213 protein-coding genes, 1 tRNA gene and 1 pseudogene (2 of these 215 only partly in view) are annotated in these 230,686 nt (G+C 30.4%); 98 read left to right on the plus strand and 117 right to left on the minus strand.

Features of this window, described 5'->3' with window-relative positions:
- The 3 genes in view from WHD54_RS00500 to WHD54_RS00510 are tightly spaced (at most 2 nt apart) and all read right to left on the minus strand, a layout consistent with a single transcriptional unit that may run on beyond the window.
- Nucleotides 1-432, minus strand: the 5' portion of a protein-coding gene (locus WHD54_RS00500; RefSeq protein WP_088322718.1) for an ABC transporter permease. Its footprint begins 813 nt before the window's first position; only the first 432 of its 1,245 coding nucleotides appear in the window; its start codon is at nucleotides 430-432; the stop codon falls past the left edge of the window.
- A gap of 2 nt (nucleotides 433-434) precedes the next feature.
- Entirely contained in the window at nucleotides 435-1,667 is a 1,233-nt protein-coding gene (locus WHD54_RS00505; protein ID WP_088322719.1) for an ABC transporter permease, read from the minus strand.
- 2 nt (nucleotides 1,668-1,669) lie between these two features.
- Nucleotides 1,670-2,362, minus strand: a complete 693-nt coding sequence (locus tag WHD54_RS00510) for an ABC transporter ATP-binding protein (RefSeq protein ID WP_088322720.1) — start codon at nucleotides 2,360-2,362, stop codon at nucleotides 1,670-1,672.
- 178 nt (nucleotides 2,363-2,540) lie between these two features.
- Here WHD54_RS00510 and WHD54_RS00515 point away from each other — a divergent pair, with 178 nt between their 5' ends.
- The gene (locus WHD54_RS00515; RefSeq protein ID WP_088322721.1) at nucleotides 2,541-2,957 is read left to right on the plus strand and encodes a thiol-disulfide oxidoreductase DCC family protein; all 417 of its coding nucleotides are present in this window, start codon (nucleotides 2,541-2,543) and stop codon (nucleotides 2,955-2,957) included.
- Between the two features lie 56 nt (nucleotides 2,958-3,013).
- Nucleotides 3,014-3,670, plus strand: a complete 657-nt coding sequence (locus tag WHD54_RS00520) for an HAD family hydrolase (RefSeq protein WP_088322722.1) — start codon at nucleotides 3,014-3,016, stop codon at nucleotides 3,668-3,670.
- 72 nt (nucleotides 3,671-3,742) lie between these two features.
- Here WHD54_RS00520 and guaB read toward each other — a convergent pair whose 3' ends face one another.
- From guaB to WHD54_RS00565, 9 genes are all read right to left on the minus strand, one after another.
- On the minus strand, nucleotides 3,743-5,218 hold the full coding sequence (gene guaB, locus WHD54_RS00525; RefSeq protein ID WP_088322723.1) for an IMP dehydrogenase: 1,476 nt from the start codon (nucleotides 5,216-5,218) through the stop codon (nucleotides 3,743-3,745).
- A gap of 66 nt (nucleotides 5,219-5,284) precedes the next feature.
- The gene (locus WHD54_RS00530) at nucleotides 5,285-6,007 is read right to left on the minus strand and encodes a hypothetical protein (protein ID WP_088322724.1); all 723 of its coding nucleotides are present in this window, start codon (nucleotides 6,005-6,007) and stop codon (nucleotides 5,285-5,287) included.
- 126 nt (nucleotides 6,008-6,133) lie between these two features.
- A complete protein-coding gene (locus tag WHD54_RS00535) occupies nucleotides 6,134-8,485 on the minus strand; it encodes a TonB-dependent receptor (protein ID WP_233130949.1) in 2,352 nt (783 codons plus the stop codon).
- 51 nt (nucleotides 8,486-8,536) lie between these two features.
- Nucleotides 8,537-9,907, minus strand: a complete 1,371-nt coding sequence (locus WHD54_RS00540; RefSeq protein ID WP_394364870.1) for an HTTM domain-containing protein — start codon at nucleotides 9,905-9,907, stop codon at nucleotides 8,537-8,539.
- A gap of 30 nt (nucleotides 9,908-9,937) precedes the next feature.
- Entirely contained in the window at nucleotides 9,938-11,038 is a 1,101-nt protein-coding gene (locus tag WHD54_RS00545) for an imelysin family protein (protein WP_088322726.1), read from the minus strand.
- 58 nt (nucleotides 11,039-11,096) lie between these two features.
- A complete protein-coding gene (locus WHD54_RS00550; RefSeq protein ID WP_088323334.1) occupies nucleotides 11,097-12,284 on the minus strand; it encodes a DUF4856 domain-containing protein in 1,188 nt (395 codons plus the stop codon).
- 507 nt (nucleotides 12,285-12,791) lie between these two features.
- Nucleotides 12,792-13,655 (minus strand): hydroxymethylglutaryl-CoA lyase, encoded by an 864-nt coding sequence (locus WHD54_RS00555; RefSeq protein ID WP_088322727.1) that lies wholly within the window; start codon nucleotides 13,653-13,655, stop codon nucleotides 12,792-12,794.
- Between the two features lie 213 nt (nucleotides 13,656-13,868).
- Nucleotides 13,869-14,483 (minus strand): LysE family translocator, encoded by a 615-nt coding sequence (locus WHD54_RS00560; RefSeq protein ID WP_088322728.1) that lies wholly within the window; start codon nucleotides 14,481-14,483, stop codon nucleotides 13,869-13,871.
- 10 nt (nucleotides 14,484-14,493) lie between these two features.
- Complete coding sequence (locus WHD54_RS00565; protein WP_088322729.1) at nucleotides 14,494-14,715, minus strand: VF530 family DNA-binding protein; 222 nt, start codon at nucleotides 14,713-14,715, stop codon at nucleotides 14,494-14,496.
- Nucleotides 14,716-14,919: 204 nt separating this feature from the next.
- On the opposite strand from WHD54_RS00565, the gene gcvT reads away from it, so the two are divergent.
- From gcvT to WHD54_RS00580, 3 genes are all read left to right on the plus strand, one after another.
- Nucleotides 14,920-16,005 carry a glycine cleavage system aminomethyltransferase GcvT gene (gene gcvT, locus WHD54_RS00570; RefSeq protein ID WP_088323335.1) on the plus strand — a complete coding sequence of 362 codons (1,086 nt, stop codon included), beginning with the start codon at nucleotides 14,920-14,922 and terminating at the stop codon, nucleotides 16,003-16,005.
- 84 nt (nucleotides 16,006-16,089) lie between these two features.
- Complete coding sequence (locus WHD54_RS00575) at nucleotides 16,090-17,208, plus strand: SDR family oxidoreductase (protein WP_088322730.1); 1,119 nt, start codon at nucleotides 16,090-16,092, stop codon at nucleotides 17,206-17,208.
- Nucleotides 17,209-17,231: 23 nt separating this feature from the next.
- Nucleotides 17,232-18,230, plus strand: coding sequence for a metal-dependent hydrolase (locus tag WHD54_RS00580; RefSeq protein WP_088322731.1), 999 nt, complete (start codon nucleotides 17,232-17,234; stop codon nucleotides 18,228-18,230).
- A 76-nt stretch (nucleotides 18,231-18,306) separates the two neighbouring features.
- Here WHD54_RS00580 and WHD54_RS00585 read toward each other — a convergent pair whose 3' ends face one another.
- The 3 genes from WHD54_RS00585 to WHD54_RS00595 all read right to left on the minus strand — a co-directional run bounded on the left by WHD54_RS00585 (nucleotide 18,307) and on the right by WHD54_RS00595 (nucleotide 22,848).
- A complete protein-coding gene (locus WHD54_RS00585; protein ID WP_088323336.1) occupies nucleotides 18,307-19,551 on the minus strand; it encodes an aminotransferase class I/II-fold pyridoxal phosphate-dependent enzyme in 1,245 nt (414 codons plus the stop codon).
- Nucleotides 19,552-19,634: 83 nt separating this feature from the next.
- The gene (locus tag WHD54_RS00590; protein ID WP_088322732.1) at nucleotides 19,635-20,633 is read right to left on the minus strand and encodes a PLP-dependent cysteine synthase family protein; all 999 of its coding nucleotides are present in this window, start codon (nucleotides 20,631-20,633) and stop codon (nucleotides 19,635-19,637) included.
- A gap of 115 nt (nucleotides 20,634-20,748) precedes the next feature.
- Nucleotides 20,749-22,848 carry a S9 family peptidase gene (locus tag WHD54_RS00595; RefSeq protein ID WP_088322733.1) on the minus strand — a complete coding sequence of 700 codons (2,100 nt, stop codon included), beginning with the start codon at nucleotides 22,846-22,848 and terminating at the stop codon, nucleotides 20,749-20,751.
- Between the two features lie 132 nt (nucleotides 22,849-22,980).
- Between WHD54_RS00595 and WHD54_RS00600 the strand changes: the two genes are divergently transcribed.
- Both WHD54_RS00600 and WHD54_RS00605 read left to right on the plus strand, forming a co-directional pair.
- Entirely contained in the window at nucleotides 22,981-23,304 is a 324-nt protein-coding gene (locus WHD54_RS00600; protein WP_088322734.1) for a YbaB/EbfC family nucleoid-associated protein, read from the plus strand.
- A 99-nt stretch (nucleotides 23,305-23,403) separates the two neighbouring features.
- Nucleotides 23,404-25,983 (plus strand): AsmA-like C-terminal region-containing protein, encoded by a 2,580-nt coding sequence (locus WHD54_RS00605; protein ID WP_088322735.1) that lies wholly within the window; start codon nucleotides 23,404-23,406, stop codon nucleotides 25,981-25,983.
- A 51-nt stretch (nucleotides 25,984-26,034) separates the two neighbouring features.
- Here WHD54_RS00605 and WHD54_RS00610 read toward each other — a convergent pair whose 3' ends face one another.
- Nucleotides 26,035-26,481: a hypothetical protein gene (locus WHD54_RS00610; protein ID WP_088322736.1), complete on the minus strand. Its 447-nt coding sequence runs from the start codon at nucleotides 26,479-26,481 to the stop codon at nucleotides 26,035-26,037.
- Nucleotides 26,482-26,600: 119 nt separating this feature from the next.
- Entirely contained in the window at nucleotides 26,601-27,881 is a 1,281-nt protein-coding gene (gene rocD / locus WHD54_RS00615; protein WP_088322737.1) for an ornithine--oxo-acid transaminase, read from the minus strand.
- A 179-nt stretch (nucleotides 27,882-28,060) separates the two neighbouring features.
- Between rocD and WHD54_RS00620 the strand changes: the two genes are divergently transcribed.
- The 10 genes from WHD54_RS00620 to WHD54_RS00665 all read left to right on the plus strand — a co-directional run bounded on the left by WHD54_RS00620 (nucleotide 28,061) and on the right by WHD54_RS00665 (nucleotide 35,677).
- The gene (locus WHD54_RS00620; protein ID WP_088322738.1) at nucleotides 28,061-29,218 is read left to right on the plus strand and encodes a mechanosensitive ion channel; all 1,158 of its coding nucleotides are present in this window, start codon (nucleotides 28,061-28,063) and stop codon (nucleotides 29,216-29,218) included.
- Between the two features lie 212 nt (nucleotides 29,219-29,430).
- The gene (gene rlmD / locus WHD54_RS00625; RefSeq protein ID WP_088322739.1) at nucleotides 29,431-30,885 is read left to right on the plus strand and encodes a 23S rRNA (uracil(1939)-C(5))-methyltransferase RlmD; all 1,455 of its coding nucleotides are present in this window, start codon (nucleotides 29,431-29,433) and stop codon (nucleotides 30,883-30,885) included.
- Between the two features lie 12 nt (nucleotides 30,886-30,897).
- Entirely contained in the window at nucleotides 30,898-31,191 is a 294-nt protein-coding gene (locus WHD54_RS00630; RefSeq protein WP_088322740.1) for a 4a-hydroxytetrahydrobiopterin dehydratase, read from the plus strand.
- Between the two features lie 50 nt (nucleotides 31,192-31,241).
- A complete protein-coding gene (locus WHD54_RS00635) occupies nucleotides 31,242-31,703 on the plus strand; it encodes a DUF6452 family protein (protein ID WP_340767531.1) in 462 nt (153 codons plus the stop codon).
- Complete coding sequence (locus WHD54_RS00640; protein WP_088322742.1) at nucleotides 31,684-32,400, plus strand: DUF6048 family protein; 717 nt, start codon at nucleotides 31,684-31,686, stop codon at nucleotides 32,398-32,400. The genes WHD54_RS00635 and WHD54_RS00640 overlap by 20 nt, the downstream gene beginning before the upstream one ends.
- 57 nt (nucleotides 32,401-32,457) lie before the next feature.
- A complete protein-coding gene (locus WHD54_RS00645) occupies nucleotides 32,458-33,405 on the plus strand; it encodes an isopenicillin N synthase family dioxygenase (RefSeq protein WP_088322743.1) in 948 nt (315 codons plus the stop codon).
- Between the two features lie 8 nt (nucleotides 33,406-33,413).
- Nucleotides 33,414-33,737 (plus strand): translation initiation factor, encoded by a 324-nt coding sequence (locus WHD54_RS00650; protein WP_088322744.1) that lies wholly within the window; start codon nucleotides 33,414-33,416, stop codon nucleotides 33,735-33,737.
- A 49-nt stretch (nucleotides 33,738-33,786) separates the two neighbouring features.
- Nucleotides 33,787-34,656, plus strand: a complete 870-nt coding sequence (locus tag WHD54_RS00655; protein ID WP_088322745.1) for a nucleoside phosphorylase — start codon at nucleotides 33,787-33,789, stop codon at nucleotides 34,654-34,656.
- Nucleotides 34,657-35,517, plus strand: a complete 861-nt coding sequence (locus WHD54_RS00660) for a substrate-binding domain-containing protein (RefSeq protein ID WP_088322746.1) — start codon at nucleotides 34,657-34,659, stop codon at nucleotides 35,515-35,517.
- A 19-nt stretch (nucleotides 35,518-35,536) separates the two neighbouring features.
- Nucleotides 35,537-35,677, plus strand: coding sequence for a hypothetical protein (locus tag WHD54_RS00665; protein WP_158211793.1), 141 nt, complete (start codon nucleotides 35,537-35,539; stop codon nucleotides 35,675-35,677).
- 24 nt (nucleotides 35,678-35,701) lie between these two features.
- Here the strand turns inward: WHD54_RS00665 and WHD54_RS00670 are convergent, their stop codons facing one another.
- The 5 genes from WHD54_RS00670 to WHD54_RS00690 form a co-directional block, all read right to left on the minus strand.
- Entirely contained in the window at nucleotides 35,702-38,140 is a 2,439-nt protein-coding gene (locus WHD54_RS00670; RefSeq protein WP_088322747.1) for a M1 family metallopeptidase, read from the minus strand.
- Between the two features lie 189 nt (nucleotides 38,141-38,329).
- A complete protein-coding gene (locus WHD54_RS00675) occupies nucleotides 38,330-38,884 on the minus strand; it encodes a DUF4252 domain-containing protein (RefSeq protein WP_088322748.1) in 555 nt (184 codons plus the stop codon).
- 29 nt (nucleotides 38,885-38,913) lie between these two features.
- Complete coding sequence (locus tag WHD54_RS00680; RefSeq protein WP_088322749.1) at nucleotides 38,914-39,423, minus strand: DUF4252 domain-containing protein; 510 nt, start codon at nucleotides 39,421-39,423, stop codon at nucleotides 38,914-38,916.
- Between the two features lie 38 nt (nucleotides 39,424-39,461).
- Nucleotides 39,462-39,899, minus strand: coding sequence for a hypothetical protein (locus tag WHD54_RS00685; protein WP_088322750.1), 438 nt, complete (start codon nucleotides 39,897-39,899; stop codon nucleotides 39,462-39,464).
- Nucleotides 39,886-40,395 carry an RNA polymerase sigma factor gene (locus tag WHD54_RS00690; protein ID WP_088322751.1) on the minus strand — a complete coding sequence of 170 codons (510 nt, stop codon included), beginning with the start codon at nucleotides 40,393-40,395 and terminating at the stop codon, nucleotides 39,886-39,888. The genes WHD54_RS00685 and WHD54_RS00690 overlap by 14 nt, the downstream gene beginning before the upstream one ends.
- A gap of 152 nt (nucleotides 40,396-40,547) precedes the next feature.
- Between WHD54_RS00690 and WHD54_RS00695 the strand changes: the two genes are divergently transcribed.
- Both WHD54_RS00695 and WHD54_RS00700 read left to right on the plus strand, forming a co-directional pair.
- Nucleotides 40,548-41,999 (plus strand): S41 family peptidase, encoded by a 1,452-nt coding sequence (locus WHD54_RS00695; protein ID WP_088322752.1) that lies wholly within the window; start codon nucleotides 40,548-40,550, stop codon nucleotides 41,997-41,999.
- 1 nt (nucleotide 42,000) lies between these two features.
- On the plus strand, nucleotides 42,001-43,467 hold the full coding sequence (locus WHD54_RS00700) for a S41 family peptidase (RefSeq protein WP_088322753.1): 1,467 nt from the start codon (nucleotides 42,001-42,003) through the stop codon (nucleotides 43,465-43,467).
- On the opposite strand, the gene WHD54_RS00705 is transcribed toward WHD54_RS00700, so the two are convergent.
- The 7 genes from WHD54_RS00705 to WHD54_RS00735 all read right to left on the minus strand — a co-directional run bounded on the left by WHD54_RS00705 (nucleotide 43,464) and on the right by WHD54_RS00735 (nucleotide 53,334).
- Nucleotides 43,464-44,657 (minus strand): GIY-YIG nuclease family protein, encoded by a 1,194-nt coding sequence (locus tag WHD54_RS00705; RefSeq protein ID WP_088322754.1) that lies wholly within the window; start codon nucleotides 44,655-44,657, stop codon nucleotides 43,464-43,466. The two genes, WHD54_RS00700 and WHD54_RS00705, sit on opposite strands and share 4 nt — an antisense overlap.
- Entirely contained in the window at nucleotides 44,650-46,587 is a 1,938-nt protein-coding gene (locus WHD54_RS00710) for a DEAD/DEAH box helicase (RefSeq protein WP_088322755.1), read from the minus strand. The genes WHD54_RS00705 and WHD54_RS00710 overlap by 8 nt, the downstream gene beginning before the upstream one ends.
- Nucleotides 46,588-46,716: 129 nt before the next feature.
- Nucleotides 46,717-48,351 carry an RNA-binding domain-containing protein gene (locus tag WHD54_RS00715; RefSeq protein ID WP_088322756.1) on the minus strand — a complete coding sequence of 545 codons (1,635 nt, stop codon included), beginning with the start codon at nucleotides 48,349-48,351 and terminating at the stop codon, nucleotides 46,717-46,719.
- A gap of 2 nt (nucleotides 48,352-48,353) precedes the next feature.
- On the minus strand, nucleotides 48,354-48,596 hold the full coding sequence (locus WHD54_RS00720; RefSeq protein WP_088322757.1) for a DNA-binding protein: 243 nt from the start codon (nucleotides 48,594-48,596) through the stop codon (nucleotides 48,354-48,356).
- 103 nt (nucleotides 48,597-48,699) lie between these two features.
- Nucleotides 48,700-49,605 (minus strand): hypothetical protein, encoded by a 906-nt coding sequence (locus WHD54_RS00725; protein ID WP_088322758.1) that lies wholly within the window; start codon nucleotides 49,603-49,605, stop codon nucleotides 48,700-48,702.
- Nucleotides 49,605-52,304: a class I SAM-dependent DNA methyltransferase gene (locus tag WHD54_RS00730; RefSeq protein ID WP_088322759.1), complete on the minus strand. Its 2,700-nt coding sequence runs from the start codon at nucleotides 52,302-52,304 to the stop codon at nucleotides 49,605-49,607. Before WHD54_RS00730 ends, WHD54_RS00725 begins: the two co-directional genes overlap by 1 nt.
- Before the next feature lie 85 nt (nucleotides 52,305-52,389).
- A complete protein-coding gene (locus WHD54_RS00735; protein WP_088322760.1) occupies nucleotides 52,390-53,334 on the minus strand; it encodes a patatin-like phospholipase family protein in 945 nt (314 codons plus the stop codon).
- Between the two features lie 44 nt (nucleotides 53,335-53,378).
- Here WHD54_RS00735 and WHD54_RS00740 point away from each other — a divergent pair, with 44 nt between their 5' ends.
- Nucleotides 53,379-54,428: an oxidoreductase gene (locus tag WHD54_RS00740; RefSeq protein ID WP_088322761.1), complete on the plus strand. Its 1,050-nt coding sequence runs from the start codon at nucleotides 53,379-53,381 to the stop codon at nucleotides 54,426-54,428.
- Between the two features lie 115 nt (nucleotides 54,429-54,543).
- Here the strand turns inward: WHD54_RS00740 and WHD54_RS00745 are convergent, their stop codons facing one another.
- Entirely contained in the window at nucleotides 54,544-55,083 is a 540-nt protein-coding gene (locus WHD54_RS00745) for a 1-acyl-sn-glycerol-3-phosphate acyltransferase (protein ID WP_088322762.1), read from the minus strand.
- 92 nt (nucleotides 55,084-55,175) lie between these two features.
- Between WHD54_RS00745 and rmuC the strand changes: the two genes are divergently transcribed.
- On the plus strand, nucleotides 55,176-56,516 hold the full coding sequence (gene rmuC / locus WHD54_RS00750) for a DNA recombination protein RmuC (protein ID WP_088322763.1): 1,341 nt from the start codon (nucleotides 55,176-55,178) through the stop codon (nucleotides 56,514-56,516).
- Nucleotides 56,517-56,533: 17 nt separating this feature from the next.
- On the opposite strand, the gene WHD54_RS00755 is transcribed toward rmuC, so the two are convergent.
- Nucleotides 56,534-58,717, minus strand: coding sequence for an ATP-dependent DNA helicase RecQ (locus WHD54_RS00755; protein ID WP_088322764.1), 2,184 nt, complete (start codon nucleotides 58,715-58,717; stop codon nucleotides 56,534-56,536).
- Nucleotides 58,718-58,864: 147 nt separating this feature from the next.
- Between WHD54_RS00755 and WHD54_RS00760 the strand changes: the two genes are divergently transcribed.
- The 3 genes from WHD54_RS00760 to lptB all read left to right on the plus strand — a co-directional run bounded on the left by WHD54_RS00760 (nucleotide 58,865) and on the right by lptB (nucleotide 61,474).
- Nucleotides 58,865-59,833, plus strand: a complete 969-nt coding sequence (locus tag WHD54_RS00760) for a KpsF/GutQ family sugar-phosphate isomerase (protein ID WP_088322765.1) — start codon at nucleotides 58,865-58,867, stop codon at nucleotides 59,831-59,833.
- Nucleotides 59,833-60,654 (plus strand): twin-arginine translocase subunit TatC, encoded by an 822-nt coding sequence (gene tatC, locus WHD54_RS00765; protein WP_088322766.1) that lies wholly within the window; start codon nucleotides 59,833-59,835, stop codon nucleotides 60,652-60,654. Before WHD54_RS00760 ends, tatC begins: the two co-directional genes overlap by 1 nt.
- Before the next feature lie 82 nt (nucleotides 60,655-60,736).
- The gene (gene lptB / locus WHD54_RS00770; RefSeq protein ID WP_088322767.1) at nucleotides 60,737-61,474 is read left to right on the plus strand and encodes an LPS export ABC transporter ATP-binding protein; all 738 of its coding nucleotides are present in this window, start codon (nucleotides 60,737-60,739) and stop codon (nucleotides 61,472-61,474) included.
- 161 nt (nucleotides 61,475-61,635) lie between these two features.
- Here the strand turns inward: lptB and WHD54_RS00775 are convergent, their stop codons facing one another.
- Nucleotides 61,636-62,394, minus strand: coding sequence for a CDP-alcohol phosphatidyltransferase family protein (locus tag WHD54_RS00775; RefSeq protein WP_088322768.1), 759 nt, complete (start codon nucleotides 62,392-62,394; stop codon nucleotides 61,636-61,638).
- A 108-nt stretch (nucleotides 62,395-62,502) separates the two neighbouring features.
- On the opposite strand from WHD54_RS00775, the gene WHD54_RS00780 reads away from it, so the two are divergent.
- The 3 genes from WHD54_RS00780 to WHD54_RS00790 all read left to right on the plus strand — a co-directional run bounded on the left by WHD54_RS00780 (nucleotide 62,503) and on the right by WHD54_RS00790 (nucleotide 65,805).
- Nucleotides 62,503-63,480, plus strand: a complete 978-nt coding sequence (locus WHD54_RS00780) for a YheT family hydrolase (protein ID WP_088322769.1) — start codon at nucleotides 62,503-62,505, stop codon at nucleotides 63,478-63,480.
- A 64-nt stretch (nucleotides 63,481-63,544) separates the two neighbouring features.
- The gene (locus WHD54_RS00785; RefSeq protein WP_088322770.1) at nucleotides 63,545-64,621 is read left to right on the plus strand and encodes a PorV/PorQ family protein; all 1,077 of its coding nucleotides are present in this window, start codon (nucleotides 63,545-63,547) and stop codon (nucleotides 64,619-64,621) included.
- Between the two features lie 5 nt (nucleotides 64,622-64,626).
- Nucleotides 64,627-65,805 carry a DUF4105 domain-containing protein gene (locus WHD54_RS00790; RefSeq protein ID WP_088322771.1) on the plus strand — a complete coding sequence of 393 codons (1,179 nt, stop codon included), beginning with the start codon at nucleotides 64,627-64,629 and terminating at the stop codon, nucleotides 65,803-65,805.
- Here WHD54_RS00790 and WHD54_RS11825 read toward each other — a convergent pair.
- The 10 genes and pseudogenes from WHD54_RS11825 to WHD54_RS00835 form a co-directional block, all read right to left on the minus strand.
- Nucleotides 65,785-66,285, minus strand: a pseudogene (locus WHD54_RS11825) (sugar transferase); the annotation flags it as partial. The gene WHD54_RS00790 and the pseudogene WHD54_RS11825 sit on opposite strands and share 21 nt — an antisense overlap.
- The gene (neuC, locus tag WHD54_RS11830; protein WP_088322772.1) at nucleotides 66,225-66,881 is read right to left on the minus strand and encodes a UDP-N-acetylglucosamine 2-epimerase; all 657 of its coding nucleotides are present in this window, start codon (nucleotides 66,879-66,881) and stop codon (nucleotides 66,225-66,227) included. The pseudogene WHD54_RS11825 and the gene neuC, both read right to left, overlap by 61 nt.
- Nucleotides 66,874-67,920, minus strand: coding sequence for an N-acetylneuraminate synthase (neuB, locus tag WHD54_RS00800; RefSeq protein ID WP_088322773.1), 1,047 nt, complete (start codon nucleotides 67,918-67,920; stop codon nucleotides 66,874-66,876). Before neuB ends, neuC begins: the two co-directional genes overlap by 8 nt.
- Nucleotides 67,917-68,588, minus strand: coding sequence for a cytidylyltransferase domain-containing protein (locus tag WHD54_RS00805; protein ID WP_088322774.1), 672 nt, complete (start codon nucleotides 68,586-68,588; stop codon nucleotides 67,917-67,919). Before WHD54_RS00805 ends, neuB begins: the two co-directional genes overlap by 4 nt.
- A 43-nt stretch (nucleotides 68,589-68,631) precedes the next feature.
- A complete protein-coding gene (locus WHD54_RS00810; RefSeq protein WP_088322775.1) occupies nucleotides 68,632-69,825 on the minus strand; it encodes a glycosyltransferase in 1,194 nt (397 codons plus the stop codon).
- Complete coding sequence (locus tag WHD54_RS00815; RefSeq protein ID WP_158211794.1) at nucleotides 69,822-70,250, minus strand: glycosyltransferase; 429 nt, start codon at nucleotides 70,248-70,250, stop codon at nucleotides 69,822-69,824. Before WHD54_RS00815 ends, WHD54_RS00810 begins: the two co-directional genes overlap by 4 nt.
- A gap of 42 nt (nucleotides 70,251-70,292) precedes the next feature.
- Complete coding sequence (locus WHD54_RS00820) at nucleotides 70,293-70,973, minus strand: glycosyltransferase (RefSeq protein WP_088322777.1); 681 nt, start codon at nucleotides 70,971-70,973, stop codon at nucleotides 70,293-70,295.
- 45 nt (nucleotides 70,974-71,018) lie between these two features.
- Nucleotides 71,019-71,768 (minus strand): methyltransferase domain-containing protein, encoded by a 750-nt coding sequence (locus WHD54_RS00825; protein ID WP_088322778.1) that lies wholly within the window; start codon nucleotides 71,766-71,768, stop codon nucleotides 71,019-71,021.
- Nucleotides 71,769-71,770: 2 nt separating this feature from the next.
- A complete protein-coding gene (locus tag WHD54_RS00830; RefSeq protein WP_422894406.1) occupies nucleotides 71,771-72,958 on the minus strand; it encodes an ABC transporter ATP-binding protein in 1,188 nt (395 codons plus the stop codon).
- Nucleotides 72,959-72,960: 2 nt separating this feature from the next.
- Entirely contained in the window at nucleotides 72,961-73,818 is an 858-nt protein-coding gene (locus WHD54_RS00835) for an ABC transporter permease (protein ID WP_088322779.1), read from the minus strand.
- Between the two features lie 228 nt (nucleotides 73,819-74,046).
- Between WHD54_RS00835 and WHD54_RS00840 the strand changes: the two genes are divergently transcribed.
- A complete protein-coding gene (locus WHD54_RS00840) occupies nucleotides 74,047-74,526 on the plus strand; it encodes a GNAT family N-acetyltransferase (protein ID WP_088322780.1) in 480 nt (159 codons plus the stop codon).
- On the opposite strand, the gene aroQ is transcribed toward WHD54_RS00840, so the two are convergent.
- On the minus strand, nucleotides 74,523-74,936 hold the full coding sequence (aroQ, locus tag WHD54_RS00845) for a type II 3-dehydroquinate dehydratase (protein WP_088323337.1): 414 nt from the start codon (nucleotides 74,934-74,936) through the stop codon (nucleotides 74,523-74,525). The genes WHD54_RS00840 and aroQ overlap by 4 nt on opposite strands.
- Before the next feature lie 41 nt (nucleotides 74,937-74,977).
- Here aroQ and xerD point away from each other — a divergent pair, with 41 nt between their 5' ends.
- Nucleotides 74,978-75,880, plus strand: coding sequence for a site-specific tyrosine recombinase XerD (gene xerD, locus WHD54_RS00850; RefSeq protein WP_088322781.1), 903 nt, complete (start codon nucleotides 74,978-74,980; stop codon nucleotides 75,878-75,880).
- Nucleotides 75,881-75,956: 76 nt separating this feature from the next.
- On the opposite strand, the gene rny is transcribed toward xerD, so the two are convergent.
- From rny to WHD54_RS00865, 3 genes are all read right to left on the minus strand, one after another.
- Nucleotides 75,957-77,522, minus strand: coding sequence for a ribonuclease Y (gene rny, locus WHD54_RS00855; RefSeq protein ID WP_088322782.1), 1,566 nt, complete (start codon nucleotides 77,520-77,522; stop codon nucleotides 75,957-75,959).
- A gap of 254 nt (nucleotides 77,523-77,776) precedes the next feature.
- Complete coding sequence (locus tag WHD54_RS00860; RefSeq protein ID WP_394364871.1) at nucleotides 77,777-78,070, minus strand: cell division protein ZapA; 294 nt, start codon at nucleotides 78,068-78,070, stop codon at nucleotides 77,777-77,779.
- A gap of 11 nt (nucleotides 78,071-78,081) precedes the next feature.
- Entirely contained in the window at nucleotides 78,082-78,372 is a 291-nt protein-coding gene (locus WHD54_RS00865) for a hypothetical protein (RefSeq protein WP_088322784.1), read from the minus strand.
- 145 nt (nucleotides 78,373-78,517) lie between these two features.
- Here WHD54_RS00865 and WHD54_RS00870 point away from each other — a divergent pair, with 145 nt between their 5' ends.
- Together WHD54_RS00870 and WHD54_RS00875 are read left to right on the plus strand one after the other, a co-directional pair.
- Nucleotides 78,518-80,221 carry a M23 family metallopeptidase gene (locus tag WHD54_RS00870; protein ID WP_088322785.1) on the plus strand — a complete coding sequence of 568 codons (1,704 nt, stop codon included), beginning with the start codon at nucleotides 78,518-78,520 and terminating at the stop codon, nucleotides 80,219-80,221.
- A gap of 118 nt (nucleotides 80,222-80,339) precedes the next feature.
- The gene (locus tag WHD54_RS00875) at nucleotides 80,340-82,790 is read left to right on the plus strand and encodes a TonB-dependent receptor (RefSeq protein WP_088322786.1); all 2,451 of its coding nucleotides are present in this window, start codon (nucleotides 80,340-80,342) and stop codon (nucleotides 82,788-82,790) included.
- A 75-nt stretch (nucleotides 82,791-82,865) separates the two neighbouring features.
- Here WHD54_RS00875 and bcp read toward each other — a convergent pair whose 3' ends face one another.
- Complete coding sequence (gene bcp / locus WHD54_RS00880) at nucleotides 82,866-83,318, minus strand: thioredoxin-dependent thiol peroxidase (RefSeq protein ID WP_088322787.1); 453 nt, start codon at nucleotides 83,316-83,318, stop codon at nucleotides 82,866-82,868.
- Between the two features lie 118 nt (nucleotides 83,319-83,436).
- On the opposite strand from bcp, the gene WHD54_RS00885 reads away from it, so the two are divergent.
- Nucleotides 83,437-84,090 carry an endonuclease III domain-containing protein gene (locus WHD54_RS00885; protein WP_088322788.1) on the plus strand — a complete coding sequence of 218 codons (654 nt, stop codon included), beginning with the start codon at nucleotides 83,437-83,439 and terminating at the stop codon, nucleotides 84,088-84,090.
- A gap of 239 nt (nucleotides 84,091-84,329) precedes the next feature.
- Here the strand turns inward: WHD54_RS00885 and WHD54_RS00890 are convergent, their stop codons facing one another.
- The gene (locus WHD54_RS00890) at nucleotides 84,330-84,917 is read right to left on the minus strand and encodes an RNA polymerase sigma factor (protein ID WP_088322789.1); all 588 of its coding nucleotides are present in this window, start codon (nucleotides 84,915-84,917) and stop codon (nucleotides 84,330-84,332) included.
- A gap of 213 nt (nucleotides 84,918-85,130) precedes the next feature.
- Here WHD54_RS00890 and uvrA point away from each other — a divergent pair, with 213 nt between their 5' ends.
- Nucleotides 85,131-87,917, plus strand: coding sequence for an excinuclease ABC subunit UvrA (uvrA, locus tag WHD54_RS00895; RefSeq protein WP_088322790.1), 2,787 nt, complete (start codon nucleotides 85,131-85,133; stop codon nucleotides 87,915-87,917).
- A 121-nt stretch (nucleotides 87,918-88,038) separates the two neighbouring features.
- On the opposite strand, the gene WHD54_RS00900 is transcribed toward uvrA, so the two are convergent.
- From WHD54_RS00900 to WHD54_RS00910, 3 genes are all read right to left on the minus strand, one after another.
- Nucleotides 88,039-88,114, minus strand: a tRNA-His gene (locus WHD54_RS00900).
- A gap of 54 nt (nucleotides 88,115-88,168) precedes the next feature.
- On the minus strand, nucleotides 88,169-88,885 hold the full coding sequence (gene bshB1 / locus WHD54_RS00905) for a bacillithiol biosynthesis deacetylase BshB1 (protein ID WP_088322791.1): 717 nt from the start codon (nucleotides 88,883-88,885) through the stop codon (nucleotides 88,169-88,171).
- A gap of 19 nt (nucleotides 88,886-88,904) precedes the next feature.
- Entirely contained in the window at nucleotides 88,905-90,068 is a 1,164-nt protein-coding gene (locus WHD54_RS00910; protein WP_088322792.1) for a trans-sulfuration enzyme family protein, read from the minus strand.
- Nucleotides 90,069-90,142: 74 nt separating this feature from the next.
- Between WHD54_RS00910 and WHD54_RS00915 the strand changes: the two genes are divergently transcribed.
- From WHD54_RS00915 to WHD54_RS00925, 3 genes are read left to right on the plus strand one after another with little or no spacing between them, the layout of a single operon-like run.
- Nucleotides 90,143-90,859: a DUF2520 domain-containing protein gene (locus WHD54_RS00915; protein WP_088322793.1), complete on the plus strand. Its 717-nt coding sequence runs from the start codon at nucleotides 90,143-90,145 to the stop codon at nucleotides 90,857-90,859.
- A 3-nt stretch (nucleotides 90,860-90,862) separates the two neighbouring features.
- Nucleotides 90,863-91,387, plus strand: a complete 525-nt coding sequence (locus WHD54_RS00920) for a KdsC family phosphatase (protein WP_088322794.1) — start codon at nucleotides 90,863-90,865, stop codon at nucleotides 91,385-91,387.
- Nucleotides 91,388-91,433: 46 nt separating this feature from the next.
- Nucleotides 91,434-91,859, plus strand: a complete 426-nt coding sequence (locus WHD54_RS00925; RefSeq protein ID WP_088322795.1) for a DUF2147 domain-containing protein — start codon at nucleotides 91,434-91,436, stop codon at nucleotides 91,857-91,859.
- 54 nt (nucleotides 91,860-91,913) lie between these two features.
- Here WHD54_RS00925 and WHD54_RS00930 read toward each other — a convergent pair whose 3' ends face one another.
- From WHD54_RS00930 to WHD54_RS00945, 4 genes are read right to left on the minus strand one after another with little or no spacing between them, the layout of a single operon-like run.
- Nucleotides 91,914-92,939 carry a UDP-glucose--hexose-1-phosphate uridylyltransferase gene (locus WHD54_RS00930; protein ID WP_088322796.1) on the minus strand — a complete coding sequence of 342 codons (1,026 nt, stop codon included), beginning with the start codon at nucleotides 92,937-92,939 and terminating at the stop codon, nucleotides 91,914-91,916.
- Entirely contained in the window at nucleotides 92,940-94,094 is a 1,155-nt protein-coding gene (gene galK / locus WHD54_RS00935) for a galactokinase (RefSeq protein ID WP_088322797.1), read from the minus strand.
- Nucleotides 94,095-94,123: 29 nt separating this feature from the next.
- Nucleotides 94,124-95,014 (minus strand): aldose 1-epimerase, encoded by an 891-nt coding sequence (locus tag WHD54_RS00940; protein ID WP_088322798.1) that lies wholly within the window; start codon nucleotides 95,012-95,014, stop codon nucleotides 94,124-94,126.
- A gap of 1 nt (nucleotide 95,015) precedes the next feature.
- Nucleotides 95,016-96,011, minus strand: coding sequence for a winged helix-turn-helix domain-containing protein (locus tag WHD54_RS00945; RefSeq protein ID WP_088322799.1), 996 nt, complete (start codon nucleotides 96,009-96,011; stop codon nucleotides 95,016-95,018).
- Nucleotides 96,012-96,139: 128 nt separating this feature from the next.
- Between WHD54_RS00945 and WHD54_RS00950 the strand changes: the two genes are divergently transcribed.
- Nucleotides 96,140-97,789: a sodium/sugar symporter gene (locus tag WHD54_RS00950; protein ID WP_088322800.1), complete on the plus strand. Its 1,650-nt coding sequence runs from the start codon at nucleotides 96,140-96,142 to the stop codon at nucleotides 97,787-97,789.
- 71 nt (nucleotides 97,790-97,860) lie between these two features.
- Here the strand turns inward: WHD54_RS00950 and WHD54_RS00955 are convergent, their stop codons facing one another.
- Nucleotides 97,861-98,502, minus strand: a complete 642-nt coding sequence (locus WHD54_RS00955; RefSeq protein ID WP_088323338.1) for a protein-L-isoaspartate(D-aspartate) O-methyltransferase — start codon at nucleotides 98,500-98,502, stop codon at nucleotides 97,861-97,863.
- 211 nt (nucleotides 98,503-98,713) lie between these two features.
- Here WHD54_RS00955 and WHD54_RS00960 point away from each other — a divergent pair, with 211 nt between their 5' ends.
- The 3 genes from WHD54_RS00960 (at nucleotide 98,714) to WHD54_RS00970 (ending at nucleotide 101,404) form a co-directional block, all read left to right on the plus strand.
- Nucleotides 98,714-99,673: a Gfo/Idh/MocA family protein gene (locus tag WHD54_RS00960; RefSeq protein WP_088322801.1), complete on the plus strand. Its 960-nt coding sequence runs from the start codon at nucleotides 98,714-98,716 to the stop codon at nucleotides 99,671-99,673.
- Nucleotides 99,674-99,851: 178 nt separating this feature from the next.
- Nucleotides 99,852-100,742 carry a 3-hydroxyacyl-CoA dehydrogenase family protein gene (locus tag WHD54_RS00965; protein WP_088322802.1) on the plus strand — a complete coding sequence of 297 codons (891 nt, stop codon included), beginning with the start codon at nucleotides 99,852-99,854 and terminating at the stop codon, nucleotides 100,740-100,742.
- Nucleotides 100,743-100,759: 17 nt separating this feature from the next.
- On the plus strand, nucleotides 100,760-101,404 hold the full coding sequence (locus WHD54_RS00970; protein WP_088322803.1) for an acyloxyacyl hydrolase: 645 nt from the start codon (nucleotides 100,760-100,762) through the stop codon (nucleotides 101,402-101,404).
- A gap of 79 nt (nucleotides 101,405-101,483) precedes the next feature.
- Here the strand turns inward: WHD54_RS00970 and WHD54_RS00975 are convergent, their stop codons facing one another.
- The gene (locus WHD54_RS00975; protein ID WP_088322804.1) at nucleotides 101,484-101,957 is read right to left on the minus strand and encodes a Dps family protein; all 474 of its coding nucleotides are present in this window, start codon (nucleotides 101,955-101,957) and stop codon (nucleotides 101,484-101,486) included.
- Nucleotides 101,958-102,065: 108 nt separating this feature from the next.
- Here WHD54_RS00975 and WHD54_RS00980 point away from each other — a divergent pair, with 108 nt between their 5' ends.
- On the plus strand, nucleotides 102,066-103,004 hold the full coding sequence (locus WHD54_RS00980) for a hydrogen peroxide-inducible genes activator (protein ID WP_088322805.1): 939 nt from the start codon (nucleotides 102,066-102,068) through the stop codon (nucleotides 103,002-103,004).
- A 66-nt stretch (nucleotides 103,005-103,070) separates the two neighbouring features.
- Here WHD54_RS00980 and ung read toward each other — a convergent pair whose 3' ends face one another.
- Nucleotides 103,071-103,754 carry a uracil-DNA glycosylase gene (gene ung / locus WHD54_RS00985; protein WP_088322806.1) on the minus strand — a complete coding sequence of 228 codons (684 nt, stop codon included), beginning with the start codon at nucleotides 103,752-103,754 and terminating at the stop codon, nucleotides 103,071-103,073.
- A 37-nt stretch (nucleotides 103,755-103,791) separates the two neighbouring features.
- On the opposite strand from ung, the gene WHD54_RS00990 reads away from it, so the two are divergent.
- The 4 genes from WHD54_RS00990 to WHD54_RS01005 all read left to right on the plus strand — a co-directional run bounded on the left by WHD54_RS00990 (nucleotide 103,792) and on the right by WHD54_RS01005 (nucleotide 110,681).
- Entirely contained in the window at nucleotides 103,792-105,999 is a 2,208-nt protein-coding gene (locus WHD54_RS00990) for an endonuclease MutS2 (RefSeq protein WP_088322807.1), read from the plus strand.
- A gap of 151 nt (nucleotides 106,000-106,150) precedes the next feature.
- Nucleotides 106,151-109,048, plus strand: a complete 2,898-nt coding sequence (locus WHD54_RS00995) for an FAD-binding and (Fe-S)-binding domain-containing protein (RefSeq protein WP_088322808.1) — start codon at nucleotides 106,151-106,153, stop codon at nucleotides 109,046-109,048.
- Nucleotides 109,049-109,052: 4 nt separating this feature from the next.
- Nucleotides 109,053-110,042 carry an aldo/keto reductase gene (locus tag WHD54_RS01000; RefSeq protein ID WP_088322809.1) on the plus strand — a complete coding sequence of 330 codons (990 nt, stop codon included), beginning with the start codon at nucleotides 109,053-109,055 and terminating at the stop codon, nucleotides 110,040-110,042.
- 96 nt (nucleotides 110,043-110,138) lie between these two features.
- The gene (locus WHD54_RS01005) at nucleotides 110,139-110,681 is read left to right on the plus strand and encodes a hypothetical protein (protein ID WP_088322810.1); all 543 of its coding nucleotides are present in this window, start codon (nucleotides 110,139-110,141) and stop codon (nucleotides 110,679-110,681) included.
- On the opposite strand, the gene WHD54_RS01010 is transcribed toward WHD54_RS01005, so the two are convergent.
- Both WHD54_RS01010 and WHD54_RS01015 read right to left on the minus strand, forming a co-directional pair.
- Entirely contained in the window at nucleotides 110,678-111,496 is an 819-nt protein-coding gene (locus tag WHD54_RS01010; RefSeq protein WP_088322811.1) for a lysophospholipid acyltransferase family protein, read from the minus strand. The genes WHD54_RS01005 and WHD54_RS01010 overlap by 4 nt on opposite strands.
- Before the next feature lie 66 nt (nucleotides 111,497-111,562).
- Entirely contained in the window at nucleotides 111,563-112,189 is a 627-nt protein-coding gene (locus tag WHD54_RS01015) for an NUDIX hydrolase (protein WP_088322812.1), read from the minus strand.
- Between the two features lie 72 nt (nucleotides 112,190-112,261).
- Here WHD54_RS01015 and WHD54_RS01020 point away from each other — a divergent pair, with 72 nt between their 5' ends.
- On the plus strand, nucleotides 112,262-112,525 hold the full coding sequence (locus WHD54_RS01020) for a hypothetical protein (RefSeq protein ID WP_088322813.1): 264 nt from the start codon (nucleotides 112,262-112,264) through the stop codon (nucleotides 112,523-112,525).
- A gap of 5 nt (nucleotides 112,526-112,530) precedes the next feature.
- On the opposite strand, the gene WHD54_RS01025 is transcribed toward WHD54_RS01020, so the two are convergent.
- The 4 genes from WHD54_RS01025 to cysS form a co-directional block, all read right to left on the minus strand.
- Nucleotides 112,531-112,836 (minus strand): DUF6787 family protein, encoded by a 306-nt coding sequence (locus tag WHD54_RS01025; RefSeq protein WP_088322814.1) that lies wholly within the window; start codon nucleotides 112,834-112,836, stop codon nucleotides 112,531-112,533.
- Between the two features lie 5 nt (nucleotides 112,837-112,841).
- Nucleotides 112,842-113,675, minus strand: coding sequence for a prolipoprotein diacylglyceryl transferase (gene lgt, locus WHD54_RS01030; protein ID WP_088322815.1), 834 nt, complete (start codon nucleotides 113,673-113,675; stop codon nucleotides 112,842-112,844).
- Between the two features lie 48 nt (nucleotides 113,676-113,723).
- On the minus strand, nucleotides 113,724-113,960 hold the full coding sequence (gene yidD / locus WHD54_RS01035; RefSeq protein WP_088322816.1) for a membrane protein insertion efficiency factor YidD: 237 nt from the start codon (nucleotides 113,958-113,960) through the stop codon (nucleotides 113,724-113,726).
- Nucleotides 113,961-114,043: 83 nt separating this feature from the next.
- Nucleotides 114,044-115,522 carry a cysteine--tRNA ligase gene (gene cysS, locus WHD54_RS01040; RefSeq protein ID WP_088322817.1) on the minus strand — a complete coding sequence of 493 codons (1,479 nt, stop codon included), beginning with the start codon at nucleotides 115,520-115,522 and terminating at the stop codon, nucleotides 114,044-114,046.
- 225 nt (nucleotides 115,523-115,747) lie between these two features.
- Here cysS and meaB point away from each other — a divergent pair, with 225 nt between their 5' ends.
- On the plus strand, nucleotides 115,748-116,815 hold the full coding sequence (gene meaB / locus WHD54_RS01045) for a methylmalonyl Co-A mutase-associated GTPase MeaB (RefSeq protein ID WP_088322818.1): 1,068 nt from the start codon (nucleotides 115,748-115,750) through the stop codon (nucleotides 116,813-116,815).
- Nucleotides 116,816-116,833: 18 nt separating this feature from the next.
- Here the strand turns inward: meaB and holA are convergent, their stop codons facing one another.
- Entirely contained in the window at nucleotides 116,834-117,835 is a 1,002-nt protein-coding gene (gene holA, locus WHD54_RS01050) for a DNA polymerase III subunit delta (protein WP_088322819.1), read from the minus strand.
- Nucleotides 117,836-117,916: 81 nt separating this feature from the next.
- On the opposite strand from holA, the gene WHD54_RS01055 reads away from it, so the two are divergent.
- A complete protein-coding gene (locus WHD54_RS01055; protein ID WP_088322820.1) occupies nucleotides 117,917-118,366 on the plus strand; it encodes a type I restriction enzyme HsdR N-terminal domain-containing protein in 450 nt (149 codons plus the stop codon).
- 59 nt (nucleotides 118,367-118,425) lie between these two features.
- Nucleotides 118,426-119,424, plus strand: coding sequence for a glycosyltransferase family 2 protein (locus WHD54_RS01060; RefSeq protein WP_088322821.1), 999 nt, complete (start codon nucleotides 118,426-118,428; stop codon nucleotides 119,422-119,424).
- A 4-nt stretch (nucleotides 119,425-119,428) separates the two neighbouring features.
- Here WHD54_RS01060 and WHD54_RS01065 read toward each other — a convergent pair whose 3' ends face one another.
- From WHD54_RS01065 to nusB, 9 genes are all read right to left on the minus strand, one after another.
- Complete coding sequence (locus WHD54_RS01065; RefSeq protein ID WP_088322822.1) at nucleotides 119,429-120,133, minus strand: DoxX family protein; 705 nt, start codon at nucleotides 120,131-120,133, stop codon at nucleotides 119,429-119,431.
- Between the two features lie 36 nt (nucleotides 120,134-120,169).
- A complete protein-coding gene (locus WHD54_RS01070) occupies nucleotides 120,170-120,787 on the minus strand; it encodes an L-threonylcarbamoyladenylate synthase (protein WP_088322823.1) in 618 nt (205 codons plus the stop codon).
- Nucleotides 120,788-120,857: 70 nt separating this feature from the next.
- The gene (locus tag WHD54_RS01075; protein WP_088322824.1) at nucleotides 120,858-121,559 is read right to left on the minus strand and encodes a response regulator transcription factor; all 702 of its coding nucleotides are present in this window, start codon (nucleotides 121,557-121,559) and stop codon (nucleotides 120,858-120,860) included.
- 24 nt (nucleotides 121,560-121,583) lie between these two features.
- On the minus strand, nucleotides 121,584-123,116 hold the full coding sequence (locus WHD54_RS01080) for a HAMP domain-containing sensor histidine kinase (protein WP_317043136.1): 1,533 nt from the start codon (nucleotides 123,114-123,116) through the stop codon (nucleotides 121,584-121,586).
- A 136-nt stretch (nucleotides 123,117-123,252) separates the two neighbouring features.
- Nucleotides 123,253-123,852: a dephospho-CoA kinase gene (gene coaE, locus WHD54_RS01085; protein WP_088322826.1), complete on the minus strand. Its 600-nt coding sequence runs from the start codon at nucleotides 123,850-123,852 to the stop codon at nucleotides 123,253-123,255.
- Nucleotide 123,853: 1 nt separating this feature from the next.
- A complete protein-coding gene (locus WHD54_RS01090) occupies nucleotides 123,854-124,792 on the minus strand; it encodes a CdaR family protein (protein WP_088322827.1) in 939 nt (312 codons plus the stop codon).
- Between the two features lie 103 nt (nucleotides 124,793-124,895).
- The gene (gene yajC / locus WHD54_RS01095; protein ID WP_198943130.1) at nucleotides 124,896-125,222 is read right to left on the minus strand and encodes a preprotein translocase subunit YajC; all 327 of its coding nucleotides are present in this window, start codon (nucleotides 125,220-125,222) and stop codon (nucleotides 124,896-124,898) included.
- Nucleotides 125,222-125,683 (minus strand): DUF1573 domain-containing protein, encoded by a 462-nt coding sequence (locus tag WHD54_RS01100; protein WP_088323340.1) that lies wholly within the window; start codon nucleotides 125,681-125,683, stop codon nucleotides 125,222-125,224. Before WHD54_RS01100 ends, yajC begins: the two co-directional genes overlap by 1 nt.
- A 77-nt stretch (nucleotides 125,684-125,760) precedes the next feature.
- Nucleotides 125,761-126,699 (minus strand): transcription antitermination factor NusB, encoded by a 939-nt coding sequence (gene nusB, locus WHD54_RS01105; RefSeq protein WP_088322828.1) that lies wholly within the window; start codon nucleotides 126,697-126,699, stop codon nucleotides 125,761-125,763.
- 206 nt (nucleotides 126,700-126,905) lie between these two features.
- On the opposite strand from nusB, the gene WHD54_RS01110 reads away from it, so the two are divergent.
- Both WHD54_RS01110 and WHD54_RS01115 read left to right on the plus strand, forming a co-directional pair.
- Nucleotides 126,906-128,660 (plus strand): ABC transporter ATP-binding protein, encoded by a 1,755-nt coding sequence (locus tag WHD54_RS01110; protein ID WP_088322829.1) that lies wholly within the window; start codon nucleotides 126,906-126,908, stop codon nucleotides 128,658-128,660.
- A gap of 68 nt (nucleotides 128,661-128,728) precedes the next feature.
- Nucleotides 128,729-129,100, plus strand: coding sequence for a PUR family DNA/RNA-binding protein (locus WHD54_RS01115; protein WP_088322830.1), 372 nt, complete (start codon nucleotides 128,729-128,731; stop codon nucleotides 129,098-129,100).
- 166 nt (nucleotides 129,101-129,266) lie between these two features.
- On the opposite strand, the gene WHD54_RS01120 is transcribed toward WHD54_RS01115, so the two are convergent.
- Nucleotides 129,267-130,637, minus strand: coding sequence for a pyridoxal-phosphate dependent enzyme (locus WHD54_RS01120; protein ID WP_088323341.1), 1,371 nt, complete (start codon nucleotides 130,635-130,637; stop codon nucleotides 129,267-129,269).
- Between the two features lie 243 nt (nucleotides 130,638-130,880).
- A complete protein-coding gene (locus WHD54_RS01125) occupies nucleotides 130,881-131,843 on the minus strand; it encodes a sodium-dependent bicarbonate transport family permease (RefSeq protein ID WP_088322831.1) in 963 nt (320 codons plus the stop codon).
- Between the two features lie 214 nt (nucleotides 131,844-132,057).
- Here WHD54_RS01125 and WHD54_RS01130 point away from each other — a divergent pair, with 214 nt between their 5' ends.
- Nucleotides 132,058-132,987, plus strand: a complete 930-nt coding sequence (locus WHD54_RS01130; protein ID WP_088322832.1) for a LysR family transcriptional regulator — start codon at nucleotides 132,058-132,060, stop codon at nucleotides 132,985-132,987.
- On the opposite strand, the gene WHD54_RS01135 is transcribed toward WHD54_RS01130, so the two are convergent.
- Nucleotides 132,984-134,219: an ABC transporter permease gene (locus WHD54_RS01135; protein WP_088322833.1), complete on the minus strand. Its 1,236-nt coding sequence runs from the start codon at nucleotides 134,217-134,219 to the stop codon at nucleotides 132,984-132,986. The genes WHD54_RS01130 and WHD54_RS01135 overlap by 4 nt on opposite strands.
- A gap of 4 nt (nucleotides 134,220-134,223) precedes the next feature.
- Here WHD54_RS01135 and WHD54_RS01140 point away from each other — a divergent pair, with 4 nt between their 5' ends.
- Entirely contained in the window at nucleotides 134,224-135,474 is a 1,251-nt protein-coding gene (locus WHD54_RS01140; protein WP_088322834.1) for an exo-beta-N-acetylmuramidase NamZ family protein, read from the plus strand.
- 42 nt (nucleotides 135,475-135,516) lie between these two features.
- Here the strand turns inward: WHD54_RS01140 and WHD54_RS01145 are convergent, their stop codons facing one another.
- Nucleotides 135,517-136,353: a sterol desaturase family protein gene (locus WHD54_RS01145; RefSeq protein WP_088322835.1), complete on the minus strand. Its 837-nt coding sequence runs from the start codon at nucleotides 136,351-136,353 to the stop codon at nucleotides 135,517-135,519.
- A gap of 73 nt (nucleotides 136,354-136,426) precedes the next feature.
- Complete coding sequence (locus WHD54_RS01150) at nucleotides 136,427-136,948, minus strand: YkgJ family cysteine cluster protein (RefSeq protein ID WP_088322836.1); 522 nt, start codon at nucleotides 136,946-136,948, stop codon at nucleotides 136,427-136,429.
- Nucleotides 136,949-137,230: 282 nt separating this feature from the next.
- Between WHD54_RS01150 and argS the strand changes: the two genes are divergently transcribed.
- The 7 genes from argS to WHD54_RS01185 all read left to right on the plus strand — a co-directional run bounded on the left by argS (nucleotide 137,231) and on the right by WHD54_RS01185 (nucleotide 144,818).
- The gene (gene argS / locus WHD54_RS01155; protein WP_088322837.1) at nucleotides 137,231-139,006 is read left to right on the plus strand and encodes an arginine--tRNA ligase; all 1,776 of its coding nucleotides are present in this window, start codon (nucleotides 137,231-137,233) and stop codon (nucleotides 139,004-139,006) included.
- Between the two features lie 215 nt (nucleotides 139,007-139,221).
- On the plus strand, nucleotides 139,222-140,610 hold the full coding sequence (gene lpdA / locus WHD54_RS01160) for a dihydrolipoyl dehydrogenase (protein ID WP_088322838.1): 1,389 nt from the start codon (nucleotides 139,222-139,224) through the stop codon (nucleotides 140,608-140,610).
- A gap of 158 nt (nucleotides 140,611-140,768) precedes the next feature.
- Nucleotides 140,769-141,143 (plus strand): LysM peptidoglycan-binding domain-containing protein, encoded by a 375-nt coding sequence (locus tag WHD54_RS01165; RefSeq protein WP_088322839.1) that lies wholly within the window; start codon nucleotides 140,769-140,771, stop codon nucleotides 141,141-141,143.
- A 358-nt stretch (nucleotides 141,144-141,501) separates the two neighbouring features.
- On the plus strand, nucleotides 141,502-142,101 hold the full coding sequence (locus WHD54_RS01170) for a hypothetical protein (protein WP_088323342.1): 600 nt from the start codon (nucleotides 141,502-141,504) through the stop codon (nucleotides 142,099-142,101).
- A gap of 163 nt (nucleotides 142,102-142,264) precedes the next feature.
- On the plus strand, nucleotides 142,265-142,723 hold the full coding sequence (locus tag WHD54_RS01175) for a sterol desaturase family protein (RefSeq protein WP_088322840.1): 459 nt from the start codon (nucleotides 142,265-142,267) through the stop codon (nucleotides 142,721-142,723).
- Nucleotides 142,723-144,183, plus strand: coding sequence for a 1-hydroxycarotenoid 3,4-desaturase CrtD (gene crtD, locus WHD54_RS01180; protein ID WP_088322841.1), 1,461 nt, complete (start codon nucleotides 142,723-142,725; stop codon nucleotides 144,181-144,183). Before WHD54_RS01175 ends, crtD begins: the two co-directional genes overlap by 1 nt.
- Nucleotides 144,180-144,818, plus strand: coding sequence for a carotenoid biosynthesis protein (locus tag WHD54_RS01185; protein WP_088322842.1), 639 nt, complete (start codon nucleotides 144,180-144,182; stop codon nucleotides 144,816-144,818). Before crtD ends, WHD54_RS01185 begins: the two co-directional genes overlap by 4 nt.
- Nucleotides 144,819-144,839: 21 nt before the next feature.
- Here WHD54_RS01185 and WHD54_RS01190 read toward each other — a convergent pair whose 3' ends face one another.
- Together WHD54_RS01190 and pheT are read right to left on the minus strand one after the other, a co-directional pair.
- A complete protein-coding gene (locus WHD54_RS01190; protein WP_088322843.1) occupies nucleotides 144,840-145,874 on the minus strand; it encodes a quinone-dependent dihydroorotate dehydrogenase in 1,035 nt (344 codons plus the stop codon).
- Between the two features lie 64 nt (nucleotides 145,875-145,938).
- The gene (gene pheT / locus WHD54_RS01195; RefSeq protein ID WP_088322844.1) at nucleotides 145,939-148,365 is read right to left on the minus strand and encodes a phenylalanine--tRNA ligase subunit beta; all 2,427 of its coding nucleotides are present in this window, start codon (nucleotides 148,363-148,365) and stop codon (nucleotides 145,939-145,941) included.
- Between the two features lie 274 nt (nucleotides 148,366-148,639).
- Here pheT and WHD54_RS01200 point away from each other — a divergent pair, with 274 nt between their 5' ends.
- Nucleotides 148,640-150,544, plus strand: coding sequence for an LTA synthase family protein (locus WHD54_RS01200; protein WP_233130951.1), 1,905 nt, complete (start codon nucleotides 148,640-148,642; stop codon nucleotides 150,542-150,544).
- On the opposite strand, the gene WHD54_RS01205 is transcribed toward WHD54_RS01200, so the two are convergent.
- The 5 genes from WHD54_RS01205 to WHD54_RS01225 are packed head-to-tail and all read right to left on the minus strand — an operon-like array spanning nucleotide 150,541 to nucleotide 154,551.
- A complete protein-coding gene (locus WHD54_RS01205) occupies nucleotides 150,541-151,101 on the minus strand; it encodes a phosphatase PAP2 family protein (RefSeq protein ID WP_233130952.1) in 561 nt (186 codons plus the stop codon). The two genes, WHD54_RS01200 and WHD54_RS01205, sit on opposite strands and share 4 nt — an antisense overlap.
- A 1-nt stretch (nucleotide 151,102) precedes the next feature.
- Entirely contained in the window at nucleotides 151,103-152,257 is a 1,155-nt protein-coding gene (locus tag WHD54_RS01210; RefSeq protein WP_088322846.1) for a peptidylprolyl isomerase, read from the minus strand.
- A gap of 2 nt (nucleotides 152,258-152,259) precedes the next feature.
- On the minus strand, nucleotides 152,260-152,988 hold the full coding sequence (locus WHD54_RS01215) for an FKBP-type peptidyl-prolyl cis-trans isomerase (RefSeq protein WP_088322847.1): 729 nt from the start codon (nucleotides 152,986-152,988) through the stop codon (nucleotides 152,260-152,262).
- 11 nt (nucleotides 152,989-152,999) lie between these two features.
- Complete coding sequence (gene gldI / locus WHD54_RS01220; RefSeq protein ID WP_088322848.1) at nucleotides 153,000-153,533, minus strand: gliding motility-associated peptidyl-prolyl isomerase GldI; 534 nt, start codon at nucleotides 153,531-153,533, stop codon at nucleotides 153,000-153,002.
- Nucleotides 153,523-154,551, minus strand: a complete 1,029-nt coding sequence (locus WHD54_RS01225; RefSeq protein ID WP_088322849.1) for a DHH family phosphoesterase — start codon at nucleotides 154,549-154,551, stop codon at nucleotides 153,523-153,525. The genes gldI and WHD54_RS01225 overlap by 11 nt, the downstream gene beginning before the upstream one ends.
- Before the next feature lie 81 nt (nucleotides 154,552-154,632).
- Here WHD54_RS01225 and WHD54_RS01230 point away from each other — a divergent pair, with 81 nt between their 5' ends.
- The gene (locus WHD54_RS01230; RefSeq protein ID WP_088322850.1) at nucleotides 154,633-155,679 is read left to right on the plus strand and encodes an alkaline phosphatase D family protein; all 1,047 of its coding nucleotides are present in this window, start codon (nucleotides 154,633-154,635) and stop codon (nucleotides 155,677-155,679) included.
- A 35-nt stretch (nucleotides 155,680-155,714) separates the two neighbouring features.
- Entirely contained in the window at nucleotides 155,715-156,134 is a 420-nt protein-coding gene (locus WHD54_RS01235; RefSeq protein WP_088322851.1) for a nucleoside-diphosphate kinase, read from the plus strand.
- Nucleotides 156,135-156,216: 82 nt separating this feature from the next.
- On the opposite strand, the gene WHD54_RS01240 is transcribed toward WHD54_RS01235, so the two are convergent.
- Nucleotides 156,217-156,513: a DUF721 domain-containing protein gene (locus WHD54_RS01240; RefSeq protein WP_088322852.1), complete on the minus strand. Its 297-nt coding sequence runs from the start codon at nucleotides 156,511-156,513 to the stop codon at nucleotides 156,217-156,219.
- 66 nt (nucleotides 156,514-156,579) lie between these two features.
- Nucleotides 156,580-157,659, minus strand: a complete 1,080-nt coding sequence (gene recF / locus WHD54_RS01245; protein WP_088322853.1) for a DNA replication/repair protein RecF — start codon at nucleotides 157,657-157,659, stop codon at nucleotides 156,580-156,582.
- Between the two features lie 87 nt (nucleotides 157,660-157,746).
- Between recF and WHD54_RS01250 the strand changes: the two genes are divergently transcribed.
- From WHD54_RS01250 to WHD54_RS01280, 7 genes are all read left to right on the plus strand, one after another.
- On the plus strand, nucleotides 157,747-158,541 hold the full coding sequence (locus WHD54_RS01250; protein ID WP_394364872.1) for a tetratricopeptide repeat protein: 795 nt from the start codon (nucleotides 157,747-157,749) through the stop codon (nucleotides 158,539-158,541).
- Between the two features lie 5 nt (nucleotides 158,542-158,546).
- Nucleotides 158,547-159,053 carry a 6,7-dimethyl-8-ribityllumazine synthase gene (ribH, locus tag WHD54_RS01255; protein WP_088322854.1) on the plus strand — a complete coding sequence of 169 codons (507 nt, stop codon included), beginning with the start codon at nucleotides 158,547-158,549 and terminating at the stop codon, nucleotides 159,051-159,053.
- A 163-nt stretch (nucleotides 159,054-159,216) separates the two neighbouring features.
- On the plus strand, nucleotides 159,217-159,492 hold the full coding sequence (locus WHD54_RS01260; protein WP_088322855.1) for a riboflavin synthase subunit beta: 276 nt from the start codon (nucleotides 159,217-159,219) through the stop codon (nucleotides 159,490-159,492).
- Nucleotides 159,492-161,306 (plus strand): DNA mismatch repair endonuclease MutL, encoded by a 1,815-nt coding sequence (mutL, locus tag WHD54_RS01265; protein WP_088322856.1) that lies wholly within the window; start codon nucleotides 159,492-159,494, stop codon nucleotides 161,304-161,306. The genes WHD54_RS01260 and mutL overlap by 1 nt, the downstream gene beginning before the upstream one ends.
- A gap of 2 nt (nucleotides 161,307-161,308) precedes the next feature.
- A complete protein-coding gene (locus tag WHD54_RS01270; protein ID WP_088322857.1) occupies nucleotides 161,309-162,040 on the plus strand; it encodes a rhomboid family intramembrane serine protease in 732 nt (243 codons plus the stop codon).
- Nucleotides 162,040-162,891, plus strand: coding sequence for a rhomboid family protein (locus tag WHD54_RS01275; protein ID WP_088322858.1), 852 nt, complete (start codon nucleotides 162,040-162,042; stop codon nucleotides 162,889-162,891). The genes WHD54_RS01270 and WHD54_RS01275 overlap by 1 nt, the downstream gene beginning before the upstream one ends.
- Before the next feature lie 306 nt (nucleotides 162,892-163,197).
- A complete protein-coding gene (locus tag WHD54_RS01280) occupies nucleotides 163,198-163,884 on the plus strand; it encodes an endonuclease/exonuclease/phosphatase family protein (RefSeq protein ID WP_233130953.1) in 687 nt (228 codons plus the stop codon).
- Between the two features lie 2 nt (nucleotides 163,885-163,886).
- On the opposite strand, the gene WHD54_RS01285 is transcribed toward WHD54_RS01280, so the two are convergent.
- Nucleotides 163,887-164,204 carry an antibiotic biosynthesis monooxygenase family protein gene (locus WHD54_RS01285; RefSeq protein WP_088322860.1) on the minus strand — a complete coding sequence of 106 codons (318 nt, stop codon included), beginning with the start codon at nucleotides 164,202-164,204 and terminating at the stop codon, nucleotides 163,887-163,889.
- Nucleotides 164,205-164,331: 127 nt separating this feature from the next.
- Between WHD54_RS01285 and mtaB the strand changes: the two genes are divergently transcribed.
- From mtaB to WHD54_RS01300, 3 genes are read left to right on the plus strand one after another with little or no spacing between them, the layout of a single operon-like run.
- The gene (mtaB, locus tag WHD54_RS01290; protein WP_088322861.1) at nucleotides 164,332-165,666 is read left to right on the plus strand and encodes a tRNA (N(6)-L-threonylcarbamoyladenosine(37)-C(2))-methylthiotransferase MtaB; all 1,335 of its coding nucleotides are present in this window, start codon (nucleotides 164,332-164,334) and stop codon (nucleotides 165,664-165,666) included.
- An 18-nt stretch (nucleotides 165,667-165,684) separates the two neighbouring features.
- Nucleotides 165,685-166,356 (plus strand): alpha/beta hydrolase, encoded by a 672-nt coding sequence (locus WHD54_RS01295; RefSeq protein WP_088322862.1) that lies wholly within the window; start codon nucleotides 165,685-165,687, stop codon nucleotides 166,354-166,356.
- Nucleotides 166,357-166,400: 44 nt separating this feature from the next.
- Complete coding sequence (locus tag WHD54_RS01300) at nucleotides 166,401-167,318, plus strand: lytic transglycosylase domain-containing protein (RefSeq protein WP_088322863.1); 918 nt, start codon at nucleotides 166,401-166,403, stop codon at nucleotides 167,316-167,318.
- Nucleotides 167,319-167,371: 53 nt separating this feature from the next.
- On the opposite strand, the gene WHD54_RS01305 is transcribed toward WHD54_RS01300, so the two are convergent.
- The 6 genes from WHD54_RS01305 to ytxJ all read right to left on the minus strand — a co-directional run bounded on the left by WHD54_RS01305 (nucleotide 167,372) and on the right by ytxJ (nucleotide 173,399).
- Nucleotides 167,372-167,650 (minus strand): hypothetical protein, encoded by a 279-nt coding sequence (locus WHD54_RS01305; RefSeq protein WP_088322864.1) that lies wholly within the window; start codon nucleotides 167,648-167,650, stop codon nucleotides 167,372-167,374.
- Nucleotides 167,651-167,662: 12 nt separating this feature from the next.
- Nucleotides 167,663-168,640 carry a deoxyhypusine synthase family protein gene (locus tag WHD54_RS01310; RefSeq protein WP_088322865.1) on the minus strand — a complete coding sequence of 326 codons (978 nt, stop codon included), beginning with the start codon at nucleotides 168,638-168,640 and terminating at the stop codon, nucleotides 167,663-167,665.
- Nucleotides 168,630-169,574, minus strand: a complete 945-nt coding sequence (gene speB / locus WHD54_RS01315; RefSeq protein ID WP_088322866.1) for an agmatinase — start codon at nucleotides 169,572-169,574, stop codon at nucleotides 168,630-168,632. The genes WHD54_RS01310 and speB overlap by 11 nt, the downstream gene beginning before the upstream one ends.
- Before the next feature lie 60 nt (nucleotides 169,575-169,634).
- Entirely contained in the window at nucleotides 169,635-171,026 is a 1,392-nt protein-coding gene (locus tag WHD54_RS01320; protein ID WP_088322867.1) for an arginine decarboxylase, read from the minus strand.
- A gap of 363 nt (nucleotides 171,027-171,389) precedes the next feature.
- Nucleotides 171,390-172,937, minus strand: a complete 1,548-nt coding sequence (locus WHD54_RS01325; protein WP_088323345.1) for a DEAD/DEAH box helicase — start codon at nucleotides 172,935-172,937, stop codon at nucleotides 171,390-171,392.
- Between the two features lie 60 nt (nucleotides 172,938-172,997).
- The gene (gene ytxJ, locus WHD54_RS01330; protein WP_088322868.1) at nucleotides 172,998-173,399 is read right to left on the minus strand and encodes a bacillithiol system redox-active protein YtxJ; all 402 of its coding nucleotides are present in this window, start codon (nucleotides 173,397-173,399) and stop codon (nucleotides 172,998-173,000) included.
- 202 nt (nucleotides 173,400-173,601) lie between these two features.
- On the opposite strand from ytxJ, the gene clpB reads away from it, so the two are divergent.
- Nucleotides 173,602-176,196, plus strand: coding sequence for an ATP-dependent chaperone ClpB (clpB, locus tag WHD54_RS01335; protein WP_088322869.1), 2,595 nt, complete (start codon nucleotides 173,602-173,604; stop codon nucleotides 176,194-176,196).
- 78 nt (nucleotides 176,197-176,274) lie between these two features.
- Nucleotides 176,275-176,793, plus strand: coding sequence for a SixA phosphatase family protein (locus WHD54_RS01340; protein ID WP_088322870.1), 519 nt, complete (start codon nucleotides 176,275-176,277; stop codon nucleotides 176,791-176,793).
- Nucleotides 176,794-176,819: 26 nt separating this feature from the next.
- Here the strand turns inward: WHD54_RS01340 and WHD54_RS01345 are convergent, their stop codons facing one another.
- The 8 genes from WHD54_RS01345 to WHD54_RS01380 form a co-directional block, all read right to left on the minus strand.
- Nucleotides 176,820-177,641, minus strand: a complete 822-nt coding sequence (locus WHD54_RS01345; RefSeq protein ID WP_088322871.1) for a class I SAM-dependent methyltransferase — start codon at nucleotides 177,639-177,641, stop codon at nucleotides 176,820-176,822.
- 23 nt (nucleotides 177,642-177,664) lie between these two features.
- Nucleotides 177,665-178,129, minus strand: a complete 465-nt coding sequence (locus WHD54_RS01350) for a DUF6495 family protein (RefSeq protein ID WP_088322872.1) — start codon at nucleotides 178,127-178,129, stop codon at nucleotides 177,665-177,667.
- 117 nt (nucleotides 178,130-178,246) lie between these two features.
- Nucleotides 178,247-178,693 (minus strand): 50S ribosomal protein L9, encoded by a 447-nt coding sequence (rplI, locus tag WHD54_RS01355; protein ID WP_088322873.1) that lies wholly within the window; start codon nucleotides 178,691-178,693, stop codon nucleotides 178,247-178,249.
- Between the two features lie 14 nt (nucleotides 178,694-178,707).
- Complete coding sequence (rpsR, locus tag WHD54_RS01360; protein ID WP_088322874.1) at nucleotides 178,708-179,004, minus strand: 30S ribosomal protein S18; 297 nt, start codon at nucleotides 179,002-179,004, stop codon at nucleotides 178,708-178,710.
- Between the two features lie 3 nt (nucleotides 179,005-179,007).
- On the minus strand, nucleotides 179,008-179,349 hold the full coding sequence (gene rpsF / locus WHD54_RS01365; RefSeq protein WP_088322875.1) for a 30S ribosomal protein S6: 342 nt from the start codon (nucleotides 179,347-179,349) through the stop codon (nucleotides 179,008-179,010).
- A gap of 118 nt (nucleotides 179,350-179,467) precedes the next feature.
- On the minus strand, nucleotides 179,468-180,592 hold the full coding sequence (locus WHD54_RS01370) for a hypothetical protein (protein WP_088323346.1): 1,125 nt from the start codon (nucleotides 180,590-180,592) through the stop codon (nucleotides 179,468-179,470).
- A 34-nt stretch (nucleotides 180,593-180,626) separates the two neighbouring features.
- Entirely contained in the window at nucleotides 180,627-181,430 is an 804-nt protein-coding gene (locus tag WHD54_RS01375) for a hypothetical protein (protein WP_088322876.1), read from the minus strand.
- Nucleotides 181,417-181,974 (minus strand): RNA polymerase sigma factor, encoded by a 558-nt coding sequence (locus WHD54_RS01380; protein WP_088322877.1) that lies wholly within the window; start codon nucleotides 181,972-181,974, stop codon nucleotides 181,417-181,419. Before WHD54_RS01380 ends, WHD54_RS01375 begins: the two co-directional genes overlap by 14 nt.
- A 154-nt stretch (nucleotides 181,975-182,128) precedes the next feature.
- Between WHD54_RS01380 and WHD54_RS01385 the strand changes: the two genes are divergently transcribed.
- On the plus strand, nucleotides 182,129-183,766 hold the full coding sequence (locus tag WHD54_RS01385) for a carboxypeptidase-like regulatory domain-containing protein (RefSeq protein WP_088322878.1): 1,638 nt from the start codon (nucleotides 182,129-182,131) through the stop codon (nucleotides 183,764-183,766).
- A 51-nt stretch (nucleotides 183,767-183,817) separates the two neighbouring features.
- Here WHD54_RS01385 and WHD54_RS01390 read toward each other — a convergent pair whose 3' ends face one another.
- From WHD54_RS01390 to WHD54_RS01400, 3 genes are all read right to left on the minus strand, one after another.
- On the minus strand, nucleotides 183,818-184,147 hold the full coding sequence (locus WHD54_RS01390) for a DUF2834 domain-containing protein (protein ID WP_088322879.1): 330 nt from the start codon (nucleotides 184,145-184,147) through the stop codon (nucleotides 183,818-183,820).
- A 59-nt stretch (nucleotides 184,148-184,206) separates the two neighbouring features.
- Nucleotides 184,207-186,969: a DNA gyrase/topoisomerase IV subunit A gene (locus tag WHD54_RS01395; protein ID WP_088322880.1), complete on the minus strand. Its 2,763-nt coding sequence runs from the start codon at nucleotides 186,967-186,969 to the stop codon at nucleotides 184,207-184,209.
- A gap of 258 nt (nucleotides 186,970-187,227) precedes the next feature.
- The gene (locus WHD54_RS01400; protein WP_088322881.1) at nucleotides 187,228-189,087 is read right to left on the minus strand and encodes a DNA topoisomerase IV subunit B; all 1,860 of its coding nucleotides are present in this window, start codon (nucleotides 189,085-189,087) and stop codon (nucleotides 187,228-187,230) included.
- A 256-nt stretch (nucleotides 189,088-189,343) separates the two neighbouring features.
- Here WHD54_RS01400 and lysA point away from each other — a divergent pair, with 256 nt between their 5' ends.
- From lysA to WHD54_RS01430, 6 genes are all read left to right on the plus strand, one after another.
- Complete coding sequence (gene lysA, locus WHD54_RS01405) at nucleotides 189,344-190,588, plus strand: diaminopimelate decarboxylase (RefSeq protein WP_088322882.1); 1,245 nt, start codon at nucleotides 189,344-189,346, stop codon at nucleotides 190,586-190,588.
- A 79-nt stretch (nucleotides 190,589-190,667) separates the two neighbouring features.
- Nucleotides 190,668-191,180: a GNAT family N-acetyltransferase gene (locus WHD54_RS01410; RefSeq protein WP_088322883.1), complete on the plus strand. Its 513-nt coding sequence runs from the start codon at nucleotides 190,668-190,670 to the stop codon at nucleotides 191,178-191,180.
- A 52-nt stretch (nucleotides 191,181-191,232) separates the two neighbouring features.
- Nucleotides 191,233-193,356 (plus strand): Tex family protein, encoded by a 2,124-nt coding sequence (locus WHD54_RS01415; protein WP_088322884.1) that lies wholly within the window; start codon nucleotides 191,233-191,235, stop codon nucleotides 193,354-193,356.
- Between the two features lie 157 nt (nucleotides 193,357-193,513).
- Nucleotides 193,514-194,467: a transketolase family protein gene (locus WHD54_RS01420; RefSeq protein WP_088322885.1), complete on the plus strand. Its 954-nt coding sequence runs from the start codon at nucleotides 193,514-193,516 to the stop codon at nucleotides 194,465-194,467.
- Between the two features lie 29 nt (nucleotides 194,468-194,496).
- On the plus strand, nucleotides 194,497-195,096 hold the full coding sequence (locus tag WHD54_RS01425; RefSeq protein ID WP_088322886.1) for a porin family protein: 600 nt from the start codon (nucleotides 194,497-194,499) through the stop codon (nucleotides 195,094-195,096).
- A 136-nt stretch (nucleotides 195,097-195,232) separates the two neighbouring features.
- Complete coding sequence (locus WHD54_RS01430) at nucleotides 195,233-196,768, plus strand: SDR family NAD(P)-dependent oxidoreductase (RefSeq protein ID WP_088322887.1); 1,536 nt, start codon at nucleotides 195,233-195,235, stop codon at nucleotides 196,766-196,768.
- A 43-nt stretch (nucleotides 196,769-196,811) separates the two neighbouring features.
- Here the strand turns inward: WHD54_RS01430 and WHD54_RS01435 are convergent, their stop codons facing one another.
- Both WHD54_RS01435 and ychF read right to left on the minus strand, forming a co-directional pair.
- Nucleotides 196,812-197,510: a pseudouridine synthase gene (locus tag WHD54_RS01435; RefSeq protein ID WP_088322888.1), complete on the minus strand. Its 699-nt coding sequence runs from the start codon at nucleotides 197,508-197,510 to the stop codon at nucleotides 196,812-196,814.
- Nucleotides 197,511-197,955: 445 nt separating this feature from the next.
- Nucleotides 197,956-199,047, minus strand: coding sequence for a redox-regulated ATPase YchF (gene ychF, locus WHD54_RS01440; RefSeq protein WP_088322890.1), 1,092 nt, complete (start codon nucleotides 199,045-199,047; stop codon nucleotides 197,956-197,958).
- Between the two features lie 159 nt (nucleotides 199,048-199,206).
- On the opposite strand from ychF, the gene WHD54_RS01445 reads away from it, so the two are divergent.
- Nucleotides 199,207-200,706: a carboxypeptidase-like regulatory domain-containing protein gene (locus tag WHD54_RS01445; RefSeq protein ID WP_088322891.1), complete on the plus strand. Its 1,500-nt coding sequence runs from the start codon at nucleotides 199,207-199,209 to the stop codon at nucleotides 200,704-200,706.
- Between the two features lie 56 nt (nucleotides 200,707-200,762).
- Here WHD54_RS01445 and WHD54_RS01450 read toward each other — a convergent pair whose 3' ends face one another.
- Nucleotides 200,763-201,113 carry a 4Fe-4S dicluster domain-containing protein gene (locus WHD54_RS01450; RefSeq protein WP_088323347.1) on the minus strand — a complete coding sequence of 117 codons (351 nt, stop codon included), beginning with the start codon at nucleotides 201,111-201,113 and terminating at the stop codon, nucleotides 200,763-200,765.
- A gap of 68 nt (nucleotides 201,114-201,181) precedes the next feature.
- Here WHD54_RS01450 and WHD54_RS01455 point away from each other — a divergent pair, with 68 nt between their 5' ends.
- The 5 genes from WHD54_RS01455 to WHD54_RS01475 all read left to right on the plus strand — a co-directional run bounded on the left by WHD54_RS01455 (nucleotide 201,182) and on the right by WHD54_RS01475 (nucleotide 206,149).
- Nucleotides 201,182-202,243 carry an acyl-CoA reductase gene (locus tag WHD54_RS01455; RefSeq protein WP_088322892.1) on the plus strand — a complete coding sequence of 354 codons (1,062 nt, stop codon included), beginning with the start codon at nucleotides 201,182-201,184 and terminating at the stop codon, nucleotides 202,241-202,243.
- A gap of 27 nt (nucleotides 202,244-202,270) precedes the next feature.
- The gene (serC, locus tag WHD54_RS01460) at nucleotides 202,271-203,335 is read left to right on the plus strand and encodes a 3-phosphoserine/phosphohydroxythreonine transaminase (protein WP_088322893.1); all 1,065 of its coding nucleotides are present in this window, start codon (nucleotides 202,271-202,273) and stop codon (nucleotides 203,333-203,335) included.
- A gap of 82 nt (nucleotides 203,336-203,417) precedes the next feature.
- Nucleotides 203,418-204,371 (plus strand): D-2-hydroxyacid dehydrogenase, encoded by a 954-nt coding sequence (locus WHD54_RS01465; protein ID WP_088322894.1) that lies wholly within the window; start codon nucleotides 203,418-203,420, stop codon nucleotides 204,369-204,371.
- Nucleotides 204,372-204,384: 13 nt separating this feature from the next.
- Nucleotides 204,385-205,059, plus strand: a complete 675-nt coding sequence (locus tag WHD54_RS01470; RefSeq protein ID WP_088322895.1) for a YggS family pyridoxal phosphate-dependent enzyme — start codon at nucleotides 204,385-204,387, stop codon at nucleotides 205,057-205,059.
- Between the two features lie 10 nt (nucleotides 205,060-205,069).
- Nucleotides 205,070-206,149, plus strand: a complete 1,080-nt coding sequence (locus WHD54_RS01475; RefSeq protein WP_088323348.1) for a 3'-5' exonuclease — start codon at nucleotides 205,070-205,072, stop codon at nucleotides 206,147-206,149.
- An 83-nt stretch (nucleotides 206,150-206,232) separates the two neighbouring features.
- Here WHD54_RS01475 and WHD54_RS01480 read toward each other — a convergent pair whose 3' ends face one another.
- Together WHD54_RS01480 and WHD54_RS01485 are read right to left on the minus strand one after the other, a co-directional pair.
- Nucleotides 206,233-208,026: a DEAD/DEAH box helicase gene (locus WHD54_RS01480; protein WP_088322896.1), complete on the minus strand. Its 1,794-nt coding sequence runs from the start codon at nucleotides 208,024-208,026 to the stop codon at nucleotides 206,233-206,235.
- 145 nt (nucleotides 208,027-208,171) lie between these two features.
- On the minus strand, nucleotides 208,172-209,569 hold the full coding sequence (locus WHD54_RS01485; RefSeq protein WP_088322897.1) for a hypothetical protein: 1,398 nt from the start codon (nucleotides 209,567-209,569) through the stop codon (nucleotides 208,172-208,174).
- A 186-nt stretch (nucleotides 209,570-209,755) separates the two neighbouring features.
- Between WHD54_RS01485 and WHD54_RS01490 the strand changes: the two genes are divergently transcribed.
- Nucleotides 209,756-211,375: an ABC-F family ATP-binding cassette domain-containing protein gene (locus WHD54_RS01490; RefSeq protein ID WP_088322898.1), complete on the plus strand. Its 1,620-nt coding sequence runs from the start codon at nucleotides 209,756-209,758 to the stop codon at nucleotides 211,373-211,375.
- A 67-nt stretch (nucleotides 211,376-211,442) separates the two neighbouring features.
- Here the strand turns inward: WHD54_RS01490 and WHD54_RS01495 are convergent, their stop codons facing one another.
- The gene (locus WHD54_RS01495; RefSeq protein WP_088322899.1) at nucleotides 211,443-212,270 is read right to left on the minus strand and encodes a sulfurtransferase; all 828 of its coding nucleotides are present in this window, start codon (nucleotides 212,268-212,270) and stop codon (nucleotides 211,443-211,445) included.
- 25 nt (nucleotides 212,271-212,295) lie between these two features.
- On the minus strand, nucleotides 212,296-213,624 hold the full coding sequence (locus tag WHD54_RS01500; RefSeq protein ID WP_088322900.1) for a dicarboxylate/amino acid:cation symporter: 1,329 nt from the start codon (nucleotides 213,622-213,624) through the stop codon (nucleotides 212,296-212,298).
- 123 nt (nucleotides 213,625-213,747) lie between these two features.
- Between WHD54_RS01500 and WHD54_RS01505 the strand changes: the two genes are divergently transcribed.
- Nucleotides 213,748-214,386, plus strand: coding sequence for a DUF937 domain-containing protein (locus WHD54_RS01505; RefSeq protein WP_088322901.1), 639 nt, complete (start codon nucleotides 213,748-213,750; stop codon nucleotides 214,384-214,386).
- A 64-nt stretch (nucleotides 214,387-214,450) separates the two neighbouring features.
- Here WHD54_RS01505 and bshA read toward each other — a convergent pair whose 3' ends face one another.
- From bshA to dnaB, 4 genes are all read right to left on the minus strand, one after another.
- Nucleotides 214,451-215,581, minus strand: a complete 1,131-nt coding sequence (gene bshA, locus WHD54_RS01510; protein WP_088322902.1) for an N-acetyl-alpha-D-glucosaminyl L-malate synthase BshA — start codon at nucleotides 215,579-215,581, stop codon at nucleotides 214,451-214,453.
- Between the two features lie 168 nt (nucleotides 215,582-215,749).
- Complete coding sequence (locus WHD54_RS01515; RefSeq protein ID WP_088322903.1) at nucleotides 215,750-216,595, minus strand: transketolase; 846 nt, start codon at nucleotides 216,593-216,595, stop codon at nucleotides 215,750-215,752.
- A gap of 118 nt (nucleotides 216,596-216,713) precedes the next feature.
- Complete coding sequence (locus WHD54_RS01520; RefSeq protein ID WP_088323349.1) at nucleotides 216,714-217,898, minus strand: asparagine synthetase B; 1,185 nt, start codon at nucleotides 217,896-217,898, stop codon at nucleotides 216,714-216,716.
- Between the two features lie 147 nt (nucleotides 217,899-218,045).
- The gene (gene dnaB / locus WHD54_RS01525) at nucleotides 218,046-219,566 is read right to left on the minus strand and encodes a replicative DNA helicase (protein WP_088322904.1); all 1,521 of its coding nucleotides are present in this window, start codon (nucleotides 219,564-219,566) and stop codon (nucleotides 218,046-218,048) included.
- Between the two features lie 138 nt (nucleotides 219,567-219,704).
- Between dnaB and WHD54_RS01530 the strand changes: the two genes are divergently transcribed.
- The 8 genes from WHD54_RS01530 to WHD54_RS01565 all read left to right on the plus strand — a co-directional run.
- Nucleotides 219,705-220,793: a DUF3810 domain-containing protein gene (locus WHD54_RS01530; RefSeq protein ID WP_088322905.1), complete on the plus strand. Its 1,089-nt coding sequence runs from the start codon at nucleotides 219,705-219,707 to the stop codon at nucleotides 220,791-220,793.
- Between the two features lie 107 nt (nucleotides 220,794-220,900).
- Complete coding sequence (locus tag WHD54_RS01535; RefSeq protein ID WP_198943131.1) at nucleotides 220,901-223,855, plus strand: amidohydrolase family protein; 2,955 nt, start codon at nucleotides 220,901-220,903, stop codon at nucleotides 223,853-223,855.
- 12 nt (nucleotides 223,856-223,867) lie between these two features.
- Nucleotides 223,868-225,163 carry an amidohydrolase family protein gene (locus tag WHD54_RS01540; protein WP_088323350.1) on the plus strand — a complete coding sequence of 432 codons (1,296 nt, stop codon included), beginning with the start codon at nucleotides 223,868-223,870 and terminating at the stop codon, nucleotides 225,161-225,163.
- 217 nt (nucleotides 225,164-225,380) lie between these two features.
- A complete protein-coding gene (locus WHD54_RS01545) occupies nucleotides 225,381-226,178 on the plus strand; it encodes a TrmH family RNA methyltransferase (RefSeq protein WP_088322907.1) in 798 nt (265 codons plus the stop codon).
- Between the two features lie 2 nt (nucleotides 226,179-226,180).
- Nucleotides 226,181-227,413: a M48 family metallopeptidase gene (locus WHD54_RS01550; RefSeq protein WP_088322908.1), complete on the plus strand. Its 1,233-nt coding sequence runs from the start codon at nucleotides 226,181-226,183 to the stop codon at nucleotides 227,411-227,413.
- Nucleotides 227,414-227,487: 74 nt separating this feature from the next.
- On the plus strand, nucleotides 227,488-229,710 hold the full coding sequence (locus tag WHD54_RS01555; RefSeq protein ID WP_088322909.1) for a RelA/SpoT family protein: 2,223 nt from the start codon (nucleotides 227,488-227,490) through the stop codon (nucleotides 229,708-229,710).
- Nucleotides 229,711-229,782: 72 nt separating this feature from the next.
- The gene (locus WHD54_RS01560; RefSeq protein ID WP_088322910.1) at nucleotides 229,783-230,232 is read left to right on the plus strand and encodes a Fur family transcriptional regulator; all 450 of its coding nucleotides are present in this window, start codon (nucleotides 229,783-229,785) and stop codon (nucleotides 230,230-230,232) included.
- 58 nt (nucleotides 230,233-230,290) lie between these two features.
- Nucleotides 230,291-230,686 carry the beginning of an adenylosuccinate synthase gene (locus WHD54_RS01565; RefSeq protein WP_088322911.1) on the plus strand. 879 nt of this gene lie beyond the right edge of the window, so only the first 396 of its 1,275 coding nucleotides appear in the window; it begins with the start codon at nucleotides 230,291-230,293; its stop codon lies off the right edge, out of view.

Consider the following 230,686-nt stretch of genomic DNA (forward strand, 5'->3'; position numbering starts at 1 on the left):
TCCGTATAAAAGTTGCTTTTTTTGTATTTGATCTAAAATAGGATAATCGCCACTAACTTGAAAATTGCCTGATTTAAAGTCTTTAACAAGTAGGTTATTTGTTTGGTTTCGAGGAGCTAAAAGTTTAATTTCATCTGAATATTCAGACTTTAAAACTTCAATATCATTCATGGTCAATCGAAATCGTCTTCCTTCCTGAAAACCTTTAAAAGGTGTATCTGTAGATTGTGTCCACACAAAAACACTATTGGTGGCAAAATTACCAAATAGTTTGTTAAAACCATTTTCCATACCTCTTGCAGCACCTAATAAAACTACTAACAAAAAAATACCCCAAAGTACCCCAATGATAGTAATTGCAGTTCTAACTTTATTTTTACGAATACTGCCGTAAATTTCTTGCCAAGTATCTGAATCGAATAAAAATTTCATAATTAATCTGCTCTTAATGCTTCTATTGGTTTAATATTTGCTGCTTTTTTTGCAGGAACATAACCAGCTATTAGTCCCGATAAAATTAACACTATAGTTGCACTTACAACAATACCTGTACTTACACTAGGGTCTTTAATAAAGTAATCTTTTTCTAAACTGTCTCCAATTAAACTTAAAATGTAGGTACCTAAAGAAAGCCCAAGATAACCAGCAATTGTTGTAATTAATACCGATTCTTGAACAACCATTGCTACTATAGAAGAAGGCTTAGCTCCTAGTGCTTTTCGAATACCAAATTCTTTTGTTCTTTCTTTAATAACGAAAATCATGATATTAGATATACCAATTATTCCGGCTACTAAAGTACCAGAACCTACCAGAATAACAATGGCATATAATATTCCCATAAACTGACCAACACCTTTATTTGCTTCTGCCATATTTCTAACAGATAATGCACTTTGATCATCTGGATGAATATTGAGTTTCTTTCTCAAATCTCTTTCCATCTGATTCCCAAATGCAATTGCTTTATCTAAACTTAAATTCGGATTATAGCCAAGTGCAATCTGACTTATATAATCGTTATTTCCGTACATCATTTGTGCAGTTGTTAATGGTATAAAAGCTTTTCTTTCTTCATTGTCTCCTCCATCATCAGAAAAAACACCAATTACTAAAAAAGAGCTCCCGCTAACATTTACCCTTTTTCCAACAGCAGGTCTTTCGCCAAATAAATCTTTTTTAATTAGCCTACCAATAACAATTACTTTCGATTTTTCATTTAAATCTCTTTCGTTTAAATATCTTCCATCATCAATAATTGTTTTTTCTAAAAACTGATGATCTGGGTTTACAGCCATTACACTGTAATTACTTGCTTCGTTTTTATATTTTATAGAAAAGTTTTTAAAGATTCTTGCAGACTGATATTGAATCTTATTTTTATATTCTTCTGAAATATAGTTGTAATCTGAGTTTTTAAGTTGAACTCTTCTTCCTGTTTGAAGTCCTTTGTAGGGTTTAGAAGTTTTCCAGACACGAACAAACATAGCATTTTGTGCGTCATCTGCAAAAGCACTAGTAAAAGTGTTACTTAAACCACTTACAATACCAAATAATAGGGTAAATAAAAGGATGGCAAAAGCAACCGTAAAGCCAGACATTACAGAACGTAACCTGTTTTTATTGATGCTTTGAAAAATTTCTCTCCAACGATCTAAATCAAACATAATTATACTGCTTTAGAGGCTTTGGTGAATTCATCACTAATAATAACACCATCTTTTAAACGTACAATTCTTTTGGTTTGTTCAGCTACTTCCTCTTCGTGGGTAATTACAAAAACAGTCATTCCTTCATTGTTAATGTCCTTTAAAAGATCCATAACAGAGTCTGTTGTAGTAGAATCTAGAGCTCCTGTAGGCTCATCTGCCAAAACTACTTTTGGTTTTGTAACCAAAGCTCGAGCAATTGCAACACGTTGCTTTTGTCCTCCAGAAAGTTCGTTTGGTAAATGATTTGCCCAATCTTTAAGGCCTACTTTCTCTAAATAATCTAATGCTATTTTTAAACGTTCTTTTCTATTCATTCCTTTATAGTACAAAGGTAATGCAACGTTTTCTACAGCTGTCTTATAGGAGATTAAATTAAAAGATTGAAAAATAAAACCCAAAAACTTATTACGTAATTGAGCGGCTTTTTTTTCGTTCATATCTTTAATTAACTGGCCATTTAAATAGTAGTTTCCTTCATCATGAATATCTAACAAACCAACAATATTTAATAAGGTAGATTTTCCTGAACCAGACGATCCCATAATCGATACAAATTCGCCTTCTTTGATGTGCAAATCTATACCTTTTAATACGTGTAATGAGTCTTTTCCTATCGGATAGGATTTGTGCAATCCTTCAATTTTAATCATGCTTGGTTATTTTGATATAAAAGTATTGATTGCTATTAAGAGCACTTATTAATATTATGTTAAAAGGCTCAAAAAAACAACAAGAATACAAATATAAGACGCCATTAAATAAATATTGTTACAAGAAAAATAAAAAAAGTTAAAGTATCTTTGTAATTAAATAATGAAACGAGGTTAAATGCTTGATTTACCAAAACATAAAAAAATAATTTTATTTGACGGAATTTGTAATTTATGCAATAATGCCGTAAAAACAGTTATTAAAAACGACACAAAAAATATTTTTATGTTTGTAGCAATTCAGTCTACTAAAGGGGAAGAAATTTTAAATTATTTAGGCGTAAACTCGAATCTTATTGATAGTATTGTATTGGTTGAACCAGGTGTTTCTTATGATATAAAAGCTACCGCAGCTCTTAAAATTATGAATCATTTTTCGGGTTTGTGGAAATTGACTATTATTTTTTGGGTTTTTCCAGAAACATTTAGAAATCATTTGTATGATTTTATTGCAAAAAATAGGTACAGATGGTTTGGGAAAAAAGACCAATGTATGATTCCAACGGAAGAATTAAAAGCAAAATTTTTAGTCTAGTAATACGAGATCTTAAAAGCAATTCTTATTATTGTACTTTCTTAAAATAGTTACTAATGAAATTTCCTAAAGTTATAGATTGCGTTATTTTTGATATGGATGGCGTAATTATAGATTCAGAAGAAATCCATAAAAAAGCGTATTATAAAACTTTTAATTCTTTGGGAGTCGATGTGTCAGAAAGTTTGTACAAATCTTTTACGGGTTCATCTACTTTAAATGCATTTCAAAAACTAGTAACCCATTTTAGTTTATCGGAATCACCAGAAGAACTAGTGTTACAAAAACGTAAAACGTACGTGCACTTTTTCGAAAATGATCCAACTTTGAGTTTGGTAAAAGGTGTAAAAGAAATAATAATGTATTTGCATAGTAAAAACATCCCTCTCGTTTTAGCATCATCATCTGCAATGGTAAATATAGATAGGGTTTTTAATCGCTTTGAATTGAATGATTATTTTACAGCAAAAATAAGTGGTGCAGATTTAAAAGAGTCTAAACCACATCCCGAAATATTTAATAAAGCAGCAAAGTTGGCAAATGTTATGAACCAAAACTGTGTTGTTATAGAAGATTCAGATAATGGAATAAAAGCCGCTAACGAAGCAAATATTTTTGTATTCGGATTTAAAAATCCGTTATCGGAAGGGCAAACATTAGAAAACGCAAATGCGATAATTAATAATTTTGAAGCCTTAAAAAATTACATATAATACTACTGGTAGGTAACTTTATCAGCATAAATTAAAAAAGCTCAAGAATAATTTCTTGAGCTTTTTAAATTTCTATCTTCTACTGTAATTCGGTGCTTCTTTGGTTATGGCAACGTCATGCGGATGACTTTCATTAATTCCGCTTGCCGTTATTCTTACAAATTGACCGGTTTCTTTTAGAGTAGCAATATCTTTTGCACCACAATATCCCATACCAGCTCTTAAACCGCCAATAAATTGATGAATACTTTCAAAAAGTTCGCCTTTGTATGGAACTCTACCTACAATTCCTTCTGGTACAAGTTTTTTAATATCTGCTTCTACGTCCTGAAAATATCTGTCTTTAGATCCTTGTTTCATAGCTTCAACTGAACCCATACCTCTGTAAGACTTAAATTTTCTTCCTTCATAAATTATTGTTTCTCCGGGAGACTCTTTAGTTCCGGCTAATAAAGAACCTAACATTACAGCATCTGCTCCTGCGGCAATTGCCTTTGGAATATCTCCCGTATAACGAATTCCACCATCTGCAATAACGGGTACACCACTTCCTTTAATAGCTGCAGCCACTTCTAACACTGCAGAAAATTGAGGAAAACCAACTCCTGCTACAACTCTTGTGGTACAAATAGAACCTGGTCCTATACCAACTTTTACAGCATCTGCTCCTGCCTCTACTAAGTATTTTGCTGCCGCAGCAGTTGCAATATTACCAACAACTACATCTAACTGTGGAAATTTCGATTTTACCTCTTTTAAAACAGTTACAACCCCTTTTGTATGGCCATGTGCAGTATCAATTATAACGGCATCAACACCAGCATTTACCAATGCTTCTGCTCTTTCTACGGCATCACTTGTAACTCCTAATGCAGCGGCAACTCTTAACCTACCAAAAGTATCTTTGTTGGCAATGGGTTTTTGCGTAACTTTTGTAATATCTCTAAAGGTTATTAATCCTTTTAAAGAGTAGGCATCATCAACAATTAGTAATTTTTCAATTTTATTTTTTTGTAGAATTTTTTCGGCATCTTTTAAAGAAGTACCAACAGCAGCAGTAATTAAATTTTTGCTTGTCATTACCTCTACAATAGGTCTATTATTATCATGCTCAAAACGCAAATCTCTATTGGTAACAATTCCTTTTAAAATTCCGTTTTCATCAACAATAGGAATACCACCAATGCCGTGTTCTTTCATGTAAGATTTTGCATCAAAAACAACCGCAGAAAGTGGTAATGTAACAGGGTCTAAAATCATACCAGACTCTGCACGCTTTACTTTTCTTACTTCTAGAGCTTGTTGCTCAATCGTCATGTTTTTGTGTAAAACACCAATACCACCTTCTCTAGCAATTGCAATTGCTAATGCAGATTCTGTAACTGTATCCATAGCTGCAGAAGCAATGGGAACGTTAATAGTAATGTTTCTGGTAAATTTAGTTTGAATGCTTACTTCTCTGGGAAGAACTTCAGAAAAAGCAGGAACCAATAATACATCATCATAGGTTAATCCTTCTCCAATAATTTTGTTGTCGTGTGCTGTCATGTTGCAATTAAGATATAATTGCGTACAAATTTACAATTATTTATTGAAATTTTAAGTAAATAAAATTTAAGATATTTTATTGTATCTACTTGTCCAACAATAAGCACTAAAATTTTTACCAGAGGCAATCCAATAAAAAAAGAACATACCGATAATTCCTTTTACATAAAATAGAAATAAAACAGCAATATGCCCAAAGTTAGACATGTCTCCATAAAATAAATTTTTGGTAATAAAAGTTCCTAAAATACTAGCAAATAAAACAGCAAATAATAAATTTTCTACATTTTTAATAGCCCAAAACTTTGCTTTTCTTAGTGGATGTAAATCTCTGCCCCATTTGTGTATTAAATAATAGTAACCATTTCCCATGGGTGCAAATAAAAGCGGATCATCTGCTTCTTTTAATGTGAATAATTTAGAAGGTGCAATAATTTTAAAACCATCTAAAACAGTATTATGTTCCTCTTCTAATTTATTTATTTTAGCAATAACTTCTTGTGGATAATCTCCTTTAAAATATTTAGTATCTAAAAAACGTAAACGATAATCTACACAGATTTTTTCTATTTGAGAGATATGAAAAATAGCATCTGTAGAAACCTTGTCTATATTAAAAAAATTTTGTCTTCTGTTTATTGGCGATTTCAAAAGTCTTACCAAAACGGAATCTTGCTGTACATCAATTTCATCAAAAATAGTTTGCACCCAAGAAAGTGTGTTAATAGAATTGGTTTGTTTGCTTCTAATTTCTATTAGTTTTTTATGAATATCTATAGGTTGTAACATATGCCAAAAAATTTTTATAAAGATAATACAGAATTGTTTTTTTTCAAAATATCATACCTTTTTACATGTATTCAAAATCATTATAAATAAATATACTTAGTTTGTATATTCTTATAATACAGTTTATTAAAATTTAAGGGCTAGACCGAGGTAGTAATTTCTTGGTGCTGATGGAATAATTCCAGGTCCGGGATAGCCTGTTGCCCTCCTTGTAAAATAGGAACTATTTAGTAAATTGTTAATTCCGGCTTCTAATTTTGCAAATTGATATTTATAAGAGGTAGAAAAATCTAAAATACTGTAAGCTGGAATTTCTCCTGTTACTCCACTTATACTTCCGCCAACGGCATTAGTTGCATCTGAAAACTGACTAGATACATAAGAGTATTGAAGACTACTTAAAAAATTATTATATCCAAAACGAATACCTGTTTTAATATTTATTTTCGGAACAAATTCAACAGCATTACCTACCACTCCACTAATTTCCGATTTGGTATATTCAGAATTTATAAACGACGAGTTTATGAAAAAGTTAAATACGTAGTTTGTATTTAACGCAAGTATTTTTTTTAAATTAAAATCTATGATACTTTCGATACCTAAAATTCTTGCATCTCCAATATTATTTCGCTCAGCCTTTCCGTCTGTCCTAGTATAAATATTTATTCTATCATTGTAAAAAAGACCAAATATATTGGCATCATAGGAAAAATAATTTTTAAAATTCCCTCTAAAACCGGCATCAAAAGTATAGCCTTTTTCATCTGAAATGTTTGGTGATATTTCAAAAGCAGGATTTGCAGTACTAATATCTGAAAATGTTACAGATCTGTAGTTTTGAGTAATGTTACCGTAAAACTCTGCTTCTTTTCTTATCTTATAACTCGTTCCTAAACCCAAAAGAATAAATGTTCTCTTATTTATTTCGCTTTCATTTCTTAAATTTTCATTGATTACATTTCCTGCTGCATCGGTAATAATGTCTTTTATAATCTCGTCCCTTTTTGTGTTGATGTACTCAGCTCTAAAACCAGGTGTAATTGATAATTTATTATTGATGTAAAAAATGTTTTCTCCAAATACAGAAATATTTAAATTAGGAAATAAACTCTCTGACTGCCTCAAGTAGTTGGGATATTCTTCTAGTTGCATTGAAAAATTGGCATCGTTTCCATTTGTTCCAGGCCCCTGCCTGTTTGTATTGTTAGCTTTGTAAAATTTTGAACCTATTAAAAATGTTGCCTTTTTATTAAAAACAACATATTTACTTAATAAACGAGTTTCTAAGCCATAATTATTAAAAGTTCCTTTAATCAAATCCCTTTCGATACCAATATCTGGCTGATTAACTCTATTTGTTCTAAACCCTAGTGCATCTCTCGAGGCATCTAAACCAAATAAATTAAAAGAAAAATTAGTATGTTTATTAAACCTATGTTCCCATTTCAAACTATACAACAACCAATTTACCTGAAACCAATTTCTAGATCGGTTGGTTTGATAAGGATTTTCTCTAAACATTCTATCTGTCAATCCACCTGCTTGTTGTGCTAAATAATCTAAATAAGTGAATTCAAGAGATATTTTACTGTCATCATTAAGTTGATAACCAATATTAACGAAAAAATTTTGCGATTTAAAATTTGAGTTTTCTCTAAAACCATTTCCTTTCTTAAAGTTTGCAAACGTATAATAACTCCATTTACCAATTGTATTGCTTACACTTGTAAAGTTTGTTAACAAACCAAAACTACCTGCTGTATTTCTAAAGACAATTTCTCGTTTTTTAGTTGGTTTTTTAGTAACAAAATTTACCAACCCACCAAATTGAGTTCCATACTGTAAAGACGCTGCACCTCTAATAATTTGAATTTCTTCTAAACTTTCGGAAGCTGGTGTGTAATAACTTTCTGGATACCCAAGTACGTCTGCACTAATATCATAGCTATTTTGGCGTGTGTTAAAATTTGCTGTTCTGTTAGGATCTAATCCTCTACCTCCTATATTTAATTGCAATCCTGCATCATCGTTTTGATAGATATTTAATCCGGCAATTTGGTTAAATATTTGCCTTGCATTATTGGTTGCTAAGTTTGCAGTAGATTGATTTACCAAAATCACTTCTGTTTTTTTTCCAGCATAAATTGCTGTTCCTTCTACGTCTTTTAATCTTTTCAGTTCAAAAATTTTTTCTTTCCTTGCTTTTATTTGTATTTCCGACAAATCGTTTGAAAAGTTTTCAAGAACAATATTTAAATTCGAATACTCTTTGTTGGAGAGGTAGACTTTTTTAAATCGATACTCTTCTGCGTAAAAAAATAATTGAATATTGTCTTTACTTGTATAAAAACTAAAAGTTCCTAAAATACCCGTTTGTGCTAATAAGTTTCCATTTTCATCATAAATTTGGACTTTATTAATCGTTTTTTTTGTTTCATTTACTACAGTACCAGTAATTTGATATTGACTGTACATACTTGTAAAAATGAATCCAAATAAAAAAATGGATAGGTATTGTTTCATAAATTATAGTCCTTTAATTTTAATTTCAGATGAAAATGGAATTATCCATTTTATAGGTTTAAAAGATCTTTTTTCAGCATATAAATTTACAGTGTTATCAATAAATCTAGTACTTAAACGTCCGTTTAAAGCCACGTAACTTTCTGCGAAAACAGCTATGTTTTTATGCCCTTGTTTTTTAAAGTGATTACCTAAAAAGTGAGCATACTCCAAAATAAAATCTGGCTGAAAACTCATTTGCTTTTCTTGAAAAGTTGTTAAAAAATCTGAATTATCTACTGTAAAAGAAGTGTTTTTTTTGGTGTCTACTATTTTAAAATTTGTACTTCCTGCTTTTTCCATTAACATCACACGCCAAGAAAAACGATATCCTTGTTCATTCCAAAATAATTCTCCAGGATACAAAAGATAACGCCATGGAAACATTATTTGAATGATAAAGAAAATACATAAAACGGTTTTAGTAATTTTTTGTCTACTATTTGAAAGCTTTAAAGTAGAAATACTTTGTATTTTTTTTCTAGTGATTAAAATATTTTTAGTTAAAAAATTAATTATTTTTTGATGAAAACTGTTCTCAAAAAAAATAAGTGTAGCAATAATCATTATATAAGGAAACATACCAATAGGAAATAAAACTCTTGTAAAAACATGAAAAAACACAACTGCTATAAAAGCCATGTTTCGAGTTTTTTTGTAAAGTAGTAAAAAAGGAATTGTTAAGTCGTACAACATCCCAGACCAACTCATTGCATAATGAAACCAATTTTGTTGCATAAACGTTTCTCCAATTAAAGGGATATCGAACTTAGAAGGTAGCCAAATCTTTAAAGGCATAGCTCTAAGTAGCCAATCGGAATTTAATTTTGCTAAGCCAGCATAAAAATATACAATAATTAATAGTAACTTTATGCTATCTATAGACCATTTCGGGACTTTTAAATACTTTTTACCGTTTAAATAGGCATCTAAAGAAAAATAAGCATTAGCCGGTAAAAAAATGAGAAGAAAACTTACTAAATTAATAAAGTAATAGTGATTTAAATAGGTTGTTTTATCCATTAACTCAATATACAAGAAGGATAAAAAAAAGATAATTGTGGCGAATCTATATTTATATCCAATTGCAATAAAAATTGCAGATAACCCACAAATTAAAAAAATAAAATAAGTGTAATTACCTATAGGTTTTATAAATTCTAACCCCAAATAAGAAAAATGAAATTTGGGTAAGAGATATAGTTTTTCTATCCAGCCATTTATCCAAAAACGTAACATACTTACAAACATTAACAGCCCAAAAAGCAAACGAAAAATTGCTAATGGGGCTGTATTTGTTTGTGTATTAAAATTATATTTTAATTTAGATATCACTTTAATAAAACCTAATCTTTAGTGTTTTTTTTAATCGCCGTCTGCATCTACATAATCAACACTTATATTAAATGTCTGTATCATATCTACTTTCATTAAGACCACGTTTTTTTGTAGTTCGTCATACGCTTTTGTCATGGCAACATTGTCTGAGTTTATTTGTATAGAAAAGCTATTGTTTAGTTTTTCTATAGCTGTTTTTGCTATTGTAAATTGATTACTAATACTTGTTGCTAAATCATTTCTATTTAACGTAATTAAGTAATCATTAAATCCTAGTCCTTTCGTATTTTTACCAAAATGTTTTCCTTCAAAAAGATTTTGTACAGCTGAAAGCGCTTCTAGAGTTAATTCTTTAGAAACCGTATTATTGTAAAAAGCTTCTACTTTTTGGGGTAAAGGTGTCGAAGAAAAAATACCAGATGGAATTCCGATTTTATTTGCTCTTAGTCCTTTTTCGTAATAAAAAATGTAATCATTTACTAATTGATTTACTGAACCAGACAGTGTATTTACTGTATTATTAACAAATACATTTCGTTGTTCTTTAAAATCTGTAACTACAATATTTGTAAGAGAACTCATTTGCGCTATAACATCATAAAGGTATTTCTTAAAGTTCTCCTTATTAGTATCTATAGTATATTTTTCTATTATTTTACTATCTGAATTGTCAAGACCAAATAACAGATAATCCAATGCAGGAAAACCTTGAGCGTCGTGGTTATTAGCACTATTTAAGTCGTAACTGCCATTTTTAATATTATCATCAATATCGGTAACAGTTACCGGATAAATATTTATGTGGAATTTGTATAGAATTTCATTTGCTTTACCAATATTATACATTTCTATATGTTGCCAAGATTTGTAAGCAGTTAGCCAAGAATTTCTTAATGATTCTAAATTAGCAATATTTGGATTATCTATAAAAGCATTTCCTTCAGTTTTTAAGAGCGCCATTTTAGAACTAAAGTCTTCATAAGCAGGAATAATAATATTGTCTGCTATATTTGTTAACATTCCTTTTCTGTCGAAGCTATCTTTAAGAACTGGATTTTCTTCTTCAGTTGATGAACATGAGCTCAGAATAAAAAGTGTAATAATTACGGGGAATATTTTTTTAAACATAACTTAAATGTGTTGAATTAAAAATTATCTATACGAAAGTTTTTTTGTTAATTAAAAATTAACTACCAGCTTGCTCCAAAGTGAAATTAAATTTTGCTGAAATTGCTGTAGCCATATCATCTAGTGTTTTATTAGTTACACTCCAAAAACCGTCTTCTTTCATGAGGGTATTTATAAAGTTATCTACTTCAGATTTTGAAAAATAAGGCATATTTGTGTTAGGATTGTTAGTAAATTGTAGACTATAAATAAAACCAAAACCTTCAGATAAATCATGAAAAGCAGTTCCCTTATCATTTGCTAACGTTGCTTTTGCGACCTGTAAATAGTATACTGCTCTAATTCCTATAATTTCAGATATTTTTTCCTTTAAAATGGCAATTTGATCATCTCTCGTTATGTAGTCTTTCGCAACAATTGCTGCTCTACCCAATTTAAAAGCATTATAAATATCATCTGCAATACCTTTAAAATCTGCATCTCCCTCAACTCTATTTAAATATTTATTTAAATAACTATCTACATTTAAAATAGGAGATTCAATATTCGGTTCATTACCATACATGTAGCCAAATGCTTCATCCCATTTATGCTCCATATTCGTGTAGTTTTTTCCACTTACTAGAACATCTCCGTTGTTATCAGTTATGTTTGTACCAGCATCTAAAACAGCCTTACTTAGGTAGTTATTTAATATTTGATCTGTCATAAGTGCTCCGATTAATCCTTTCACAAAAGCTTGATCATACTCTAAACCCTTTGCATTTACCCATCGAACTGGTCCGCCACCAGCTTCTTGAAGTTGTCCAGCAACACCTTTCGAAGCATTGTTGTTCCAGTATGGAAAAACATTATTTACTTGCCCAATAATCCAAGAATCAAAATCAGCTTTTATAGCTTGTGAGTCAGTAGTATTTGAAGAAAATAAATCTGTTGATGCAGCAACTTTACTTCTAATATTTTTAGATGATAAATTTAAATTTGATTCTTTAAAGTTATTCTCTCCAGCTTCATGAGAAAATTTACCTGCTAATGATGATATATCTTCTTCTGTGGGTTTTAAAAATGCTTTTGCCAATTCATCTCCCATTCTTATTCTAGAAGTTTGACCAGGAAAACTAACTGTACTTTCTCCGTTACGCTCAAATTTATAGGTATTTGGAGCAATTGTTGTTATGTTTTCATTACTACTATTGCAAGCGAATAATACACTAGAAATTGATAAAATAATAAATACTTTTTTCATTTTATTAAGATTAATTATAAATAATATTTTTAAACTCATGCAAATATAAATCGTAAAACGGATATTAACAAGATTTATTTAGAATAAATAAAAATAAAATTCAAATCAATTAATTATGAGATGGTTAACTATTAAGGTTTTATAATAAGTACAACTAATTTTCTAATATCTTCAGCATTTTCATTTTTTTGGAATATAAATAGCTATTAGTTCACTATTATTTTTAGATAAGAAAGGAATACAAAACCTATTATCAAGTAATCTAAAAAAAAAATATTATAAATTGTTTGTGAATTTAAAGGAGCTAAATTTACATACCAAGATTCATGTTTATTGTCAATTAAATACCTTATAAATAGGTGCTTGTGTCTCTATTTTTTTACCATAATCTAAAGCGCGTTTTAACAGTTCTAATTTTGGGAAGCCTACACAGGAACTTTTGTTTTTAAAGTAATTTATAAACTACAGTAAGTTGTAAAGATTCCAAAAAAATCACATAATATAAAACTACACTCCATTAAAAACCTCCAAAGCCTTGTTATAAGCACTTTCAAAACTCATAGGTTTTATGTTAGTATCTACTTTTTGAGCTGTAAAATAAGATAATAATTTTTCTGTAGGCATATTACCAGTTAATTCATCTTTTGCCATGGGGCATCCTCCATAGCCTTTTATGGCACCATCAAACCGATTACAACCAGCCAAAAAAGCGGCATTTACTTTCTCATGCCATTTATTTGGTGTGGTATGCAAATGTGCGCCAAACTCTATAGATGGGAAAGCAGGTATTAAATTCGAAAATAAGTATGATATTTCTTTGGGAGTAGAAGAACCTATAGTATCAGATAATGATAAAATTTTCACTCCCATTGTGGCTAATTTTTGTGTCCATTCTCCCACAATATCAACATTCCACGGATCACCGTAAGGGTTACCAAACCCCATAGATAAGTAGGCAACAACCTTTTTATTTTTCTTGTCTGCTAAAGAAAGTATTTCTTCTAAAGTAACAATAGACTCTGCAATTGTTTTATGAGTATTTCTCATTTGAAAATTTTCTGATATAGAAAATGGATATCCCAAATAATCAACTTCTTCAAACTGAACAGCATCTTTTGCACCTCTAGTATTGGCAATAATAGCCAACAATTTACTAGCAGTATTTGAAAGGTCTAATTTTGATAAAACAGCGGCTGTATCTCGCATTTGTGGAATGGCCTTTGGCGATACAAAACTTCCAAAATCAATAGTATCAAAGCCAACTTTTAGTAACGAGTTAATGTACAATGCTTTTTTTTCAGTGGAAATAAAATGAGATTTTATTCCCTGCATTGCGTCTCTTGGGCACTCAATAATTTTGACTTTTTTCATCAATTCAAAGATATAGAAACAAACCGATTCTTAAAATAGATTTTTTGCCAAATATTGCTAAACTTCTTCGTTCGCTTACATACTTAAAATAAGTAAAGAAATATTTGTGCAAATTATTCGAAACATACATTTGTAAAAAGAGAATTATTAATAACTCTACTCGCAAATATTTTAAACTATTATAAGATTACTTTGGTTAAAAAGGACTAATTTTTACCATAAAATTAGAATGGCAATACACACAAAAACAACAATTTGTGCCCATTTAAAAAAAAATCCGATTTTAGAATATTTATTTATAAAATTAGTTACTGTACTTCCTAAAAGTGCGAAACTACCAAACACTACAAAAGACACGGTTATAAAAATTACCCCAAGTATAAAAAACTGAATTGTAGTACTTAAGGTGTTAGAAAATAAAAATTGAGGAAAAAGTGCTAAGAAAAATAGCGTAACTTTTGGATTTAGAACATTCATTAAAAATCCCTTTTTAAATAAACTAACGGCACTTTTTTTCGTAACATTATCCGAATTTAATACAATTGTAGCATCACTCTTATAAACAGAATAAGCCAAAAAAATAAGATAACAAGCACCTATTATTTTTAATGAATTAAAAAGAAAATAGTGTTGTTGTATAATTGCAGAAACACCAAAAGCAACCAACGATGTATGAACTAAACAACCAAACATAAGACCAAAAATAATAGCAAAACCTTGTTTTTTTCCGAATATAATACTTTGCGTTAACACAAAAATATTATCTGGCCCAGGAGACATGGCCAAGATTGTAGTTGCAAAAACAAAGGTAAATAGTGTTTCTAACATTTTATGGCAACTAGTCAATCATATTTTTTAAATAAAAATCTTCTACTTTTTTTCTGGCCCAAGGTGTTGTTCTAAGAAATTTTAAACTAGATTTATAGGTAGGATTATTTTTAAAAGCATTAATATTTAATAAATAACCAAGCTCATCCCAACCATATTCTAAAAATAGCTGTTCTAACATGGTTGCTAGTTTTATGCCGTGTAGTGGGTTGTTAGGTTGTTCTTTGCTCATAATAATATCCGAAAGTTTAAATAATTAAATTGTTCTAAATCACAAAAATACAGTTTCAAAAATTGATGTAAAAGTTTATGTGTCAATTTAAAAATATAAGAGAATTAAAAGGTGAAAAACATTCTTCATATTATATAGTGTAAAGTAATGGCTAATTATGATTTTTTCAATAATTTAGCTAAAAATTTTAGAAATAAACAATCAATGAAAAACATAGCATTAAATGATGTACATATTGCTCTTGGCGCAAAAATGGTACCATTTGCAGGTTTTAATATGCCTGTTCAATATGAAGGTGTAACTATAGAACATAATACGGTTAGAGAATCTGTTGGTGTTTTTGATGTTAGCCATATGGGAGAGTTTTTAGTAAGTGGAGAAAATGCCCTAGCTTTAATTCAAAAAGTAACTTCTAATGATGCTTCTAAACTAGCTATTGGAGATGCTCAATATAGCTGTTTTCCGAATGAAGAAAATGGTATTGTTGATGATTTAATTTGTTATAGAATTAAAGAAGATACCTACTTACTAGTTGTAAATGCCTCTAATATAGAAAAGGACTGGAACTGGATTTCTAAGTATAACCAAACTATTAAAGCAGATATAAAAAACATATCAGACAATTATTCTTTATTAGCCATTCAAGGACCAAAAGCCATTGAGGCAATGCAACCATTGTCTTCCTTAGATTTGGCAGATATTCCGTTTTATAAATTTAAAATAGGAGATTTTGCCGGCATAGAAAACGTAATTATTTCTGCAACTGGTTATACAGGTTCTGGTGGTTTTGAAATTTATTGTAAAAATGAAGAAGTTGCCCAAGTTTGGACTAATGTTTTTAAGGCTGGAAAGAAATTCGGAATCAAACCGATAGGGTTGGCAGCAAGAGATACTTTGCGTTTAGAAATGGGATATTGCCTATATGGAAATGATATAAATGACAGCACTTCTCCTATTGAAGCGGGTTTAGGATGGATTACAAAGTTTACTAAAGATTTTGTAAACCACGAAGCATTGGCTCAAGAGAAAGCAAATAAACCATCACGTAAGTTAGTAGCTTTTGAATTAGATGAACGAGGTATTCCTAGACATGGATATGATATTGTAGACGAACAAGGTAATATTATTGGAAATGTTACTTCAGGAACTATGAGTCCGAGTTTGCAAAAAGGAATTGGTTTAGGATATGTACCTTTAGCATTTGCAAAATTAGGAACTAAAATTTTCATTCAAGTTCGTAAAAAAGCCATACCTGCAACATTGGTTAAACTTCCTTTTTATAAAGGATAAAGTATAAACGTATTAATAAAAGCCTCACAAAAGTGGGGCTTTTAATTAAAATTTTCATCCCAAAATATAAAACCTCATTAAAGCATGAATTGTTTGTTAACAGGTAGCTCAGGAATAGTTGGTAGTCACATAATGTTTGAGTGGATTTACAAAGCATTAGTAGAAAAAACTGTAAATCATTTATTTGTAGTAATAAGAAACAACAAAAAACCTGCAAAAGATAGATTGTTGGCGATTTTAAATGACAGCTCCAGACCTCATTTTTTAAATGATTTTTCTATGGCAGATTGTTTATCAAAAATAACCGTTATCCCATCAGATTTATCAAATATCAAAAAACAAACCTTAGAAAAATATAACTTTAGCACTGTAATTCATTGTGCAGGCTCCACTAGCTTGCAACATACCACAGATTCTAAAGAAAAAGTACAACATCAAAACTTTAATGTTACCAAGCAATTATTAACTGAATTACCGCACAATGTAAAACGATTTTTGTACATAAGTACAGCGTATTCATTCGGAATACAAAAAGATAAGGTAACCGATACAATTGCAAATTTTAAGGTTCAAGAGTTTAGAAACCCTTATGAAAAGTCTAAGTACGAAAGTGAAAAATATGTTAGCGAAACCTGTGCCAAAAAAAATATTATATCTCAAATATTAAGGCCTAGTATTATTTGTGGTAGACTAATTGATGCTCCTTTTTTTGAAACCCCAAAGTTTGATGTATTTTATGCGTGGGCAATTTTTCTAAATAAGTATGCTCGTAAAGCATCTTCAGATTTTAGAATTTGGATTGATCAAAAAAGTGGGTTAAATATTGTGCCTGTAGATTTTGTAGCCAAAGCAGTATTACATGCTTTTTTACAACCTAATATTAAAGAATTAAATATTGTAAACCCAACGCAAATACTACATAAAAATTATGTAGGAGATGTGTTACGATACTTTAAAATTAATGCTTTTAATTACGTTTCGGAAAGGCCAGAGAACTTAAATAATTTCGAGCAATTGTATTATAAAACTATTGGGGTAGTTTTCGAAAAGTACATTTCTGTTCCAGATTTGCAGTTTCAATCAGAAACTATTTTAAAGTTTATAAACCAACTAAATTTGAGTACTAACTTGGGGGTACATGAAAACTTTATGAAACTTATAGATTTTTCTGTGAAAAAAGAATTTAAAAGTAGTTATGCTTAAACCTATAATTTAAAATTTAATCGTTGGATTCGTTAACCCAAATAGTATTAGGAGCCGCAGTAGGAGAAGCTATTTTAGGAAAAAAGATAGGTAACAAAGCAATGCTTTATGGAGCTATAGCAGGAACAATACCCGATTTAGATTTTTTATTTTCCTATTTTACAGATACTGTAACTGCTCTAGAAATTCATAGAGGTTTTACACATTCTTTATTTTTTTCTTTATTCTTCTCTCCTATTTTAGGAATTCTGGTAAGTAAATATGAAAAATACAAAAGCGTAAAAGAATGGAGCCTACTTTTTTTTCTAGGCTTTTTTACTCATGCACTTTTAGATGCGCAAACGAGTTGGGGAACACAATTGTTTTGGCCATTTGAAATGCCATTAGAATTTAAAAATATTTTTGTAATCGATCCATTATATACATTACCTTTTTTAGTTTTTTTATGTTTAGCGATGAAACAAAATAGAAAATCAAAAAAGCGAATGATATACAATTACCTGGGTATAACCATAAGTAGTTTATACCTTTTACTTACCATCGTTTTAAAAGGAATTTCTTACAATACTTTTACACAAGAATTGAATTCTCAAAATATTCGTTACAAAGAAATTAAAACGAAACCTACCCCTTTTAATTCTGTTTTGTGGAGTGCAAATGTAGAAACTGATAGCTCTTTCTTAATAGGATACAGCTCTTTTTTTGATAAAAAACCAATATACTTTTCCGAATACCCTAAAAATCATCATTTGTTAGGGAATTTGGTAAATCACCCAAAAGTTCAACGAATGATATCTATTTCTAAAGGTTGGTTTACCATAAATAAAATTGGCTCAAACTTGTATTTTAACGATTTAAGATTTGGACTATTAAGCATACAACCAAATGCTAAAAATTTTGTTTTCAAATACAAAATTGACATCGATAAAAATGGCACTCCCTATTTTATTGAAACCACCAAAAACAAATCTGACGGAAAAAAACTCTTAAAAGACTTAATACAGAGAATTTCTGGTAATTAGTTAACCTTTATAAATAAAAAGCAAAAAAATACCCAAGTTCTCACTTGGGTATTTAAAAATATGTAAGCTTTGTAAACTATACCAAAGTAGCCGCAACTTTTTTGTAAACGCCGCTTTCTAACTTTTCTCTAATTGATGAAAAAGCAGTAATTGTCTCTTCAATATCTTGCTGAGTGTGCGTGGCAGTTGGTATTAATCGTAAAATAATTAATCCTTTAGGAATTACTGGGTATACAACAATCGAGCAAAATACACCATGGTTTTCTCTTAAATCATTTACCATTGCCATGGCTTCTGGAATATCACCTTTTAAAAAAACAGGTGTAATACATGTTTGCGTAGTTCCTAAATCGAAGCCAGCATTTCTTAATCCAGATTGCAATGCGTTGGTATTTTGCCAAAGCTTTTCTTTTAATTCTGGCATAGTTCTTATCATGTCTAAACGTTTCAACGCACCTTTAACCATTGCCATTGGTAATGATTTTGCAAATGTTTGAGAACGCATATTGTATTGTAAATACTGAATTACATCTTTATTTCCTGCTAAAAAAGCACCAACACCAGCCATAGATTTTGCAAAAGTGGCAAAATAAACGTCTATTTCGTCTTGTACACCTTGCTCAAAACCAGTTCCTCTTCCATTTTCTCCGAGTGTACCAAAACCATGTGCATCATCAACTAATAATCTAAAATTATACTCTTTTTTAAAAGCTACAATTTCTTTCAGTCTACCTTGCTCTCCTCTCATACCAAATACACCTTCAGAAATCACCAAAATACCACCGCCTGTTTTCTCTGCCATTCGAGCAGCTCGTTTAATGTTTTTCTCAAAACTCTCCATATCGTTGTGCTTAAAAACAAAACGTTTTCCTGCATGTAAACGAACACCATCTATAATACAAGCGTGCGTATCCATATCGTACACAATAATATCGTTTTTAGAAACCAAAGCGTCTATTGCAGACATAATTCCTTGATAACCAAAATTTAATAAATAAGCTTTTTCTTTACCAACAAAATCTGCACATTCTTGCTCTAACTGTTCATGAAGTGGTGTATGACCAGACATCATTCTTGCTCCCATTGGGTAGGCCATTCCGTGAGTTAAGGCAGCTTCTCCATCTACTTTTAATACTTCAGGATGATTTGCCAAACCTAAATAGTCATTAATACTCCAAGTAATTACCTTTTTCCCATTAAAAGACATTCTATTAGAAATAGGCCCCTCTAATTTTGGAAACACATAATATCCTTCTGCTTGTTCTGCCCATTTTCCTAAAGGGCCTTTATCTTTAACTATTCTATCGAATAAATCTGTAATCATTTTAAACTGTTTTTGAAGACAACAAAGTTATGAAATTTTAACAGTCTTTCAAATTTATAAACGGTTCTTTAGTAAGTGAATTATTCTATAAAACCTTGATTTTTCATCCAAGTATTGCTGTAAACTTTATTAATATATTTTACACCATGATCGGGTAAAATTACTACTACCACACTATTTTTATCAAAATATTGTTGTGCATTATATTGTATGGCCGCTTGTATTACGGCACCACTTGTATAACCACAAAAAAGTCCTTCTTTTTTTAGAAGTGATCTGGTTGTTAAAGCTGCTTCTTTGTCAGAAACTTTTTCATACACATCTATAATATCAAAATTAGTGGCTCCCGGAATTAAGTTTTTTCCTAATCCTTCAATTCTGTATGGTTTTATTTCATTTAAATCTAGTTCTTTGGTTTCATGATATTTTTTTAAAACAGAACCAATGGCATCTACGCCTAAAATTTTAATATTTTTATTTTGTTCCTTTAGATATTTACCTGTTCCAGAAATGGTGCCTCCAGTGCCACTTGCAGCAATTAAATGTGTTATTTTTCCTTGGGTTTGTTTCCATATTTCTGGGCCAGTAGTTTCGTAATGCGCCTCTATATTTAAGGCATTAAAATACTGATTAATATAAACGGAATTCGGCGTTTTTTTCTGAATTGCTTTTGCTACTTCGTAATAAGACCTTGGGTCTTCTGGGGCTACGTTTGCAGGACAAACATGCACTTCTGCTCCCATTGTTTTTAATAATTCTATTTTGTCTTGAGATGATTTATTGCTTACTGCCAAAATACATTTATAGCCTTTAACCAAACTTATCATGGCTAAACTAAAACCTGTATTTCCTGAAGTAGTTTCTACAATGGTTGCTCCTTCTTTAAGTATTCCTTTTTTTTCTGCATTCTCTACTATATGAAGTGCTATTCTATCTTTTTGAGACAAACCAGGGTTAAATGATTCTAATTTTGCAAAGAAAGTACCTTTTAAATCTTTGGTAATTTTTTGAAGTTTTACAAGCGGCGTCTCTCCTATTAAATCTAAAATACTATTGTTTACTTTTTGATGATTCTTCATTGAATTCCTTTCATTAAAAAAACCTCACATAATATAAATACGTGAGGTTTTTCTTTATATCGAATACAAAAATAATATTTCGAACTGAAATAAAAAAAATGATTACGTAAAATAGCTACAAGTCTAATTTATTTTCTAATGCTAAAATAAAAGTAAATTCACGAGCTAAATCCTTTAAAGAATCGAACCTGCCAGATGCGCCTCCATGTCCTGCACTCATATCGGTTTTTAAGAGTAATAAATTGTTGTCTGTCTTTAAATCTCTCAATTTAGCCACCCATTTTGCAGGTTCCCAATATTGTACCTGAGAGTCGTGGTAGCCCGTTACTACAAGCATATTCGGATATTTTTGTGGCAAAACCTGGTCGTAAGGAGAATAGGACTTTATATAATGGTAAAACTCTTTAATATTCGGGTTGCCCCATTCGTCATACTCGCCTGTGGTTAAAGGAATACTTTCATCTAACATTGTAGAAACCACATCTACAAAGGGAACTGATGCTATGATACCGTTGTACAATTCTGGATTCATATTTACAATTGCTCCCATTAACAGACCACCAGCAGAGCCTCCCATTGCGTACAAATGTTTTGGGGAAGTATAATTTTCTTTAATTAAAAACTTACTACAATCTATAAAATCGGTAAAAGTATTTTTTTTATGAAGCATTTTACCTTTTTCATACCAATCTCTCCCTAAATATTCACTCCCTCTAATATGAGCAATTGCATACACAAAACCTCTGTCAAGAAAACTTAATCTTGTTGTAGAAAAAGAATCTGGAATCGTATAACCATACGAGCCATAACCATATAAAATTAGAGGTGTATTGGCGTTTAAATTGGTTTTTTTATGATATACAAGAGAAATGGGTACCTTTTTCCCGTCTCTTGCAGTTGCCCATAATCGTTCGCTTTTGTAGTTTTCTTTATTAAACTTACCTCCTACTACTTCTTGTTCTTTTTTGACTTCTTTAGATTTTGTTTTCATATTAAAATCTATAATAGAAGCTGGTGTTGTTAAAGAAGTGTAAGAATATCTAATTGTGTTTGAGTTAAAATCAGGATTATTATAAACACCAACAGAATAGGTTTCTTCGTCGAAAGGTAAATAATAATCTTCTGTACCATCCCATTTAATTACTCTAATTTTACTTAATCCGTTGGTTCTCTCCTCTAATACTAAAAACTCTTTAAAAATAGAAAAACCCTCTAAAAGTGTATCTTTTCTGTGCGGTATTACAGAAACCCAATTCTCTTTTTGTGCATTTGAAACTGGCGCTTTCATTAATTTAAAATTAGTAGCATCGTCTTTATTTGTTAAAAAATAAAAATCGTTTTCAAAATGGGCAATACTATATTCTAAGTCTCTTTCTCTTGGTTGAATAACGGTAAAGTTTCCAGTAGGAAAATTAGCGTCTAAATACCTGCTTTCACTAGAAACAGTGCTGTCAGAACCAATAATAATATATTTATTAGATTTTGTTTTGGTCACATACACATTAAAAGTTTCGTCTTTTTCGTGGTATACTTCTACATCTTCGGATGTTGGTGTACCTAAAACGTGTCTGAACACCTTTTCACTCCGTAAAGTTTCTGGATTTTTTTTTGTGTAAAAAAATGTCTTATTATCATTTGCCCATGCAGAATTTCCTGAAGTATTTTCAATTATATCCTTATAAATTTCTCCCGATAACAAATTTTTTACCCGTAAAAAATATTGTCTTCTACTTACTGTGTCAGTAGCAAAAATGGCTAGTTTATTGTTATTTGATATATTTAAACCTCCTAACTGAAAATAATCGAATCCTTTGGCCATTTCATTGGCATCGAACATTATTTCTTCTGGGGAACTTTCTGTTTCTTTTTTTCTACAGTAAATTGGATATTGCAATCCTTTTTCATAACGAATGTAATAGAAATAACCATTGTCCTTATTTGGCACAGTGCTATCGTCTTCTTTAATTCTACCTTTCAATTCTTCAAATAATTGAAGCTCGAATTTCTTGGTGTGCTTGGTTACCTCATCGTAATAATTATTTTCTTGCTCAAGGTAATCAATTACCTTTTTTGTTTGTGCATCTTTTACTTCGGCAAGTTTTTGATGGTCAGACAATCGCATCCAAAAATAATTGTCTACTCTTACATCGCCATGCTTTTCTATTTCGAAGTATTCTTTTGCTGCTAGAGGCAGTTTTGCATCGGTACTTTTCATTATTTCTATTTTGAATGGCAACAAAAATAAGACTATTAACGTAAGAAATATCAATAAAAATTATCATTTTTACTACTTCGCAATTCTTTTAAATTTATGTAATTTTGACAATAATTTAAAAAACTATAAAACATGTTTGGAGATATATCGGGAATGATGAATAAGCTTAAAGAGGCTCAAAAAGAGGTAGAAATTACAAAGCAACGTTTGCATTCTGTTTTAATTGATGAAACTTCTGCAGATAAAAAAATAAAAGTAACCCTAACAGCTAACAGAGAAATTAAAAATATATCTATTGATGAATCTTTGTTAAGTGATGCAGAAGAATTAGAAGATTATTTAATTTTAACGTTAAATAAAGCGATTGAAAAAGCAACAAAAATTAATGAAACAGAAATGGCTGTTGCTGCAAAAGCAGGAATGCCTAATATACCAGGAATGGATATGTTTAAATAAAATAACGCACATTTTAACAAAAAAAGTTTTTTCTAAAAACAACAATAGTACCTCTGTTACAGAGGTATTTTTACATACACAAATTACACCCTAATTATTATGAAAAAAGACCTTAAAAAAAAGAATTCAAAGAAAATTATAAAATGGGCAATTTCCATAGTAGTTGGTATGTTTATTTTATTAGCAATACTTCCATTTTTATATAAAGATAAAATTGTTGCTTTGGTCACTAAAACTATTAATAACAACATTAATGCCACCGTTAAATTTGAAAATGCAAGCTTAAGTTTATTCAGAAATTTCCCGAAAGCTACTTTGCAAGTATCTAATTTAAAGGTTATTAACAAAGCACCTTTTCTGGGAGATACATTAGCTGCTATAGAAACGATAGACATTAGTTTAAAAATAAGCGAACTATTTAACAAGGCTTCTCAACCTTTAAATATTAGAAGTATTACCGCAAATAACGGAACTGTAAATATTATTTTTAATAAAGACGATATAGGTAATTTTAATATCGGAAAAGAAACAAAAAATACCCAGCAGCAAGATAAATCTTTAACGCTGGCAATAGAAAACTATGCTCTTAATAACATGATTTTTAATTATTTTGATGAGAATTCTGGAATGAAAATGAACATCGAAAATATTGAACATTTTGGCAAAGGAAACTTTGAAAAAGATATATTAGACTTAACAACAAGTAGCACAGCCAACATTTCTTTTGAGTACGATAATATAAATTATTTAGATCGTATTCCTGTAAAATTAGAGGCTATTATAGGAATAGATTTAAACAATTATAAATTCACTTTTAAAGAGAATACAGGATATATAAATCAATTACCTCTTTCTTTTGATGGTTTTATTCAACTTTTGGATGATAAACAACAATATAATTTGGTTTTTAAAACGCCTACTTCTTCTTTTCAAAACGCATTGGCATTAGTTCCCAAAAAATATCGTGGTAATTTATCTGGGATAAAAACATCAGGTAATTTTGATGTTGTTGGAAACGTAAATGGAATTCTTTCTAACGATGAAATACCTAAATTTAATATTTCAATTACTGCGAACAATGCAAGTTTTAAATATGATGATTTACCGAAATCAGTTAACAATATTAATATAAATTCAGAAATTATAAATGATAGTGGTCTTTTAAAAGATACAAAAATAAAAGCTGGAAAACTAACATTTAAAGTTGATGAAGATACATTTTTAACATCAGGATATTTACACAATATTACAACAAACCCAATAGTCAGCCTAGCATTAAAAGGGACTTTAAACTTAGGGAACTTCCATAAAGTGTATCCTTTGCCAAAACAAAGTGAGTTAACGGGTATTTTAAACACCTCTATTCAAACGAACTTTAATATAGAGGCAGTTAAAAATAATAACTTCAAAGAAATTAAAAATATAGGAACAATAGCCGTTTCTAATTTTAAGTATTCGGGAGTGCAAGTTGCGAATCCATTTTTTATTACGAACACTACTCTAGCGTTTAACACCAACACTATAAATTTAGAAGAATTTAATGCAAAAACAGGAGCATCTGATTTCTCTCTACAAGGAAATATTGAGAATTTTTATGGTTTTTTGTTTTCTGATAAAAAGCTGAAAGGAAATTTTAATCTAACTTCAAATAGTTTTCGTATTGATGATTTCTTATCTAAAGAAATTGCTAAGAATGATGTGGAAAACACCCAATTAAAAATACCAGATTTTTTAGATATTTCTCTAAAAGCTTCTGGTAATTCTGTAACTTATAACGGACTTAATTTAGCCAATTTTAAAGGGGCCGTTTTTCTAAAAGAAGAATCGATTCAATTACAAAACATAGAAACCAATATTTTTGGTGGTCAAATAGGTTTTGAAGGGATGATTTCTACTAAAACCAATAAACCGAATTTTTCTATGGATTTAAATTTTTCTAAGCTCAATATTTTAGATGCTTTTGAAAATCTAGAGATGCTAAACGCTATTGCTCCACTGGCAAAAAGTATTGCTGGAAAAATAGATGCAACAGTAAATGTTTCTGGAAATTTATCAGAAAAAATGACGGTAGATTTAAACAGTATTTCTGGAGGTTTTTTTGGTAAATTATCTGATACAAAATTACAACCAAAAAACGCTAAACTATTACATTTTATAGATGATAAAATAGATTTTATTTCGATAGACAACTTAAATTTAAATGATATAAGTGCTAACTTAACTTTTAAAAATGGTGAAGTATTTATAAAACCATTCGAAGTAAAATATAATGATATTTCTATGATGCTATCTGGAATACATCGTTTTAATAACACTTTAAATTATGAAATAATTTTTAATGTTCCACCAAAATACTTAGGAAAGGAAGTAGAAACAATTTTAAGTAAATTGAATTCTAAAGAGTTAGAAAAAATAAAATACGTACCAATTCACACAAGTTTAACAGGCAGTTTTTCTAATCTTAATTTTAAAACAGATGTAAACGATGTTTCTAAAAAATTTGTAAAATCTATTTTAGATAATCAAAAAAATGACCTCTTAAATTCAGGGAGAGAAAAAATAAAAAATGTATTAAATGGAACTAAAAATAAGGATAGCTCAAACAATAGTTACTCGAAAGGCAAAGTCAAAAATATTTTGAATCGTTTTTTACAAAAGAAGAAAGACACAAACAATTAATCAAAAAAAATGGGTGTTTTGTAAAAACACCCATTTTATGTATTTTTAATATTATACAGCAGTTGCTACAGCTCCAATTATACCTATTATTGCAGCTAACAAGTATATTGATAAAATTATAATAGTGTACACTCCTATAAATTTATAATGAGATTTTAGCATTTCTAATGCTTTCGATAAAGTTTCATCGTCTTTAGACGATAATGCTGCCGATGTTTTTACAGAAAATTGATATAAATAATAAACTGGAAAAGCATAAATTAAAGCAATAACAATATAAACAACAGACAATACACCACCTATGTTAAATGGGATGGTTTCTGTTTGCGGCAAACTACTATAAATAGCACTAATAAAAAAGCTACCCACAAACATTAGGGCCAACATGATAATTCCTAAAATAGATAAAAATTTACTCCACATAGCAGTTTCTTTAAGAAATTTTCTGGAGGCACTGTTTAAGGTTAACTGTTCAACTTCTGTAATGACTTCTTTCATAATTTTTGATAATGTTTAGGTTATTTAATTGTTTCAAAAATAAGTAAATTATATACACAAAATAAAAAAAGCTACAAATAGCTATATTTGTAACTTTTTAATACTGATACAATTGATGCTTATTTTGTAAAATTAGAAATAGTGTTTTTAATAATATCTATGCATTCTCTCAGTTGTATTTCTGTCATCACCAAAGGTGGTGCAAAACGAATAATATTACCATGAGTTGGTTTTGCTAACAATCCGTTATCTCTTAATTTTATACAAATATCCCAAGCAGTAGAACTGTCTTCGGTATCATTTATTAAAATAGCATTCAGTAAACCTTTACCTCTTACCGCTTTTACCAAATGATTCGTTTTACAAAATTCAGACAGTTCAGCCCTAAATATTTCTCCTAAATAATCGGCATTTATAGCGAGTTTTTCGTCTGCAACAACTTCTAGAGCAGCCATAGCAACTGCCGCTGCAATAGGATTTCCTCCGAAAGTAGAACCATGATTACCGGGTCTAATAACTCCCATAATTGCATCATTTGCTAATACTGCAGAAACTGGGTAAGCTCCTCCACTTAGTGCTTTTCCTAAAATTAATATATCTGGTTTTGTTTCTGGAGTCGTAGAGCAATTTTTTTCTGGACATGCACAATTACCACAAGTAGCAAGTAATCTACCAGTTCTAGCTATACCGGTTTGCACTTCATCTGCAATAAAAAGTACATTATAGTCTTCACACATTTTTTTTGCAGCAGATAAATATCCTTCAGAAGGCACGTAAACACCAGCTTCTCCCTGAATTGGTTCTACTAAAAAGGCAGCAATATTATTACTGCTCTCCAGCGCTTCTTGTAATGCTTGTAAATTATCATATTCAATTTTTAAAAATCCTTTGGTAAAAGGACCAAAGTTTTTTCTAGCAACAGGATCATTAGAAAAAGAAATGATTGTGGTTGTTCTTCCGTGAAAATTATTTTCACAAACTATTATTTCTGCTTTGTTTTCGGGTATGCCTTTTACTTCATAAGCCCATTTTCTGGCAATTTTTAAGGCAGTTTCTACAGCCTCGGCACCAGTATTCATTGGTAGTAATTTATCGAAACCAAAATATTCACTGGCAAATTTTTCATATCTTCCTAACATATCATTATGAAATGCTCGAGAAGTTAAACTTAGTGTTTTTGCTTGATTGGTCATAGCATCCACAATTCTAGGATGACAATGTCCTTGATTTACTGCAGAATATGCAGACAAGAAATCGTAGTATTTTTTACCTTCAACATCCCAAACATGTACACCTTCTCCTTTGCTTAATACTACAGGAAGAGGGTGATAATTGTGTGCTCCGTATTTGTCTTCTAATGCAATCGCTTCTTGCGATGTTAATGTGTTTAAAATAGCCATTTTAAATGTTTTAAATTAAAAATAAAAACATTCCTATTCTACCTTTATCTTTCTAGAAAGCTCTAGAAACTCAGCGTGGGAAAGAAATCATCCCCGAAGTTTTGCAATAATACTAAATTATTGTGACTTTTAAATTTATATGTGTCAAAATAGTAAAACTAATCAACGAAACAATCATCATGAATCAAATTATTGAAACTTACAATCAACTTACAGGTTCTTTCGGCGGACCTTTAAGTGCCATTCTTATTATTGTAATAGGATGGTTTATTGCCGGATTGTTAAAAAGAATTACCAAAAAAATAATCTCTAAAACAGGTATCGATAAATCTTTAAACAGTGAAAAAGTAAACTTCGGAACTTTAATTGCAAAATTAATTTACTATATTGTAATGATTTTTGTGTTTATGCTCGCTTTAGATAAACTTGGTATGACAAGTGTTTTAGAGCCTATAAAACAATTATTAAATAAATTTACAAGCTTTATCCCTAATATTGTAGGTGCTGGTTTAGTGGCATACATTGGTTATATGTTAGCAACTATTGGTGCTGAGTTAGTAGCTCTTTCCGGTGGAACCATCAAAAAGTTTACACCTAAGCTACGTTTACCAGAAAATATTAATGTGGTAGATATTTTAAAGAAAGTAGTATTTATCTTTATTTTTATTCCTTTACTGATATCTGCACTTAATATCTTAAATATCGATTCAGTTTCTGAACCGGCAAGTAATATGTTAGAAAGCTTTTTTAATGCAATACCAAAGGTATTGGTTGCTACTATAATACTTATTGTATTTTTAGTTGGAGGAAGGTTTTTAAGTGAGTTGTTAAAAGATTTGTTAGACAGTTTAAATTTAAATGAAGTTCTAAATAAAGCAGGACTTACATCTTTAACAGGAAAAACAAATATAGAAAGGTTAATAGCAAACTTAGTATATGCATTTATAATAGTTTTTGGTTTAATAACTGCTATAGATAAATTAGAGTTTACCAAATTATCTGAAATTATGTTTACTGTAGTAGAAATGGGTGGTAATATAATATTTGGTTTGGTAATTCTTGCTATTGGAAATTGGATTGCTACTGTAGCTTCTAAGAATTTCTTAAAATCGGATAATAACCCGTTTGTGGGTAATATTATTAAAATAGCCATATTAGCAATATTCTTAGCTATTGGTTTAAGTAGAATGGGTATTGCAGAAGATATAATTAATCTTGCATTTGGTATTACTTTGGGTGCAATTGCCTTAACAGTAGTATTAGCATTTGGTCTTGGTGGTCGAGAGGCTGCAGGAAAACAAATGAGCAAAATATTAGACAAGTTTAATCAAAAATAAATTTCCTAACATTTTTATTTTTAGAGCGCCTATTTTATAGGCGCTTTTTTTATTATAGTAAGCTATTTTAGCAAAATACCCTCTCTACCATTGTAAAAAAGAACTTGTGTTATTTAAAATTATATACTAACAAAAGTGATTTCGTATTTTTGAATGTATAGAAACATTTATCAATAACTTTTGTGTAATTTTGCAGTCCAAAAAAGTAAAAAATGCCACGTAGAGAACGCAATAAGTTTGTAAAAAAAAATGAAGTATTAGAGTTAAAAATCGAAGACTATGCTTTTGGGGGAAAAGGAATTGCAAGAATTCATACCGATGATGGGAGTTTTGTAATTTTTGTTCCAAACACACTACCTGGCCAGCTAGTTAAAGCTCAAATTAGCAAAACAAGTAAAAAATACGCAGAGGGAAAATTAATTGATGTTTTAGAAATTTCTGAAGATGAAGTTCCACTAGAGTATCAAGACATACCTGGTGCACCTTATATACAATTACCTATTAATTTACAACATCAATATAAAAAAGAAAGTACACTTTCTTTATTTAAAAGAATAGGTAAAGTTGAAAATATTGATGATTTATTTGATGAATTTGTAACTTCTCCAAAAGTTTTTCATTACAGAAATAAAATGGAATATGGGTTTTCTGCCATTGGCTACGACAGAGTTAACAAAACAGATAAAGATGAATTTACTCTAGGCTTTAAAAGACGTGGTGTTTGGTGGATGGGCGATAATCTCGAAAAAGATTCTGGCCTATTTGACAAACAATTAGAAGACAACCTACATGTAATTAGAGCCTATTGCAAAGACACAGGTTTACAACCTTGGCACGGTCCGAAAAGAGAAGGTTTTTTTAGATATTTTGTAGTACGAAAATCGTTTAAAACAAACGAATTACTTTGTAACTTAGTAACTACCTCCGATGGTTTAGAGAATTTCGACTTAAAAAAATTCGCAATTTTTTTAGAAAATATCCTAGGCAATCGTTTAGCGGGATTTTTACATACCATAAATGATGAAACGGGTGATAGAACAATTGCAACAACCGGAAATATTAAATTAATTTACGGTAAAGATAAAATTGTAGAAGAACTGCTAGGATTGAATTTTGAGATTAGTATGAAAAGTTTTTTTCAAACAAACCCAAAATGTGCCGAAAAATTATACAGTAAAGTAGTAGATTATGTATTGGAAGACAAAACTAAAGTAGACAATACAGTAGTAATGGATTTATTTTGCGGAACAGGTACAATTGGTCAAATAGTTGCCTCTAAGAGTGTTAATACAAAAATTATAGGCGTAGATATTGTAGCTGCAGCAATTGAAGATGCAAAAAAGAATGCAAAAAGAAACAATATAAACGGTTTGCAATTTTTTGCAGCGGATGTGGGTAAGTTTTTAATTGAACATCCAACATATAAAAATACTATTAAAACCATCATTTTAGATCCCGCAAGAGCAGGTATCGCACCAAAAACATTACAAAAGATAATCAACTTAAATGCCGATAGAATGGTATATGTATCTTGTAATCCTGCAACGCAAGCAAGAGATACCGAATTGTTGGCTATAGCGGGTTATGAAATGAAAAAAATAAGTTTGGTAGATCAATTTCCACATACTAGTCATATTGAAACTGTGGCATTATTTGAAAAAAAATAAAAAATAACAATTATGAAGAAATTAAACGATTTTGAAATTAATAAAAAGTTAGAAGGATTAATAGACTGGGAATATTACGATAATGCTTTACATACCGATTTCGAATTTGATAATTTTAAAGATTGCATGTCTGCAATGAACAGAATTGCATTTGAGTGTGAGGCGCTTAACCATCATCCAGAGTGGACTAATATTTACAATACTTTAGATATTACATTAACCACTCATGATGCAGATGGTGTTACAGAATTAGATTTTAATCTCGCAGCTGCAATCAATAAAATAGTAGAAGTAGAAGAAGAATAAAGTATTCTAATTATCTTTGAGTCGTGAAACAAAAAAATATCTTCATAGTATTGGTTGTACTCTTTTTGGCTGCTTGTGAAAAAGACGATTTTTGCACAAAAAATCCTGTTACACCAAAGTTAATCATCACTTTTTATGATGATATAAACAGAGAAACTCCTAAAAAAGTTCAACGATTATCAATTGTTGCCGACAGCAAGCAAACAGACAGTCTCTTTACAAATATGGCTTCAGATAGTATTGCTATTCCTCTAAACTCTCTTACAAATCAGACGATATATACGTTAAAGAAAAATGCAACAAATGGCGCTATTTCAACAAACGAAATTGCTACTTTTACCATACAATACAACACAAATACAGATTATGTTTCTAGGTCTTGTGGCTTTAAAGTTATTTTTAATAACCTAGAGTTTTCTGCAAATTCAAACTCTTGGATAAAAGATTTTAGCCCCACACAAACTCTAAACCTAGACGACCAAAATAAAGCGCATGTTCAAATATTTCATTAATATTTTTTTACTATTTTTTAGTGTTTTTGTAGTAGCACAAGAACAACAAAAAGATTCTTTATTTGTTAAGCAAAACGACTCTTTAGTATACACAACCAATTACGGATTAAGACTTGGTGTAGATATTAGTAAACCCATATTAGCTAGTTTTAACTCAAGGTATAAGGGACTAGAAATTGTGGGAGATTACAGAATTAAACCCAATTTATACATAGCTGCAGAAGTCGGTTTCGAAGAAGAAAACTCCATAGAAGACTATACCAACTCTACTGCAAAAGGAAATTATATAAGACTTGGTTTTAACTACAATACATACAAAAATTGGCTCGATATGAATAATGAAATTTTTGTAGGTTATAGGTATGGATTTAGTCTTTTTAACCAGACTTTAAATAGTTATACACCAAACGTTTCTGATATAAATTCGGGAAATTATTTTCCTGCTAATTCCATTATTAGTGGAGAAAAAACTAGTTTAAATTCCCATTGGTCAGAACTTATGGTTGGTATTAAAGCAGAAATCATAAAAAATGTTTTTGTAGGTTTTAGTGTTTCATATAAAATTTTAATGAGCATTAAAGAACCAGAAAACTTTAAAACTTTATATTCCCCAGGATTTAATAGAATTTTTGAGAGTAATACAGGCTTTGGCTTTAATTACACCATTAGTTATTTAATTCCTTTTTCAAAAAAATAATAGTATCATTAATTTTTTGTAACTTAGAATTAATGATTTTTTTAAACGAAATTAACCATGAACAAAATACCAAGTGTCAACTTACAAGACTTTCTCTCAGAGGACAATACTCGAAAAAATAACTTTATAAAAGAAATAGGTCATGCTTACGAAAACATTGGCTTTGTGGCACTTAAAGGACATTTTTTAGAAGAATCTTTAGTAGATAATTTATATGCCGAAATTAAAAAATTCTTTGATTTACCAACGGATATAAAACAACAATATGAAATTCCGGGTATTGGAGGACAAAGAGGCTACGTTTCTTTTGGTAAAGAGTCTGCAAAAGGAAAAAAAGAGGCAGATTTAAAAGAGTTTTGGCATTTTGGACAATATGTAGAAAATGATATTGAAAGAGAAAAGGAATATCCTAATAATGTAATAGTAAAAGAACTTCCAGAGTTTAATAATGTAGGAAAACAAGCCTACAAAATGTTAGAAAAAACCGCAAAATTTGTCTTACGCTCTTTGGCATTGCACCTAAATTTAGAAGAAACTTATTTTGATGGATATATAAAAAATGGAAATAGTATTTTAAGACCAATTCATTATCCACCTATACAAACAGCTCCTAAAGGTGCAGAACGAGCTGCTGCTCATGGAGATATTAATTTAATTACCCTATTGATGGGCGCACAAGGTAAAGGCTTGCAAGTTCAAAATCATCATGGAGATTGGATTGATGCTGTTGCCGAGCCAGATGAATTAATGATAAATGTGGGAGACATGCTATCTAGACACAGTAATAATAAATTAAAATCGACTATTCATAGAGTTATCAACCCTCCAAAAGAATTATGGGGAACCTCGAGGTATTCGATACCATTTTTTCTACACCCAATTTCTGAAATGAAACTTAACGTTTTAGAGAATTGTATTGATGAAAATAACCCTAAAAGATATGAAGATATTACAGCTGGAGAATTTTTAGAAGAGCGATTAAAAGAATTAGGATTAAAAAAATAAGCCTTATAATGGATTTAAAAGACCAACTAAAAAACTTATTTCCAGATCATAAAGAGTTAGAGATACCAAAAGATAAAAAATCTAATATTTGGTTACAAGAAGCTCCTATAATATGCAAATATGAAAAAAGAAAAGGAAAACCAATTACAATTTTAGAGGGATATACAGGAGCCACATCTGATTTTAAAATTTTAGCAAAAGAAATTAAAACCAAACTTTCTGTAGGCGGGAGTTTTAAAGATGATAAAATTATTATTCAAGGAGATTTTAGAGATAAAATTATGCAAATGTTAACAGATAAAGGGTTTAAAGTAAAACGTGTAGGCGGATAATTATTACTAATAAATTATTTTTCTAAATGATTAAAAGAACAAAAAAGTAATGACTTTAAAAGCCTCTGAACTAATTTTAAATGATGATGGTAGCGTGTATCATCTACAGCTGAAACCAGAAAACATTGCTAATACCATTATTTTTGTTGGCGACCAAGATAGAGTTACAGAAATTAGTAACTACTTTGATAGTATTGAATTTACCACACAAAAAAGAGAATTTAAAACAGTAACTGGCTATTATAAAGGAGAAAAATTATCAGTAATTTCTACAGGAATTGGACCAGATAATATAGACATCGTTTTAAACGAATTAGATGCATTGGTAAATATAGATTTATCCACTAGAAAAATAAAAAAACAAATTACATCTTTAAATATCATTAGAATTGGAACCTCTGGCGCATTGCAAAAAGATATTTTAGTAAACTCATTTTTAGTTAGTGAATATGCTTTGGATGTAAACGGAATGTTACAATCTTACAAAACAGCTAAAATCAGTTATCCAGAAATAGAAAATTCTTTTATCGAACATGTAAACTGGAGTTCTTGCAAAGCTCATCCAACACTTATTAAAAGTAGTAATATTTTGTATAAGAAGTTTGTTTCAAAACAAACTGTATCCGGAATTACAGCAACAGCTGGTGGATTTTACGGAGCACAAGGCAGGGTTTTAAGATTGCCTTTGCAAGATGAAAAAATAAACGAAAAAATTACAACCTTTAGTTTTGAAGGAATGAGAATTACTAATTTAGAAATGGAAACATCTGCTATTTATGGCCTTTCTCGTCTTCTTGGTCATCACGCAATTTCTTTAAATGCTATAATTGCCAATAGAGAAAACGGAACGTTTAGTGAAAATTATAAAAAAGTAGTTAAAAATTTAATTGAATATACACTACAGAAAATCGTTGAGTAAATGACAAACTTACAAGTTGGTGGCGTGCCAGAACACTTTAATTATCCTTGGTATTTAACCCTTAAAAATAAAGAATATACAAAAGAGAATATCAATTTAAGATGGAGAGACTATCCTGGAGGCACTGGTGAAATGTGTAAAGCACTTCGTTCTGGAGAGGTAGATATTGCTGTGGTACTAACAGAAGGAATTATTAAAGATATTGCTGCTGGTAACCCATCTAAAATAGTACAAACATATGTAAAATCTCCCTTAATTTGGGGAATTCATGTAGCTGAAAATTCAAGATTTAAAGAAATTAAAGATTTAAAAAATGCCACAATAGCAATTAGTAGATTTGGCTCTGGATCTCATTTAATGGCTATTGTAAATGCTTTTAACCAAGGATGGAATATTGACGATTTAAAATTTAAGGTAGTGGGTAATCTTCAAGGAGGTATTGATGCACTTAAAAATGGAGAAGCAGATTATTTTATGTGGGAGCATTTTACAACAAAACCATTAGTAGATGCTGGTATATTTAGAAGAATAGACGACTGCCCCACTCCATGGCCATGCTTTGTTATTGCTGTAAGAAATGAAGTTTTAGAGCATAATTATGATGCTGTAAAAAAAGTTTTAGACATTATAAATAATACAACAAGTACTTTTAAAAATATTAAAAATATAGATATAACTCTTGCAAATAGATACGAACAACAATTAACCGATGTTCAGAAATGGTTACAACTTACCACTTGGAATGATGGTAAACCGATTACAAAAAATTTAATTACAAGAATTCAAAATAAAATGTTACGCTTTAACGTTATCAAGGAAAAGAAAAAAGCTACCGATTTTATAAAAAATATGTACCTTTAATTTTTTAAAAAATGAACAAATGAAAAAATTAGCACTTATCACCTTATTTATAATTGGTATTTTAAGCATTTCTTCTTGTAGAAGTACATCCTCTTCATGTGGTTTAGCAGATGTTAGTACAATGGAAAATGTTGTAACTATTCATCAAAAGACAGTATAGTTTTTTACACTTACAAGACTACCGTTACTCTACTAAGCCAGACATGGTAGCTTTAATTATAGCTATATTTCTTTCTTTATTGCTATTAGTGCTAGATTCTTGAGTAGAAATCATTTTTCGCATTAAGTTAATAACTACCTTATCAAAATTAAATTGTTTGTATTGCTTTCCTTTAGAAACCATATCTTCTGTAAGGTTTTTTATAGCTTCCATATTATTACTCCTAGCAATCTGATCAAAGGCCTTTTCATAAAGTGCTTTTGTTGTTGAGTTGTTCGATAAAAACATACCAGAAATTACACTTTTAGCAATAAACGGCAATTCTGTTGCGTCATTAGATTCTATAAATATTTTTGTAAGCGGAGTGGCTAAAATCTTTCTTACCTCATCAGGCAATTGTTTCGATTTTTGTATGGCTAAATCTTTATCCACATAATACAAGGCTACTAAAGATTTTCCTAAAACTCCATAAGAATCACTAGACAAAGCTTCTGTAAACATTGATTTATATAACGGATCGGTTAATTTGCCTAAAGTTTCAATTGCTGCGGCTTTAACAAGTGTTTTTTCTGCTGTTTTGGCTATAAATACAATCTTTTGAATTGCATCTTTTTTAGAAAACTTATTTATCAAATCTATGTTTTCTAAGGCTAAAATTTTAATTTCCTCAGAAGTGTCATCTAAAGCTTCAACTACTGCTTTAAATGCATCTTTATCATCTTGTTTCTTTAGTACCTCCAACAAAGCCTCTCGTCTATGAGTAAAATGTACAGCATTTTTTAGTTGATAAATGTAGTCACTTAACACTTTGTTTTCAGAAATTTCTGCTAGCAAAACACCATCAGCATTTACTTGAATTAAACTTGGTTGTTGTTTATAATTAAAAGTAAAAGAAGCATCATTATTTTCAACAAAAACTGTTTTTCTAGTTCGAGAATTTCCTTCAAAAAAATCAATTGTTAATGGGAATTGAAACTTTTCAGATTGTAACTGCAACACATTAACTGTAACAGTTTTTCGCAATAAGTTATAGTCATAAGAGATTTCTATTTTAGGATGATTTCCTTGATAAAACCATTGATTAAAAAACCAGTTAAAGTCTTTACCTGTTAATTTTTCAAATAATAACCTTAACTCATGTACTTCTGCTGTTTTAAATTGGTAAGTATTTAAATATTCTTTTAATGTGGCAAAAAAAGCAGTATCTCCAACATAATTTCTTAACATGTGTATAATAGCACCGCCTTTATTATAACTAACTAAATTAAATAACTCTTCTTCCTCTAAATAGTTAAACTCTACTAAGCTTTTGTTTACATCCTGACTCTCAAAATAAAGTTTATTATTTTCGAAAAGATGGGTTTCTGCAGCTTCTTTTCCGTACTTATATTCTTGCCATAAATATTCGCCATAATTTGCAAAAGATTCATTTAAACTAATATTAGCCCAGCTCTCTGCGGTAACAAGGTTGCCAAACCAATGATGAAAAAGTTCATGAGCAATTGTGTTCTCATGAGAATTACCATCTATTAATTGCCCTGGTTTTAGATACATTTTCTCTCCGTGTACTACGGCTGTTGTGTTTTCCATAGCTCCAGAAATATAATCTCTTACCACTATTTGATTGTAGGAACTCCAAGGAAACTCAACGCCCAACTTATCTGAAAAAAAACGAAGCATCTCTGGTGTATTTCCAAATACAGATTTTGCATTACTTGCAAATGCTTTTTCGACATAGTAATTAACTGGAACTTCCTTATAATTATCTTTAATAATTTCAAACTCTCCTACTCCAAAAAAGAATAAATAAGGAGCATGTTTTTTTTCCATTTTCCAATAATCAGTTCTAAAACTCCCATCTTCTTTTTTATTGATTAACGTTCCGTTTGATATAGTTATATACTTTTTGGGAACCTTTATATATATTTCTTGTGTTGTTTTTTGGTTTGGAGCATCTATGGTAGGAAACCAACAACTATTGGCAGATGTTTGCCCTTGAGTCCATACTTGTGTTGGTTTATTTTTATCAGATCCTGTTGCATTTACAAAATATAGTCCTTTCTTATCTGTAAAAGTATTGGTTAACTTATCTTTTACTTTTTCTGGTCTAGCGGTATATTTAATATATAAAGTAAAAGAATCGTTTTTAGTGTAGGTTTTTGGGAGTTGAATGGTTAAATTAAAATTATCATACTCATAAGGTAACGGAGTGTTATTTAATGAAACTTCATGAAACAGCATTGCTTTTGCATCCAATACAACAGTACTCGAAGGATAAAAGTAAGGTTTTAAGGTTAACCACGCTTCTCCATTTAACTGCTTTTCTTTAAAGTTTAGAGATACTTTTAGCTTGGTGTGTTCTAAATTATAGGTTTTTTCTTTTGCAGCATGGTAATTATCTTGGCTAAAGCTTAAAGTAAAAGTTAGCAAAAATAGTGGCAAAAGCAGATATTTATTAATCATAAAAAGTAGGTTCTTGTAGTTTCAAAAATAGTAATAAAGATGATAGTTGTTGTTAATGCACCGTTAAAATCAATTAGCTTTTTTTTTGGGTGAGATCGACATAATTTTTCATTTACAATTATTAAGTGTAAAAAAAAGCTTCAGTAAAAATACTGAAGCTTTCATCATTCAAACTACTATGTAATTAAATTACAATTTTTTATTTACCTGAAACAACCCTAACATTTCTTGCAAAAGAGCTCCTTCATTTTCAACATCTACATTTTGTAACATTAGTATTACTTGTTCTGGATTAATGTTGTTACCTAACAATCTTGCCACTCCTACCCCTACTTTTTCTCCATAACCAAAAGCAACCATTTCATCTATAGCATTCGATTTACCACTATAATATACTGCTATATTCATACCTTTTGCTTTCATAGACATTAAAGACTTGTAGGTTTTGTTATCCTTAAATATACCTTTAAGTGTTTCTTTTTCAGTATTGTACTCAGCTGTACTAGTGTTTGCAACTGGCAAAAATACAATGTTTACTTTTTTTATGCTTTTTATTGTTTGTAAGACATCTGTAGAGGCATTTTTTTTGGGTGTAAATAAAGAACCAATAGGAAAATCGCCTGCATAAAAACCTTTTTTATTGCTTGTTTCTACCAAATAACTTTGCAGTGATTTTTCGTTTTTACAAGACGTTACTAAAAGAGCCAAAACAAAAAGAGCCGTTATTTTATATTTATTTTTCATAATTATGAACTTATTTAAAATGATTAAAACTACTCTTTTGTTAAGGTGTCTGCTAGCTTACTAATCATATTAATATCTATATTACCACTTAAAGAAACTACCATAGCTTCAGAAAAACCTTTTGTTCTCTTATCAATTCCTTTAATAAACATTAATACTTCGCTAACATAATCTTTGGTGTTAGTAGTTTTTACATAAATTTTAACACGAGAATCATCTTCTTTAATTCTCATTAGTTCAGTCAATTTTTGTTGTTTGATTAGTGTATTTGCCATTTTTTCCATGTTACTTGCAATTTGTTTGTCTTCAGAAGAAAACATTCTAAATTGTTGCAATTCGCTAATCATTTTAAACACTTGCATTTCTTTACTTTTAGACAATTTTTCTGGACTAAATTTCGATAGGATTTGAAACATATCTTTTGTTACAACTACCATATCTACTCCGTCCATATCCTCTAAAGAGTCAAATACAGATTGTTGTGCATTTGATAATAATGGAGCTACTAAAAAGGCCATTAATAAAATTATTTTTTTCATAATTTCTGTTTTACTTGGTTTTACTATTATACTTGGTTTTATTTTAAAATTTTGTTTACAGTATCTTCATAAACATATAAAGAATGTAATGCTTGTTCTCCTTTTTGTAAGTTTTTAGACAATAATTGCAAGCCTTTACTCACTTGCGCATAAATTTTCTGAGCTTCTTTCTTTTGTTGATGCTTATTATATTGTTCGTTACCAACATACACACTAAACAATAGTAATACTGCCGCTGCTGCAGACAGCCACTTAAAGTTTTTTCGTTGAAACAAACTTTTATGTGGAACAATAATTTGCTTTTGATACTGTTCTTCTTTTGCTGAAGAAAAAAAAGAAAACATTGTTTTATATTCTTGCAAATGATCTGGAACATGGTTCGTAGAAAAATACTCTTTTAATAAGCGCTCTTCTTTAATAGAAGTATTTCCGTCTAAATATTTTTCTAATAATTTTTCTATGTTAGCTAACTCCATAGTTGTGTTTTTTTAGTAATTGTTCTCTAATTGTTTTTCTTGCTCTAGATAAAGCAACTCTTACTGCAGTTGGTTTCATGTCTACCATCTTACAAATTTCATCAAAATCATAACCTTCAACATCTCTTAATTGAATGATTATTTTTTGTTGCTCGGGCAAATTTTCAATCATTTTGTGTACTTGGTTTACACTATCTAAATGCTCTACTTGTTTGTCTAAGCTAGTTTCTTTTTCTTTGTAATTACTGTGTACTAAAGACAAATTACTTGCTTGTTTAGACTTTAATCGATCATAGCAATAATTTTTTGTCATTGTCATCGCAAAGGCTTCTAAACTTTTATAAGTTGCAATACTGTCTCTACGTTTCCATAACTTAAAAAAAAGTTCTTGTGTTGCATCTTCGGCTTCTTCTGTAGATACCAACAATCTTTTTGCAAGACGAAAGACTTTATCTTTAAATGGTAACACAACTGTTAAAAATTCCGATTGATTCATTTTAATATAAAATAACGTACGTAAAACCTTTTTATAATTATGGGGGTTCTGTATTAATGACGATGTATAATTTATTTTGTTACATCAGAATTTAAAAATAATACTATTTCTGATTATATTGCGTTAGTAAAACTATAGCAATTGCGTTTTTTATGAAAAATTATTTTAATAGACTTTTCCTTCTCCTAAGCGCCATATGCATAGTACAGTGTGCCAAAAAAGAGCCTGTTCCAAATAACCTAGTTATTCATGATTTTGTATGGAAAGGTCTTAATGCTTATTATCTTCATCAAGATAAAGTACCTAAATTGTCGGATAGACAGTTTAGTTCAGATACACAGTTAAATAACTATTTAGCAACTTTTACAGATTATAACGAACTATATAATAGCCTTTTAATTTCTGAAGATAACAAATCGTTTTTATCAGAAGAATTTATCGATAATAGTTTGCCACCTCATAACCAATTTACAAATGGTGTAGAATTTGGCATTATTGGCAATCCTCAAAATGATATAGATGTAATTGGCTATGTAACACATATTTTACCTGGTTCTTTTGCTGAGTCTAAAGATATTAAGCGAGGCGATTTTTTTAATGCTATAGATGGTGTTCAACTAACAAGAAACAATTTCGAAGATTTGTTGTTAAATGGCAACGATAACTTTGCCTTATCTATTATAAATTTTGATGGCTTAAATGTATCATCAACAATAAAAACCGTAAATTTAGAAAAGCAAAATTATAGTTATAACAAGGCTTTTAAAGAAAAAACAATAACTATTGGTGCAGATAATATTGGGTATTTAATATATAACAATGGTTTTTCTAAAAGTGATATAGAGCTACTAAATGAAACTTTTTTAAGTTTTAAAAACAGCAATGTAAATAAGCTTATTTTAGACCTTCGTTATAATATTTCTGGCGGAAGTTACGCTAGTGATATTGCCGTGTTAGCTAGCATTATTACCGGGCAATTTTCTAACCAAGTTCTCATAAAAGAAGAATGGAATTTAAAAGCACAAGAATGGTTTCAAACACATCAACCAGACTCTCTTATAACCACTTTTGTTGACAAAATATCAAGTACAACACCAATTAATAATTTAGAGGTTTCGGATATTTATATCATACTTAATGGCAACGAATTTACTGGATCTTCTTCGGTAGAATTACTAATTAACAGTTTAAAACCGTATATAAATGTTCATATAATTGGTAGAAATACTAAAGGAAACAATACGGGCAGTATTACATTATACAATTCTCAAGATTATAATTTTGAGTTTAAAAATGAAAATCACTCAATATCTATTAGTCCTATAGTTTTACAGTTTCTAAATAAGAATAACGAAACATATTCCGACGGATTTATACCGAATGTAGTTTTATGTCCTCATGAAAATGTTTTAAATTTAGGTGTTTTAGGAGAAAATTCAGATCCTATTTTTAATATGCTTTTAAACTATATAGCTACCGGAAATAATATCCAAAGTAATGTTTGTAACATAAATAATTATGAATTCCTTTTTAGTTCAATAACCAGTCAAAGAGAAATTGATAAAGGCATTTTTATAAAACAAGTATTACCTAACACAAATTAAAATGAAAAAAAGAGTTATATTTTATTTTTTAACGGTTTTAATGTTAAATTTTTCTTGTGAAAAAAAAGAAGAGCCAATTACCGAAGCTCCTGTTTCTACCTCAGATGAAGTAAACCATTTTATTTGGAAAGGTTTAAACCTTTATTATTTATGGAATACCGAAGTAACAGACTTAGCAGACGATAAGTTTAAAAATGTGACAGATTTATATAGTTATTTTAAAAAATATAGTTCTCCAGAAGAAACTTTTAACAGTCTTTTAAACAAACCTGGTATTGTAGATAGATTCTCTTGGATTGTAGACGATTATGTTGCGCTAGAAAACTCATTTCAAGGAATAAATATCACTACAGGAATGGATTTTGGCTTACGGAGATATGTGTCTAGTAACAGTAACATTTATGGCTATGTAAGGTATGTAATACCCAACTCAAGTGCCGAAAGTTTGGGCATAAAAAGGGGCATGATTTTTAATACTGTAAACGGAATTCAGTTAACAGATACCAATTATAATAGTTTATTATTTGGCAACACCGCTAGTTTAGATATTGGTTTTGCTAATTTTAATAATGGAAATCCTTTAGCAAACAATACTTTCTATTCAGTTTCCAAAACAGAAGTTCAAGAAAATCCTATTGCTATTTCAAAAATTATTAATGTATCAAATAAAAAAATAGGGTATTTACTGTATAATCAATTTGCAAGTGCCTACGACCAAGAGCTAAATGCAGTTTTTAATACATTTAAATCTAATAATATAGATGATTTAATAATAGATTTACGTTACAACGGTGGTGGCTCCACAACTTCTGCATCTTACCTTGCTAGCATGATTACAGGGCAATTTACCGATCAAGTTTTTACCAGAGAAGTTTGGAACGATAAAGTTACAGATGCTTTTTCTGCAGACAGTTTTACTAATAATTTTGTAAATAAAATAACAACAAGTTCAGGCGCTAGTATCTCTATAAACAGTTTAGAATTACCTAGCGTATATTTTATTGTTTCGGCAAGCTCTGCCTCTGCCTCTGAATTAATTATTAACGCTTTAGATGCTTATATAGATGTAAAAGTAGTAGGTACACAAACTGTTGGTAAACAAGTTGGCTCTATTACACTTTACGACTCTGATAATTTGTTTAAAAGTGGTGCAAATTTAAACTCAAAACATAGTTATGCTATGCAGCCACTAGTTTTTGAAATTAAAAATAAGAACAATAAAAATTATCCTGAAGGAATTATACCAGAAACAAATTTTACTGGAATAAATATGGCAGAAAATATTGCAAATTTAGGTGAATTAGGTAATGAAGATGAACCTTTACTGGCAAGAACTATTCAGTATATTACAACAGGGTTAAAAGGAAGTGCTAAACAAAAGGTTTACTATCAAACAACAGAAATTTACAACTCAAAATTAGCAACCCCTGCAAACAACACGATGTATAAAGAATTAAAGGAAAATTAAGCCTTTATTACTATTTGTTGTGTTTTTTTATCATACCTGTAGCTTACAATATTACCAGATAAAATTAATGTAACCACTTTTTCAATAATGGGTCTTGGTGCAACAAACCATTCTCTAGGTGTTATCCTTTTTCCTTTAGAATCAAATACATCAACATTTAAACAAACATCTGCAAAAAAGCGATGTATTAAGTGCTCAAATTTTTGTGCGTCCATGTTGTAACATGCGTACTTAGCAAGTAAGTGCACGTCTGCATATAAATAGGTAGATTCTTTAGAGGCATTTTTAATGCGCTCATGAACATCTATAGATGAAAAACCAATTTTATATAAATCATTAATTGATGCGATTTCTGGTTTAGAAGATTTTGACCTTAATATATATATCCATCCTGTTTGAACATCTTCTTCGCTTACAATATTTGCATTTTTAAAAAGTTCTTCTTCTGATTCTTTATCTGTGTCTGATACTATGCTTCCGTTATTGTATAATGCTTTTGCCAATGAGCGATAGTACATATTACTTTTTGTGCCATTCTCGAAAATGATTGTTGTTCTGCCATCTTTTCTTTCACTATCACCTAGTTTTCGCTTTTCTAGACCATCATCTTCTAAGTATAATAAAATACCATCTACAACGTAATAATTGCCTTTGTAAAGGTTCTGCTCTACATCTTTAAATTCTTTTAGCTTACGCTTCCCTTCTCTTAATTCTTTATGTATTTTTTTGAAATGTGCTTCATAGGGTGCAAAATCTTTTGTGCTCATTGCTTTTCTTCTTGCTGTGAAATCTGTTTCAGCTCTTTCTGATGCACTTTTAACGTGTTTTAACTCAAAGATAGATAAGGTTTCATCGGTATCTAAAATACCTAAATCATCATCACTTAAAATGTCTGCTACTGATTTTACTTCTTCCAGAGTATTTAAAAGATTATGTGTGTCGTATGGTTTTAATGTTTCTATTTTATTAGCATCAAGTCTCAACGCCTTTAATCTTGATAATAGCTTAAATTCAGTAACATTTGTCGCTTCAGGTTCTCTATCATTTTTTTCAAAAAAAGCATTAATTTCTTGGAACGATTCAATTAAGCGTTCATCTTCTGATTTTACATTAGAGTTTTTGGGTTTAGAATCTAAAATCCCAAACTCATCATCATTAAATATATCTTCTAATGTTTTCTTCTTATCCATTTGCTTGGGCTTTACGCTTTTGCTCTTTTAAAAATATGATTGCTTCTGCCAAACGTCTTTCTTGTGGGTCGAAGGATTGAATGCTCGGTTGTTCGCCTGTTTTTGCAATCCAGTTTTTTATTTTAGGCCATAATATAATGGCTTCTTCATCTGTCATTGTTATACGTGTAGCATCAATAGTTTCTTGGATGGCTTTGAATACTGATGCTGTTACTGATTTAGATAAGATTTCAAATGCTTTTTGAAATGGATTTATGGTATCTATTAAATCGATATTAATATCATCAATATTTACAAAACTGTCTGCCATACGAATAAAGCGTTTATCCCCTACTTCTTCGATAGTACCGTTTTTAATTACAGAATCTACAACTACATGTTGACGCACAGCTTCTACTTCTTCATCTGTTAAGTCTGGATAGGTTTCCTTAATAATTTTAGGTATCAATACTTTATTTATAACCTCTGGATCTACATTACCCGGCATTGCTTTAAGCATTTGATCATCTTGCATGATTTTTGCTTTTAGGTCATTGATATCACTTTCAATAATATCTTTTGCTCTTTGTGAACTTGGTAATTTAAACCCATTTATTTTTATGGTATTATCATCATCTTCTGAATCGTCATCTTCATCATTTGGAAATTTTGGTTTAAACTTAAAGTTAGGTGCTAACACTTGTTCCATTAATAATGATGCTGTAATTGCCTTTAGCATATTATTTACGGATAGTTTTACTTCATCATTCTCTGCATCTGGCTGTGCTATTAAATTGGTAAACTGTGAATGTGTTTTATTTTCACTATCTCTTGTTGCTCTACCAATGATTTGAATAATTTCTGTTAATGACCCTCTATAACCTACGGTTAAAGCGTGTTCGCAATAGGGCCAATCAAACCCTTCTTTTGCCATACCTAGAGCAATAATAATATCTATATCATCTACACTTGACACCTTACGCAAATAGTCTTGTATTTTATCTCTGTCCTTTTGATTGTCATGGACTAAATCTGCAATCTTTAAGATTTTACCTGTAGTTTTACTTTTTACATACAAAACACCTGTATCTGGGTCTTGATAGTCTAATTCCCCTAAGCCATCTAAAATTCTATTGACTTCTTCATATTTATCTTTTTCAGATTCACCTGAATTTACGCTTGGTATGTGAATTATTGTTTTTTTGTTTTCATCTAATATCTCATGAATAGCAGATGTATATTTTCCTTGATAAAAGTGATAGCCAATACCTAATGATTTTAAATAATTATAGCCGTTTAGTTGTTGGTAATAATCATACTTCACCTTTATAAATTTTTCTTCGTCCTCTGGTAATAAAATAGGTACGGAATCTCCTCTAAAGAAAGACCCTGTCATTGCTACTACGTGCGCAGTAGATTTATCCATAATACTACTTAATACGATTCCTAATTTATTATCACCATCTACAGAGACATGATGAAATTCATCAATTGCCAACAAACAATCATTGAGTTGTTTTTCGTCTATGGCATCAAAAGCAAAGCGTAAAGTAGCATGTGTACAGATTAGTATTTTTTCATCACTTTCTAAAAAATTTAGAAATGCAGTCACTTTACTTTTTTCTACACCAGGCGTACATAAGTTATATCTTGGATTAGGTTCCCAATCTGCAAAAAAACCATATTTTTTTAAGTCTGTTTTAGCAAATGAACTACCAATAGAGCGTTCAGGAACTGCGACGATTACTTTTTTAATGCCTTGATTTATGAGTTTGTCTAAACCTATAAACATTAATGCACGAGATTTACCAGAAGCTGGCGGTGCTTTAATTAATAGGTATTGCGCTGTGCGCGCCTCAAATGCTTTTTGTTGCATTTCTCGCATACCTAACTCATTAGTGCTTTTACTTTTTCCTGTTTGTTGGTATTTTACGTGTACTATATCTGGCATAAATGTCTAAAGTTTATCTAAAATTTGTATAAATATATTTCATTAATCATTGAAAAAGAGCTATTTATCATATGTAAATAGCTAAAGTTTATCTAAAAAATGTCTAAAGTTTGTCTAAAAAATGTCTAACTAATCTTGTTTAGACATTTTCCATAATTTGCCTTCAACAACTATAATACCTTGTTTTTTTAATGATTGAAGCGCATTCTTTATCTTGTTTATTTTTTGAGAAATGTCTAAACCTTCAGATAATTTATTGAATAATATATTTTCTAAATCGCTTCTTTTTGCACTTTCAAATTTTGTCAGATAATCTGTTATAATTTTCTGAATGTAATCGTTATCTATTCCTCGCATTTTTATATAGTCACCTTTTTGATTAGTTGCAGATGCCACTTTAGACGAAATATGAAAATTAGGTTTTCTACCCTCAATCAATTTTTTTGACTTTAGTGTTTTAATTTCTTCATCATTTATTATTTTATTTTTTGCAACCTTATCTAGTAGTATAATTTCTTCTAGAGATAAGTTAGGCATTTGCGCTACTTTACGTGCGTAGTTTATGTCTACTACTTTCCCTGTAATAACAACTTTAACTTTATGGTTAGACAAATCATAGTCTGGTAATGGAAAATACTTTTTTCTTTGAATGTTATACATTTTTTTTATCCCACTACCAATGGTATCAATCATATTAAGATTAACCATAGCGTCTGCTAAAAATTTGTTACGATATTTGGGTTCTGGTGCATCTGCTTGAATTACAGTTTCAATACTCTTTGGTATAAAATCACCAGAATTAGCAAATGTCAAGGTTGCATTTTCATTTTCAACCACGAGTATTTTACTTCCCAATGTATAATCTTGATGCGCAATACAGTTGTTTAATGCTTCACGTATTATGTAAGGGTCGTATTGGTCAACTTCATCAGGAAAAAGCGTACCATCAGCTATATAACGATACTTTAGGTTTCGTATTTTACTATAAACACCTTCTATATTTAGCAATAACGGACAGGTAAAATGCTCGTAGTCTTTCTCTAAATTATCGCTATCTTTAAGAATCCAAGTAATTTTTGATGTAGCAGGACTTAGAAAATGTTCTGACTCTGGTTTACCGAGTAAAATTATTGCTGTATTTGTAATTTTGTCTTTAATGGTAAGTTTTGCTTTGTTTAAAAAAACAGCATCTGACCAACTCTTAATAGTGTCTTCTAATTTTGGATTTTTTTGAGTATATCTAACACGTGCCTGCTTTACAGCTTCTTCAGATAAATCTTGTAGCGTTGCATTTTTAACAATTTTAGCACTCCAATCTTCTGTTTTATTCTGAAGTTTTATTCTATCGTATTCATCTGATGATAAAGCACCCAAACTCTCACCATCCCTGCCATAACAGTGTCCTTTCCAAGATAAAGGAAAACCTTTAGGCGCAGCTGGTATTTCTAGTAAGATAATAGCACTACCATCTTGACTTACTCGCTTTGTACTTATAAAATTAGTTTTAGGCGATGTATGCTTCACAATTTCAGCTTTGTACTCATTAAGCTGTTTATCCGTAATTGCTGTACCAACTATCGACTTATTATTTTTAATACCTAACACCAACCAAGCATTGGGCTTATTTGCCAAATTAGCTTCATTACTTAACGCTGAAAAATATTTACCTAATTTATCCTTATCTATTTGGTTTTTAGCTTCCTTAAACTCTACGGATTCATTTTCTGTAGAAAGGCTTAATAGTGCATCTAAAGTGGTGTCCATAATTAGGTTGTGATGTATTTATAATTAGCAGTTGTTAAGTAATCCTTAATAACTGAATTTGATTGCAACTCTCTATCTTTGAGTATGTTAGATATATGAATACTAACGTTTGGTATAGAGGTGTCAAAAAGTTCTGCGAGTTGACTTTGGTTCATCCAAACATTACCGTCTTTTGTATATAAACTTACAGATGCTTTGCCATCTGCTGTGTTATAAATGATGATGTTTTGTTGGTTGTTTTCCATTATGCTTATTTTAATCTATCTCTCTTATTGTAAAAACTAAAAAATAGTACACTAACGCTTTGCTTATTGTAAATTATCGAGGAACTTTACAATAGCGTTTTTATTATTGTAAAAACTCCATCCCTGTTTTACCTATAGTCTCTAACATTTCAAATCTTTCTTTTTTATTTTCTAATTGTTCATAATAATCCTCTAGTTCATCGAAATAGTCAACTAATTTATTACTTGATATTAGTGCTCTTATAATTTCATTTTCATCTTGAACATCAAAAGGCAATGGTTTGATACTTTTAATAAACTTAATGAAACTTGAGTTTGAGTTATTGACTAAGCGTATTAAAAGTTCTTTTTTTAAAATTGTATCGTACTTAAAATCGAAATCTTTATAAATAAAAATACGGTAGGCTTTGCCTTGAGGTCTTAAAGCATAGGTGTAAATATTGAGATTTCTTGCTTCAATTTCAATTAAATTATAAATAGCTAACGATATTGCCTTTATAATTTTTGCGAGATATGCTTGTGTTTGTGTTGTATTAATTATGGTATTTGAAATATTAACAATAGATAATTTATTAGATAAAAACCTAATAAATGCTATTTTCTCATTTTCATAATCTTTACTTGAATTAATATTAAATCTATCATATCTGTACGTTTTATAAAATTTAGATAGTAGGTGTAAAAATTCTTTTTGATGTGCATTTAAGTTAAGACTATGTTTGCACTCTATCATAATATGAAGGTTTAAAAGCTTATGATGCCTTATGCTTTCTTCAAATTGCTTTTTGCTTTCTTTATTATTTACATCGATATTTTCAATAAGTATAATTGCTATTTTTTGTAATCGTTCTATACCAACTGAAAGGTTATACAACAGCTCAAAAACATCTTCTGCATAGTTGAAATTATCTAAAGTGTTAATTGATTTTAAACCATTGAAAAGAAATGCACCAGAGATTTCTAATTCTGTGCCTAAACCAAAATTTTTCCAATAGTCTTGATTATCCATTATGCTTTCTTTTTACGTGTTCTTTTCGGTTTCTCTAACAAGGTATTTTTATGTATCATCTTTTCATATTCCTTAAACAAATACTCTAAACGCTCTGTATCACTGGTAAATGGTTTTAAACGATAGCAACGCTCTATGGCTAAATCTAATTGATGATGCGCTTCTTTTAAACCTTTAGGCATTTTATCTGGGTCGTATAATTGTGCTAATGTTTTGCCTGAATGTTTTTCTCTTTCTTCTAATACTGCAAAAACGTGTAGATTTATTTGTTCTTTTTGTTTTTGGTTTATAGCAGGAAAAGGAAAATTATTATAACAAATTGATGATGAATATAGATAATCGTCTTTTAATTTACCTGCAATATTTGTTAACCAAACCATATGCATTTTAGAGGAAATCACACCCATTACAAATGGTTCAGAATCATATACTACGTGTGCACGATTATTTATAACAGTATCATTCGCAACAAAACCAATAGGCACATATTTTCTTCTAGATGAAGTTGTAGATGGTACAATAATAGCATCGGTATCTCTATGTCTAATTTCTCCAAAAGAATAGGGAATCTCAGAAAGTTTTATTGTTGAAGGTCTTGAACTAGAAAGTCTAGTTAATCTAACTTTTTCGACTCTTCTGTATATTTCATTTATATTTTGAAATTTAAGATACTCTTTTTCAGAAAGCCATAGACACCATCTATATGTATTATTTGTAAATTCTTTAGCTCCAACTAATTTTTTCAAATAAGGAAGTATTTCTGGATTCGTTTTAACCAACTCTTCTTTTTCTGAATTACTTAAAATTAGATTTCCGCCATCGTTTGGCATACTACCAAAAACCATCGGCGGTAATTTTGATAAAGGTTTAGACCTTTTTGTTATATAAATATTATCACCTTCTACTAGATAGGCATTTATTCGTTTTACTTCTTGCTTATGCTTTTTTATAGCAATAAACTTTATACCAGTACTTTTATAATCTTGCAAAGAAATTATTGAACAAAAAACTGCTGCATTATTTTTTGCATTGTTATTCCATAAAAATGATTTGTACGCAAAGCCTATTTCAACTTCATTCAAAATATGTGGCCACAATAATGACACCTGTTCCCCTTGACAAATTGAGTTAGTACTTACAATTGCAAATTTCGATTTAGTGTTCTTAATAAATTCCTTACCCTTGTAAAACCAACAGGCTATATAATCTAGATTGTTATGTCCTTTGATTTTACCTAAGACAAATTTAATATCTTCTTTTTGTGTTTTATCCTGTAACCTCGCACCCAAATAAGGTGGATTCCCTAAAATATAAATTTCATCATTTTCATTTTTAGGACATGTCTCTTCCCAGTTTAAACGTGTTGCATTCCCTTGAGTAATATTACCTGCTTCTTTAAGTGGCAAAATAGGTTTGGCTTTACCAAAATCGAATAACTCATCTGTAAACATTTTATTCATTTGGTGTTCTGCTAACCATAAAGACAGGATTGCCATTTCGTGAGCAAAATCGTCTAACTCTATGCCATAAAACTGAGATAGCTTTACTTCTGTAAAGACAAAAGAATATTGCGGTTCTAAGGCATTAATTTGTTGCCAAATTTTTATTTCTAATTTTCGTAACTCTTTATAAGCAATAATTAAAAAGTTACCACTACCACAAGCAGGGTCGAATATCTTTAATTTCGATATTCTATATATTAATTGACGTAGCTTTTTAGGGTTGCCTTTGTATTTTTCAAATTCCTCATAGAGTTCATTTAAAAATAAAGGTTCAATGACCTTCATAATATTAGGTACAGAGGTATAATGCATCCCTAAACCACTACGATATGCAGGATTTACAACTGCCTGTATCATAGAGCCAAAAATATCTGGGTTGATTTCGCTCCAATCTAAATCGCCACATTCAATAATTATCTTTCGTGCTGCTGCTGTAAACTTTGGTGACACAATAGTGTCTCTAAACAAACCACCATTTACATAAGGAAAGGCTGTAAAATGTGCTGCTTCTTTACTGTTATCTTTTGTATTCAGGACTTTAAAAATCCTATCTAAAAATGTATGTGTATCACTACCATCTTTTTGAGTATGTTGCTCTAAAGTATCTGTAAACATACCCTCAATAGGAAATATATCGGTGTCTTCTGCAAAAAAGCAAAAGAGCAAACGAGATAGGAATATATTTAAGTTATGACCACCATCTTCATAGATATTTGGATTTTCAGTAACTAAGATATCATAGAGTTTCGCCATTTTGTATGACGCTTTTCTATCTGCATAATTCTCGTTTTTTTGAGCATACTTCTCTTGTCCTGCCCAAGGTAAAAAGAAACCGAAGTGTTTATGTATTTCGAGGATAGGGGTATCTAATGCTAACCCTGTTCTTATATCTTTTGCTAATAATGTTTTGTAATCTGTAACAATTACAAAGCGTGGATTGTGTTTTAAGGCATCGGTATTTTTTGTTAATTCATCTATTGTGTTTAATAGTGTACCAGATGCTACTTCTTTAAAAAGCATTTTACTTTTATAGAGTACTTCACCTTCAACTTTAGATAAGTTAAAATCCCCTTTCTTTAAACGTGTTATCGTTGTTTTAGATATACCGTAGGCTTTCAGCAAGTCGAATACAAATTCTTCTTTATTGAAATTATCAACTAAGGCTGTTACGTTTTTTTCTATTTGGGATGCGTTCATTTATAAATAATTCTTTTTCATTACTAATCTATCATAAATGTATGAAAAGGATAATTAAATTTCGTATTAAGTTATTAACGTTTTATTACTCCTCCATTTCTTTATCGGTTAAAACATCTGGTCTAAATTCACTCATTTTTTCGGTGTTTTTACATTTAAGTTTTGCATATTCGAAACCAGAATCCCACCATTTTTTCATGAGTATTTTATCGAAAACTAAGGAGTTTGTGGTTAAAACCGTAGGTGTATAAAATAAATTTAGTTTTAAGTTTTTATTAGAAGCTGCCAATTTTCCGATAGTAATATTGTGTCTTTCTACATGTACTAACATAAAATCGAACACATCAAACAATAAAGAAAAAGGATTTCTAGCAGGTAATTTGTTAATCTGTGTTACTTCAGTTTCTAAAATTATTGCATCAATTTCGGTGGCTCCTCTTAAAATGGCTTCACGAATCGGAATCAAAGAACCAAAACCACCATCAGCATATTGGCAGTTGTTTTTTTCTAACAAACTCATAAAAGGAACATAATTACAAGAACCCCAAATCCAATCACAAAAATCTTCGTAAGTACAATCATTAATCGATTTATATTCTATTTGATTGGCCGTTAAATTAGAAACCGTAACTACTACCTCTTTGTTATTTTCTCTAATTTGTTGATACATTTCTCGGGTAACCTTTTTCTTAATTAAAGAACGTAAATTTTTACTTTCTCCAAATGTTTTTCGACCATTAATAAAATTCCATAAAGTATTTAAATGATGAATACTAATAACCTTTTCCCCGCCTACTTTTTTAATTTTAAAAGGATTGTTGCTAAAAATAGTTTCTTGATTAACATTGGTGTACAATTCTTTTAATTCATCTATCATACCTAAAGCCAAATGAGAAACCATTAAACTTCCGGTAGATGTTCCTAAAAATAAATCGTACTCATTGCCCTGATTTTTCATTAAGTATTGTGCAACACCACCAGCAAATGCCCCTTTACTTCCGCCTCCAGAAATTACCAATGCTTTTTTCATTATCTATAATGTTTTGTTTACTTTAGTGCTATAAAAATAATAAAATGAGTAGAATAAACCCCTTTATTTTTGGTTTCCTTTTTTTAATTTCTTGCACACAAGAATATCAACCTAGAAAAATAGAAAAAGTTACCATTACCACACATAAAATTGATAGTAGCAGCATTAGAACTCTTGTAGCAATAGATAACGAGAATATGTCTTTTGCTGGTTCATTAGGTAATTTTTCTACGACATCAAATGGTGGAAAAACTTGGAGTACTCTTACCCTAAAATACCAAGATTCTATTGTACCTCATTTTAGAAGTTTAGCATTTAACGGTCACGATTATTTTGCACTTTCCATAGGAAACCCTGCATTGCTTTATAAAATATCTGAAGACAAAGCAACTATTGTTTATAGCGAATCTCATGAAAATGTTTTTTATGATGCCCTTACTTTTTTTGATGACAATAGACATGGAATTGCTGTAGGCGATCCTACAGAAAATTGTGCTTCTATTATAATTACAGCTGATAGTGGAGAAACGTGGCAAAAAATTCCTTGTGATAATTTACCTGAAATTGCCCAAGGAGAAGCATTTTTTGCAGCAAGCAATACCAATATCAAAACAATGGGAAGCACCGTTTGGATTGCTTCTGGAGGCACCAAAGCAAGGGTTTTAAAATCGACTAATTTTGGCAAATCTTGGCAGGTATACAATACGCCTATTGCACAAGGAAATGGCCCACAAGGCATTTACTCTATAGATTTTTATGACGAAAATAATGGGTTTATAATTGGCGGTAATTACGAAAAACCTACAGAAAATAATGCTAACAAAGCACTAACTACCGATGGTGGAAAAACATGGCAACTCGTCGGTATAAACACGACTCCGAACTATAAGAGTTGTGTACAATATCTACCAAATACGGGTGGTAAAGAACTATTTGTTGTAGGAAAAACAGGAATCTCTTTTTCTAATGATGGTGGTAAAACGTTTTCTGATGTTTCTAAAGATGGTTTTTATGCAATTCAGTTTGTAGATGAAAATACTGCTTGGCTTACCGGACACAAAAAAGTTGGAAAAATGAGTTTACAAAAAAAGTAAGCAAGGGAAATTTTCCCTTGCCTACTTTGATAACGTTGTTTAATAAAGTCCCTAACCTTCATTAAAATATTATCTATTTCAAATTTAGAAAAATAAACGTCATTTATAAAGTTGTTTACGATAATTCAGGGTTTTTCCCCTTTACACCTTCAAAAAAACTACGAAAATGTTTAAAATCATTTTCTTTGTTGTCTGTTGTATAATAAGGAGGAGAAATTTTTACTTTTTTATTTTCGAAATCTAAAGTTGCCATCACTACAGGTACATTTGCTCCTTTAGCAATATAGTAAAAACCTGTTTTCCATTGTATAACTTTTTTTCTCGTTCCTTCTGGAGACAAGCCCAATCGAAACTCTTCTTTACTGTTAAAAGTTTTTATAACAGCTTCTACTAAATTATTACTAGTAGAACGATTAACAGGAGTACCACCTAATACTCTAAAAAAATAACCAAAAGGCCATTTAAATAACGCATCTTTTCCAATAAAATGAATCATGGTACCACAGCTAATTCGTGTTAAAATTGCAATAGGAAAATCTACCCAACTAGTATGAGGTGCTGCAATAACTACGTATTTTTTTAAATTTTTAGGAAAATCATTTTCTATTTTCCAACCAAGTAACTTGTGTAAAATAAATTTTGAAATGTATTTCAATAGTATATTAATTATGTACGATTTATAAAAATATCTTTAATTCGGTAATAATCTATTATAAAGTTATAAATTTAAGCACTAAAATTGAAATAATGACAGATTTTTTAAGCTACTTACTTATTGCTTTTATTTTTGTTGTAATCGGCTTATTTGTAGGTAGGTTACTAGCAAAATCAGCTTTACAAAAAGAAAAATTAACGTTAGAAAAAGAAAATTCTAGTTTAAATGCTAGTGTTATAATGCTAGAGCAGGCAAAAGATATGGCTAACAATAACCTTATTTCTTGTCAGAAAGAACTACGAAATACACAACTAGAAAAAGAGGCACTTATTTCTGAAAAAACGAGATTGGAAACAGAATTTAAAAACACTGCAATTAAATTAAATGAAAATAAAAAGGAACTTGATAAATTAAACACCAAATATTTAAAAGAGTTCGAAAATCTTGCTACTAAAATATTAGAAGATAATTCAACAAAATTTAAAAACCAGAATAAAGAAAGTATTAGTGCTATTTTAAACCCTTTAAAAGAAAAAATAGAGGGTTTTGAAAAGAAAGTATCAGAATCTCAAGAAAAGAGCGTTGGCATGCATGCTGCCTTAAAAGAGCAGTTGGGAAGCCTTAAACAGCTTAATTTACAAATGAGTAAAGAGGCAATTAATTTAACAAAAGCACTTAAAGGAGATAATAAAACACAAGGAGATTGGGGAGAAACTCAATTAGAAATTTTATTAGAGAAAGCCAAACTTACCAAAGAAATTCATTTTACTACACAAGGCGGTTACAGAGATAGTGCTGGTAAGTTAAAAAAGCCAGATTTTGTAATTAATTTACCCGAGAACAGGCACTTAATTATTGATGCTAAAGTTTCACTTACCGCTTATGAAAACTATTTTTCTTCTGAAAATGAAATAGAAAAAGAAAAATATCTAAAAAGTCATATAGAAAGTATAAGGTCTCACTTTAAAGATTTAAGTGATAAAAAATATGAAGATTTGTACGAAATTAATTCGCCTGATTATGTACTTATGTTTGTACCTATAGAACCAGCATTAATGATTGCTTTAAATAAAGTAAATAATTTGTATTTAGAAGCTCTAGACAAAAACATTGTATTGGTATCTACATCTACTCTTTTGGCTACATTAAGTACTGTTTCTTCTATGTGGAGACAAGAAAATCAAAAAAGAAATGTATTAGAAATTTCTAAACAAGCTGCTGCACTTTATGACCAATTTGTAAATCTTACCGATGATTTGTTAAAGGTTGGCAGTCAATTAAAAACGGTGCAAGGTAGTTACGATTCATCAATGAAAAAATTAACAGGCAGTAGAAACTTGATTAAAAAAGTAGAAAAAATAAAACAACTAGGTATCAACACTTCCAAAAAAATCAATCAGAAATTATTAGATAATACCGAAGATGAAGCCTAGAGATAGTAAATTCTTAATTAGTTTCCTACCTCATTTATAAATTGAATACGCATTAACCTCAGTTCTTCTTCATCATAATCACCATCAAATTCATCTAAAGCATCTTGTATTTTATCAGTTTCAGCTTCCATAAAATACTCGTGAATTTCTTCCTGCTGATCTTCATCTAAAAGATCATCTAACGCATAGCTAATGTTAAGTTTAGTACCCGAATAAATAATAGCTTCCATTTCCTTAATTAATTCATTCATTTCTAAGCCTTTCGATTTAGCAATGTCCTCTAAAGGTAATTTTCTGTCAGTATTTTGAATAATATATAATTTTAGTCCAGAATTTGTACCGGTACTTTTTACAATTAAATCGTCTGGCCTCAAAATGTCATTTTCTGAAACATAAGCCTCTATAAGAGAAACAAACTCTTTACCAAACTTTCTAGCTTTTCCTTCTCCAACTCCATGAACTGTAGATAATTCTTCTAGATTAATAGGATATTTTAGCGCCATATCATCTAAAGAAGGGTCCTGAAAAACTGCAAAAGGAGGAACTCCTGCTTTAGAAGCTACCTTTTTACGTAAATCTTTTAACAGTTTTATTAGGTTAGCATCTGCTACTGCACCAGAAGATTTACTGTTCGTAATAATGGTTTGGTCATTTTCTTCTGAATATGAATGGTCTTCAGTCATCATAAATGAAGTGGGTTTTTCTAAAAAACGCTCTCCTTCTGATGTTAATTTTATAACGCCGTATTGCTCAATTTCCTTTTTAATAAAATTAACCACTAAAACTTGGCGAATTAGTGCCATCCAATATGCTGGTTTTTTATCTTTTCCAACACCAAAAAATGGTTGTAAATGTGTTTTATGCGAGGTTAGCAAAGCATTTTCTTTACCTACCAAGGTGTTTACAATTTCTTTGGATTTATATTTTTGAAGTGTATTTTTAACGACGGATAGTAATTTGATTACATTGTCTTTAGCTTCATGTTTTTTCTTTGGATTCCTAGAATTATCATCCATATCTGCCCCTTCTCCATTCACATCATCAAACTCTTCACCAAAATAGTGTAATAAATATTTTCTTCTATTCATAGAGGTTTCTGCATATCCAACCACTTCTTGTAACAATGCATGCCCAATTTCTTGCTCGGCAATGGGTTTGCTAGCCATAAACTTCTCTAACTTTTCTATGTCTTTATATGCATAAAACGCTAAACAATACCCTTCGCCATCATCTCTACCAGCTCTACCCGTTTCTTGATAATAGCTTTCTAAACTTTTAGGAATATCGTGGTGAATTACATAGCGAACATCTGGTTTGTCTATTCCCATACCAAAAGCAATGGTCGCTACAACAACATCGCAGTCTTCCATTAAAAACATATCTTGGTGTTTTACTCTTGTTTTGGCATCTAAACCTGCATGATAAGGAACTGCATTGATGCCATTTACTTGTAAAATTTGTGCAATCTCCTCAACTTTCTTACGGCTTAAACAGTATATAATTCCAGATTTTCCTATTCGCTGCTTTACAAAACGAATAATATCTTTTTCTACCTCTTTTGTTTTTGGTCGAACTTCATAAAATAAATTTGCTCTATTAAAAGAAGCTTTAAATCTATTTGCTTCTTGTATTCCTAAAGTTTTTAGAATATCTTCTTGAACCTTTTCTGTAGCAGTGGCTGTTAAACAAATTACAGGAACATTGTCTATAGCTTTAATAATATGACGTAAATTTCTATATTCTGGTCTAAAATCGTGGCCCCATTCCGAAATACAATGTGCCTCATCTATGGCTACAAAAGAAATTTTTTGAGTTCTTAAAAAAGTAACATATTCTTCTTTTATTAAAGATTCTGGTGCTACATATAGTAATTTAGTAACGCCACTTTCAATATCTTCTTTAACTTGTGCTACTTCAGATTTGTTTAAAGACGAATTTAACACATGAGCAACCCCATGGTTTTCTGAAATTCCTCTAATAGCATCTACCTGGTTTTTCATCAAAGCAATTAATGGAGAAACCACAATTGCGGTACCATCTTGCATCAAAGCCGGCAATTGGTAGCATAAAGATTTACCACCACCAGTAGGCATAATTACAAAAGTATTGTTGCCTTCTACAATACTTTTTATTACTTGTTCTTGTAAGCCTTTAAATTTATTAAATCCAAAATACTTTTTAAGAGGACCGTGTAAATCCATTGAAATTTATATTCTATTAATTTATTTAACAATAAAAGGGAGCACAAATTACTAAACCTAATTATTGTCACTATTTTTTTTAGTAAATTTGCTCCTTTCTTAATCTAAAGATATAACTTTTTTTTATTCTGATAAAATACAAAACGTTTGAAAAATTCTACCTCTATAATTTCATTAGCAAAAGAAACGATTTTAATCGAAAGTAATGCCATTGCTAATTTAGTAAACTTGCTTGATGATCACTTTGAAAATGCCGTTAATTTTATTTTAAATGCCAATGGTAGAGTTATTGTTACTGGTATTGGAAAAAGTGCAAATATAGGAACTAAAATAGTAGCTACGTTAAATTCTACAGGAACACCTGCAATTTTTATGCACGCTGCAGATGCCATACATGGCGATTTAGGAAATGTGCAAGAAAATGACGTTGTAATTTGTATTTCTAAAAGTGGAAATACTCCAGAAATTAAAGTGTTAATACCTCTTATTAAGAATTATGGTAATAAAATTATTGCCATTACAGGAAATATAAATTCATTTTTAGGAAAAAATGCCGATTTTCCTTTAAACACGTTTGTAGAAAAAGAAGCCTGCCCAAATAACCTAGCTCCTACCACAAGCACTACTGCTCAACTAGTTATGGGTGATGCTTTGGCGGTTTGTTTGCAAAGCTTACGCGGATTTTCTAGTAAAGATTTTGCAAAATACCACCCGGGTGGCGCCTTAGGTAAACGTTTGTATTTAAGAGTTAGTGACCTAATTAAAAATAATCAAGTTCCAAAAATCAATAGTAATGATACTGTAGCAGATGTAATTGTAGAAATATCAGAAAAAAGATTGGGAGTTACCGCTGTTTTGGAAAACAATATTTTAGTAGGCATTATTACCGATGGAGATATTCGTAGGATGCTTTCTAAAAACACCAATATACAGCCTATTACTGCCAAAGAAATAATGGGTAAAAACCCTAAAACTATCTCTATAGATGCAATGGCTATAGAAGCTTTAGAAAAATTAGAACAAAATAATATTACTCAAATTTTAGTAGTAGACGAAAACAATAACTATTGTGGTGTTGTTCATTTACACGATTTAATTAAAGAAGGAATATTCTAATGGCAAATTCACAAAAAGAAATGTCTTTTTTGGGACACCTCGAAGAGTTAAGATGGCATTTAGTTAGAAGTGCCTCTGCAATTTTTATTGTAGGAATTTTATTGTTTGTATTTCAGAAAGAAGTGTATGAACATTTTTTGTTGGCGCATAGAAAACCTGACTTTATTACCTATCAATTATTTTGTGATTTCTTTAATTTATTTGGAGCAGATAGTACTTTTTGCAATGTTGTTTTTAAAGACAACTTAATCAGTTTAAAACCTACACAACAGTTAATGAATGCAATTTGGTCTTCATTAATATTAGGTATTATTCTTTCTTTTCCTTATTTACTATGGGAAATTTGGCGTTTTATATCTCCAGGATTAACAAAAAAAGAAATTAGTAGTTCTAGAGGTTTTATTTTTATAGCTTCTTTTTTATTTTTTTGCGGAATAGCTTTTAGTTTTTACGTAATTGCTCCTATTTCAATACACTTTTTATACAACTATCAAATTACAGACTTAATTCAAAATAACTTTACAATGGATTCTCACATCGGACTCGTAACCAACATGTTACTAGGTGTTTCCATTCTCTTTGAATTACCAGTATTAGTCTATTTTTTAACCAAAATAGGATTGGTTACTCCAGAATTTTTAAAGAAATACAGAAAACATGCCTTGGTAGTAGTGCTTATTTTGGCAGCTATTATTACACCACCAGATGTTGCTAGCCAAATAATAGTAGCAATTCCTATTCTTTTTCTTTATGAAATAAGTATAAAGGTTTCTAAAGTAGTGATTAAAAATCAACAAAAAAGAGAAAAATCATCCTCTTAATCTTGTATTTTACATCTTTAAAAATTCATTAAGAAAATTACAACAAACAAATTAGTACTTTTACATTATTATAGATTAAAAGATGATTTTAAAAGCAGATAATATTCAAAAAATTTACGGCAGTAGAAAAGTTGTAAAAGGCATTTCTTTAGAAGTTCAACAAGGTGAAATTATTGGTCTTTTAGGGCCAAATGGAGCCGGTAAAACAACCTCTTTTTACATGATTGTTGGAATGATAAAACCAAATGCTGGAAATATTTACCTAAATGACCAAGAAATTACAGAAGATGCGATGTATAAACGCGCACAAAAAGGAATAGGTTATTTGGCACAAGAAGCCTCTGTTTTTAGAAAACTTTCTGTAGAAGAAAATATTATGTCGGTATTGCAATTTACAGGTCTCTCAAAAAAAGAACAAAAAATAAAATTAGAATCACTTATAGAAGAGTTTAATATTGGTCATGTTCGTAAAAATAGAGGTGATTTATTGTCTGGTGGAGAGCGAAGAAGAACAGAAATAGCAAGGTGTTTAGCCTCTGACCCAAACTTTATATTGTTAGATGAACCTTTTGCGGGTGTAGATCCTATTGCGGTAGAAGATATTCAAAGCATTGTAGCACAATTAAAAAATAAAAATATTGGTATTTTAATAACCGATCATGATGTTCAAGCAACACTAGCAATTACCGATAAAACCTATTTAATGTACAACGGAAGTATATTAAAAGAAGGAACTCCAGAAGAATTAGCAGCTGATGAAATGGTGCGTAAAGTATATTTAGGTAAAGACTTCGAATTAAAAAAGAAGAAAGTATTCTAAAAAATCTTTACCTTTTGTTCTAATATAATTCACAAATTTTATTCAGCCAATCGACTTTTAGCGTATTTTTAGTTTTTTAGCCTATCTTTTTAGATATCATTAACAAATAACACTAAGTTTTAAACTACTGGTAATTATCATCAAAAAAAATAGGTGTAAATTTATACTTTAAGTTGCCTATTTCTATAGTTTGCAATTATAGACAGGAAAACATATAAGGTTATTATTAAAGGGATAGATGCATATTGCAGTGTGATAATGCATAAAATAGAGACTATTAAAAATAAATACTTAATGATGTTATTTTTTAAAGAATACTCTTTAAATTTTAATGAAAATAACGGCAATTCTGCATTCATTAAAAACGTTAATAAAATAGTAATTATTAGTAAAAAATAATGATTACTAATTAGGTTATACATCCACTCAATATCTGAATATTCTAAAATTAAAGGGAGTGATATTACAAATAAACTCATTGCAGGTGTTGGTAACCCAATAAAAGAATCTGTTTGCCTAGTATCAATATTAAATTTTGCCAATCGGTAACATGCTCCTAAAGTTAACAATAACCCTACATAAGGTAATAATTCTATTCTATCACCAGACCAAATTACACTATCCGATTCGTAATTGTAACTGGAAAAAACACTGTTATTTGCCAGTAAATTTACCATAATTATACCAGGCACAACTCCACTAGTTACCATATCTGCTAAAGAATCCAATTGCTTACCTAGCTCGCCAGATACATGTAATAATCGAGCAGCAAAACCATCAAAAAAATCAAAAAATATTCCTAGAATAACAAAAAAAGCAGCCAATTCAAAAGCCTCATTTACTGCAAAAATAGTGGCAACTGCACCACAAAAAAGGTTGGCAAGTGTTATAATATTGGGAATATGTTTTTTAAAACTCATGTTCATATAAATTGATAAAGTGGCTAAAATAAGAAATACTAATTTGAGGATTTTATAAAATTGCTTTTTTTTGATTATTTTTAAAAATTAACCTAATACTACAAACATATGCCAATTGTAAAATCTGACTTCTCTCCTACTTTACCATTTAAAAATGGTCATTTTAACACAATGTACAGACCTTTGTTTATGAAAGATACATGTAAATACGATAGAAAAAGAATTTCAACTTGGGATGATGATTTTATAGATTTAGATTTTTCTTTTGTGGGTGGTAACACACTCATACTTTTAATACATGGCTTAGAAGGAAGCTCCGATTCTAAATATATTGCTGCCAATTGTAACCATTTAAATTCGGCAGGTTTAGATACGGTATGTTTTAATTTAAGAAGCTGTAGCGGAGAAGATAATTTATTACTAACAACTTACCATAGCGGTAAAACCGAAGATGTAGATTTTGTGGTAAATCACTTAGCAGAAAACTACAATTATACAAACATAGTAATTGTTGGTTTTAGTTTAGGAGGAAATTTAACACTAAAATACCTTGGTGAGTATCATAATAAAATACCATCAATAGTAAAAGGAGGAATTGCTGTTTCTGTTCCTGTAGATATTGCAACTGCAGAAAAAGAAATGGAAAAATTAAAGAACAAATTATATTTAGAAATCTTCTTTAAAACCATGAAAAATAAAATTCTAGAAAAAGCATACAAATTTCCATCGTATCATTTAGATAAAGAAAAACTCTTTAAAGCCACAAAGTTTATTCATTTAGAAGAACTATATACGGTTCCTGTTTTTGGTTTTGAGAGTCCGCAAGATTATTGGAAAAAAGCAAGCTCAAAACCTTATCTATCGAAAATTGATAGACCAACAATATTAATAAATGCAAAAGATGATACTTTTTTATCTCCAGAATGTTACCCTCAAAAAGAAGCTATTCAATCGGAATATTTTTATTTAGAAACTCCAAATTTTGGAGGACATTGTGGATTCATGACTTCTTTTAAAGCTCATGAGAATAAATGGTTAGAAAAAAGAATTGTGAAATTTATAAACGAGACCATAGGTGTTTTTTAAACAATAACTTTTTAATTGTGGAGTTAGTTTAATAGTAATTTCGGATATTTGTTAAAATAATAGCATGCTTTTGAAACATAAATTTTTTCTTTTATTTTTAGTGATTCATTCGCTTTTAAACGCACAATCATTTAGAAATTACAGTAACGAATTTCTATCTATTGGTGTAGATGCGGCATCACTCGGTATGAGTAAATCTGTGGTAGCTACTGCAAACAATGCAAATGCTATTTATTGGAATCCTGCAGGTTTGGTAGGAATAGAAGATTACCAAGGTTCTGTAATGCATGCCTCTTATTTTGCAGGAATTGCCAACTACAACCATGCTGCATTTGCCATGCCCATAGACAAAGAAAGTGCTATCGGTTTTTCTATAATTCGTTTTGGTGTTGATGATATTTTAAACACCACAGAACTAATTGACAATCAGGGAAACATAGACTTTAACAATGTGAGCTTGTTTTCTGCTGCAGATTATGCCTTTCATTTTGCCTATGCTAGAAATTTAATTTTTAAAGACTTAAAATTTGGCGTAAATGCCAAAATTATTCGAAGAATAATTGGTGAATTTGCTACTTCATGGGGTTTTGGTTTTGATGCTGGTATTCAATTTGAAAGAAATTCATGGAAATTTGGTGTAATGGCTAGAGATATTACTACAACTTACAATACATGGTCGGTAAATGAAAATGAATTTGAAAAAATAAAAAATGCTATTCCTGGTCAAAACCAAGAACTACCAGAAACTACCGAAATTACAAAACCAAAAATTCAGTTAGGTATTGCAAAAGATTGGAGATTGAGTCGTTTTATGAATTTACTAAGTGAAGTTAATTTCAATATACGATTTGCAGAAACTAACGATTTAATTGCTACCAATTTTGCTAGTATAGATCCGTCAATTGGCTTTCAAATAGATTATGATAAATTGGTGTTTTTAAGAGCAGGCGTTGGCAATTTTCAATATATTTCGGAATTCGATAATTCGCAGTCGGTTACGCTACAACCCAATTTTGGAGTTGGTTTCAATTACCGCGGAATAACAGTAGATTATGCTCTTACTAATATTGGTAGTGTTGGTAACGCTCTATATTCTAATATTTTTTCTATAACATTTGACTATCGTTTCTTTAGACGCTAAAAATTATGATAAAAAAAATATTTCTATCCGTATTAATTGTTATTCTTACACTTTTAAAAACAACGGCTCAAGTAAATCTTTCTGTATATTCAGAAATATCTATAATTACTGCAGGACCTGGAGAAAAATTATATGAAAAATTTGGGCATTCGGCTATTAGAGTTAAAGACCCAGTTTTAAATTTAGACCTTATTTATAATTATGGCATATTCGATTTTAACGCTCCTAACTTCTTACTAAATTTTGCTCAGGGTAAAATGTTTTATTTACTTGCTAGGTACGATTTTAAATACTTTTTAGCAAGTTATAAAAATGATAAAAGGTGGTTAAAAGAGCAAATATTAAATTTAAATCAGGCTCAGAAACAACACTTTTTTAGCTATTTAGAAAATAATGCTTTAAAAGAAAATGCGACTTATTTATACGACCCTTTTTTTAACAATTGTGCCACAAAAATAAAGGACATTTCTAAAACTATACTGTCTAACAATATTGTTTTTGAAGATATAGTAACTAATACTTCCTTAAGAAACTTACTCAATAAAGAAATTCATTTTAATAGCTGGGGAAATGTAGGAATTAATCTTATTACTGGAACTATTTTAGATACTAAAAGAACAAAAGAAGCCTATATGTATTTGCCCGACTATGTGTACAGCTATTTTAAAACAGCTAAAATTGTTACTAACAATTCAGAAATACCCTTAGTTAAAAAAGAAAACGTATTGTTAGATTTTAAAGAGCCAAGAACAACATTAAAATTGTTTAGCCCTGCAATACTATTCTCATTCTTGTTTAGTATCATACTGTGGTTTACATGGCGAGATTTTAAAGCAAAAAATGGAATAACAGTTATAGATGTTATCTTGTTTTTCTTAACAGGGTTTGTTGGCTTGATACTAAGCTACTTATGGTTATTTTCTGACCACTCAACCGCTCCGAACAATTTTAATATTTTTTGGGCTTTTCCTGTTAATTTAATTTTTGCTTTTATAATTCGTAAAAAGAAATATCACTTATTTTTAAGTAAATATATCTCTTTACTTTTAGTCTTATTTGTAACTTTAATAGCTTTATTGGTTTTAGAAATTCAGACTCTACCTCTAGCTATTATTCCTTTTTTAGCGGCATTAGTGATACGTTATGTTTATATAAATTATGTACTACTGACCTCGATAAAATAATACTGTAGTTAATGTTTTTATTAAAATTTTAAAATCTAAAAATGCATTTCTTTCTTTTATATAATACAAGTCGTAGCGTAACTTCACTTCTTGTTCTTCAATAGTATTTGCATAAGGGTAATTTACCTGTGCCCAACCTGTTAAACCTGGTCTTACTACATTTCGGATACCATAAAAAGAAATTTTATTTTTTAGTTCTTCTACAAATTCTGGTCGTTCTGGTCGTGGACCAATAATACTCATATCACCTTTTAAAATATTAAAAAACTGCGGAATTTCATCTAACCTTGTGTTTCTTAAAAACTTTCCGAAGGCTGTAATTCTTACATCATTTTTTTGTGCTCAAACTGCGCCATTCTTTTCTGCATTTTGCACCATCGAGCGCAATTTATAAATAGAGAATACTTTTCCATTTAGTCCTACTCTTTTTTGTGAATAAAATAAAGAGCCTCTATTTCCAATAACATTACCAATGCAAACTCTTGAAACGGAATTTCGTAATAATTTTTAACTTCCTCTAAACTCGGCAGTGCATCTGAAAACATAATATCTACATCTGGTGATCCGATAACTGCAACAGACGAATCCAATTCACCTAATTGAAGTATTCTATTCTTTGCGCTTTCATTTGAAACAAAATGTAGGTGACTCATTTTGCTTACAGAATGTCTTATCAGCTCATCAATTGTTCCAGAAACTTCACCTCCTTCGATGTGTGCAACCAAGATGTTATTTAATGAACCAACAATAGCTCCTGCAAGTGCTTCTACCCTATCTCCATGAATAACAATTAAGTCGGGTTTTAATGTACTTACATAACTAGAAAAACCTTCAATGGTTTTTGCCAGTGTTAAATCCATAGTGTTTTCTGAAGTGTGATTCGAAAATTGATGAATATTGGTAAAGTTACACTTTTGAATTTCTATAACAGTTTTACCGTACTTATCTAGCAAGTGCATGCCAGTAGCAAAAATATAAGGTTCAAATTTAGAATGATTTTCTAATACTTGAATTAGCGACTTTATTTTTCCAAAATCGGCTCTTGTACCTGTTAAAAAAACAATTTTTTTACGCATCTATGTCAGTTAATTTTAACTGTTCATCTTTAGCAATATCTCTAGAAGCCTTCTTAGAAAGGAGTTCTTCGAATTTATCTGCTAAAATCTCTCCTGTTCCAGGTCTTTTTACCCAAATATTATCCATCGTAAAACGTTGCCCTTTTTTTACATCTTTAATGGTACAAACCGTAGCAAAAGCAAAATCGATAGTTACTTGTTCTTCTTTAGCAGGAGCTTTTGTACCACCTCTCATTTGCCAAATTAAAGAACTTCCTTCAATTAAATTTTTACACTCATTTTCGTCCATAGAACAAATAATATCTGGTCCTGTTCTTTCTTTATAATCTGTAAAATGTCTTTCTAAAATACTTGCTCCCAATGCTACTGCACCAAAACAAGCGTGGTTAGTTAAAGTATGGTCGGAAAGACCAAATACTTTGTCAGGAAAAGCATTATGAAGAGCTGTCATTGCTCCAAAACGCACTAAATGTGGTGGTGTTGGATATAAATTAGTTGTATGCAATAAAGCCAATGGTACTCGATGCTTGTTAAAAATTGCTACAGCCTTTTTAACGCTTTCAATAGTGTTCATTCCAGTACTAAGAATTACCGGTTTTTTAAATTTTGCAATATGCTCTAACAACGGATAATTGTTACACTCTCCAGAACCAATTTTATAGGCCGGAACATTCATTTTCTCTAATCTTTCGGCAGCAGCTCGTGAAAAAGGAGTGGAAATAAAAATTATACCTTTACTTTCTACATACTCCTTTAACGCAATTTCGTCTGCTTCATTTAAAGAACACTTATCCATTATTTCGTATATAGAAACAGAAGCGTTTCCTGGAATTACCTTTTTGGCAGCGGCACTCATTTCGTCTTCGACAATATGTGTTTGGTGTTTAACCACCTCTACGCCTGCTCTTTTTGCTGCATCAACCATTTCAAAAGCTGTTTTTAAAGAGCCTTCATGGTTAATACCAATTTCTGCAATAACTAGTGGCGGAAAATCTATTCCAATTTTTCTACCAGAAATTTCTATAAATGGGTTTTTCATGTACGATTCTTTTTTTCTAAGTAATACATTGCCTTTTCAAAATCTACTTCTTCATCAATATCAATCATAGCTGATGGATGATTTTCTATAAACGGTAAATTTTTTTCTCCTATAATTTCTCCGCCTACTATTAAAGACGATTTTGAAATATATAATAACCCGTTTTCAAAAAATAACGGCTCTAAATCCTGACTTCTTTGACCGAATTCATAGTTAAAAGGCACAAAAGTATTGTTTACAATTTTACCAAATTTTTGTTTATTCTCTGTAACTGTCATTAAACTGTTAAAATCTCCTTTTACATATGCTTTAAATGCTTCAGACAATAACTCTTTTCTTCTAAAGGGATTTGTTGCTTGTAAAAGTATAATATTATCGAAATTTTCTTCTAAATTTTCTACAACATGCCTTAAAACCTCTTTGGTTGGAGTATTATCTGCCGCCAAATGTTTTGGTCTTAAAATTACCTGAACACCTTCTTTTAATGCTAACTCTTTTAGTACTTCAGAATCTGTAGATACTACAATTTTGGTACAAATTGTAGCATTTTCCTTGGCATAATTTATTCTATGAACAAATAGTGGAATACCTCCTAACAACCTACTGTTTTTGTTGGGTACTCTTTTAGAGCCTCCTCTAATTGGTATTACCACTAAATTTTTATGCATATTATTTTAATTTTATGAGTAAGAATAACAAAAATAAGATTTATTATAGGAATAACGAATCTAGATATTTTTTCATTTTTTCTGTTTGATGAATACTTGTAAAGGAAGCCAAAAAAGTTTTTTTTCCATTATTACTTAAAAACTCTCGCTGCTTGTAATTAGTAATCAAAGCAGTAATTTCAGCTATCATAGACTCTAAATTATCACATAAAATAGCATTTTGTTTGTGCAGAATTTCTGGAAATGCAGCTACCGAAGCTTTGGTAGCTACTAAAGCTTGAGAATGATTAAATACCACAGGAATTCTTGTTCTAGTACCTGTATTATATTCCCAAGGTATAATATGAATATCGTTGGGATGCAAAACTTCGCTTAAATCGAAAACAAAGCCTTTACAAATTATATTATTAGCACCAATTTTTTTTAGTAGAACTGGTGATGCTTCTTTTAAGCTGCCAATAATAATTAAATTTATATGCGGATTATCTTGATGTATTTTTGGCCAACAAACATCTAAAAAACGTTCTAAACCTAATCTATTTGCAGTAGTTCCCATGCCTCCTAAATGAACAATATTGGGTTGCTTTAAAGGCTTAAGATTACTTTTAACATTTGCATAGGTTGTTGGTAGGTACAGCGCTTTCTTTCTACTTATCTTCTCTACTTCTTCAGTTTCTGTCTTAGAACCAGAAATAACTCCTGCTACTTTTTTTACCAATGCAAACTCCACCCTTTTTTTCTGAAAGGTGTGAAATTTTTGTAAAAATGTTCTTTTTGTTCTGAGCCTTGCTAATTTATATTCCCAATCATGATGACCATATACTACTGGTACTGAAACTTTTGAAAAACCAGTCCAAATAGCTGCCCAACGCCAATCGGCAAAAATTAAATCAATAGCATGTATTTTGGTATATTCTTGTAAAAATTTTTTATTCTTTTTATTTAGAAAATAATATTCGAATTTTTCTGGACTAAATATTGCGTGATAAGCTCTCTTTAAACTTTTTTTTGGCGCTTTACTTTCAATTATATAGGTGTCTATGGTAGATACATATTTATGAATCTCTATATAATCACTCTTTTTAAAAGTATCTTTATCAGACCATTGCACAGCTAATAAATGCACTTTATAACCCGCTAAATATAGCAGTTCTAAATGTGAATAGTATACCGATGCTCCTCCGTTTGCGTTCAAAGAAATTAAACCTTGGTTTACAATAAATAGTACTTTTTTCATTTTTCGTCAGCTATCTTTTTATAAATATCTAGTACTTTACGTTGCACTTTTTCATATGCTAATTTTTTGGCTTTTTTTGAGTTTATAGCATATGCATTTATTAGTAATTCTGGTGAGTTTAATGCCAATTTAATATGATTTGCTATTTCATTTTCATCTTCTGAATTTTCAATTAAAATTCCGTTTTTACCGTTTTCTATATAATCCTCTGAAGCACCTCCAGGGTTTGACTGAATTGGAAATGCACCTAAAATAATTGCTTCTAACAAGGTATTCGGAACTCCGTCTGAAATACTATTTCCTACTGCCAATTTAGCTGCACCAAACTTTTTAAGTATTTCTTCATGAGAAAGCTCATTTTGCCGATTACTGTACTGAATATTTAACTGATATTTTTGTTTTAATTCTTGTATTTTATCTACCACTACTTCATGTGCAGAATATACATAAATAGGATAATTTTGAAGCTAAGAATTAATAAGTGCTAAGGCTTCTAAAACTTTTAAAGCCCTACCAACCCAATGCTGATACCCTTTTATCAAAATTAAATTTCTTGATAATTGAGGTTTTTTATAAGATTGATATGTATCAAGATGATAACCACCACCACCAGGTAATACTTCAAAGCACTCATTCTTATATCCCAACTGCTTGGCAAGTGAATAGTCTCTAGAATTGTCTGAAAAGAAAAAGCTTACTCTCGAAAGCACTCTTTTTATTTTCAATTGATGATTTTTATTTTGGTGATAAAGAAACATATCACTTCCCCATGAAGAGTAAGCCCATAAAAAATTTAATTTGGCATGCACTTTAAGTAAAGGATAACTCTGTGTGAGCATTTCTAAAGAATGCACCAAGTCGGGTTTTATTTCTTTTATTAATTTTTCTAACCTTTCAGATGCTGTAACTTTTAAAAACGGAGAAATAAACTCATATATTCTTGGTAATTTCTTCGCTATAAAATGTTCCCCTTTTATATAAGGTATCTTTCTTTTTTGCCAGTCTGTTGTAAAGTTTGTCCAAAGTAAATATTTATGAATAGGATTGTCTAAACAATCGAAAACATAAATTTGATGTTCAGTATCTTTTAGCTGATGAATCCATCGTGCTGAATGAATGTATTGTTGACAAACAAAAAGGATTTTCATGATTTAGACTTACTGGTTAGTTCAGTGAAAGTTTGATGAATATTCTTATTTTTTCTTTGCAATTATTCCCATAAATGGCGAATAGTGTTTGTTACTCGTATTCAATACTTTTTTTAAGTGAATATCAAGTTTTTTTAGCACCTTTAGTAATCCTTTTTGCAATATATTTCTTTTTTGGTCTTCTACCCAAAATTCGTATCCTCCTAAATAAGAACTATCTACTATTTCATAGCCTAAATCTAAAAGTAATTTTTCCCATTCTACTAGATTCATAGACGGAACATAATGCCTTTTCAAATTTTTCTTATCCAATAAAGTTCTTAAGAAATACTGAATAAATCCTTTAAAATTGGGAGTTTCTAAAACAATATATCCTCCTTTTTTTACTAAATTAGATTGAAGCTTGATAACACTTTTGTAATCTTTAAAATGTTCTATAAAACCAAAAGATGCCACTACATCATACTGCTTAGTGTGCTGCCATTTAAATATATCTTTTTTATAAAAATCACCTACCAAAAAATTTTCACTTTTTAACCATTCTGGCAAATGTGTTGTTACTAAATCTACCTGATCTACACCATTTAATCTATATCCTAAGTACCCAAAAGTAGATAAATAAGTTCCTGGAAAAACGCCTAATTCAAAACAATCTTTAATATCACCTTCTGGCAATTTAGTAAAAAATTGATGCACCCATTTATGGATAGTATTCGATGTTGGTAAAAGTTTGAATTTATATCCTTTATAAATTGTTTCCCAATATGTTTTTTCTGCAAAATTTTTATTCATCATATTTAGGTTATTTTTACCTTTGGTAACAATATATTATTTTTCGATTCAATATATCTATCAAAGAGATTTACCGAATTTAACACAAAACAATTTGTTAAAAGGATTGTGTAAGGCTCGTTACTACTCTTTCTAATTCCTATATCTATCCTAAAATCTCGGTTTTCGAATCCAGGATTTTGAATGTCTATTTTTACTTTTTCTTTTAATTTCTTTCCTTTACTTTCAACTCCAAATAGTCTAATACCTTCTGTAGTATAAAAGCCTATTTCTACCTCCCAATCTGTAAATTCTTTTGCTCTACTCCAATAAACTTCAAAAGAAAAAAAATCGTTAACTCTCCAATTTTTTACATCCGAAATAAAGTTGATATCTACCTCTTTATGAGGCTTTGTTACATTTTGAGAAAAATATGCTTGAACAACATCAATAGTTGGTCCAATCATAGAAATAGTACCATTATTTAATAATATTGTTTTTTTACACAATTCTTTTATAGAACCCATATCATGACTAACAAATAAAACAGTTCGTCCGTCTGTTGTAGAAATATCTTGCATTTTACCAATGGCCTTTTTCTGAAACTCTGCATCACCCACTGCTAAAACTTCGTCTACTACTAAAATATCTGGTTCTAAATGTGCTGCTACTGCAAAGGCTAATCTAACTTTCATTCCGCTAGAATATCTTTTTACTGGCGTATCGATATACCTTTCACAACCAGAAAAAGAAACAATTTCATCTAACTTTGTGGTAATTTCTTTTTTTGTCATTCCTAAAATTGCTCCATTTAAAAAAATGTTTTCTTTCCCGGTCATTTCAGGATGAAATCCTGTACCAACTTCTAATAATGAAGCAATTCTTCCTTTCGATTTTATAGTTCCTGTTGTTGGTCCTGTTACTTTAGATAGTATTTTTAGTAGAGTAGATTTTCCAGAACCATTTTTACCAATAATTCCTAATACTTCTCCTCTTCTTACATCAAAATTTATGTCTTTTAAAGCCCAAACATAAGCTGAATTCCCTTGTGACGATTTATCGTTGGCTTCACCAATTTTTAAATATGGATCTTCTTTTCCTCTAATTTTTGCAAAAAAGCGATTTAAATCATGGCTTATTGTTCCTGTGCCTATGGTGCCTAAACGATACTGCTTAGAAACGTTTTCTATTTTTAATATTACCTCTTCCTGCATCATTATATAGTATCTATAAAGCTTTTTTCTGTTTTATTAAAAATAATTAACCCGACAATAAAAAAGAGAAATGCCATAGAAATCATATACAAAATATCTTGTAAAAGAATGGTATTTGTTCCAAAGACAATATTTCTAAAGTTTTCGATTACTGTTGTCATCGGATTAAATTCTATAAAAGTAACCGCATATGAAGGAACTTTTCCTTTAATTACATCTAACGGATATACGACTGCAGACAAATACATAAGCAGTTGAACACCAAATGCTACTAAAAAAGTTAAATCTCTATATTTTGTAACTAAAGAAGAAATTATCATACCTAATCCCAACCCCAATAACCCCATAGAAATAATTAATATTGGTAATAATAAAAGCGTAATCGAAAGTTGAAAACTCATTCCGTTTGCCACAAAATAAAAGTAAAAAGCGATTAAAATAAGAAGCTGAATACCAAACTTTATTAAGTTAGAAACAATTATAGACATTGGCATTATCACCCTTGGAAAATATACTTTTCCGAAGATAGCCTCATTTTTTTTAAAAGTATCTGAAGTTTGGGTTAAACAGTCTTTAAAATAATTCCAAGCGGTAATGCCCGCCAAGTTAAATAAAAAAGGATTGATGGTTCCGGTTGAAATACCTGCAATATCATTAAAAATTAAAGTAAATATTACAGAAGTAAGCAATGGTTGAATAATGTACCAAAGAGGTCCTAAAATTGTTTGCTTATATAAAGTTACCACATCTCTTTTTACAAATAAAAATAGTAAATCTCTATAGTGCCAAACTTCTTTAAAATTGAGTTTAAATAAATTGTTATTTGGTGAAATTTCAAAAAGCCATTTCTCTTTTTGCATAAATATATCAATAGGGTTTGTACAAATATAAATTATTTTAACAGAAATGAATCTATGATTCGACAAAACGATTTTTTAATCAGTCAAGCAAACACATCTACTCTTTTTTTCACCTTTACAAAAAAGTGAATAAGCAATATTTATATTAAAAATATCTAATTTTAAATTATATAAAACTTTGTTTTCAGTAATTTTACAATCCTAAATTTTTAATGTAATTACCATATTTTGAACACATCAGCAATAGAAATTATTCCTTTTGAATCGAAGCACAAACAAGCATTTTATAACTTAAATGCCGAATGGCTCGATACTCATTTTTATATAGAAACCTACGACGAAATGGTTTTGAGAAATCCCGAGACTTATATTATAGATAAAGGTGGTTTTATTTTTTTTGTTAAAAAAGAAAATGAAATAATTGGAACAGCTGCTTTTATAAATCAGAACTCATACTATGAACTGAGTAAAATGGCAATATCGCCAAAATATAGAGGTTTTAAAATTGGTGAAAAACTGATAACTTATTGTATTGATTTTGCAAAAAAGCAGCACTGGAAATCAATAACATTATACAGTAATAGAAAATTAATTGCCGCTATAAAATTATATCAAAAAATGGGGTTTACAGAACTTCCACTAGAAAAAGATGTACATTATGAAAGAGCAGATATAAAAATGATGTTAGAGTTACAAGCTTCAGTTTAAAGAAAACTTTGTATGGCTAAATCGTATCCTTTTAAACCAAAACCAAATAAAACTCCTTCTGCATTAGAAGAAATAAAACTTTGGTGTCTAAAATTTTCTCTTGTATGAATATTAGAAATGTGCACCTCTACCACAGGTGTTTCTATAGCTTTTACGGCATCTCCAATACCTACGGAAGTGTGCGTGTATGCTGCTGCATTTAAAATAACACCATCATAACTAAAACCTACTTCATGTAGCTTGTCTATAATTTCACCCTCTATATTAGACTGGTAATAGGACAATGAAACGCCTTTAAATTTTTCTTGTAATTGAATAAAATAGTCTTCAAAATTTTGAGATCCATAAATAGAAGGCTCTCTTTTACCTAAAAGGTTTAAATTAGGACCGTTTATGATGATTAGTTTCATAAAAATTATTAAAGTGTAAATATATACATTATTTTTAGCAAATGAAATGGCAGCATGCAATTAAAGATTTTCAGTTATACTTAAAAATAGAAAGAGGGCTTTCTAAAAACACTATTGACGGATACTCTAGAGACTTACAAAAACTAACCAACTATCTAGAACATCATCAAATGTCGATTTCTCCACTAGATATAACTGCTAACGAAATAAAAGAATTTAGTTATGATAATGCAAAAAAAGTAAGTACAAAAAGTCAGGCAAGAATTATCTCTGGTTTGCGTAGTTTTTTTGATTATTTAGTGTTTGAAGATTATAGAAAAGACAATCCTACAGATTTATTAGAAATTCCTAAAATAGGTAGAAAACTTCCTGACACCTTAACTCAACACGAAATTGATAATTTAATTTCAGCCATCGATTTGTCACATCCGCAAGGAGAAAGAAACAGAACAATTATTGAAACAATTTACAGTTGCGGATTGCGAGTTAGCGAGGCAATTTCTCTAAAAATATCTGATTTGTTTTTTGAAGAAGGTTTTATTCGTGTACTCGGTAAAGGAGATAAAGAAAGATACATACCAATACATAAAAACGCCCAAAAGTATATTTTAAATTATATACAACATATTAGAGCGCATATTAAACCTGGTAAAAACTATGAAGATACGCTGTTTCTTAATAGGCGTGGTAATGCACTTACGCGTCAGATGGTCTTTTTGATATTAAAAGAGTTGGCTCTAAAAATAAATTTACATAAAAAAATTAGTCCACATACATTACGTCATTCTTTTGCGACTCATCTTTTAGAAAACGGTGCAGATTTAAGAGCAATTCAACAGATGCTTGGCCACGAAAGTATTACTACTACAGAAATATATGTTCATGTTAATACTTCTTTTTTAAGAGAAATAGTAGACAACTATCATCCCAGAAGAAATAGTTAAAAGAACGAATTTAAAATTTACAATAAAAAAAAATCTCACTATAAAGTGAGATTTTAATTCTTATATACTAGTAGTATTACTTTGCAACATTTACAGCTCTAGTTTCTCTAATAACTGTAACTTTTACTTGACCAGGATACGTCATATCGTTTTGTATTTTTTGAGAAATACTAAAAGATAATTCAGAAGCTTTTGTATCGTTAACTTTTGTGCTTTCTACCATTACTCTAAGCTCTCTACCTGCCTGAATAGCATATGCTTTTTGAACTCCGGTAAAACCAAACGCGATATCTTCTAGATCTTTTAATCGCTGAATATATGAGTCTAAAACTTGTCTTCTTGCCCCTGGCCTAGCACCTGAAATAGCATCACAAACTTGCACAATTGGAGAAATTAAACTTTTCATTTCTATTTCATCATGGTGAGCACCAATTGCGTTACAAACATCTGGCTTTTCGCCATATTTCTCTGCCCATTGCATTCCTAATAAAGCGTGTGGCAACTCGCTTTCTGCATCTGGCACTTTTCCTATATCATGCAATAAACCTGCACGTTTTGCAACTTTAGAGTTCAAGCCCATTTCTGCAGCCATAATTCCACATAGATTAGCTACTTCTCTAGAGTGTTGTAATAAATTTTGACCATAAGATGAACGATATTTCATTCTTCCTACTGCTTTAATTAACTCTGGATGTAAACCATGAATACCTAAATCTATTACGGTTCTTTTACCAACTTCTATAATTTCTTGATTGATTTGTTTTTCGGTTTTTCCAACTACTTCCTCAATTCTAGCTGGATGAATTCTTCCATCTGTAACTAATTTATGAAGAGATAAGCGAGCAATTTCTCTTCGAATAGGATCGAAGCAAGATAAAATAATTGCATCTGGCGTATCATCTACAATAATTTCTACACCTGTTGCAGCCTCTATAGCTCTAATATTTCTTCCTTCTCTACCGATAATTCTTCCTTTTACATCGTCTGACTCTAAATTGAATACAGATACACAATTTTCTACAGCTTGTTCTACTCCAACTCTTTGTATAGTTCCTAAAACAACTTTTCTAGCTTCTTGCTCTGCAGTTAATTTAGCTTCTTCTACAGAGGTTTGGATAAAAGCCATAGCTTCGGTTTTCGCCTCATCTTTTAAAGAAGATATCAATTCTTTTTTGGCTTCATCTGCAGATAATCCAGAAATTTGCTCAAGCATATCTACATGACGTTTGTGCATTTTTTCTAGCTCTTCTTCCTTTTTTTCTAAAAAGTTTAGTTTGTGGTTAAAATCATCTTCTTTCTGAGCCAGAGCCTTATTTAACTTTTTATTTTTATCGACTTCAGATGCCACTTGAGACTCTCGGTCTCTTATTCTTTTTTCTACATCAGATATTTTTTTCTCTCTGGAGAGAATTACTTTTTCGTGCTCAGACTTTAGTTCTATAAACTTTTCTTTAGCTTGTAATATCTTTTCCTTTTTTATTGATTCTGCGTCTAACTTTGCTTCTTTCAAAATAGCAGCAGCCTCTTTTCTCGTAGAGTTTAATAATTTTTTCCCTTTAGATTTCTCTATTGTTTTTGCAATAAAAAACCCTATTGCAATACCTATGATTCCCACAATAATGGGAAGTAACATTCCTTCCATAATTTATATTTAAAGATGTAACCTGCTACTTAAAATAGCGGGTATAAAAAAAGCCTACATTAGTTGGTTTTTATAAACTCCATTATGGTTACTTATAGGACTAACTAGCTGATCAAAAATCCGTTTGACATTATTTGCATAATGTCTGCGGCATGTTTTAGCAACTAAGACTCATCCTTCATAATAGATTAGTGTTGAGTTTATCAAACAAATTACTAACGTAGGCAGTGTGTTGTTAATGTATTTTAAAGAACTTATTTTAAATGAGAATCAACCATATTAGTCAATTCTTTTAATTTATTTATTGTTTCAGTACTATCTGTTTCTTTTTGTAATGAGGCTATTTCTAGTTTAGAAGCAAATTGCAATGCACACATGGCTAAAACGTCTTGTTTATCGCTTACTGCATAGTTTTGTTCGTATTTAGATATTAAATTATTAATTGCTAATGCTGCTTTTCGCATTCCTTCTTCTTCTTTTGTGTTTCGAACACTTAAAGGATAGTTTCTACCAGCAATAACTATATTAATTTTTAAATTATCCATCATTTTAAAGAACTTTATTCTTGTAACTGATCAATACATTTATCAATTTCTCTGATTAATGTATTTATTTTGAGTTTTGTATCTCGTTTATCTGAATTACTGCCATCTATAGTTTTTGCTACTTTAAGCACATCATAGTTTTTTTTCTGATCAACTAAAATTTGCTGTTGCAACACTATTTTTTTTTGAAGAACAGTGTTGTTTTGAAGCAAAATTTCATTTTCTTTCTTTAAAAATTCATAGTTAGAAAGTAAGTTTTGAAGCTTATCTTCCAATAAATGAATTACTTCTAATGCGTTACTCATATAAAAATAGCCTATAAACTATATCTACAAAGTTAACATTCTGTTTCATATATTAAAACATTTTGTTCATTTTTTAATAAGGTTCTAGAAATAAACGACTTAACAAATAATGCTTTTTTAGTATTTTTACCAAAAAAAATATCTTTTGAAACATTTCATTTACCTTCTCATACTACTTTTTACGAATAACTTTTTTGGTCAAAAAAAATATCCGAAAGATTACTTTATGCCTCCTCTTGATATACCAATTGTACTTTCCGGAACTTTTGGAGAACTGAGAAGTAACCATTTTCATTCGGGAATTGATATAAAAACACAAGGAAAAGAAGGCCTAAAAGTGTTGGCTAGTGCTAGTGGGTATGTGTCTAGAATTAAGGTGCAACAATACGGTTACGGAAAAGCCATATATGTTACTCACCCAAATGGTTACACCTCTGTTTATGGGCATTTAAGCAAGTTTTCTTCAGAAATTGAACGCTATGTAAAAGCCATACAATACAAAAAAAAAGCATATCAAACAGGAAATATCTATCCGAAAAAAAATAAATTTATCATTAAAAAAGGAGATGTAATAGCTTTTTCTGGTGATACTGGTGGTTCTGGTGGACCGCATTTACACTTTGAAATTAGAGATACTAAAACCGAAAACATTATCAACCCTATGCTGTTTGGTATTCTTCCAAAAGATGATAGATTGCCAGTGATAAATTCTCTTCATGTATATCCAATAAGCTCAGATGCAAGAATAAACAATCAATTTAATGCCCATAAGTTGGCTATTAAAAATATTGGAAAAGGTACTTATATTGCAGATAAAATTACAGCAAGCGGCACCATCGGTTTTGGAATTAATACGTTTGATAGGTTAAATTTTGCTCCCAACAAAAACGGCGTTTTTAGCATAGAAATGCTTGTAAATGGTACTCGTTATTACTACCACGATGTAACGACTTTTTCTTTCGCAGAAAGCAAATACCTAAACTTATTAATAGATTACGAATACTACAAGAAATACAGAAGTAGAATTCAAAGAACATTTAAAGTTCCGGCTAACAAACTATCAATTTATAAAGGATTAATTAATGATGGTAAAATCAATATAAAGGAGAATTTAAATTATACAATAACTTTTCTTGTTAAAGACTTTAAAGGCAATACCAGTAGTTTAAAAATTCCTGTGTTCGGAAAAGTATCAAACACTATATTTAAAGAACCAAAAACTACTACAAATTATAAAATTACTGCTAATAAATTTCACAAATTCACTCTAAATAACGTAACAATTGCGTTTCCTAAGAATACGTTTTATGAAGATATTTACTTAGATTTTGATGTTTTAGACGGTGTTGCACAAGTTCACACACCAACTGTTCCGTTAGACAAAAAATTTACCCTAACCTTTAATGTTTCTAATTATTCTGAGGCAGAAAAAAAGCAACTTTACATTGCCAATACAACCAATAAGAAATATCCAAAATATGAACTAACACGAAAAAAAGACACCACTTTTTTTACTACAACCAAAACTTTAGGTAATTACGAATTACTATCTGATAATCATAATCCTAAAGTAAAAATAATGTATTTTAAAAACAACCAGTGGATTAGTAAATTTAATACTCTAAAGGTAAAAATAAGTGACATTGGTTCTGGAATAAAAAATTGGAATGCTACTTTAGATGGGGTATGGATATTGATGGAATACAACCATAAAAAAGGAATATTGACTTACAATTTTAATGATAAAAAATTAATTGGTAGCAAACATGAATTTAAAATTTCTGTTTCAGACAATGTAGGGAATACTACAACAGCCACAAAAACGTTCTTTAAAAAACAATCAAAATAACGATATCATTTTTACTGAAAATAATATAGCAAACTATAACATTAGTATCGTATTTGATTCGCTTTTAACTATGTTTGTAAAGATTATTATATAGAGTGAAATACCATCACCAAAAACAATGAAATACATTTTAAAACTTTTTATTTTTTTACCATTAGCAATTTTTGCACAAAAAACTACGCTTATAAAGGGTAATGTAAAAAATAATAATAGAATTCCCATAGAAAATGTTTCTGTTGAATTTGGCAATACAGGAACGGTTACTGATAATAACGGAAACTATACGCTCAGAATTCCCGTAAAAGAAGAAGTAACTATAAAATTTAGCCATATATCATACAAAACTTTCTATAAAGTAATATATGCTAAAAACAGAAACAGTATTCGCTACTCTCCTACACTTGTTTTAAAAACTGAAAAATTAGAGGAAATTGTAGTTAAAAATAATACAAATGCAGCACAAGGAACAATAAAAATAGATGCTACAAAGGCAAAAAATATTATTGGCGCCAATGCAGGAGTAGAAAACATATTAATGACATTGCCTGGCGTAAATAACAACAACGAACTTAGCACACAGTACAATGTAAGAGGCGGAAATTTTGATGAAAACCTAGTATATGTTAATGGTATTGAAGTGTACCGACCTTTTCTTGTTCGCTCTGGACAGCAAGAAGGATTGAGCTTTATAAATCCTAATATGGTGCAAAATATCAACTTTTCTGCAGGTGGTTTTCAAGCAAAATATGGCGACAAGCTTTCTTCTGTTTTAGACATCACTTATAAAAAGCCATTAGAAAAAACTATTTCCTCTGAGGTAAGTTTACTTGGCGGTAGTTTAACATTTGAGAGTCCGTTTTTAAACAATAAATTACAAGTAATTTCTAGTTTTCGGTATAGAGATAATAGCCTTTTTGTTAATAGCAAACAAATTGAAACAAATTTTAGACCTCGTTTTACCGATTTACAGTCTTTAGTAACTTATCAAATTTCTAATAAACTTTCGGTTAGTTACTTAAGTAATTTTTCTGTAAACAATTATAATTACACACCTATTTCTCGAAAAACTCGTTTCGGAACTGTAGCAGATCCGTTAGAACTTACTGTTTTTTATGATGGAAAAGAAGAAACAAACTATTTTACCTTATTTAATGCCTTATCGGCAGATTATAAAATAAATGAAAAACTTTCTTTAACCACAACTATTTCTAGCTACAACACACAAGAAGAAGAATATTTTGATATAGCTGCATCTTACAACTTAGGAGAAGTAGATACTACAATTGGTTCTGAAAATTTTGGAGAAGTTAATTTTTCTGAAGGAATAGGTTCTCAAATTAATCATGCCAGGAACGATTTAGATGCCCTAATAAACACAGTACAAGTAAGGGGAACTTACAAAAACAATAACCAACAACAATGGAATTTTGGTGTTAAATATCAAAACGAAAATATTAAAGAACGTATTCGTGAATGGGAAGTTATAGACTCTTTGGGCTTTGCAATCAGACCTCCTAATACGCTTAACAACCAACAACCCTATGTACCATTTACTGGTCCAATTATTCCTTTTCAAAATATTAGAGAAGACAACAATGTTACTATAAACAGATTGAGTGGTTTTACACAATTTAACAAGCGCACCTATTGGAAAGAGCACGAAATTTGGTATAATATTGGTGTTAGAGCGCATTATTGGAATACAAGAGATGCAAATAAACAAGGAAAAAATCAAGTTATTGTAAGCCCTAGAGCTCAATTTGCTATAAAACCAAATTGGAAAAAAGACATGCTTTTTCGTTTTTCTGGCGGATTTTATGCGCAACCACCAACTTACAGGGAAATGAAAAACTTTAATGGTAAAATTAATACGGACGTAAAAGCTCAAAAATCTACTCACTATGTTTTAGGGATGGATTATAGCTTTAACTTATGGAAAAGACCTTTTAAATTAACAACAGAGCTTTATTACAAAGACATGTACGATATTAATGCTTATGCTGTAGACAATGTTAGAATTAGATATAGAGCCGACAATGTTACCACTGCTTATGCGTATGGTTTAGACATTCGTTTGAATGGAGAGTTTGTTCCAGGAAGCGAAAGTTGGGTAAGTCTTGGTTATCTTAAAACAGAAGAAAATATAAATAATCGAGGAAATATTTCTAGACCTTCTGACCAACGTATAAAATTTGGAATCTTGTTTCAAGATTATGTGCCAAATTTGCCCAATTTAAAAGCATATCTTAATTTAGTTTACAATTCTGGAGTTCCGGGTGGTGCTCCTGCATATTCAGATGTTTATGAATACCAACAAAGATTGAGAGATTATAAAAGAGCCGATTTAGGAGTTTCTTATGTATTTACTGATGCAAAAAAACAGTACAAAACAGGGTGGCTTTCTAACTTTAAAGAGCTTACTGCTGGATTAGAATTATTTAATATGTTCGATATTCAAAATGCAATTACCAATACTTGGGTTAGAGATGTGTATTCTAAAAACCAATACGGTATACCCAATTTTATGACAGGTAGAGTGCTTAATTTTAAATTTAGTATTAAAATATAACGCTTATTAATTGTTTTACAAAAAAAAGCGAGTTAACCTCAATTAACTCGCTAAATCTAATATTTAATAGAAGTATTAACCCAAAATTTGCGCTGCATGAGCTTTGGTTTTTACTTTTAAAATAATGTCTTCTATATGTCCGTTTTCATCAATTACAAAGGTAGTTCTGTGAATTCCGTCATACTCTTTTCCCATAAACTTTTTAGGTCCCCAAACTCCAAATGCATTAATTACAGCTTTTTCTTCATCTGCTAAAAGAGGAAAAGGAAGTTGATGTTTATCAATCCAATTTTGTTGTTTTTTAGCAGAATCTGCGCTAGCACCCAAAACAGCATAACCTTTAGCCAAAAAAGATTGATAATTGTCTCTTAAATCACATGCTTCATTCGTGCAACCTGGCGTACTTGCCTTTGGATAAAAAAACAACACTAATTTTTTTCCTTTATAATCATTTAATGTTACCGTATTTCCAGCATTATCTTTTGCCTCAAATTGCGGAGCCTTATCTCCTATTTTTAATGTAGTCATTAGTTTAAATTTTTAGCACAAATTTACAAAAGTATACTGCGCAAAAGTCTTAAAGAATTTATAAAACCAAATTTAATATCTAAGTTAAGTTTGTATCTTTACCACAATTATTTACACAATGAACAAACAAGAAAAGGTAGCATTTGCAATAGATACATTACAAAAACTGTATCCAGAAATTCCCATTCCCTTAGACCATAAAGATGCATATACATTACTTATTGCAGTTTTATTATCTGCACAATGTACCGATATTCGTGTAAATCAGATTACTCCGATTTTATTTAAAAAAGCAGACAATCCTTTCGATATGGTAAAATTGTCGGTAGAGGAAATAAAAGAAATTATTCGCCCATGCGGATTATCTCCAATGAAAAGCAAAGGCATTTACGGGTTGTCTAAAATATTAATAGAAAAATACAACGGAGAAGTTCCGCAATCTTTTGAAGGTTTAGAAGCATTACCTGCAGTAGGACATAAAACGGCAAGTGTAGTGATGAGCCAGGCATTTGGAGTTCCAGCATTTCCTGTAGACACACATATTTTAAGACTAATGTACCGATGGAATTTTAGTAATGGAAAAAGTGTAGCACAAACAGAAAAAGATGCAAAACGACTTTTCCCAAAAGAGTTATGGAACGATTTACATTTGCAAATTATTTGGTATGGTAGAGAATACTCTCCTGCAAGAGGCTGGAATTTAGAACAAGATATTATTACAAAAACAATTGGAAGAAAATCTGTGTTAGACTCTTATTACAAGAAGAAATAATAAAAAAAACTTCAACCGAAGTTGAAGTTTTCTACTCTTAATTCAAATTCAATTCAATGTAGTTTTCTGATGAGGTTTTCACTATTTTTAGTGATTTGGAGTAATTAATCAAAAATTGAATTGTTTCTTTTTTGGGTTGCATCTGAAATTCAGACGACTTTTTAGCGTAAATTTGCATCATATATTTGTTTTAAATAATTGGTTTCTAAAACAGTAACGATACATTTTTAACTATATTGTTAATTCACTAAAATAATTTGATGTTTCTCTATTAGCTTACGCATGTTTATAAGAGCATATCTCATTCTGCCTAGTGCCGTATTAATACTTACACCTGTATTTTCGCTAATTTCTTTAAAACTCATATCTTTATACATGCGCATTATTAACACTTCTTTTTGTTCTTCTGGCAATTCATTTACAAGCTCTCGAACATCATTGTAAATTTGCTCTTTAATTAGCTGCTTTTCTGCATTTAAATTACCATCACTTAGCACAGAAAAAATATCAAAATCATCGGTATTATTAAAAGCAGGCATTCTGTTAGATTTTCTAAAATAATCAATAACCAGGTTATGAGATATTCTCATTACCCAAGGTAAAAACTTTCCTTCTTCGTTATAATTTCCCTTTTTTAAGGTTTTAATTACTTTGATAAAAGTATCCTGAAAAATATCTTCTGTAAGGTCTTTATCTTGTACTTTACTATAAATAAAACTGAACAAGCGTTGTTGGTGTCTATTAATTAAAATAGCTAATGAAGCCTCGTTTCCACTAATATATTGGCTAACTAAGGTACTATCTGAAATTGTTTTTTTACGTATCATAATTACTTTTAAGAAAAGCAAGAGGGCTTATCTTATATTATTAATTGTTAATAATTTTAAAGTAATTTTTTATTTATACGCTTAATATTCTGAGGTTTATATATTACAAATATGCTTATTATTTTTAACATGAACAAATTTCTCATAAAAAACATTAATGGCTTACTATTTAAAGTATTTTTTGGTAATTTTATACCTAATATATTTTGATTTATGAAGACTGATATTTCCAAGATTAATCCCAAAGAAAACATCATAATTAAAGGGGCTAAATTGCACAATTTAAAGAATATAGATGTTGTTATCCCTAGAAACAAACTCGTTGTTATTACAGGATTATCTGGCTCAGGAAAGTCTTCATTAGCGTTTGACACGTTATATGCAGAAGGTCAGAGACGCTATGTAGAAAGCTTAAGTTCTTATGCAAGGCAGTTTTTAGGAAAACTACATAAACCAAAAGTAGATTATATTAAAGGCATTGCGCCGGCAATTGCTATTGAACAAAAGGTAAACTCTACCAATCCTCGTTCTACTGTAGGAACCTCTACCGAAATTTACGACTACATAAAACTATTGTTTGCCAGAATTGGTAAAACATATTCACCAATTTCTGGTAACGAAGTAAAAAAAGACACTGTATCTGATGTGGTTCAATTTGTTAAAAAGTTTCCTACTCAAACAAAACTATTATTGTTAGCTCCTGTAATAATTGACAAAGACAGGGATTTAAAAACAGTATTAAAAGTTTTAGAACAACAAGGTTATGCAAGATTAAAATGGAAAGACACCGTATATAAAATTGCAGATTTTCCTCAAAAAGAGTATGGTAACGAACCTTTATTATTGGTAGTAGACAGAATTGTAACAAAAGAGAATGACGATTTTTACAACCGACTTGCCGATGCGGTTCAAACAGCATTTTTTGAAGGAAAAGGAAGTTGTTTTATAGAAAATTTATCAAATAATAACCTCACAGAATTTAGTAATAAGTTTGAATTAGATGGCATTTCCTTTCTTGAACCAAACACTCATTTGTTTAGCTTTAACAATCCTTATGGTGCGTGTCCTACTTGCGAGGGTTACGGCAATGTTATAGGCATAGATGAAGATTTAGTAATTCCGAATACCGGATTATCTATTTATGAAGATTGTATATTTCCTTTTAAAACACCCTCATTTGTTCATTACAAAGAAAATTTGATTGAAGTAGCATATCAATTCGATATTCCAATTCATAAACCTTGGTTCGAATTAACCAACACTCAAAAACAACTTGTATGGAATGGTAATTCTCATTTTCATGGAATTCATCATTTTTTTAATGCTTTAGAAGAAAAAAGCTATAAAATACAAAATAGAGTGATGTTATCGCGATATCGCGGAAAAACTACCTGCACAACTTGCCAAGGAAAAAGATTGAGAAAAGAGGCTAATTATTTAAAAATTAACGAAAAGAATATCTCAGATTTAGTGGCACTTCCATTAGACGAATTATCAGTATTTTTTAAAAGCTTACAGTTAGATGATTATCAAGAGAAAATTGGAAAACGCCTGCTAACAGAAATTAACAATCGTTTAGAGTTTCTAACAAATGTTGGTCTTAATTACCTTACCATCAACAGAACATCAAATACCCTTTCTGGAGGAGAAAGCCAACGTATAAATCTAGCAACATCATTAGGCAGCTCTCTAGTAGGTTCTATGTATATTTTAGATGAACCTAGTATTGGTTTACATCCAAAAGATACAGAAAAACTAATTGGCGTATTAAAAGCATTACGAAATTTAGGCAATACTGTAATTGTTGTGGAGCATGATGAAGATATTATGAAACAAGCAGATTATATTATAGATATTGGCCCAGAAGCAGGTACTTTCGGAGGAAATGTTGTAGCTGAAGGAACTTTTAATGAAATTATAAAATCCGCATCTTTAACAGGAGAATATTTAAGTGAATCGAAAAAAATAGAAGTTCCTAAAAGAAGAAGAACTTCTAAAAATAAAATCGAAATTATTGGTGCCAGAGAAAATAATCTACAAAATATAAATGTAAACATTCCACTAAACTGCCTTACTGTAATTACAGGGGTTTCAGGCTCTGGAAAAAGTACTCTAGTTAAAAAAATTTTATACCCTATTCTTCAAAAAGAATTAATGGGTTATGGAGACAAGATAGGTCAGCACACAGGCTTTAAAGGAGATTTTAACACTTTAAAACATGTAGAGTTTATAGATCAAAATCCTATCGGTCGCTCCTCTCGGTCTAATCCAGTAACGTATATAAAAGCCTATGACGAAATAAGAGCTTTATTTTCGAACCAAAAATTGGCTAAGATTAGAAACTACAAGCCTAAACATTTTTCTTTTAATGTTGAGGGCGGTAGATGTGAAGTGTGTAAAGGTGAAGGTGAAGTTACCATAGAAATGCAATTTATGGCAGATGTTCATCTAGAATGTGAAGCCTGTAATGGAAAACGATTTAAAAAAGAAGTGCTAGAAGTTAAGTTTGATGAAAAATCTATTGATGATATTCTTAATTTAACTATCGATGATGCTGTTGCCTTTTTTTCAAAAAATTTAGTTCCAAAAATCGCTTCCAAATTAAAACCATTACAAGATGTGGGACTCGGATATGTTCAACTTGGGCAGTCTTCATCTACTCTCTCGGGCGGCGAGGCACAACGTATAAAACTAGCTTCCTTTTTAGTGAAAGGAAATACCAAAGACAAAGCACTTTTTATTTTCGATGAACCTACAACTGGTTTACATTTTCATGATATAAAGAAACTTTTGGCAAGTTTTAATGCACTAATAGAACGCGGACATTCTATAGTGGTTATTGAACATAATATAGAACTTATAAAATGTGCCGATTATATAATTGATTTAGGTCCGGAAGGTGGTAAAAAAGGAGGAACTTTAGTTTTTGAGGGAACTCCAGAAGAACTGGTGAAAAATAAAAAATCATTTACTGCAAAATACCTAGCTGAAAAACTATAATTAATATATAGCCTATTCACATCATTTTTATTTTTAAAAAATTTTTACTGCTGTAAGATAAAATTTATTTAAAACTTTAAGCCACAAAAAAAGCTTCTTATTTCTAAGAAGCTTTTGTTTTGGGTGGAAGACGGGACTCGAACCCGCGACACTCGGTACCACAAACCGATACTCTAACCAACTGAGCTACAACCACCATGTAAATTCGGGTGCAAATATAACTATTTTTTTAATTTTAAAACAATAAAAAATTAAATTAATTTATCTAAATTATCGACAGCAACATAACGTTCTGACGTAAAACCTTCTGCATATTCCACTCCTATTAATCTGCCTAAATCTTTACCTCTATAATGTATACTTTCTTGAAAATTTTTAGATGAAATAGGCGTTTCTTCTTCTCTACTATTCGGATTGTAAAATTGTGAGGAATATGCCATTACTGCGGCAAGTTTCTTTTCTAAAAAACCAGAAACATTTACAACAACGTCTGGCGAGATATTTTTCCACTGAATATAATGATAAACTTGTTTTGGGCGCCATTTTTCTTGAGCAACTCCTTCTAATGCTGTTTCAATTTTTAACAATCCACTTAAAAAACACGCATCAGACACTAATTTACTTCCTTTACCATGATCTATATGCCTATCCTCTATAGCATTACATAAAACAATTTCTGGTTGATATTTTCGAATAATTTTTATAATTGCTAATTGGTGCTTTTTATCATTTGTAAAAAAACCATCAGAAAAACCTAAATTTTCACGAATAGAAACTCCTAATATTTCTGCTGCCTTTTTTGCTTCAACATCTCTTAAATCTGCAGAACCCCGCGTACCTAACTCTCCTCTTGTTAAATCTATAATCCCTACTTTTTTACCCAAAGAAACTTCTTTGGCTATGGTTGCTCCACAGCTCAACTCTACATCATCGGGATGCGCTCCAAACGCTAAAATATCTAATTTCATTTATTATATCTTTTTTAGTTTATTTGGTTGTAAGGGTTTTACGAATTGCTTGTTCTATATCTTCAATTAAGTCTTCTGCATCTTCAATTCCGACCGAAAAACGTATTAAACCATCTCTTATTCCGCGTTCTAAACGTTCATTTTCACTTAATAGTGCGTGAGTTGTTTGTGCTGGAGAAACAGTGGTACTTTCTAAACCTGCCAAGCTCATAGAAGGCTTAATTAAACGTAAATTATTTTGAAATGTTAACGCATCAATATCATCATTTAATTCAAATGACAACATGGCTCCAAAATATTTCATCTGCTTTTTTGCAATCTCATGCTGAGGATGACTTTCTAAACCAGGATAATATACACGAGAAATATCTTTGTTGGTTTCTAGATATTTAGCCATTATCATAGCATTTTTTGTTTGTGCTTTTACACGTAAATTTAACGTTTTTAAACTTCTCTCTAACAACCAAACGGTCTGATCACTTAAGTTACCGCCAAAATTGATAGCAGTATTCCAAATTTGAGAAATATGTTCTTTTGAAGCGGCAACAGCACCTGCGGAAATATCTGAATGACCTCCCATATACTTCGTGGCAGAATGCAAAACAATATCAATTCCTAAAAGTGCAGGGTTTTGATTTATTGGAGAAGCAAAAGTATTATCTATCATCGTTATTACTTTGTGCGCTTTTGCTAAGTTTGAAATTGCTCTTATATCTGTTATTCCTAACAATGGATTTGAGGGAGTTTCTATGTATACAATTTTTGTATTTGTTTTAATTAAACTCTTAAAATCTTTTACATTATCTGAGCTTGTAAAAGAATATTCTATGCCATACTTTTCAAACTCTGCTGCAATTAAATGAAAAGTACCACCATAAACAACTTGCTGTATAATTACATGATCTCCAGATTTTAAAAAAGCAAACATTGCAGATGAAATAGCTGCCATACCAGAACTAAAAATTAAGGCATCTTCAGTATGTTCTAACGCTGCAATTTTTTTACACAACATTGCTTGGTTTGGCGTATTAAAATACCTAGGATATCTTTTTTCTTCTACACCATCAAAAGCATAAGAAGTTGACATAAAAATTGGTGAAACAGCGCCTTTAAACTGTGTATCTTCCACCTCTCCTGTATGAACACAAATGGTATTTAAACCTCTTTTTTTTGAATCTTTCATAAATATTGCTTTAGACTCGCTAAAATACCAAATCCTATTTTAAAATTCTATATTTTTTGGATATCTTCGTAGTAATGATATCAATACTAATTATAGGTAACGGAAACGTTGCGCATCATTTGCAAAAAGCATTTAAAAAGATAAACACGTTAAGTGTTATGCAAATAGGTTCTAGAAATCTAAACAAAATTCCTTTTGCTGATATTACCATAATTGCCGTATCTGATAATGCTATTTCTGAGGTTTCAAAAAAAATTACAAATCCTTTTGTTGTTCATACAGCAGGAAATTTTGATTTAAAATCTTTACAAAATAATACCAGAAAAGGTGTTTTTTATATGTTGCAGTCTTTTTCGAAAGCAACAGATGTCAATTTTTCTCAAATTCCTTTTTGCCTAGAAGCAGAAAATAATGAAGATTATTTGGTGCTCGAAAGTTTGGCCAAAACTTTGGGTAATAAAATTTATAAAATTGACTCTAAACAAAGAAAGTTAGTTCATGTTTCTGCGGTTTTTGTAAATAACTTTACCAATCACCTGTATAAAATTAGTCGTGATATTTGCTCCCACAATAACATCCCTTTTGAAATATTATTTCCTTTAATTGCAGAAACTGCTAGGAAAATAGAAGTAATAACTCCCGAACAAGCCCAAACCGGACCTGCCGTTAGGAATGATACAAAAACAATCTCTAATCATTTAGAGTTATTATCTGCACAACATCAAGAAATTTATAGTATACTAACAAAATCTATACAAGAAAATACACATTCACAAAAAACACTAAATTAACATATGGAAATTAGTTTCAAACAATTACTACCACAAATAACTACCTTTATTTTTGATGTAGACGGTGTACTAACAAATGGCATGCTTACCATAATGCCCGATGGAGAATTGGTAAGACACATGAATGTAAAAGATGGATATGCCATGAAAAATGCACTCAATAAAGGGTATAAAGTTTGTATTATATCTGGCGGAACCAACGAAGGGGTTCGAAAAAGGTTGATGGCTTTAGGAATTGAAGATGTTTTTTTAGGTGCACATAATAAAATTGAACAATACAATGCTTTGGTAAAAAAATACAATTTACAGCCAGAAAATGTATTATATATGGGTGATGATGTTCCTGATTATCCCGTAATGAAATTAGTTGGTATGGCAACTTGCCCAAATGATGCTGTTAGAGAAATAAAGGGTATTGCTAAATATATTTCTGATAAAAAAGGCGGAGATGGCTGTGTTAGAGATGTAATTGAACAAGTTTTAAGAGTTCAAAAAAAATGGGATGAAAATTTTGATGCTAGCTTGTAAAAATATTTTCTCTATCTTAAGTGCCATTAATTAAAATAAATTTTAAATGAAAAAAATATTTTTTATGATCTTGCTTTCCGCAATTTCATTTCATGTTAATTCTCAAACTATTTTTGGAAAATGGAACTCTACAAATGAAAAAACAGGAGAAATAGATTCCGTTATCGAAGTATATGAAAAAAATGGTAAGGCATTTGCAAAGGTTATCGAAATTAAAGATCCAAAAAGACAAGGTTTAGTATGTGATTTATGTGAAGGTGCCAATAAAAATAAACCTATTTTAGGTTTAAACATTTTAGATGGTTTAAAAAAAGATGGCGATGAATGGTCTGGAGGAACAATTTTAGATCCACGAAATGGCAAGGTTTATAAATGTTATATAACATTAGAAAGTCCTAATAAACTTAAATTAAGAGGGTATATTGGTTTTTCTCTTTTTGGCAAAACTGCCTATTGGGAAAGAGCAAAATAAAAAGATTAAAAAGCACCCAAATTTATAATAAGTTTGGGTGCTTTTTTACTACTTTTAAATTAATGCACGCAATTTACTAGCTGCAATTTCTGCAGTAATATCTCTTTGTGGAGAGCCAAACATTTCATACCCTACCATAAACTTTTTAACAGTAGCGCTTCTTAATAGCGGTGGATAAAAACTCATGTGCCAGTGCCAATGTGAATTATTTTTTCCGTTTGTAGGTGCTTGATGTATACCACTAGAATAAGGAAAAGATGTTTTAAACAGAGCGTCGTAAGCTTTTGTTAAAACAGAAATGGCTTCGGCAAAAGCGGCTACTTGAACTGCTGTCATTTCTGTAATGTCTTTTTGACTATTCTTTGGGGCAATCATAACTTCAAATGGCCAGACTGCCCAAAATGGTGTTAGTACAACAAACTCAGAATTTTCATAAATAATTCTTTCTTTTGCCAAAAGCTCTTGATCTAAGTATTCTTTTAGTAAACTTTTATTATTTTTAATATAATATGAAAACTGGTTTTCATCTTTTTTATAAACTTCATTTGGTAATGTAGATTGACTCCAAATTTGCCCATGCGGGTGCGGGTTACTACACCCCATAACAGCTCCTTTATTTTCGAAAATCTGAACGTAATTTATGTTATTATTACTGCCTAATAAATCATATTCTTTTTGCCAAGTTTGTATTACTTTTTCTATGGCTATTGCTTCCATATCTGCCAAACTTTTAGAATGATCTGGGCTAAAACAAATAACTTTACAAATACCTGTTTCACTTTTTGCTTTTAATAAACCATCTGAAACTTCAAAAGAAGGAGAATTTGATTGCAAAGCAGCAAAATCGTTTGTAAAAACAAAAACATCCTTATAATCAGGATTTTTCTCACCATTAATTCTTGTGTTAGTTGCACATAAGTAACAACTTTTATCATACGAAGGTCTCTTTTCTTTTACAAGTTCTTCTTCTTGTCCTTGCCAAGGTCTTTTTGCTCTGTGTGGAGATACTAATACCCATTCTCCTGTTAAAATATTAAATCTTTTGTGAGAATAATCTTGCAAATTGCTTTCTAGTTCCATTTATACATTATTTATAATTCTTGTTCCTTTTGCTAATTTTACCTCGTAAATACTACAAGATTTATCAAACTCTTTTTGGTACCTTTTAGAAATATCTTTTTTAAACTCTTTTATAGCCGATTTTTCAATCAAATTAATTGTACATCCTCCAAAGCCACCACCCATCATTCTTGCTCCTAAAACTGCTGAATTGTTTACTGTTTGCTCTACTAAAAAATCTAATTCTTTGCAGCTAACTTTAAACATGTTACTGAGTCCGTTATGAGATTGATACAGTAACTTACCCACCATATTTACGTCATTTTTTTCAATGGCCCTAGAAAACTGTTGCACTCTCAAATTTTCTTCAATTACATACAACGCTTTTTTAAAATCTTCTTCAGAAACTTGGTTTTTCAACTTTTCTAAATCGGTTATTTTTGCATCTCTTAGTGCTTTTACACCCAACATTTCAGATACCTTTTCACAAACTTCCCTCCTATCATTATAGGCACTTTCAGATAAATCGTGTTTTACATTTGTATTAATTAAAAGTAACTTATAGTTATTAAAATCTATCTTGTAAGAAGTAGAAGTTACCGTTCTACAGTCTAATAATAATGCACTTTTCTTTTCACCAAACATGCTTGCATATTGGTCCATAATTCCGCATTTTACTCCTGCAAAATTATGTTCTGCTTTTTGTGAAACTAGTATCATTTCCGATCTGCTAAGGTTTAGCTTAAATAATTTATTAAGTGCAAATACCAAGCTATTTTCTAACGCTGCTGAAGAAGACATTCCTGCTCCTGTAGGAATATTTCCTGAAAAGGCAATATTAAAATTACCAAGTGTAATGCCTAATTTTTGTACCTCTGCAGCAACCCCAATAATATAATTTCTCCATCCTCCTTTAGGAATTCTTTCTAACGAAGTTAAATTAAAGGCATACATTTTGTTTTTATCAATGGCAAATGCCTTACAACTATCTGAATCTGATTTTTGAATTGCCATAAAAATACCTTTGTTTACAGCAGCAGGAAAAACAAAACCATCATTATAATCTGTATGTTCTCCTATTAAGTTGATTCTTCCTGGCGAAAAAATAAGTAATGGTGTTGTTTTATATAGTTGATGAAAAGTGTTTTTTACCTCTTTCAATATTTTTTTCTTCATTGTTTAGGTTTTTAAGTTTGATTGATTCATTATGTAATAGCAAGTTTCCACTCAACCGAATATTTCTGGTCTGGTTGTAAAACCTGCAGTCCAATTCCATTATTAAAACTATCTGAAATGCCAGTCTGTGGCTCTATTGCAATAGCATTATCTGTTTTGGGAGTATAAATTTGTAAAAATGAATTAGCAACTGAAGATTGAAGTTTACATTCATAATCAGAAGTTTTAAACAAAATAGTATTATGCGCTAAATCGTAACAATCGTCTAAAGATACACCACCAAAAAATAATGGCATTTCAGAATTAAATTCGGTTAATTTTGTTCCAATCATTTTTGAATTGTGCAGTACTTTCTGGGATGCTTGAAATTGAATACTACTATTATTAAAGTTCTTTGCATAAAAATATGGATGCCATCCAATGGTAAATGGAAAAGAGTGTGTATCTGTATTTTTAACTCGCGCTTTTATTCTTATTCCTTTATTGCTTAAAGTATACTTTATAAGAATATGATACGTAAATGGAAAACCACTATTTTTTGAAATTTCTTTATACTGAATAGTAACCGAAGTCTTTTTTTTAGAAATTGTGTACTTTTTTAATTCAAATACTTTATTGTAAACAAGACCATGTAGAGCATTATTATTTGCAGCTTCATTACAATTTAATTGATAATTTATGCCTTTAAACGAGTACTTACCATCATTAACTCTGTTTACAAAAGGAAAAAGAATTGCAGATGCATAGGTTTCTTCATAAGTTTTATATTTAAAATTTGCAAGAATTTGCTTTCCATTAATAACCAATGCTTGCAAACTACCACCTAAGTTTAAATCTATTAAAGCACTCGTATTGTTTACATTATCTTTTAATTCTAATAGATGGCTATTAGATGTTTTTATTTTATTTAATAAAATCATATTACAGTGAGTTTCTTAAAATTAATGACGTTGGATTTTCCATTTGTAAATATTCTTTCTTGTGAATTAATGAAGCTAAATTTTTACCCATTTTCTTAAAATCTGTAGAAATAGTTGTAATTCCGCCTTCCACTATTTCCTTTAGCATCGTGTCGTTATAACTAATAATACCAATGTCTTTTTTCAATTTGAAAACGGTATTCTTAAGTTTCTTAATAATTATTAATAAATTTTTATCTTCAGGTATAATATATAGTTCCCCTTTTTTAAGTGGTCGCCCAGAAATATTATTTACCACTTCAAAAGTTAAACCTGCTTTAGTACAAAATTTCAGAAAGCCTTCCTTCATGCCTTGAGGTTGAATTTTATCATCAAAAACCAATACTAAATTTGTGTATTTTTTTTCAATTTCATTTTTTACGCTCATTAAACAATTATAAATACTTTTCTCAAAATTTTGATAAATTGCTGAATAGGCATTTAGATTAGGTTGAAGTTGGTCTAAAATACAGACCTTTTCATTTGGTAAATTCTTAAGAATAACAGCTGCTTCTTTTAAGTTTGCAGGCATTATAATGTAGTAATTATACTGACCAATATGCTCTTTTATGAGGTTGTGAAAAAGCTTAGAATTAAAGTGATGAAAATAAATATCCACATAATAATTACTTGGCAGACTTTCTAAAAAAGAATTATACAAATCTTCTTTAAAGGCATTTAATTCATCAAAAAGTAAAAATATTTTTTGATGAACAGAAACATTTTCAGAAATTAAATAATATCCTTTACCTACTATAGAGTGAATAATTCCTCTATTCTTTAAATCGTTGTAAGCCATTAAAACGGTGTCTCTAGAAACACCCTGAGAATCTCTTATAAAGTTTATAGATGGCAGTTTCTCTCCCTTAACCAACACTCCGTTTGTAATATCAGACTCTATACTAGCAATAATTTGCTTGTATTTTGGAACTCCTATTTCATTTTTAACTTCTACCATAATAAAACAAATATACATTTAAATTTTAAATACCATACTAGTACCTACTAGTTTGTTAATTTTTTTATGATTCCTTTCATAATTATTTCTATATTTGGTTTCTTTATTCACTAACACAAATAACTAATATGAAATCTGGATTCGAATTTTGGGATTATGTAATTTTTATCGCTTACGCAATCTTAATACTTGGTGTGGGCTTATGGGTCTCAAGAGACAAAAAAGGACATCAAAAAAATGCCGAAGATTACTTCTTGGCAAGTAAATCTTTACCTTGGTGGGCCATTGGTGCATCTTTAATTGCAGCAAATATATCTGCCGAACAATTTATAGGAATGTCTGGTTCTGGCTTTGCCTCAGGTTTAGCAATTGCTTCTTATGAATGGATGGCTGCAATTACGCTAATAATTGTCGGAAAATATTTTCTTCCCATTTTTATAGAAAAAGGCTTATACACCATTCCAGAGTTTGTAGAAAAAAGGTATTCAACTAATTTAAAAACAATTTTAGCTGTATTTTGGATTGCACTTTATGTATTTGTAAACTTAACAACTGTTCTATATCTAGGTGCCTTAGCATTAGAAACCATTATAGGTATTCCATTAATTTATGGAGTGTTAGGTCTTGCTTTATTTGCAGCAGCTTATTCTATATACGGAGGGCTTTCTGCTGTTGCATGGACGGATGTAATTCAAGTTATATTTTTAGTATTAGGAGGATTGGCTACCACTTATTTGGCGCTAAATACACTATCAGACGGACAAGGTTTTATAGCAGGTTTAAATAAAGTATATGATGCTGTACCTGAACGTTTTGAGATGATTTTAGACGAATCCAACAAAGAATACAAAAATTTACCAGGTATTGCAGTACTTGTTGGTGGAATGTGGGTTGCAAACCTTTACTACTGGGGATTTAACCAATATATTATTCAAAGAACATTGGCTGCAAAATCTTTAAAAGAAGCACAAAAAGGTATTTTAATGGCAGCGTTTCTAAAAATGCTTATCCCTTTAATTGTAGTTATACCTGGTATAGCTGCTTATGTAATGGTAAATGATCCAGAAATAATGGCACGTTTAGGAATGGCTGGTCAGCAAAACCTACCCTCTTTAGAACAAGCAGATAAAGCATATCCTTGGTTGCTACAGTTTTTGCCAACAGGTTTAAAAGGAGTGGCATTTGCGGCTTTAGCAGCAGCTATAGTTTCTTCTCTAGCGTCTATGCTTAACTCTACTTCTACCATTTTTACTATGGATATATACAAGCAATATATTAACAAAAAAGCTAGCGATAAAGCAACTGTAAATACGGGTAGACTTTCTAGTTTAATTGCATTAATTATAGCTTGTATTATGGCTCCTTTATTAGGTAACCTAGATCAAGCTTTTCAATTCATACAAGAATATACAGGAGTTGTAAGTCCGGGAATTTTAGCGGTCTTCTTACTAGGGCTGTTTTGGAAAAAAACAACCAACAAAGGTGCTATTGTAGGCGCTCTTGTTTCGGTACCTATAGCCATGTATTTTAAAGTGGCTCCTAAAGGTTGGTCTTCGTCTTCGTTTTTTGTAGATGTACCTTTTATGGATCAAATGGGATATACATTATTATTAACTATGGTTGTTATTGCAATATATAGTTGGTTACAACACAAAGGTGCAGACGATGCAAAAGCAATAGACATAAAAAGAGAACTTTTTAAAACTACTCCGCTGTTTAATATTGGTTCATTTGCTGTAATACTATTATTAACTGTATTATATGCAATGTTTTGGTAAATGAACAGCCTATAATTCACCAAAAAAGACTGTCTTTAAAGACAGTCTTTTTTGTTTATAAAATTAAGCTATTAGTTTTTTTCTTCTAACATAGGCACAAAAGCAAAATCTCCTAATTCTTTTTTTTCAAATTCTTTGTTAGATTTACGAGTAAATAAAGTCATAATTTGAGTAGTAACTCCTACTGGTATTAATAGCATACCTCCTATTTTTAATTGTGCCAAAAGCGTATTCGGCACAAAAGGTGCACCGGCAGTAACTATAATTTTATCGAAAGGTGCTTGTTCTTTTAAACCAATATAACCATCTCCAAAAATAAATTTCTTGGGTTTGTAACCTATTTTAGGTAAAAAAAGTGAAGTCCTTTTAAATAATTCCCTTTGTCTTTCTATTGTGTAAACATGCGCTTTTAACTCTAACAAAACAGCTGTTTGATAGCCAGAGCCTGTACCAATTTCTAATACCTTATCACCTGGTTTAACAGCCAATGTTTGCGATTGAAAAGCAACCGTATAGGGCTGAGAAATGGTTTGATCTGCAGCAATAGGAAATGCCTTGTCTTGGTAAGCATGAGCTTCAAAACTAGAATCTATAAATAAATGACGTGGAATTTTTCGAATAGCATTCAGCACATTATTATCTACTATCCCTTTTGATGCTAAAACAGTAGCTAACTGGTTTCTAAGACCTTGATGTTTGGATGTATTTTTCAATTTTAACAAATTTACAGATGCTAAAAATAGTAATAAATATAAATACATTCTTATAAAATTGTATATTTGTTTTTACATAATATTGCTGCTTTTTAGCAGAAATTTAATCATTTCAAACAATTATTTAATCGGTGATATTCTTTTGTTTTAAGAGAATTAATTTATTGTTAACAAAAGAGTAGTATCCATTTTTAAAATTAAAAATATTTATATGCTAAAAGCAGGAGTTTTAGGTGCAGGACATCTTGGTAAAATTCATTTACGTTTGCTTGCGCAATCTGCAAACTACGAATTGGTTGGTTTTTACGATCCGTATACAGAAAATGCAAAAAAAGTTGCCGATGAATTTGGGTACACTCTGTTTAATTCTATAGAAGATTTAATTGCGGCAGTAGATGTTGTAGATATTGTTACTCCTACGCTTTCTCATTTTGAATGTGCCAAATTAGCCATAGAAAGTGGCTGTCATGTTTTTATTGAAAAACCAATTACAACTACTGTTTTAGAAGCTGAGGCTATAAAAACATTGGCAAGTCAGTATCATGTTTTGGGGCAAGTAGGTCATGTAGAAAGATTTAACCCTGCTTTTACGGCTGTTAAAAATATGATAGACAATCCTATGTTTATAGAAACTCACCGATTGGCAGAATTTAACCCAAGAGGAACAGATGTTCCTGTAGTGTTAGACTTAATGATTCATGATATTGATATTATTTTATCTGTGGTAAATGCTAAAGTTAAAAATGTTCATGCCAGTGGTATTTCTGTTATATCGGAAACTCCTGACATTGCAAATGCTCGTATAGAGTTTGAAAATGGATGCGTTGCTAACTTAACTGCAAGTAGAATTTCTATGAAAAACATGAGGAAATCTCGTTTTTTTCAAAAGGATGCTTACATTTCTGTAGATTTTCTTGAAAAAAAGTCTGAAGTAGTTAAAATGAAAGAGGTACCAGAAAAAGTAGATGAATTTGCCATGATTCTTCAGAATGCAGAAGGTGTGAAAAAGCAAATTTATTTCGACAACCCAACAATAAAAAACAACAATGCAATTCTAGATGAGTTAGACTCTTTTGCTGATGCTATAAATAACAACACCAAGCCGATAGTTTCTTTAAGCGCTGGTACTGAAGCATTAAGAGTAGCACAAATGATAATTGATTGTTTTTAATACTCAAAAATAGTACAAATAACTGCGTTAAGGATTGAAGTGTAAATCCTTTTTTTACTACAGATATTTATTTCTAAAAGTTGTAAGTATCTAGATTTTTAAATTTTAAAAAATCATAAAAAAAGATTGCAACGAAAAGCCTGTTAAAACGCCCAAATAAATAATTAAACTACATCACATGAAAAATATAGCTGTAATTGGAGCTGGAACTATGGGAAATGGTATTGCTCATACTTTTGCTCAATGTAACTTTAATGTTCATTTAATTGATATTTCTAATGAATCATTAGAAAAAGGAATAGCAACCATCGCCAAAAATCTTGACAGAATGGTAGCTAAGGATAAAATTTCTGAAACAGATAAAAAAGCTACTTTAAAAAATATTAGCACTTTTACTTCCTTAAAAGAAGGTGTGAAAAATGTAGATTTAGTCGTAGAAGCTGCTACAGAAAATGTTAATTTAAAGCTCTCTATATTTAAGGAACTCGACGAAAATTGTGATGAGCAAACTATTCTAGCTACCAACACTTCTTCAATTTCTATCACTCAAATTGGTGCGGCTACTAAAAGACCAGACAAAGTTATTGGCATGCATTTTATGAATCCGGTACCAGTAATGAAATTAGTTGAAATTATTAGCGGATATTCTACTTCTAATATGGTATTGGAAACCATTACCAACCTATCTAAAAAAATACATAAAATACCTGTTGCTGTTAATGATTATCCGGGTTTTGTTGCCAACAGAATTTTAATGCCAATGATTAACGAATCGATAGAAACATTGTACAACAACGTAGCAGGTGTAGAGGAAATAGATACGGTAATGAAATTAGGAATGGCACACCCAATGGGCCCTTTGCAATTGGCTGATTTTATTGGTTTAGACGTTTGTTTGTCTATACTTAATGTACTTTATGATGGCTTTAAAAATCCGAAATACGCTCCTTGTCCGTTGTTAGTAAATATGGTGACTGCTGGTAAATTGGGCGTGAAATCTGGAGAAGGTTTTTATGATTATTCATCTAGCAAAAAGGCAGAAAAAGTGGCTGAAATGTTTATAAAATAATATTTCACACTTTTTTTATGTGTACTCCACAAAAAATTTTATTTGTTTTATTATTTAGTTTTTCGTGGGTTGTAAACGCTCAAAAAGGAAAAAAGATTTTACTGAAACCTCAAAAAATTGGTTTCCTATATAACAATGCAAACGAAAAGAATTTTTTGTTTGATGATACCGATTATTATTATCATACAAATACATTTAAAGTTCAGGCTTTTTATAATTTGGGATATTGGCAAACATTTCAATTTCAGTTGGTTGTTCAACCACAAGTTCAAATAATTACACACCAACTGCTTAACAAATATTTCGTTTTAAACACTGAAAAGCAATTTTTAGAGAATAGAATTTTATTCACCACTAAAAAGAAAATGAATTTATATGGTTTAGAGCTTGCCTTTTTAATGCAAAAAGAAATAGCTAATAAACTATTTGCCATAGTTCAAATTGGTTTAGGAGTTGCCACCATAGATACTGCTACAGAAAGATTGGCCAAAGGTTTTACCTTTCTAGAAAACCTATCTGTAGGATTCACTTTTGATACATCTACAAAAACATCAATTTATTTGGGTAGTAACATTGGTCATGTTTCTAACTTCGAAACACAGCAACCAAATAGTGGATATTCTTTTTTAGGTTTTGAAGTAGGCATCTCTTACAAATTGTAAAATAATAAGTATCATAATTTATAAATTAAAAAACCCACACCGATGTTGATGTGGGTTTACTTTTATAAAAATTACTATTTTATTTGCCTAACCAAGAGTTTAACATCCAAATAGTTTTTTCTTGTTCAGCAATAAAATCACTCATCATAGAGTTGGTTCCTTCGTCATTTGCTTCGTCTGAAAGATGTAAGATAGTTCTTTCTATTTTTAATAATTCAGACAAAGAGTTAACCACTAACTCTACTCCTTCCACATCATTCGAAATGTTTTTTCCTACAGGCACAGTTGCATTATTAATATAATCTGTAAAAGTATGTAATGGCTTACCTTGTAAGGTTAAAATTCGTTCGGCAATTTCATCTATTTTTACTTGAGAGTCTGTGTAAAACTCCTCGAATTTTAAATGCAGTTCGAAAAAATTCTTCCCTTTAATATTCCAGTGTAAACCTCTTAAACTTTGGTAATATATTTGAAAGTTAGATAACAAACCATTTAAACTATCTACTAAATTTGCACTTTCTTTTTTGTCTAATCCTAAAATTGATGTACTCATAATTTTCTTTTTACTTTTTAAATTCACTGTAAATTTAAGAGAATTTTATGGAGATAAACTATAATAATTATTGATAGTTTTAATATCTTTATCAGAAATTATGATACCATGACCATCACCCAATTAAAATATGTTTTATCTGTTGCAGAATACCAAAATTTTACGGTAGCAGCAGAACACAGTTTTGTAACACAGCCTACTTTAAGTATGCAAATACAAAAATTAGAAGACGAACTCGGTGTTCAAATTTTTAATAGGTCTAAAAAGCCTATTGAATTAACCGAAGTTGGAAAAAAAATAGTCGAACAATCTAAAGTAATTGTAGATGAGAGCAATAGAATTTTAGATATCGTGCATCAACAAAAAGGGTATATTGGTGGTGAGTTTAAAGTAGGAATTATTCCAACAATAATGCCTACGTTGTTGCCAATGTTTTTAAATAATTTTACCAAAAAATACCCAAAAGTTAAGTTAATAATAGAAGAATTAACAACAGAAGAAATTGTACGAAAATTAACAGACGGCCACATTGATGCTGCGATTGCAGCAACACCGCTAGAAAATGAAGCCATAAAAGAAAGGCCATTATATTACGAACCTTTTGTTGGTTTAATTCCGCAAAATCATCGCTTGTTTAATAACAAACAAATTTCTGCTGACGAATTGGAAATGGAAGATATTTTATTATTGGAGGACGGACACTGTTTTAAAGACAGTGTAATTAATTTATGCAGAACACATAAAATTGATAATAAAAAAGGATTTCAGCTAGAAAGTGGAAGTTTTAATACACTTATTAAACTTTCTAAAGAGGGTTTAGGGATGACATTACTACCCTATTTGCACACTTTAGATTTAAACGATGTAGATAAAAGTCATTTAAGGGAATTTAAAAATCCGCCACCAGCAAGAGAGGTAAGCTTAATTTACCACAAATCTCAATTAAAAATGCAACTTATAGAAGCATTAAATAAAACGATAGACGGCGTAGTACGTGGAGCAATATCATTTTCTGACGTAAAAATAATAAGTCCTATTAAAAAATAAATAATCAATTCATAGTATTGATTACAATAGCCGTATCTGTTTTTTGTATTATTACTAAGTGCTTACTTATAACTCTAAACATATAGACTCCCAAAAAATAGCCTTTTTGTTTACCGATTTTAAGTAAGCATTTGTTTTTGAAAAGTGCTTTGAACCAAACCAGCCTCTCCAAGCGCCTAATGGTGATGGGTGTGGCGCCTTAAGAATATAATGTTTTTCTTTATTTATAAGTATCGATTTACTGTGTGCAAATTTTCCCCAAAGTAAAAAAACAATATTTTCATTTTCTTGAGAAATTTTAGAAATAACAGCATCTGTAAATGTTTCCCAACCTTTTTTTTGATGACTTCCTGCCTTATGAGCTCTTACACTTAAAGTCGCATTTAATAACAGCACCCCTTGATAAGCCCAAGACTCTAAATTTCCGTTGGTTGGAATAGAGCAATTTAAATCTGAAGAGAGTTCTTTTAAAATATTTTTTAAAGAAGGTGGTAATGCAACATTATCTTTAACAGAAAAACACAAACCATTAGCCTGGTGGTAATCGTGGTATGGATCTTGACCAATAATTACAACTTTTAAATTACTGGGTAAGCAAGTATTAAAAGCTGCAAAAATGTTTTCTTTCTCTGGAAAACATTGATGTGTTTGGTATTCATTTTCTACAAAAGTCATCAATTCTTTAAAATACTCTTTTTTAAACTCTTTATTTAGAATATTTTTCCAGCTATCAGCTATTTTTAGTTGCATTGTTTATTATTTTTGTAAAAAAATCAAAACTACACATTTGAACACAAATATTTCAGAAAAAACATTACAAGATTTAGAGTTTTCTACCGTTTTACATCATATTTCAGAACACTGTATAACTGGTCTAGGAAAAGAAGCTGTTCGAAGTATTGTACCAATTCTCGGTAGAAAAAAACTCTTTACAGAATTACACTTAGTAAATGAATATTTAAGTTCTTTTGAAAGTGAAAATAGGGTTCCAAACCATGGGTTTGATGCTATTACAGAAAGTGTTAAACGACTTAAAATTGAAAATAGTTTTATAGAAACTACAGCTTTCTTAAAAATAGCGACCACTTCTTTAACTGTTAATGAGCATATTAAGTTTTTTAATAAATTTAAAGTACAATTTCCAACCTTTTTTGAACGTACACAAAAAATTGAATTTACTACTTACATAGATGATGAAATAAAAAAAATAATAGACATATCTGGTGAGGTCAAAAACAATGCTTCTAGCGCTTTGAAGCAAATTAGGAGAGACATAAATGCTATTCGTGGTAAAATTGGTGCTAGTTTTTCTAGTGCACTTTCCAAAGCAATTAGTGCAGGATACCTAGATGATATTAAAGAAACTGTAGTAGACAATCAAAGAGTTTTAGCAGTATCTGCTATGTATAGAAGAAAAGTAGCAGGTAGTTTATTAGGTTCTTCAAAGTCTGGTAATATTGTATATATAGCTCCTCAAGCTACATTAGCTTATAGTAGGGAATATCAAAACTTAGTTTATGAAGAAAAACAAGAAGTTATAAGAATTCTAAGAGCATTGGGAGAAATTATTAGGCCTATGACAACTCTGCTAGAAGACTATATTACGTACTTAACTCATACAGATTGTATAAGTGCTAAAGCCAAGTATGCAAGAGAAATGCAAGCAGTACTTCCTAAAATAACAAAAGAAAAGAAAATATTTTTTAGGGATGCTTATCACCCTGTATTGTGGAGGAAAAATAATTTACAAAAAATTAAAACAGTATCTCAATCTATAGAACTGAATGAAAAACAACAAATTATTGTAATTTCTGGACCCAATGCAGGTGGAAAAAGTATCACTCTAAAAACAATCGGACTTCTTCAATTAATGATACAAAGTGGAATTTTAATTCCTGTTCATGAAAGGAGTCAAACTTATATTTTTGATAATATTCTTACAGATATTGGTGATAATCAGTCTATAGAAAATCAATTAAGTACTTATAGTTACAGGCTAAAAAATATGCGAAACTTTTTACGAAAATGTGGAGAAAGTACGCTATTTCTTATCGATGAGTTTGGTACAGGTTCAGATCCTGAACTAGGTGGCGCTTTGGCAGAAATATTTTTAGAGGAATTTTATAACAAAAAAGCATTTGGAATTATTACCACCCACTACTCTAACCTAAAAGTATTGGCCAATGAACTAGAAAATGTTACCAATGCAAATATGCAGTTCGACGAACGAACCCTAGAGCCTTTGTACAAACTTTTTGTAGGGCAAGCTGGTAGTTCTTTTACTTTTGAAGTAGCTCAGAAAAATGGAATTCCTTTTAGTTTAATTAATAAGGCTAAAAAAAGAGTCGATACCGAAAAGGTTCGACTAGATAAGACCATCTCTAAACTTCAAAAAGAGAGAAATAAGCTTCAAAAAAACTCAGATAATTTAGAAAAACAAAAAACTAAAGGAAAAGAACATTTAGAAAGTTTACAAGAGAAAGAAGAAAAAATTCAAGCAAAATTAGCAGGTTTTCAAGAATTATATGATAACAATCAAAAAATGCTTTCTCTTGGAAGAAAAGTAAATGAACTTTTTAATAAGTATTTTCAAAATAACAATAAAAAAGAACTCATTGCTAATTTTAACAAATGGGTTGCTGATGAAAAGGTTAAATATGCCAAAAAAAATCCGCTAAAAATAACCTCTAAAAATCAAAAAAAACAAGCAAAAATTATAGAAAAGCAATTGCAAGAAGTTATAAAAAAGGTTGAAAAAGAGGTTCTAGAAAAGGTAGTAGAAGTGAGAAAAGAGAAAAAAAATGAAGCAATAAAAGTTGCCAAAGAAAAAGCATCATATGAGTATAAAGTTAATGATAGAGTAAGAATAATAGATTCTACAAGTATTGGTACTATAGAAAAAATAGATAAAAATAAAGTAACGATTAACTATGGTTTGTTTACTACAAAAACTACCATAAATAAATTAGAGTTTGTAGAAAAGTCAAAAAAATAAAGAGTGTAAAAAATGTATTATTCTAGTTGCTAATTCTCAATTTCTGACTTTTAAATTGCCATATATGTAAAAATTAACAAAGCCTTTTATTCTGATGTATTAATAAAATTATTATTCAGATATTTGTAATTGATACTTTTAGAATTTATAAATGATTGACAACTCTACATTAGAAGTTTTAAATAAATCGCTTTCAGGCACAGTAGTTTATAGTAATTTACACAAAGCTATATACGCAACAGATGCTTCGGTGTATAGAAAAATACCCTTAGCAGTTGCTTATCCGAAAGATGAAGACGACCTGAAAAAGCTAATTCACTTTGCAACAAAAAATAATACTACTTTAATACCCAGAGCAGCAGGAACTTCTTTAGCTGGGCAATGTGTTGGAGATGGTATTATTGTAGATGTTTCTAAACATTTTACCAATATCATATCATTTAACGAAAAGCAAAAAACAATTAAGCTTCAACCCGGAATTGTTAGAGATTCTCTTAATAACTTCCTAAAAAAATACAACCTATTTTTTGGCCCAAATACTTCTACTTCAAACCGATGTATGATTGGAGGTATGGTTGGAAATAATTCATCTGGTAGTACTTCAATTAAATATGGAGTTACCAGAGATAAAGTGTTAGAAATTGAAGCCATTTTAAGCGATGGAAGTTCTGTTGTTTTCAAAGAAATAACATCAGAAGAATTTATAGATAAAACAACTCAAAAAACCTTAGAGGGCAATATTTATAAAACTATTTATGAAGAATTGCTCTCTAAAAAGGTTCAGAATGAAATTAAAAATGAGTTTCCGAAAGAAGCTATTCATCGAAGAAATACGGGATATGCAATTGACGAATTTTTAAAATCTGACTTATTTGGAGGAACCGAAAAAACAATAAATATTGCCAAATTTCTTACAGGTAGCGAAGGTACACTTGCATTTTCTACCGCCATTACAATTCAGCTAGACCTTTTACCTCCTGCCAAGAGCATCATGGTTTGTGCTCATTTTAAAAGTATTAACGAGAGTCTATTAGCCACAGTTACTGCAATGAAGCATAATTTATTTAATTGTGAGTTAATGGATAAAACCATTTTAGACTGTACAAAAAATAATAGAGACTTAGTAAAAAATCGATTTTTCTTAGAGGGAGATCCTGAAGCTGTATTAATGCTAGAAGTAGCAGCAAATACAGATGAAGAGGTTCTTCTGCTGGCAGAGGCACTTATTAAAGACTTAAAAAATAATAATTTTGGCTACCATTATCCGAAAGTGTACGGCAACGACATCGCAAAAGTACATTACCTTAGAAAAGCCGGTTTGGGTGCTCTGGGAAATATGGTTGGAGATAGAAAAGCAGTTGCTTGTATAGAAGATACTGCAGTAGCTTTAGAGGACTTACCTGATTACATCACAGAGTTTACAAAAATTATGGACAAATATCAGCAAGATGCTGTATATTATGCACATGCAGGAGCTGGAGAATTACATTTAAGACCAATTTTAAATTTAAAGAAAAAGGAAGATGTTGTTTTATTTAGAAAAATAACCACAGAAACAGCCGTTTTAGTCAAAAAATATAAAGGCTCCTTTTCTGGAGAACACGGAGATGGTATAGTAAGAGCTGAGTTTATTCCGCTAATGATTGGAGAAAACAATTACCAACTTTTAAGAAGTATAAAAAAAGCATTTGATCCAAAAAATGTTTTCAATAAAGGAAAAATTACAGATGCCTTTTCTATGGATAAAAACTTGCGATACGAAGTTGATAGAAAAGAACCCGTAATACCTACTATTCAGGATTTTTCTGACAGTGAGGGAATTTTAAAACTTGCCGAAAAATGTAATGGATCTGGAGATTGTAGAAAACCTGCAGAAGCAGGCGGAACAATGTGCCCAAGCTACAGAGCTACCAAAAATGAAAAAGATACTACGCGAGCTCGCGCAAACGCTTTAAGAGAATTTTTAACCAATTCTACAAAAGTTAATAAATTTAACCACAACGAGTTAAAAGAAGTTTTCGACCTGTGCTTAAGTTGCAAGGCGTGTGCTACAGAATGCCCAAGTAATGTAGATATTGCTACTATGAAAGCAGAATTTTTATATCAATATCAAGAATCAAATGGCTATTCTTTTAGAAGTAAACTCTTTGCCAACAACGTAAAATATAATAAAATTGGTAGTCTATTTCCTCAAATTACAAATGCTGTTTTAAACACTACATTGGCAAAGAAGTTCATGGGAGTTGCCACTGAAAGAAGTGTTCCTAGACTTGCAAATATACCACTAGAAAAATGGGTTAAAAAAAATGAATCTACAACAAAAGATAAAATTATCTATTTATTTTGTGATGAATTTACGAATTATTATGATGTAGAAATAGGAAAAGATGCTTTTTACCTTTTAGACAAATTAGGATATAATTTACAATTTGTTCCACATAAAGAATCTGGTAGAAGCTTTATTTCTAAAGGTTTTTTAAAAGAAGCAAAAGAAGTATGCAATCAAAATATTGCAATTTTTAAAAATATTATTTCCAAAGAAACTCCATTAATCGGTATAGAACCATCTGCTATTCTCACTTTTAGAGACGAATATATTCGACTAGCAGACGATAAAATTGCTGCACAAAATATTGCGAATAATGTGTTTACTTTCGAGGAGTTTTTGGCGAGGGAATTAAAAAATAATCAAATAAATACATCTTTATTTACTACAGAAGAAAAAACACTAAAAATTCATGGCCACTGTCACCAAAAAGCACTCTCTGGAACGGTAGCTAGTTTTGAAATTTTAAGTATTCCAAAGAATTATAAAGTTACCATTTTAAATACTGGTTGTTGTGGAATGGCAGGTTCTTTTGGATACGAAAAAGAGCATTTTACAGTTTCAATGCAAGTAGGTGAAGAATCGCTATTTCCAAAAATTAGAAATACAGAGAAAGATGTAGAAATAGTTGCTGCAGGAACTAGCTGCAGACATCAAATATTTGATGGCACAAAAAGACTTGCTAAACACCCAATTACCATATTAAAAGAAGCACTAAAATAAAGTTATGAGTAATAAAAATTATAAAGCTGCCAATAACAGATACGAAAAAATGAACTATAGACGTTCGGGTAAAAGTGGCTTACTTCTTCCTGAAATTTCGTTAGGACTATGGCATAATTTTGGTAAAAAAGACAATTTTGACAATGCAAGAAAACTACTAAAGTGCGCATTTGATAACGGTATTACTCATTTCGACTTGGCAAATAACTACGGCCCACCTCCTGGTTCTGCTGAAAAAAACTTTGGTAAGATTTTAAAAAAGGATTTAAAAAAATATAGAGATGAGCTCATAATTTCTACTAAAGCGGGTTACGAAATGTGGGATGGCCCTTATGGAAATTTAGGCTCTAAAAAGTTTTTGGTTGCTAGCTTAGACCAAAGCCTACAAAGAATGGGGTTAGATTATGTTGACATTTTTTATCATCATAGACCAGATTATGACACTCCACTAGAAGAAACAATGGGTGCGCTAGATTTAATAGTAAAACAAGGAAAAGCACTTTATGTTGGTATTTCTAACTACCAACCAAAAGAAGCTGAAAAAGCTTTTAAAATTTTAAAAAAGTTGGGAACACCTTGTCTCATTCACCAACCTAGATATAATATTTTTGATCGTTGGATAGAAAACGGGTTGTTAAATTTGTTAGAGGAAAGTGGTGTAGGTTCTATTTGTTTTTCTCCATTAGCACAAGGAATGTTATCAAATAAATATTTACATGAAATTCCTAAAGACTCTAGAGCAGTTAAAGAGAGTCCTTTTTTAAATGAAGATATGATTCGCAAAATGCTACCAAGAATTAAGTTGTTAAACGAAGTCGCATTAAACAGAAATCAAAATTTAGCGCAAATGGCCATTTCTTGGATTTTAAAAGACCAAAGAATAACCTCTGTGTTAATAGGAGCTAGTAAAACCACCCAAATTACAGATGCTGTAAAAGCTATTCATCATACAAATTTTACTGAGGAAGAAATTACAACAATAAACAATATTTAAGGTTTCTAAATAGTATTAAAAAAATAAAAATGAATTGATAAGTAGCTATTAAAGAAAAAAATTATATTTGTTATATCCATTCCTAATATAACAAGTATGAATATCAAAAAAAGCTATTTGCTTCTCTCACTACTATTTGCATTTAATAGTATTCAAAATTTTAGTCAAAATTCTGTAAACTTTTCCTTCCATCAAGACTTTAAACTTCTGGCCTTAGGAGATGATTTAGGAAACAGAGCAGGAACATTTAACTTTCTTGGAAGATTAAAATATGAAGCCCAAGCGGGTAAAATAGGGTATTACGTTTTTGGTACTGAATATGAAGAAGCCATATTATCTACTAAATATTCAAGGTTAGGTGGTTTTTTGGGATATTCTTTTATGGATGTTTTTAATAATTACAACATTCACATAACACCAACTATAGGTTATGGAAAAATTTTTAGAGCGGGAACGAATTTAAATAGTTGGTCTGGTGCCGTAGAATTTCAGTATTTTATAAATGATAAAATTCGAGTTAGTCTTTTAAACCAAGTAACCCAAAGAACAGACTTAGAGTTTTTATATGACGATTTAAAATACAGATATAGCTTTTTTTTGGGTGTTGAGTTTAAATTATTTACACCAAAAAAAAATTAAGAACTCCAGAACTCTCTTTTCTTATTTAGCGCTTCCTCAGTTTTAATATATTCTTCTGCTTCTTCTGGTGAAAGTACTTTTAAAAATGATGGATGCTGTTCTATAGCGTACTCAATTTTTGTAACTATTTCTGCTACAGTCTCGTTTTCATAATCTATCTCTAATGGCTCTTTAATAACCATAGATTGTAAAACATTTCGCTTTTTAATACTCAAGCCTTTTTTATCAAAAGACCTTCTAAAACCATCTATAACTATAGGAACAACTACGGGTTTATAAGTTTTAATAATATGTGCTGTTCCTCGTCTAATTGGTTTAAAAGGGGTAGTTGTTCCTTGAGGAAAAGTAATTACCCAACCATCTTTTATAGCTTTACCAATGTTAGAAATATCAGAATTTTTTACTTGACGCTTTACATCTTTACCACCACTTCGCCATGTTCTATCTATTGAAACAGAACCTGCATAAGCAAAAATTTTAGGCAGTAAACCTGCTTTCATAGTTTCACCAGCTGCAACAAAATAAATATTTAACTTTGGATGCCAAATATAACCTACATTTTTAATAGAATCATCTCTCCCGCTTAGTGCAGCATTAAAAACATGAAACATAGCAGCAACATCTGCAAAGTAAGTTTGATGATTAGAAATAAACAACACACCGCTTTCTGGCAAGTTTCTAAGAATTTCTGAACCTTCTATTTGTAAGCTGTTAAATTTTCTATATCTACCATGAGAAATAATACCGAAAACTCTTATAATAATCTTTTTTAAAAATAAAATATGACCAAAAGGATTTCTTTTAAACAAAGACATTTATGCTATTTGATTGGTTAGTTGATTAAAAACAAATCTACAAAAAAACTAATTAAAATCGAACCTCTATTGTAAGAGTTCTTTAATTTCTGCAAGCATCATTGCAGTAGCACCCCAAACTATGTGATTATTAAGTTTAAAGCATGGAACTTCTACATTGTTCATATAAGAATTGTTAATCGATACAGTCGAAATAGAGGTGTCATTTAATAAGTCTGTAACGAGTACTTCAATTGTTTTTGCTACTTCATAATTGGTCAAAAACAAGGGGGTCTCTTCTGAAAAACCTAAAAAAGGAGTTGCTAAAAAATTGCTAGGTGGTATGTATACAGTTGTTAATTCTCTTACAATATTTACCTTATTGGGCTGTATTCCTACTTCTTCAAAAGATTCCCTAACAGCTGTTTGTTGTAAGTTTTTATCTCTAACCTCTTTCTTACCTCCCGGAAAACTAACTTGCGACGAATGTGCTCCTTTGTAGCTTGCTCTTTCTGTTAAAAGAAATGAAGTTTCATTATTTTTATTTGGATAAAAAAGTGCTAAAACTGCAGCTACTTTTGGGTTATTGGCACTAATTTTATCCGTATCATATCGCTTACGAAGCTCAGGAGCTAGCTTAAATTGAGCGTTTATTCCTCCCAAACGATTGGATGTTATTTGAGGTATTTTTTTTCTAAATTGACTAAAATTCACTTTATAGTAATATATTTAGCTAAAATATAACTTTTCTTCCAAGAAAATTACATTATTTACTGTAAAACCTAAATGAAAAAATCCTACACAAAACTATTATTAAGTATAATTTTAGACGGAATTGGTTTTATTCCCATTCCCATACTTAGTATAATTTGGGCACCTATATCTAGTTTTATTATGACTAAAATGTATCCTAGTAAATTAGGCAAAATTGCGGCTGTTGTTTCTTTTATTGAAGAATTACTTCCTATAGATATTTTTCCAAGTTTTACTGTTATGTGGTTGTACACTCAAATTTTAATGAAATTTAAAAAAAGTAATACTAAAAAGTAGTTTTTTTATTTTTTGAATAAAAAACCAAAGCCCAATCTACTTAAAAACTTTTTTTCGAAATTCCAGAAAAAATGGAATTGCCCAAAAAACCATCCTACTATTGGAAGTGTAATCTGATAAATTGGAAAAATAAGTAAAAACCTTACTAAATAATATAAAAAAGGTGAAATTGAATTTACATCTAAACCAAAAAAGTTTGTTACTGGTTTAGCCACCCATGTAGCAAAAGAACCATTTATAGAAAATACTAATAGAATTGCTACTATAGACCAATTACTTTTTATACCCCATCGTTGTTTTAATTTTTCCATCACAACTATGCCTGTTTTTTTATATTTCTAAACATTAACCAAAATCCAATTAAAACTAATGGAATACTTAATACCTGACCTGTATTTAAAGGGCTAAACAACCACTGCTCTCCCCTTTCTTGAACTTGGGGTTCTTTTAAAAACTCTATTAAAAATCGTAATGACCATAAAACAGTCATAAACAACCCAAAAAGAAATCCAATTTGCTGCTTTTTTGCAGTTTTCCAATACAAATACCACATTACAAAAAACAACGCTAAATAACTAAATGCCTCGTATAATTGAGTTGGATGGCGCGCAGTAGTTTCACCTGCTGCCTTAAAAATTACACCAAAACTAGAACCTGTTTCTTTTCCATAAATTTCTGAGTTAAAGAAATTTCCAAAACGTATAAAGAAACCTGCCAATGCTACCATTATTGCCAATCTATCTAAAATAAATAGCCATGGCTTTTGTAAATGTTTTTTTGCATAAAAATACATAGCAATAGGAATTCCAATGGCAGCACCGTGACTAGCAAAACCAGTAAAACCTGTAAATTTCCAACCTTCAGAAGATTTTTTAAAAGGTAAAATAATTTCTAATAAGTGATTTTGATAGTAGTCCCAACTATAAAAAAATACATCTCCAAGACGCATTCCTACTAGCATAGATAAAAAAACATACATAAAAAGTGGATCCATTTTTTCTACTGGTATGGAATCTTTAATGTAAATTTTCTTCATAAAATGTAGTCCTAATACGAAGGCTGCCACAAACATTAAACTGTACCATCTGATCACAAAAAAACCTAAATCTATTCCTATAGATGGGTTCCACTCAATTGATAAAAAACTCATACTTTATATATTTAAATATATAGTTTTCTTTATTTTAGAAAACTAAAATTATTCATTATTATTTTTGGGCACAGGATCGAAACCACTACCTCCCCATGGATTGCAGCTTATTATTCTTTTCAAAGCTAACCAGCCACCGAAAACCAAACCATGCTTTTGTAATGCTTCTATAGTATAATTAGAACATGTGGGACTATATCTGCAACTAGCTGGTGTAAATGGCGATATAGCTACTTGGTAAAAGCGAACTAAAAGAATAAACGGATATGAAACTATTTTTTTCAAAAAAACTATACTCTAAGGGTTATCTAAAAACATTATTAAAATAAAAGATTGTAAAAACTAGCATTTTAAATTTTAAAAGAAATCTAATTTAAGGTAAAGGTAGTTCCTTCTTTTCCGTCTTTTAATTGTATACCAAGGGCAACTAATTCGTCTCTAATTTGGTCAGATAGCGCCCAATCTTTATTCTCTCTTGCCTCTTTTCTTAACTTTATCAACAACTCTACAACTCCGTTTATTTTTTCTGAGCTGTCTTCTGATTTTTCGCTCATCAACCCTAACACATCGAAAACAAATGCACGAATTGCTTCTTTTAAGGTTGCCAAATCTAAAGCTGTTAAACTTGCTTTACCTTCTCTAATTTGATTAATTAATTTAACAGCATCAAATAAATGAGAAATTAAAATCGGGGTATTAAAATCGTCATTTAACGCATCGTAACAAGCCTTTTTCCAAACATTTACATCAAAAGTTGATACTTTATCAGCTTCTATACTGTCTAAAAATGCAATTGCTTCCATTAATTTAGCATGGCCTTTTTCTGATGCTTCTAATGCTTCTCCAGAAAAATCTAAAATACTTCTGTAATTTGCTTGCATGTTAAAAAAACGAACAACAGATGCCGAAAATGCTTTTGGAAGAATCGTGTTTTTTCCTGTTAATATTTCGTTTGGCAAAATAAAATTTCCTGTCGACTTTGCCATTTTTTGACTATTTAAGAGCAACATATTTGTGTGCATCCAATAGTTTACCGGAGTTACCCCTGAACAAGTTTGAGATTGTGCAATTTCACACTCATGATGTGGAAATTTTAAATCCATACCACCACCATGAATATCAAACTGTTCTCCTAAATATTTGGTGCTCATTACAGAACACTCTAAGTGCCAACCCGGAAAACCATCACTCCAAGGAGATGGCCAGCGCATAATGTGTTTTTCATCTGCTTTTTTCCAAAGCGCAAAATCTTGTGGATTTTTTTTATCCGACTGACCGTCTAGAGTTCTTGTATTGTGTATTAAATCTTCAATTTTTCTGCCAGAAAGAATACCATAATTTCCTTTTTCATTATAAGCCAACACATCAAAATAAACCGAACCATTAACCTCATATGCAAAACCTTTAGAAATAATTTCTTTAATCATTTCTATTTGTTCAACAATATGGCCAGTGGCTGTTGGTTCTATACTAGGTGGTAAAAAATTGTAATTTTTAAGAACATTATGAAAATCTACGGTATACTTTTGCACTACTTCCATAGGTTCAATTTTTTCTAAACGGGCTTTTTTAGAAATTCTATCCTCGCCTTCATCCGCATCGTTTTCTAAATGACCTGCATCAGTAATATTTCTAACATAACGAACTTTGTAACCTAAATGTAATAAATATCTGTAAACAACATCAAAAAACATAAAAGTTCGAACATTTCCTAAATGCGCATTACTGTAAACAGTAGGTCCACAAACATACATTCCTACATATCCTTCTGTTATGGGTTTAAAAACCTCCTTTTTCTTAGAGAGCGAATTGTATATTTTTAACTGATTATCTTTGTATTTTTCCATTAAAAAAGTAACATTTAACAAACCATAAAGATAGGTACTTTATTAAGAATAGAGAAATGGAAAATTAGAGAAATTTCTAATTTTGAAAAACTAAAAATTCAGCTTCAAGATAGTTGTTTTTCTAAAAAAAAGGATAGTTAATAAATAAAAAATTGTGCTTATATATTGTTATAAAGTCTAATTTTTACAAATTTTTATTCATAAATTTACATATTATTTACTTCTATGAAAGCAAAAGAATCTGCATTACAAGAAAAAAAGGGAGTTTCACAACCTAAAGCTACAAACAAAACAAGTGCAGAAAGAATAAAGTTAAATAGAGCAAAAAACTACTCTGTAGAGGAGTATGTATCTAAAATTTTAAAAGGCAATGTTACTTTTTTAAGCAAAGCAATTACTTTAGTAGAAAGCACCAATAATAAGCACCAACAAAAGGCAAATGAAATTTTAGAACAATGTTTGCCTTACGCAAATAAGTCTGTTAGAATTGGAATTACAGGGGTTCCTGGAGTTGGAAAAAGCACTTTTATCGAAGCTTTCGGAACCTACTTAACTGCACAAAAAAATAAAGTGGCGGTTCTAGCTGTAGATCCAAGTAGCACTATTTATAAAGGAAGTATTTTAGGTGATAAAACCCGAATGGAGGCACTTGTAAATGACAAAAATGCGTTTATTAGACCATCTCCTTCTGGTAGTTCTTTGGGAGGTGTCGCCAAAAAAACAAGGGAAACCATTATTCTTTGTGAAGCTGCTGGTTTTGACACTATAATTATTGAAACCGTTGGAGTTGGACAATCTGAAACAGTCGTTAACTCTATGGTAGATTTTTTCTTACTTTTAAAAATTGCTGGTGCTGGTGATGAGCTACAAGGCATAAAACGCGGAATTATAGAAATGGCTGATGCAATAGTAATTCATAAGGCAGACGGTGAAAACATAGAAAATGCAAAAATTGCAAAAAATGCTTTTCAAAAAGCATTGCAACTATACCCTACTAAAAAAAGTAATTGGAAGCCAAAAGTTACTGTAGCAAGTGCTTTGTACAATAGTGGTATTCTAGAAATCCATCATATGATTAACGAATATTTAAAAATTACTAAAGAAAATAATTATTTTAACGAAAAAAGAAATGAGCAAAATAAATATTGGTTACTAGCAACTATTGAGCAAGCATTAAAAGATAATTTTTATAACCGAGCGAACATAAAAAAAGCGCTATCTGAAGAAATAATTCGACTAGAGAAAGGAAAAACAACTCCATTTAATGCTGCAAAAAGAATTCTCGAGAGCTAAGAATAAACATTCGTAATTTTAATGTAGAATTCTAAATAATAGTTCTTTTAAAATATCTCTATTTGTTTGGTTTGCACCTACTCCTTTACTTTTAACATCTGCTTCTCTTAACAAAGCAATTACTTGTGCAACTTTTCTCATAGGGTAGTTTCTTGCTGCTAAAAAATATTCATCCACAAAATAAGGACTTACTCCGAGTGATCTTGCAACAGAGTTTTTAGATTTATCTTTTAGCCCGTGAAACAATAACAATTGTGTAAAAAAACCATTTAATAGCGAAATAGTCATAACCAACGGGTTATTTTTTGGATTTTCTGCAAAGTAATTGATTATTCTGTTAGCCTTTACTATATTTTTTTCGCCAATTGCTTTCTTTAACTCGAAATTATTAAAATCTTTAGAAATACCTATGTTTTCCTCAATATCTTTATCGGTAATTATCGTTTCTAAAGGAAGAATAGTTATCAATTTCTCTATCTCATTAGAAATTTTACTTAAATCGGTACCCAAAAACTCTACTAACATTTGTGCAGCTTTAGGCTCTATTTTATATTTTTTTCCTGCTAAAATTTTTCGAATCCAATCTGCTACTTGATTTTCATACAATTTTTTACTTTCAAAAATATACCCCGTTTTTGCAATTGCTTTGTGTAGCTTTTTCCTTTTGTCTAGCTTCTTATATTTATAATTAAAAACAAGAACTGTAGTAGGCTGTGGTTGCTCTGCGTAGGTAACTAATTTTTCTATATTTCTGCTTAAATCTTGTGCTTCTTTTACAATAATAACCTGTTTGTCTGCCATCATTGGGTATCTTTTTGCAGCACTAACGATATCATCAATACTTACATCTCTCCCATACATAACCTGCTGATTAAAACCTTTTTCTGCTTCATCTAAAACTGTTTGTTCAATAAAATCAGAAATTTTATCAATATAATAAGGCTCATCTCCCATTAAAAAATAAATTGGCTTTACTTCTCCTTTTTTTATTGCTAAAACAATGTCTCTAATCTCGTCCATTTATTCTATTAAAAATTATAACCTAGCATTTAAATTATTGAAATAGTATGAGTATGCTAGAATTTTATTTATTTTTGATTGATGATAAAACTCAACCTACCCAACTACAAATTCAACATCAAAAGTAACGAAAATAAGACGCTTATTTTTGATAAACTCAGAAAAAAATTTTTGGTTATAACACCAGAAGAATGGGTAAGGCAACATTTTGTATCCTTTTTAATTGAAGAAAAAAAGTACCCAATAAGTTTAATAGCACTAGAAAAACAACTTGTAATTAATAATCGTACCAAAAGAACAGATATTCTTATTTTTAACTCTTTGGGCAATCCATATATTATTGTTGAGTGCAAAGCACCTTCTGTAAAAATTACTCAAGATGCTTTTGATCAAATAGCTCGATATAACTTAAAGTTAAAAGCAGACTTTTTGGTTGTTACTAATGGATTAACTCATTTTTTCTGCAAAATGGATTTTGAAAATGAAACCTACATTTTTCTTAAAGATATTCCTATTTACAAAAAAGGGTAAACTCGCTATTTTAACTTTTTTTTCTTCTTAATAATTTTTAATAATGTAATTTTGCCAACTTGAAAATAGCTGTCGTCATATTAAACTGGAATGGGCAAAAATTATTAAAACAATTTTTACCTTCAATTGTAGATTTTAGCTCTAAAGAAGCAACTGTTTATGTTGCAGATAACGCTTCTACAGATGATTCAATAGCTTTTGTTACTAAAAACTTCCCATCAGTAAAAATTGTTAAAAATGAACAAAATGGAGGTTATGCAAAAGGGTATAATGATGCTCTTTCTAAAATTAATGCAGATATATATTGTCTTTTAAACTCAGATATTGAGGTTTCTAAAAATTGGCTTACTCCAATTATTGATGTTTTTAAAAAGGAAGCACAAACTGCTATAATTCAACCAAAAATATTAGATTATAAAAATAAATCTAAATTTGAATATGCAGGAGCTGGCGGTGGATTTATAGATTTTTATGGTTATCCTTACTGCAGAGGGCGAGTTTTTAATACCATTGAAACAGATAAAGGTCAATATAACGATACTACAAAGATATTTTGGGCCTCTGGCGCTTGTTTATTTATTAGAGCAAGTGTTTACAAGGAAATAAACGGGTTAGATGAAGATTATTTTGCCCATCAAGAGGAAATTGATTTGTGTTGGCGTGTTCAAAATATTGGTTATGACATAAAATATGTAGGAACCTCTAACGTATATCATATAGGTGGCGCAACATTACAGGAAACAAATCCAGAGAAAACATATTTAAACTTTAGAAACAGTTTACTAAATATTGTAAAAAATGTACCGAAAAAATGGTTTTTGTTTGTGGTTTTTATGAGACTATTATTTGATGGAATTGCAGGTATCAAATTTTTATTAGAGTTAAGACCAGTTCATACATTAGCTATTATTAAAGCACATATTAGCTTCTACAAAAACTTTAATAAATTCTTAAACAAAAGAAAAAAACTTCAAAAAAAGCAAACTTATTACATACATACCAGTATTGTTTGGCAGTATTTTATTCTTCTTAGAAAAAGATTCGAAACTTTAAAATAGTCCTTTATTCTGCTTCATATAAAGACAAACAATCTTTTAAAGGTTTTCCTTCTTGATGCACACACTTACAAAAATCAACTCCTTTATAATTATTTTCCTTCCCTTTAAATTGTGATTCGCAATCGGAAAAGGAATTTCTAGGCACTATAGAAAAACCGTTTATAAAGAACACAATAACCAATGCAATAGATAATAAAACAACACTAAAAAAACCAGCAGGAAACTTATTACTACTTATTTTGAGAGTGTTTATTGGTACTAAATTTTTAGCGCTTTTAAAAGGTAAAATATATTGTAACCGATCGTAATGCCAAACTAGAAGAAATAAATTAGCTAATACCATTAAAGGAGCAGATATAAGTGACCCTTCAAATCTAACAGCATAAGAAAGTATACAAATATTAATAATGATTGGAAAATAGAGCAATGCACCTAAAACTACAGTTCTGGGAATAAGTAAAAGTAATGCTGCTACAATTTGAGCAATACCTATAAAAGTGTAATAATAGCCTGTTTCGTGTAGCGCTGTTAGGTAAGCACCCATTGGATGAATTTCAGATAAACCGCTAGCAAAACGTTCTCCTAAAACCTTCGTAATACCCGCTAAAATAAAGCCTAAAGCTAAGGTAAATCTACAAAAAAAAGAAAAATACCAATACCATCTATTCTGTTTAATAGTTAAATAAAATATGTGAAAGCTATTCAACATAAAAAGTAATCTTTAGTGGTGGTGTTATTAGAATGATTATAATATTTCTATACTCCCTTTCCCTTCTCTAATAACAGTTGGCTCATCTGTTAAATCTATTATTGTAGAAGCTTCATTATCTCCGAAACCACCATCTATTACAACATCTACTTTATGTTGCCATTTTTCGAATATTAACTCCGGGTCTGTTGTATACTCTAACACATCATCATCGTCTCTGATAGAAGTAGAAATAATGGGATTCCCTAAAGCAGCAACTAAAGATCTAATAATAGTATTATCTGGAATTCTAATTCCGACTGTTTTTTTCTTTTTAAAGGCTTTTGGCAAGTTTTTACTTCCTGGTAATATAAAAGTATAAGGACCTGGTAAAGAGTTTTTTAAGATTCTAAAAGTAGCTGAATCTATCTGTTTCACATATTCCGAAAGATGACTTAAATCATTACAAATAAAAGAAAAATTAGCTTTTTCTAGCTTAACTCCTTTTAATTTGGCAATTTTTTCAAGGGCTTTTGTATTGGTAATATCACACCCTAAACCATAAACGGTATCTGTTGGGTAAATGACCAAACCTCCTTTTTTTAAAACATCTACCACTTTTGCAATTTCTCTTGCATTAGGGTTATTTTCATAAATTTTTACAAACTCTGCCATTATATAAAAATACAAAAACTCAGCTTGATGAACAAACTGAGTTTTTATTTATTAGGGAAGTTGTGTAAAATTAAGATTTATCTACCAATCTAAAACCTTCGCCATGAATATTTAAAATTTCTACATTCTCGTCTTGTTTTAAATATTTTCTAAGTTTCGCAATGTAAACATCCATACTTCTAGAAGTAAAATAATTATCGTCTCTCCATATTTTTGTTAATGCCAATTCTCTGGGCATTAAATCATTTTTATGAATTGCAAGCATTCTTAATAGCTTGCTTTCTTTTGGAGACAACTTTGTAGGTTCGCCTTCTTCTCCAATAGATAGGTGGCGTAATTTAGAATTGAAAAATAATTTACCAATAGTAAACTCAAACTGCTCTGTCTCTGCAGTTGTATCAATTTCTTTACGCTGTAAAATTGCTTTTATTTTGTGTAATAAAACCTCAGAGTCGAATGGTTTGTTTAAATAATCATCGGCACCAACCGAATATCCTTTAAGAACATCTTCTTTTAATGTTTTGGCTGTTAAGAAAATAATTGGCACTTCTTTATTGGTAGATCGTATATCTTGAGCTAATGAAAAACCATCTTTTCTGGGCATCATTACATCTAAAATACACAAATCATAATCGCTATTTTTAAACATAATTAAGCCTTCAATACCATCATTTGCATGAGTTACGTTGTAATCGTTTAATGCCAAATAATCTTTAAGAACCGTTCCGAAGTTTGGATCATCTTCTACTAATAAAATTTTTTTACTTCCCATTTTTTCTTGTATTTGAATTGTTGTTTAAATTAAAGGTAGTTTTACCGTAAAAATACTTCCTTCTCCTTTTTCACTTTCTACAAAAACAGTTCCATGATGCTTTTCTACAATTTCTTTTACATACGCTAAGCCTAGCCCATGCCCTTTAACATCGTGAATGTTTCCTTTTTGTTCTCTATAAAATTTATTAAAAACTTGTTTTTGAACCGCTTTACTCATACCAATGCCCGAATCTTTTATTTTTAAAATAAAAAATTTGTTTGTGCTTTCTGTATACACATCAATTACAGGAGGGTTTACAGAGTATTTTATTGCGTTTTCTAGCATATTAACTATTACGTTTGTAAGATGAAATTGATTACCTGGCAACTCAGAAACCACCGCTTTAAAGTGCAAGTGAATTTTACCTTTTCTATCATCTAAGAGTAAGCTAATATGTGATATTGCGTCTTCTATTATGTCGTGTAAGTCTATGGTTTCCTTACTAAGATCTATTTGATTTTTCTCTAATCTAGAAATTCTAAGAACATTTTCTACTTGAGAGTGCATTCTTTTATTTTCATCTCGTATCATTTGTATGTAACGCAAAACTTTTTCGTCATCTCCCAAAATTTTTGGGTTTATTATAGAATCTAAAGCTAAATTTATGGTGGCAATGGGTGTTTTAAACTCATGCGTCATATTATTGATAAAATCTGTTTTTATTTCTGATATTTTTTTCTGACGAATTAATTGATAAAGTGAACTTGAAAATGCTATTACTATAATTAATATAAAGAAAATAGATAATAATAAAATAGTAGATATTCCCGAAAGTATCAACTCACTTTTATTAGGAAAGGTTACAAATAGATTGTAATTTGCATTTCCTTCATCATCATAAAACAAGGGATATTTATATGCCTCTGTTGTGTTTATGGTGTAATAACCCGATTTTAATTTTGTAGCCAAACCATCTTCTCCGTATACACCATATTTAAAATCTAGATGAATATTGTTCTTTGCAAGTTCTTCTTTAATAGTTTTTTTTAGTTCAGAATTACTAACTCTATTATGAATAGGTGTTTTTCTACTTAAATCATTTAAAAGCTCTGTAATTTGAATTTTACTAAAAAGATTGTATTCTTTGGTAAAGGAAAATCGTTGTTCATCTAATTTCGGAAACAAATTATCTGGTCCTTTTAATAAGGTAGATTTAAAATAATCTTTTTTACCAACAACTTTTTTAAAAATGATAGAATCATTGTCTAAAAAATCTGAAGGTAATTTAAAGTTTTTCTCTAAAAAAGTACCTGAAATAATAATTTTTTCGTTCGTTACCGTATCTATTTGCTGAATTAGATAACGGTTTAAATCTGCTTTATCTGCAATGCCTTTTTCTGCAATTAAAGCATCAATCTTTTTTTGAAAAGATGCTTGTTCCCTTTCATTAATTCTCTCGGATGCACGACCAAGAGACTTTTGAACATCATTTTTAAATTGTGCAGTCTTACTTTCTAATGCATTGTTTATCCAATATAGCTGTACAGTGATAATTCCTATTAAAGAAATACTCATGAGTACAACAATTAAAATAAACATTTTTTTACGCATAAATCAAATTTAATACTTTATAAAATTGAAATTATGGTTTTTAACTTAAATTAACTGATTTAATAAAATTTTAAGTGAAATTTAACATAAACACTACTATTTACAAAATTAGAGCTTTCTTTTTTGTTAAAATATTATGGATATAATGAACTTGATTTTTAGTGCTTTCTAGAGTAGAATTGTGAATTAAATAATGAGACTGCAAAAGCTTTTTATCTTCTTTCCATTGATTGTTAATTCGCTTTAAAATTTCAGATTCATTGGTATTGTCTCTCTTTATTATTCGCTTTACACGTTCATTTAACGGAGCTGAAACAGAAATTATTAAGTCGAATAAATGAGCATTATTACTTTCAAACAAAATTGCACTTTCATACATAATATAAGACGCATTTTGATGTTGTTTAACAAAATTTTGAAAATCACTTTTTACAGCTGGATGCACGATATTGTTTAACAAACTAAGCTTATCTTTATCATTAAAAACAATATTAGCTAAATAATTATTATTTAGCCTTCCATTTTGATAAGTTTCTGTCCCAAAAATTTCAATAAGTTTTTTTTGAATATCTACCGAAGAGTTCATTAATCTTTTTCCAGCAATGTCTGCAATGTAAATGGCAACATTATCGCTTTTTCGAAACATGTTCACAACCGTAGTTTTTCCTGAACCAATACCACCTGTTAAACCAATTACCATGTTATTTTTGTATTAGAAAGTCTATTTTATTGGGTATTATTTTATAGCTTTTAATTAAAGGGGAAATATTCTTTAATTTAGGAATTAAATAATTTAAATTATTACTTTGGGCAAACTCAAAATCACAATCTACCAAAAAGGAAGTTTCATTTATTTTATTAAAATCAGAAAGTGCCACAACGTACATAACTGTTACTTTATTTGAAAGAGTACTAATTTGTATATCTTTTGGCTTATTTATTATTTTATACGGAATTTGTAACTTTCCTTCTGTAAACTGTTTTACTTTCCCCGAAACGGTAACTACTTTTTCACTAAACTTTAAATTTTTTATTTCTTTAGAATACTTTAAAGTTGTTTTCTTTGAAAAATCTGAGCTAATGTTTTCTATTTTTAAAGGCAAAATTGGTAAACTTTCTAATTTAGAAACATAACTTTCTGGACCATAAATAGTAATACTATCTGGCTTTATAGAAATTGGAGCTACCAAATCATAACCAATTTTAAAATTTAAATTTAAACTAGAAACTATCGGAACTTTTTTACTCACTAAATTACCTAAATTCAAAAAAAGAGAATCTTTACCAATAGATTTTAAAACAATGTCTTTTGGCAATTGTTTCTGAATACTGTTTAGTTGATTTTTAGCTAAAATATAATAGTCATTTTTATGTTTACGCTTTACATTTTTTGCATCAATTACAACTTCTTTATAAAATATTTTTAAACGAGCTATTTTAAAGCCTGTGCCCGATAAATTTACTTCTAATTCTTTTTCTGGTATTTCTTGTACAATTTTACTTTTAGGAATTCCCTTATAAATAATGGGTAAATTGGTTGTAATGGTATATTGTTTGGATAAAGTAATAAGTAGCCAAATTAAGGTTGAAGCCAGTAAAAAAACTAGAAAAGTTTTAGATATTTTTTGCTTTGTTTTCAATACGTTGCGTTTTAAATATGCAATCTACACAAATGCTTTTACAAAAAAAAGTGAGTAATATTAATGTAGATATTACTCACTTTAAATAAAAAAAACAAGTAACCTACTTTTTAGATTTAGCTACTGTTGTATATTTATTAGTTAACTCCATAGAAATAGAAGCGCGTTCGAACTTAATTTTTCCGGCACCTGTTTCTATAGTTACCGTATTATCTGAACTGTTAATCTCAGTAACTTTACCATGTATACCACTAGAAGTTACTACTTTAGAGCCTGTTTTTATTCCTTCTTGAAAAGCTTTTTCTTTTTTCTGACGATTCATTTGTGGCCTTATCATAAAAAAATAAAGCACTATAATCATTGCGAAAAAAGGCAACATACTTGCCAAACTACTAGAATCGAACTGTAAAAAAATTGTATTGTAAATCATTATTTTGCTTTTGGAGTTACAGAACCTTTTATTGTTAAAATTTCTCTACCAGATGCTGTATTGGTAGATAAAGTTACTGTTTTGGTTTGTCTATTAGGTCTTCCGTTCGTGTTAAATTTTACCATAATGTCTCCAGTCTCTCCTGGCTTAATAGGGGCTTTTGGCCATGTTGGAACTGTACAACCACAAGATCCTGTAGCATTAGTAATAACCAAGTCGGTATTACCAGAGTTGGTTACTTTAAAAACGGTTTCTACTAAATACCCTTCATCAACAACACCAAAATCGTATTCTTTTTTGTCTAATGTTAGCGTTGCTACTCCTTTTTTAATTTCTGCATCTCTAGTTTTAGCTTTTTCTAAATTTGATGTGTTAATTTTTGTTGTTGCACTATTATCGGCGCACGACGTCATAAAAAATGACATTACTAATAAAGTAAAACTGAAAATAATTTTTCTCATTGTGTATTTAATTTTTAAAATGTACTTAATTCTTATGATGTAAAAATAATATTTTTTTATGAACCATATGGTAAACATTATAACAGGCCTCTCCCTATTTTAACAATTTTGTTATTTGCTTTAAAGTCTTTAGATATTTTATCTAATACTCCATTAATAAAGTAACTACTTTTAGAGGTAGAATAATCTTTCGAAATTTCTATGTATTCATTTATGGTTACTTTTGTTGGTATAGAAGGGAAATTTAAAAATTCGGTAAGTGCCATTTTTATAAGAATCATATCTATTTCTGCAATTCTATCAGACTCCCAATTTGGTGTTTTTTCTTCTATATCTTTTTCATATTCTGTATGTTTCAGCACCGTCTTTCTAAATAAATTAGAAACAAATTCCTCATCATCAGTATCTTTATATAAAGCGCCAATTGTAAAAACCGATTTTTCTTTTTGCTTACCGAGTGTTTTTACTACCCAAGTATTTACAAAAGGTATATCATCTACCCAAGAAATCATAGTGTCTTCAAAATAATCTGCCAGTTTACTATTTGGTGCTATAATCTCTTTAAAAACAGCTATTACAAATTCTTTATCATCTTTAAAAGTTGTTGTTTCTGAACTAATGTAGTTTTTGTAAAGATCGCTTTGCAATAACTCTTCAAAAATTATTTTTACATATTCGTCATTTAGCTCCCAATTTTTTAAATTATTTAATGCTAAATAACTTTCTACACTAACACTTGTTGCTATTGCATTAATTAGCTTATTGTCTATAAATTTTGTGTTGGGTTTTAAGTCTTCTTTAGTAGCAAGTATTTTCTTTTTAGAGAGAGCAATTTTTTTGGAGGCTAATTTTTGCAATTCAACCAATAATTGTAAATTTAAAACGTATAAATCATACATTTTTAAAATACTATCTTTTAAGAATTTTTCTTCTTTTACAAGGTCATCATTATGAGATTGTAACATAGCGTATACAGATTGCATTACTTTAACTCTAATATGTCTTCTGTTAATCATTTCTAAAGAACTTAAATATAAAATGGCAAAAAATTAGTTTTTTTCACGCAGCAAAAATAGTATTATTTTGTTTCTAATTACAGAAGATTATAAAATTATTTTTACTTTTTTTTGGGTTTAAAAAGCCCGTAAAAGTCATTGTTTATTTTAGCAATTATAATGTATCTTCGTAGCTTAAAACTATTTTTCATAAATAAATTTCTGTATTGAAAGCTCTAAAATATATAAACAAGTTTTTCATAAAATATAAATGGCGTTTACTTATTGGTATTTTAATTACCATTTTATCGAAATTACTTGCTTTAAAAGTTCCTCAAATAGTAGGAGATTCTCTTAATGTTGTAGAAGATTTCCAGAACGGAAAAATTACTGATGTTGCTTTTGTAAAAAGAGAATTACTACAAAATGTATTGCTTATTATAGGCGTTGCAGTATTAGCTGGTTTTTTTACTTTTTTAATGAGGCAAACTATTATAGTTACCTCTAGACTTATTGAATTTGATTTAAAAAATGAAATCTATCAACAATACCAAAAATTATCTTTAAACTTTTACAAAAAGAATAGAACCGGCGATTTAATGAATCGTATTTCCGAAGACGTTTCTAAAGTAAGAATGTATGTTGGGCCAGCTGTAATGTATTCTATGAATATGTTTGTACTAATTTTAGTTGGTTTTACACAAATGATTCGTATCGATGTAAAATTAACTATGTATACATTAATACCTTTTCCTGTATTGTCTTTATCTATTTTTATTTTAAGTAAAATTATTCATAAAAGAAGTAGCATCGTTCAAGAATATTTATCGAAACTCACCACTTTTAATCAAGAGTTTTTTTCAGGAATTAGTGTTGTTAAATCTTATGGAATTGAGCCACTAATTATTAAAGATTTTGATAAAATTGCCAACGAAAGCAAAGAAAAAAACATTCATTTACAACAAGCCAATGCTTTGTTTTTTCCGTTAATGGTTTTATTAATTGGTTTAAGCAATCTTATTGTTATTTATGTTGGAGGTAAACAATATATTAATGATGAAATTCAAATAGGAACTATTATAGAGTTTATGTTATATGTAAATATTCTTACCTGGCCAGTTGCTGTAGTAGGTTGGGTAACTTCTATGATACAACAAGCAGAGGCATCTCAAGTAAGAATAAATGAGTTTTTAAATGAAAAACCAGAAATTTTAAATCACACTAACTCTCCTACTCAATTAAAAGGAGACGTTTCTTTTAAAAATGTAACTTTTACTTATGATGATACAAATATTACAGCTTTAAAAGATGTTAGCTTTACCGCCAAAGCTGGCGAAACTATTGCTATTTTAGGTAAAACAGGAGCTGGTAAATCTACCATTATAGAGCTCATTGCGCGTTTGTATGATACAAAAGAAGGAGAAATTACATTAGACAATAAACCCATAGAAAGTACGAACTTAAATGATATTAGAAATCAAATTGGCTTTGTACCGCAAGATCCTTTTTTGTTTTCTGAAAGTATTGGAAATAATATTAAATTTGGTAAAGAAAATGCTACAAAAGAAGAAATAATAGCAGCAGCAAAAAATGCAGTAGTACACGATAATATTATAGAGTTTCCGAACGGATATGACACTGTTTTAGGAGAGCGAGGTGTTACTTTGTCTGGAGGGCAAAAGCAACGAGTTTCTATAGCTAGAGCAATTATTAAAGACCCTAAAATTTTAATTTTTGATGATTGTTTATCGGCTGTAGACACAGAAACAGAAGAGAGAATTTTAAATAATCTAAAAAAAGTTTCTCAAAATAAAACCACCTTTATTATTAGCCATAGAGTTTCATCTGCAAAAAATGCCGATAAAATAATAGTTTTAGATGCTGGAAAAATTATCCAAAAAGGGACTCACAATCAGTTAATAAATGAAGAAGGATTCTATAAAAATTTATACCAGCAACAACTTTTAGAAAAAGAAAATTAATCTTTAACATTGCTACGTAAAATATTTTATTAGATTTGTTACCATAAAAAAACTATTATTCAAAAAATATGGCAGAGAGAGTTGAACAGGAAGAAATTTTTTCACAGGTATTAAGAGCAGGAAGAAGAACTTACTTTTTTGACGTAAGAGCAACAAAGGCAGATGATTACTATTTAACAGTTACAGAAAGTAAAAAGTTTACGCATGATGATGGTACTTTCCATTATCAAAAGCATAAAATATACTTGTACAAAGAAGATTTTACAGATTTTCATGAAATGCTAAAAAAAGCAACTGATTACATTATTAATGAAAAAGGAGATGAAGTAATTAGTGAACGCCACCAAAAAGACTTTAAAAAAGAAGATGGCAAAACGATTTCGAAAGAATCTGAAAGCGCTACAGGAAGTTTTACAGATATTTCTTTCGACGATATTTAGAATTTAAAAGATTACTATCTATTGTTTACATACAAATTATGTATTTTACAATGAGATAGCACCATAATAATTCAAATTCAATTTTACACAAAAGAAAAACCGCAAACTTAAGAAGTTTGCGGTTTTTCGATTTTATAAATAGTAGCTTTAAAAATTGAAGCTTTTGCTACATAGCACTAATAATATCGTATTTGGTAATTATTTGATGTGATCCGTTTTCTAAAGATACCAAAACAGCTTGATTTTCTTTCGTTATTAATTTAGAAACATCTTCGAGTTTAGCAGCTTTATCTACTATAGGGTAAGGTTTTCCCATTATATCTTTAATCGGTTTATCTGCAATATTTTTATCGGCAATAAAATGATGTAATAAATCGGACTCATCTATTGACCCTACAAAACCATTAATATCTCTAACTGGTAATTGAGAAATTTTTAAACTTTTCATTCTTTCAATTGCATGCGAAACTAATTCTTCCGTTTGAACAACTACCAAAGGTTTGCCATTGTGTTTTAACACCAAATCTGCAGCTGTTTTTATTTCTTCTTCTACAAAACCTCTATCTCTCATCCAATCATTATTAAACATTTTACCCACATATCTACTTCCATGGTCATGAAATAATACTACAACTACATCATCTTTTGTAAAATGTTCTTTTAATTGTAACAATCCTTTTACAGCGGCTCCGGCAGAATTTCCTAAAAACATTCCTTCTTCTTTTGCCAAACGTTGTGTATAAATAGCTGCATCTTTGTCGGTTACTTTGGTAAAACCATCTATAACTCCGAAATTAACGTTTAAAGGCAAAATATCTTCTCCAATACCTTCTGTTATATATGGATAAATTTCATTTTCGTCGAAAACGCCTGTTTCATGATATTTTTTAAAAACAGAACCATAAGTATCTACTCCCCATATTTTTACTGAAGAACCTGTTTCTCTAGCCTTCATTTTTAAATAACTACCTACACCAGAAATTGTTCCACCAGTACCTACTCCAACAACAAAATGAGTAACTTTCCCTTGAGTTTGTTCCCAAATTTCTGGTCCTGTGCTTAAAAAATGTGCTTTACAATTACTTGGGTTATCGTATTGATTAACATACCAAGAATTCGGTGTTTCTTCTCCCAATCTTTTTGAAACAGAATAATATGAACGAGGATCGTCTGGCTCTACATTTGTAGGACAAACCACTACTTCTGCTCCAACAGCTCTTAAAATATCAATTTTTTCTTTAGATTGTTTGTCCGCCATTACAAAAATACACTTGTATCCTTTTACAATTGCTGCTAAAGCCAGTCCCATTCCAGTGTTTCCAGAAGTTCCTTCTATAATAGTTCCGCCAGGTTTTAAACGTCCGTCTGCCTCAGCATCTTCTATCATTTGTAAGGCCATTCTGTCTTTTACAGAGTTTCCCGGATTAAATGTTTCGTATTTAGACAATACCAAACATGGTAACTCTTTGGTTAGCGTATTTAGTTTTACCAAAGGCGTATTACCAATAGTTTCTAGAATGTTGTTTGCGTAATTCATTTGTGTATTTTGTGCTACAAAGGTATCATTTTTTTTACGCGTTACACAACCGATAATAGTAGATTTTAGAAACAATTGGTAACCTATCTAAAATAAAAATAGAATAGTACTTTTGTTATTTTGCGTTAGCGATTGCAGCAATTGTTTGAACTCTTTTGTGCTTTTTTTGCACAAAAAGTGAGTGCGAAAAGCGCGCCTTTAGTGCTGTATGCTTACAGCACAAAGGAACGTCTAAAAAAAATATTAAAAAGCTTCTATAATGGCCAAATACAAAGGCATGCCCAATGTAATGTTAAATGGAAAGGTAATAGCCAGCGCCATCGGGATGTATAAACCTGGGTTTGCTTTTGGTGCAGCAAGTTTCATTGCTGCTGGAACTGCAATATAAGATGCACTAGCGGCTAAAATTGCCATAAGTAATCGGTTACCAATTTCATCTATGAAAAAACCACTAACAACAGCAATTAAACAGCCATTTATAATAGGAATAATGATTGCAAAAGAAAGTGTAAACCACCCTTTTTTTAACAGTGCTTTTAATTTTCCTCCACTGGTAATTCCCATATCTAATAAAAATACAGCTAAAAAACCTTTAAATAAATCTGTTGTAAATGGCTTAATACCTTCGGCTTGGGCATCATTTGTTAAATAACCTACTATTAAACTTCCTAAAATTAAAACAACACTTCCGTTTGTAAGCGAATGATGAATTACTTTTTTAAACGATGTTTTATTCTTTTTATCTTTAGAATAAAGGGCAATTAATAGAACACCTACAATAATTGAAGGAGCTTCCATTAGTGCCATTACTGCAACCATATGACCCCCAAACGGAATGTTAGACATTTCTAAAAAAGAAATGGTTGTTACGAATGTTACCGCACTTACAGAACCATAGGCAGAGGCAATTGCCCCTGAATTTTCTACACTTAATTTTAATCGTAATATATAGTAACAATAAACAGGGACTAATAAAGCCAAAACGACACCGAAAACCAAAGACCAAATTATTTCTGAAGTAATAACGCTGTGTGCTAATTCTTGCCCACCTTTAAAACCGATAGATAATAATAAATAAAGCGATATGAATTTTGACGAATTGTCTGGAATTTTTAAATCACTTTTTAGGTTTACCGCCAAAAGTCCTAGAAAAAAGAAAAGTAATGCTGGGTTTGTTAAATTGTCTACTAAATAATGTAAATCCATTTTTTAATTTGTTGTAAAGTAGAAAAAGTATTTTTAAATTTCTACTTCAGAGAATAAAATTAATTTTATAAAAAAATCAATCTATATTTTTGCTTTTAAGAGAATTTAAATATATGAAATGATTTTTTTTTATTTTTTTTAAACACAACAAAGAAATTAACTTTATTTCATATATTTTTATTTATATTTATTATAGTAATCATTTATATAATTTATGAACTATACTTTACATCAATTAGAAATTTTTAAAAAAATTGCAGAGTTAAAAAGTGTAACAAAAGCTTCTGAACAACTATTTTTATCGCAACCTGCAGTATCTATTCAGCTAAAAAATTTTCAGGAGCAATTTGGTATACCTCTTTTTGAAATTGTGGGTAGACGATTGTACATTACAGAGTTTGGCGAGGAGATAGCAGCGGCAGCAGCAAAAATTTTAAACGAAGTTGAGGCTATTAATTATAAATCGGCATTATTTGAAGGCCAATTGGCTGGTAAATTAAAAATAGCAATCGTATCTACTGCAAAATATGTAATGCCACATTTTTTGAGTGATTTTGTAAAACAAAATGAAATGGTAGATATTACCATGGCAGTTACTAATAAAATGTCTGTAATTAGAAGCTTAGAAGATAATGATTGTGATTTTGCTCTGGTGTCTACCATTCCTAAAAAACTAAATATAGAACGCATTGAACTAATGAGAAATAGGCTATATTTTGTAGCTGGAAAAAATTTTAAGTTTACTGAAAACAATTCCATCACCGAAGAGTTTAAAAATGCTTTATTTATTTTTAGAGAAAACGGTTCTGCTACCAGATTGGCAATGGAACGGTTTTTAGTTAAAAACAAAATTGAAGTATCTAGAAAAATGGAACTAAGTTCTAACGAAGCAGTAAAACAAGCAATTATTGCTGATTTAGGAATTTCTATTATGCCAATTATTGGTATAAGAAGCGAATTGGAAAAAGGAGAATTACAAATTTTAAAAGTACAAGGACTTCCGTTAGAAACTAATTGGAATATTATTTGGTTGAAAACTAAAAATCAATCTTTAGTTGCAAAAGCATTTAAAAACCATTTAGAAAAAAATAAAAATCAAATAATTGATAGTAAGTTTAAATGGTTTCGAAAAGTGAGTTATTAGGAAAATTTGATAGATTTTGATGGGTTAATTTTTGTAATGATTTGAGAGGGAATTAATAGCATTAAAAAACATAATAACAAGGTACCCAAGTTTAATAATACAATTTCGAGTATAGATATTTTAACTGGCAACACATTCACATAATAAGTGGCCGGGTTTAAAGTAATTATTTCGAAAAAATACTGTAAAAATATTATAAGTAAACCAATTAAATTTCCCCAAAAAAGTCCTTTTATAATTAAATAAGTAGCGTTGTACAGAAATATCTTTCGGATACTAGTATTATAACTTCCCAACGCTTTTAAAAGCCCTATCATTGGTACGCGTTCTAAAATTAAAACTAATAAAGCTGTTATCATATTTATACCTGCAATAAGAATCATAATTGCAATTATAAACCATACATTATTATCGAAAAGCTGAATCCATTCGAAAACGGTTGCATAACTTTCTTTGATAGTTTTTGCGTTTAAAGTGGCTCCTATTGCCGAATAAATTTCTGAGCCTTTTTGGTCTATGGCTTCAAAATCATCTAACACAACTTCAAAACCACCTACTTCATTTTCCGACCAATTTAACAATCGCTGAACTTCTCTAAGGTCTCCAATCATCATATTTTTATCGAACTGAGAAAAACCAGAGTCATAAATTCCAACAATCGTATAATTTCTGTTAGAGGGAATGGTACTTTCTACCGATTTTAAAAAAGTAGCTTTTACAACATCATTAAGGTTTAATTGCAAACGATTTGTTAAGGTTTTAGAAAGTAAAATTTCTGTATTTCTATCTTGGTTAAAATTTGGTAATCGTCCTTCAATAATGTATTCTTTAAAAAGTGACCAATCATAATCTGAAGAAACGCCTTTAAAAATAATTCCTTCAAAATCTGAATCTGTTCTTAAAATTCCTGCTTTATAAGCATAGACTTGTACATTTTTAATTCCTTTTACAGCATTGAAATTGGGGTAAAAATCTTGATTTTTATCAATTGAAGTTGTAGAAACATCCGAATTATTTTGATCATAATTTACAATTTGAACATGCCCTTTAAAAGCGGCCATCTTATCACGAATTTTTGACTGCAATCCACCAGCAGTTGCTACTGCAATTAGCATAATAATAATTCCCAATGAAATAGCGGTAATGGCAATTTTTATTATTGGAGATGAAATACTATTTTTATACTTTTTACCGGCAATAATGCGTTTTGCAATAAATAACTCGTAATTCAATTTAATGATAAAATTAATTCACTTCAAAAGTACATATTTATTCTTATTTCTTTTGTTCAATTTTCAGCTGATTTCATGTAATTCAAAAGTACCTGTTTCTCCAAAAACAAGTCAGCAAAAAAATCTATTACCTCTTAACGAAAAAGCAAAAATAGATACCATAATTACAGGAGCCGAACTAACAGAATTATACCTACCGCTTTTAAATGACAAAAATATTGCCGTAGTAGCCAACCAAACTTCTGTAATAAAAGTAACAGCAAAAAATAATTTTGTACACCTTGTAGATAGTCTTCTTTCTTTATCTGTAAAAATAAAAAAAGTTTTTGCTCCTGAGCATGGCTTTAGAGGAAAAGCAGATGCTGGTGAACTCATAAAAGATGGTGTTGATAGCAAAACAAAACTCCCAATAATTTCTTTATATGGTAAAAACAAAAAACCTAGCAAAGCACAATTGGCAAATATAGATCTAGTTTTGTTCGATATACAAGATGTTGGTGCGCGGTTTTACACTTACATTTCTACGTTACATTATGTAATGGAGGCTTGTGCAGAATTAAACATTCCGCTAATAATATTAGACAGGCCAAATCCGAATGCACATTATATTGATGGTCCTGTGTTAGAAAAAGCACATAGTTCTTTTGTTGGCATGCACAAAGTTCCGGTAGTTTATGGAATGACTATTGGCGAATACGGAAAAATGATAAATGGCGAGCAATGGTTAAAAGCTGGTGTTAAAACAAATTTAACCGTTATTCCTGTTCAAAATTATGCTCACAACACTCCCTATTCTTTACCAATTAAACCATCACCCAATTTACCAAATGACAAAAGCATAAACCTCTATCCTAGCCTCTGTTTTTTCGAAGGAACAAGGGTTTCTGCTGGAAGAGGCACCAACAAACAATTTCAAATTTATGGCGCTCCATTTTTAAAAGGCTACACCTTTACTTTTACCCCAAAAGCCAACGAAGGTGCTAAATACCCCAAATTTAAAGATAGGGTTTGCTATGGAGAAGATTTATCGAAAGAAAATACACTCTCTAAAATAAATATATCCTATTTAATAAAAGCTTATAATCAAAAAGGAAATGAGCAATTTTTTAATGATTTTTTTACAAAATTAGCAGGCACAAAAAAATTACAAGAACAGATAGAAAAAGGATTTACTGAACAGGAAATTAGAGAAAGTTGGGCCAAAGGAATACGCAATTTTAAAAAAATTAGAAAAAAATATTTGATTTATAAATAATTATCTATTGGTATTTTTTTCTCATGATATTTAAATAGACAACTAATTTTCCTCTATTGCTGTTGGCTTTTTATATCCTTGAAAAGGCTGTTTTAATAATTCTTTTAATGATGAGTTTTTTTCTTCGTTAGGAAATGTATCTACACCATACACAATTTTATTTCTGTCTAGTTTCATATAGGTTCCGAAAACACGATCCCAAACAGAAAAAATATTACCATAGTTAGAGTCTGTGTATGGTAATTTGTAATGATGGTGAACTTTATGCATGTCGGGAGAAACTATAAAATAGCTTAAAAAAGTATCTAATTTTGATGACATTTTAATATTGGCATGGGTAAATTGAGTAAAAATTAATGACATTGATTGGTAAATAAATACTATTGCAATAGGGGTTCCAACTACAAAAACACCCAATAATGTAAACGCAAATCGAACAACACTTTCTATGGGATGATGTCTATTTGCTGTTGTTGTGTCTACTTTATGGTCTGAGTGATGTACCAAATGAACCATCCATAAAGGAGCTATTTTATGCTCTGTGTAATGTGCCAAATAGGCTCCAAAAAAATCTAAGAGTAAAACACCTAAAAGTGTATACAACCACAAGGGCATTTCTGGCAACCAATTAATAATTCCGAAATCATTTTCTGAAACCCAATCTGCAGTTTTCAAAAGCAAAAAAGCGAAAGCAAAGTTAACAATTACCGTTGTTAAAGTAAAAAACAAATTTGGAAATGCATGTTGCCATTTTTTGTAATTGAATTTAAACAATGGAAAAGCTCCTTCTATAAGCCAAAAAAAAGTAATACCACCAACTAAAATGATACTTCTGTGAGCGGTAGGAATCGTTTCAAAATAATTAAAAATAGTTTCCAAAATTCTTTAAATTTTTTATTAAAGATATAAAAATTAAAAAATATATGACCTTTCTATCAAACAACAGGCACTCTTATCTTTTAACTTTTTTATTAGAAGTTAAAGAAACTCTTTGTTTAAGAGCCTCTACAATATTAAAAGTTGCAGGACATATAAACGTATTTGCCACTGTTAAATCGGTTATTTGAATAAATTTTCTTCTATCTGTATGTGGGTATTCTGCGCATGCCTTTGGGCGAACATCATAAATTGAGCAAGTATTATCTGACGTGTCCAAAAAAGAACAAGGTGCTTTTTTTAAAACCATAAAATCGTCTTTATCTCTCTCTAAATAAGTTTGCACAAAATCTGCAGCCTTCATTCTTACATATTTGGCAATTCTTTTAATATCGCTTTCTATAAAAATAGGACTAGTTGTTTTACAGCAATTACCGCAAGATAAACAATCTGTTTTTTTAAACTCCTCATTATGTAACTCTTGCATAACATAATCTAAATTTTTTGGAGTACGTTTTTTAAGATTTTGAAAATATTTTTTATTCTCTTTTTCTTTTAATGAGGCTAATTTTGGTAATTCTGCTATACGTTTTTCCATAATTGCAAAAATACAATTTAATGATTAGAAAATATTTTTTTTGAGCGGCAATACTACATTTCTAAAAACCAGTAAATTATATTATTATATTTAGGATTTGTAATTTGTAGGAGTTATTATTTAAATTATAAAGAAACAGCAAGATTACCTGTAATCAAAACTAACTTAAGAGATATAAATTAATACCCCTTTAGCATCATATTAGAAAATTATTAATCACTAAAATCAATCTAAAAAACAAATAAAAATCCTTAATTTTGCAACTCATTTTTTCAAAATTCAATGAATATCCAACATAAAATAGAAGTTACAGCAAAAGAAGGTTTTCAGTCGCTTTACAAAGTGGAAATTCCTTCCGTAGAATTACAAGCCACTAGAAAAGAATTTGAGGGAGATATTACCTTGGTTATTTTTCCGTTGTTACGTTACAAAAAAGGAAACCCTGTTGCCATTGGAGAAGAATTAGGGCAATATATTACAGAAAATGTGCCTGAAATAACTAGTTTTAATGTTGTTAAAGGCTTTTTAAATTTAGTAGTTGAAGACAAATTTTATACGGAGTTTTTTAATAGTATTTATGCTGATACTAACTTTGGCATTTCAAGTTCAAAAGAAAACGAAAAAGCTATTATGGTAGAGTATTCTTCTCCGAACACTAATAAACCACTACATTTAGGTCATGTTCGAAATAATTTATTAGGGTATTCAGTAGCAGAAATTATTAAAGCCGCAGGAAAAAAAGTATATAAAACCCAAATAATAAATGATAGAGGAATTCATATTTGCAAATCTATGTTAGCTTGGCAAAAATTTGGAAATGGAGAAACTCCTGCAAATACAGGCTTAAAAGGAGATAAATTGGTTGGTAATTATTATGTGAAATTCGACCAAGAATATAAAAAAGAAATTAGCAACTTAGTAGCTAATGGTTTGTCTGAAGAAGATGCCAAAAAACAAGCGCCTCTTTTACTAGAAGCCCAAGAAATGCTACTAAAATGGGAAGCTGGAGATGAAGAGATTGTTCAACTTTGGAAAACAATGAATAGTTGGGTGTATGCTGGTTTTGAGGACACCTATAAAAATATGGGAGTTAATTTTGATACTCTTTACTACGAAAGTAACACTTATTTATTGGGTAAAGATGTTGTTGCACAAGGCTTAGAAAAGGGTGTTTTTTATAAGAAGGAAGATGGATCTGTTTGGTGTGATTTAACCGATGAAGGCTTGGATGAAAAAATAGTTCTAAGAGCAGATGGTACGGCTGTTTACATGACTCAAGATATTGGCACAGCAATACAACGTGTAAAAGATTTTACAGACGTTGGAGGCATGGTGTATACAGTTGGTAATGAGCAAGATTACCATTTTCAAGTACTTTTTTTAATTTTAAAAAAATTAGGTTTCGATTGGGCTAATCAGCTACATCATTTAAGCTATGGAATGGTGGATTTACCTTCTGGTAAAATGAAATCTAGAGAAGGAACTGTTGTAGATGCAGATGAATTGATGGAAGAAATGACCGAAACTGCTAAAGAAATTTCGGAAGAACTAGGAAAACTAGAAGGCTACTCAGAGGCTGAAAAAAACAACTTATACAAAACAATTGGTTTAGGTGCTTTAAAATATTTTATTTTAAAAGTAGACCCTAAAAAAAGGATATTATTTGACCCGAAATCTTCTGTAGATTTTCAAGGAAATACTGGTCCTTTTATTCAATATACCTATGCAAGAATTCAATCTATTTTAAGAAAAGCACATTTTGACTATTCTAAAAAAGTAAGTATTTCTTTACATGAAAAAGAGAAAGAATTATTAAAACAATTAGCGCTTTTTCCAGAAACAATTGAGCAAGCAGCAGCAAATTATTCTCCTGCTATTGTTGCAAATTACACCTATGATTTAGTGAAGGAATTTAACTCATTTTATCAAAATGTATCTATTTTAGGTGAAGAAGATAATGATAAAAAAATATTTAGAGTTCAGTTAGCAAAAAAAGTTGCCGATACTATAAAAGCTGCATTTTCTTTACTCGGAATTTTAGTACCAGAAAGAATGTAAAATAGTTTTATGTTAGAGAACATTAATTATAGTCTAAATAAAATAAAAGTTAGTAAATTTGCATGCGTTAAGGATAGAACGGCCTGTTTGAGCTCTCATGCTTTTTTGCATGAAGCGAGTAGTGAAAGCCAGTAAAAACGCCCAACTTCTTAAAATAATATTATAATTATTTGAAGTAACTTAAAAATAAAACACAAACTAAGAAATATACAATTATGAAATACGACATCATTATTATTGGAAGTGGTCCTGGAGGATATGTAACAGGAATTAGAGCTTCTCAATTAGGTTTTAAAGTAGCCATTGTAGAGAAAGAATCTTTAGGTGGAATTTGCTTAAACTGGGGATGTATTCCTACAAAAGCACTTTTAAAATCTGCACAGGTTTATGATTATTTAAAACATGTAGATGAGTATGGTTTGAAAGCTGAGGCCATTGATAAAGATTTTGATGCCGTGATAAAAAGAAGTCGTGGTGTTGCAGACGGAATGAGTAAAGGAGTTGCCTTTTTAATGAAAAAAAACAAAATTGATATTATTGATGGTTTTGGAAAGATTAAAGCAGGCAAAAAAGTAGATGTAACTGATGCTGATGGTAAAGTTACCGAATATAGTGCAGACAATATAATTATAGCTACTGGTTCTCGCTCTAGAGAATTACCAAATTTACCGCAAGATGGTAAAAAAGTGATTGGGTACAGAGAGGCAATGACATTACCAAAGCAGCCAAAATCTATGATTGTAGTTGGTTCTGGAGCTATTGGAGTGGAATTTGCACACTTTTACAATACCATGGGAACTGAAGTTACTATTGTAGAGTTTCAACCAAATTTGGTGCCTGTAGAAGATATTGATATTTCTAAACAATTTGAACGTTCGATAAAAAAAGCAGGTATTAAAGTAATGACTAATGCCTCTGTAGATGCTGTTGACACCTCAGGAAATGGAGTTGTAGCTACCGTTAAAACGAAAAAAGGAGACGTTACTTTAGAGGCTGATATTGTACTGTCTGCAGTTGGCATAAAATCGAACATAGAAAATATTGGCTTAGAAGATGTTGGAATTATTACAGACCGAGATAAGATTTTAGTAAACGACTTTTATCAAACTAATATTCCTGGTTATTACGCAATTGGAGATGTTGTACCAGGACAAGCATTAGCACATGTTGCCTCTGCAGAAGGTATAACGTGTGTAGAAAAATTAGCTGGTTTACATACAGAAAAAATAGATTATGGTAATGTACCTGGTTGTACGTATGCTACTCCAGAAATTGCCTCTGTTGGATTGACGGAAGCAAAAGCTAAAGAAGCTGGTTACGAACTTAAAATTGGTAAATTTCCGTTTTCTGCCTCTGGAAAAGCAAAAGCTGCAGGAACACCAGATGGTTTTGTAAAGGTTATTTTTGATGCAAAATACGGAGAATGGTTAGGTTGTCATATGATTGGTGCTGGTGTAACAGATATGATAGCAGAAGCCGTATTAGGAAGAAAATTAGAAACTACTGGGCATGAGGTGCTAAAAACAATTCACCCACACCCAACAATGAGTGAAGCAGTTATGGAAGCTGTTGCAGATGCTTATGATGAAGTAATTCACCTATAAGAATAAGTTTACTAACAACTGATAATTGTGAACTCATAACTAAAAAAGTACTACACTTATCTACAATAATGTAGTTTTAAACGAAAACCGAAGCACTTTGCTTCGGTTTTTTTTGTATATTTAAACAACTTAAATAACAATCAAAAATTTATACAAAAATGAAATTAAAATACCAAAGCGTACTTAACCTAGGGGAACAACTAAACATTAAAAATGGTGATGTAAAGGAAGAAAATGGCGTTTTACATGTAAAAGGATTGGCAAAAAACCAATATGAGAAAAATCTTTTGTGGGACGAAATTAAAAAAATAGGCGGAGAAAACCCTACCGATATTATTGCAGATATCTCGGTTGAAGATGCTAGTGTATTCGCAAACCATACTGTTAAAAAAGGAGAAACATTGGGTAAAATTGCAAAGCACTACTACGGAAACGCTATGAAATATACTGCTATTTTTGAGGCTAATAAAAACATTTTAAAATCTGCAGACTTAATTCATCCCGGACAAGAATTAGTAATTCCTAATCTATAATAAGTTTTTACTAATTACTGCGAAAAACCGAAGTTTTTACTTCGGTTTTTTTTATATTTAACCTTAAATTTAGGGAATGAATTCTAAGGAATATTATCAAAAGAAAAATAATGGATTTATAAATTATTGGCAAAAAAGTAGACAAAATAGGTTTAAATATGCTTCGTTACAAAGTATCTATTTTATTACTCCACTGTCGGTTATCATGCAGCTTTTAGAGGGTTATAAAAGTTTTATCTTTATTAATTTTATGATTAAATTTATAATTGGGCTTATTAGCTACTTTTTACTCACCTACTTTATTACGTTTGTACTTCATGAAAAAAGATTTAAAAAACTAACAAACAAAAGCAAAAATTTGATCACTAACTCACAGAAATTCGTCAAAGAAATTACTATTGGCGCACTAAAGTTAATAATTGCTGGTATTTTTATTGGTTATTTTAAGTCTTACGATTTTTGGATTGCAATACTATTAGCAACAAAAGTAGCTTTTGATATTTATGCACTTGTATTAAAACCTATTCGAAAAAAATGGATACTTCTTTTTGGCATGCTACTTACTTGTGTTGCAGGTTTAATTGGTGAAAAATGGGGCGTAACAAATGGTTATTGGGAATATCATAAGATAGAAAACAGTTTACCTCTTTGGCTCCCTTTTGCCTGGATTTTAGCATTTATTTTCTTATATAAATTAGAGTCTAAATTAATAGTTCTATTAAAAAATAAAACACTGCGTAATAAAATAATTTTAGCAATAATTTTGGCATTATTACTCCCAGCCTTTGGTGAAATTATTACTATAAAAATGGGTGTTTGGACCTATTATTGGCCTTATCAAATTTTTGGAGTTCCACTATATGCATTCTTATGCTTAGCTTTTGTTCATATGCTTGTTTATTTTATTCTTCATCTAATTTTTAAAAAGCTAAATATTAAAGATACAGTTTTTAATTAATGGAAAATGTTTAACATTAATTTAAAAAACTTAAACATTAAAAATAAGCATACACTTTTTTTATTTCTTATATTTGTAGTAGTATACAACTGTTTAAATCTTATAATTATTTCATGTAAATATTTAGGTTTTAACACTATTAAGCTTTGTTAAATTTAATACTATGGCATTTTTAATCATTTTTATAACTTTTTGGGCAATGGAATTTATGGCATGGTTTACCCATAAATTTGTTATGCACGGTTTTTTATGGAACCTACACTTAGACCATCACGTACCGAATAAAAATAGCTTTCTAGAAAAAAATGATGCCTTTTTTTTAATTTACGCTGTTCCTTCTTGGCTATGTATTATGCTAGGATCTATGTATCAAACTTATACTGTAATGTACATAGGGTTTGGTATTTTAGCGTATGGTATTGCTTACTTTTTAGTGCATGAAGTATTTATACACCAACGTTTAAAATGGTTTAGAAATAGCAATAATTTTTATTTAAGAGCTATAAGAAGAGCACATAAAATTCATCATAAACACCAAGGTAAAGAACATGGAGAGTGCTTTGGTATGTTAATTGTGCCTTGGAAATTTGTAAAACAAGAGCTTAAAAAAGCAAAAGCTTAATGAAAAAAGCAATTGTTATTGGTGCAGGAATTGCAGGAATTGCCTCGGCAATACGATTACAAAAGAAAGGATATTCTGTAACTGTTTTAGAAAAAAATAAATACCCTGGAGGCAAACTTACCTCTATTGAAGGAAACGGTTATCGCTTTGATGCTGGTCCATCTCTATTTACAATGCCTAATCTTGTAACTGAACTTTTTGAACTTTGTAACAAAAAAGCATCAGATTATTTTTCTTACGAACGCTTGGATACACTTTGTAATTATTTCTTTGAAGATGGAACAAAAATAAGTGCCTCTGCAAAAATTGATGAGTTTGCAAATAATGTTCAAAAAAACACCAAAGACACTGCTAAAAGCGTTAAAAAACATTTAAAAAAAAGTGCGTTTATTTACAATGCTACAAATGAACAATTTCTTAATAAATCGTTACATAAGGTAGGATCATTTTTATCATTTAATACGATTAAATCTATTTTAAAACTTCCATTCTTAGATATTTTTAATTCTATGAACGGAGTTAATGAAACTGCTTTTAAAGATTCAAAAACTATTAGAATATTTAACAGATACGCCACTTATAATGGTTCTAGCCCTTACAAAGCTCCGGGAATTCTTAATATAATTCCGCATTTAGAGTATGGCTTAGGAGCTTATTTACCCCAAAAAGGCATGCACGAAATAACCAATAGCCTTGTAAAATTAGCCAAAGACATCGGTGTAACCTTTTTATTTAACCAAAAAGTAAAAACAATTACAACAACCGGTAAACTAGCAAAATCTGTAATTACTTCAAAAAATGAATATACTTGCGAAATTGTAGTTTGTAATGCAGATATTCATACCGTTTATGAAAAATTACTTCCGTCTGCTCAAAAATTAAAAAAAGTAGATAAACAAGAACGTTCAAGTTCTGCCTTAATATTTTATTGGGGTATTCGAAAAGAATTTAAAGAATTAGACGTTCATAACATATTTTTTACAGAAAATTACAAAGAAGAATTTAAACATCTATTTGACCATAAAACTATTTACAAAGATCCTACAGTGTATATAAATATTACGAGTAAAAAGATTACATCGGATGCACCAGATGGAAAAGAAAATTGGTTTGTTATGATAAATGTACCTTCTGTTTATGAACAAAACTGGGAGCAAATGATTGCTGAAGCTAAAAAACAAATTTTAGCTAAATTAACTAGAATTTTAAACCAAGATATTGCCCCTCTAATTGAATTTGAGGAACTATTAACACCCCAACTAATTCAAGATAAAACTAACTCCTACAAAGGTTCTTTATATGGTACCTCTAGCAATAATAGATTCGCTGCTTTTTTTAGACATAAAAACTTTTCTTCTGAATATAAAAATGTTTTCTTTTGTGGTGGTAGTGTTCATCCTGGTGGTGGAATTCCGTTGGCCTTATCATCAGCAAAAATTATAGATACTCTTATAAAATGATAGAAAAAACCAACAAAAATAAACAATGGATAATCCTTTTATTGTTATTTTACTTTTTTGGATTGCTAGGAATTTCTTTAGAAATTACAAGAGGTTATTTTTTACCGTTAACTCCTTTAAATTTACTAATTACACTTTTTGTATTTCTAAAAGTTACTGATAACTTTAACAAAAAATTTATATTATTATCAACTATTATTTTCCTTGTAGGTTTTTCCGTTGAAGCTGTTGGTGTAGCAACTGGTGTATTATTTGGTAGTTATAGTTACGGTGATGCATTTGGACCGAAAATATTTGAAACTCCGTTGCTTATTGGTGTTAACTGGTTATTTTTAGCTTTTAGCAGTTATGGAATAGTGCAATATTTTACTAAAAAAACTTTTTTCCTTATTTGCATTCCTGCTTTGTTAATGACAGGATTAGATTTTTTAGTAGAGCCGATTGCTATAAAACTAGGATTTTGGAATTGGGAAAACAATGTAATCCCTTTACAAAATTATGTAATGTGGTTTGTAACAAGTATTTGTATTCACAGTATAATATATTTGTTTAAACCTGCTTTAAATACTAAAATAAGTTTTATTGTTTTTGCTGCTCAGCTTTTTTTCTTTGGAATCTTAAACCTAGTTCTTTAAATATTTGTGGCTTTTAAAACCCTAATAATTAGCTAAAATTGCCTTGTTTATCTTTTTTATTAATGAGGGACCTTCATAAATAAAACCAGTATAAATTTGAACCAAATCTGCTCCTGCTGCAATTTTTTCTAATGCATCATTTGCAGAATGAATACCTCCTACTCCAATAATTGGGAAAGAAGCATTAGATTTTTTAGATAAATATTTAATAACCTGAGTACTTTTGTCTTTGATTGGTTTACCGCTTACACCACCATTTCCTATCAGTTCTAATTCTTTTTGTGATGCTTTTAAATTTTTTCTACTTGTAGAAGTGTTCGAAGCAATAACACCATCTATTGCTGTTTCTGCAACCAAATCTACAATTTCATCTAGCTGATTCGTATTTAAATCTGGAGCAATCTTTAATAAAATTGGTTTTTTAATTTTAAATAAATCATTCTCTTTCTTACATGCCTCAATGAGCTCAACTAAATACTCTTTATCATTCAGTTTTGCATGACTACCAACATTCGGACAACTAACATTTAGAACAAAATAATCTACAAAAGGATGAAGTTCTCTAAAAACTTCTAAGTAATCTTGTGTATAATCTTCAGGAAGTGTACTGGTATTCTTACCTATATTACCACCAATAATCACTTTCTTTTTATTTTTCTTTAAATTTTTAATTGCCTCAGCTACACCATCATTATTAAATCCCATTCTATTAATAATACCCTCATCACTTTTTAAACGAAATAATCTTTTCTTAGGATTTCCAGGTTGCCCCTTAGGTGTTACTGTTCCAATTTCTATAAAACCAAAGCCAAAATTTGCTAATTCATTATATAGAACAGCATTTTTATCGAAACCTGCTGCCAAACCTACAGGGTTTTTAAAAGTTAAACCAAATAAATTTCGCTCTAATTTTTTATCATTGATAAGATATAGTTTTCTAAAAATAGTGGCAACAAAAGGAATTCGACATAAAAAACGAATCAAAGAAAAAGTAAAGTAATGTACTTTTTCTGGATCGAATAAAAATAATAAAGGTCTAACAAATGAACTGTACATATATAATTATCTCGTTTTTTATTGCTTCTATAAAACCATTATTAGGGATACTACTTTTTAAATTTTATCGTAAAACAGCGTTTAAATTCTTTTCGAAACTTTGCTGTAATTTTTGCATTATTTTATCTATTTGCTTCTCTGCCAATGTTTTTGTTTCGTCTTGTATAAGGAAACTTACAGCATAAGACTTTTTGCCTTCTGGCAATTTTTCTCCTTCATATACATCAAATAAATCTACTTCTTTTAATAATTTCTTTTCAGTTTGAAAAGCCAAATTATAAATTTCTTTAAAAGCAACATCCGAGTCAATTAACAATGCTAAATCTCTTCTTACAACAGGAAACTTTGGTAAATCTGAAACTTTAATATTCTTTTTTGTGGTAAGTTTTAGTAAAGTGTCCCAACTAAAATCTGCAAAAAGTACCTCCTGCTTTACTCCAAATTCCTTTAACACACTCGATGCTAGCACACCAAATTCTACCAATTTAATTTTACCCAAACTAAAGGTAATCCCTTCTGAAAAAACATCATTTTTACTCGGAGTAGTTTTAACATTCTCTATTCCTAATCTTCCTAAAAGATTTGTAACAATTCCTTTTAAGTAGAAAAAATCTGCTGTTTTATTTGACAAGCTCCAGCTTTCATTGGCTCTATTTCCCGAGATAAACAACGTTAGATGTTTAACTTCTTCATAGGTGTTATTAAACTTATGATATGTTTTACCGAACTCATAAAATTTAAGTGAAGTATTTTTTCTATTTATATTATATGAAACGGACTCTAAACCACTAAAAAGCATAGACTGTCGCATAACTTTTAAGTCGTTACTTAAAGGGTTTAACATTGTTACATTAGCTTCTTCATTAAGGTTTTCTGAAAGCGAAATGTAAGAGGGTTTGGTTAACGAATTTGCCATGGTTTCGTTAAAACCAAGAGCACTTAATTGATCTGCAATTACGTTTTCAATCTTTACACTTTTATCAGACTCAAAAGAAATGGAGGTATTTAATTTGTGAGAAAACTGAATATTATTATATCCATACACTCTTAATATTTCTTCTATAATATCTGCTTCTCTTTGAACATCTGTTCTGTAGGAAGGTATTGTTAAACCAAGACCTCCTTCTGTTTCACTATTTATTTTGATTTCTAATGAGGCTAAAATATTTTTAATTGTTTCTTTCGGAATTTCTTGCCCAATTAATCGATAAGCACTCTCGTAAGATAAAAACACCTGAAAATCTTCAATTTTCTCGGGGTAAAAATCAGAAATATCAGAGCCCATCTTTCCCCCTGCATACTCTTCTATTAACAGTGCAGCTCTTTTTAAAGCATATTCTGTCATATTTATATCAATACCTCTTTCAAAACGAAATGAGGCATCGGTATTTAAACCGTGTCTTTTTGCCGTTTTTCTAACAGAAACCGGATTAAAATAGGCGCTTTCTAAAAAAATAGATGTTGTTGTATCAGATACTCCTGACTCCAATCCTCCAAAAACTCCAGCAATACAAAGTGGATTTGAATCTTCGTCACAAATCATTATGTCTTCATCAGAAAGAGTTCTTTCTACTTCATCTAAAGTTGTAAATTTAGTTCCCTCTGGTAAAGTTTTTACCAACACCTTATTTCCCTTAATTTTTTGTGCATCAAAAGCATGAAGGGGTTGACCTAATTCATGCAATACATAATTTGTAATATCTACAATATTATTTTTTGGTGTTAAACCAATGGCTTTTAATCTATTTTGAATCCATTCTGGAGAATCTTTTACAGTAACATCAGTAATTGTAATTCCGCAATACCTTGGTGCAGCTTCTTTATCTTCAACTTCTACATCGATTCTTAAAGTTCGCTCATCAACATGAAAATTACTCACAGATGGCGATATTAACTCTAAAGTTACATCATTCTGTAAAAAGCCTGCGCGCAAATCTCTAGCCACTCCAAAATGACTCATTGCATCAGATCTATTTGGTGTTAAGCCTATTTCAAAAACAGCATCCGTTTCTATTTCAAATACATCAGCAACAGGTGTTCCGGGCTTTAAAGAAGCGTCTAACACAAGTATACCATCATGCCCAGAGCCCAAACCTAATTCGTCTTCAGCGCAAATCATTCCATGACTCTCTTCTCCTCTAATTTTTCCTTTTTTAATCTTAAACCCGTCTCCTTTAGCATCATACAAAGTAGTTCCAATAGTAGCAACAGGTACTTTTTGGCCAGCTGCAACATTGGGCGCTCCGCATACAATTTGTACTGGTAAATCTAACCCTAAGTTTACAGTGGTAATTTTTAATCTGTCTGCGTTAGGATGTTGTACACAGGTTAAAACTTCACCAACAACTACACCTTTTAGGCTCCCTTTGATAGATTCTTTTACCTCTATTCCTTCTACTTCCAATCCTAAATCGGTTAATAACTCACCTGTTTTAGCAGGCTCCCAGTCAGTTTTTAAAAATTGCTTTAACCAATTGTATGATATCTTCATATGCTCTATTTGAGAATTTCAGCCGCAAATTTACTGAAAATTCTACTTTTTTTAAAGGTATTTTGCCATAATAACCAACAACATTTTAACAAGATTAGCTGTTATTTTCAATTTTAAAAAAAACAGCCAGTAAATACCCTAAAATAAATACCTTTGCATAAGTGATATAAATACAAAATTCATGTTTTTAAAAATTCCAAATTACATTAAATATAGTCTTGTTCATATACTTTGCATGTTTCTATTTATTCTTTTTTTTAGAGTCATCTTTTTTATGTTTTTTGCCGACTTAGATGGAATTTTAAATACGGAAATAAAAAAAGCATTTTTATTAGGAATTCGCTTTGATATTAAATTGGCTATTATTTCTCTTTTTCCTTTGGTGTTGTTTACTCTAATAGCAAACTATAATTTCTTTAAAAAGAAAATTTATAAAAAATTAGCAAATTTCTATATCGTTACTATTTACATTGTATTGCTCTTATTTTTTATTTTTGATTTCGGTTATTACGATTATCTAAATATTCGTTTAGATGCATCTTCTTTACGTTTTTTATCTAATTTTAAAATTTCTAGTCAGGTTTTAGTTGAAAGTTACCCAGTGTATAAAGGTGTGTTCGGATTATTACTATTTGGCGTTGTTATTTTAGTATTTTCTAAATATCTCCTAAAAACATTTACACATCAAAAAACAGCAATTCAGAAAAAAGTAAAAGCTGTCTATTTTATTTTTATTTTTTTGATGATGACTTTTGGTATATACAACAGTATTACACATTATCCTTTAAGATGGAGTGAGGCTTTTTTCTCGAAAAACAATACTGTAAATCAAGCTGCATTAAATCCCGTTCTTTACTTTTTTGATAGTTTTGCTTTTCGAAGTGAAGGCGTAAACATAGCTGAATTTAAAAAATATTATCCTGCTTTAGCAGCACACTTACAACTACCAAAAGATAGCATTTCTTTTGAAAAAAAAGTTACTTTTAAAGAAACGCATACCACAAAACCAAATGTTGTATATGTAATGTTAGAGTCTACTGGTACAGCAACATTAAGCTATTACGGAAACCCGTTAAAAAGTTCTCCAAACATAGATAGTATACTTCGAAAAAGTTTGCGCTTTTCTAAATTTTATGTCCATAAGCCAGGAACTGCTGGTAGTGTTTTTGCTAGTATTACTGGTTTACCTGATATTGATGACATAAAAACGGTATCAAGAAATCCGTTAGCTATAGATCAGCGTATTATTTTTGACCAATACCAAGGATATGAAAAATTATATTTTATTGGAGGAAGTGCAAATTGGGCAAATATTAGAGGGGTTTTTCAATCTAATATTAAAGATCTTAAAATTTTTGAAGAAGGAAGTTACGAAACAGAAAACAGAGCTGATGTTTGGGGAATTGACGATTACGATTTATTTAAAGAAGCAGATAAAGAGTTGAGTAAACTTCAAAAAAACAACCAACCATTTGTTGCGTATATTCAAACAGCAACCAACCATATGCCCTTTACAGTGCCAGATAAAAAAGAAAACTTTTATCCTATCTTAGAAAGTAATATTTCTGAGGATATATTGCTAAAAGGTGGATTTCGTTCTTTAGGACAATTAAACGGTATGCGTTATTTAGATTTTAATGTGAAACGTTTTTTAGAAAGAGCTCAAAAATCTGGCTATTACGATAACACCATCTTTGTTTTTTTTGGAGATCATAGAGGCGGAATGAAAAAACTACCTTTTTTAAATGATAAAGAAGATGAATTGGGAATTCAAGTACATCACGTTCCATTTTTTATTCATTCACCCAAATATATTGCTCCGGCAACCATAAATAAATATGCCAAACTTGTAGATGTTTTTCCAACTGCTACAAGTATAGCTAAAATTAATTATACGAACTATACGCTAGGAAGAAACCTACTAGACAGTACTTATACGAATACGAGTGCTTTTGTATATATTCAGAATAAAGGAGAAAAAGCAGTTGGTGTTATAAAAGATGGTTATTACTATGAGAAAACAAATAGTTCTAAAACAGTAAAGTTGTATCATTTAGAAACTGGTATTAAAAAGGATTTTAAAGAGGAGTTACCAGAAAAAGCACAAAATTTAGATAGTCTTCTAGAAGGCTATTATCACAGTACAAAGTATTTATACTTTAATAATAAAAAAGACTAATTAAATGCCGATTTATGAATCGACTTGTATATTCTAAAGTATACATTTGCAAACAGCACACCAATAAAAATACCAACAACTATATCTATAGGAAAGTGAACCCCTAAATACAACCTACTATATGAAAAAATGGCAGGAAAAAGTAATATCAAATAGATATTCTTCACTTTTTTTCTTAATAATAAAACTACATATACCGAAAAGAATGTAGACGTAGTAGCATGGCCAGACATAAAACTGTAACTACTTGGGTTTATTAAAGTTCTAAGCAAATGTTGTATTTCAGGATCGTTGTTAGGCCTTAAACGTGCCACTGAATTTTTTATTAGATTGGTAAATTGATCTGAAAAAGCGACCAACAAAATCATAGAAAAAATAATAAATAAACCATTTTTCCATCCATAAAACTTTATGATTAAGTAAAAAATAAAGATAAATAATGGCGACCAGTACAATTGATTTGTAATGGTGAGCCATAAAGGGTCCCAAAATTCAGAGCCTAAATTATTTAAAAAAATTAGTAACTCTTTATCTTTGTCAATAATGCTCTCTATCAAATTAGTTTGCTACTTTTAATATTTCTACTTCAAAAACCAAGTCTGCCTTTGCAGGAAAAGGACCATATTTTTCTGAGCCATAAGCTATAGAGTAAGGGATAAATAAACGAGCTTTTTCTCCTTCTCTTAATTTTAGTACACCTTCTTTAAAACCACTTATCATTGGTTTTGTTGCATCATCTAACCTAAAAACAAAAGGAGTTTGTGCATCTTTGGAAGACTGAATTTTTTTACCATCAGCTAAATAAATAGTGTAATTTGCTGTAATAGACTTGTTAGAAACAACTTTTTTCCCGTTGCTTTTTTGTAACTTTAAAATGCGCAAACCAGTGCCTGTTTTCTTTGCTTTTGGCTCGCCCATTTTTAATAAAAAGGCTTTTTTATCCTCTAAAAATTTAGAATATCTCTCTTGTTCTATTAACTTTTCTTTGGCCAATAATTCTTTTTGAGACTCTCTATACTTTACTTCTTCTGTTTCAAAAACTTCTGGAGCATTAAAATTTGCCGCAAAACTACCAACTCTAATTATTCGAACATCTTTTATTGTATCGTTTTGCTGAATAGAGTTTACCACTTGCATTCTTGCAGAGTCAATGGCTCTTTTTAGAGCATCTGTTTCCAAAAATTTTAATTTTAAACGCTCTGAAATTTCTGCGTTTACAGTGGTTTTTCCAAAAACACTGTGTTTACTATCTAAATGAGGAATGGCTCTATGGGTAACAAAAAACTGACTATTATTTGTAGCCGGTCCTCCGTTAGCCATAGACAACACTCCTTTATCATCATGTTTAAAAAATAAGTTATCTGATGAATCTTTTGGGAATTCATCTCCAAAAAGATATCCTGCATTTTTTCTTCCTTGTGTTGTGTAACCACCTGCCTGAATTACAAAGTTTGGTACAACTCTGTGAAAAATAATTCCTTTGTAGAAATTAGTTCCCTTTAGTGAGTCTAACAAACTAGGATGGTTTCCTTCTACCAATGCCACAAAGTTAGCTACTGTTTTTGGCACCTTATCTGCATAAAGTTCTAAAAAGATAGTCCCTTTATTTGTTATAATTTCTGCGTACATGCCATCCTCTAAGTTTTTAAACTTATTGGGCAAACAAGAAATACATAAAGTTACTGTTAGTAAAAGGAAGAAAAAATTTTTCATACTTATTTTACAATTTCTAGTAATTCTACTTCAAAAATTAAAGTAGAAAAAGGTTTAATTTCTGCACCTCTTTCTTGAGCACCATAAGCTAATTCTTGTGGAATATAGAATTTATACTTAGAACCTACGTTCATCAACTGTAAACCTTCTGTCCAGCCAGTTATAACTTCATTTAACCCAAATTCTGCAGGAGTACCTCTATCTACAGAGCTATCAAACACTTTACCATCTAAATTTGTACCATGGTAATGCACCTTTACTCTAGTGGTTGGTCCTGCTGGCTTATCTCCTTTTCCTTCTTTAAGCACTTCATATTGTAAACCACTTTCTGTTGTTACAATACCAGACTTCGTTTTATTTTCTGCAAGAAATTCTTCACCTCTTTTTTTATTTTCGCCAAACTTAGCTTCTGCAGCTTTGGCCGCCTTTGCTTGTTGTTCTTTCATCATTTCCTCTCTTTTCTTGTTAAAGTAAGGACCTAATATTGCTTGAATTTTGTCTTCTTTAATTAAAAGATTTGTAGAGTCTAGTCCGTTTATAATTCCTTGAACTAAAACAGCTTTGTCTACTTCCTTAAAGTTAAACCTTAGTTGGCCAGCCATGCTAAGACCAACTGCATAACTTACAGAATCTAACTCTGTTTCTAAAGACTTTACTTCTTTTAATTGGTTTCCACAAGAAAACATACTTACTGTAATTGCAACTGCTGCAAAACTTTTTAAAAATCTCATTTGTTTAAAATTTATTTAATATTAATTAATTTAACTGTACTCTTTATTATTGTATTCACACCAATTTTATTTCCGTCGCCAGCTATCCCAAATGCACTATATGAAGGTATTATAAAAGTTACTACTTCTCCTTTTTTCATAATCTTTATACCTTTTTGAATTGCTGTTATAAAATCTTCTTTATCAACTGTGTATGTTTTTTCTCCTAGAGATTCTTTGTCATAAATAACATTCCCTTCTATATCTGCTATATCATACTCAAAAGTAACAATATCACCCATTTTAGGTGTTGTAGCATCTTTATTTATTTTAGTGATGTATGTATACCAAAATCCACTTTGCGAATCTACATAAGTATTCACAGAATCTCGAGCAATATAATCTAAAATAATTTCATTTTGACGAGACATTATTTTTTTTGATGTCAAAATATTCTCTTGAAAAATAGTCGTTGCTGGTTTAGGGTTTATAGGATGTCTTGGAACAGTTTTTTGACAGCCTACAAGAGAAATCGTAAGTAAAACTAAAAAAAAACTATGCTTCATAAGAGGTATTTAAATCATTTTTATATTTAGGTAACAACTCTTTAAAGGCTTCTATGGTTTGATTCATAGTACCTTCGAACCTACCTCCGGCCGCATTGTCATGGCCTCCTCCATTAAAATGGTTTCTAGAGAATTGATTTACAGAAAAATGTCCTTTTGAGCGAAAAGAAATTTTTATAATATTTTGTTCTTTATCTTCAATAAAAATAGCAGCAAAAACAATTCCTTTAAGAGAAAGTGCATAGTTTACTACTCCTTCGGTATCTCCTTTTTCGTAATTGAACTTACTTTTTTCTGCCTCTGTTAGAGTAATAAATGCAGTATTGTATTCTGGAAAAATCTGTAAATTACTAAGCGCTTGACCTAACAACAACAGTCGCCCATACGAATTTGAATCATATACATTATTATGAATCTTATCATTTTCTGCGCCTTTTTCTATTAAATCAGCAATAATTCTGTGAGTTTTACTAGTTGTAGAACGATATCTAAAAGAACCTGTATCTGTCATTATACCTGTATACAAACAAGTTGCAATATCTTTATCAATTAAATGTAAATCGTTGTTTAAGTCTATAAACTGATACACCATTTGACAAGTAGAGCAAATAGAAACATCAGAATACATATATTTTACGTCATCTGGTTGCTGGTGATGATCTATCATCGCAAAATCATTCGGATACTTTTCTAAGGTGCTTTGCATATCTGTCCCTACTCTATGCAATGCATTAAAATCTAATAAAAAGATGATTTCTGAATTATTGATAGCTTTTTGAGATTGACTATTTTGCCAATTGAAACGATAAGTATTTTCCGAACCGGGCAACCAATGTAAAAAATCTGGGTACTCATTTGGCACTACTACAGTTGGTAGATGTCCTTTTTTCTTTAAATAGTGATATAGCGCTAATGTTGCTCCCATAGCATCTCCATCGGGATTTCTATGACCAACAATAACTATATTTCTTGGTTTTTTTAAAAAACCTTGTAAATCCTCAAATCCTTTTAAAATCATAGTTTGCGAAGATACAATTTAATCCTATTTTACAAAGAATAAATTAATGTACATTTGTTGAATTAACATAATTATAAACGAATGAAAACAATTCAAAAACTACTTATTTTCTCGCTTGTAATTACTCATTTATCTTGTATTTCCAAAAAAAATACTGCTAGTTTAAATGATGATTTTACAATTGCTTTTGGTTCTTGTAACAAACAATACAAAGAAAATATACTCTGGAAAGAAATACTTAAAAACAACCCAAACTTATGGATTTGGGGAGGAGACAATGTATATGCCGATACAGACAACATGAGTGTTTTAAAAGAGGCATACCATACTTTAAGCCAACAAAAAGGATATGAAAAAATAGTACAAAAAATACCTATTATGGCTACTTGGGATGACCATGATTATGGTTTTAACGATAGCGGCAAGGAATTTTACATGAAAGCTGGAGCACAAAGTGCCTTTTTAGACTTTTTTAAGGTTCCTAAAAATAGCTCAAGAAGAAAACAAAAAGGAATCTATAACAGTAAAGTTTTTGAAACTCAAAAAGGAAGTGTTAAAGTGATTGTTTTAGATACCAGATATTTTAGAGACTCACTAACTAAATCATCAAGCACAAAAAAGCGTTTCACACCTAATACAAATAAAGAGAGTACTATTTTGGGTGCTGCACAATGGAATTGGTTAACTGAAGAATTAAATAACTCTAAGGCAAATTTTAATATTATTGTAAGTAGTATTCAAATTTTAGCCGCAGAACATGGTTTTGAAACCTGGGGAAATTTTCCTCATGAGGTTCAAAAACTTACGGAAATAATTAAAAACAGCAATGCAAAAGGAGTTCTGCTACTTTCTGGTGATAGGCATATTTCTGAATTCTCAAGAACAAATATAAAAGGCATAAATTACCCAATAATCGATTTTACATCGAGCGGATTAACGCACTCCTATAACGGTTTTACTTCAGAGCCAAATAAATATAGAGTTCAAAATGTAATTTCAGAAATTAGTTTTGGACTGCTAAAATTTAATTTTGAGAAAAATAATATTACCATGCAAATGCGCGGCAAAAACAATAAAGTTTTACAAGAACTTGTTCAACAATATCCAAAAAACGAATATTTAGAATAAAAGTAGTACTTTTGCCGAAAATTTAAAAAACCGAAATGGCAACAAATAGAACATTTACAATGTTAAAACCAGATGCAGTAGAAAATGGGCATACTGGTGCAATTTTAGAAAAAATTAATGGTGCAGGATTTAGAATAGTAGCTTTAAAGAAAACTCAAATGACTACAGCAGATGCTGAAGCTTTTTACGCTGTTCACAAAGAACGTCCGTTTTTTGGAGAATTAGTTGAGTTTATGACTCGTGGTCCGATAGTAGCTGCAATTTTAGAAAAAGAAAACGCAGTAGAAGATTTTAGAACCTTAATTGGGGCTACAAATCCTGCGGAAGCAGCTGAAGGAACTATAAGAAAAATGTATGCTACATCGATGGGAGAAAATGCCGTACATGGCTCAGATTCTGATGAAAATGCAGCTATAGAAGGAAACTTTCATTTTTCTGGAAGAGAGCAGTTTTAAAAAACGCTCCTCGTTTTATTCTATTACAATAAAAAAATCGCGTGTTTCCACGCGATTTTTTTGTCTTTATAATAAACAGTTTTTAAACCAACATCAATTTCTTAATTACTTCCTCACCTAGCTCTTCATTCATCATTTTTATAATCTTATCTTTTCCATAAGTTAGCTCCTCTCTTAATACAGAAGAATTTAAGCTAATAACCAAAGTATTGTTTTGTAATTTTACGCTTGTAGTATGAGTAGCAATTCCTGGTCCCATCATTTTAGACCAAGTTTCTTCAACTTTTATCTTTTGCATGCCTTTTGTCAGATTATTTTCTTTGATAAAAAGTTGCATTATCTCTTCTATTGAAAAAGAATCATTTTTTCTTTTAGACATTTAAATTACTGGTTTTTAATACTATTTAACAATGTTTGAGTGATATTGATTATTATTTTTTTTAGATTATAACTTAAAAATTTGATAGGCTTTATTACTCTTTTTAACAATATTTTCTGTTCTTTCAGAATGTGTATCGGTAATAAAAATTTGACCAAATTCATCATTATCTACCAAATCTATTATTTGAGCCACTCTTTTTTCGTCTAATTTATCAAAAATATCATCCAATAATAAAATTGGAGTTACTTGAGATTGCCTTTTTATAAACTCGAATTGGGCTAATTTAAGGGCAATTAAATATGATTTTTGTTGCCCTTGAGAACCAAACTTTTTTATTGGGTAATCTCCAATATCAAAACTCAAATCATCTTTATGAATTCCGGTTGTTGTGTACTGAATTATTTTATCTTTCTCCAAAGAATGCTGCAGTAAATTATCCATTGAATTGTCGTTTAATTGACTCTTATATAAAAGATTTACGTGTTCTTTATCACCAGAAATTATCTGATATTTTTGATTAAATATAGGAATAAAAGTAGTTAAAAACTCCTTTCTAACCTCATATATTTTGGTTCCTAAATTAGCCAATTGTTCATTGTAAACATTTAAGTTTAGCGCATCAAAAGTTCTATTTGCGGCAAAGTATTTTAACAATGCATTTCTTTGAGAAAGCACTTTGTTATAATTTAACAAATCTTTTAAGTACGTTTTATTTTGTTGAGAAATAACACCATCAATAAATTTTCTTCTAGTATCGCTTCCTTCAGTAACTAAATCTCTATCTGCCGGAGAAATTATTACTAATGGAAGCTGACCAATATGTTCAGAAAACTTTTCATAATTCTTTCCATTTCTCTTTAGTATTTTTTTTTGCCCTTTTTTTAAACTACAAATAATTTTCTCATTTCTATCATTTAAAAGATAATCACCCTCTATCATAAAAAAAGTTTCTCCGTGTTTAATATTCTGGACTGCCACCGAATTAAAGTAACTTTTAGCAAAAGAGAGATAATAAATAGCATCTAACACATTGGTTTTACCAACGCCATTATCACCTACAAAACAATTTATTTTTTGCTGAAAATCAAAAGATTGTGATGTTAAATTCTTAAAATTAAGTACCGAAAGTTTTTGTAAATACATGAATATAATTAGTTCTAAAAACGGAATTGCAAATTATTGAAAATTTGCGAATTATTGGCTTTTAAAATCCAATTAAAAAAACTATTTTTGTCGCCAATAATTTTTAACCAAAATATGGCAACTTACAAGAAAAAATATAAACCAGAAGGTAAAAAAGAGCAACAGCAAGTAGAAGAAATGGAAAGCACAACCGCAGAAGTATTTAATACTTTAGACGAAACTGCATCTAAATCTGAGCAATGGATTGAAAAAAATAGCAAATTATTATTTACTTCTTTAGTAGCTATTGTAGTTATATTTTTAGGTTATTTAGCCTACAGTACTTATGTTGTAGCTCCAAACGAATTAGAAGCTTCTAACGAGTTGGCGTTTCCAAGAAAGTACTTTGATGAGGCTTCAACGGCTGGTTCTGGAATAGATTCTTTGCTAACTCTTGGTTTAGAAGGAGCAGACGGAAAGTATGGCTTTATAGATATTGCTAAAGTATACAGCGGAACAGATGCTGGAAATTTAGCGAACTATTATGCTGGAGTATCTTATTTACAAATGAAACAATATGACAAAGCTATTGAATATTTAGGTAAATTTGACTCTGATGACGAAATGCTTGGCCCAGTTGCTTTAGGAGCTATGGGTGATGCTTTTGCAGACATTAACCAGCCAAAAGATGCCCTAGAATACTACACAAAAGCAGCAAATAAAAGAGACAATAATTTAACTACTCCTCTATTTTTATACAAAGCAGCACAAACAGCCATGGAATTAAAAGAGTTTTCTAAGGCAGCATCTTTATTTACTAAAATTAAAGAAAACTATGCTTCTTCTGAACAAGGTAGAGATATTGAAAAGTTTATAAATGCCGCAAAATACGCAGCAGAATAAAGTATATGGCAACAACAAATTTATCTTATTACGATAAAACAACAATCCCAAATGCGAAGTCTTTTCGATTTGGGATTGTTGTTTCTGAATGGAATCCTGAAATTACAGAAAATTTAAAAGACGGTGCTATTGCTACTTTATTAGACTGTGGTGCTTTAAAAGAGAATATAACAACTTGGCAAGTTCCAGGAAGTTTCGAGCTAGTTTACGGAGCTAAAAAAATGATTCAAACTCTTAATTTAGACGCCATAATTGCCATTGGAAACGTTATACAAGGTGAAACAAAACATTTCGACTTTGTTTGTGATGGTGTAACTCAAGGCATTGTAGATTTAAATATAAAATATGATGTTCCTGTAATTTTTTGTGTTCTTACAGACAATACAAAGCAACAATCTATAGACAGAGCTGGAGGAAAACTAGGTAATAAAGGTATAGAATGTGCCGTTGCAGCTATAAAAATGGCTGCCATTAAAAACAGCAACACAAATACAGAGAGCATCGGCTTTTAAAACGCAAGTTTTTATATCTAAAAAGAATCCCTAACTTTTTAGAATATCTAAATACTTTTATCAACTATATTAGGCATTTTATTCTAAATTAATTAAATTTGATAAGCCTAAAATATGGTACAAAAATTGATGTATCATTAACAATATCAGTTATCTTAAAAATATGGGATTCTTAAAACGTACAAACAAAAAATTTGATTATCAACCTCGCTATTACAAAGGAGAAGGAAATCCTTTTAAAATAGAACATAAGCTAGATAAATATAGAAGTACGGTTGGTAAAAACAAAGGCATTAAAGGTACTTTTAATGAAGCTTTAAGCGATTTAAAAAATACTGATAAAAAAACAAGTAGTACCATTTTGGTAATAATTGCCATTTTGGTATTTATCTTCTTATACATCATCGATTTTGATATCTCAATATTTATAAAAAAATAATGTCGGATATTATTCAGCTTTTACCAGATCATGTTGCCAATCAAATTGCAGCAGGAGAAGTAGTTCAAAGACCAGCCTCTGTTGTAAAAGAATTACTAGAAAATGCCATAGATGCTGGTGCTACCAATATAAAACTTCTATTAAAAGATGCTGGAAAAACCCTTATTCAGGTTATTGATGACGGTAAAGGAATGAGTGCAACGGATGCTAGAATGTCTTTTGAAAGACATGCCACATCCAAAATTAAAAAAGCAGAAGATTTATTTAATCTTCATACAAAAGGCTTTAGAGGAGAAGCTCTTGCCTCGATTGCCGCTATTGCTCATGTAGAATTAAAAACTAAAGAACCTAAAGAAGAATTAGGTACATGCATAAAAATAGCTGGAAGTAAAGTAATTTCACAAGAGTTTATATCTACAGCAAATGGAACCGTTTTAGCTGTTAAAAACTTATTTTACAATATTCCTGCAAGAAGAAATTTCTTAAAGTCTGATACAGTAGAAACAAGGCATATTATAGATGAGTTTCAAAGAGTAGCATTAGCACATCCAAATATTGCATTTCTCTTACACCATAATAACAACGAAGTATATCATTTAAAAAGTAGCAATTTAAGGCAACGTATTGTAGCTATTTTTGGGAATAAAATGAACGAAAAATTAGTTCCTATTGATGAAAAAACAGATATATTAACCATTCATGGTTTTGTAGCTAAACCTGCATTTTCTAAACGTAAAAGAGGGGAGCAATTTTTCTTTGTAAATGACCGGTTTATAAAAAGTTCTTATTTAAACCATGCGGTTGTTAGTGCTTTTGATGGCCTTTTAGAACAAGGTGCTCATCCGTCTTATTTTTTATACCTATCGGTTCCTAGCAACACTATCGATATTAACATTCACCCCACCAAAACAGAGGTGAAATTCGACAATGAAAAAGCGCTTTATGCAATGCTTAGAGCAACTGTTAAACATAGCTTAGGGCAATACAATGTTGCTCCGGTTTTAGATTTTAATAGAGATTCTAGCCTAGACACTCCTTATCATTTTAATGGAAAATCAACCGCAGCAAGCACACCAAAAATATCTGTAGATCCTAATTTTAATCCTTTTAAAGAAAAGATAAAACAAGGAAAAGATTTTCAATTTAAAAAAGAAGTAAAAAACGAAAGCTGGGAGTCTTTATATACAACGAGTATAGAAACAGAGCAAGAGCAACAAGCCAAACTATTTGAACATCAAGAAGAAGAAAAAACACAAAAAACATTTCAAATTCAGAAAAAATATGTGTTAAGTTCCATAAAATCTGGCGTTGTATTAATTCATCAATCATTGGCACATCAAAGAATATTGTATGAAGAATTTCTTGAAAGCATAACTGTAAAAGATGCAAATAGCCAACAGTTATTGTTTCCTGTAAAAATTTCATTTTCTTCATCGGAAATAGAAATTATTTACACCATAAAAACAGAATTGGAAAGTGCAGGTTTTTCTTTTGATGAATTTACAAAAGATAGTGTTACTATAAAAGGAATTCCTAGCTCTGTTACAGAAAGTAAAATAGGAATAATTTTAGAAGAACTATTAAACGATATTAACTTAGAGGTACCCGATGCAAATTACAGTCATTTCGATACAATGGCTAAATCTTTCGCAAAAACACTTTGTATAAAAACAGGTACAACAATTACAGAAAAAGAACAAGAAAATTTAGTAAACAACCTGTTTTCTTGTAAGGAACCAACAACATCGCCTAGTGGTAAATCTATTATTAAAACCTTAAAATCTGCAGAATTAGATAAAATATTTAACTCTTAAATATGAACAAGATTACAGACGGTATTAAGCACCTAATCATTATAAATGTAATTGTATTTATTGCACCACAATTTTTACAATTAGATTTTACTAATTTGTTAGCACTGCACTTTCCAAAGAATGAAAATTTTGGCTTTTGGCAATATGTGAGTCATATGTTTATGCACGGTAGTTTTGCACACATATTGTTTAATATGTATGGACTTTGGGCATTTGGTACCCCTTTAGAACAAATGTGGGGCAAGAAAAAATTTTTATTTTTCTATTTCTCTGCCGGGATTGGCGCAGGAATAATTTATACTCTAGTGAACTATTATCAATTTTCTACAATTTACGAACTCTTTTTAAATGCTGGTTTAACACCTTCTGAGGTCATTGCAATTTTAGAAAAAGGGAGTACTAATGATTCTAGAGTAGTTGCATCGATTACCCAACAACAGTTTAGTAAAATATCGATGCTTTATAACACTCCTGCTGTAGGTGCTTCTGGAGCAGTTTATGGTGTTTTAGTAGCATTTGGTCTATATTTTAAAGATGCTAAATTGGCATTAATATTTTTCCCAGTACCCATTGCTGCTAAATATTTTATACCTGTGATGATTTTGGGTGATTTATTTTTTGGTATGACTAAATACTCCGTAGGAAATATTGCTCATTTTGCCCACATTGGTGGTGCTTTAATTGGACTTATTATTGCATATTATTGGAAAAAAAATCAGTTTAAACCTAGCTAATGACATTTATAGAAAACATTAAATACAAGTTTAAAACAGCCAATATAGTAGAAAAAATAATCTACATAAATATTGCTGTTTTTGCCATATCGCTGTTAATATCTGTAATTCAAGGATTATTTTTAAGCGAGGTAAATTTTATTACAAAATGGTTTTCATTAGATAGTAACTTTAATGAATACCTATTAAAGCCATGGTCTATAATTACATATGGATTTTTACACGCAGGCTTTATACACTTAATTTTTAATATGATTACCTTATACTTTATAGGTTCTCTATTTATACAATACTTTACTCAAAAACAGCTTTTAAACTTCTATATATTAGGTACATTATTTGGTGGATTGCTCTTTATAATTAGTCAGAATTATTTTCCATTGTTCGAAGGAAAATCAGCATTATTAGTTGGGGCATCTGCAGGAATATCTGCAATTTTTATTGGTATTGCTACTTATATGCCAAACTACCAACTAAAAATTCCGCTTATTGGTTTTGTAAAAATATGGCATTTAGCTGCGGTTTGGTTATTTTTTGATATTGTTGGTTTAATTGGCCCCAATGCTGGTGGAAGCTTCTCACATTTAGGCGGAAGTCTATTCGGTTTTTTATATGTAAACCAAGCAAGCAATAAAGAAATTACTTTTTTAGACAACATACTTTCACTTTTTAAAAGAAAAGAAAAACCTTTAAAAACCGTTTATAAATCTAATATAAAAACGAAAAAAAAAGAACAAAATACACCACCTAATCAGCAACAAATAGACGCTATTTTAGATAAAATAAGTAAATCTGGTTACGACACACTAACTAAAGCAGAAAAAGATTTTTTATTTAAGCAAGGAAAATAATAAATGAAGAAGCTCTCTTTTTTAGATAAATTTATTTTTTTGGTAAACTCTGTTTTAGCAACACTTTTGCTATTATCCTATTGCTTACCACTGGTATCACCAAAAACAATTCCTTTTTTTACCATTTTAAGTCTTTTCGTTCCAATACTATTACTCTTAAACTTATTGTTTATTATTTACTGGTTATTAAAATTAAAAAAACAATTTTTCCTCTCTACACTAATTATATCGATTGGTCTTTTCGTTTCTAAACCTTTTTTCAAAATATCTAGTGAAAACAGTGCATTAAATAATGACTTAAAAATAATGAGTTATAATGTAAAAGCTTTTGACCTTTTCTTCAAAAAAGGAGTAAGTAACGGATTGGAATTTATAAAAAGTAAAAATCCAGATATATTATGTATACAAGAATATTTTAGCAGCTCAAAAATTAAAATTAACTACCCTTATCAGTATGTAAAGAAAAAGGGAAATTTTGGAATGGCAATTTACTCAAAATTTAAAATCATTAACTCTGGTTCATTAGATTTGGCTCAAACTTCAAATAATATAATTTTTGCTGATGTTCTTAAAAATAATGACACAATTAGAGTGTACAATACACACTTCGAGTCTTTAAGAATAAAGCCAAATGAAGAAAATTTTGGCGAAAAAGACTCTGAGAAATTATTCATTAGACTCTCAAGTTCTTTTAAAAAACAAGCAGTACAAACAGCTGTTTTTTTGGCTCACGAGCAAAATTGGCTTGGGAAGAAAATAATTTCTGGAGACTTTAATAATACAGCTTATTCTTGGATGTATCATCAAATTTCTAAAAACAAAAAAGATGCATTTATAGAAGCTGGTAAAGGGTTTGGAAAGACTTTTAACTATTTTTTTCCGTTAAGGATTGACTACATTCTAACAGATAAAAATGCAATCATAAACAAATTTGTAGTATATAATGAGGAGTTCTCCGACCACTACCCTATTCTAGCTAGAGTAAACTGGTAGTTCTATTTTTCGAAACTATACGCTCTTTCTACCTTACAAATTCTTAATTGGTATTTTGCATACCATTTTTCCCTCCCTAAAACTCTTGCCTCTGTATGCTCCAAATTATTTTTCCATTTAGAAATAGCCTCTAAACTAGACCAATAAGAAACCGTAATTCCGATAGAATTTCTGGCAGACTCAATTCCCAAAAAGCCCTCTTGTTGTTTGGCTAAAGTGATCATTCTTTCTGATGTTTTCTCATAACCATCTATATTTTCTGATAATACAGTAGAAAAAATAACTGCATAATATGGAGTATCTATATTGGAAACTAACATTTTTTTAGGATTCTAATATTTGGTGTAAAATTACCCTGTAAATATAATTTTTATTTAGAAGATGTAGCTTATGTATTTCAAAAATCATGAATAAAATTGTAATTTTGCAATCAATAAATGTATCGACATGGAAGCCAATAAAAAAGTTGCGTTTTACACATTAGGATGTAAATTAAACTTTTCTGAGACATCTACAATTGCAAGAAACTTTGTTAAAGAGGGTTTTGAAAGAGTAGAATTTGAAGAAGCAGCAGATATTTACGTTATCAATACATGTTCTGTAACAGACAATGCAGATAAACGTTTTAAATCTATTGTAAAAAACGCACTCAAAAAAAATGAAGATGCATTTTTAATTGCTGTTGGCTGTTATGCACAACTAAAACCAGAAGAATTGGCTGCTGTAGATGGTGTCGACTTGGTTTTAGGCGCCACAGAAAAATTTAATGTTACAGCTTATATAAACGATTTAACAAAGAATAACACCGGTGAAATTTACTCATGTGAAATTTCTGATGCCGACTTTTATGTTGGCTCTTATTCTATTGGAGACAGAACAAGAGCTTTTTTAAAAGTTCAGGATGGATGTGATTATAAATGTACTTATTGTACTATACCATTGGCCAGAGGAATATCTAGAAGCGATACACTAGAAAATGTTCTAAAAAATGCTCAAGAAATTGCCTCTAAAGGCATTAAAGAAATCGTATTAACAGGAGTAAATATTGGAGATTATGGAAAAGGTGAGTTTGGAAATAAAAAACACCAACATACTTTTCTAGAATTGGTGAAAGAATTAGATAAAGTTTCTGGCATAAATCGTCTAAGAATATCTTCTATCGAACCAAATTTACTAAAAGATGAAACCATACAATTTGTAGCTGAGTCTACAACTTTTGTTCCTCACTTTCATATTCCTTTACAATCTGGTAGCGACACTTTACTAAAAAGGATGAAACGTAGGTATTTACGAGAAACCTATACAAATAGAGTTTCAAAAATTAAAGAAACGATGCCAAACGCTTGTATAGGTGTAGATGTTATTGTTGGTTTTCCTGGAGAAACAGAAGCACTTTTTTTAGAAACTTACAATTATTTAAACGCTTTAGATATTTCTTATTTACATGTGTTTACTTACTCTGAAAGACCGAATACCGAAGCAGAAAACATGGAAGGCGTGGTTCCTAAAAAAGTAAGAGCTAAAAGAAGTAAAATGTTACGAGGTCTTTCGGCAAAAAAAAGACGTGCTTTTTACGAATCGCAATTAGGTAACACCTTAACAGTTTTATTTGAAAACGAAAACAAAGAAGGGTATATTAACGGGTTTACAGAAAATTATGTAAAAGTTAAAACTACTTGGAACCCAGCACTTTTAAATACGCTTCACACTATTAAACTTACAGAAATTGATGAAGATGGTTTGGTACGTTTTAAGTTTGAAAATGAACTTGTAAGCATTTAAAAAATGTTTTAAGAAATAATGCAAAAAGTGCCAGAAAATACTACTATTTATTTTTTACCTGGCTTAGCAGCAGGGCCCGAAATTTTTGAAGGTCTTACCTTAAATTCTTCAAAGTATACAAGTTGCTTTTTAGAATGGATGCTTCCACTTTCTGAAGACGAAAAATTAGAAAATTATGCCAAAAGGTTTTCTAAAAAAATAATTGGTAATAACATTGTATTAGTTGGAGTTTCCTTTGGAGGAATTTTAGCACAAGAAATTGCCAAAATTATACCCGTTAAAAAAGTTATTATTATTTCTAGCGTTAAAAGCAACAAAGAGTTTCCTTTTGTGTTCAAAATGGCAAAAGCAACAAAATTATACAAACTCTTTCCTACAAAAGTAATTGAAAACTTCGACCAATATACTTCTTTATTTGTTGGTAAAAGTCTTAAAAAAAAGGCCAATTTATATGAAAAATATTTATCGGTTAGAGAAAACACATACCTAAAATGGGGAATTAAAAACACTTTACATTGGAAACAAGATAAAATCCTTAAAAATATTACACACGTTCACGGCACAGAAGACAGTGTTTTCCCAATTAAAAACATTGATAATGTTACACGTATAGAAGGAGGAAATCATGCGATGATTATTACAAAAGCCAAAAAAATTTCTACTATTATTGATAGGGTTTTAACTTGTTAGTTTAGTGGTGATTTCTTACTTTTAGGGTATAAAAATTTATAGCCATGAAAACATCTTATAGAATATTGCTTTTACTTAGTATCTCGATAATTACACTCTTTTTTATTAACGGAATTAATAAAAATGAAACAGCTACAAAAGTATCAGATCCAGAGCTTCAAACTCATGAAACATACAAAATAAAGTCTTTAGACCTACCTCAAGACTTAAACTTAGCTGGAGAAAGAGTTCCTCTAGAAATAAATGATGTAAAAGAACGAATGGAGAGAGAGCTTTTGGTAAATACTTATTGGCAATCCAACGGATTACTACTTTTGAAAAGAGCCAACAAATATTTTCCTGTTTTAGAACCGCTATTAAAAAAGCACAATTTACCTGACGATTTTAAATTTCTTGCACTTGCAGAGAGTGCTTTTATAGACGAAACTTCATCAGCTGGGGCTGCAGGAATGTGGCATTTTATGAAAGCTACAGGAAAAGAATATGGCTTGGAAATAAACAGAAATGTAGACGAAAGATACAACATAGAAAAATCTACTGCTGTGGCTGCAGAATATCTAAAAAAATCTAAAGAAAGATTGGGTTCTTGGACGTTAGCAGCTGCTGCTTATAATGCTGGAAACTATGGTATTTCTAAAAGGCTTGAGGCACAGGAAGTAACTAGTTATTACGACGCTAAACTACCAGATGAAACAGAAAGATATATTTTTAGAATTCTTGCTCTAAAAGAAATCATTAATAATCCCGAAAAGTATGGTTTTGTGATTGAAAAAGACGATTTATATACTTTAGAAAAAACAAAAACTGTAAAAGTAGATACTGCAATAAGTAACTTAACGGCTTTTGCAAAAAAATTTAACATGAACTATAAAGAACTAAAAATTCATAATCCTTGGTTAAGAGAATACAAATTAAATAACAAAAGTAGAAAGCTTTATGAAATAAAAGTCCCTGTAGATTAATTTTTACAGACCAAAAAAAAGCTCAGAAAAATCTCTGAGCTTTTTTTTAGTCACTAACCTTCATCTTCTAGGTCTGTTAAATCTAAATCTTCGTCTTCATCAAAAGAATCTTCATCCTCTATATAATCTTCCATAGTTTGTTCTAATTTAGAACTAATTTTAACTAAGTAAATAGTGTCATCTGTTCTAACTTCCACTGTTTTTATAGTTTCGCCTTTAGAATTTTTAAAGGAAATAATATCTGAATAATCATATCCTGACGGATATTTTTCTACCAACATATCTAAAATATCAGTTGTTAGCTTTGCATAATCTACGATAACTCTCTTCATTTCTTTAAAAAATTACATTTCCAATAAATACGCAAAAATTAGTGGAGCAACTATAGTAGCATCACTTTCTATTATAAACTTGGGTGTATCTATATCTAGTTTTCCCCAAGTAATTTTTTCGTTAGGCACAGCTCCAGAATACGATCCATAACTGGTGGTAGAATCTGAAATTTGACAAAAATAACTCCAAAAAGGAGTGTCTGTTCTTTCCATATCTTGATACAACATTGGTACTACGCAAATAGGAAAATCTCCTGCAATTCCTCCTCCTATTTGAAAAAATCCAATTCCGGATGTAGCATTATCTGTATACCAATCTGCAAGAAAAGTCATATATTCTATACCCGACTTCATTGTACTTGCTTTTAGTTCTCCTTTTAAAACATAAGAGGCAAAAATATTTCCCATGGTAGAATCTTCCCATCCAGGAACTACCATTGGTAAGTTTTTTTCTGCAGCTGCATACATCCAAGAATTTTTAATATCTATTTCGTAATACTGTTCTAAAACACCCGAGAGCAAGAGTTTATACATGTATTCGTGTGGTAAATAACGTTCTCCGTTTTCTTCTGCCTCTTTCCAAATTTTAACAATATGAGCTTGTATTCTCCTAAACGCCTCTTCTTCTGGTATGCAAGTATCAGTAACTCTGTTCAATCCTTTTTCTAATAAACCCCACTCATCATGCGGAGTTAAATCTCTATAATTTGGTACTCTTTTGTAATGAGAATGTGCCACTAAGTTCATAACATCTTCTTCTAAATTTGCACCTGTGCAAGAAATAATGTGTACTTTATCCTGACGAATCATTTCGGCAAATATTTTACCTAATTCGGCAGTACTCATTGCTCCAGCTAAAGAAACAAGCATTTTGTTTCCTTTATTTAACTGATCTTCGTAGCCTTTTGCTGCATCCAATAGTGCAGCTGCGTTAAAATGAAGAAAATACTTTTCTATAAATTCTGAAATAGGTTTTTGATTAGTATTCATCTTCATCATTTTTAAATTTTGCTAATTTGCTAAATGGATTTTCCAAAGTAGTATCCTCTCCTGTATCATAGGTATCGTCATTAGAAGAAAATTTATAGCTTAACATTTTGTAAAATAATTTAGCTGCTAAAAAATCAGACGATTTTTCATTCTCATTAGGACAAAGTTCTACCATATCGAAACCAACAACATTTTTTTGCTCAAATACTTGTTTTAAAAAATCTAGTGTTTCATAGTAAAATAAACCTCCCGGCTCTGGAGTTCCTGTAGAAGGCATAATCGACGGATCTAAAGCATCTAAATCGAAAGTTATAAAAACATTTTCTGTTAGTTGATCTATAACATCGTCCATCCAATACTCATTAGTAGCCATATCATGTGCAAAAAAAACTTTTTCGGAATTCATGGTTCTTTTCTCAGAAATATCCATACTTCTTATGCCTACTTGTACCAAATTAGTTTGCGAATTTGCCTCATAAACAGCACATGCATGATTGCAGGTAGAACCTTCATACTCTTTTCTTAAATCGGCATGAGCATCTATATGTAAAACTGTCAAATTATCGAAACATTCATTAAATGCTCTAATTGTTCCAATAGAAATAGAATGTTCTCCTCCAAATAAAGTTACAAATTTATTTCTGTTAATATACTTTTTAGTAACTTCATGTACTTTGTCTACCATTGCTTCAGGCGAAGTATTTTCTGTAATAGGTTCTGCTAAAAAAACACCTTCTTTGTAAACCTCAGAATCTGTTTCAATATCATAAAGCTCCATATTTTCCGAAGCCTCTAAAAAAGCCTTAGGCCCTTTATCTGCGCCTTTTTGCCAAGTACTTGTTCCATCATAAGGAACTGGTATTACTACAATTTTTGATGTTGACAAGTTTCCGTATTCCTGCGGAATTCCTGCATAAGTTTTTGTGGTATTCATAATTATTTTTCTTTTTTTGTAAGGTAGAAAACTGCCTTTTAATTTAGTTTTGTTGTTTTTTTAGTACCCTAATATAGATAATAACTCGCTACTTTTTTGTTGTTCTTTATAAATTTGAAATGTAAATTCGCCATCGTTAGCTTTATCTATTAATATGTGTTTTGGATGCGGTATTAAACAATGCTGTAATCCGCCAAAACCACCAATAGATTCTTGATATGCACCAGTATTAAAAAAACCAATATATAACGGGTTGTTTTTTTCATATACTGGTAAATAAATACCATTTATGTGTTGCTCAGAATTGTAATAATCATCACTATCACAAGTTAATCCGCCTAATAATACGCGTTCATATTTATGATTCCATTTATTTAGTGGCAACATAATAAAACGTTTATTAATGGCCCAAGAATCTGGTAACGTAGTAATAAATGAAGAATTAATCATGTTCCAACGCTCTCTATCATTTTGCTTTTTTTGATATAGTACCTCGTAAATAGTTGCCCCAGACTCACCAACGGTAAAACTACCAAACTCTGTAAAAATATGCGGTACATCTACTTGAGCATTTTCACAAACTAACTTTATTTGGTTTATAATTTCGTCTATCATATACTCGTAATCATACTCAAAAGCCAACGAGTTTTTTATTGGAAAACCTCCTCCAATATTTAAACTATCTAAACTCGGACACACTTTTTTTAGATTAATGTATACATTTAAACATTTCATTAATTCGTTCCAATAGTAGGCATTATCTCGTATACCTGTATTGATAAAAAAATGTAACATTTTTAGCTCTACCTGTGGGTTTGCTGCAATTTCTCGTTCATAAAAAGCAACAATATTTTTGTAACCAATTCCCAACCTAGATGTATAAAATTCAAATTTTGGTTCTTCTTCAGAGGCAATTCGAATACCTACTTTAAAAGGTTTTGACGTTTCTTGCTGTATCAAAGCTATTTCTTCAAAATTATCAATAATAGGAATACAGTTCTTATGACCAGAGTTAATAAGACCTCCAATATTTTTTACATATTGGTCTCTTTTAAATCCGTTACAAATTACAAAAGTATCGTCTTTAATTTTCCCCTCCTTTTTTAAACTGTTAACAATATCTATATCAAATGCAGAAGACGTTTCTATGTGAATGTCATTTTTTAATGCTTCGTTTAAAACGTGCTTAAAATGAGAACTTTTAGTACAATAGCTATAAAAATAAGTGCCTTTATATTGGTGCTTATCCATACTATTTTTAAACCAACTCTTTGCTTTATTTATGTTTTCAGATATTTTAGGCAAATATGTAAACTTTAATGGAGCGCCATATTTTGATGTTAATTCCATTAAATTAATTCCGTGCCAAAACAATTTATTGTTTTCTGTTTTAAATTCTTCTTGTGGAAAGTCGAATGTTTGTTCGACTAAATCTATATATTTTGTGTTCACTTTTTGTTTTAAATTATAAGGTATGATAAAATGCTCTAATTCAATATAATAAAATTATTTGAAAAAGAAAATTGTAGCTATTTTAATAGCAGTTATCACTGTATAATTTGTAAGTAAACAACATGCAACTTTAGGGTAAGTAGCAGTTCTTGAAGATATGAAAATGGAGTTACCTTAATTTTTTCGTTGCATTTCCAAAATGCTGTGTAATAATTTTTCTCCAATAAACTATTACTCCCGAAATAAGAAAAACATAACATTTGACTTAAATAAGTAAATCAAAAGTAAATTATTTTTCAATACAAAAAACAAAAGCAAAAAAAAAGTGAAAATAATTTTCACTTTTAAAATTCCTTATAAATACTAGTCTTCTGGTGGATATCCATGAATAGCTTCAAAGTCTTCATCGAAATTTGCACGTAAATAGGCATTTAATTTCTTCCTGTAATCGTCTTTTAACCAAGTAACAAAGTTGTGAGTACTCTTAGAAATACACTTGGCATACCTATTGATTCTGTCATCAATCTCCTCTCCTAACTTTTTGGCTAAAATTAGCGCATCAAATACATCTTCGCTATTTTCAATGCACATTTTTGCATGATGAACTATCGATTTTTCTAATACTCTTTTAGATGATTCTCCTGCTTTGATAGTTGCTATATACACCTTTTTCATATCAAAATAGGTATCAGTAGAATTGGCAAATTCTTTTTTTACATCTGCAGGAAGTTCATATCTAAAATTACTTTCTATCTCTTCGTCAGAAAGAATAGCATCTAAATAATAATCGGGAGCTCTAAACATTTTTTGCCAATCTAAATCTGCTCCCCAAGGACCAAACCTATGAAAATTATTACCTAAATCTATAACATCAAACTCCGTTCTATCTTTATAAATTCTAGAACCACGACCAATCATTTGGTAATAAAGGGTTAACGATTTTGTTGCTCTATTTAAAATAATTGCCTCGATACTTGGCTCATCAAAACCAGTCGTTAAAATACTTACAGAAGTTATAATGGCATTTGGTGTTTTATGAAACCATTTTAAAATTAATTCGCGTTCTTTTTTAGTATTTGTATTATCTAAATGAGCAATAGGATACCCTGCCCTTTTAAAAGCATGAAAAACTTGAATAGAAGTATTTATACCATTGTTAAAAATTAGCGTTTTTTTCCCTTTTACAGTTTCCTCATAAGCACTTACTAATTTCGATAGCATGTCTGTATTAGTATATAAATCTTCAGAAGATTTAACGGTATAATCTCCGTTGGCACCAACTTCTAAAGAAGTTAATCCAACATTATATGAATACATATTAGCTTTTGCCAAATAACCACTTTCTATTAACTGATGTATTGGCTCACCGACATACAATTCCTGATAATTCTCATACATTGGCAGTTTAATGTTTGAGCTTAAAGGAGTTGCTGTTACACCTAAAATAAAAGATTCGTCAAAAAACTTAAAAATTTTAGTAAAAGAATTATAATGTGCTTCATCTACAATTACCAAACCAATATCAGAAATATCTAATTTATCATCATTAAGCCTATTTTTCAAGGTTTCAACCATCGCAACAAAACATTTATAATCGTCTTGATCATCAAGTTTTGCTGTACTATTGATAATTTTATTGTTTACACCAAACTCGTGTAACATTTTAGATGTTTGCTTGCTTAACTCTATTCTGTGAGTTAAAACCAATACTTTCTTTTTAAATGTTTCAATGTAACGTCTTACAATTTCTGAAAAAATTACAGTTTTTCCTCCTCCTGTTGGCAATTGATATAACAAATGATAGTCTTGAGGAGCAGTTCCAAATCTTTTAAAGATTTCTTCGAGTGCTTCCTTTTGATATCCGTATAATTCTTTACCTATTGTAACTTTTGAAGTGTTTGTTTCTGCCAAAATTTTAAAAATTTTAAGCAACAAAAATAAGACTTAAAAAAGGTTTATCCCAAATTAAAACTATATAAATCTCGATAAATTTGTTTGAAGAATATCATGATGCGAAGCATGATGCACAGAAACCCCATTTCGAACCACTATTAATTGAGGTGATTGATGCATTACTTGAAAACGAAAACCTACTTTATCGGAAATATCTCTGTAGTTTAATAAATCTAAATAGTACACTTTTAAATGTTGATGCTCATCAGTAAACATTTTTTCGAACTGTTTGATAACCATACTACTAATACCACATCTTGTAGAATGCTTAAACACCAAAATAGCCTCTGATTCTGAATTTTTTGATATGTTATCTAACTCCTCAATAGATTTTAAAGGAATCCAATTAACGAATGCTTTGTGCTGTTTTGTTGATGACTTCTTTTCATTTTTTCCAAACATGTTGTTAAATATTCCCATTTTTATTTTTTGTTTATTGCTTTGTCGGTACAAATATAAGAAACTTTCATAATGACAAAAAGTCAGTATTTAAAAGGGTTTAAAGACATTTTGTCTTGCATTTTACAATATAAATGACCTGGTCTATAATTTGATTAATAAGTAATTGTAAAAAATAAAGTAACCTTCAAAATAGAAAGCTATTTTAATAAAAAAAAGAAAAATGAACTTTAATAACTATACCACAAAATCTCAAGAGACCATACAAATGGCCCAACAATTGGCACAAGAATATGGGCATAACCAAATAGAAAACGAACATATATTTAAAGCATTAACACAAGTAGATGAAAATGTACTTCCTTTTTTATTTAAAAAATTAAATATAAACACCAAACTTTTACATCAAATATTAGACAAACAATTAGAAAGTTTTCCTAAAGTTTCAGGTGCAGAACTACTGCTTTCTAGAGAAGCTTCTAAAAGTTTAACAGATGCTACGTTAATTGCAAAAAAATGGCAAGATGATTATGTTTCTATAGAACATATATTCTTATCAATTTTTAAATCTAATAGTAAGATAGCACAAATATTAAAAGACCAAGGTGTTACAGAAAAATTAATAAATACAGCTATAGAAGAGCTTAGAAAAGGAGAGCGTGTAACCTCCCAAAGTCAAGAAGAAACCTATAACTCGCTTCAAAAATTTGCAAAAAATTTAAACCAACTCGCTTCAGATGGTAAACTAGACCCTGTAATTGGAAGAGATGAAGAAATAAGAAGATTACTACAAATTTTATCTCGAAGAACTAAAAATAATCCTATTTTGGTAGGAGAACCAGGAACTGGTAAAACCGCTATTTCTGAAGGTTTGGCGCATAGAATTGTAGATGGTGATGTACCTGAAAACTTAAAAGAAAAACTTATTTTTTCTTTAGACATGGGAGCATTAATTGCCGGAGCAAAATATAAAGGAGAGTTTGAAGAACGCCTAAAAGCAGTTATAAAAGAGGTTACCAATGCCAACGGAGATATCGTTTTATTTATAGATGAAATTCATACACTTGTTGGGGCTGGTGGCGGACAAGGAGCCATGGATGCAGCAAATATTTTAAAACCTGCTTTAGCTCGTGGTGAGCTAAGGGCTATTGGTGCAACAACTTTAGATGAATACCAAAAATATTTTGAAAAAGACAAAGCGCTAGAAAGACGTTTTCAAAAAGTGCAAGTAAATGAACCAGATATAGAAAGTGCTATTTCTATTTTAAGAGGTATTAAAGATAAATATGAAACACACCATAAAGTACGTATAAAAGATGAGGCTATTATTGGTGCTGTAGAGCTATCTCAAAGATATATTACCAATAGGTTTTTACCCGATAAAGCTATCGATTTAATGGATGAAGCAATGTCTAAATTGCGAATGGAAATTAACTCTAAACCAGAAGAACTGGATGTTTTAGACAGAAAAGTAATGCAATTAGAAATTGAAATTGAAGCTATTAAAAGAGAGAACGATGAAACCAAATTAAAATCTCTACGTGCAGACTTAGCGAACATAAAAGAAGAGCGAAATGAAATGAATGCTAAGTGGAAATCGGAAAAAGAAGTGGTAGATAATATTCAAAATGCAAAAGCAGCCATAGAAAACTATAAATTAGCTGCAGAAAAAGCAGAAAGAGATGGTGACTATGGTAAAGTTGCCGAATTACGATATGGTAAAATTAAAGAAGCTCAGCAAGAATTAGAGAATTTACAACGCCATTTAGCTAGTAATTCACAAGAAAAATCTCTTATTAAAGAAGAAGTCGATTATGAAGATATTGCTGAAGTTGTTGCCAAATGGACTGGTGTACCAGTTACAAAAATGATTCAATCTGAAAGAGAAAAACTATTAAAATTAGAAACTCAACTTCATAAAAGAGTTGTTGGTCAAGAAGAGGCTATTGTTGCAATTTCTGATGCTGTAAGACGCTCTAAGGCTGGTTTACAAAATCCTAATAAACCAATTGGAAGTTTTCTGTTTTTGGGAACAACTGGGGTTGGTAAAACTGAACTTGCAAAGGCATTAGCAGCATACCTTTTTGATGATGAAAATGCAATGACAAGGATTGATATGAGTGAATATCAAGAGAAACACGCAGTAAGTAGATTGGTTGGAGCGCCCCCAGGATATGTTGGTTATGACGAGGGTGGTCAGTTAACTGAAGCTGTAAGAAGAAGACCTTATTCTGTTGTGCTTTTAGATGAAATAGAAAAAGCACATCCAGATACTTTTAATATTCTATTACAAGTTTTAGACGAGGGAAGATTAACCGATAATAAAGGAAGATTAGCAGATTTTAAAAACACTATTGTTATTATGACTTCGAACATGGGAAGCCATATAATTCAAGAAAAGTTTACGAATACAAATACTACTATAGAAGCTACAACAGAACTTGCCAAAATTGAAGTACTTGCATTACTAAAACAATCTGTAAGACCTGAGTTTTTAAACAGAATAGACGATGTTATTATGTTTACACCCTTAAATAACAAAGATATATTTGAAATTGTAAAACTACAAATAGCTCAGTTACAGAAAATGATTGGTAAACAAGACATTACTTTAGATGCTACAGATGAAGCACTAAAATACTTGTCAAAAAAAGGATATCAACCAGAGTTTGGTGCAAGGCCCGTTAAACGTGTTATACAAAAAGAGGTGCTAAACGCTTTATCTAAAGAAATATTAGCTGGTAATATAACTACGGATAGTATAGTGCTTTTAGACGCATTTGATGATAAACTTGTATTCAGAAACCAAACTCATTAAAATATCATCAAGAGCACTTAAAAAGCAACCTTTTAAAAGGTTGCTTTTTTTTACCTATATTCGTTTATATTTAATATCATGAAAAATTATTTCTTTACCCTCGCCATTACATTCTTAACACTTTTTTCTTGCAATGATGATACTACCACCACCTACTATTTAATTAGGCATGCAGAAAAAGATAGAACCGATAAAACAAATAAGAATCCTAATTTAAATGAACAAGGTTTAGACAGAGCAAAAAAATGGGCCAATTATTTTAAAGACATACATTTAGATGCTATTTACTCCACAAATTATAATAGAACTCAACAAACAGCTCAACCTACAGCAGCCAACAAAAAATTGATTGTAAAAAGCTATCAACCAAACAACATGTACAATGATGATTTTAAAAAGGAAACTTTAGGTAAATCTGTTTTAATTGTGGGGCATAGTAATACTACACCTGCTTTTGTAAATACAATTTATAAGAAAAATAATAGTGTAAAAGATACAAAATTATACAAAAGCATGGATGACAAAGATAATGCGAGCCTTTATATAGTTACTATTATAGGAAAGTCTATTTCCAGCAAAGTTATAGCGGTAAATTAAACATACATTTTTTACGAAACTCTTAATTACTTTTTTGCAACTAACATCATATGCGGACTAAAAGCCAACACAGACTCATCTAATTCTGTTGCCTTTAAAATTGATAATAATGTTTCTTTTTTTGTTGGATGAAGCATATTTGAAAAATATTCTCTGTCTAGCCAAATCATACCTTCTACAGCAAAAAGATTTAAAATTTCTAATTGTTGAGAAGTAAACTCTTTTTTTAATTGTTTTGGTTTATGATAAAATCCGTCTGCCAATAACCAAGGAAACTCTTTTGGTGGATTATGAATACCTGAAGTTAGCTCCTCTTTACACATTTTTAAAAATGGTTTTTTGTGCACCAATCCTTGCATTAAACCAACCACTGTAGATGCTGAAGAATTAATTGCAAATCCTAAAACTAATCCTCCTTTTTTTAATACTCTTTTTGCTTCTGCTATTGTTTTTAATCGGTCTTCTTTTTTTTGAAGATGATAAAGCGGGCCATGTAAAATAACAATATCAGCAAAATTATTTTCGAAGGGTAAATTTCTGCTCTCACCTTGTAAAACCGTAAACTTTTTAATAGATTGATTAGCTCTTTTGGTTGCTAAATCTATATGTTTTTTTACGGGTTCTAATAAATGGACTTCATAATTTTTATTTGCCAACCACTCACTATATTTTCCTGTACCTCCACCAATATCTAAAATAACACTATGTTCTTTTTTTAAGTGTCTAGAAATTAATGATTTTATTCGCTCAAACTCAAAAAAACCCATACCACTTTCTAGGCGAGTTTCTTCGGAGGCATTGTTATAAAAAGCCTCAAGCTCTTTGCTTATTAAGTTTTTTTTTGCCATAGAAAAAATGTTAATTTATAAAACTATATTAACTGACTGAAGTATTCAAATATTTCTCCTTTAGAAATTGTACTCCCTTTTTCTATGAGGTCAAAAATTTCTAAATTTCTATCATCATTATAAGGTTTAGAACCCTTAAAAATTTCAACAGAATTATCCATAGGATTCTGCATTAACCACTCAAATCCTTCTTGCGCTAATAAATCAATATCCCAAGTTACTTGTATTGCAATTCTATGAATTTCTGTAGCATCACATTTAAATAAATTTACTTTTGTTTTAGAAAAATGCTCTATATACTTTGTTTTCGAAAGAACATCATCCCAAACAAGATCAGAAAAAATATTTAACTCTTCTTCTGCTACCATAGGTTTTTCTTCCTTTATCTCTGTCCATTCTCTGGCATCAATACTTTGAGTTGCTAAAAACTTTGCAAACTCTTCATGTAAACTTTCAAACTGTTCTTTTGTTAATTGTCTATATTTCATATACAACCAATTATTTATTTTAATTGTTTTTCTTACCTAAATGTAAGATGTATTATATTTAAAAGTAAAAAAGCTCGTTATTTCTAACGAGCTTTTTTTTATAAACTTTGGTATATACTATTCAGCTATTACTTCAAAAGAAATATCTGCAATTACCTCTCTGTGTAATCTAACAGTAGCGTCATATTTACCTAATCTTTTTACAGAGCCACCTACAACTTTAATAAATTTCTTATCAAGTTCTGTACCGGCTTTTGCTAAAGCTGCAGCTAAATCGATATTGTTTACAGAGCCAAATAATTTGTCTCCACTACCAGTTTTAGATGCAATTTTAATATCATATCCTTTAATTGTTTCTGCAATTGCATTTGCATCTTCAATTAATTTTGCTTCTTTATAAGCTCTTTGCTTTAAGTTTTCTGCTAAAACTTTTTTGGCAGAAGAAGTTGCTAAAGAGGCTTTACCTGTAGGAATTAGAAAATTTCTACCATATCCGTTTTTAACTTCTACGATATCATCTTTAAATCCTAAATTTTCTACGTCTTGTCTTAATATCAGTTCCATATTCTACCTCTTTATTATTTTAACAAATCTCCAACGTAAGGCATTAAAGCCAAATGACGAGATCTTTTAATTGCTTGCGCAACTTTACGTTGATATTTTAGTGAAGTACCTGTTAAACGTCTTGGTAAAATTTTACCTTGTTCGTTTACTAAATACATTAAGAAATCTGCATCTTTATAATCGATGTATTTGATTCCTTTTTTCTTGAATCTACAATATTTAGATTCTTTTTTTGTGTCTATATCTAATGGCGTTAAATATCTAACGTCAGCAGATTTTCCTCCTTTTGCTTGTTGTTCTATTGTAGCCATTATTTATTTTTTTGCAGATTTAACACGTTCAGTTCTAATCTTTGCCCAGGCAGCAGCATGTTTGTCTAATTTAACAGTTAAATAACGCATAACGCTATCATCTCTTCTAAACTCTAACTCAAATGCAGCAATTTCTTCACCGGCAACTTTGTACTCGAATAAGTGATAAAAACCACTTTTCTTTTTTTGAATTGGATAAGCTAATTTTTTTAAGCCCCAATCTTCTTTAGAAATCATTTCGGCACCTTTAGAAACCAAATAGTCCTCAAACTTTTGTACTGTTTCCTTTATCTGAGTATCAGATAAAACGGGATTCAAAATGAAAACAGTTTCGTAATGATTCATAATAAAATATTTATTGTTTAATTTTAAGGGTGCAAATATAGTAACTTTTTACTAATTATTAACATTTATAACTAAATGTTTTAAAACCCTTTAGCATTTTACCAATATGTGTGTGGCGCTAATTTAAATCTAACCGAACTCCCATAGATATATTTCTAACTTCTGTATCTTTAAAAAGCGGATTCAAATCATATTTTAGATATAAACTAGTAGACTTATAACCTACATAAGCACTTAGTCCATAGTTTACTGTATTCATATTAAAATTGTCGTACTGAACCTCTTCTACATTCACATTGTTACTATCTAAATATTCTAAATATTGTCTGGTTCCAAGTTTAAAACCTACAAAACCTCCAAGTCCCAATCGAACAGATTGATTTGTTCTGTCTGCAACCTTTCCACTCGAATAGGTTTTATTTTTAGATAAATCCCACTCTAAATGTACTGGAAAATTCATTTGAACATGGCGTAATCTACTTTCTGAAAGTTTGTCTGCAAACACTACTATATCTGTAACTGTACCGTTTTTAACATGAAACTGATTGTTTTCTAAACGTAAATTATTCCACAAAAAAGAAATACCATACTTAAAATATAACGAAGATGGCTTTGGAGAAATTCTGGTTTTCCATGTAAAACCTAATTCATAAAAACGAGATCGCCAAAACTGATATTCTGAATTATTTAATGAAGAAAAATTGTTGTCGTTCAAAACATTATTTACACCCATTGCAAAAACAAATTGGCTGGTGGTTTTATTCTTTAGTTTAAAATTCTTCACTTTTTTTATATCACTTATATCTTCCTCAAAGTCGTCAACTTCAAGTTCATCATCCGAATCACTAACAGAAAAGCGGAATTTTTTATTTCCAACCGAAAAAGAGTTTACTTCCTCCTTATTATCTGCAACACTTTCAGAATTTTTAATTTTTCCGTTTATTTTATCTTGAACTAATTGTTGCAGCAATTTTTCTTGTTCACTTACCTTTACTTCTATTTGCTTTGCATGGTAACTAGCAAGCTCTTGCTTTAAAATTGTTGCTGTTGCTTCTGTTATTTCGCCGTTTTTTAAACGTTTTTCAACCTGTAATATTTTTACTTTCAAAGAATCTTTTTGAGATTTTGTGATTTGCTCTATTTTCTTAGAAATTTTTACTACTTCTTTTTCAAATTTTTTTTGTTCTTGCGCTACTAGAGATATAGTTGCTATCAATAATACAAATAAGATATTTTTTTTCATTATGATACTGTTTTTAAATAATGGATTTTGGTTTTTAATCATTTCTACTTACAATGGCCGTTGCAATATCGTTTACTCTCCTTTTTAATGTCTTTAAAAAGTTATTTTTAAAAAAATCGTCGTCAATACTTCGTTCTACTTCCGCTAAAATTACTTTAGGATTTACTTTCAAATTTGTTTTTTCTAACTCTTTTTTTATGGTATTCTCTAATTGCTCTCTAGAAGTATTGTGCTTGGTATAAAGCGCTTTTATTTTATTTTCAGGCTCCGAAACAGCCGCCAATAATGCAGCACTACTTACCTGAATTCTAGAGGTGCTTTTTATGTTTTTGTGCAAATTAGAATCCTTAAGTTTCAACGGAGCTTCCGACATACTTTTATCATTCTTTTCTAATTTACTATTGATATGTTTTTCAGTAACATTCACTGTTTCAGCAATCGTTAGCGTTTTGATGTTTCTTTTAAAATCTTGCTTACTTTTAGAACCTTCCTTTTTTGTATCAGATGCTATAATTTCAACTTTTTCTTCTGTGAAACCTACAACTTCACTTTCTTGTATAGGCAAACTTTGTTTAATTATTTTTTCTGTATTTTCTAATACTATTAACTCTTTTATGGGTTGTTTAAATTGTTTTTTATTTTCATATGAAAAAAAGTAACCGCCAACTGCTATAAAAAGTGCTAAACTTGCAGCTACCGATACATATAGCAACCACGGTTTTTTCTTATTATAAGGGTGTTCGTCTAATTTATCTGACAGTCTTTGCCATGATGAATCCGCAGGTTTTATAGTTCTTTTTTCGAACTTTTCTTGTAAATAATTCTTAGTTTTTTTCATGAACAATGGTATTCAATTTTAAATAATTTTCTTGCAACAACTTGCGCGCTTTAAATAATTGAGATTTAGAAGTACTTACCGATATACCCAATTTTTCTGCTATTTCTGTATGCTTAAAACCTTCTATAGCAAATAAATTAAAAACTATTTTATAGCCATTTGGTAAATTATCAATTAGTTGTTGTATTTCATCAACAGTAGAATTTTCTAAATTTATAGTTGCCATATCGTTAAAAGAAAACTCTTCATCCGTATACTCAATTACACTTTTCTTTCTAAGGTATGAAATACACGTATTTATAACAATCCTTCGAATCCAACCTTCAAAATTTCCCTGATGTTTAAAAGTATGCAAATGAGTAAAAACCTTAAAAAATCCCTCTAATAGTAAATCTTCTGCATGATGAATATCTTTAACATATTGCCTACAAACTCCCAACATTTTTGGAGAATACGTGTTAAAAATTTCTTTTTGAGCTTCTCGATTGTTGTCTACAGCCTTCTTAATAAGCCCTTTTTCTGTATGTAATTTTATAATTTTCAAACGTTTTTATTCTGTTTTATAAGCGCTACAAATATAAAGACTCTTAAAGTACTATAAAGGTTGCCTGCCAATTAGATTATTTTTTTAAAACACTATTTTAATTTTATTATCGGCATAAATTTTGATACTTTTATAGATGAATTTATGCTGAATTATGAAAAAAATTTTATGTTGCCTTGTACTTTTATCTTTTGGACAATTAAGCTCTCAAAACTTCGAAAAAAAAGATATAAAAACAATAGTTGGAGTTGTCTTATACAACAATAATCCACTACCAAATGTATTGGTTTCAAATACTGAAAAAACAGTTCTAACCAATAACAAAGGTTTCTATAATATTACCGCTAAATCTGGTGACTTTTTAGAATATAAACATGCTGGCTTTAGAACAGTATCTATTCTTATAGAAGATATAACCGCTACATTAAACATAGATATGGAACCTAGTTTTAAAGTTCCTAATGTAAATAGACCAGAAATTTTAAAACTTGGAAGAAGCACTGTTGGAGATGAATATCCTGATTTTGATATCATTACCATTGATAAAGATAAACTTAATAAAGAGGCGATTACACTAACTAATGCAATTTTAGAAAAAGTACCTCTCTTTTTCTCTAGAATCAATAATTTTAACGAACCCGTAATATACCTGAAAGGAAAAGAGTTGAATGGTCCGGTTCTGTGGGAAATTGATGGCAATATCTACGATTTACCTTTACCGATAGATTTAAACGACATAGAAAAGATTTTAATTGTAAACATGAAGTCGGATCGCTGTATTATTAAGGTATCAACTAATTTAAATTACAAAAAAATTAAAGGATTTGATGTAAATAATTATTATTTTACTAATGACGAGTATTATAATGATGATGCCACTCCTTATGAAGAAATTAAAAAAGACACGCCAAGCTATTTAAACGCTTATAAAAACGCTCTTACTATAAATGAAGCCATAACTATTTACAAAAAACAATATGATGAGTGTAAAGATTTTACCAACTTTCACTTTAATGTTTATAATTTCTTAGTCAAAAAATTTAACGCTCCTATTAAATTACTCAATGTTTTAAATGATTTTGAAAATTTTTCTAAAAGCAATGTAGAAAACCTAAAAGCACTTGCTTATATGTACGACGAATTAAACCTACCAACAAAAGCTTCAGAAATTTATAAAAAAATTGCAAATGAAAGTCCAAATAGTAGGCAAGCATACAGAGATTTAGCAAACACCTATTTATCTTTGAAAGATTACAAAAATTTCTGGAAAATATACAATTATTATATAGAAAAAGGATTTGAGATAGACCAAAGTGATATCGGAGAAATTATTGCCTCTGAAATTATTTCTGCCTTTAATAAAGATGAAAATAACGATAGTACTCCAAGAAAAATTAAAATTAAAAATCCTATTAAAAATACCGAAAGTGATGTTCGTTTGGTATTTGAATGGAACACTTCTGAAGCAGAGTTTAGTATTGAATTTGTAAATACTTTCGATCAAGTATACACATTAGAAAACTCATTAAAAATAAATGAAGCTCTAATTATCGATCAAAAAAATAGAGGATATAATTCGAAAGAGGTGTTTATAGAAAATTTAGATACAGCACCCATTTTAGTGAATTTTACTTATTTTGGAAACAAGCAGTATAAACCAACATTTCTTAAAGTAACCCGTTATTTAAATTGGGGCAAACCCAATGAAATAAAAAAAATACATGTTTTTGAATTTAATACGAAGAACATAAAAACACAACTTTTTAAGCTAAATAAAAAAATGCTTGATTAATTAAATGATTCAAAAACTCTTGGGCATCAAAGAAATTGAAATAGTAAAAAACTATTTATTTTCTTTTTCTATCACTATTTCTCGAATATACAAAAACAGTGGAAAAGTAAAAGCTACTGCAACTAAAAAAGTAAGTGGTATGAGCAACCACCACCTTTTAATTTTTAATCTTTTCGATTCGAAATACAAGAAAACAAAAAAAGTTAGCACAACTACCAACAAATCTGCTCCATAAGATTTACCTGGTAAAGATGATTCTGCAGTTTTAAAAAAATTTAAAAAACTTGCATTTTCAACTGTCAAAAAATATTGAATATTATAAAACCACGTATAACAAAGCCCTAAAATTGACAGTCCTAAAAAAATATGTTTTCTCTTCATATGAATGTTTCTATGCAAAAGATTAAAAAATATCAGTTATTTCTAACTATAAAATAGTTTTAAAATAGCTTAGTTTGATTTTCGTCATCGCGCTTCTTTTCTTCAGCTTTTTTCCTTGCAATAGACTTTTGCAGAGCTATTTTTGCTTTCTCTTCGGCAGACAGCTCTTCTAAAACTGGCTTGTTAGCTACAACTTCAGGCACTTCTATTGGTAATTTATCTGTGCTAGTATCTGCAAGTAACTTTTCATCTTTTGTATTGTTATCACTGGGTTCTTCAACCTCTTCATAAGGTAAAGACTCTAACAAATTTACTTGTTTTATTTTTTCTGTAGTCAGTTGATTTCCTTGAGCTTTTATACCTTTAATAGCTATAAAATCTTCAAAATTTACAACTTCATTTTCTAGGCTTCTTTTAGAAAACTGTACCTCTGCTATTGGTCTGTAATCGGTAGCTATAATTTCTAATTGCGATTTTGGGTGCTCAGAAATAAACTCTTCTTCCTTATCGGTAGTTTCTATTAAAAAGCGCTTTACAAAATAACGTTCTTTTTCTCCATCGTAATAAATTGCAGAAATAGGCTTTTTGGGCTGCCATTTTTCTAAAACAATCATATCATCTTCAAAATGCATCGCTAAATCTGGTTTTACAGCTTTCGCTTTTCCAGATTGTGTAATTATAAGTAATTTATCCTCTGCTCTAAATTCTCCTAATAACTCACCTCTATCATCAACATTTAATCTTTGTACAGTATCGTCGAACCAAATTTTTCTTGGTTTTAAAGTCGAAACACCTTCCGACTTAAAATCGATACTTTTTATAGCATACTTAGTTATAGTATTACCTCGAACTGCTCTACCTTTTACAGCCAAATCTGCAAAATCAATATCCCATTTTAACTTCTTTATACTACCAACTGCCCTTAAGTTTACCGATACTACCTCAGCTTCTCCGTTTAAATTTGCACTAAAATAATGAACAATAGAACCTTTTTTTCCGTTAGTTAAATCGTATTCTTTATCTCTAGTTACAGAGGTTACATTAAAACGCTTCATGTAAGAAGGTCCTTTTGCCCCATCTCTATACATATAATTGTAAACCGTTCTTTTATCTTTCTTTTTAAATACTGCAACGTGAATAATGTCTTTGCCAACAAAAGTTTTAGTATCTACTTTTGTAACCATCATCCCTCCATCTTTTCTAAAAATAATAATATCATCTATATCCGAACAATCACAAACAAATTCATCACGTTTAAGAGAAGTTCCTATAAAACCTTCTGCCCTATTCACGTAAAGTTTGGTATTGTTCATAGCTACTTTAGAAGCAACAATATCATCAAAAATTCTTATTTCTGTTCTACGTTCTTTTCCTTTTCCGTAAGTGTCTTTTAAACGTTTAAAATAATCAATAGCAAAGTCTACCAAATTGGCCAAATTATTTTTTACGGTAGCTATTTTATCTTCTAAGCCTTCTATAAACTGTTTGGCCTTATCAATATCAAATTTAGATATTTTTTTAATCCTTATTTCTGTTAACCTTGTAATATCTTCTACAGTAATAGCCCTTTTAAGATGCTTTATGTGAGGCTGTAAACCTTTATCTATTGCAGCAATAACACCATCCCAAGTTTCTTCTTCTTCAATATCTCTATAAATTCTATTTTCAATAAAAATTCGCTCTAACGAAGAAAAATGCCACTGTTCTTCTAACTCGTCTAACTGAATTTCTAATTCCTTTTTCAGCAGTTCAACAGTTAAATCTGTAGAGTGTTTTAACAGTTCAGAAACTCCTAAAAAAACCGGTTTATTTTCTTGAATTGTACAACACAGTGGAGAAATTGAATTTTCACAATTGGTAAAAGCATATAATGCATCTATTGTTTTATCAGGAGATACATTAGGTGGTAAATGAACTAATATTTCTACTTCTGCGGCAGTGTTATCTTCTATTTTTTTAATTTTAATCTTTCCCTTTTCATTAGCCTTAATAATACTGTCTATTAAGGTAGATGTTGTGGTACCAAAAGGAATTTCCGTAATAACTAATGTTTTTTTGTCTAGTTGAGATATTTTAGCACGTATTCTAACCTTACCTCCTCTTTTACCATCATTATAGTTTGTAAAATCTGCAATTCCACCTGTTAAAAAATCGGGAACAATTTTAAAACTTCTTCCTTTTAAATATTTAATAGAGGCATCTATTAACTCTACAAAATTATGAGGTAATATTTTTGTAGACAAACCAACTGCAATACCTTCTGCTCCTTGTGCTAATAAAAGCGGGAATTTTACAGGTAAATCTATCGGCTCTTTTCTTCTACCATCATAAGACATTTTCCAGTCGGTAGTTTTTGGATTAAAAACAACGTCTAGTGCAAATTTAGACAAGCGCGCCTCAATGTATCTAGATGCTGCTGCTCTGTCTCCTGTTAAAATGTTTCCCCAGTTTCCTTGCATGTCAATTAGCAATTCTTTCTGACCAATTTGCACCATCGCATCAGCAATAGAAGCGTCGCCATGAGGATGATACTGCATTGTATGACCAACAATGTTAGCTACTTTGTTGTAACGCCCATCATCTAAATCTTTCATAGAATGCATTATTCTACGCTGCACAGGCTTCAAACCGTCTTCTAAAGAGGGTACTGCTCTTTCTAAAATTACATAAGATGCATAATCTAAAAACCACTCTTTGTACATTCCTGTAACCCTAGTAATGGTTTCTTCTTGGGCAGAATCTGCCAGATTATCTGAATCTAAATTCTCATTTAAATTTGTTAATTCTTCCTCGTGCTCGTTTCCGTTAATTTCTTCACTCATGCTTTTAAACGTCTAATTATTTAATCGTTTAACTTATGTATTTCTTTATTTTGGCGTTTCCTAAAGGTCGGGCTTTACACTACAATCTTTTTATTTATTTCGAAACTCCACGTAAAAAGACGTGGAACTCGAACTAATGATAAAAAGGATTTTCGTTTCAATCCCTAACGCACTATTTTGCCAAGTTCTTCACTTACTAAAACCTCTTTTTTACGATTGCGAACTTAGACTTTCATTTATTTAGCAATATGCAGTAGATTACACTTCATCTTCTACAGTGTCTAATTCTATTTTTAAATTCTCGATAATAAACTTTTGCCTATCTGGGGTATTTTTGCCCATGTAAAACTCTAACATTTGTTCAATAGACATTTCTTTGTCTAACATAACAGGATCTAAACGAATGTCGTCTCCTATAAAGTGAACAAACTCGTTAGGAGAAATCTCTCCCAAACCTTTAAATCTAGTAATTTCTGGCTTTCCTTTTAACTTTTCTATGGCGTCTCTTTTTTCTTCATCTGAATAACAATAAAAAGTTTCTTTTTTATTTCTTACTCTAAACAACGGAGTTTCTAAAATATATAAATGCCCCTCTTTAATTAATTCTGGAAAAAACTGTAAGAAAAAAGTTATAAGTAGCAATCTAATATGCATTCCGTCTACATCGGCATCTGTTGCAATAACAATATTATTGTAACGCAAATCTTCTAAACCATCCTCTATATTTAAAGCAGCTTGTAGTAAGTTAAATTCTTCATTTTCGTACACAATTTTTTTACTTAATCCGTAAGAGTTTAGGGGTTTTCCTTTTAAACTAAAAACAGCTTGTGTATTTACATTTCTAGATTTTGTAATAGAACCAGAAGCAGAATCTCCCTCGGTTATAAACAACGTTGTTTCTAAATAGTTTTCCTTTTTAATGTCTCCTAAATGAATTCTGCAGTCTCTTAACTTTTTATTGTGCAAGCTAGCTTTTTTAGCTCTATCTTTTGCTAACTTTCTAATTCCCGACAGCTCTTTACGTTCTTTTTCTGCTTGTAAAATTTTTCTTTGAAGCTTGTCTGCTACTTCAGTATTTTTGTGTAAGTAGTTGTCTAAATTTGTCTTTAAAAAGTCGTTAATATAAGTTCTTACAGTAGGCAAATCGCCCCCCATATCTGTAGAACCTAATTTTGTTTTTGTTTGACTCTCAAAAACAGGTTCCATCACTTTTATGGCAATGGCAGAAATAATTGATTTTCGAATATCAGAAGCTTCAAAATTCTTACCATAAAACTCTCTTATTGTTTTAACCACAGCTTCTCTAAAAGCAGCTTGGTGAGTACCTCCTTGTGTAGTATGTTGCCCGTTTACAAATGAATGATATTCTTCTGAATACTGAGTTTTGCTATGTGTAATAGCAACTTCTATGTCTGGACCTTTTATGTGAATTATTGGATATAACATATCTTCTTGATTGTTATTGTCTTCCAATAAATCTTTTAGTCCGTTTTCAGAAAAGAATTTCTCGCCATTAAAAATAATCGTTAAACCTGGGTTTAAATACACATAATTTTTAAGCATTTTAGCCACATACTCATTCCTGAACTTATATTTTTTAAAAATTTCTTCATCCGGAATAAAAGAAACTTTTGTTCCTTTTCTTCTAGAAGTTTCTTCTAAAAATTCTTGTGCATCTAGGTTTCCTTGGCTAAATTCTGCAGAGGCAGATTTTCCTTCTCTAGAAGATTCTACTCTAAAATAAGAAGAAAGTGCATTTACAGCTTTCGTACCTACACCATTTAAACCTACCGATTTTTTAAAGGCTTTAGAGTCGTATTTTCCACCCGTATTCATTTTAGAAACCACGTCTACAACCTTCCCTAAAGGAATTCCTCTACCGTAATCTCGAACAGTTACCTTGTTACCATGAATAGAAATTTCTATGGTTTTTCCTGCACCCATTACATACTCATCAATAGAGTTGTCTAAAACCTCTTTTAGCAATATATATATTCCGTCATCAGCAGAAGAACCGTCACCTAACTTACCAATGTACATTCCTGGACGCATTCTAATATGCTCTTTCCAATCTAAAGACCGAATATTATCTTCTGTATATTTTGTTTCTTTACTCATAAAAATAGCTTACTACTGTTAGGTTTGAAGTACTCGTAAAAGTAAGGTTTACCCTACAAAAATGAAACTCATTTTAAAATTAGTTATCAACAGGATTTCAACGAAAATAAGTGCTATTTTACTGCCAAAAGACTTGCTTCATAGCGGGTATTAAAAAGTGTAAAAATCACAATAAAAAACAATTTGTTGTATTTTTAAACAAAACACTATTTCTTAAAGTATTTGGTTACTTTTGAACCGAATTAACAACAATAACGTGGAAAGAACTCAACTTTTAGAACTAGCAAATAAATACGGAAGCCCTATTTATGTTTACGATACCGATAAAATCGCATCGCAATACAACCGTTTAACTACCGCTTTTAGCAGCGTAAAAAACTTAAAACTTAACTATGCCGTTAAAGCTCTTTCAAACATCAATATTTTAAAGTTTTTTAAAAATATTGGCGCTGGTTTAGATACGGTATCTATTCAAGAAGTTCAATTAGGTTTAACAACAGGAATTGATCCGAAGAAAATAATTTTTACCCCAAATGGCGTTTCCTTAAAAGAAATTGAAGAGGTTGCTAAACTAGGCGTTCAAATTAATATCGACAATTTATCTATTCTAGAATTGTTTGGTCAAAAACATCCAGAAATTCCTGTTTGTGTGCGTATAAATCCTCATATTATGGCTGGTGGAAATTCTAAAATTTCTGTGGGACACATAGATTCTAAATTCGGAATTTCAATTCACCAAGTACCGCACATTAAACGTGTTGTAGAAAATACCGGAATGAATATAAACGGAATTCACATGCACACAGGTTCTGATATTTTAGATATTGATACTTTTTTACGTGCTACCGAAATACTTTTTGATGTCGCTAAACAATTTGAAAATATAGATTTTATAGATTTTGGAAGCGGTTTTAAAGTACCTTACAAAGAAGGAGATATTTCTACTGATATCGAACAATTAGGAATTCAACTTTCTGAGCGTTTTAATGATTTTTGCAAAGAATATGGCAAAGAAATTACTTTGATGTTTGAACCTGGTAAGTTTTTAGTTTCCGAAGCGGGAGTTTTTTTAGCAAAAGTAAATGTTGTTAAACAAACTACTTCTACTGTTTTTGCACACGTAGACTCAGGATTTAATCATTTAGTTCGACCAATGATGTACAATTCGTATCATCACATTACTAATATTTCTAATCCTGAAGGAAGAGATCGTTATTATTCGGTAGTTGGATACATTTGCGAAACGGATACTTTTGGCTCTAATAGAAGAATTGCAGAGATTTCTGAAGAGGATATTTTGTGTTTTCACAATGCAGGAGCTTATTGTTTTTCTATGGCATCTAACTACAATTCTCGCTATTTACCTGCCGAAGTAATGATACATGAAGGAAAAGATTACCTTATTAGAAAAAGACAAACTCTTAAAGACATTTTACACAACCAAGAAATAGTAAACTTTTCATCTGAAGAAAAAAAAGTTAAAGAAGCTATAAGCGCTTAAAAAATATAAAGTAAATTTAGCCACGATTTAATAGGTTTCGCATCTATAAAATCGTGGCTTTTTTATTTATTTAAGAATCATGAGAATAAGACCTTCAACAGTAAAAGATATTCCAGCAATTTTAGCAATTATTAATGATGCCATCGCATATTTAGCGTCACAAAACATTGATCAATGGCAAAATGGTTACCCAAATGTATCTCAAATAGAAAACGATATTAAAAATAACGAAAGTTTTGTGGTAGAAAATACTGCCAAAGAAATAGTTGCTACAGCTATGTTTACAAACAGAAAAGAACCTACCTATAAAATAATTGACGGTAAATGGCTGCGAAACGAGAGTGAAATTTACGGCGTAATTCATAGAATGGCAGTAAAAAAAGAATTTTTAAAGTTTGGTTTGGCAACTTTAATTTTTCACGAATTTCATCTTCAATTAGAAGAAAAAAATATTAAAAGTTTAAAAATTGATACCCACGAAAAAAATATTGGAATGCAACAAGTTCTTAAAAAATTAGGATACAAATATTGTGGCATCATTTACACTAGTTACAATGCAAAAAGACTTGCTTTTGAGAAATTAATTTCTTAATAAAAAAGCAACAAGTTATCACTTTAAGCATCACGAAAATTTCGCAATAAAAATGCAATTACTTCAATATATTACACAGCAAACACAATTACCAGAAACAGCTGTAAAAAACACCATTTCTTTATTAAATAGTGAGGCTACTATTCCTTTTATAAGCAGATACAGAAAGGAAATGACAGGGAGTTTAGATGAAGTTGCAATTGGAGAAATTGTAAAGTTTAAAGATATTTTTGAAACTCTAGAAAAGAGAAAAAAATATATCATTAAAACACTAGAAGAACAACAACTTTTAGAAACACCTCTTTTAGATAAAATAAATAGCACAACTACTCTTATCGCTTTAGAAGATTTGTACTTACCATACAAAAAGAAAAGAAAAACAAAAGCTGCAACTGCTCGTTTACATGGCTTAGAACCCCTTGCTAAAATGCTGATAAGCCAGCGAGTTACCAACCTTCATCAAACTGCTAAAAAATTTATTTCTAAAGAAGTTTCAACTACTGAAAAAGCACTTGAAGGCGCCCGATTTATAATTGCAGAATGGATAAGCGAAAGAACAGATATTAGACACATTGTAAGAAAAGAACTTGCGCTTTATAGTGAAATTACCACAAAAGTAATTGATACAAAAGTAGCTGATGAAAAAGCACAAAAATTTAAAGATTATTTTAATTGGCGCGAGGCATTAAAACGAATACCTTCTCATAGATTATTGGCTATTTTTAGAGCTGAAAAAGAAGGTTTTATTCGGGTTAAAATAATAATTGATAATGAACTGATTTGTAAAAAAATTGCCCAACGAATAATTAGCTCAGAAAATGATTGTACAATTGAGCTAAAAAAAGCTATTAAAGATGCTTACAAAAGACTTTTAGTTCCATCTTTAGAAAACGAAATACGAACACTCTCAAAAGAAAAAGCAGATGATAAAGCGATTGCTGTATTTGCAAAAAATTTACAACAACTATTGCTGGGTGCTCCGCTTGGCGAAAAACGTGTGCTGGCAATAGATCCTGGTTTTAAATCGGGCTGTAAACTTGTTTGTTTAGATGAATACGGACAATTATTACACAACGAAAACATGTATCCACACGCACCACAAAACCAAACTTTAGCAGCTATAAAAAAAATTAATAATTTAGTAGAAACCTTTAAAATTGATGCAATTGCTATTGGTAACGGAACTGCATCTAGAGAAACTGAAGCTGTTGTTAAAAAAATACACTTTACAAGTAAACCAACTATTTTTGTTATTAGCGAAGCTGGTGCCTCTGTGTATTCTGCCTCTAAAATTGCACGAGAAGAATTTCCTAATTTTGATGTTACTGTTAGAGGTGCAGTATCTATTGGTAGAAGATTACAAGACCCTTTAGCAGAATTGGTAAAAATTGATGCAAAATCTATTGGTGTTGGGCAATATCAACACGATGTTGATCAAGTAAAATTAAAAAAATCGCTAGATAATGTAGTAGAAAGTTGTGTAAATAATGTGGGCGTAAATATAAATACCGCAAGCGCTTCTCTACTAAGCTATGTTGCAGGTATTGGAGAAAAAACAGCAGAAAAAATAGTTGCCTACAGAAATAAAAATGGCGCTTTTACAAATAGAAACGACATAAAAAAAGTACCAAGTATTGGCAAAAAAGCGTTCGAACAATCAGCGGGGTTTTTAAGAATCAAAAACAGTACAAATCCTTTAGATAATTCTGGCGTTCATCCAGAAAGTTATGAGGTTGTTAAAGAAATGGCTAAAGATTTAAATGTAAATATTATAGACTTATTAGAAAACAATGAGTTGTTACTACAAATTCCTTTGAAAAAATACTGCACTAAAAATATTGGTTTACCAACTCTTACAGATATTGTAAATGAATTAAAAAAACCGGGGTTAGATATTAGAGGAAAGGCAAAAGCATTTTCTTTTGATCAAACAATAAAAACAATATCAGACTTAAAAATCGGACAAATACTACCAGGAATTGTAAATAACATTACAAACTTCGGATGCTTTGTTGCACTAGGAATTAAAGAAAGCGGACTCATTCATGTTTCTAATCTTTCTAAAGAATTTGTAAAAGATGTAAGCAGCATTGTGCAATTAGAACAACAAATAAATGTAAAGGTTATAGAGGTAGATATGCAAAGAAAACGAATTCAGTTGGCTCTTGTTAACTAACAAAAAGCCATAAAACCTTGTTATACAAGAAACTAAAGATAAAAAAACGACTATCAATAATTGTTAAAAAGTCTTTTTTAGAACTTTCACTTCTAAAGTAGTAAGTTAAAATAAAAGTTTATTTTTACACAAATTTTTACAACACAATTATATTATAATGAAAAAATACACGTACACAGAAAAAAAAGATACACGTTCTGGTTTCGGAGATGGTTTAACAGAATTAGGAAGAACAAATCCTGACGTTGTAGCTTTATGTGCAGATTTAATTGGCTCTCTAAAAATGGATCAATTCATCAAAGAAAATCCAGAGAGATTCTTTCAAGTAGGAATTGCCGAAGCTAACATGATTGGTATAGCTGCTGGTTTAACTGTTGGTGGCAAAATACCTTTTACAGGAACATTTGCAAATTTTTCTACTGGTAGAGTTTACGACCAAATTAGACAATCTGTTGCCTACTCTGGTAAAAATGTAAAAATTTGTGCTTCACATGCTGGAGTTACCTTAGGGGAAGATGGTGCTACACATCAAATATTAGAAGATATTGGTTTGATGAAAATGTTGCCAGGAATGACAGTTATTAACCCTTGTGATTACAACCAAACAAAAGCAGCAACTATTGCAATTGCAGAATTTGACGGACCTGTTTACTTACGTTTTGGAAGACCAAAAGTACCAGTATTTATGCCAGATAATGAGAAATTCGAAATAGGAAAAGGAATTCAATTAACTAGTGGTACAGATGTTACTATAGTGGCAACGGGTCACCTAGTTTGGGAATCTTTACAAGCGGCAGAAAAGTTAGAAGCTCAAGGCATTTCTGCAGAAGTAATAAATATTCATACAATTAAACCTTTAGACGAAGAGATAATATTAAAATCTGTAGCAAAAACAAAATGTATTGTTACTGCAGAAGAACACAATATTATTGGTGGTTTAGGAGAAAGCGTTGCTAGAACCTTGTCTTTAAACACCCCTACAGTTCAAGAATTTATTGGTACTAACGATACTTTTGGTGAGTCGGGTACACCAGACCAATTAATGGCTAAATATGGTTTAGATGCTGCTGCTATAGAAAAAGCTGCAAAAAAAGCTATTGCAAGAAAATAACTTAATAATAATCCTTAATAAATAAAAAAATGAAAAAAGTAATCCTATTGGTATGTTTGGCATTCGGAATAAGCCAAACTTCTTCGGCACAAATAAATTTTGGTTTAAAAGGTGGTATCAATTACAACTCAAATTCTATTAAAGAAGTTGGTACTGATGTTTTTGATGGCGCTAAAAGCAAAACCGGTTATCATGCTGGTATTTGGCTGCGTGCAAAAATACCTGTATTAGGTATTTATGTTAGACCAGAATTGGTATACACTAATTTAGAAAATGAAATAGTGTACAAAACTACTGGCAACAGCGCCACGTATTCTTTTCAAAAAATTGATATTCCTGTTCTTTTAGGAAAGAAAATTTTTGGAGTAGGAAATATATTTGTTGGGCCCTCATTTCAATATATTCTAGACTCTGGCTTTAGTTTTAGCGATATTTCTGATGTTGATACAGATAATTTTACCGTTGGTTTACAGTTTGGTGCTGGAATAGAAATTGGTAAAATTGGTGTAGATGTTAGAATGGAAAGAGGCTTTTCTGGTATCGAATCTAGAATTGTTGGAAATACCGGAATTAATAATTTCGACACAAGAGTAAACCAAGTAATTATTGGTCTTTCTTACAAATTATAAAAAATAGTTTTATTGTAAGAACACTCTTAGAATTCATCACAAAAAGACAGTAATTTTAATTGCTGTCTTTTTTTGTAAATTCTAAAAAATATGTAAAAAAGTAACGTAGCTAATAATAGCTCCATTTTTTCTTTTTATGAGCGATAAAAAAAACAACCCAAATATTGATTTTTGCATAAAAACTTTAGAGGATTTATTAGCAAATACCAACCAGCTTTTCGAAATTCCTGAAGCACAAAGAATAGCACTTTTTAAAGTTGCCGGAGAATTATCTAGACCAAACAGAGAAGAATTTCAACGAAGAAGAAAAGACGCAAAAAAAGCAGCAAAGAGAAAACAAATAGAAAGCGACAAACATGCAAGAAAATCAACTGGAATTCGAACTGCAAGAGAAGCTTCTTTTTTTGTTGCTCCAAAACTACTAGGTGCTGCAGAGACTTTAAAAGATACTCCAGAGTTAACATCGCCAAGAAACTGTTACGTATGTAAAACCGAATACACAAAACTGCATCACTTTTACGACACTATGTGCACAGAATGTGGCGATTTAAATTATGCCAAACGATTTCAAACAGCAGATTTAAAAAATCAGGTTGCTGTTATTACAGGATCGAGATTAAAAATAGGATACCACATTACACTTATGTTGTTAAGAGCAGGTGCTATTGTTATTGCTACTACTAGGTTTCCAGCAGATGCAGCTATTCGTTTTTCTAAAGAAGATGATTATAAAGATTGGAAAGATAGATTGCATATTCATGGCTTAGATTTAAGACACATACCTAGTGTAGAAATATTTTGCAATTATATAGAACAAAAGTACCATCGACTAGACATTCTTATAAATAATGCTGCACAAACAGTTAGAAGACCTTCTGGCTTTTATTTTCATTTAATGGAAAATGAAAAAAAACCAATTAACGAACTTCCAAAGTTAGCACAACCATTGTTAAAAGAACACGCACTTTGCTTAGACGAATTGGCAAACTTAAGTATAAACACCTCTAAAACAAGTAAAAACAATATATTACCTGTAACATGGCATGGCCCAGAGCCAGGAATTGGATTAAGAAGTTCTGCAGAGTTATCTCAAATTCCGTACAGCTTCGACAACTCATTAAAAACTGCAGAAGTTTTTCCTGAGGGAAAATTAGATGCCGATTTACAACAAGTAGATTTACGAAAAACAAACAGTTGGCGCTTAAAGTTGGGAGAAATTGAAACTACAGAAATGGTAGAAGTTCAATTAGTAAATGCCGTGGCACCTTTTGTACTTTGCAATCGTTTATCACTTTTAATGATGAAAGAAAATACCGGACAAAAACATATTATTAACGTTACGGCTATGGAGGGTAAATTTCACAGATTTAAAAAAGAAGACAGGCATCCGCATACAAATATGGCAAAAGCAGCGTTAAATATGCTCACACATACATCTGCAGCAACCTTGGCAAAATCTGGTATTTATATGAATGCCGTAGATACTGGTTGGGTTACAGATGAAGATCCTGCAGAACTGTCTAAAAAGAAAGTAGAAATTCACGATTTTCAACCTCCTTTAGATATTGTTGATGGAGCTGCCAGAGTAATGGATCCGTTAATAGACGGAATAAATACTGGTAAGCATTGGTGTGGAAAATTTTTAAAAGATTATTTTCCTATAGATTGGTAAAAAAAAACTTAAAAAATCATCATCTAAAAATAAAAGAAAGGTGTTATTTTTTTATAGGATTTTTCCAAGAAAACTTCTCAAAGAGTAACAACCAATCTTCCGGGAAATCTGCGTAAATAACCATTTTTTTATTGGTAAAAGGATGAATAAAAGTAAGTTTGCCTGCATGAAGAAATAAATTTTTCCAATTAAAGTTTTCTTGAAACATTATATTATGATTTTTATCTCCATATTTTGGGTCTCCTAACAAAGGATGACTAATTTTATTAGTATGCACTCTAAGCTGATGCATTCTTCCTGTTTTTGGATGCATTTCTACCAAACTATATCTAGAAGATTCATAGGGTTTAACAGGAATATTTAAGATAATATTTTCTAGTGTTTTTAAAGTTGTGAATGCCTCTTTATGCACATTTGCATCTTTCCCTTTTACAGGAGAATCAATTTGCTTTTCTGTTGGCGAAAAACCCCTTACTACACCATAATACACTTTTTGTATAGTTTGATTTGTAAATAATTCTTGAAATTTAGAAACATTCTTTTTGTCTTTTGCTAAAAGTATAATACCCGATGTTTTTCTATCTAAACGATGAACTGGAAACACTTTTATTCCTTTCTCTTCAAATATAAACTGTAATAAAGATTGTTCTTCAGCAACATTTCTAGAGTGGTATGCATGATGTACCAACATGTTATTAGGCTTATTAACACATATAAAATAATCATCTTCAAAAATAGTCATATCTATAAATTATTATCTTTTCAAAAGTACTGTAAACACATTAAAAAAGTAATGATAATTTTCAATTTTCGATAAAAGAGGCATTATGTATAAAAAACAACTTTTCGTGTACAAAAAAACAACTTTTGTCCTTAGTTAAAGTTTTAGAAATGAATTAAGTATTATTTTTGAACCATATTAGGGATGATACGAGAGTATCGATAAAACTCGAGACTTTACCGCCTGGTAAAGTCGAGAGTTTTTGATAAAATTGACAAACAAGCAAAACTAAAACCCCCAATTTTTTAGTTTTCTGTTTGTCAATTTTTATTTTACATAAAAAGTGCTTTTCTTTACCTAAACCAAATATTACTACCACAATAAAAATTGTCATAATACATAATTTACAACAAAAAAGAGTAGTAAATACTTACTACTCTTTTTAAAAATTTATTAGTGTAATTATTTACACATTAAAACGGAAGTGCATTACATCTCCATCTTTAACAACATATTCTTTACCTTCAATTCTCATTTTTCCTGCCTCTTTAACTTTAGCCTCAGAGCCATATGCAACATAATCTTCATAAGCTATTGTTTCTGCACGAATAAAACCTTTTTCAAAATCTGTATGAATTACTCCAGCGGCTTGTGGTGCAGTAGCACCGATAGGAATTGTCCAAGCACGAACCTCTTTTACACCTGCTGTAAAATAAGTTTGTAAATTTAATAATTTGTAAGCAGAACGAACTAATCTAGACACTCCTGCTTCTTCTAAACCAATATCGGCTAAAAACATTTGACGCTCTTCATAATCATCTAACTCGGTAATATCTGCCTCTGTACCCACCGCTAATACTATAACTTCTGCATTTTCATCTTTAACAGCTTCTTTTACTCTCTCTACATATTCGTTTCCAGAAACTGCCGATTTTTCATCAACATTACACACATACAATACTGGCTTTGCCGTTATAAATTGTAACGATTTAACAAAATCTATTTCTTTTTCGGAAAACTCTAAAGCTCTTACAGATACGCCTTGTAATAAAGTTTCCTCTATTCTTAACAAAACAACTAATTCTGCTTGTGCCTCTTTATTACCAGTTTTTGCAGTTCTTTTTACACGTTCCAATCTTTTTTGAACCGTTTCTAAGTCTTTTAACTGTAACTCAATATCTATAGTTTCTTTATCTCTTACAGGATCTATTGAGCTATCTACATGCACAATATTATCATTGTCGAAACATCTTACAACATGCAAAATAGCATCAGTTTCTCTAATATTGGCTAAAAATTGGTTTCCCAAACCTTCTCCTTTACTTGCTCCTTTTACCAAACCTGCAATATCAACAATTTCTACTGTAGCTGGTAAAACACGTTCTGGGTTTACCAACTCTTCTAGCTTTTCTATTCTCTTATCTGGTACATTTACAACTCCTAAATTTGGTTCTATCGTACAAAAAGGAAAGTTTGCACTTTGTGCTTTTGCATTTGATAAACAATTAAATAAAGTTGATTTTCCAACGTTTGGCAATCCTACAATTCCGGCTTTCATATATTTACATGTTTTCTAAAAAAGAAAATAATTAAAGTTATTTATGTTAAATTCTCTAAAATTTTAAGAATGCAAAGATAATACTTTGTTAAAATTAAATTGCTTTTTATTTCATTTAATAGAATTAGATATCTTAACAAGATATAAGTGTAAAATATTATGAAAAGAAAAATTATTACTCTCTTTATAATCTACTTTCATTGTAGCATTTTATCTCAAGAAATAACAGGAAAAATAATTGATTTTTTATCGAATGAAGCTCTTTCTGATGTTGCTATAAGTACCAATATAAATACAGGAACCGTTTCAGATAAAAACGGTAAGTTTATTATCTCTGTTAAAAATGTAAGTTCCCTAACTTTTTCAAAATTAGGATTTGAACCTACTACTATTTCTATTAAAAACTTAGAAAAATTAAATTACACAATCGCTCTTAAAGAAGCTGTTACTTTACTCGATGAAATTGCTCTTTCTCTACCAAAAATATCATTAGATTCCTTGTTGATGAAAACAACGAGGAGCATGAAAAAAAATCATATACTATCTCCCTTAAAAAATAGTTTCTTATGGAATACTGCCGAAAGGTTTAATTTTAAAAACCCAAAAATAACTTTAAAACATAGTTCACTTTTTAAAGGAAAAATAAAAAAACATGCAAAAAACACTTTAGATGAGTTTGCTGATAACATTGAAAAAGGAAAATTTAACATTCTACATAGTTATTCGGGCATTGTAGAGCATATAAATTCTACATCAAAAAAGGACAATAAAAAATTTTTATCTACAAAGCCAGATAGTTTGATTGGCTACAAACCTGAAATAAATAACACACCTTTTTCTTTAGAAACACAACGAAAAGAGTTAACAAAACTAATTTTAAAATTTTTAGACACTAATAAAACCTATAAAGTTAAATCTGGCTTATTTAAAATTGAAGATTCTGTTTCATTAAAAAAAACGACTCAGCATAAAAATTCATTAACCAATAATACTTTTAACTCATTTAAAATTTTAGATTACTTGTCGGAAGCTAATAAAATTGGATTATTTTATACTAAAGAAGATGAAAATAATTTCATGAATCCAAAATATTACAAATTTAAGCTTTTACAGAATGAGTTTTTAAAATCGGGTAACAGTTATGTTGTAGAATTTAAACCAAAAAAATCAAGCGCAAAACATCAAGGTAAAATCTATATAAATCCGAAAGATTTTGGAATCACGAAAGTTGAATATCAATATGCCAAAGGCAAAAAAGGAGAATATTTAAATTTGAAACTGTTACTAGGAGTAAAACATGCCAAACGTACTAACTTTGGGAAAATCATTTATGAAAAAAATATGAATAATAACTATTATTTAGCCTATTGGAAAGATTCTGTAGAAAGTTACACCTATGCCAATAGACCCTTTAAATTCATAGAAAATTCAGAGAAAAAAAATAAACTAAAAATAGCTATAAAGTTTGAAGCTGTTGTATCTGAAATTAACGAGATATATTTTTACGATGTTAGCTTAAAAAAAGAACACAAATTTTTATCATCAGTAGATAAAGATTTCTTTTTAAAAAAAATATCCTATTCCAACAACAGAGAAATGCTTAAAAAATTAGAAAAAGAACAAGAAAAACTAGTACATTTTTTAAAGAATAAGGAATAAAAAAAATTCTAAGTAACCTTAGAATTTTTATTAGACTGTATTTAAAAGCTATAAAATTAACTGTTGTGCATAAATTTTTGTTTCGCTAATAGTTCATCATCAGTTTCTACATTGTCATCATCTGGCACACAACAATCTACAGGGCATACAGCTGCACATTGTGGCTCGTCATGAAACCCTTTACACTCTGTACATTTGTCTGCCACAATATAATAAATTTCGTCAGATATAGGTTCTTGATCTTCATCTGCATTTGCAGATTTACCATTTGGCAACACTATATTTCCTTTCAAATCTGTGCCATCGGCATATTTCCAATCGTCTGCTCCTTCATAAATTGCTGTGTTAGGACACTCAGGTTCACATGCGCCACAATTTATACATTCATCTGTTATTATAATTGCCATAATTTTCTTTTCTGTTTTGTACCTTTGCAGTTGCAAAAATAACGCAAAAAAAGTTACATCCAAAATAAATGAATAGTATTCAAGATAGAATTTCCGCTTTTAACAAATTAGGTCTTTTTCTGAGTCAGTTTTCTACTACTAAAATTGCTCAAAAAGAAAACATTGCTCATAATTCTCTTTTTTTTGATGGATTTAAACACCAAATTAAACTGGCAGAAGAACATAACTCTTGGTTTACAAAAAACAATATTTTATACGCATTAGAAAGTTGGTCTGAAGCACTTAATAGCACTAATTTAGAAAAATGGCTTTCAAAAAACACTGTTTTAAACAGCAGCAACAAAACAGTGGCTATTGTAATGGCAGGAAATATTCCGTTAGTTGGCTTTCATGATTTTTTATCGGTGCTAATTTCTGGTCATTCTGTACTCGTAAAACAGTCATCAAACGACAAACATTTACTTCCCTTTTTAGCAAAATATTTAGAATATGTAGAGGATAGTTTTAAAGGCAAAATAACATTTACAGAAAAAAAGTTAGAAAATTTTGACGCAGTAATAGCAACCGGTAGTAATAATACCGCTCGTTACTTTGATTATTATTTTAAAAATAAACCGAACATCATTAGAAAAAGCAGAAATTCCGTTGCCGTTATTACGGGCAAAGAAACTGAAGAAGATATGAAAAAATTAGCTTCAGATATTTTTACCTATTTCGGCTTAGGATGTAGGTCTGTTTCTAAACTTTATGTTCCTAAAAACTACAATTTCGATCTTTTCTTCAAGGGCATGTTTGTACAAAAAGATATTATAAATAATGCCAAATACGCAAATAATTATGATTACAACAAAGCCGTTTATTTAATGAGCGAATATGACTTGCTAGAAAACGGTTTTTTAATGATTAAAGAAGATGAAAGTTACGCCTCTCCTATTGCCACAATATTTTATGAATATTACGATAATGAGATCGATTTAAAAATAAAATTACATCAAGACAAAGAAAAGATACAATGTATTGTTTCTAAAGAATTTATAGAAAATGAAATCGCTTTTGGGGAAACTCAAAAACCCAAACTTTGGGAGTATGCAGACGGAATAAACACCTTAACATTCTTATCTAACATATAACTTCCAATATTATAAAAACTTTAAAAAATGAAAAAACATAATTTTAGCGCAGGACCATGTATTTTGCCCGAAGAAGTTTTAATAAAAGCATCTGAAGCAGTTATAAACTTTAATAATGATAATTTATCTTTATTAGAAATATCTCACAGAAGCAAGCCTTTTGTAGCTGTTATGGAAAAAGCCCGCTCTCTTGCTTTAGAACTTTTAGGACTTGAAAATAAAGGATACAGAGCACTTTTTTTACAAGGCGGTGCAAGCTTAGAATTTTTAATGGTTGCATATAATTTGCTCCATAAAAAAGCCGCTTATTTAAATACCGGAACCTGGTCGGACAAAGCTATAAAAGAAGCTTCTTCTTTTGGCGAAGTAGTAGAAGTTGCTTCATCTAAAGATAAAGGATTTAGCTATATTCCTAAAAACTATCAAATCCCAGAAGACGCCGATTATTTTCATTGTACCAGTAACAATACCGTGGCAGGAACGCAAATAAAAACTTTTCCTGACACTAAAGTTCCGTTAGTGTGTGATATGAGTTCCGATATTTTTTCTCGTCAATTAGATTTTGAAAAATTCGATTTAATTTATGCAGGAGCACAAAAAAATATGGGTCCTGCAGGAACTACACTTATCATTATAAAAGAAAGTATTTTAGGAAAAGTCGAAAGACATATTCCTTCTATGCTAAACTACAAAACTCATATAGAAAAAGATAGCATGTTTAATACACCTGCTGTTTTCCCTGTGTATGTTTCTATGCTAACCATGCAATGGCTAAAAGATTTAGGAGGAATTTCGTTCATTGAAAAAGTTAATGATAAAAAAGCGACTCTACTTTACTCTGAAATAGATAGAAATTCTCTTTTTAACGGAATTGTTGCTAAAGAAGACAGAAGTACTATGAATGCAACTTTTAACTTGGTAGATGAGTCTTACAAAGATAAGTTTGATTCGATGTGCGTCGCAGCTGGTATTAGTGGTATTAATGGTCATAGAAGTGTTGGTGGCTATAGAGCTAGTATGTATAATGCATTGCCATTATACAGCGTACAAGCATTAGTAGATGTTATGCAAGAATTAGAAAGAAGTGTATAAAGAATAAAAATACCCAAAAAAAATACACAAATAAATGCTTACAATTAATAATATAGAATTGTAAAATACAAAAGAATAGATAATGAAGATATTAGCAAATGATGGAATTTCTGAAAGCGGTTTAGTTGCTTTAGAAAAAGGTGGTTTTGAGGTTTTGAATATTAAAGTTGCACAAAATCAACTTGAAAATTATATAAATGAAAATAATATTGATGCTATTTTAGTAAGAAGTGCTACACAAGTAAGACAAGAACTTATAGATGCCTGCCCAAGTTTAAAATTAATTGGACGTGGTGGTGTAGGCATGGATAATATTGATGTAACATACGCCGAAGATCAAGGTTTGCATGTTATAAATACTCCAGAGGCTTCCTCTAGCGCCGTTGCCGAACTAGTTTTTGCTCATTTATTTGGAATGGCACGTTTTTTACATTCATCTAACAGAGAAATGCCTTTAGAAGGAGATTCTAGATTTAAAGAATTAAAAAAAGCCTATTCTAACGGAATTGAATTAAGAGGAAAAACGCTCGGTATTATAGGTTTTGGTAGAATAGGACAAGAAGTAGCAAAAATAGGATTGGCAATAGGTATGAAAGTAATTGCAACAGATGCGCAAATAACTGCAGCACCAATTTCAATAGCATTTTATAACGGACAAAAAATTACTTTTAATATTGAAACTATAGAGAAAGATGAACTTTTAAAAGAAGCCGATTTTATCTCGTTACACGTTCCTGCACAAGAAGATTATATAATTACCAAAGACGAGTTTGATAAAATGAAAGATGGTGTTGGTATAGTAAATACTGCCAGAGGTGGTATTTTACAAGAAGTAGATTTGGTAAATGCTATAGAAAGTGGTAAAGTACAGTTTGCTGGTTTAGATGTTTTCGAAACCGAACCCTCTCCTGCAGTACAACTATTAATGAACCCAGAGTTGTCTTTAACGCCACATATTGGTGCTGCCACCAAAGAAGCTCAAGATAGAATTGGTATTGAACTTGCGAAACAAATTATTGCGCTTTTAAAAAACTAATTTTAATTTTTCTATGATGATTAAAAAAAACTTGTCTGTTATCGAAAAAGAATTGCCAAAACACGTTACACTTGTTGCCGTTTCCAAAACAAAACCTGCCTCAGATATCTTAGAAGCTTATAATGCTGGACAAAAAGTGTTCGGTGAAAATAAGATTCAGGAAATGGTAGAAAAATACAATGCACTACCAAAAGATATTCAATGGCATATGATTGGCCACTTGCAAAGTAATAAAGTGAAGTATATGGCACATTTTGTTCATTTAATTCATGGAGTAGACAAGTTTAAAACATTAAAGGAAATTAACAAGCAAGCAAAAAAGCACAATCGAATTATTTCATGCCTACTTCAGGCTAAAATTGCTAAAGAAGATAGCAAATTCGGACTTTCATTTACCGAAATTGAAAACATACTAAATGCCGAAGAATTTGCTGAACTACAAAACATAAAAGTTGTTGGCTTTATGGGAATGGCAACTTTTACAGATAATAAAGAACAATTAGAAAGTGAGTTTTCATCATTAAAAACCTTCTTTAACAAACAGCAAAAAAGAATTTCATTAACCAATTGTAACCTAAAAATATTGTCTATGGGAATGAGTGGAGATTATTCTTTGGCAATAGAAAACGGCTGTAATATGGTACGAATAGGAAGTGCTATATTTGGCAATAGAAATTATAACAACTAAAAATTATCATTTGTACGCAATTTTAGATATTGAAACCACAGGAGGTAAATTTAATGAAGAAGGCATCACAGAAATTGCAATCTATAAATTTGATGGTCATGAAATAATAGATCAGTTTATAAGTCTGATAAACCCAGAAAGAGAAATTCAAAAATTTGTTGTACAACTTACAGGCATCAACAATAAGATGCTAAGAAATGCTCCCAAGTTTTATGAAGTTGCCAAACGAATTATAGAAATTACAAAAGATTGTACTTTAGTAGCTCACAATACAAGTTTCGATTACAGAATTTTAAGTGTAGAGTTTGAAAGATTAGGATATCAGTTCAATAGAAATACACTATGTACGGTAGAATTAAGCCAGCAATTAATTTTAAATCAACCCTCCTATAGTTTAGGAAAACTAACAAAAGCACTTGGTATTCCTATGACAGATAGGCATAGAGCTTCGGGCGACGCGCTAGCTACAGTTCAGTTATTTAAAATTTTGTTAGAAAAAGACACTAATAAAGAAATTTTTAAAAATAATTTAAAGTATTACGATAGAAGAGTTGAAAAAGCCAAATTTCAAAAAATAATTGATAAAATTCCTAAAGAACAAGGCTTATTTTATGTACATGATGCTTTAGGGAAAATTATTTTCTTGGGTAGAGGAAAAAATATGAAACAAGAAGTAAACAAACTATTTTTAAAAAACACCAAAAGGGCGCTTAAAATTCAGGACAGAACTGCTGATGTAACTTTTAAAAAAACAGGAAACGAGCTGTTTACAAGACTAAAGTATAACTTAGAACTAGAAGCATTATCACCAAAATTCAATATTAAAAAAGAGAAAAAAATTACCCTTCAACCATTTAATAATGAAGATTTTCTAATCATCGAAAAAGGACGAGAAATTGAAGAAAAAGCTATTGTTTTGATAGAAAAAAATGAAGTTATTTCTATGGGATATACCAATTTAGCATATCAAGAGAATAAGTTAGAGGTCTTAAAATCTGTACTTACCAATATTACTAACAGTGCATTAGCAAAAACAATTGTAAAAAACTACTTAACAAAAAGTAAACATCACAAAATAGTTCGATTGTAGCTAAAGTATAAAATCGTTCAAAAAAAAACTTACAAAACAATAAATTGCCTTGTAAGTTTTACATGTTGTAACAATTAGAAGTATTAACGATCTCTACGTTTTCTTCCAAATCCACTAGTGCTTCTCTCTGCCCTATCTGGTCTGTCTGATCTTCTTTTACTACTAGCTCCAGATCTTCTTGCAGAACCTTCGGTATTTCTTCTTCTACCAAAACCTCCATCTTTTTTACCAAAAGGTTTTTTACCACCTCTTCTACCACCTCCAGAACGTTCTTTCTTGGTAATTTCTACATTTACAGTTCGTCCATCAAAATCTGGTTGATTTGCTGCAAATGCTTCTAAAGTTTTGTCTTCGAAGTTTTTATCTATTTCAAAAAAGGAAAAAGTATCTAAAATATCTATGGCGCCAATTTCTATTTTATCTCCAATGTTTTGATCATTTATTAAACCAATTAACTTACCTGGATTTAGACTATCTTTCCTTCCTATATTAATGAAAAAGCGAGTCATATTCTCGTTTTCTGTTCTAGCTCTTGAGTTATCTCTAGATGATAAATCGTTTAAATCTTTGGCATTTTCGTAATAAGATAACATGGTATTAAACTCTAAAGAAACAAATTTTTGTATTAATGTTTCTCTATCTAATCCCTCTAATTTTTCATAAATATTTGGCAAAAACTCATTAATCTGAGTTTCGTTTACCTCTATATTTTGTACTTTATCAATTAAATGCATCAGTTGATTCTGGCAAATGTCTTTACCAGAAGGAACCTGAGCAGCTACAAATTTCTTTTTAATAATTTTTTCTATCGGTCTTAACTTCCCTTTTTCCTTTCCATTAACCAATACAATAGAAATCCCTTTGTTACCAGCTCTTCCTGTTCTACCGCTTCGGTGGGTATAATTTTCTATTTGGTCTGGTAGCTTGTGGTTAATAACATGTGTTAATTCATTTACATCTAAACCTCTAGCAGCTACATCTGTTGCTACCAAAATTTGAATTGTTTTTTTTCTGAATTTCCCCATTACAGAGTCTCGCTGCCCTTGAGATAAATCTCCATGTAAAGAATCGGCACTGTAACCATCTTTTATTAAATTGTCTGCTACTTCTTGTGTTTCCCTTCGAGTTCTACAAAAAATAATTGCATAGATATCTGGATTTAAATCTGCAATTCTTTTTAATGCAGGATATCTTGTTCTTTCTGTTACTGCATAATATTCATGACTTACATTGTCAGACCCCTGATTTTTTTGACCTGATGTTACCTCTACAGGATTTGTCATGTAGTTTCTGGCAATAGCCTCTACCTCTCTTGGAAAAGTTGCAGAGAATAATAACGTTTGCTTAGTATCTGGTGTAGCTTCTAAAACTTTATCTAGCTCTTCTTTAAATCCCATATTAAGCATTTCGTCTGCCTCATCTAAAACAAGCCATTTAACATTGCCTAATTTTAAAGCTCTACGGTTTATTAAATCTACTGTTCTACCAGGAGTTCCAACAACTATTTGTGAGCCTCTTTTTAAAGATCTAATTTGCTCTTCCATACTAGAACCTCCGTATACAGTAGTAACCTTTACACTTGGTAAATACTTACAAAAATCTTTTATATTGTTTCCTATTTGTACTGCAAGTTCTCTTGTTGGAGATAAAATAATTGCTTGTACATTGCTATTACTTTCGTCTAAAAGCTCTAATATTGGTAAACTAAAAGCAGCTGTTTTTCCGGTACCTGTTTGTGCAAATGCTTTTAAATCTTCTTTAGAGGAAATAATTTGAGGAATTGCTTTTTCTTGAATAACAGTTGGCTTTTCGTAACCTAAATCTGTTAATGCTTTGTTTATAGGCTCTTTTAAGCCTAATTCTAAAAATGTTGACATACTGTGATTTTTTGTAGATTCACAGAACGCCCACCTGCAAATCAAATTATAAATATCGACTTGATTTTCTATTGAATAATTTCAATATTAAAATCGCGCAAAGGTACGGGAAATTAAACGAAAAGCAATTTTTATGGTAATTTTCTTATTTATTTTGCAATTCTTCTAACTGAAAGTAGATTTTTTTTGATGATATTGAGGCAAAACCGTTCGTAACAATTCCTTTTTTATTTATAAGAATAGTTCGTGGCATTTTACAACTTAAAAAATTATTGGCAGCATTATCTTTTGTAATGTAAAATTGATTTTTAATGTCTATATTTTCAATTCTATTAGAGGTCGAATTACCACCATCTATTTCTATAACAGCAAAGTTCAAAGAAGGATATCTTTTTTGTAAATAAGAAATTCTTGAGCCTACAGCTATCTTTGAGGCATATTCTTTATTCCAAAAGAACAATACAGAATTTTTATTTTTAGTAAAATCTTCTATTTTAAAAGGCTGATTCGTAAAGTCATGAATAGCAAAACCAGCAATTCTATCTCCTCTACTTATTTTTTCACTGTCTCTTAACAAGTTTTTTATAAGCTCTTTATCTTTTGTGTTTGTAGAAAACTCAAAAAAGGTTTCAAAAGCATCTCTGTTTATATTACAGCTAGACTTGTTATAAAAATGATCTAATAACGTACTCTTTAAAAAAGCATTTTTAGACGAATTTACACGAATTTTAGAGTTTATAGTTTGCAATAAATCTACCGTAAAATTAGTTTCTGCTAAGCTATCATTTTTATATACGTTCTTATTGTAAGCACTATTATATAAATAATTTCTTATGTAAGTAGCATAGGGTGTATAATACATTAAAGTATCATTGTTTACATCTATTTTATCTCTAAAACTATAAAATGATTCATGTAATGTTGGTAATGTTTCTAAATTCGAATAATCTTTATACGTTTTGTAATACCTTTCTACCCTAGAATATACAGGATATGTTAATGCAACATTTAATATTTTAAAGTAATTTGATGTTTCTAAGGGATGTAAAGCAACATACTCTTCATAAGTTTTTAACTTTTGCTTTAGAATAGAGTCAATTTTTTGCTTGTAAAGTTCAGGCGATAATTTGCTTAAAACGTAATAAAAATTTTTGTCTTTTTCATCCTCTAAAAAAATATCAATTAAAATATTATTCCTTTCTGCACCTCTTCCGGAAAAAACAATTGACTCATCGAAATTCCAGGTATTTAAACGAACCATTAAACTATCATTAGGTTCGATGTAAACGTATTGGTTTTCGTTGCCATGCTGAAAATAATACAAACCCTCATTGATGTCTTTATAAACACCCATAAACTTGTTTCTGTCATCTAAAAAAAGTGTATCAACCAATTTATCCATGGTGTACAAGACAACAAACTTCGTTTTAGGATTAATTATTTTACCACCAAAATATGCCAAATTATTAGCATCGTTGTTTTTACAACTTGCTAAAAAAAAGGCAAACAGTAATGCAGTAGTATAAATAATTCTAGTTTTCATTTTCTTGGAATGGTAATGCACAAATGTATATATATCATTGAGGTTGCATTGTTAATTCACTGTTAAAATAGCCTTAAAGAAATTGCCAATTTTTTAAATAAAAGGTCCTTAAAAAAGGGAGACTTTTAAACAGTGTTAAGAAAAATGGAATTTGTACTTTTGCACAAAATTTAAAAAATACAATTTATGTTATCAGTTTCTAATTTATCTGTACAGTTTGGCAAACGAGTTCTTTTTGATGAGGTAAACACTAAGTTTCTTCAAGGAAATTGCTATGGTGTTATTGGTGCAAATGGAGCAGGAAAATCTACTTTCTTAAAAATAATTTCTGGTGTTCAAGAACCAACCTCGGGGCAAGTTCATTTAGAAAAAGGGAAACGAATGTCTGTATTAACTCAAGACCATTATGCTTTTGATGAATATCCCGTTTTAGAAACCGTAGTAATGGGTAACAAAAATCTTTTTGATGTAAAAAAACAAATAGACGCCTTATATGCCGATTACACAGATGAAAATGCTGAAAAAATTGGCGAACTTCAAATTACCTTCGAAGAAATGGATGGTTGGAATGCAGATGCAAACGCTGCAGCGATGTTATCTAATTTAGGTATAAAAGAAGATTTACATTATACTTTAATGAAAGATTTAGATGGTAAACAAAAAGTTCGTGTACTTATAGCACAAGCTTTATTTGGAAATCCTGATGTTTTAATAATGGATGAGCCAACCAATGATCTTGATTTTGAAACCATTGCTTGGTTAGAAAATTTCTTAGCAAATTTCGAAAATACCGTAATTGTAGTTTCTCACGACAGGCACTTTTTAGACGCTGTATGTACTCATATTTCAGACATAGACTTTGGTAAAATAAACCACTATTCTGGTAATTATACCTTTTGGTATGAGTCTAGCCAGTTAGCTGCAAAACAAAGAGCACAACAAAACAAAAAAGCAGAAGACAAAAAGAAAGAATTAGAAGACTTTATTAGAAGATTCTCTGCAAATGTTGCAAAATCTAAACAAGCTACTTCTCGTAAAAAAATGATAGAAAAACTTAATGTTGAAGATATAAAACCTTCTAGCAGACGTTATCCAGCTATTATTTTTGATAGAGATAGAGAAGCTGGCGACCAAATATTAAATGTAGAAGGATTGTCTAAAAGTTTCGAGGGTGAGTATTTATTTAACAATATAGATATCAATTTAAACAAAGGTGATAAGGTAGCAATTATTTCTAAAAACTCAAGAGCAATTACTGCTTTTTACGAGGCTATTACTGGCAATTCAGAAGCAGATTCTGGCAAAGTATCTTGGGGTGTAACCACCACACAATCATACCTACCACTCGATAATTCTAGCTTTTTTCAGGATGGTAGTTTAAACCTTGTAGATTGGTTAAGACAATATGCGCAAACAGAAGAAGAAAGAGAAGAAGTGTATTTAAGAGGTTTTTTAGGTAAAATGATTTTTTCTGGTGAAGAGGCGCTAAAGAAAAGCAATGTTTTGTCTGGGGGAGAAAAAGTAAGATGTATGCTTTCTAGAATGATGATGAAAAGAGGAAACGTTTTAATCTTAGACGAGCCAACAAACCACTTAGATTTAGAGTCTATTCAATCTTTAAACAATTCATTAATTAATTTTAAAGGAACTGTTCTATTTTCTACACACGACCATGAGTTTGCACAAACTGTGGCCAATAGAATTATAGAGGTAACTCCTAAAGGTGTAATAGATAGATATACTACTTTCGATGAGTATTTATCAGACCCAAAAATTAAAGAATTAAGAGACAAAATGTATGCTTAATTAATAATTTAAAAAACAACCTTTAACTAAAAAGAGAACATAATTGTGTTCTCTTTTTTTTTTTGAATTATGTTGCAATAGGCAAATTATTACTACTTCCCCAAGCTGTCCAAGAGCCATCATAAATAGCATAATTTTTAATACCTGCAACCGCTGCAGCAAGTGCTAATATTGAGGCAGTTATTCCTGAACCGCAAGTAAAAATAATAACCTCCTTATTTTTATAATTCTCAAAAATTTTTACTAACTCATTTTTAGGTTTTAACCTTCCACTATTTAACACTGTTGTATAGGGTATATTTACCGAATTAGGAATATGACCTCTTTTTAAATCTGCTCTTGGCTCTGGAACTTTTGCATAAAAACGTTCAGATGATCTTGCGTCTGCTATTAAAAAACTACTTTTAGAAATAGCATTTAAAACTTGTTGAGTACTTTTTAGTTTAGAGGCCTTGTAATTAACTTTAAAATCTCCCATGAAATATACAGCCTTTTGAGGTTTTTGAACAGGAAAATTTTTGGTCTTCCACGCTGGTAAACCTCCATCTAAAACTGCCACATTATCAAAACCCATAAGCTGAAACATCCACCAAACTCTTGGTGCAGAATAAATACCTAAATCGTCATAACAAACTACATAACTGTCTTTACAAATTCCCAATTGTTGAGCACGAATTTCAAACTTTTCAGGAGACAAAACTGTGTTAGGTAATGTTGAATCTTCGTCGGAAAACACTCCTTTAATATCAAAAAAACGAGCATTTTTAATTTGATATTTTCGAGTATGATTCGCATTTACTTCTGTTACTTTTTTTATAGTACAATCTAGCACAACAATGTTTTTTTGCATTAGATTGTTTTTCAAAAAATCTACAGAAATAAGAGACGATTTCATAAAAAAAACAACTGTTTAAAAAGTTCTATTTAACTTTTTCGTAATTATCATCCCAGTTTTTAGCCTTTGGATTATCTCTAAGTTTTCCTAAAGATTTTGCAACTAACATAGATACTGTAGCATCTCCGGTTACATTTACAGTTGTTCTTAACATATCTAGAGGCCTATCGACAGCAAAAATTAACGCCAAACCAATAGGGAGTAATTCCGAAGGGAAATCTATCGATTCTAAAACAATTACCAACATTACCATCCCTGCACTTGGTACAGCTGCAGAACCAATAGAGGCTAACAGGGCAGTTAATACAATAACAATTTGGTTCGAAAACGTTAAGCCTTCTGGCCAAATTACTTGCATTATAAAAACTGCTGCAATTGCTTGGTATAAACTTGTACCATCCATATTTATAGTAGCTCCCACAGGCAATACAAATCCAGAAACTTCTTTATCTACGCCCAAATGCTCTTCTACTCTCTCCATTGTAACTGGTAAAGTGGCTGCGCTTGAACTTGTAGAAAATGCCAAAAGTTGAGCAGGACTAATTTGTTTTAAAAACCATAAAGGAGATTTTTTAGTGTATAAACTAACTAACAATAAATAAAAACCAATCATTAAAAATAATCCTCCAATAACACAAATTGCATAAACTAATAGTTTTAACAATATTTCGGTATCATCAAAAGCAATAATAACGTTTGCTAATAAAGAAAATACTGCATAGGGTGCAAATAGCATAATTAAGTCTACCATTTTCATTACCATTTCATTTAATGAATCGAAAAAATCCATTAGAGGTTTTGCCTTTTTTTCAGGTATTAATAATAGAGAAATTCCGACAAACATGGCAAAAAAGATAATCTGTAACATACTTGCATCAGCAAAAGACTGAAAAATATTACTCGGAAAAATATCAATTACAGCTTGTAAAGGGCCTGCATCGTTTTGTGCAGAAGCTTTTGCTAATTTATCTGTAACTCCGGAAGAGGTTTCATATTTTAATTTTATTTTTTCGATGGTATCGCTAGACATCCCTGCACCTGGTTTTATAATATTTACGATTCCCAACCCTATAATAATTGCAACCAATGTAGTACCTACATAAATAGAAATGGTTCTAAGTCCCATTTTTTTAATTTTAGAGATATCTTTTAAATCAGAAATACCCTTAATTAAAGATGCCAATATTAAAGGAACAGCAATTAATTTTAAAAGATTTATAAAAATTGTTCCGAATGGCTTAATCCAGTCTGTAACAAACCCTTTTCCTCCATCAACAGTATTCATTATAAAGCCAAAAATGACACCGAATGCCATTCCTATTAAAATTTTCCAGTGTAATGCTAGTTTCTTCATTGTATGTAGTATCGTTATTTTGAGCTTGAAAGATAAAAAAATTATTAAAACACCACGTGACTTTATAGAGATAATGTGTCATATTTATAGAAATTAGGTTTATTAATTATTAAAAACATAAAAATGAGTGGTATTTTAGATTTATTAAATAGCGATTTAGGAAAACAAATAATTTCTGGTGTGGCAGGTTCTACAGGAAACGATACTGGCAAAACAGGGAGTGCTTTAACAATGGCATTGCCAGTTTTAATGAAAGCGATGGAACGAAATGCTGCGTCTCCTGAGGGTGCAGAAGGATTGATGAATGCACTATCGAACAAACATGATGGTAGTATTTTAGATAATCTTGGTGGTTTATTTGGTGGTGGCGTAGATGAATCTGTAAAACAGGATGGAGCAGGTATTTTAAAGCATGTTTTAGGAGCTAAACAGCAAGGTGTAGAACAAGTTATTGGACAAAAATCTGGTTTAGATGCGAATTCTGTTGCAAATATTTTAAAGGTTGCTGCACCTATTTTAATGGGCATGTTAGGAAAACAGAAAAAAGAACAAAATATTACAGATACAAACGGAATTGGAAATCTTTTAGGTGGAATGTTGGGCGGTAGTTCTACTGCAAACGAACAGAGCTTTTTAGAAAAAGTATTGGATGCCGATGGTGACGGAAGTGTTATTGATGATGTTGCAGGAATGTTTTTGAGTGGAAACCCTAAAAAATCTGGTGGAATCGGCGGACTCTTAGGTGGATTATTCGGTAAATAATTTTATAAATTATACATAATTAAAGCTCAAATTTTATAAGGTTTGAGCTTTTTTTTGTTCAATATTAGCTTGTTTTTGAGCAAGACTTATATATTGCCTCATAGCTTGGCAGAATATTTTCTAAAGAGAATTTTTTAGTATGCGCTTTTGCTTTTTCTTTAAACATCGCTAAAGTTGAGTTATCCTTTAAAATAGAAATCGTATTTTTTGCCATATCTTCAATGTCTCCTAAATTGCTTAAAAAGCCTGTTTCACCATGAATATTTACCTCAGGTAAACCACCGGTATTTGTAGATATTACTGGTGTACTTGCAGCCATAGCCTCTAAAGCTGCCAAACCAAAGCTTTCGGTTTGAGAAGGTAACAAAAACACATCTGAATAACACAAAATTTTTGCTACTTCAGAGCTGTTTCCTAAAAACAATACATCTGCTGCAACTTTTAATTGATGTGCTAAATTTTCTGCCTTAATTCTCTCAGGTCCTTCTCCAATCATTAAAAGTTTAGACGGAATTTCCTTCCTTACTTCTGCAAAAATACGCACTACATCTTCTACTCTTTTTACTGGTCTAAAATTACTTATGTGTGTAAGAATTCTTTCTTTAGGCCTTGCAATAGCTATTCGATTACATTTTTGCTGATGTGCTTTGTCGTACTTTTCTGTGTCTATAAAGTTATAAATTACCTGAATATCATTATTAATTTTAAATAGTTTATTTGTAGTACTTTTTAAGTTGTTAGAAACAGCAGTAACTACATCAGAATTATTAATACTAAATTCTACTGCTGTTTTATAGGTAGGATGGCTCCCAACCAAAGTAATGTCTGTACCATGTAAAGTAGTTACTACTTTTATATTTAAACCTTTTTCTTGTAACATTTGCTTTGCCATGTATGCTGCATAAGCATGCGGTATAGCATAATGTACATGTAAAACCTCTAGCTGATACTTCTCTACCACATCTACCATTTTACTAGATAATGCGAGTTCATATGGTTGATATTGAAACAAAGGATATTCTTCTATTACGACTTGATGAAAGTGTAAATGATGCGATAAAAAGTCTAAACGAACTGGCTGATTGTATGTAATAAAATGAACTTCATGACCATTATCTGCCAAGGCAATTCCTAATTCTGTGGCAACAACGCCACTACCACCAAATGTTGGATAACACACAATACCAATTTTCATATTCTAAAAAAATTTAGGTAATAATTTTACTTTTTATCATTCAAATTCTAAGGTAAAGATAGAATTAATCTTATAGTTAGTTCGGGTTTAAAATAAAAAAGCTTTTCAATTTTCTGAAAAGCTTTTTACATAACTGTATTATAAGATAATATCTTGCACAATTTTTACTTAATAATCCCCTAAAGTTTCTGGGTTTTGAAGCAAGGCACTTTCTAACTGCTCATCATTTGGTGCTTTACCGTGCCATGCATGTGTATGCATCATAAAATCTACTCCATTACCCATTTCTGTATGTAATAAAATACAGACAGGTTTTCCTTTTCCTGTTAGTGACTTAGCCTCTTTTAAAGAAGACAAAATGGTATCGATATCGTTCCCTTTTTCTACATCTAAAACTAACCAATCAAAAGCTTCAAACTTCGCTTTTAAACTTCCCATTGGTAAAACATCGTCTGTCGCTCCATCGATTTGTTTTTCGTTTAAATCGATTGTACAAATAATATTGTCTACTTTTTTTGCTGATGCATACATAATTGCTTCCCAATTTTGTCCTTCTTGCAATTCTCCATCTCCATGCAAAGTGTAAATAATTTTATCATCTCCGTTTAACTTTTTAGCTTCTGCAGCACCTATAGCAACAGACATACCTTGCCCTAAAGAGCCAGAGGCAATTCTTACTCCTGGTAAACCTTCGTGAGTTGTTGGATGCCCTTGTAAACGAGAATCTATCAAACGAAATGTTGCTAATTCAGATACAGGGAAAAAACCTGAATGTGCCAAAACACTATAAAAAACAGGTGAAATATGTCCGTTAGACAAGAAAAATAAATCTTCATTTTTACCGTCCATTGTAAAATCTGTAGAATAGTCCATTACTTCTTGATATAAGCAGGTTAAAAACTCTGCACAACCAAGCGAACCTCCTGGATGACCAGAGTTTACTTTGTGTACCATTCTTAAAATATCTCTACGAACTTGTTGCGTAAAATCTTGTAATTGTTGTGTTGTTGGCATTTTGTTGTATTTATTTGGTTACAAAAATACAAAAGTGAATCAATTAGAATTAAAAATAAGATAAATTTATAGTAGAATTATTAACAGTCTTATTATCAAAAAAAACTAGTTGCTCATTTTATGTTTTTTGCTTTTTCTTTTTAGCAGCTGGAAACAAGACATTGTTTAATATTAAACGATATCCAGGAGAGGTTGGGTGCAAATCTAAGGCTGTTTTTGGATCACCCACTCTATGTGTATAGTCTTCTGGATCGTGACCTCCATAGAAAGTAAACATACCTTTTCCTTTAGTGCCATGTATATAACGTGCTTCTCTATTTACTTTATTTTCTCCTAATACTAATACATTCGACTTTATTGTATTTCTATCAAATGACGTAGTTTGTCCCATAAAACCTTTTACCAAAACAGTATGATTTTGAGTGAGCATGGTGGGCACAGGATCCCATTTTGCAGAAAACTCACCCAGCGAAAAGTAATCTGAAGTCTTAGGAATTTTTCTTTTTGAAGTCATATCAATTGAAGAAAACTCGTACGTTAAAGGGTTTCTGATTACGTTGTAATTTTTAAAAGCAAACGTTTTTTTGTAATCTATAAGAGATTGATAGTTTGGAGTTGTTCCATCTCCATCGAACATTGTTTCGGCAATATCTATGCCCTCTGCAGACAATGCGATATCAAAACTATCGGTAGCAGAACACATTGCAAACATAAAACCGCCACCTATTACATACTCTTTTATTTTTTTTGCAACAGCAAGTTTTTGTAAAGAAACTTTTTCAAACCCTAGCTCAGAGGCTAATTTTTCTGCATTTCTTTTATTTTCTATGTACCAAGGTTCTGCTCTAAAAGCGCCATAAAAACGACCATACTGTCCGGTAAAATCTTCATGATGTAAATGCAACCATTCATAGGTTACTAATTTATCATCTAAAACCTCTCTATCATAAATTACATCAAACGGAATTTCGGCATACGTTAAAACTAGCGTAACAGCATCGTCCCAAGGCATTTTATCTTTAGGAGAGTACACCGCTATTTTAGGGGCTTTTTCTAAATTAACTGCATCTTTATTAGAAGATGGAGAAGCTATTTCTTCTAAAATAATTTGTGCTTTCGCATCAGAAATTATCTCAAAAGAAACACCTCTTACTTTACATTCGTTACTAACAATTTTGTTGTTTTCTATTAGAAAAGCTCCACCATCATGATTCAATAACCATTTCGATTTTAAGCCTGCCTCCAAAGAAAAGTAAACAACTCCGTATGCTTTTAAATGATTTTTCTGATTTTCATTACTCATAGGAATGTAAATGAAAGACGCAAAAGTATTTTTAAAAGCGAAAATAAAAAGTAAGTATAAAATATGTTTTCCCATTGTGCCGACAACTGTACACATTTTTACATAAAAATTGTGTAGGTGTGTTTTTTTTGTGTGAGTAGCTATTTGTTAAAAAGGAACAGTATCATCATCAAGTCCAAAAGCGTCTTTAGGTTCTATGCCTCCTTCATTAGAATAAGAATCTTGCTGAGAATCTGTATTCATTGAAGATTGAAACTCAGAACTAAATCCTTCTTCCAAATCGGAGAACTTTGCTAAATGTCCTGTAAATTTTAATCGAATATTGTCTAGACCACCATTTCTATGTTTGGCAACAATAAATTCTCCCTGACCCTCACAAGGAGTGTGCTCATCATCATCCCATTCTGTCATTCCGTAATATTCTGGTCTAAAAATAAAGCTTACAATATCTGCATCTTGTTCTATTGCACCAGATTCACGCAAATCGGATAGTAAAGGCCTTTTAGAACCACCACGTGTTTCTACGGCACGAGACAATTGAGACAATGCTATAACGGGAACTGATAGTTCTTTAGCTAATGCTTTTAAATTTCTAGAAATCATAGATATTTCTTGTTCACGATTGCCACCTGCTTTTCCTCCGGCGGTCATTAATTGAAGGTAATCAATTACAATTATTTTAACATTGTGCTGCGACACCAATCTTCTAGCTTTTGCACGCAAATCGAAAATTGATAAAGAAGGCGTATCATCAATAAAAATAGGTGCATCAGACAATCTTTTTACTTTTACATTTAACTGCTCCCACTCATGCGGCTCTAAGTTTCCTTTTCTTAGTTTTTCTGATGTTAATCCAGTTTCAGAAGAAATCATACGTGTAATAAGCTGAACTGAGGACATCTCTAGAGAAAAAACGGCAACACCATGACCAAAATCAATCGCCATATTTTTTGCCATAGAAATTACAAAAGCTGTTTTTCCCATACCAGGTCTGGCAGCAATAATAACCAAATCTGAAGGTTGCCAACCAGAAGTTAATGCATCTAGTTTTGTAAACCCTGTTGCCAAACCAGACATTCCTTCTTTATTACCTATTTCTTGAATTTTTCGAAGAGCTTGTTTTACCAGAGAACCTGCATCTTCGGAGCTCTTTTTTAAGTTTCCTTGAGTAACCTCGAAAAGTTTTCCTTCGGCATCATCTAATAAATCAAAAACGTCTGTTCCGTCATCATAGGCATTTTCGATAATTTCACTAGAAATTGAAATTAATTTTCGTTGAATGTATTTTTGAAGAATTATTCTTGCATGAAATTCAATGTGCGCCGATGAGGCAACTTTTTGTGTTAAACGGATTAAGAAAAAATCTCCTCCCACAAAATCTAACTTGCCATTCTTTTTTAAAAGATTAGAAACTGTTAATAAATCGATTGGCTCTGAATTTTGAAATAATTCGAAAATTGCGGCATATACTTCTTGGTGTTTCTGATCGTAAAAAGCATCGGCACTTAAAATGTCTATAACATCGTCAATTCCTTTTTTATCAATCATCATTGCACCTAAAACAGCTTCTTCTAATTCTACTGCCTGTGGTGGGATTTTACCCTTTTCGAGACTAATAATTTTAGACTTATCTATTTTTTTACCTGCAATTGTATTCGTTTTTTCCATGACAACAAATGTACTTTTTTACTTGGTTTAGACTCCATAAAATTACACATTTATTTGTTGACAACAATTGTAAACTAAATTGTTATTATCTTGTTAATAACCAACCAACTTCTAAAATGAAATGTTATTTTTACACTCATGAAATGGAATACGAAACACATATTATTAACTATTTTTCTTCCTGTTCAAATACTATTAGTGCAATGGGCAGCACAAAATTCAACCATCGTTGAGCATTATTACTCGAGAAGAATATATGTATTAATATCTGCAATTCTAAGACGTATATTTGGTTGGATTCCTTTTTCTTTCGGTGATGTATTATTAGCGCTTTTATTATTTTTTGGAGTTCGTTTTTTTTACCGACTCATAAAACATAGATTTCATAATTTTTTTCCTAAAATTATACATTTCTCAGCTATTCTCTCAATACTATATTTTTGCTTTTATTTTTTTTGGGGATTAAATTACTATCGAGAACCTTTGGCTAAAAATTTAAACTATCAACCACAAAAATACACCACATTACAACTTACAAAAGTTACAGAAAAAATTATTAGCCAATTAAATTTTTATCACCTAAAAATAGCTAGTAATGATACTCTAAAGCCAAAAAACCCATACAACCAAAATGAAATGTACGAAATGGCTGTTGCCGGTTATAAAAATTTGTCTATTAATTTTCCTTTATTAGAGTATAAAACACCTTCTATAAAGAGCTCTTTAATGAGTTTTTTACAAACTTATAACGGAACATCTGGCTACATGAATCCGCTAACAGGAGAAGCCCAAGTAAATGCCAAAATTCCTAAAACTGGCTATCCTACAACAATTTGCCATGAAATGGCACATCAAATTGGTTTTGCTGCAGAAAATGAAGCAAATTTCATAGGTTTTTTGGCTGCAAATTATAATGAAAACACCTATTTTAAATATGCTAGCTATCGCATGGCATTTAGTTATTGTATCTCTGAAATTAGAAAAAGAGACACAGAAAAATCTGCGCAACTATGGCAAAAAGTAAATAAAGGAATAATTAAAGATTTTAACGATAGCTATCTGTTTTGGCAAGCTTATAAAAATCCATTTGAGCCGTTAATTAAAAAAGGGTACAACGCATACTTAAAAGCTAATAAACAAGAAAAGGGAATTGAATCTTATAACTATATTGTAGATTTATTGATTTCTTATTTTGAGAGAGAAAATCAACATAAAACTGCTATTTAGCAACTTTTTTTTATCTCATAAAAATATGTTAAAATTATTTGATTTAACATTTTCCAAATCGCTTCTAATTAAATTTAACAACTAATAACCAATCAAATTCAAATAAAATGAGAAAACTACTCTTTTTCTCCTTATTTCTATTGGCATTATCTTTGCAATCGCAAGATTATTTTCCAACAGATGCAGGAGTTAAAACTACAGAAAACACTATGGTTGCTTTAAAAAATGCAACTATTTATGTAACCCCCGAAAAAATTTTAAAAAAAGGAACATTACTTCTTAAAGATGGAAAAGTTTTAGCTTTAGGGAAATCTGTAAACATCCCCGAAGGAACAAAAACAATTGATGTTTCTGGCAAAACTATATACCCATCTTTTATAGATTTATATGCAAACTTCGGAATTAAAAAACCTAAGCGAGCTTCAGGTAACGCAAGAGGTACACAATATGCTGCCTCTAGAGAAGGTTATTATTGGAACGATCATATAAGACCAGATATTAACCCTATTAAAGACTTTTCTTTTGATGCTAAAAAAGCAAAAGAATTATTAGAAGCTGGTTTTGGTGTTGTAAATACCCATATGCAAGACGGAATTATTAGAGGAAACGGACTTCTTATAGCATTAAATCCTAATTCTTCTGATGCATACAGAATATTAGACACAAAATCTGCTCAGCATTTATCTTTTTCTAAAAGCGTTACCTCTAGGCAGGCCTACCCTGGCTCTATAATGGGAGCTATTGCATTATTGCGTCAAACCTATAACGATGCTAATTGGTATGCAAGCGGAAATGCTAAAAACAAAGATTTGGCCTTAGAAGCATTAAACCAAAACAGCAACCTGCCACAAATTTTTGAAACAGGAAATCTTTTAGATGCTTTGAGAGCAGATAAAATTGGTGATGAATTCGGAATACAGTATACTATAGTTGGCTCTGGTGATGAATTTGAGAGAGTTGCCGATATAAAAGCTACAAACGCAAACTTTGTTATTCCTGTTAACTTTAGCAATGCTTATGATGTATCGAACCCACTTTTGGCACAACAAATTTCTTTAAGAGATATGCGAAAATGGAATCAAGAACCTTCAAATTTAAAAGTTTTATCAGACAATGGTATTCCGTTTTCACTAACAACTCGTTCTTTAAAAACCGTAAAATCATTTCATAAAAACTTACAGAAAGCCATTAAATATGGTTTTGATAAAGAAAAAGCGTTAGCAGCATTAACAACTATTCCTGCAAAAATTATAGGAAACTCAAATATTGGTAACCTAAACACAGGCAGTTATGCTAACTTTATTATTACTTCTGGAGATGTTTTTGATGCAAAAACAACAATCTACGAAAACTGGGTTTTAGGAGATAAAATAGTAATTAATGATATGACTATTAGAGACATAACAGGCAATTATATGCTAAATGTTAATAATAAAAATTACGAAGTTGCTATAACAGGTAAAGGTGCCAAACAATCTGCAGCAGTTAAACTTGGTGATAAAAAAATATCTTCTAAATTCTCTTTTAAAGACAATTGGATTAGTCTAACTTTAAATGAAGATAGTGGATATACAAGAATGATGGGGCAAATTGTAAATGAAGCAAACGTTATGCAAGGTGTTGCTTATGATACCGAAGGCAATGAAACTTCTTGGTCTGCTAGTAAAAAAGTACGAAAAGAAATTGCTAAAAAGAAGACCAAGAAAAAAGGAGATGAAGCAATTGTTGTGCTCCCTGTAACCTACCCTAACCTTGGTTTTGGGAACAAAGAATTGCCGAAAGAAACTACCATGCTAATTAAAAATGTAACCGTTTGGACTGGTGAGGATGAAGGTATCTTAAAAAATACCGACGTACTTTTAAAAAACGGTAAAATTGCAGAAATTGGCAAAAACTTAAATGCGAGAAGAGCTCAAATTATCGATGGATCCGGCAAGCATCTTACTGCAGGTATTATAGATGAACATTCTCATATTGCTACTTCTGCAGTAAACGAATGGGCTCAAAACTCTTCTGCAGAGGTAAGTATAGAAGATGTAGTAGACCCTAATGACATAAACATTTACAGAAACCTTTCTGGAGGTACAACTACCTCGCAAATTTTACACGGATCTGCAAACCCAATTGGTGGTCGTTCGGCAATTATAAAACTGAAATGGGGAGAAAATGCAGAAAATATGATTTATGATAATTCTCCTAAATTTATAAAATTTGCCTTGGGTGAAAATGTAAAACAATCGAGAAGTCCGAACGGAACTCGTTTTCCACAAACAAGAATGGGGGTTGAACAAATGTTTATAGATTACTTTACAAGAGCCCAAGAATACGAAAAACTTAAAAAAAGTGGTAAACCTTATAGAAAGGATGATGAAATGGAAACTCTAGTTGAAATTTTAAACGGTGAGCGTTTTATCTCTTGTCACTCTTACGTGCAATCTGAAATTAATATGCTCATGAAAGTTGCCGAAAAATTTAACTTTACAGTAAATACATTTACACACATTTTAGAAGGTTATAAAGTGGCAGATAAAATGGCACAGCATGGAGTTGGCGGATCTACTTTTTCTGATTGGTGGGCATATAAATATGAAGTAAACGATGCAATACCATACAATGCCGCAATTATGCACAATGCAGGTGTAACTGTAGCCATTAATTCTGATGACAGAGAAATGTCTAGAAGACTAAATCAAGAAGCAGCAAAAACCATTAAATATGGTGGAATGAGTGAATTGGAAGCCTGGAAAACGGTAACTATTAACCCTGCAAAACTATTACATATAGATGATAGAGTTGGTAGTATTAAAGTAGGTAAAGATGCCGACGTAGTTCTTTGGACAAATCACCCGATGTCTATTTATGCAAAAGTTGACAAAACTATTATAGAGGGTAAGGTGTTTTTTGATAGAGCGCAAGACAAGCAAAAAAGAGAGGCAATTAAAAAAGAAAAAAGCGTTCTTATAAATATGATGCTAAATGAAAAAATGAATGGAGGAAAAACGAAAGCACCAATGAAAAGAGCTGACAGGAATTTTGAATGTGATACTTTAGAAGAATTTTAAAAACTAAAAATGATGAAAAAAATAATATATAGTTTGTTGCTTTTCTTCTGTATAGGAAGCATAAACGCACAACAAACGCCCGCAGACAAACAAACAAAAGCTTATTCAATAGAAGGTGCAACAGCACATCTTGGAAACGGAAAAGTTATAGAAAATTCTTTATTAATTTTTAGTGAAGGAAAATTGACTTTTGTAGGAAGCGCACTGCAAAAAATTGCAAGACAAGGTACTGTAATAAATGCAAGTGGTAAACATGTATATCCTGGTTTTATTGCTGCTAACGCTACACTAGGTTTAGTAGAAATTGATGCTGTAAAAGCAAGTGACGATCAAAGAGAAATAGGTACTATGAATCCGCATATTAGAAGTTTAATAGCTTACAATGCAGAAAGTAAAGTAGTAGAATCTATGCGACCAAACGGTGTATTAATGGCACAAGTTACCCCAAGAGGTGGCTTGCTTTCTGGTACGTCATCAGTTGTTCAGTTAGACGCTTGGAACTGGGAAGATGCTGCTATAAAAGTAGACGATGGTATTCATATGAATTGGCCTACTAGCTTTACATCTGGTCGGTGGTGGTTAGGAGAAGATCCTGCATTAAAACCAGACCCAAAGTACGGAGAGAAATTAAACAATTTAAAATCCTATTTTGAAGATGCTAAATTATATTTAGCAGGTAATAAAGAGAAAAAACACTTGCCTTTTCAAGCTACCGAAGGGTTATTTAACGGTACAAAAAAACTGTATGTTCATGTTGATGGTCAAAAAGAAATTACTGATGCTATTCAACTTCTTAAAAAGGTAGGTATTGATAATTTAGTAATTGTAGATGCTGATGGAGCAGACAAGGTTGCCGATTTATTGGTAAAAAACAACATACCAGTTATTTTACCAAGACCACACAGAAATCCTGATAATGAAGACGATGCCTATGACACTACCTATACAATTGCAAAAACCTTAACAGATAAAGGCGTTGTAGTTAGTTTAGGAATGGACGGACAAATGGAGCGAATGAATACTAGAAACCTTCCATTTTATGCAGGTACATTTGCTGCTTTTGGTTTAGATAAAGAAGTTGCCTTGCAATTAATTACACTAAATACAGCTAAAGTATTAGGTATAGATTCATTTACAGGTTCGCTAGAAGTTGGTAAAGATGCTACGTTGTTTATTTCTTCTGGTGATGCTTTAGAAATGATAGGTAATCAAATTTCTGACGCTTTTATACAAGGTAGAAAAATTAGTTTAGAAACTCACCAAACTACACTTTGGAAACGTTATTCTAATAAATACAAAACAAAGTAACTCTAAAGTAACAGTTACCATACACAAAAAGGCTCGCAAAAATGCGAGCCTTTTTTAATTACTAAAAGTTAACTAAATCTTCAAAAACAGTTAACTACAATCAACTCTCTAATCATAACAATTTTAATATAGAAAAACAACTCATACAAAATTGTTTTACAAATATTGTCTATTTTCTTATTGAAAACAATACCTATAAATAGGTATATTTGTGCCAATGAAAGAAATTACTAGCATTCATAACAGCACGATTAAAGCCCTTGTAAAATTGCAAGAAAAATCGCGTGAACGAAAAAAGACAGGGAGCTTTTTAATTGAAGGTATTAAAGAAATTAAATTAGCAATTGCTGCCAATTATCAATTTGACACAATTTTATTTTATGAAGATTTAATTTCCGAAAAAAATGTAGTTTCTCTTTTTAAAACGGATGTAACTTGTATAAAAATATCAAAAGAGGTTTATGAAAAATTAGCCTACAGAGATACTACAGAGGGAATTATTGCTGTTGCAAAAGCAAAAGACTTTTCGTTAGAAAACATTAAATTTTCAACTAAAACACCTCTAATATTGGTAGCTGAAAGTTTAGAAAAACCCGGAAACATTGGTGCACTATTAAGAACAGCAGATGCTGCAAATATAGATGCAGTATTTATAGCTAACCCAAAAAGCGATTTGTACAACTCTAATATTATAAGGGCAAGTTTAGGATGTGTTTTTACCAATCAAATTGCCACGGGTACAACTGAAGAAATTATTAATTTCTTAGTTGAAAAAAAGGTGCAAATTTTTGCGACAACTTTACAAAACTCAAATGCATACTTTAAAGAAAACTATCAAAAAGCTAGCGCTATTGTTGTAGGCACAGAAGCAACTGGCTTAAGTACTATTTTTAGAGAGGCTGCAACACAAAATATAAATATACCTATGCAAGGTCAAATAGATTCTATGAATGTTTCTGTTGCCGCTGCAATTGTATTATTTGAAGCTAAAAGACAACGTAATTTTAAACAATAAAGATGACTCCTACCCTACTTTTCTATATAATTATAGGTATTTTAGTTATTAATTATAGTATTCAAGAAATTTTAAATGGCTTAAATAGTAAACATTTTAACAACAAAATACCCGATGAACTAGAAGATGTTTATGACAAAGAAAACTACAAAAAATCTCAGGCCTACAAAAAAATAAATCATAAATTTTCTTTACTAACAAATACCTTTTCTTTGCTAATTACAATATCGTTCTATTTTGTAGATGGTTTTAGAATTGTTGATGATTTTGTAAGAAATTACAGCTCACATTCCATAGTAATTGCGTTGTTGTTTTTTGGATGTATCATTTTTGCAAACAGTCTTTTAAACCTCCCTTTTTCTTATTACAAAATATTTGTAATTGAAGAAAAGTTTGGCTTTAATAAAGCTACTAAAAAAACTTTTTTTTTAGACCTCATAAAAAGCGGCATTTTAACAATAGTACTAGGTGGCGCTATCCTAGCACTTATTGTATTTTTTTACCAACAATTTACAGAAACTTTTTGGATATATGCGTGGCTAGCAATAGGAGTTTTCTCGGTACTGATAAATCTGTTTTATGCACAAATATTTGTTCCTTTATTTAACAAACAAACTTCTTTAGAAAAAGGACCTCTGAAAGATGAAATTGAAAAGTATGCAGAAACAGTAAATTTTAGGATAAACAATATATTTGTTATTGACGGATCTAAAAGATCTACAAAAGCTAATGCATATTTCTCTGGTTTTGGAAATCAAAAAAGAATTACTCTTTACGATACTTTAATTAACGATTTAGAAACAAATGAAATAGTAGCTGTTTTAGCGCATGAGGTTGGTCATTACAGAAAGAAACACATATTATACAACTTGTTAATTTCTATACTAATAACTGGTATTACACTCTATTTATTATCACTATGTATCCAATCTAGCTTGTTATCTAATGCTCTTGGCATTTCTGTTCCTAGCTTTCATATTGGTCTTATTGCATTCGGCATATTATATTTACCTATCTCAGAATTTACAAATTTATGCATGAATTATATGTCGCGAAAATTTGAATATCAAGCAGATAATTTTGCAAAAGAAACATATTCAGCTGCTCCGTTAATTTCGGCGTTAAAAAAATTATCTAAAAATAGTTTGAGCAACTTAACACCTCATTCCTGGTATGTAAGTATGTATTACTCTCATCCAACTTTGTTGAACAGAATAAAAAATCTTAAAAAATAGGATTTATTTTTTTGCCTGTTCCATTTGTAATTGTTAAATTCACTGTAATAAAACCCAACCTTTTCTCTTAAAATATGTCATACTCAGCAACCCTAGAAGAAGAAAATAAAGAGATTGCAAACAGGTACAAAGACCTGCTGAAAGGAACGTACGAAATTCTTTCTAAAGAAGACAAAGAGCTAATTAGGAAAGCATTTGATATTGCTGTAGATGCTCACTCTAAGCAACGAAGAAAAACAGGAGAACCTTATATTTTTCATCCTATTGCTGTTGCTAAAATTGTTGCTATGGAAATTGGCTTGGGAGCTACCTCTATTGCAGCTGCACTACTACACGATGTTGTAGAAGATACAGCATATACTTTAGATGACATGGAGCAGTTGTTTGGAGAGACAATTGCAAGAATTGTAAACGGACTTACTAAAATATCTCGGTTAAATAAAGAACAAGACGCCTCTATACAAGCCGAGAATTTTAGAAAAATGCTTCTTACGTTAAACGATGATGTACGAGTAATTCTTATAAAAATTGCAGACAGATTGCACAACATGCAAACAATGGACGCAATGCCCTCTCACAAACAAGTAAAAATTGCTTCTGAAACCTTATATATTTACGCTCCTTTAGCACATAGATTAGGATTGTACAATATAAAAACAGAGCTAGAAGATTTAGGGTTAAAATATACTGAACCAGAAGTTTATAACGACATTGTTACTAAAATTAAAGAAAGTAAAGAAGAACAACAAAAATATTTAACAACCTTTACAGAGACCCTAAAAAAAGGACTTGACAAAGAAAATTTTAAGTATGAAATAAAAGGTCGTTTTAAATCTATATACTCTATCAGAAGGAAAATGAGAACTCAAAATGTTACTTTTGAGGAAGTATATGATAAATATGCAATTCGAATTATATATTTTCCAAACTCAAATGATGATAAGTTTGATGCTTGGAAAATTTACACTATTGTTACAGACTATTTTACACCCAATCCAACGCGTTTAAGAGATTGGATTTCTCAACCAAAATCTACCGGATATGAAGCGTTACACATTACAGTTGTAGGTCCAGACTCTCAATGGGTAGAAGTACAAATTCGTTCTAATAGAATGAACGAAATTGCAGAAAAAGGATATGCCGCTCATTTTAAATACAAACAAGGCAATACCAATGAAAGCGGCTTAGAAAGTTGGTTAAATAAATTAAAAGAATCTTTAGAAAACCAAAGTTTAAATGCGGTAGACTTTGTAGAAGAATTTAAACTAAATTTATATTCTAAAGAAATTTATGTATTTACTCCAAAAGGCGATTTAAAATCATTACCAAAAGATGCATCTGCCCTAGATTTTGCCTTTTCTATTCATACCGATGTTGGGCTAAAATGTAGAGGAGCAAAAGTAAATGGAAAATTGGTGCCGCTAAGTCACACACTAAAAAGTGGCGATCAAATAGAAGTAATTACTACCGCAAACAACAAACCAAATGCTAGATGGTTAGACTTTGTTATAACGGCAAGAGCAAAAACAAAAATTAGGGCCGCTTTAAAAGAAGAAGAAAAACAAATTGCAGAAGAAGGAAAAGCAATTTTAACCCGAAAATTAAGACACTTAAAAATACCTTTTAGCGAAAAAACAATCAATGAACTTGTTATTTACTTTAAACTAAAAACTAGTTTCGACTTATTTTATAGAATTGGAAATGGTGCAATCGATAATTCACAACTAAAAGCATTTGTAACCCAAAGAAATAGTAGTATTATAAATTTCTTTAAAACAAAGCTTAGAAGAAATCCTTCTACGAACAAAGATGCTTTTGATAATGAAGAAATTACCAACAAATACGATGCACTTGTTTTTGGTAAAGAAGAAGAAGAATTAGATTACAAACTCTCTAAATGTTGCAATCCCATACCTGGAGATCAAGTATTTGGTTTTCTAACTATTAACGAAGGCATTAATGTTCACAAAAAAAATTGTCCGAATGCTATTTCTCTTCAATCTAATTATGCTTACAGAGTAATGTTAGCAAAATGGATAGACTCTACTAAACAAGAGTTTAAAGCCATTTTACATATAAGTGGTGTAGATAATCGAGGAATTATAAATGATGTATCTAGAATTATTTCTAGCAATATGGGCGTTTTTATTAACAGTATAAATATTGCAGGTGATGAAGGTGTTTTTAATGGTAAAATTAGCTTAAGTGTTAAGAATAGTCCACAATTAAATAAGCTGATAAAAAATATTGAAAAGGTAGAAGGAGTAAAAAAAGTAGAACGTGTTAATACTTTGTAAATATCATTTTTAAAAAAAAGTAATTAATTAAGAAATAACTGTAAATTTGTTCTTTCGTTAAAAATTAAAAAAATGAGTAATTCTCTTGAAAATCAAGAAGTAGTAAAAACTGTTTTCACAAAGTATTTAGAAGAAAATAAACACAGGAAAACTCCTGAACGCTATGCTATTCTTCAAGAAATATATGCTGCAGATGAACATTTTGATATAGAATCTCTTTATATTAAAATGAAAAATAAAAACTACAGAGTTAGTAGAGCAACACTCTACAATACCATAGATATTCTTCTGGATTGCAATTTGGTAAGAAAACATCAATTTGATGGACAATCGATGGCAAGATATGAGAAAAGTTACTTCGACAAAAACCACGACCACGTTATTTTTACAGATTCTGGAGAAGTAAAAGAATTTTGTGATCCTAGAATTCAAACAATCAAAAAAACTATTGAAGAAATTTTTGATATAGATATTCACAACCACTCACTGTATTTTTACGGAACAAAAAAGAAAAAGGATTAAAAGTAAAGAAGTACCAAATTTTATACAAAACAAAAACACACAACAAACTAAACAAATAATGGCAGTAGATTTATTACTCGGATTGCAATGGGGAGATGAAGGAAAAGGAAAAATTGTAGATGTTTTAACAACAAACTACGATATTATTGCTAGGTTTCAAGGAGGACCAAATGCAGGGCATACTTTAATTTTTGATGGTCATAAACACGTATTACACACAATACCTTCTGGTATTTTTCATAAAACTGCACTTAATGTTGTAGGTAATGGAGTGGTTATAGATCCTGTAATATTTAAAAAAGAGTTAGAAAATTTAGACAAACATACTATAGACTATACCAATAAATTATTAATATCTAGAAAAGCACATTTAATTCTACCTACACATAGACTATTAGATGCAGCGTCAGAAACATCTAAAGGTAAAGCTAAAATTGGTTCTACACTTAAAGGA

Source organism: Polaribacter tangerinus (assembly GCF_038024095.1).
GTDB classification, from domain to species: domain Bacteria; phylum Bacteroidota; class Bacteroidia; order Flavobacteriales; family Flavobacteriaceae; genus Polaribacter; species Polaribacter tangerinus.

Coding starts and splice junctions, on each gene's coding strand:
- WHD54_RS00505 (WP_088322719.1), bottom strand. CDS start 1,667: ATGTTTGATTTAGATCGTTGGAGAGAAATTTTTCAAAGCATCAATAAA.
- WHD54_RS00510 (WP_088322720.1), bottom strand. CDS start 2,362: ATGATTAAAATTGAAGGATTGCACAAATCCTATCCGATAGGAAAAGAC.
- WHD54_RS00515 (WP_088322721.1), top strand. CDS start 2,541: ATGCTTGATTTACCAAAACATAAAAAAATAATTTTATTTGACGGAATT.
- WHD54_RS00520 (WP_088322722.1), top strand. CDS start 3,014: ATGAAATTTCCTAAAGTTATAGATTGCGTTATTTTTGATATGGATGGC.
- guaB (WP_088322723.1), bottom strand. CDS start 5,218: ATGACAGCACACGACAACAAAATTATTGGAGAAGGATTAACCTATGAT.
- WHD54_RS00530 (WP_088322724.1), bottom strand. CDS start 6,007: ATGTTACAACCTATAGATATTCATAAAAAACTAATAGAAATTAGAAGC.
- WHD54_RS00535 (WP_233130949.1), bottom strand. CDS start 8,485: ATGTACAGTCAATATCAAATTACTGGTACTGTAGTAAATGAAACAAAA.
- WHD54_RS00545 (WP_088322726.1), bottom strand. CDS start 11,038: ATGTTTAAAAAAATATTCCCCGTAATTATTACACTTTTTATTCTGAGC.
- WHD54_RS00550 (WP_088323334.1), bottom strand. CDS start 12,284: ATGAAAAAAGTATTTATTATTTTATCAATTTCTAGTGTATTATTCGCT.
- WHD54_RS00555 (WP_088322727.1), bottom strand. CDS start 13,655: ATGAAAAAAGTCAAAATTATTGAGTGCCCAAGAGACGCAATGCAGGGA.
- WHD54_RS00560 (WP_088322728.1), bottom strand. CDS start 14,483: ATGTTAGAAACACTATTTACCTTTGTTTTTGCAACTACAATCTTGGCC.
- WHD54_RS00565 (WP_088322729.1), bottom strand. CDS start 14,715: ATGAGCAAAGAACAACCTAACAACCCACTACACGGCATAAAACTAGCA.
- gcvT (WP_088323335.1), top strand. CDS start 14,920: ATGAAAAACATAGCATTAAATGATGTACATATTGCTCTTGGCGCAAAA.
- WHD54_RS00575 (WP_088322730.1), top strand. CDS start 16,090: ATGAATTGTTTGTTAACAGGTAGCTCAGGAATAGTTGGTAGTCACATA.
- WHD54_RS00590 (WP_088322732.1), bottom strand. CDS start 20,633: ATGAAGAATCATCAAAAAGTAAACAATAGTATTTTAGATTTAATAGGA.
- WHD54_RS00595 (WP_088322733.1), bottom strand. CDS start 22,848: ATGAAAAGTACCGATGCAAAACTGCCTCTAGCAGCAAAAGAATACTTC.
- WHD54_RS00600 (WP_088322734.1), top strand. CDS start 22,981: ATGTTTGGAGATATATCGGGAATGATGAATAAGCTTAAAGAGGCTCAA.
- WHD54_RS00605 (WP_088322735.1), top strand. CDS start 23,404: ATGAAAAAAGACCTTAAAAAAAAGAATTCAAAGAAAATTATAAAATGG.
- WHD54_RS00610 (WP_088322736.1), bottom strand. CDS start 26,481: ATGAAAGAAGTCATTACAGAAGTTGAACAGTTAACCTTAAACAGTGCC.
- rocD (WP_088322737.1), bottom strand. CDS start 27,881: ATGGCTATTTTAAACACATTAACATCGCAAGAAGCGATTGCATTAGAA.
- WHD54_RS00620 (WP_088322738.1), top strand. CDS start 28,061: ATGAATCAAATTATTGAAACTTACAATCAACTTACAGGTTCTTTCGGC.
- rlmD (WP_088322739.1), top strand. CDS start 29,431: ATGCCACGTAGAGAACGCAATAAGTTTGTAAAAAAAAATGAAGTATTA.
- WHD54_RS00630 (WP_088322740.1), top strand. CDS start 30,898: ATGAAGAAATTAAACGATTTTGAAATTAATAAAAAGTTAGAAGGATTA.
- WHD54_RS00640 (WP_088322742.1), top strand. CDS start 31,684: ATGTTCAAATATTTCATTAATATTTTTTTACTATTTTTTAGTGTTTTT.
- WHD54_RS00645 (WP_088322743.1), top strand. CDS start 32,458: ATGAACAAAATACCAAGTGTCAACTTACAAGACTTTCTCTCAGAGGAC.
- WHD54_RS00650 (WP_088322744.1), top strand. CDS start 33,414: ATGGATTTAAAAGACCAACTAAAAAACTTATTTCCAGATCATAAAGAG.
- WHD54_RS00655 (WP_088322745.1), top strand. CDS start 33,787: ATGACTTTAAAAGCCTCTGAACTAATTTTAAATGATGATGGTAGCGTG.
- WHD54_RS00660 (WP_088322746.1), top strand. CDS start 34,657: ATGACAAACTTACAAGTTGGTGGCGTGCCAGAACACTTTAATTATCCT.
- WHD54_RS00665 (WP_158211793.1), top strand. CDS start 35,537: ATGAAAAAATTAGCACTTATCACCTTATTTATAATTGGTATTTTAAGC.
- WHD54_RS00670 (WP_088322747.1), bottom strand. CDS start 38,140: ATGATTAATAAATATCTGCTTTTGCCACTATTTTTGCTAACTTTTACT.
- WHD54_RS00675 (WP_088322748.1), bottom strand. CDS start 38,884: ATGAAAAATAAATATAAAATAACGGCTCTTTTTGTTTTGGCTCTTTTA.
- WHD54_RS00680 (WP_088322749.1), bottom strand. CDS start 39,423: ATGAAAAAAATAATTTTATTAATGGCCTTTTTAGTAGCTCCATTATTA.
- WHD54_RS00685 (WP_088322750.1), bottom strand. CDS start 39,899: ATGGAGTTAGCTAACATAGAAAAATTATTAGAAAAATATTTAGACGGA.
- WHD54_RS00690 (WP_088322751.1), bottom strand. CDS start 40,395: ATGAATCAATCGGAATTTTTAACAGTTGTGTTACCATTTAAAGATAAA.
- WHD54_RS00695 (WP_088322752.1), top strand. CDS start 40,548: ATGAAAAATTATTTTAATAGACTTTTCCTTCTCCTAAGCGCCATATGC.
- WHD54_RS00700 (WP_088322753.1), top strand. CDS start 42,001: ATGAAAAAAAGAGTTATATTTTATTTTTTAACGGTTTTAATGTTAAAT.
- WHD54_RS00705 (WP_088322754.1), bottom strand. CDS start 44,657: ATGGATAAGAAGAAAACATTAGAAGATATATTTAATGATGATGAGTTT.
- WHD54_RS00710 (WP_088322755.1), bottom strand. CDS start 46,587: ATGCCAGATATAGTACACGTAAAATACCAACAAACAGGAAAAAGTAAA.
- WHD54_RS00715 (WP_088322756.1), bottom strand. CDS start 48,351: ATGGACACCACTTTAGATGCACTATTAAGCCTTTCTACAGAAAATGAA.
- WHD54_RS00720 (WP_088322757.1), bottom strand. CDS start 48,596: ATGGAAAACAACCAACAAAACATCATCATTTATAACACAGCAGATGGC.
- WHD54_RS00725 (WP_088322758.1), bottom strand. CDS start 49,605: ATGGATAATCAAGACTATTGGAAAAATTTTGGTTTAGGCACAGAATTA.
- WHD54_RS00730 (WP_088322759.1), bottom strand. CDS start 52,304: ATGAACGCATCCCAAATAGAAAAAAACGTAACAGCCTTAGTTGATAAT.
- WHD54_RS00735 (WP_088322760.1), bottom strand. CDS start 53,334: ATGAAAAAAGCATTGGTAATTTCTGGAGGCGGAAGTAAAGGGGCATTT.
- WHD54_RS00740 (WP_088322761.1), top strand. CDS start 53,379: ATGAGTAGAATAAACCCCTTTATTTTTGGTTTCCTTTTTTTAATTTCT.
- rmuC (WP_088322763.1), top strand. CDS start 55,176: ATGACAGATTTTTTAAGCTACTTACTTATTGCTTTTATTTTTGTTGTA.
- WHD54_RS00755 (WP_088322764.1), bottom strand. CDS start 58,717: ATGGATTTACACGGTCCTCTTAAAAAGTATTTTGGATTTAATAAATTT.
- tatC (WP_088322766.1), top strand. CDS start 59,833: ATGGCAAATTCACAAAAAGAAATGTCTTTTTTGGGACACCTCGAAGAG.
- lptB (WP_088322767.1), top strand. CDS start 60,737: ATGATTTTAAAAGCAGATAATATTCAAAAAATTTACGGCAGTAGAAAA.
- WHD54_RS00775 (WP_088322768.1), bottom strand. CDS start 62,394: ATGAGTTTTAAAAAACATATTCCCAATATTATAACACTTGCCAACCTT.
- WHD54_RS00780 (WP_088322769.1), top strand. CDS start 62,503: ATGCCAATTGTAAAATCTGACTTCTCTCCTACTTTACCATTTAAAAAT.
- WHD54_RS00785 (WP_088322770.1), top strand. CDS start 63,545: ATGCTTTTGAAACATAAATTTTTTCTTTTATTTTTAGTGATTCATTCG.
- WHD54_RS00790 (WP_088322771.1), top strand. CDS start 64,627: ATGATAAAAAAAATATTTCTATCCGTATTAATTGTTATTCTTACACTT.
- neuC (WP_088322772.1), bottom strand. CDS start 66,881: ATGCGTAAAAAAATTGTTTTTTTAACAGGTACAAGAGCCGATTTTGGA.
- neuB (WP_088322773.1), bottom strand. CDS start 67,920: ATGAAAAACCCATTTATAGAAATTTCTGGTAGAAAAATTGGAATAGAT.
- WHD54_RS00805 (WP_088322774.1), bottom strand. CDS start 68,588: ATGCATAAAAATTTAGTGGTAATACCAATTAGAGGAGGCTCTAAAAGA.
- WHD54_RS00810 (WP_088322775.1), bottom strand. CDS start 69,825: ATGAAAAAAGTACTATTTATTGTAAACCAAGGTTTAATTTCTTTGAAC.
- WHD54_RS00820 (WP_088322777.1), bottom strand. CDS start 70,973: ATGAAAATCCTTTTTGTTTGTCAACAATACATTCATTCAGCACGATGG.
- WHD54_RS00825 (WP_088322778.1), bottom strand. CDS start 71,768: ATGATGAATAAAAATTTTGCAGAAAAAACATATTGGGAAACAATTTAT.
- WHD54_RS00830 (WP_422894406.1), bottom strand. CDS start 72,958: ATGCAGGAAGAGGTAATATTAAAAATAGAAAACGTTTCTAAGCAGTAT.
- WHD54_RS00835 (WP_088322779.1), bottom strand. CDS start 73,818: ATGCAAAAAGAGAAATGGCTTTTTGAAATTTCACCAAATAACAATTTA.
- aroQ (WP_088323337.1), bottom strand. CDS start 74,936: ATGAAACTAATCATCATAAACGGTCCTAATTTAAACCTTTTAGGTAAA.
- xerD (WP_088322781.1), top strand. CDS start 74,978: ATGAAATGGCAGCATGCAATTAAAGATTTTCAGTTATACTTAAAAATA.
- rny (WP_088322782.1), bottom strand. CDS start 77,522: ATGGAAGGAATGTTACTTCCCATTATTGTGGGAATCATAGGTATTGCA.
- WHD54_RS00860 (WP_394364871.1), bottom strand. CDS start 78,070: ATGATGGATAATTTAAAAATTAATATAGTTATTGCTGGTAGAAACTAT.
- WHD54_RS00865 (WP_088322784.1), bottom strand. CDS start 78,372: ATGAGTAACGCATTAGAAGTAATTCATTTATTGGAAGATAAGCTTCAA.
- WHD54_RS00875 (WP_088322786.1), top strand. CDS start 80,340: ATGAAATACATTTTAAAACTTTTTATTTTTTTACCATTAGCAATTTTT.
- bcp (WP_088322787.1), bottom strand. CDS start 83,318: ATGACTACATTAAAAATAGGAGATAAGGCTCCGCAATTTGAGGCAAAA.
- WHD54_RS00885 (WP_088322788.1), top strand. CDS start 83,437: ATGAACAAACAAGAAAAGGTAGCATTTGCAATAGATACATTACAAAAA.
- WHD54_RS00890 (WP_088322789.1), bottom strand. CDS start 84,917: ATGATACGTAAAAAAACAATTTCAGATAGTACCTTAGTTAGCCAATAT.
- uvrA (WP_088322790.1), top strand. CDS start 85,131: ATGAAGACTGATATTTCCAAGATTAATCCCAAAGAAAACATCATAATT.
- bshB1 (WP_088322791.1), bottom strand. CDS start 88,885: ATGAAATTAGATATTTTAGCGTTTGGAGCGCATCCCGATGATGTAGAG.
- WHD54_RS00910 (WP_088322792.1), bottom strand. CDS start 90,068: ATGAAAGATTCAAAAAAAAGAGGTTTAAATACCATTTGTGTTCATACA.
- WHD54_RS00915 (WP_088322793.1), top strand. CDS start 90,143: ATGATATCAATACTAATTATAGGTAACGGAAACGTTGCGCATCATTTG.
- WHD54_RS00920 (WP_088322794.1), top strand. CDS start 90,863: ATGGAAATTAGTTTCAAACAATTACTACCACAAATAACTACCTTTATT.
- WHD54_RS00925 (WP_088322795.1), top strand. CDS start 91,434: ATGAAAAAAATATTTTTTATGATCTTGCTTTCCGCAATTTCATTTCAT.
- WHD54_RS00930 (WP_088322796.1), bottom strand. CDS start 92,939: ATGGAACTAGAAAGCAATTTGCAAGATTATTCTCACAAAAGATTTAAT.
- galK (WP_088322797.1), bottom strand. CDS start 94,094: ATGAAGAAAAAAATATTGAAAGAGGTAAAAAACACTTTTCATCAACTA.
- WHD54_RS00940 (WP_088322798.1), bottom strand. CDS start 95,014: ATGATTTTATTAAATAAAATAAAAACATCTAATAGCCATCTATTAGAA.
- WHD54_RS00945 (WP_088322799.1), bottom strand. CDS start 96,011: ATGGTAGAAGTTAAAAATGAAATAGGAGTTCCAAAATACAAGCAAATT.
- WHD54_RS00950 (WP_088322800.1), top strand. CDS start 96,140: ATGAAATCTGGATTCGAATTTTGGGATTATGTAATTTTTATCGCTTAC.
- WHD54_RS00960 (WP_088322801.1), top strand. CDS start 98,714: ATGCTAAAAGCAGGAGTTTTAGGTGCAGGACATCTTGGTAAAATTCAT.
- WHD54_RS00965 (WP_088322802.1), top strand. CDS start 99,852: ATGAAAAATATAGCTGTAATTGGAGCTGGAACTATGGGAAATGGTATT.
- WHD54_RS00970 (WP_088322803.1), top strand. CDS start 100,760: ATGTGTACTCCACAAAAAATTTTATTTGTTTTATTATTTAGTTTTTCG.
- WHD54_RS00975 (WP_088322804.1), bottom strand. CDS start 101,957: ATGAGTACATCAATTTTAGGATTAGACAAAAAAGAAAGTGCAAATTTA.
- WHD54_RS00980 (WP_088322805.1), top strand. CDS start 102,066: ATGACCATCACCCAATTAAAATATGTTTTATCTGTTGCAGAATACCAA.
- ung (WP_088322806.1), bottom strand. CDS start 103,754: ATGCAACTAAAAATAGCTGATAGCTGGAAAAATATTCTAAATAAAGAG.
- WHD54_RS00995 (WP_088322808.1), top strand. CDS start 106,151: ATGATTGACAACTCTACATTAGAAGTTTTAAATAAATCGCTTTCAGGC.
- WHD54_RS01000 (WP_088322809.1), top strand. CDS start 109,053: ATGAGTAATAAAAATTATAAAGCTGCCAATAACAGATACGAAAAAATG.
- WHD54_RS01005 (WP_088322810.1), top strand. CDS start 110,139: ATGAATATCAAAAAAAGCTATTTGCTTCTCTCACTACTATTTGCATTT.
- WHD54_RS01010 (WP_088322811.1), bottom strand. CDS start 111,496: ATGTCTTTGTTTAAAAGAAATCCTTTTGGTCATATTTTATTTTTAAAA.
- WHD54_RS01020 (WP_088322813.1), top strand. CDS start 112,262: ATGAAAAAATCCTACACAAAACTATTATTAAGTATAATTTTAGACGGA.
- WHD54_RS01025 (WP_088322814.1), bottom strand. CDS start 112,836: ATGGAAAAATTAAAACAACGATGGGGTATAAAAAGTAATTGGTCTATA.
- lgt (WP_088322815.1), bottom strand. CDS start 113,675: ATGAGTTTTTTATCAATTGAGTGGAACCCATCTATAGGAATAGATTTA.
- cysS (WP_088322817.1), bottom strand. CDS start 115,522: ATGGAAAAATACAAAGATAATCAGTTAAAAATATACAATTCGCTCTCT.
- meaB (WP_088322818.1), top strand. CDS start 115,748: ATGAAAGCAAAAGAATCTGCATTACAAGAAAAAAAGGGAGTTTCACAA.
- holA (WP_088322819.1), bottom strand. CDS start 117,835: ATGGACGAGATTAGAGACATTGTTTTAGCAATAAAAAAAGGAGAAGTA.
- WHD54_RS01055 (WP_088322820.1), top strand. CDS start 117,917: ATGATAAAACTCAACCTACCCAACTACAAATTCAACATCAAAAGTAAC.
- WHD54_RS01065 (WP_088322822.1), bottom strand. CDS start 120,133: ATGTTGAATAGCTTTCACATATTTTATTTAACTATTAAACAGAATAGA.
- WHD54_RS01070 (WP_088322823.1), bottom strand. CDS start 120,787: ATGGCAGAGTTTGTAAAAATTTATGAAAATAACCCTAATGCAAGAGAA.
- WHD54_RS01075 (WP_088322824.1), bottom strand. CDS start 121,559: ATGGGAAGTAAAAAAATTTTATTAGTAGAAGATGATCCAAACTTCGGA.
- WHD54_RS01080 (WP_317043136.1), bottom strand. CDS start 123,116: ATGAGTATTTCTTTAATAGGAATTATCACTGTACAGCTATATTGGATA.
- coaE (WP_088322826.1), bottom strand. CDS start 123,852: ATGGTAATTGGTTTAACAGGTGGTATTGGTTCAGGAAAAACTACGGTT.
- yajC (WP_198943130.1), bottom strand. CDS start 125,222: ATGATTTACAATACAATTTTTTTACAGTTCGATTCTAGTAGTTTGGCA.
- WHD54_RS01100 (WP_088323340.1), bottom strand. CDS start 125,683: ATGAGAAAAATTATTTTCAGTTTTACTTTATTAGTAATGTCATTTTTT.
- nusB (WP_088322828.1), bottom strand. CDS start 126,699: ATGATTAACAGAAGACATATTAGAGTTAAAGTAATGCAATCTGTATAC.
- WHD54_RS01115 (WP_088322830.1), top strand. CDS start 128,729: ATGGCAGAGAGAGTTGAACAGGAAGAAATTTTTTCACAGGTATTAAGA.
- WHD54_RS01120 (WP_088323341.1), bottom strand. CDS start 130,637: ATGAATTACGCAAACAACATTCTAGAAACTATTGGTAATACGCCTTTG.
- WHD54_RS01125 (WP_088322831.1), bottom strand. CDS start 131,843: ATGGATTTACATTATTTAGTAGACAATTTAACAAACCCAGCATTACTT.
- WHD54_RS01130 (WP_088322832.1), top strand. CDS start 132,058: ATGAACTATACTTTACATCAATTAGAAATTTTTAAAAAAATTGCAGAG.
- WHD54_RS01140 (WP_088322834.1), top strand. CDS start 134,224: ATGATAAAATTAATTCACTTCAAAAGTACATATTTATTCTTATTTCTT.
- WHD54_RS01150 (WP_088322836.1), bottom strand. CDS start 136,948: ATGGAAAAACGTATAGCAGAATTACCAAAATTAGCCTCATTAAAAGAA.
- argS (WP_088322837.1), top strand. CDS start 137,231: ATGAATATCCAACATAAAATAGAAGTTACAGCAAAAGAAGGTTTTCAG.
- lpdA (WP_088322838.1), top strand. CDS start 139,222: ATGAAATACGACATCATTATTATTGGAAGTGGTCCTGGAGGATATGTA.
- WHD54_RS01165 (WP_088322839.1), top strand. CDS start 140,769: ATGAAATTAAAATACCAAAGCGTACTTAACCTAGGGGAACAACTAAAC.
- WHD54_RS01175 (WP_088322840.1), top strand. CDS start 142,265: ATGGCATTTTTAATCATTTTTATAACTTTTTGGGCAATGGAATTTATG.
- crtD (WP_088322841.1), top strand. CDS start 142,723: ATGAAAAAAGCAATTGTTATTGGTGCAGGAATTGCAGGAATTGCCTCG.
- WHD54_RS01185 (WP_088322842.1), top strand. CDS start 144,180: ATGATAGAAAAAACCAACAAAAATAAACAATGGATAATCCTTTTATTG.
- WHD54_RS01190 (WP_088322843.1), bottom strand. CDS start 145,874: ATGTACAGTTCATTTGTTAGACCTTTATTATTTTTATTCGATCCAGAA.
- pheT (WP_088322844.1), bottom strand. CDS start 148,365: ATGAAGATATCATACAATTGGTTAAAGCAATTTTTAAAAACTGACTGG.
- WHD54_RS01200 (WP_233130951.1), top strand. CDS start 148,640: ATGTTTTTTGCCGACTTAGATGGAATTTTAAATACGGAAATAAAAAAA.
- WHD54_RS01210 (WP_088322846.1), bottom strand. CDS start 152,257: ATGAAAAATTTTTTCTTCCTTTTACTAACAGTAACTTTATGTATTTCT.
- WHD54_RS01215 (WP_088322847.1), bottom strand. CDS start 152,988: ATGAGATTTTTAAAAAGTTTTGCAGCAGTTGCAATTACAGTAAGTATG.
- gldI (WP_088322848.1), bottom strand. CDS start 153,533: ATGAAGCATAGTTTTTTTTTAGTTTTACTTACGATTTCTCTTGTAGGC.
- WHD54_RS01225 (WP_088322849.1), bottom strand. CDS start 154,551: ATGATTTTAAAAGGATTTGAGGATTTACAAGGTTTTTTAAAAAAACCA.
- WHD54_RS01230 (WP_088322850.1), top strand. CDS start 154,633: ATGAAAACAATTCAAAAACTACTTATTTTCTCGCTTGTAATTACTCAT.
- WHD54_RS01235 (WP_088322851.1), top strand. CDS start 155,715: ATGGCAACAAATAGAACATTTACAATGTTAAAACCAGATGCAGTAGAA.
- WHD54_RS01240 (WP_088322852.1), bottom strand. CDS start 156,513: ATGTCTAAAAGAAAAAATGATTCTTTTTCAATAGAAGAGATAATGCAA.
- recF (WP_088322853.1), bottom strand. CDS start 157,659: ATGTATTTACAAAAACTTTCGGTACTTAATTTTAAGAATTTAACATCA.
- ribH (WP_088322854.1), top strand. CDS start 158,547: ATGGCAACAACAAATTTATCTTATTACGATAAAACAACAATCCCAAAT.
- WHD54_RS01260 (WP_088322855.1), top strand. CDS start 159,217: ATGGGATTCTTAAAACGTACAAACAAAAAATTTGATTATCAACCTCGC.
- mutL (WP_088322856.1), top strand. CDS start 159,492: ATGTCGGATATTATTCAGCTTTTACCAGATCATGTTGCCAATCAAATT.
- WHD54_RS01270 (WP_088322857.1), top strand. CDS start 161,309: ATGAACAAGATTACAGACGGTATTAAGCACCTAATCATTATAAATGTA.
- WHD54_RS01275 (WP_088322858.1), top strand. CDS start 162,040: ATGACATTTATAGAAAACATTAAATACAAGTTTAAAACAGCCAATATA.
- WHD54_RS01280 (WP_233130953.1), top strand. CDS start 163,198: ATGAGTTATAATGTAAAAGCTTTTGACCTTTTCTTCAAAAAAGGAGTA.
- WHD54_RS01285 (WP_088322860.1), bottom strand. CDS start 164,204: ATGTTAGTTTCCAATATAGATACTCCATATTATGCAGTTATTTTTTCT.
- mtaB (WP_088322861.1), top strand. CDS start 164,332: ATGGAAGCCAATAAAAAAGTTGCGTTTTACACATTAGGATGTAAATTA.
- WHD54_RS01295 (WP_088322862.1), top strand. CDS start 165,685: ATGCAAAAAGTGCCAGAAAATACTACTATTTATTTTTTACCTGGCTTA.
- WHD54_RS01300 (WP_088322863.1), top strand. CDS start 166,401: ATGAAAACATCTTATAGAATATTGCTTTTACTTAGTATCTCGATAATT.
- WHD54_RS01305 (WP_088322864.1), bottom strand. CDS start 167,650: ATGAAGAGAGTTATCGTAGATTATGCAAAGCTAACAACTGATATTTTA.
- WHD54_RS01310 (WP_088322865.1), bottom strand. CDS start 168,640: ATGAATACTAATCAAAAACCTATTTCAGAATTTATAGAAAAGTATTTT.
- speB (WP_088322866.1), bottom strand. CDS start 169,574: ATGAATACCACAAAAACTTATGCAGGAATTCCGCAGGAATACGGAAAC.
- ytxJ (WP_088322868.1), bottom strand. CDS start 173,399: ATGGGAATATTTAACAACATGTTTGGAAAAAATGAAAAGAAGTCATCA.
- clpB (WP_088322869.1), top strand. CDS start 173,602: ATGAACTTTAATAACTATACCACAAAATCTCAAGAGACCATACAAATG.
- WHD54_RS01340 (WP_088322870.1), top strand. CDS start 176,275: ATGAAAAATTATTTCTTTACCCTCGCCATTACATTCTTAACACTTTTT.
- WHD54_RS01345 (WP_088322871.1), bottom strand. CDS start 177,641: ATGGCAAAAAAAAACTTAATAAGCAAAGAGCTTGAGGCTTTTTATAAC.
- WHD54_RS01350 (WP_088322872.1), bottom strand. CDS start 178,129: ATGAAATATAGACAATTAACAAAAGAACAGTTTGAAAGTTTACATGAA.
- rplI (WP_088322873.1), bottom strand. CDS start 178,693: ATGGAACTGATATTAAGACAAGACGTAGAAAATTTAGGATTTAAAGAT.
- rpsR (WP_088322874.1), bottom strand. CDS start 179,004: ATGGCTACAATAGAACAACAAGCAAAAGGAGGAAAATCTGCTGACGTT.
- rpsF (WP_088322875.1), bottom strand. CDS start 179,349: ATGAATCATTACGAAACTGTTTTCATTTTGAATCCCGTTTTATCTGAT.
- WHD54_RS01370 (WP_088323346.1), bottom strand. CDS start 180,592: ATGAAAAAAAATATCTTATTTGTATTATTGATAGCAACTATATCTCTA.
- WHD54_RS01375 (WP_088322876.1), bottom strand. CDS start 181,430: ATGAAAAAAACTAAGAATTATTTACAAGAAAAGTTCGAAAAAAGAACT.
- WHD54_RS01385 (WP_088322878.1), top strand. CDS start 182,129: ATGAAAAAAATTTTATGTTGCCTTGTACTTTTATCTTTTGGACAATTA.
- WHD54_RS01390 (WP_088322879.1), bottom strand. CDS start 184,147: ATGAAGAGAAAACATATTTTTTTAGGACTGTCAATTTTAGGGCTTTGT.
- WHD54_RS01395 (WP_088322880.1), bottom strand. CDS start 186,969: ATGAGTGAAGAAATTAACGGAAACGAGCACGAGGAAGAATTAACAAAT.
- WHD54_RS01400 (WP_088322881.1), bottom strand. CDS start 189,087: ATGAGTAAAGAAACAAAATATACAGAAGATAATATTCGGTCTTTAGAT.
- WHD54_RS01410 (WP_088322883.1), top strand. CDS start 190,668: ATGAGAATAAGACCTTCAACAGTAAAAGATATTCCAGCAATTTTAGCA.
- WHD54_RS01415 (WP_088322884.1), top strand. CDS start 191,233: ATGCAATTACTTCAATATATTACACAGCAAACACAATTACCAGAAACA.
- WHD54_RS01420 (WP_088322885.1), top strand. CDS start 193,514: ATGAAAAAATACACGTACACAGAAAAAAAAGATACACGTTCTGGTTTC.
- WHD54_RS01425 (WP_088322886.1), top strand. CDS start 194,497: ATGAAAAAAGTAATCCTATTGGTATGTTTGGCATTCGGAATAAGCCAA.
- WHD54_RS01430 (WP_088322887.1), top strand. CDS start 195,233: ATGAGCGATAAAAAAAACAACCCAAATATTGATTTTTGCATAAAAACT.
- WHD54_RS01435 (WP_088322888.1), bottom strand. CDS start 197,510: ATGACTATTTTTGAAGATGATTATTTTATATGTGTTAATAAGCCTAAT.
- ychF (WP_088322890.1), bottom strand. CDS start 199,047: ATGAAAGCCGGAATTGTAGGATTGCCAAACGTTGGAAAATCAACTTTA.
- WHD54_RS01445 (WP_088322891.1), top strand. CDS start 199,207: ATGAAAAGAAAAATTATTACTCTCTTTATAATCTACTTTCATTGTAGC.
- WHD54_RS01450 (WP_088323347.1), bottom strand. CDS start 201,113: ATGGCAATTATAATAACAGATGAATGTATAAATTGTGGCGCATGTGAA.
- WHD54_RS01455 (WP_088322892.1), top strand. CDS start 201,182: ATGAATAGTATTCAAGATAGAATTTCCGCTTTTAACAAATTAGGTCTT.
- serC (WP_088322893.1), top strand. CDS start 202,271: ATGAAAAAACATAATTTTAGCGCAGGACCATGTATTTTGCCCGAAGAA.
- WHD54_RS01465 (WP_088322894.1), top strand. CDS start 203,418: ATGAAGATATTAGCAAATGATGGAATTTCTGAAAGCGGTTTAGTTGCT.
- WHD54_RS01470 (WP_088322895.1), top strand. CDS start 204,385: ATGATGATTAAAAAAAACTTGTCTGTTATCGAAAAAGAATTGCCAAAA.
- WHD54_RS01480 (WP_088322896.1), bottom strand. CDS start 208,026: ATGTCAACATTTTTAGAATTAGGCTTAAAAGAGCCTATAAACAAAGCA.
- WHD54_RS01485 (WP_088322897.1), bottom strand. CDS start 209,569: ATGAAAACTAGAATTATTTATACTACTGCATTACTGTTTGCCTTTTTT.
- WHD54_RS01490 (WP_088322898.1), top strand. CDS start 209,756: ATGTTATCAGTTTCTAATTTATCTGTACAGTTTGGCAAACGAGTTCTT.
- WHD54_RS01495 (WP_088322899.1), bottom strand. CDS start 212,270: ATGAAATCGTCTCTTATTTCTGTAGATTTTTTGAAAAACAATCTAATG.
- WHD54_RS01500 (WP_088322900.1), bottom strand. CDS start 213,624: ATGAAGAAACTAGCATTACACTGGAAAATTTTAATAGGAATGGCATTC.
- WHD54_RS01505 (WP_088322901.1), top strand. CDS start 213,748: ATGAGTGGTATTTTAGATTTATTAAATAGCGATTTAGGAAAACAAATA.
- bshA (WP_088322902.1), bottom strand. CDS start 215,581: ATGAAAATTGGTATTGTGTGTTATCCAACATTTGGTGGTAGTGGCGTT.
- WHD54_RS01515 (WP_088322903.1), bottom strand. CDS start 216,595: ATGCCAACAACACAACAATTACAAGATTTTACGCAACAAGTTCGTAGA.
- WHD54_RS01520 (WP_088323349.1), bottom strand. CDS start 217,898: ATGAGTAATGAAAATCAGAAAAATCATTTAAAAGCATACGGAGTTGTT.
- dnaB (WP_088322904.1), bottom strand. CDS start 219,566: ATGGAAAAAACGAATACAATTGCAGGTAAAAAAATAGATAAGTCTAAA.
- WHD54_RS01530 (WP_088322905.1), top strand. CDS start 219,705: ATGAAATGGAATACGAAACACATATTATTAACTATTTTTCTTCCTGTT.
- WHD54_RS01535 (WP_198943131.1), top strand. CDS start 220,901: ATGAGAAAACTACTCTTTTTCTCCTTATTTCTATTGGCATTATCTTTG.
- WHD54_RS01540 (WP_088323350.1), top strand. CDS start 223,868: ATGAAAAAAATAATATATAGTTTGTTGCTTTTCTTCTGTATAGGAAGC.
- WHD54_RS01545 (WP_088322907.1), top strand. CDS start 225,381: ATGAAAGAAATTACTAGCATTCATAACAGCACGATTAAAGCCCTTGTA.
- WHD54_RS01550 (WP_088322908.1), top strand. CDS start 226,181: ATGACTCCTACCCTACTTTTCTATATAATTATAGGTATTTTAGTTATT.
- WHD54_RS01555 (WP_088322909.1), top strand. CDS start 227,488: ATGTCATACTCAGCAACCCTAGAAGAAGAAAATAAAGAGATTGCAAAC.
- WHD54_RS01560 (WP_088322910.1), top strand. CDS start 229,783: ATGAGTAATTCTCTTGAAAATCAAGAAGTAGTAAAAACTGTTTTCACA.